The following is a 230686-nucleotide window of genomic DNA, read 5'->3' on the forward strand; positions in this document are numbered from 1 at the left end:
CCGCGTGCGAGGACCTGCAGCGCGTGCTGGAGGTCAACGTGGTGGGCCCCTTCCGCCTCACCAAGGCGGTGGCGGGCAGCATGGTGGTGCGGGGGCAGGGGCTGGTGCTGAACCTCACCTCGGACGCGGCGGTGTCCGCCTACCCGCGCTGGGGCGCGTACAGCGTGTCGAAGGTGGCGCTGGAGCACCTGGGCCGCATCTGGGCCGCGGAGCTGGAAGGCACCGGCGTGGGCTTCCTCAACGTGGACCCGGGGGAGATGGACACGCGGATGTACCGCGACGCGGTGCCGGACGCGGACTATTCGAAGCTCTCCCGGCCGGAGTCGGTGGCGGCGCGCCTCGTCACGCTGGTGGAAGAGCGGGCGGAGTCGCTGCCCTCGGGCACCCGCCTGGAGGCGGCGAAGCTGGAGGCCGCATGAAGCCCGCGCGCTGGCCCAACGAGCGTCCCGAGACGGGGCGTCTGCTGCACGTGGAGCCCCGCGCGGGCCGCTTCTCCGACGCCCACGTGGCGGACCTGCCGTCGCTGCTGCGCGCGGGGGATTTGCTCGTGCTGAACGACGCCGCCACGCTGCCCGCCTCCCTGTCCGGACGCACCGAGTCGGGAGAGCGCATCGAGCTGCGGCTGATGTCGCGCGAGCCGGACGGCACCTGGACGGCGGTGCTCTTCGGGACGGGGGACTGGCGCAAGCGCACCGAGGACCGGCCGCCCCCGCCGGTGCTGCCGGTGGGCACGCGCTTCGTCGTGGGCGGGCTGCACACGCGGGTGGTGGAGGTGCTGCCGCCCTCGCCGAGGCTCTTGCGGGTGGCCTTCGAGGAAGAGGGCGCGGCGCTGTGGGCGGCGCTGTACCGGGGCGGACGTCCGGTGCAGTACGCGTATACCGGGGGGCCGCTGGCGCTGTGGCACGTGCAGACGGTGTATGGCGCGCGTCCGTGGGCCGTGGAGGCCCCGTCCGCGGGCCTGCCCCTCACCGGGAGCCTGCTGCTGGCGCTGCGCCGGCGCGGCGTGCACCTGGCGACCCTGACGCACGCCGCCGGCCTGTCCTCCACGGGAGATGACGTGCTGGACGCGGCGCTGCCCCGGCCCGAGCGCTCGGACATTCCCGCTGCCACGGTGGAGGCGGTGGCGCGCACCCGGGCCCAGGGAGGACGCGTGGTGGCGGTGGGCACCACCGTGGTGCGGGCCCTGGAGGGCCGCGCGGCGCAGCACGGCGGGACGCTGGTGGCGGGCGAAGGCACGACGGACCTGCTGCTGGGCCCCGGCTACGTCCCGCGCGTGGTGCACGGCCTGCTCACCGGCGTGCACGAGCCAGGGAGCAGCCACCACGCGCTGCTCCAGTCCTTCGCGCCGCTGCCGCTCTTGAAGGAGGCGGCCGCCCACGCGGAGGCGAGCGGCTACCTGGGGCACGAGTTCGGCGACTCGTGCCTCCTGCTGGATGCGTGAGGCACCGAGGCTCGGGGAGCCGTCACTGAATCTGCGACGGCTCCAGCTCCACCTTCACCCAGCCCGGCTTGCGCAGGTCGAAGTTGCGGTACGCGTCGATGGCGCTCCCCATGGGCTCCACGTGGGACAGGATGGACGTGGGGTCCACGACGCCGGTGCGCACCAGTTCCAGCAGCTTGGGGACGTACTTGCGGTGGTTGCAGTTGCCCATCCTCAGCGTGAGGTTCTTGTTCATCGCCATGCCGATGGGGAACGTGCGCGCCTGCTGCGGGTAGACGCCGATGATGGACAGCGTGCCCGCCTTCGCCAGCGCGTCCACCGCCCACAGCAGCGCCTGCGCGGGGGCATCTCCCGGCACCCAGTTGTCGCCATCCGGTTTCGTCCTGGGGGCGACCTCCTTCACCTCGCGTTTGAACTCGGCCTTCTCCACCCTGGCGACCTTCTCCGCAGGGCCGTGGTGGGCATGCATGGCGTCCACGCCCACCGCGTCGATGGCGCGGTCCACGCCGATGCCTTTGGTGAGGCGCTTGAGCGTCTCGACGGGGTCCTCCTGGTCGAAGTTGATGACCTCGGCGCCCTGCGTGCGGGCCAGGTCCAGCCGGTCCTCGTGACAGTCGATGGCGAAGACGCGACCGGCGCCCAAGAGCTTCGCGCTGGCGATGGCGAACAGGCCCACCGGCCCGCAGCCGAACACCGCCACGGTGTCGCCGTTCTTGATTCCCGCCAGCTCCGCGCCGAAGTAGCCGGTGGGGAAGATGTCGGAGACGAGGATGGCCTGCTCGTCGGTGACGCCCTCGGGCACCCTCACCATGCCCACGTGCGCGAAGGGCACCCGGACCTTCTCCGCCTGCATGCCGTGGAAGGGCCCCGTCGTCGCCGGGCCGCCGAAGAAGGCGGTGCCCGCGGCGGGCCCGTTGGGATTCGCCTCGTTGCACTGGGAATGGTAGCCGGAGCGGCAGTAGACGCAGTTGCCGCAGGCGATGGTGGAGCAGATGACGACGCGGTCGCCGACGTTGAAGTTGCGCACGTCGTCACCGAGCGACTCGACATAGCCCACGCCCTCGTGGCCGAGGATGGTGCCCGGCTTCATGCCGGGCATGGTGCCGCGAATCATGTGGAGGTCCGTGCCGCAGATGGCGCTCGCGCTCAGGCGGACGACGGCGTCCGTCGGCTTCTCGATGTTCGGCTCCTCCACCTCGTCGAGCCGGATGTCCCCAATCCCATGGAAAACGACAGCCTTCATCGCGCGCGCTCCTGCCCCTCGTGGGGCCCTGGTCCCAAGGCGGACGGGCCCGGCGTGAGGGCGGACCCGTGCGCCTTGGAGGCTGGGCATCGCCCGGGGTGGGGGCAAAGCGAGCGCCGCCTCCTCTTCCGGACAGCGGCCGGACGGGCGAGCGCTACCGCGAGCCGGTGTGGTGGACGTGGAACGACAGCCGCTTGCCGAAGACGCGGCGGAAGTTCACCACCTCGTGCTCCACGTTCCACAGCTCCAGGTCCACGGGCTGACGCGTGTGCAGGTGCAGCGCGACGCCGTCCTTGCCGTTGGTCACCTTGAAGTCCTTGATGGGCTGGTGGTGGCTCAAGTCCAGCGAGTTGGCCACGCGCAGCAGGGTGGCCAGCTTGCGCACGGTGCGGGCCTCGGTCGGGTTGAGGCCCACCATGCCGGAGTGCGCCAGCTCCGGCGGGCTGCGCCGGTGGTAGCGGGCGATGCGGGCCACCAGCTCTCGCTCGCGGTCCGCGAGGCCGGGGATGTCCGCGTTCCGGATGAGGTAGTACGTGTGCTTGTGGTGGCGCTCGTAGCTGACGGCGTGGCCGACGTCGTGCAACAGCGCGGCGACCTCCAGGTAGGGGCGCACGGACAGCGGGAGCTGGTGGAGGGCGGCGAGCCCGTCGAACAGGGAGAGGGAGAGGCGGGAGACCTGGCGCGCGTGCTTCTCGTCGAAGAAGAAGCGCTGGCCCATGACGATGGCGGCGTCGGCGAGGCTGTGGTCCTCGCGCTCCTCGTCCTGGCGGTAGAGCAGGTCCACGAGGATGCCGTCGCGCAGGCCGCGGTTGACGACGCTGACGGACTCCACGCCCAGGTGCCGGACGACGGCCTCGAGGATGACGGCGCCGGAGACGATGATGTCCGCGCGCTTGGGGTCGAAGCGCTTGCGCCGGCGCTCGGGGGGCATGTCCGCGAGCGTGTCTACGGCCTGGGTGAGCTGACGCACGGTGGCGTTGCCGCTGCTCTCGCTGGCGGCGAAGGCCACCACGGCGTTGATGGTGCCGGACGAGCCGAGCGCCACGCGGGGCAGGTTGGGCAGCTGCTCGGGGAGCGTCTTGCGCAGGGCCTCGTAGACGAAGCTGCGCATGAGGCGCAGTTGCTTGGCCGTCACGGTGCCGGAGGCCTCGAAGACCTCGGTGAGGCGCACGGAGCCGAGCGAGAGGCTCCAGAGGTTGTCGGGCTTCTCGCCCACGGCGGTGGCGACCTCGGTGCTGCCGCCGCCAATGTCGATGAGCAGGGAGCGGGTGCCGGGGGGCTTGCGGTGGAGGACGCCGAGGCAGATGAGGCGGGCCTCCTCCTTGCCGCTGACGACTTCGAGGGTGAGGCCGGCTTCCTCGCGGACGCGGCGGACGATGTCGCTGCTGTTGCGGGCTTCGCGCAGGGCGCTGGTGGCGACGGCGCGCACCTGGGCCTTGTGGCGGCGGCAGAGGGCGGCGTAGCGGCGCAGGGTGGACAGGAGCCGCTCGGCCGTTTCTTCCGGCATGGCGCCGGTGGCGAAGACGCCCTCACCGGGGCGGATGGGGTCTCGCTCCTGGTGGAGCGTCTCGAGCGAGCCGTCGGCGTCCGGGCGCGCCAGCTCCAGGCGCACGGCATTGGTGCCCACGTCGATGGCGGCGAGCACGGGCTGGAGGGTGGGAGTGGGCATGGCGTTGCGCCGAGTGTAGGGCGCGACGGCACGTGGGCGCAGCGGGAACCGCGCGGAGCGTCGTGTAACGGCCGTGTGGCGAGCAGGGCGTCAGTCGAGGAAGCGGCGCTCCCAGCGGCGGGCTCTGTCCGGGTCCATGCGCAGGATGCTTCGGGCATCACCAAAAAGGGTCCACGGCTCCAGGACGCGGGCCAGCTCGCGGTAGGCGGGCAGGTCCTTGCCCTGCTCGGTGTCGCCGGCTTCGGGCCAGGGGCCCAGGGTGACGACGGCCCGGTCGCCCACCATCTCCTGCACGGTGGTTCCAGGCGTCTTGAGCCGGGAGCGCAGGCCGGCGGCGCCACCCAGTTCACCGAGCACGGGCTGGCCCAGGAAGGTGAGCCAGGAGGGGCCGCGGACCTGGGTGCCAATTTTCATGGAGGTCCAGCTCGGATGGAGCACGTCCATGCCGGGGTAGCGGAAGCAGTACCGGAAGACCTCGCGGTTGACACCCACCAGACCCAGGTCGCAGTTGAAGGCGAGTCCCGCGTTGCCTGAATCGAAGGGCAGGGGGGCGGCAACTCCCAGTATCAGCTCGCGGACCCATTGCGGCCCGCGCTCCTCCAGGAGCTCCGTGGGCAACCAATAGGAAACGTAGCAGGCCTCCGTGGGATCGGAGCGAAGCGACGGATCGCCGAGTTCTCGCCCTCGATAGTCGAAGCGATAGCGCTCCTCCCCGCCGGCTGCATCGACCAGATGAATGTTCACGTAGATCGGCTTCAAGAGGTCCTGGCGGATGTGCCTCCATCCACCTTCATCGAGCGGCTGCCACTCTCCGTTCGAGTCTGCGTACGCATCAAGTGCCGAGGGGCCGAGAGCCTGAAGGTAATATTCGAGCGAGCGCATGACACCTGGAGCGATTTCGGAGTGCAGGCGCTTCATGAAGAAGCAAAGGCTCAGACCCTCACGAACAAGCATGTATCCGCTCTGCGCTCGAAGCCGGATCCTCGGAAAGTGGTCGCTCATCGGATGGTCCCAAGTCTGGGTTGAATGCGCACCGGTGGGTCAGTCAGCCCCAATGCCTTCATGTACGCCGCCTCCTGGTTGCGACCGAAATGAGGCGGCCCTGAAGGATAATCAGTCCACAGAACGATGTTTGTGATGTCCGCGCAAGGAAACTTGAAGTCGTAGGCAGCCAGTGCCCGGCGAGGGTCGTCCGTGTGGATGACGACGTCGGGCTTGAGCGAGCCCTTCAGTTCGCTCAGGGGACCGTCCGTCAGCAGTGATTTCTCCTTTTCGCGGCTCGTCAGGCTCCACTTCCCGGTAGTGGGGTCGTAGAGGTAGCGCGGCTCCAGGCTGAAGCCCCCGGGGCGGAGCCTCGCGAGCTTCGGCTGTGCGCATGCTAGCGCCACCTTGTGCATCTCGGTGCCAAGCTTCATGGCAAGGGTCACAGGTCGGCCCTTCGCGTCCCGTTCCACCTCGGACTTGCATTGCTCGGCAGTGGGAATACTCCCGCTGAACAACTCGAGCAGCACCTTCGACCGCGCCAGGTCCGCGCATTCCGTGAGTGCCTGCTCGAGAGCATCCCGCTGCTCTTCGAACAACCGCAGCACCTCGGCAGTCACGGCAGCGGCAGCGGCCGTGGCCACCACCTTCGCCGCCCGCGCCCCCGGAATGACGGCCTCTTCCCCCGCCGCGGCGGTACACAGCCCCGGGCTCTGCCGGCACCCCGCCGAAGCCGAATCCAGACGGTAACCCTCCGCCCGTCCCCTCCGCTCCGGCGTCCCCGCGCACCCGACGAGCACGCCACAGACCACCACCAGCCACAGTCGCATGTCCCCTCCCAAGGAGCGGGGACTCTACGAACCGGACCCGTTCCTCCAGAATCAGGGGAACCCGCAACCGCGCACTGCTACCTGCGCCGCCGCCGGCCAATGAAGCTCGCGAACCGCTCGGCGAACCGCGCCACCGCCAGCCCCACCACATCCAGCAACCACTGTTGCAACGGCGACCGTCCGCACTGCTCCAGGAGCACGCGCCGAGACACCGCCATGTGCTTCTCCAGCCACAGCGACGCCTGCGCCGACACGCGCGGCTCCTCCACCTCCACCAGCGTCTCCAGATTCACGAGCGACAACGGGTCCAGATTGAAGCTGCCCACCAGCAGCTTCTCCCCATCCACCACCGCCGCCTTCGCGTGCAGGGTGGACGCCGTCCACTCGTAGATGCCCACGCCCGCGCGCAGGAAGTCACGGTACAGCCGCATCGTCGCCGCCCGGGCGAAGACGACGTCGCTGCGCCCGGCCAGCAGCAGGGACACCTTCACCCCCCGCCGCGCCGCCTGCTTCAGCGCCCGCACGAAGCGCATGTCCGGAAGGAAGTACGCGTGTGCCAGCACCACCTCGCGCTTCGCCCCATCAATCGCGGACAGGTACCGCTTGCGCAGCCGGTGCCCGCCGCCGAAGCCCGACAGGAACAGGCTCACCGGCCCCGACACCAGCGCGGACGCGCCCGCGTGCAGCTTCGCGCCCAGCTGCCGGCAGATGTCCCCGCGCAGCTCCAGCGCCAGGTCCGCCCAGCCGGGCTCGTCACCGTGCGCCGCATATGCATCCCCGATGTTGATGCCACCCAGGAACGCCACCGCGTCATCCACCAGGAGAATCTTCCGGTGGTTGCGCCACGAGCGGCCGGTGAACAGCGAGGTGAGCGGGTTGTACACGCGCACCTTCGCGCCCGCGGCCTTCAGCGTCTCGGTGAGGTGGCTGCTGGCCTTGATGCTGCCCCAGCCGTCCACCACCACCTTCACCGTCACGCCCCGCCGCGCCGCCGCCACCAGCGCGTCGAGGAAGCGCGCACCCACACCTTCGCGCTCGAAGGTGTACACCTCCAGGTGCACCCGCTGCTTCGCGGAGGCGATGGCCTCCAGCATCCGCGGGTATGCCTCCGTCCCGCCATCCAGCAGGGTGATGCGCTCCGTGTCCTCCTCCCGGAGCGACGGCAGGGGAGGGACAGGCAGCGGGGACAGGGCGGCTTCGGTGCGCATGGCCGCTCCCACCCTACCGCTCCCGGAGCGGAAGCGGGACAGCCTCCGGGTGACACCGGGGCCGTCCCACATGCCCTCAGCTCAGTCGTCGTGCTTGCGAGCGCCCTTGCCCTTGCCCTTGTGACGGCACTGGTCGCCGTCCCAGTACTGGCTCGGGTGGCACTCCTTGCTGTTGGACTTGGACTTCTTCGACTTGGACGGAGAGGACTGCGCCTCCTTGAGGCCGCGGTGGTAGATGCAACCCTGAAGGGCGAAGAGGGCGAGGACGGGGACGAGGAAGCGAACGTTCTTCATGGGGGGCACGCAGGGTAGCGGACTCCACCGTGGAGTCATCCCCCCTCGGACCCGCCCGCCTGGTGGGTGGCCACACGGCCCATCGACGCTGCGCGCATGCTCCGCTACCCTCCGCGCCGTGCCCCCCGCAGAAAAAGCCACACGTCATCGGAAGATTGGCGCCTACCGCGTGCTCGGAGAGCTGGGCCGCGGCGGCATGGCCGTCGTGTATCGCGGCCTGCACGAGATGCTGCAGCGCGAGGTCGCCATCAAGGAGTTGCTCCCGGCGGGACAGCGCGACAAGGAGACGCTGTCGCGCTTCCGCCGCGAGTCGCTCGCGCTGGCCGCCTTCCGCCACCAGAACATCGTCACGCTCTACGATTTGGTGGAGAAGAACGACGGCCTCTTCATGATTCTGGAGCTGGTGGACGGGCCCACCCTCCACACGCTCATCCGCGAGGGGCCGCTGCCGCCCGACGTCACCGGCGTCATCGCCGCGCGCATCGCCAGCGCGCTGGACCACGCGCACTTCCGCCACATCATCCACCGCGACCTCAAGCCGGCCAACGTCATGCTCACCAAGTCCGGTGAGGTGAAGCTGATGGACTTCGGCATCGCCAAGGACGTGGGCCTGGAGGCGCTCACCCAGCAGGGCATGGCCGTGGGCACGCCCTCGTACATGTCACCGGAGCAGGTGACGGGCGCGCCGCTCGACGGGCGCACCGACATCTTCTCGCTCGGCGTGCTCCTCTACGAGGCCCTCTCCGGCGCCCGGCCCTTCCACGGCAAGACGGCCGGCGAGGTCTTCGCGAAGATTCGCGACGGCAAGTACACGCCGCTCTCCAAGGTGGCGCCCAACGTGCCCGCGCCGCTGGCCCGCATCATCCAGCGCGCCATGGAGGTGAAGCCGGAGGACCGCTTCCCGGACGCCGCGGCCATGCGGCGCGAGCTGGACGTGTTCCTCGCGCAGGAGGTGCAGATTTCCCACGCGGCGCTGCTCGTGGCCTTCCTCCGTCACCGCAACAAGCTCACGGAGACGGAGGCCCAGCAGCTCCTGCGCCCGCAGGAGCTGGACGCCGCGGTGGAGGTGTTCGACATGCCTCGCGCCGGCTCGGGGGGAAACCTCAAGTGGGTGCTGGCCGCCGCCGCCGCGGTGGTCACCGCCGCGGGCGCGGGGCTCTACCTCAGCCAGTCGCAGTGGGCACCGCTGATAGAGCAGCTCTTTCGCTGACCAGAGGCAGGAGGCATCCCATGGGACGCATCATCACCTTCGTGTTGGGCATGAGCATCGTCGCCGGGGCGGCCTGGTACGTCCTGAACCGGCCCGCGCGGACGGACCCCGAGGCGGCCGCCGCGCGGGGGCTGGAGCCCGCGCGCAGGGCCGCTGACCGGATTGAAGGGGACATGCAGAAGCGGGCCGACGACCTGCTCCAGCAGCGGCAGGAGCAGGAGTAGTCCGCGGCCCGCGGGCGGCGGCTTCAGCCCTTCTTCTTCTCGTGCGTGACGGTGACGATGGTGCCGATGCCGCCGCGCACGAAGAAGTCACCCACCACGGTGAGCTTGCGCGGCTGGATGGCCTTGATGATGTCGTCCGCGATGGTGTTGGTGACCTTCTCGTGGAAGGCCCCCTCGTTACGGTACGCCCACATGTAGAGCTTGAGGCTCTTGAGCTCCACGCAGAGCTGGTCGGGCACGTACGTAATCTTGAAGCGGGCGAAGTCCGGCTGGCCCGTCAGGGGGCACAGGCAGGTGAACTCCGGACAGTCGAAGGCAATCTCGTAGTCGCGATCGGCTGCGGGGTTGGGGAAGGTCTGGATGTCCTTGGTCGGCTGCGAGGGCATGACGATGTCGTCTACCACACCGACGCTGAGTGTCATCCGTCGCGTGGATGTCGGCTTGCCGGCTGCCCTCGGGGGCATCTGTCGGCCCCCCAACGTGCCCGGCGTCCACCAGCGGGGAATCCGGGGGGTGGGTCGGTTGCCGGCCCGGGGAGGGGCTCATAATCCCCAGTGGGTCTCTCCCCCCGCCCTGAGCACATGCCGCTTCCTTCCGACGTCGAAGATGCTTTTTCGTGCCTTTCGCTCGCATTGATTCGCGTCGGGCCGGACCTGCGCGTCCAGTGGTGTGAGGAGGGCTTTGCCCACAAGACGGGCGTGGAGCTGCGCGCGGGAGGCGACCTGCTGGACGCGCTCGAGCGCGGCCGCAGCCTGGACGCGGTGGAGCGCGCCATCCGCGAGGGCCGGGCCCATACCGGCCACGTCATCACCCGCGCGCTCCGGCAGGTCCGCGTGCAGGTGCGGCCCGCCAAGGCGGGCGAGAAGCCGGGCGCCTGGCTGGTCGTCGAGCCCTCCGGCGTGGACGACGAGGGGGCCTTCTCCCAGGCGGTGCAGGAGATTGCCCGCGCGGTGGGGGAGACCTTCGAGGTGGACAGCGTCTGCGCGGCCGCGGTGGTGGCGCTGGTGCGCTGCGCGCAGGTGCGGCGCGCGGAGGTCTTCCTCTGCGAGGAGGGCAAGGAGCTGCGCCGGGCCGCCGTGTCGGACCTGGCGGGCGCGGACTCGCCGGAGGACACCTTCGACGTGGAAGAGGACCCGTTCCGGCAGGCGCTGGCCTCGCGCCAGCCGCAGCTCGGAATCCAACGCGGCTACGGGGATGCCATGGGCTCCATCTTCGCCGCGGTGCCGCTGTGCGCGCCGCGCCGCACGGTGGGCCTGCTGCTGCTCTACAAGGAGCAGGGGACGTCCTTCTCCGTGCGCGAGCTGGAGCTGTGGAGCGCGGCGGCCAACCAGCTCGCGGTGGCGGTGGAGAACGCGCGCCTGCTGCGCGAGGCGAAGGCGGCGCTCCAGGTGCGCGAGGAGTTCATGTCCATCGCCAGCCACGAGCTGAAGACGCCGCTCACCCCGCTGAAGCTGGGCCTGTACACCATGGAGCGGCGCATCTCCCTGGGGCAGCCGGTGGAGCTGGCCACGGTGCTCAAGTCCAAGCGCCAGGTGGACCGGCTGGCGGGGCTGGTGGACGACTTGCTGGACGCGTCGCGGCTGGATGCCGGGAAGCTGGCGCTCCACCTGGCGGCGCTGGAGGTGGGGCAGTTGGTGGCGGAGGTGGTGGACCACTTCCGCGCCGCCTTCGAGCGGCCCTTCACCGTCGAGGTGCCGCGCGAGCGCGTCTGGGTGCAGGGAGACCGGGACAGGCTGGAGCAGGTGCTCGTCAACCTGCTGGAGAACGCGCACAAGTACAGCCCCGCGGGCGAGCCGATCTCCGTCACCGTGGAGCGGGTGCACGGCGAGGCGCGCATCCACGTGCAGGACCACGGCATCGGAATCCCGGGCGCGGACCAGTCGCAGGTGTTCCAGCGCTTCTACCGGGCGCGCAACGTGTCGCACCGCAACTTCGGCGGGCTGGGGCTGGGCCTCTTCATCAGCCACTCGATTGCGAAGCTGCACCGGGGCTCGCTCTCGCTGTCCAGCTCGGAGGGCCACGGCAGCACCTTCACGGTGAGCCTGCCGCGCATGTCGTCGCACGAGGTGAAGCGGCTGCCGCGCCGGGTGCTGCTCCTGGACGAGGACCATGCGCAGGAGTCGGTGGCGGAGCGCGTGCTGCTCGCGGAGGGCTTCGAGGTGCTCACCGCGCGCGACGGGGCGGAGGCGCTGCGCCGGGCCACGCACCTGCCGGTGGACCTCATCGTCCTGTCCACCAGCGCCACGCATGGGCAGGCGGGCGTCTTCCTGGAGACCTTCGCCACGCTGCCCCGCGCGCGGCCCGTGCCCATCCTCCTGGCCGGCGACGAGCGGCCCTGGTGGGCGCAGGAGGGCACCTCGCTGTGCACCCGCCCGTACGTCCCCGACGAGCTGGTGGCGCGGGTGCGCAACGTGCTGATGGTGGAGCGGCGCCGGCCCGCGGAGCTGGCCGCGCCCGAGGCGCCGCTCGCGGGGCTCAGCCCCCGGGTGTGAGGACGCGGAAGTCCGCCGGGACGACGTCGGCCTTCTCCAGCACCTCGCGCGCCTTCGGGTGGAGGAACGTCTCCAGCTCCACCTCGCGCTGGGCGGCGTAGCCGCTCTTCAGCGTCTCGGGCCGATAGCCCGGGTGGCACATCAGCTCGATGACGCCGTCCGCGGGCAGCGAGGCCAGGTGCTGCTCGAAGCGCTCCAGCGTCCAGTACGCGTCCGTGCCCGCGTCACCGATGAAGTGCGCGTTGGTGGCCACGCCGTGGGACTCCAGCGCGCGCCGCATGCCCGGGTCGATGGAGCGCACCGGCAGCCCGGCCGCGCGGGCGGCGCGGGCCAGACCCTCCAGCACGTGCGGGTGGCGGTGCAGGTGCTTGTGCACGTCCACATGGGTGGCGGGCCGGCCGAGCAGCCCCGCGAGCCGGGCGAGCTGCGCGAAGCACTCCGCCTCCACCACGCCCGGCGGGAGGCTGGCGGCGCGGGACTCCACGAAGCCGCCGTCCTCGCCGAGCAGCGCACGGGGGAAGCCGCTCCACACGGGCGTGCCCCGGGCGAGGTTGAGGTGCAGGCCGATGGACAGCCCCCGGGCCTCGCGTGCGGCGGCCTCGGAGAAGGGCGTGTTCACCATGAAGGTGGCCGAGGAGACGACGCCCTCGCGCATGGCGCGGAGGATGCCTCGGGTGACGGCCGGGTCGTAGCCCAGGTCGTCGGCGTTGATGATGAGGGCGCGGGCGCTCATGGACGGGCTCTTTCCTTGAAGAATCGCCACGCCTCACGCGTGGCGTCCAGGTTCAGCGTGCCGTTGTTGAAGTGGGGGTATCCCGGCCACGCGTGCCTGCCTCCCTGCACGGTGCACAGCGAGGCGGTGGCGCTCTGGGGCGTGCAGCCGGTGTAGGCGACGCAGGTGCTGTCCGCCTTCTGGTACGTCTGCACCGGGGTGTCGCTACAGCCGTTGCGCTTCGCCCAGCGCCGCACGGTCTCCTCGGCGCCCGGGTAGGGGGCTCCGTAGCGGCCGAGGTTGGCGCCGCCCGTGTAGAGGATGAGGTCGTCGGCGGTGCCGTGGAAGTGCAGCACCGGCACCGGGCGCGACGGCGTGCAGTGGCTGAGGCCTTCCGGGCCGGACACGGGGGCGACCGCGGCGAAGCGGCTGGCGCGCTCGCAGGCCAGCCGGTGCGTGAAGTAGCCGCCGTTGGAGAAGCCCATGGCGAAGGTGCGGTGCGTGTCCACGCACACGCGGGTGTCCAGGTCCGCCAGCAGTGCGTCCACGAAGCCCACGTCGTCCACGACGCCCCGGGCGGGGAAGCAGCACCCACCTGCATTCCAGCTCCGGGGCGAGTCCTGGGCGCCGGTACCGCTGATTTCCGCGGGGCTGAGCGCGCGCGGGTACACGGCGACGAAGCCCTCCGTGTCCGCCAGCGTGGACAGACCCGTCAGGGCCTCCATCTTGAGCTCGTTGGAGCCGAAGCCGTGGAAGGCGAGCACGGTGGGCATGGGCCGGGTGGCGTCGTAGCCGGGCGGGACGTGGACGCGGTACGTGCGCGTGCGGCCCTCGTGCGTCACCGTCCAGTCGTGGGTGCCGGGCCCCACGGTGAGGCCGGTGCAGGCGCTGCGCTCCGGGACGGGCGGCTCGGCGGAGGTGCTCACTTCGGAAGTGCCGTCCCTGCGGACCTCGTTGGGTGTGGAGCACGCGGCGGCCCCGGCAAGCAGGGCGAGGGTGGCGAAGGACAGGTGGCGGTGGTGCACGGCTGGCAATCTCAACACATTCCTGGAGGCCCGCCGATGGGCCAGGGGCCGTGCGTCGGGGCGACCCTCACCTCCAGGTGACGCTCGTCCCACGGAGACGGACTCCGAGTCCGTCTCGATTCAGCCCATCCGCTGTGTCAACATTGCCCCCCCGTCACGCAGGATTCGGCTCGCGCCGACGCAACTCATTGCGTCAGGTCGCTGTCACAGTGCGACATTCCCAGACGCCAATCGCGGTGTCGCGCCCATCCTGTAGTGATTGTAAGTGCATGAATCTACTGGGGGTTTTATTCCTGGCGGCAGTCCCTTACCCCCCGTCTGCATAGTGGAAACCCCCTACGTCTGATTCAGGCCCGACTCCATCCACGCCGCTCTTCACGAGAAAGCCATTGCACGAAACGCGGATTTTACTTTACGGTGAGTGAAAAACGGAATATTCATGATTACCTAAAAAACCTGTAGTCGCCGTAGTCGCCGCAGTCTCCAGGAGAAAACCATGAAGAGACTTTCCTATCTGGCTGCTCTCGCGTGTGTCGTGCTCTCCACGACGGCGTCGGCGCAGCTCGCCACGCGCTGCTTCACCGATGACCAGCTCACCACCACGACGCTGTCACAGGGCCGCAACAACTGGTCCTACAAGTGCGGCTATATCTCTGCCGCCAAGCGGGACTTCCTGAACTCCGAGGGCGAGTACCAGGTGTACTCGGGCGGGTGCTATTCCTTCGCCGTGACGGGGGCCACCGCCACCTGTACCTTCTTCATCCCGGCCGACGTGAATGCGCCCTGCGTCGCCAACCTCGTCAAGCTGGGGACGTGCGTGACGGGCTGCTATACGGCGCGTGAGAAGGTGGCCTTCGACGGCAAGTACTGGCCCATCGAGGATGCCTACGCCGCCGGCGTGAAGAGCGTCACCGCCCTCACCCGGGACGCGCTGCTCGAGTCGCCCAGCACCGGTGAGCAGGCCATCCGCACCTTCGTCGCTGGCGACACCGTGGAAGACGTCTTCGCCATCCAGACCGCCGACGGCCGCCGCGTCGAGGTGACCTCCGAGCACCCCATGGTCATCGCCTCCGGTGAGATGGTGAAGGCCAAGACGCTCAAGAAGGGCGACCTGCTGCTCGGCACCCGGGGCGAGAAGGTGGAGATCAGCGACATCTCCGTCTTCCGCTACGAGGGGAAGACCTGGAACGTCCAGCCGGTCAGCCACGAGAAGATTGAGAACGTCCTCGACGTGAAGGGCCTGCTGACGGGCTCCGTCCGCTTCCAGAACGAGTGGGCCGACGACCACTACCGCCTGTCGCTGCGCGATGAGGCGTCCGTCGACGGCATCTGATTCCGTCGAATCGGTGGTGCGCTCCCGCGAGGGCCTTCATGGCCCCTCGCGGGAGCGGTTGATGCAAAGCCGGGAAATGGCATCGCGCGCGGAGGCCTGCCGGGCTCTGGAGGCCCGCCGCCCTGCCTCGCTGTTCTCGTCACGTCACGAGAAGGAATCTATGCGAAGCAATGAAGGCTGCATTGGAAGAGGGTCGGCGCACGGCACCCTGGGGACGCTGTTGGTGGTGATGGGGACCGTGGGAATGGGCGCGGCCGGCTGTGGCCCGGGGGAGCCGGGCGCCACGGAGGCGGATGGCCTGCGTGCGAGCGCGCACCCCTTCGTGGCCGCCGAGTCGCTCAGCGGCCCCACGGGTGACTTCTCGGCCTCCATCACCCGGTATGAATACGAGTTCAATACCCAGACGGGTGCCGCGTTCTCCCAGCTCTACCTGAACGTGGACTTCCCGGGCGGCAACTGCTTCCTGGTGAATGCCCCCCTGGGCCTCACGAACGTCGAGTGGAACGACCTGCCGCCCCTGAGCGTGGAGACGCTCCCCGGCGCCGTGCGCGTCTGCGGCCAGTGGGGCCAGATGGCGGGCCAGGTGAAGCTCGAGGCGAAGTTCACCGTTCCCCTCCAGACCTACGACTTCACGCAGGTCGGCTTCTCCCGGCGGCAGGACCGCGGAAACAACACCTTCTCCTATCTGCTGAACTGGGTGGGGTCGTGTGACTTGTTCGGCCCCTGCGACGACCGCACGGAGCTGCTCACCAGCTACGTCCTCACCGTCAAGCATGCCCAGGGCGAGGTCGTCGTCTGTCCGGGCACCCGCACGACTCCCAACAACACCACCACGAAGTGTGAGCTGACCGGCCTGACGAAGGCGCCCACGTACTCGTCCTTCGCCGTGGCCTCCAACCGCGGATGGTCCAAGCGCACGTTCGCGGAGGTGGCCGGCAAGTTCAAGCTGGTCTTCTTCGAGATTACCGGCGGGCGCCTGGCCTCGTCCCTCGACGCCACCAGCGTCACGGCGTACATGAACTGGATTATCGGGCAGCTCGGGCCCCTTCCCTATGGGACGGACCTGCGCGTCGCGGGCGGGCCCACGGACTGGCTGGGCGCGGAGCACCCCGCCAACCTCATCCTCCGCGAGGACCTGCCGGACCTGCGGCGGGACTACGCCAACATGACCATGCACACGCTGATGCACGAGGTCGTGCACCAGTGGGCGGGCAACCGCACGACGCTGTCGGCTCCCTCCGACTTCATCTGGAAGGAGGCCATCGCCGAGTACCTCACCTACATCTTCGAGCTCCAGAGCCGCCCCGCGGGCGAGGCAGAGCAGACGCGGGCCTACTGGGACCGCCTGGCCCGCACCGCCGCCTACTACCCGCAGCCCGCCGACGACCCGCCCCCCGTCTTCCTGTCGCAGGCGGCGGATGTCTATGGCACCGGGCCCATGATTCTCTTCCTCCAGCTGGAGCCCCTGCTGGGCCAGCAGACGGTCATCAATGGCATCAAGCACTTCCTGAACCAGCCGGGACACCGCGGCGTCGCGGACCTGCGCGACTCGCTCGAGTTCGTCTCGAACAAGGACCTGGGTCCCTACTTCGCGGCCTGGGTCCATGGCAGCGGGGACCCGGACTGGCCCTTCTTCGAGGTCACCCCCCAGGAGGCGAACGGCGAGGTCACCCTCACCGCGAAGCAGCTCTCGTACTCGGGGACCTACTACCCCGTGTCCGTGGACGTCCTGCTGGAGGGCGCCACGCAGAAGCAGAAGGTCACCTTGAACTATGGGCTGGCGCCGACGTCGGACACCGTCACCGTGACGGTGCCCTTCTCCGAGCCGCTCCTCCAGGTGACGGTGGACCCCGAGAACCGGGTGGTCAACCGCAGGTTCTTCGGTCTCACGAATGGACTCGTGGAAGAGCCCAGCCCTCCGCGCTGGCTGTTCTGACCCTTGAGAAGGAGTGAACCCAATGAGTGGACATCCTCCCGTGGATGAAGACCTGAAGAAGCCCTCCAGGGCACGCCTGGTGGGGCCGGGGCTCGCGCTGTTCCTCCTCGCCGGCACGGGCCTCTATGCCCTGGTCACCCGGATGGGCCCCGTGGCTCCGCCGCCTCCCGGCTCCGGGCAGGCGCCGGGCGCCGCGGTGCTGACACCGGGGGCGCGTGGCGCCTCCACCCCCGCGGCGCGCCCCGGCGCCCAGCCGGCGACGGCGACCGGCCAGGCCGCCCAGGCTCCGGCGCCCGCCGGGCCCGCGGCCCAGGACCCGGCCCAGGCCGCGCAGGAGCAGCGCGAGGCGGCGCGGCAGACGGCGCGGCAGTTCCGGGCCGGACGCTTCAACGCCTTCTTCCGCAAGGAAGTCTTCCTCGAAGAGCTGGCCAAGGAGGGGACCGGGCCGAAAATCGCGGCGCTGAAGGACGAGCTGGCGGACCTGTCCGCCCTCCAGCAGCTCCCCGCCGGCACCCAGTTCATGGAGACCAAACCCGAGCCGGTGCTGGAGCGCATGGCGATGATTGACCTGCTCTTCGAGCTGGCCCCCACGGACCCGGCCGCGCGTGACGCGATGACGTCGCTCGCGCTCTCCCCCATCGACCGGGAGCTGTCCGACTCGGTGAAGAAGGGCCTCGTCGGAGAGAAGTACGACCTCCTGTTCCGGCTCGCCCAGGTCGACCGGCGGCTCGCCGTCGACACGTACACGAAGCTGGAGAGCCAGAAGCTCAAGAACCTGCTGCTGGAGGCGCTCGTCGCCGGATTGGCCGAATCGGGAGCAAGCCCCGACGAGGTCCGGCAGATCGTCGCCCACCTCTAGCAGCCCCGCCGTGGACACCCGGTGGCCCCTGTCTGCCCGAGGCAGAGGGGGCCCCGTGTGTTCGGACGTACCAGCGCATCCGGTGCCGCACCCCGTGTCGCCTCACCGACCTCCGCTCAGCCGGGGGCGCGGAACGGCGGCGTATGCGCTGGAGCCGTGAAGCAACACCCACAGCAGACAAGGAGTGCACCGTGACTCGAGCTTGGAAGCAGGGATTGATTGGGGCGTGCTGTGCCGTGATGGGCGTCGCCTGCGGCGACGTACCCGAGAGCACCGCGACCTCGCAGGACGGCGTGCAGATGGGCGACGTGCAGTCGGCCCTCGCCGCGCTGGGCAAGGTGGAGGTGGTGAGCACCGGCAAGGGGGGCATCCCCACGTTCATCCGTGGCAGCCTGGGGACCACGGACACGTCGCTCGTGGCGCTCCGCGCGGGTGACGCGCTGGCGCCCGCGCTGCGCGGCATCGCCCCGGTGTTCGGCCTGCGCGCCGAGGACCTCCAGGTGCGCTCCACCCGCACGGACGACGTGGGCTTCACCCACGTCCGGTATGACCAGGTCCGCAAGGGCCTTCCGGTGGTGGGCGGCGAGCTCATCCTCCACGTCAACACCCGGGGCGAGGTGTACGCGGCCAACGGCACGGCGCGCGGCGCCCAGGAGCCCGTGACGCTGAGCCGCCTGTCGCCCCAGGCGGCGGTGGACGCGGCGCTCGCCGGCACCGACACGCTCAAGGCCCAGGGCGAGTCCCGCGTGGTCTACTTCCTGAGCGCCGAGGGTGTCCTGTCCTCCGCGTACGAGCTGACGCTGGTGGGCACCCGCGAGGGCGGCCCCGTGCGTGACGTGGTCTACGTGGACGCCGCGTCGGGCAAGGTCCTCGACGTGCGGCCGCAGGTCCACTCCGCCCTCAACCGCAACCTCCACTCGGCCAACAACCAGTGGACGACGCCCGGCACCCTGCGCCGCTCCGAGGGCGGCGCGGCCACCGGCGACGCCCACATCGACCGCAACTACGACCACGTCGGCACCACGTACGCCTGCTACGAGACCATCTTCGGCCGTGACTCGTTCGACGACCGCGGCGCGCGCATCACCAGCACCGTCCACTACGGCTCCGCCTACGTCAACGCGTACTGGGACGGCGTGCAGATTGTCTTCGGCGACGGCGACGGCGTGAACTCGGGCCAGCTCGGCCTGGACCTGGACGTCACGTCCCACGAAATCACCCACGCGGTGACGCAGTACGAGTCGGGCCTCGTCTACCGCAACGAGTCCGGCGCGCTCAACGAGAGCCTGTCGGACATCGCCGCCGCCATCTGCGAGAGCTGGTCTCGCGGCGGCTCGCTGGACGCGGACGTGTGGAAGATTGGCGAGGACATCTGGACGCCGGGCATCGCCAACGACGCCCTGCGCTACATGGGCAACCCCACGCAGGACGGCTCGTCCAAGGACTACTACCCCGAGCGCTACACGGGCACCGCGGACAACGGCGGCGTGCACTGGAACTCGGGCATCCAGAACCTGGTGTTCAAGCTGCTCGTCACCGGCGGCACGCACCCGCGTGGGAAGACGGCCATCAACGTGGGCGGCGTCGGCATGAACAAGGCCGCGCAGACCTTCTACTTCGCCGCGACCAACTACTACACGTCGACGACCACCATGTCCCAGGCCAAGGCCTACACCATCCAGGCCGCGCAGGACCGGTACGACGCTGGAGTCGTGAGCTCGGTGACCAACGCCTGGAGCGCCGCGGGCGTGCCGTAGGCGGTTCAAGTGCAGTCCACCGAAGCACAACCGAACGGAGAACCCATGAAGAACATCCTCATCGCAGCCGCTGTCTTCGCAACCTGCTTCTCGAGCACGGCCCTGGCGCAGCTGTCCACCCGCTGCTTCCAGGACGACCAGCTCGTCACGTCGGAGCTCGCCAAGGGCCGCAACGCCTGGGCGCGCCGCTGCGGCCTCATCACCGCCACGCGTGAGGCGTACCTGAACGGCGAGAACGAGTACCAGGTCTTCACCAACGGCTGCTACTCGTACCCGGCCGTCCCGGCCGGCTCCACCTGCACGTTCCACGTGCCGGCCACCGAGGCGTCGGCCTGTATCCCCAACCTGGTCAAGCTGGGCACCTGCGTCGCCGGCTGCACCACGCCGAGCATGAAGGTGCAGTTCGCCGGCCGCATGGTCCCGGTGCCGGAGGCCTACTCGCAGGGCCTGCACACCGTGACGGCCCTGACGAAGGACTCCGAGGCGGGCCTGCTGTCGTTCGGCGAGCAGCCCATCCGCAGCTTCGTCGCGGGTGACACCCAGGAGGACATCTTCACCCTGGAGACCCAGGAGGGTCGCCGCCTGGAAGTGACGGCCGAGCACCCCATGGTCCTCGAGGACGGGACGATGGTGAAGGCCCGCACCCTGAAGGTCGGTGACACGCTGCACGGCGCCGACGGCGTCAAGCTGCACCTGAACCGCGTGACGGTCTTCAACTTCAAGGGCCAGGTGTGGAACGTGCGTCCGGAGAGCAAGGAGAAGATTGAGAACGTGATGAACGCCGAGGGCTTCCTCACCGGCTCCGTGCGCTTCCAGAACGAGTGGGCGGCGGACGACTACCGCCTGAACGTGCGTGACGACATCGACGTGAGCGGGCTGTAATCCCCCGCTGACCGAAGCGGCCGTCCAGGTGGGGCTCCGGCATGTTTCGCCGGGGCCCCACCCTTTTCATGCCGGGCCCTTCGTTGCCTCAGCGCTCCGCGCTCAGCGCTCCGCGCTCAGCGCTCGGAGCGCGGCGCCTCCGGCACCAGCGGGCACTGCTCGTACAGACAGTAGGGGCCGCCGCAGTCCACCCCGCAGTTGAAGCGCGTCTCCGGAGTGCTGCAGTAGCCGTCACCGCAGTAGCCGCAGTCCGCGTTGCACGAGTACACCGTCTCAGTCCCGTTGCAGGCGCCGTCTCCACAGGCGGAGCCGCAGTCGCCGGGGCACGTCGCGGTGGACTCTCCCGCGCCGCAGACGCCGTTGCCGCAGGGGTTGGGGCAGCCGCAGTCGACCGGGCAGGTGTATATCGTCTCGCCGTTGCACCACCCGTCGCCGCAGTAGCAGTCCGAGGCGCAGTTGGTCTCGTTCTCGCCGGACTCGCACGTCCCGTTCCCACACCAGGGCGCCGGGCCACAGTCGATGGAACAGTTCCACACCGTCTCGTTGGCGCCGCAGTACCCGTCACCGCACATCTGGCACTGGGAGTAGGGACACAGGGGCAGCATGGATTCCGGCTGCTGCCGTGCGTACGGAATGGCGTCGCAGTAGCACAGGGCCTGTGACTGGGAGGACTCGACGGTGGCGTCCTCGGGCACCGGGTCCACGGGGCCGCAGGCCATCAGCACGGCCCACGCCAGCGCCGCCAACAGCAGCGGAGGGCGGAAGGCGCCCGGGGTTGCTGACGTGGCGCTCATGTGGCGCGCTCGTGGCCGTGCGACGGCGCCTGGGCGGGGGCCTTCGGATGCCAGACGTGCCGCCAGGGCTCCTCCTCCGCCGCCGGGCCCGCTGCCAGCATGATGTACCGCTGCACGGGGGATGCGACACTGGCCACGCAGCTTCCCAGCAGAACCAGGCCGGTGATGCAGGGCGCGCTGGGCGAGATGGGCACGAAGAACTGGCAGTTGGTGGTCGAGCAGGGGTTCTGGAAGCAGCCGTTGGCGAAGACCTGGTACTCGGCATCCGCGTTGAGGATGGCCTCCTTCGTCGCGGAGATGTAGTTGCACTTGCGCGCCCAGGCATTGCGCCCCTGGACCTGCTGCGGGGTGAGGTTGTCGTCCCCCGAGCAACGGCCGGCGAGCTGCGCCCGGGCGGTGCCGGACAGCGCCACACAGAAGAAGAGACAGGCGAGGAGCCACGGGTGTTTCATGCCAAACCTCCAAATAATTCAGGTTTAGCATATTTTTCTACTATTTCACGGATAGTGTCAATCAGGACATGGGGTGTGAGCTGTCTTCTAGGGCTTCACGGGCGCGGTGGCGGCCAGGAGGACCTCGACGGTGTCCTGGGTGGTCCAGGCCAGGTCGGCGAAGCCGTCCGCGTTCACGTCGGCGGCCAGGAGCGACGTGGGCGGAGGCCCGGAGGCGACGCGCACGGGGTCTCCGAAGGTGCCGCCTTCCGCGCCGAGCAGGAGGAAGACACCGCCCGAGAGGCGGGTGAGTGCGAGGTCGGGCCTGCCGTCGCGGTTGAAGTCCGCGGCCACCACCTCGCCCGGCTCCTCCACGGGGATGCTCGAGGAGGCGGTGAAGCCCCCCTCCCCGTTGCCCAGGTGCACGGAGAGATGGCCGGGCACGCCCAGGGCATGGGAGATGACCAGGTCCAGCCGGGCGTCGCCATTCACGTCCAGGGCCGCGAAGCGGAAGGGCTCGTTGTCCTCGCCGCGCTGGAGTTGATACGGCGGGAGGGGCGCCAGCGCTCCACTCCTCTGCCCCAGGAGCACGTCGACGGTGTAGCTGTTGGTGTTGAGCACCAGGACGTCGGGCAGGCCATCCGCGTTCACATCCGCGAGCGTCAAATCCCTGGGCAGGCCCGTGACGGAGTAGGGCGTCGCGGCCTCGAGCGTGCCATCCCCCCGTCCGGCGAGCAGGGTGATGTTGAAGAAGCCGGCCGAGCCGGCGTTCTTCGTCATGACGTCCAGGTCCCCGTCCCCATCGAGGTCGGCGACCCGCACCTGCTGGGAGTGGTTGCCCAGCGAGTACGAGACGGGCTCCTGGAACGCCCCGCGCCCGCTGCCCAGCCGGACGGCCAGCGTATTGGAGAAGTGGCCCACGACGAGCAGGTCCGGCTGTCCGTCCCGGTTCATGTCCTGGACGGCCACGTCCATGGGCGTCTTTCCCGCCGTCAGCGCGCGGGGGGGCGAGAAGGCACCGCCCTGGCTTCCTTCCAGGATGCAGACCTGCTCCTCGCGCGAGGCGATGAGCACGAGGTCCACGACGCCGTCTCCGCTCACGTCGGCGGCGCGCAGCCCCCGCGCCTGGCTTCCGCCCGCGGCGAGGGACAGGCTCGACGCCTGGAAGCCCAGCCAATGCGGCTCCGGGGGCGGAGGCTCGGGCGGTGTCGCGGCGCAGGCAAGCCCCGTACAGCCCACGAGGACACGGAGGGTTCGAAGCATGGCGTCAGGTCCGGGGGACGGCGAAGAGGCCCCCATCCTGCCATCACTCTCCGTATGATGCCTGTCGTTCTTGGGCATCGAAGTCGTGTTACTCTTTGTTTACAGGCTATTCAGCGACAAGTGTGGTTTTGCCACCCCTTCCCGACAGCGGCATGGCCGCTTTCCGTGGAGACTCCGTGCGCCGCAAGTCATTCCGTGTCGTCGCGCTGGCGTTCGCGCTGGTGCTGCTGGGCGTGGGAGCCGTCTGGTGGACGCACTCCGGGGAGGGTGCCGCGCCCGAGTCTCCCCCGCGGACGGACGCGTCCCGGCCGGCAGCTCCTTCCGTCCCCGTCCCGGGCCCGGCGCCTCGCGAGGCGCCGGACGGGACGCGGGCGTGGGTGGCGGGGATGCTCTACCGCTACGCGGCGAGCGCGGACCTGCGTGTCTCCTTCGGGAAGTCGGGCGCGGCCACGCCCGCGGGGATGCACTTCTCCATCCGGGGCGAGTGGGACGTGGGCATCGTCTCCGCCGACGCGGACGCCATCAAGGCGCGCATCCACCTGCGGCCGAGCACCTTCGAGGTGGAGGTCGAGGGGCAGGGCGCGCTGGCGCCCGAGGTCCGGCAGACGATGACGGCGGCCCTGGCGCTGCCGTTCTTCGTGACGCTCGACAGGGCGGGCGGGGTGACGCTGACGCACTTCGAGCAGGGCGTGGATGAGCTGGCGCGGGGGCTCTTGCGCTCCATGGTGGCGTCCTCGCAGTTCGTGGTGAGCGGCGTCCCGACGGCCACGTGGCAGTCCGAGGAGCACGACACCTCCGGCCGCTACGTGGCGGACTACCAGCGCGTGGCGGCCCGTCGCTTCGAGAAGCGGAAGAAGGCCTATGTCGCCGTGGCGACGCCGCAGGGGCTCCAGCCGCCAGGCGCGGGCCTGCGCATGAGCGTGGGCGGCAGCGCGGTCTTCGAGCTGGGCGAGGACCTGTGGACGGAGACGCTCCAGGTGCGGGAGCAGCTGACGGTGGACTCGGGCGAGGGCCTGCCCACGGTGACCAACGCGCTGGAGCTGGGCCTGCGCCTGCTCGAGCGCCGGATGGAGCCCACGCTGCGCGACGCATACGCCGCGCGCGAGGCCTTCCTGGGCACCGCCCACCTGGCCAGCTTCCAGGGCCAGGCACCGGACCCCCTGGCCCACCACAAGCAGGTGCTGGGCGGCCGGAGCCTCGACGACATCTTGAAGGACCTGCGCTCGCTGCCCGACGACGAGAAGGCCCGGGACGACGCGCGCACGCGAGTCCTGGAGCAGCTGAGCGCCCTCTTCACGCTCCACCCGGCCGAGGCGCTCAAGGTCCCCGACCTGCTCCGCTCGGGGCTGTCCCCCCTGGCCGCCAGCCCCCTGCTGGGGGCGCTCTCCGCGGCCAGCACGCCGGAGGCCATCCAGGCCCTGGTGACGGCGTCCGGGGACACCGCGCTGGAGATGGACGTCCGCATGGACTCCGTCTCCGCGCTGGGCTCCGCGGGCGAGCCCCAGCGCGAGGGTGTGGACGCGCTGCGGAACATGGCGCGCGACGCGGACCCCAAGCTGCGCGGCACGGCGAGCCTGGCGTTCGGCAACGCGGCGTACCAGATGGGTGACACCGACACCCAGGGCGCCGAGGCCCTGGTGCAGGAGCTGAAGAACGACTACCGCGCCACGCGCTCCCCCGAGCAGCAGGCCCTGCTGCTGCGCTCGCTGGGCAACACCCGGGCCCCGAGCGCGCTGGACGTCATCACCGACGCGCTGCGCTCCGACTCCCCCCAGGTCCGGGAGTCGGCGCTGGTGGCCCTGCGCGCAATCCCCGGCCCGGAGGCGGACCGCCTCCTCTCGGAGCGGCTGCTGACAGACCCTGTCTCGGAGGTGCGCAGGAGCGCCGTCTTCTCCTGCGGGTTCCGCCCCCTCGGCCCCCTGCTCCCGGCGCTGGGACAGGCGCTGCGCAAGGACGTCTCGGACGGCGTCCGCTCCGACATCGTCCAGCTCCTGGGCCAGTTCCGCGGCAGCGTGCCGGAGGCCATGTCCCTGCTCCTGTGGGCCAGTCAGAACGAGCGCCACCCCGAGATTCGCCGGATGGCCAAGGTCTTCGTCGACACGCCCACCGGCGCCATCCCCTCGCAGCCGGACTCGGACCCCGTTCGCTGACGGCCGCACCGCGCGAAGATTCACCGGGAGTGAAGAATTCAGGTATTACGGTTAAGTTCGGTTCGGCATGTTTTGCCGGATTGAGATAGTGTTTATGTCTTCACTCTGAGTAAAATCGTCTGGCTTTACCCACAGGAGAGGCCAGGCATGTACAAGTCAGTGTTGCGCGCCGTCGCGCTGGTGGCGCTTGCGGTTCCCGGACTGGTTGCCGCACAAACCTATATCGACCCGAATCCCTACGTGGTGCAGCCGGGGAAGTACCCGTTCGCGGTCTATCCCTCCAACTACCTGATGAACGACCACGTGGCCTGGGAGTCGCAGGTGGCCCCGTTCAACCCCAACGGGAGCTACACCGTCGGGCAGCAGTACGCGGTCATGCAGGACGAGACGAATCGCACGGGTGGCCAGCTCCAGTACGACCCGACGGACTTCACCCACAACATCAACATCGAGCAGGCCACCATCCCCGAGGCGTTCCAGCACATGGTGCCGCCGCCCACGGAAATCATGCCGTGGACCAACCCGCTCGGGACGTTCAACAAGACGTACGTCCGCACGGAGAAGTTCGGCAACAGCATCTTTGGTGCGGGCTATTCCCTCAACGCCGTAGTCACCGCGGAGACCGCGACGCAGACCGCCGAGAAGAAGGTCCAGGCCGTCGCCGAGGGCAAGGTCTTCGGTACCGCCTTCTCGACCGAGAAGGAGCTCGTGCGCGGTCGCGCCAACGTCACCGGGCAGCAGGGGGGCGCCAACAGCGGCACCGCGGCGCTGTATCTGCTGGGCCAGGAAGTCTGGTCGAGCAGCCTCTATGCCACGTACTCGCCGCCGCCCATCAACTGGAGCCGCACCTTCTTCAACGTCTCCAAGACCTTCATGATTGGCCCGGTGCCCGTCACCGTGAAGGCCTCGCTCGCGGGCGGCGTGAAGCTGACCGTCCTCGGACAGATTGGCCCCACGGTGGCCAAGCTGTCGGCGACGCCGGGCGGCTGGTCCAACGTCACCGCGTCGGCCTCGGTGGATGTCATCATCCTGGCCATCGGCGTGGAGGGCAGCCTGGCCCTCATCAACGCCACCCTGCCGACCTCGGGTGAGCTGTTCTGGCCGGTGTGCACGCTGGACTGGACGCTCAAGTCGAACCTCGACCTGAACACGCTGTCCGGCACGCTGAAGGCGTTCGCGAAGGTCCGCATCCTCTTCTTCAAGAAGACGTGGTGGATCACCATCGCGAGCTGGCCCGGCATCACCCGCAACTGGTCGCTGCTCAACCTCACCGACTCGCAGCCGCTCGGCATCTGTAGCTGATGCCGGGGCCCGTCGCCGCGCGCGGAGCACTGCGCGCGGCGGCGCGGTTTCACTTCCCCGTCGAACACTCCGTCGCGAGGACGCTCGCGCGGTCCGGGAAGCGCTCCGCCAGTGCGCGCTTCACCTCGTCCACCGCGGCCGCGTTGCCGGTGTGGGCGTGGAGCTGGCAGCGGGCGGTGAGGGCACGCGGGTCCTCCGGGGCGAGCTTGTCCGCCTCCTGGTAGGCGCGCTCGGCGCCCGACGTATCTCCCTGACGGAAGAGGACGGCGCCCAGGTAGTAGTGCGCCAGGGACAGCCGCGCGTCCTTGCGAATGGCGCGCTTGAGGAGGCTGGCGGCCTCGTCCACGCGCTGCTGGCGGAAGCGCACGAAGCCCAGCTCCGCGAGGCACCGCGCGTCGTCGTCATTCTCCCGCGTCCACGCGGCCAGCACGGTGGCGGCCTCGTCCAGCCGTCCACTCTGGGAGAGGAGGCGCCCGTAGCGCGGCGTCACCTCGGCGGAGCGCGGCTTCAGCGCGTAGGCCTTCGCCAGCGCGGCCAGGGCGCCCGGTACGTCACCCTGGCGCTCGCGCAGCTCCGCCAGCGCGAGCAGGGGCCGGAGGTCCTTCGGCGCCAGCGCGGAGGCATTGTCGATGGCCCGCTCGGCCCGCTTGCCCAGGAGCAGCTCCGTGGCGGCGCGCGCTTCGAGCAGGTGCGCCTCCACGTCTTTCGGGAAGCGGGCGGTGTAGGCATCCGCCAGCTCCAGCGCCTTCGCGGGGGCTCCCGCTGCAATCAGCACGGCGCCGGCCCGGGCCAGCTCCGCGGACGTCGCGCGCGCGTCCGCGCCCAGTCCCTCCAGCGCGGACACCTTCGCCTCGGCGGTGGGCGCGGCCTCGGCCTTCGCCAGCCGCTCGGCCGGAGCCAGCGTCGGGCGCATGCGGTACCACGCCGCTCCGCCGCCGAGCGCGCCCAGCACCAGCACCGCCGCGAGGATGGCGCCCCACCGTGAGGGCTTCCGTCCGGTGGAGGCTCCCTTCGTCACATGGGAATCGGGCGCCGCGCGCGCCGCGCCAGTCGGCGGCGCGTTGGAGGTCGCGGCGGCCTGTGGGCCCGGCGTGCCCTGCTGCTGCTGCCGCGCCGGTTCACCCGCCCGGCCCTGTACTCCAGGCACTCCGGAGACACCCGCCCCATCCGCGGGCGCTCCCTGCTCGGGGGCGGTTGGAAGCGCCGCGCCTTCCGTCCAGGCCCGCGGGCGGATGTGGCCCGGAGGCGTGCCGCCATGTGACGGGTCGGCGAGCCGGGCACGGCGCAGGGCCTGCCGCTTCGAGTCGCTGTCGGGCGGGAAGAGGGTGTCCACGTACGCGGCGAGCTGCTCGTGCGTGGCCACCTCCGCCGCGCCGCCGATGGCCTCCATCGCGTCGATGAAGGACTCGAGGCTGTCGAAGCGCGCGGCCGGGTCCCTCGCCAGCGCGGTGAGGCACACCAACTCCAGCGCCGCCGGCACGGACGGGTCGAAGGCGGTGGGCGGCTTCGGGCGCCCTTCCGCGATGCGTCCCAGCACCTCCTCCGCCGTCAGGCCCGTGAAGGGGCGCCGGCCGCAGAGCTGCTCGTAGAGCATGACGCCCGCGGCGAACAGGTCCGCGCGGTGGTCCACCTGCTTGCCGGCGATCATCTCCGGCGACATGTAGAAGAACTTCCCCTTCAGCACGCCGGGCTCCGTGCCACTGCCGAGCGCGTCCGCCTTGGCGATGCCGAAGTCGATGACCTTCACCGCGCCATTGACGCCCACGTGGATGTTGTCCGGCGTGAAGTCGCGGTGGACGATGCGCAGCGGCCGGCCCCCCTCGTCCACGACGCGGTGTGCGGCGTCCAGCCCGCGGCACGCATCCACCAGCACGCGCAACGTGATTCCCAGCGGCACGCGCTGGCCGTGCTCCGCGGCCTCCTGGCGCAGCTCCGCGAACGAGCGCCCCTCCAGCAACTCCATGGCGATGAAGGGCTCGGTGCCCTCCATCCCCAGCTCCAGGATGGTGACGACGTTGGGGTGGTGCACCTGCGCGGTGATGCGCGCCTCGTTGAGGAACATCTGCACGACGCGCCGGTCCGAGGCCAGGTGCGGCATCAGCCGCTTCACCGCGACCGCCGGCCCGCGCGTCCCGTCCTCGTCGATGCGCCGCCCGAGGTACACCTCCGCCATGCCGCCTGTCGCGATGCGCGCGGACAGTCGGTAGCGGCCCATCCAGTAGGGGTTCTGCTCCGGCTCCAAGGTGGCGTCAGTCTATGTGTAGGAACCCACCCGCGTCCTGCTCCTGTCACGCGCTGTGGTCGCTCGCCCGGCCTTCACGACCTTCCCGCACGGCACTTCTCGTGGAAACTTGCGCCGCCCCCGACGGAAGCCCACCCTGGGAGGTTGTGTGCCGTCGGGCACGCCCGGCGAATCACCTGGGGGGTGGGCGGCCCCATGCTCGTCGAGCTGGCGACCGCCATGTGGCCGTTCTCGCCATCCGGGGTCCACCTGCTTCCTCCAGCTGCCGAAGCATCACGTGTCCCGGGGGGGCATCGACCCGGAGACACACCACCGGCCGAGCCTCCTCCTACTGGCTGCGCACAGTGTTGGCGCCATTACGTGAGGTGTGGGTGCTCTACCTGCTGGCTCGCGCAATCGGACGGGAGTGCTAACGTCGGGAACCGATTCATGGCCCACGGGAGGAGGGCCCCTGACACGCACACGCTGCGTCCGGAGGGATGTTGGGCACCGTCCTCAAGGGTGGTTACGTCGTCGAGCTGGAACCCGCGCACGTGGAGCGCGTGGACTTGAGAATCGAAGGAGAGCGCATCGTCGCTCGCGGACCGGACCTCACGCCCGCTCCTGATGACGAAGTCGTCGCCCTCTCCGGCAAGCTCGTCTTCCCGGGGCTCGTCAGCGCGCACCACCGCCTGCACGCGGTGCTCGGCCGCGGCATGCCGCACCCCACGGTGGAGACGTACCAGGACCTCCTCGAGAAGGTGCTCTGGCCCTACGAGAGCGCGCTCGACCTGGACGCGGTGCAGGTGGCCGGTACCGCGGGCGGGCTGGAGGCCCTCCAGTGCGGCACCACCACCGTCTGTGACTTGCACTCCTCGCCCAGGGCCGTGTCGGGCTCGCTGGTGCGGCTGGCGCGCGGGCTCCACGAGGTGGGCGTGCGTGGCGTGTTGTCCTACGCGGTGTCGGACCGCCTGGGCGCGGTGGTCCGCGAGGAGGGCCTGGAGGAGACGGTCTCCTTCGCGAAGAAGGCCAAGGGCCGCTTCCGCGGGCAGGTGGGCGCGGGGCCCTGCTTCACGCTGGGGCCGGACGGCCTGCAAGGGCTCGCCGAGGCGCTGAAGACGCTGGGCAACGCCGGGCTGCACCTGCCGCTCGCCGAGGACCCTCTGGACGAGCGCCTCTCCACGGAGCGCTACGGCGCCTCGCCCGTGGCGCGGCTGCTGGAGGCGGGCCTCCTGTCACCCAAGAGCCAATTGGCGCACGTGGGCCACCTGGAGTGGGCGGACCTGGCGCAGGTGATTGCCACCGGCGCGTGGATTGTCCACACGCCCCGCTCCAACCAGGGGTTGGAAGTGGGCTACGCGCCCGCGCTGAAGTTCGGTCACCGCGCCACGCTCGGCGTGGACGCCGTGTCCGCGGACCTCTTCGCGGAGGCGCAGGCGGCGTACCTGCGCTCGCGCGAGGCGGGGCAGCCCATCGACGTGCTGCGCTACCTCGCCAACGGCCACCGGCTGGTGTCACAGCTCTTCGAGACGCCCGTGGGCCCCATGCGCGAGGGCGCGCTGGCGGACCTGCTCATCCTCGACTACCTGCCGGCCACGCCGCTCACCGCGGAGAACCTGGCGTGGCACGTGGTGTTCGGCCTGGGCAGCCGCCACGTGGAGGCCGTCATGGTGGACGGCGTCTGGCGCATGTGGGCGCGCCGGCCGCTGTCGGTGAATCCCACGGTGGTGGCGGAGCAGGCCCGCGAGGCCGCCGCGGCGGTGTGGGCACGCCTGGCCGAAGCGAAGTAGACTCTCCGCATGCTCATTCCAGTGCTCGTCGCGGGCCTCTTCAGTGGGGCCATTCCGCAGGCGGGTGACACGGCGCCGGACTTCACCGTGAAGGACACGGCCGGCAACGTGTACACCCTGTCGGAGATGGTGAAGCAGGGGCCCGTCATCGTGGCCTTCTTCCCCAAAGCCTTCACAGGTGGTTGAACCCGCGAGCTCTCGGCGTACCGGGACAGGTACTCGGACATCGAGAAGCTCCACGGCCAGGTCCTGGCCGTCAGCATGGATGACGCGGAGACGCTCGCGCGCTTCAAGGCCGAGCTGAAAGCACCGTTCCCCTTCATTCCCGACCCGAAAGGAGAAGTCGTGGCGGCGTATGACGTGAAGATGCCGCTGCTCTCCGTGCCCAAGCGGTTCACGTTCGTCATCGGCGAGGGACGGAAGATTCTGAAGGTGGAGACCGGCAGCGACGCCATCGACCCGAATGGAGCGATTGTGTCGTGCCCCCTGCGCAAGCCTTCGGCGGCGCCGGACGCCGGGACGAAGTAGGGCCTCAGGCCTGGCGAGTGGTGGAGGCCCGCCACTCGCGCAGCACCCAGAGCTGCGCGGCCACCATCGCCGCGGTGACGAGGAACATCACCCACGTCATCGCGGACGCGTACCCGATGCGCAGGTACTCGAAGCCGTTCTCGTAGATGTAGAGCGGCAGGAAGGTGGTCGCGTAGCGCGGCCCGCCCTGGGTGATGACGAGCGCCGGGACGAAGGTCGTCTGCAGGCTCACCACCACGTCGCGCGCGGCGAGCAGCACCAGCGTGGGCGCCATCAGCGGCAGCGTCACCCTGCGGAAGACGGTGAGCGCGCTGCCGCCCTCCAGCTCGCACAACTCATACAGCTCCTCCGGCAGCTCGCGCCGCGCGGCCAGCAGCACCACGAACACCTCTCCGAGCTGGAAGACGGTGAGCGCCACCAGCGCCCCGCGCGCGCCCCAGGGCGTGAGCAGCCACCCGCCGCCCGTCACGCCGGCCGCCTTCAGCGCCAGCGCCAGCGGGCCGTACAGCGGGTTGAGCAGCCACAGCCACAGCAGCGCATAGGCGATGTCCGGCACCACCGTGGGAAGGAACACCGCCGCCCGTGCCAGCCGGCCGCCCCGGTGCAGCAGCAGCGCCAGTCCCAGTGCCACCGCGAGGCGCAGGGGCACCGCCAGTCCGGCGAAGAGCAGCGAGTTGCCCAGCGCCGTCCAGAAGAGCGGGTCGTTCCACATGCGCGCGAAGTGCGCCACGCCCACGAAGCGCGGGGCGCTCAGCGCGTCGTACTCGGTGAAGGCGAAGCCCAGCGAGAGCAGCGCGGGCACGCCCACCAGCAGCGCCGCCGCCGCGAGGAACGGCGCCGCCAGCCAGAGCATCGCTTCCCTCCCGCGAGGGGGACGTCCCTTCATGGGGCTCCGGCGTCCGGCCTCGGCGCCGAGTCGAGGATGCCCTGCACGGCCTCATTCACCTCCTGGCCGAGCGTGTTCACCTCGTCGCGCTGGCGCAGCAGCCGCTTCATGGAGCCACCGGCCTCCTGCCCGGGCCGCACGGTGGTGGAGTCCGCCTGCGTCAGCTTCGTGCCCCCGGGCGGCACCGTGTAGAACCACTCCTCGACGATGACGTCCGCGCGCGTCTCCACCTCGTTCCACACCGGCACGTTGGGCAGCCGGCGGATGATGGGGATGGAGTCCAGGAAGACGCGGGCCGAGGCGGGACGCTGGTTCGGGTCCAGGAACGCGGGCCCTTCCGCCACGGCCCGCAGCGACGGCACGGTGCGTCCGCTGCTCGCCAGCAGCTCCGCGCCCGTCGGGCCCAGGGCGAACTCCACGAAGCGGAAGGCGGCGTCCTTCACCTTCGACGCGCGCGACATGCAGAAGCCGTCCGAGTGCAGCACGGTGGCCTTCTGCTTGTGCCGGGGCAGCGGCGCCACGTCCCAGTCCAACGCTGGCACCTCGCGCAGCGTGGGCACCAGCCGGCGGCTGTTGAGGTGCATGCCCAGCCGCCCTGCCGCGAAGCGCGCCTCGGCGTTCTCCGACTTCGCCTCCTCCAGCGTGGGCGTCACCTTGAAGACGCGCTGCAGGCGCAGGACGTAGCGCAGCGCCTCCTGCGCGGGCGGGGTGAGCAGCTCCAGCTGTCGCGGGTCATTCACGTCATTCACCAGCTCGCCGCCCGCCTGCCAGATGAACGGCGCCAGGCGGGACAGGTTCGGGTCGAAGGCCAGCCCGTGGAGGTCGGTGCGCCCGTCACCGTCCTCGTCGCGGGTGAGGGCCTGCGCGGCCTTGCGGAAGTCGTCCCAGTTCCAATCCGGCGTCGGTGGTGGCACGCCCAGCTTCTTGAAGAGGCCGCGGTTCCAGTAGACGACGAGGCTGGAGACGTTCTGCGGGATGCACTCCAGCGTGCCCTCTTGGCGGAAGGCCTCCATCGCCTGCGGGTAGAAGTCCTGCTCCTTGAGGACGGTGCTCTTCTGCATGCGGGGGCCCAGCGGCTCCAGCACGTCCTTGGCGGCGAACTGGCCGAAGCGCCGGTAGTTGAGGAGGAAGAGGTCGGGCGGGGTGCCACCGGAGAAGGCGGTGGTGAGCTTCGCCATGTGGTCCTTCTGCTTGCCGATGGGGACCAGGCGCACCTTCACGTCCGGGTTCTTCGCCTCGAAGGCGGTGATGAGCTGGCGGTAGCCCGCGACTTCGGCCGGGTCCCCGAAGAGCTGGAGCGTCACCTCGGTGGTTGGCGCGGCGGGGGCGCTCGCGTCCACGGCCTCCGGGGCCTTCGTCGTCGGTTCCTCGCGCTTGCAGCCGCTCAGCCACGTCAAGCCCGCCAGCGCGAGCGCCGCGGTCCACCTCATCGTCCGAGCCATCCGCTTCCCCTCTCCTCGCCAAGGAACATGCGCTGCGCGCCCAGGAAGGCGAGGACGGCGGGCAGCGTGACGACCACGGCACCGGCGAGCAGCACGGGCCACTGCGTGGAGCCGAGCAGCTCCAGCGCGTGCAGGGCGAGGGGCGCGGTGAGCGCGTCCTCCCCACTGAGGTACAGCAGCGGGTCGATGAAGTTGCGCCATGACAGCGCGAAGGCCAGCAGCGCCACCGAGGCGGTGGTGGGCCGCACCAGCGGCAGGGCGATGGAGCGCCACAGTCGCACGGGGCCAGCGCCTTCGAGTCGCGCGGCCTCGAACAGCTCCGGGGGCAGGCGCCGGAAGGCCACCGCGTAGAGGAGCACGAAGAGGGGACTGCCGCCCATCAGCGCCGGGGCCACCAGCGGCACGGGCGTCCCGGTGAGGCCGAGCACCTTGAAGACGGCGAAGCGTGCCAGCCACACGGCGGTGCCGGGCACCATCTCCAGCAGCAGCACCGTGCCGGCCAGCGTCCGCCAGCGCCACCCGTTGGACTGCGCCAGGGCCAGTCCCGCCCAGGAGGCGGTGATGACGCTCAGCGGCACCATGAAGGCCGCAATCAGCACGGAGTTGAGGAGCGCGCGGCCGAAAGGCACCAGGGTGAAGGTGGCGGCGTACGCGGCCAGCCCGGCGCCCTGCGGTATCAACTCCACTCCACGCGGAGGCGGCAGGCCCGGAGGGCGCAGTGAGCCGGTGAACATCACCACCAGCGGCGCGAGGAACACCACGACCAGCACCCCGATGAGGAGCGCTCGGGACGACGAGCGGAGGAGTCGGGCGGGAGGCGGCATCGCGGGGCGCCCATTCGTGCGTACGGGTGCCGCGCCGTCAAGCCGGAGATGCGGGACGTACCGATGGAACGGTAGGGTCTGGACGGGAAGGCAACACGCTGACGAGGAACCCCGGATGCCGAGCAAACCGAAGGCGAAGACGCCCGCCAGTCGAAAGCCTCGCGAAGGAGAAGCGGAGGGCTCGGGGGGTTCCCAGACGGACCCCGCGGTCATCACGTTCCTGCGTGATTTGGAGCATCCGCTGAAGAAGGAACTCGAGGCCGTGCGGCGGCTCATCCTCGCCGTCAGCCCCGAGATTCGCGAGGGCCTCAAGTGGAACGCGCCGAGCTTCTACACGACGGAGCACTTCGCGACCTTCAACCTGCGCACCCCGGACCGCATCCGCCTCATCCTCCACACGGGCGCGAAGACGAAGGACACCGCGAAGACGGGCGTGAAGGTCGACGACCCGGCCGGCCTGCTGGAGTGGCTCGCGAAGGACCGCTGCCTCGTGACGTTCAATGACGCGAAGGACATCCAGGCCCGGGGCGCCGCGCTGCAAGGCGTCCTGCGCGAGTGGATGAAGTGGCTCTGACGTCCGCGCCTGTGCCCCCGGCGCTGTAGTGGATGGACGGAAGGCGCGAGTCTCTCAGCCGCGGCGTTCCCGCTCTTCGTGGCGCGACGGCGGGCGCGTGGCGTCCGCGCGCGGCACCGGTGCACGGGGCGCCATCACCTTCCGGAACCAGGCGAAGGTCTCCACCAGTCCCTCTTCCAGCGACACCCGCGGCTCCCAGCCCAGCAGCGTCCGCGCGCGGCTGATGTCGGGCTTGCGCTGCCGGGGGTCGTCCCGGGGCAGGGGCTTGAATGCGATGCGCCCGTCGCCGCCATGCACGTTCCTCACGGCCTCGGCGACCCGCAGGATGGACAGCTCGCGCGGGTTGCCCAGGTTCACCGGCTCGGTGACGTCCGAGAGTGCCAGGCGCACCAGTCCGTCGATGAGGTCCTTCACGTAGCAGAACGAGCGCGTCTGCGTGCCGTCACCGAAGACGGTGAAGTCCTCGCCGCGCAGCGCCTGGGCCACGAAGGCGGGCACCAGGCGGCCGTCCTCCAGCCGCATCTTCGGGCCGTACGTGTTGAAGATGCGTGCGATGCGCGTCCGCAGGCCGTGCATGCGCGCATACGCCGTGACGAGCGCCTCGCCGTAGCGCTTGGCCTCGTCGTACGCGGAGCGCGGGCCCACGGGATTCACGTTGCCCCAGTAGTCCTCCCGCTGCGGGTGGACGAGCGGGTCGCCGTAGATTTCGGAGGTGGAGGCCTGGAGGAACACGGCTCCCTTCTCGCGGGCCAGCCGCAGGCCGTTCTCCGTGCCGACGGAGCCCACCCGCAGCGTTTCAATGGGGAGCTGCGCGAAGTCGCTGGGCGAGGCGGGCGACGCGAGGTTGAAGACGCAGTCCACCGGGCCGTCCAGGTGCAGGGGCTCGGTGACGTCGTGCACCACCACGCGCAGGTTTCCCAGTGGGGCCACGTCCACGAGGTTGCGCTCGTTGCCGGTGACGAGGTTGTCGAGGCTGATGACCTCGCTGGCCCCGTCGCGCAGGAGCCGCTCACAGAGATGGGAGCCGAGGAACCCCGAGCCCCCGAGGACGACCGCTCGCCTGCCCTTGAAGTCATTCATGCGCGCCAAGGTTCCGCGCGGGCGCGAGCGTGGGTAGTCGTTCCGCGGGGCAGGGTGGCGGGGACGGTCGCCTCCTGGACGCATGCCGCACGGCCGCATCCGTTGCCCGGCACTCTCCGCGTTCAGCACCACACGGGGGGGTGGTGGTGAACGCGCGGGAGCGCGACTACCGGCCCTGAGCGCGGGCAGGCGCGCGTCGGCTGTCGAAGACCTGGGCCGGCGAGCCGTCCACCCGCGTGTCCTCGAAGGCGCCGCCGGTGTACTCGGCGATGACGCTGCGCCAGAAGGCGGTGGCGGAGCGGTTGCCGGGGAGCTGGGAGACCTCCCACACACCGCGGAAGCGGTCGAAGACGGCGCGGGCGGCGAGCCGGCCGAGTCCCCGCCGCCGCTCGCCCCGGAGGATGAAGAACTCGCTCATCCGGAAGTCGCGCCCTGGCGTCATGTACGGAAAGGGCGTCTCGCCCACGAAGGCAAAGCCCACCGTGCGCTCCTCGTGGCGCAGCAGCAGCGGGTGGACGTCGGGCGAGCGGCTCAGCCACGTGGGCAGGAAGTCCGGTTGCCAGAGGCCCTGTTCGTCCAGCCGGTACTCCACGCCGAACTCGCTCAGGTCATGCAGGTAGAGCGGGTACAGGTTGCGAAGCAGCGGGTGCTCGGCGGGGCCCGCGCGGAGAATGTCCATGGAGCACCTCCCGGGCCCGCAGCATGACCGGGCGGCTTCTTCCCGGCCAGAACGCTCTGTTGTGAATGTTGGGGAGGGGCACACCCGGGCCCGACGCGGACCGCCACTCCAGCCGCTCCCGGCCCTGGAACCCTTGGTCCTCAAACACATCTTCCGCGCGCGCCCTGGCGGAGTAACACCCCTCGCGCGGACGGGTGTTGCAGGTGCCAGTCGGCCTCCGTGCTGGAGGCCGTCGCGAGGAGCACCGCATGCACCCCTTCGTCCGCCGCGCCCCCTGGCTCGCCGTGCTGGCCGCCGTCGCCCAGGTGTCCTGCTCCGACTTCACGGAGTGCGCGCCGGTAGACGCGGCCTCGGCGGCCCTGCCCGAGCGGCTGTCGGGCACCGGCCTGTTCGCGGACGGCTCGATGACGGTGCCCGGCGCGGACGTGAGGGCCTTCACACCCCAGTTCCCGCTCTGGAGTGACGGTGCGACGAAGCGCCGGTGGATTCGCCTTCCCGCCGGGACGCGAATCGACACGCGCGACATGGACCACTGGCAGTTCCCCGAGGGGACGCGGCTGTGGAAGGAGTTCACCCGGGACGGCGTGCGCGTGGAGACGCGGCTCCTGGAGAAGGCCGGGCCGCGCCCCGAGGACTGGCGCGCGGTGGCCTACGTGTGGCTGCCGGACGGGAGCGACGCGGTGGCCACTCCCGCGGGACAGCGCGATGCGTTGGGCACGCCGCACGACGTGCCCTCCGCGTCCGACTGCTTCGGCTGCCACGGCGGCACGCCGAGCCGGGTGCTGGGGTTCTCCGCCATCCAGTTGTCGTACGACGCGCCCGCGGACTCGCTGGACCTGGAGGACCTCGTCGCGAGCGGCACGCTGACGGAGCCTCCCGAGGGCCGCTTCACGGTGCCCGGCAACGACGTGGAGCGCGCGTCGCTGGGCTATCTGCACGCCAACTGCGGCCACTGCCACAACCAGCAGCGTCCCGAGAGTGACGGCCCGCGCTGCTACGAGCCCAGGAACTCGCTGGACTTCCGCCTCCGCGTGGACCGGCTGGGCGCTCTCGAGGAGACGCCGGCCTGGCGCTCCGGGAAGGACGACGACTTCGAGCCGGGACGGCCGGACGACAGCAAGATGATTCAGCGCATCTCGAAGCGTGAGGCCGGGTGGAGCATGCCGCTGCTCGGCACCGAGAAGGTGGACGCGGACGGGGTGGCACTGCTGCGTCGCTGGATTTCGGAGATGAAGCGCTAACAGGCGGCTTCGCCTTCCGCATGGGGCCTGCGGCACGCCGGCATGTGCTGGCTCGTTCCCGGGTCGGGGGCGCGTGTCGGGTCCCATGCGGGCCCCGGTACGACGCGGGTGTCGCCTGGTGGTCGCCGCGCGTGCACGCGAGCCTTCCTCCCAGGGCGCCACGTGGCTCCGACCGGATGCGCGGGCAGGACGGTGACGCGGCATGGCACTCCCCGCCCGATTTGCCGCGACCTACGTTGCCCACGCGAGCCCGGGGGGCTCGGTCACCCGTCCGGTCTGCGACCCGGGTACGAGGCATCTGGGGGGCGGCCTCCGAAGGTTCTGACGGTGTCGGCGGGGGGCGGGCCATGAAGCGCAGGCAGATTCTCATCACGGGCGGAGCCGGCGTCATCGGCTCATACCGGGCGGACCCGCCCATCGAGCGGGGACACCGCGTTCGCGTGCTCGCCTGCCTCCTGTCCCACGTCGAGGACGAGGCACGGGGGCTCACCGGATGACACGGAACAGGATTCGGAGCGGCGCGGGGCTTCGCACCTCGCGAGTGGGGCTGGTGCGGGACTTCACGCCGGGAGACCACGCCTCGGTGGAGACGGCGCTGGCGGACCTCGAGGTGCTGGGCGTGCGCGAGCTGCGCACGCGGGTGTCCTGGGCCCAGGCTGTCACTCCGGAAGGCGCCGTCTGGTACCGCTGGCTGATGCGGCGGCTGTCCCAGGACGTGTGCGTGCTGCCCTGTCTGGTGGGCACTCCCGCGGGGCTGGTGGGCGGAGGCCGGGAGAGCGCGCCGCCCCGGGAGCCGCGGGCCTTCGGTGACTTCGTGGAGCGGTTCCTCTCCGAGCACGGGCGCTTCGTGGAGTGGGTGGAGCTGTGGGACGAGCCGCACAGCCTGGCCTCCTATGACTGGAGGCTGGACCCGGCGTGGGAGACCTTCACGGCCATGGTGGCCGAGGGCGCGAAGCGCGCGCACGCGGCCGGCAAGCGCGTGGTGCTGGGCGGCATGAGCCCCGTGGACCCGCCGTGGCTGGACGGGCTGCTGGAGCGGCTGGGCCCGGACGCGCTCGACGCCGTGGGCGTGCACGGCTGGCCGGACACGCATGACTCGCCGTGGACGGGCTGGCGCGCGTGGCTGGAGCCGGTGGAGGACGTGCTCGCGCGGCGCGGCTCGCGCGCGGAGGTGTGGATTACAGCCGCGGGCTACTCCACGTGGCGCCACGGCGAGCGGCGGCAGGTGGCGGAGTTTCTCGACGCGGCCGCGGCGCCGGTGCCGCGCATGTACTGGGAGGGCCTGTGCGACGCGGGCTCGGTGGAGGACGTGCCCGAGGAGTGTACCGACGAGCGGGATGGGTACCTGGGCCTGAAGCGCGCCGACGGGAGCCCGAAGCTCCTCTACCGTCTGTGGGCGGAGTGCGGCCTCGCGGGACTGGCGGAGGGCTTCCGGCGGCTCGGCCAGTCGCGCGGCGTACACCCGGAGCGGCAGGTGGTCATCTTCGGCGGTGCGGGCTTCATCGGCTGCAACGTCGCCGACGCGTACCTGGAGGAGGGCCGCCGCGTCCTCGTCTACGACAACCTCAGCCGGCCGGGCGTGGAGAGGAACCTGCGCTGGCTGAAGGAGCGTCACGGAGCGCGGCTGGACGTGGAGGTGGCCGACCTCCGCGACGCCGCCTCGGTGCGCGGCGCCGTGCGCCACGCGGGCGAGGTCTTCCACCTCGGTGCGCAGGTGGCCGTCACCACCAGCCTGGACGCACCCACGCACGACTTCGAGGTCAACGCGCGCGGCACCCTCAACGTGCTGGAGGCGCTGCGTGCCATGGACACGCCGGCGCCGCTGCTCTTCACGTCCACGAACAAGGTGTATGGCAGCCTGCCCGGTCTGCGCTTCGTGGCCGGAGCGCGGCGCTACGAGCCGGTGGACCCGGACATTCGCGCCCAGGGCATCAGCGAGCGCCGCACGCTGGACTTCGAGAGTCCCTACGGCTGCTCCAAGGGCACGGCGGACCAGTACGTGCTGGACTGGGCACGCAGCTACGGCCTGCGCGCCACGGTGTTCCGCATGGGCTGCGTCTACGGCCCGCGCCAGTTCGGCACCGAGGACCAGGGGTGGGTGGCCCACTTCCTCCTCCGCGCGCTGAAGGGCCAGCCGCTGACCTTCTACGGCGACGGCATGCAGGTGCGCGACCTCCTCTTCATCGAGGACCTGGTGCGCGCCTTCCAGCTCGCCCTGGCGAAGCTGGACACCGTCTCCGGCCAGGCCTTCAACATTGGCGGCGGTCCCACGCGGACGGTGAGCCTGCTGGAGTTGCTGGAGCTTCTCGAGGAGCTGGTGGGTCACCGGCCCGACGTGCGTCACGAGGACTGGCGCGGTGGAGACCAGCGCTACTACGTGTCCGACACGCGGAAGTTCCAGGCCGCCACCGGCTGGGTGCCGCGGGTGAGCGTGCGCGAGGGCCTCACCCGATTGCGGGGCTGGCTGGAAGAGCTGCTCGCGGGCCGCCCCTTCCGGCCGGTGACGGTGGCCGGCGGTGCTCGGCCTCTTTTTCCTGAGAGCCCCTCGCCATGAGAGTCGTCCTCTTCTGTCACTCCCTGCTGTCCGACTGGAACCACGGCAACGCGCACTTCCTTCGCGGCCTCGTCACCGAGCTGGCCGAGCGCGGCCACGAGGTGCGCGTCTGGGAGCCGAAGGATGCGTGGAGCCTCCAGCACCTCCTGGCCGAGCCCCGGGGGCAGGAGGCGCTCGATGCGGTCCGCGTCATCTACCCGCGCGTGCGGCCGCACCGGTACGACGCGGGCACGCTGGACCTGGACCTCGCGCTGGACGGCGCGGACGTGGTGCTGGTCCACGAGTGGAGCCCTCCGGAGCTGGTGCAGCGCGTGGGCGAGCAGCGCGCCCGGGGCGGCCGCTTCCGGCTGCTCTTCCACGACACGGACCACCACAGCGTCACCTCACCCGAGAAGCTGGCCGGGTATGACCTGTCGCACTACGACGGGGTGCTGGCCTTCGGCGACGTCATCCGCCGGCTCTACCTGGCCCGTGGCTGGGCCCGCCGTGCCTGGACGTGGCACGAGGCCGCCGACACGCGCGTCTTCCGGCCGCTGCCCTCGGTGCCGCGGGAAGAGGACCTCGTCTGGGTGGGCAACTGGGGCGACGACGAGCGCACCGCGGAGCTGCATGCATTCCTGCTCGGCCCGGTGAAGTCGCTCGGACTGAAGGCCCGCGTCCACGGCGTGCGCTACCCCGACGCGGCGAAGCGCGCGCTGGCCGACGCGGGCATCCAGTACGGCGGCTGGCTGCCCAACCATGAAGCCCCGTGGGCCTTCGCCCGTGCGCGCCTGACGGTGCACGTGCCGCGCGGGCCGTATGCCTCCGTGCTGCCGGGCATCCCCACCATCCGCGTCTTCGAGGCGCTCGCGTGCGGCATCCCCCTGGTGAGCGCTCCGTGGGAGGACGCCGAGGGCCTCTTCACCCCGGGCCGGGACTTCCTCGTCGCGCGCGACGGGGCGGAGATGGAGCGCCACCTGCGCATGCTGCTGGCGGACGAGGGCGCGCGCCACGAGCTGGCCTCCCATGGCCGGCGCACCGTGCTGGCGCGCCACACCTGCGCGCACCGCGTGGACGAGCTGTTGGGCATCTGCCGCGAGCTGGGCGTCGACACCGGCGCGGCGCCACCGCGGGCAGTGGGAGGAGTGGCGTGATGGAGCCCCAGCGCATGCGCATCGTCATCCTCGGCCTGTCGATGACGTCGTCCCGGGGCAACGGGCACGCCGCCACCTACCGCGGCCTCGTGCGAGAGCTGGTGCGCCGGGGGCACGACGTCCTCTTCCTGGAGCGGGACGTGCCCTGGTACGCGGCCCACAGGGATTTGCCCCGGCCGCCCTGGGGCCGCACGGAGCTGTACGCCGACGTGGCGGACCTGAGAGACCGCTTCGCCGCGGACGTGCGCGACGCGGACCTCGTGGTGGTGGGTTCTTACGTCCCGCACGGCGTGGCGGTGGGGCGCTGGGTGCAGGCCACCACCCGGGGCATCCCGGCCTTCTATGACCTCGACACGCCGGTGACGCTCGCGAAGCTGGCGCGCGGGGACTTCGACTACCTCTCGCCGGACCTCATCCCCGGCTACCGGCTGTACCTGTCCTTCACCGGCGGCCCCATGCTGCGGCGACTTGAGCGCGAGCTGGGCTCGCCCGCGGCGCGCCCGCTCTACCGCGGCGTGGACCCGGAGCTGTACCTGCCGTGCCCGCGCGCGCCCGACTGGGACCTGGGTTACCTGGGCACCTACAGCGCGGGCCGGCAGCCCACGCTGCGCGGCTGCTGCTGGACGCCGCGCTCCAGTGGAAGGCGGGGCGCTTCGTCGTCGCCGGCCCGCAGTACCCGGCGGTGGTGCGGTGGCCCTCCAACGTGGAGCGGGTCGCGCACCTGCCGCCGCCCGCGCACGCGGACTTCTACCGCGCCCAGCGCTTCTCGCTGTACGTCACGCGCGCGGACAGGGTGCTGGCGGGGTACTCGCCTGGCGTGCGCCTCTTCGAGGCCGCCGCCTGCGGGGTGCCCATCATCAGCGACGTGTGGAACGGGCTGGAGAGCGTCTTCGTGCCCGGGGAGGAAATCCTCCTGGCGCGCACGGCGAAGGACGTGCTCGGCCACCTCCGGGAATTGTCGGAGGCGGACCGGCTCGCGTTGGGAGCGAAGGCCCGGGCGCGGGTGCTGGCCGAGCACACGGAGGCCCACCGGGCCCTGGCCGTGGAGGAGTACGCACGGGAGGCCAGCCGTGCCTCCGCCACGGGGACACCCGTGGACGGGTTCATCGTGCAGCGCTGAGCTGCTTGGGAAGGACGGGGGAAGCCATGAAGATTGCAGTGGTGGGTACGGGGTACGTGGGGCTCGTGGCGGGGACGTGCTTCGCCGAGTCGGGCAACGAGGTCACCTGCGTGGACGTGGACGTGCGCAAGGTCCAGGCCCTCCAGGAGGGACGCGTCCCCATCTACGAGCCGGGGCTCGAGGAACTGCTGCACCGCAACGCCGCCGCGAACCGGCTCCACTTCACCACCGACCTGGCCAGGGCGGTGGCGCCCGCGCAGGTGGTCTTCATCGCCGTGGGCACGCCGGAAGGGGAGAGCGGTGACGCCGACCTCCAGTACGTGCTCGCCGCCGCCGAGAGCATCGGCCGGGAGATGAAGCAGTACACGGTGGTGGTGGACAAGAGCACCGTGCCGGTGGGCACCGCGGACAAGGTGCGGGAGACCATCCGCGCGGTGACGGACGTGGAGTTCGACGTCGTCTCCAACCCCGAGTTCCTCAAGGAGGGCGCCGCGCTGGAGGACTTCCTCAAGCCGGACCGCGTCGTCATCGGCACCACGTCCGAGCGGGCGCGCAAGCTGATGGGCCAGCTCTACGGGCCCTTCGTCCGCACGGAGAACCCCATCCTCTACATGGACACGCGCTCGGCGGAGCTGACGAAGTACGCCGCCAACGCGATGCTGGCCACGCGCATCTCCTTCATGAACGACGTCGCCGCGCTCTGCGAGAAGGTGGGCGCGGACGTGGAATACGTGCGCAAGGGCCTGGGCTCGGACCGGCGCATCGGCTACCCGTTCCTCCACCCGGGCTGCGGCTACGGCGGCTCCTGCTTCCCCAAGGACGTGAAGGCGCTGGTGGCTACCGCGCGCGAGTTCGGCCTGGAGCTGGACTTGCTGCGCGCCGTGGAGCGCACCAACGCGCGGCAGAAGCGCTCGCTGCTGGCCAAGGCGCTGCGGCACTACGGCGACTTGGCGGACCGGACCTTCGGGGTGTGGGGCCTGGCCTTCAAGCCGAAGACGGACGACATGCGCGAGGCCCCCGCCGTGGAGCTCATCGAGGGCCTGCTGGGCAAGGGCGCCCGGGTGCAGGTGCATGACCCGGTGGCGGCGAAGGTGGCGGAGCGCTACTTCGGCAACCGGGTGCTGTACGCACCGTCGAGCTACGCGGCGGCGGAAGGCGCGGAGGGCCTCTTCCTCGTCACCGAGTGGAACGAGTTCCGCAGGCCCGATTTGCGCAAGCTCAAGAGCCTGATGAAGGGGCACGTCATCTTCGACGGCCGCAACATCTTCGACCCGGTGCAGGTGAGGGAGGAGGGCTTCGCGTACTACGGCATCGGCCGCGCGTAGCCCTCCACCCGCTCAGGCGGGCTTCGCCACCATCTCCCGGGGCGGGAACACCGCCTGCGCGGCGCCGGAGACCAGCGGAGAGGCATCCGCCTGGAGCCGGGCCAGCCGCGCCAGCCGCTCCGGCGTCCACCCCCGCTTGGGCGCCGCGTCGTGCACCAGGCACCACACGGCCACCCGGCGCGCCTCCTCGCTCGGGCTCGCGGTGAGCCGCGCCTCCACGGCCTCCAGCTCGCCCGCGGGGAGCGCGCCCACCACGCCGCGGCACGCCTCCAGCGCGTCCGCGTGCAGGTGGCCCGCCTCGCCCATGTGCGCCACCCGCGCGGCCCACTCCACCGGGGCCAGGGCCGCGCCCGCGCACCGCACGCGCAGCGCCGCCAGTCGCGCGTCCTTCGAGAGGACCTGCTCCGCCGCCAGCGCCGCCTGCATGTAGCTGGCGCGGGACTTCACCGGCAGGGCCAGCAACTGGCCCAGGGCCACGCTCAGCGCGCGCCGGTCCGGTGCCACCGCGTCCAGCATGCCCTCCAGGCGCTCCAAATCCCGCTCGTCGGAGCGGTGGAGGATGGCGCGCATGGCGGCGGACACCTCGTCGTCATACGGCGAGCCCAGCCGCGCGCCGCAGGCGGACAGGAAGGTGCGCTCGGCGTCCTTCACGGCGAGGTACGCCGCGCGGTTGAGCAGGTCGATGCGGGCCTCCGCCTCGGGCCGGCGCAGCACGCGCCCGAGCAGCGCGGACAGCTTCCGGTCCGACTCCACGGTGAGCCGGTCCGCGGGGATGTCGCCCAGGCGCGAGGCCATCACCCAGTCGGTGCCGTCCACCGCGCGGGCGAAGACGTCCCACGTCGGCTCGCGGTCCAGGTGGTCCCACAGGGCGCGCAGCATGGCGATGCGCACGTCGCGGTGCAGCGCCAGGCCGTCCAGCTCCAGCAGCCGCTCGTAGGCGGCGTCCGCGCGCAGCTCGCCCAGCAGGCGCACCACCTCCTTGGCCACGGTGACCTTGGTCAGGGGCACGGAGGCCAGCAGCGACAGCACGCGCGAGGGCGGCATGCCCTTGAAGGCCCGGCGCAGGCCGTAGATGGCGATGCGGGCGCGTGCGTCCTCCAGGCACCGCAGCAGCGTGGGCACGCCCTGGCCCTGGTCGCACCGCGCCATGACGCGCAGGGCCTTCTCCTGCACGGCCGGCCGCGTGTCGTCGGCCAGCGCGCACAGTCCGTCCATGGGCGCCCAGTCGAGGGCCGCCAGCTGCGCGGTGGCCCACAGCAGCGTGGGCGTGTCGCGCTCGCGGTCCTCGAACATCCGCCCCACGGCGCGCGAGTAGGTGGCGCTCTGCTCCGCCGTCCACCGGAAGAAGCCGTCGCCGAAGGACAGCAGCCAGCCCGTCTTCCCCGTCGCGAAGCGGCCGTGGATGACGGGGGCGCCCAGGTAGGGGGTGAGCAGGTCCTGCCGGCGGCGGTGCAGGTAGTGGTGCACCACGGTGAAGCAGATGACGCTGGCGTCGGCCTTCAGCAGCGCGGGCAGCAGCCGGTCGAAGGCGCGCCAGTCCTTCTTCCAGAGCACGGTGAGCGCGGAGGGCGCCTCCGTGCCCAGCCGCAGCGCCACGCGCTCCAGGCCGGAGGCGAGCTCGGGGTGCAGGGGCTCGCCGTCCTCCTGAGACGAGGCCAGGGTGATGATTTCCGACAGCCAGCCGTGGTCGTACCAGCGCCGCACGGTGGCGCCCAGCGTCGCCTCGAAGCGCGCGCGGCCATGCTCGGACAGCCACTGGCTGATGCCCAGCGCCATCCATCTCCAGGGCGTCTCGTCGCGGAGGCCCACGAGCAGGTCCTCCAGGCCCGGCACCAGGCCCACGCGCTCGCCCAGGCTCTGCACCAACTGGAGCAGCGGGCCCCCGCGCTCGCGCTGCGCCCAGCCCTTCGCGATGTCGAGGAGCTGGGGCGCGGCGGTGCGCACCTCGTCGTCGCTGAGCTGCTCACCCAGCCGGGGGTTGTGGAGGACGCCGCGCTCCTTGATGAGCGTGGCCAGCCACGTCGCGCCCCAGGCGGCGTCCCGCGCGAAGACGCGCAGCAGCAGGGCCTCCGCGAGCTGCGCCGTCCCGTGGGACAGGTCCGCCGCGTCGAGCGCGTCGCGCAGCATGCGGCCCACGGCCTCGGTGTGCTCGCGGCGCCACACGTCGCGGGGCCATCTCACGAGCGCGCCCAGCATCGCCGCGCGCACCGGGTCCTGCTCGTTCTTCCGTGCCAGCACCAGGGGGAGGGCGCGGTCCACCAGGGCGGTTTCGTCGGGACGCAGGCCGGGGATGGCCAGCAGCGTCGTCAGGGCCTCGCCGCGCGTGTTGCCCTCGGGGTGGCCCAGGTAGGACTGGAGGACGGACTGTGCCTCGTCCCAGGGCAGCAGGCGCGCGTACTCCATGCGCTGCCGCGGGCGGGTGCCCAGGGCCACCACCTCGTGCAGGTGCCGGCGCGCCTCGCGCTCGCGCAGGTCGATGGGAAGGATGCTCAGCACGCCCAGGGAGATGACACCGTCCTTGTCGCGCGAGGCGACGCTCCAGCGCGAGTACACGCGCTCGCGCACCCGCGTGTCGGAGATGGCGCGCAGCAGCTCCGTGCCCCAGCTGGGCTCCACGTCCACCTTGGCGCACCACGCGTCGACGACGGCGCGGCGCGCGGGCTCGGAGAGCAGGGGCAGCAGCGTCTTCGCGTCCCCCAGCGAGCCCGGGGCCCGGTGGACGAGCCACGCCAGGGACTCCGGGCTCAGGCGGGGGGCCGCGCGGGCGAACAGCTTCCAGAAGGCGGTGGCGTGCGCGTGGCGCTGGAGCAGCGTCAGCGCGGCCTCGGGCCGGTGCATCGCCAGCCAGTTCCAGGCCGCGGTCTCCGGGTCGATTCGCCGGGAGAGCAGCAGCTCGAACAGCTCCAGCGCGGCGTCGGGCGCCTGGTCGGCGATGCGGGGCAGGTAGAAGCGCAGCTGCCAGCGCGTCACCGGGTCGGGCTCACCGGGCACGGCCCGCAGGCGCGCGGCGAGCACCTCCGCGAGGATGTCGGGGGCGAAGCGCGCCAGCCGGTTCCAGAAGCGGAGGCTCGGCTTCTCCAGCGCGCGGGCGAGGTGTCGGCGGATGGCGCCGGGCGTCCCCAGGGGCACCGCGTCCGCGAAGTCGGGCACGCCCGCGCGGGCGGCGAGCCAGTCGAGGTACACGTCGATGACGCCCTGGCGCTCCTGCCGCACGAGGCCTTTCAGGATGGAGCCCTCGCGGCGCATGGCGTAGGCCATCTTCAGGGCCTCCAGCGCCTGGGCGTCGTCACAGGCCAGGGGCACCAGCCGGAAGGCGAGGGCGCGGATGCGGCCGGACGCGTCGGAGGTGGCGTGGAGCACGTGGGCGCCGTCGCGCCGGGTGAACTGGGCGGCGAGGGCCAGCCGGCGCTCGTAAGCGTCTCCCCGGGCCAGCCCCTCCAGCGCGGTGCTCGCGTCCGGGTCCGTCGGCGCGCGGCGGCCCAGCTCCACCATGCGGCGGATGCGGGCGTCGTGGTGGGTGGCGGACAGCTCGGCGCGCAGCTCGGGGAGGCGGGTCTCGGGCATGGCGCGAAGGATGCCCGGGCTTGTCCGTTCCTGACAAACCGCCCCCCGTCAGGGGAGGGGCTCCAAACCCTGACTCAGTGCGACGCCTCGGTGGGGCTGACGGGGGCGTCCCCGTGCGAGTGGGCCTGGGTGTGCTGGGCGGAGAGGAACCGCCGCACGGCGCCGCGGGTGAGCAGCCCGCAGGTGGGGCTGCCCGGCGGGGTGGTGACGGGCAGTGCGTCCACGTCCTCCTGGTCCATGATGCGCAGTGCGTGGGCCAGGTCCTGGTCGGGCGTCAGCAGGGGCAGCTTGCGCGCCAGGTCGCTGGCCACCAGCAGGGGATACATGGACTCGTCGCGCCACACCTCGCGCAGGTGCTCCACCTGCACGGTGCCGTAGACCTGCCCGGCGTTGTCCAGCACCGGCAGCGCGCCCGCCTCGGAGGTGAGCAGCAAATCGGTCAGTGGGCGCAGCGGCGTGCCCGCGGGCACGGGGGACAGGTGGGCCATCACCGTGCGCACGGGCGTGCCCTCCAGCAGGTCCGTGTCGCTCTGCACCTTCGGCGCCTTGCGCTCGATGAGGTAGTGGCAGAGGGCGGAGGCGATGGTGCACGTCACCATCAGCGGGAGGATGATGTCGTGGTTCCCGCTCAGCTCGTACAGCATCATCATGCCGGTGAGCGGGCCGCGGTTGAGCGCCGCCACCGCGCCGCCCATGCCGACGAGGGCGTACGCGCCGCTGGGCCCGGTGCTGGCGGGGAAGAAGTAGTGCACCAGCGTGCCGAAGGCGCCGCCCGCCATGGCGCCGATGACGGCGGCGGGGAAGAAGGTGCCGCCCGAGCCGCCCGAGCCGATGGTGAGCGCGGTGGCCACCAGCTTCAGCACGCACGCGGTGACGAGGAAGAGGAAGGGCAGCCGGCCGACGGCGGCCAGGTTGATGTAGTCGTGCCCGCTGCCCCACACCGTGGGGCTGACGAAGGCCAGCAGGCCCACGCACAGCCCGCCCAGGCCCGCGCGGAAGTGCAGCGGCTTGCGGGACAGCCAGGGCGACAGCCGGCCCCCGCCGCGTCCGTGGAAGAAGTGCTCCACCCCGTGCAGGAGCCGCACGAAGGTGAAGGCCAGCAGCCCGCAGCCGATGCCCAGCCCCGCGTACGCCAGCACCTCGCCGCCGCTGACCAGCTCATACGGGACGCGGCGGAGCATGGGCGCCTCGCCCAGCACGCCCTGGCTCACCAGGGTGCCCGCCACGCTGGCGAGGATGATGGGCGAGAAGACGCGCAGCTCGAACTCGCGCAGGATGATTTCCATCGCGAACACCGCGCCGGCGATGGGGGCATTGAAGGACGCGGAGATGCCCGCGCCCGCGCCACAGGCCAGGAGGATGGACAGCTCCCTGCGGCTGAAGCCCAGCACGCGGCCCACGGTGGAGGCGAACGCCGCGCCGCCGTAGACGATGGGGCCCTCGCGTCCGGCGGAGCCGCCGCTGCCAATCGTTATCGCGGAGGCCACCAGCTTCAGCAGCCCGCGGTCCGCCGGCACCACGTTGGCGCCGCTCTTCACCGCGCGCACCACCTCCGGCACGCCGTGGCCGTGCGTCTCCGGCCTGTCGCGCAGCAGCCGGCCCACCGTGATGCCGCCCAGCGTGGGGGCCAGCAGCATGAGCCACCAGGGCAGGTCCGCCAGCGTCTCGGGGAGGTTGTGCGAGTGGCCGAACACGCTGTTGAGCGCCGCCAGCGCCACCAGCGGGTAGTAGAGCGACAACGCGCCCAGCGTCAGCAGCGACAGCAGCTTGAGCCGGCGCTTCACCTCGTCGCGAGGGCCGCCGGGCTGGATGAAGTGGCCCACCACCAGCGCGCCCAGTGCCAGCGGCGCGCCGATGATGGCGTACTCGAAGTGCCAGTGCGCCGTGGAGAACGCCTCCACCAGCGTCTTGAGCTGGCCCCGGCGCAGCGTGTGCGTCAGCTCGGCGGCGCCGAAGGTGATGCCGGTCATCAGGCCGATGAGGTTGGCGAAGATGCCCGCCGCCAGCCCGCTGTAGAGCCCCACCACCGCGCCCGCCACCGGCAGCACCGAGGGTCCCGGAAGCCGCAGCCGGTTCGAGGCCTGGAGGAGGTCGTGAATCAGGCGGCTCAGCGCCGCGCGAAGCCGGCTCATGAGCGCGCGGCGTTGCGCCGCGTCGGGGATGGGTACAGCGCCTTTCATTGGTGCTCCCACTAAGCAGGTGTCCCCGGACGCTTCAAGTGCCGTGAGTGGGTTGTCGGGCTGCTGGCACTCCGTACCGGCCGTGGGTCGCGCGCCCGTCAGGGGAGCAGTCGGCCATGCTACGTACGCGGGGCCGGAGGCTGGACGAGGACAGCGGCGTGGCGGGACTTCCGGCACCGCCGCGCGAGGGGCTTCGCATGCTCAAGCCAGGAGACGTGGCACCGGACTTCACCGTCCGGGACCACACCGGCCGGACGCACCGGCTGGCGGACTACCACGGGAAGAACGTGGTGCTGTGGTTCTACCCGAAGGCGGACACCCCGGGTTGAACGGCCCAGGGTTGCGGGTTCCGCGACCAGAAGACGCAGTACGAAGAGAAGAACGCGGTGATTCTGGGAGTCAGCTTCGACACGTTGGAGGAGAACAAGGCGTTCGCCGAGAAGTTCGGGTTCAACTTCCCGCTGCTGAGTGACACGGACCGGAAGCTGGGGCTCGCCTATGGCGCCTGCGACGACGCGAAGTCGCCGAACGCGCGCCGGGTGGGCGTCATCATCGGCCCGGACGGGAAGGTGAAGGCGTGGTACCCGAAGGTGGATGCCCGCGCCTTCCCGCAGGAGGCGCTGAAGCAGTTGTGAGGCCGTACACGCCGCACCCGTGACACCGGGGCGCGTCCGGCTTCAACCCCGGGCGCGCCCTCCTTCCCGTGAATCGCCTGCGACGGCCGCCCGTGGTGGCAGGGCGCTGCGCGCGGGCTCACGACTTCGGCGCAAGCGCCACCGCCGCCGCGCCGCGCACCGGCCCGCGTGCCTCCTGGAGTACCGCCACCGCGCGCAGGGACTCGCGCTTCCAGCCAGTGGCGAGCGGCACGCGCACCTCGGACACGAAGCCACCGGCCGGGTCCGCCTTCGGCGCGGGCAGCGTCACCTGGGCGCGCACCACCGCCGCGTGCTCCAGCGTGCGGCCGGCATTCTCACCCCGCGTCACCCGGCTGGACAGGCCGTCCTCGGTGAGCGCGGCCCACAACTCGGTGCCCGCCGGGGGCGCCGCGTCGAGCCGCACGGTGAGCACCGCCGCGTCCCCGTCCACGCGCGCGCCGACGCGCAGGGGCACCTTGGCCTGCTTCGCCACGGAGGCGGCCTGTTCGCGCGCCTTCGCCTCGTCGCCCACGAAGCTGCGCTCCCCATCCACCACCATCTGCGGCGTGTAGACGCGGTTGTCGTCCCCGTTGAGCGCGTAGCGCCGCTGGCGCGCGCTGAAGGCGGGCGAGGCGTAGGGGTCCTTCCACCCGAGGTCGTCCCAGTAGTCCACGTGGAAGCCCAGGGGGATGAGCTCCACGCCTTCCACGGGCTGGGCCCGGGCGAGCCGCGACAGGGCGGCGTCGGCGGACGGGCAGCTCGAGCAGCCCTCGGAGGTGTACAGCTCCACCACGACGGGCGTGCGGGAGACGGGCGCCGCGGTGAGCAGCACCAGCGGCAGGGCGAGGAGCGCGGAGGTCATGTCCTGGTTACGCCCCCGAGAGGACCCGGGTTACACCGCGCGCCCGCCTGCCCGGCCACGGAGCCGGCGCGACACCTCGACGCCAGGGCCACACGGCCCGCTCAGGGAGCGTAGCTGCGCGTGGGCAGGCGCGAGCGCACGAGCACCGCCACGCCCGCCAGCACCAGCCACGGCAGGACGTGCGCGGACATCAGGTGGCGCACCGTCCCGTCCGGGCAGTGCAGGTGGAGGACGAGGAGGCTCACCCCGGCGGCGGACAGACCCGCGGCCAGCGCGCGCACGGGCTGGAAGGCGGAGCGGCACAGCAGCACGAGCGCGACGGCCAGCGGCAGCACGGACAGCGCCACCTCCGAGCCCATGCACCCCAGCATGCCCCGCATGGGCGGCCGTATCTGGAGCCCCGAGCCGCCCATCACCTGCACCGCCGCCACGCCCACCGCCGCCAGGGCCACCAGCGCCCACGGCACCCGCCGCCGCGAGGGCGCCAGCGCCAGGAAGGCGCCTCCACCCACCAGCACCAGCGTGAGCAGCGCCACCGCGGCCACCACCATCGGCGGGGCCTGGTTGCCCACGACGCCATCCCGGCTGAGCCAGGCCAGTCCCCCGCCCAATACGACTGCGTAGACGGCGAGCAGCACCAGCAGCTCGCGCCACCAGGGCGTGGGCTTCGGGTGCGCGGCCAATTCCTTCAGCGCGAGCTGGTGCGCGGCCTCCAGCTTTGGAGCCGGGGCCGTGGCGGGCGGGGCCGCCGGCATTCCGCCCAGCGCGTCGAAGCCACCCAGCAGGGCACGGCAGTCCTCACACGTGGCCACGTGCGACGTCAGCTCCGCGGGCAGCGGTCCTCCCAGCGAGTCCATCACCCGCGAGCACTCCGGCTTCATTCCGTGGTCTCCTGATGCAGGGCGGCGAGCAGCTCGCGCAGGCGCTCATAGCCGCGGTGGGCGCGGACCTTCACCGCGCTCTCGGTGAGGCCCATCGCATCGGCGACCTCCGCGAAGCTCATCCCCTCGAAGCGGTGCAGGAGGATGGGGACGCGCTGCCCCTCTGGCAGCTGGGCCAGGGCGCGCTGCACGGCCTGCTCGAGCCCGCTGTCCCGGGGGCCCGGGGTGTCGGCGGGGATGCTCGCGGGCAGCTCGCCCTCGGGTGTCAGCTCCTCCGGACGCCGGCCCCGGCGCTGGGAGTCGCGCGCCGCGTTGGTGGCGATGGCGTAGAGCCAGGGCTTGAAGCGCGAGCCGGGCTGGAAGCGGCCCCGGGCGCGCACCAGCGACAGGAAGGTGAGCTGGACCAGGTCCTCGGCCGTGGACGCGCTGCCCGTCAGCCGCGTGAGGTAGCCCTGCACGGGCCGGGCGTAGCGCTGGAAGAGCGCGTCGAACGCCGTGGAATCACCCTCCCGGAACCGCGCCATCAGCACCTCGTCGGACCTGTCGGCGACGGAGTCGCGCGCCGGGTCCTCTCCGGTACGCGCGGGCGTGGCATCGGGTTTCAGCGAGGAGGGCGGCAGGGGCACGCGCGAGGGACTCTACCCCGGGAATGCGTCACCCGGGGGATTCCGGCCGGGCCCGGTCAGCGGCGCTTGAGCAGGGACTGCGGGGCCGGCGCGGAGGTGGGCAGGTGGTCCGCGGCGGCGGCAATCGCCTCACGCACCCTGTCGCCAGCGACCTTGGCCGCGTCTCCCGCCGCCCTGGCCGCGTCCCCGGCCGCCGCCCGCGCCGCGACGAGCTGGGCCCGGGCGCCGGTGGCCCCCCAGAAGCGGGCGGGGGTGGCCAGCTCCGCGCGCTCCGCGTCCGTGTACTTCCGGAAGGCGTACTTCGTGGCCTCCGAGGGCGTGCGCAGCCCCTCCACCACGCCCACCCAGGAGAGCGCCTTCAGCGAGTAGTAGCTGAAGTCCACCTCCCACCAGAACCAGCCCTGGTTGGCGGTGTTCTGGTGGTAGTGGTGGTTGTTGTGCCAGCCCTCGCCCAGGGTGATGAGCGCCAGCAGCCAGTTGTTCCGGCTGGTGTCCGTCGTCTTGTAGCGGCGCTTGCCGAAGATGTGGCTGAGCGAGTTGATGGTGAAGGTGCCGTGCCACAGCACGGTGGTGCTGACGAAGAAGCCCCACACCAGCATGGAGAAGCCGCCGATGAAGTAGAGCGCCACCGCCAGCAGCACCGGCGGCACCAGGTGGAAGCGGTTGAGCCACACCAGCTCCGGGTAGCGCGCGAAGTCCTTGATGGCCTCCATGCGCGTCTCCCCGTACTTGTCGCAGAGAATCCAGTTCATGTGGCTCCACCAGAAGCCACGCTGGATGGGCGAGTGGATGTCCTCGGGCTGGTCGGAGAAGCGGTGGTGGTGCCGGTGGTTCGCCGCCCACCACAGCACGCCCTTCTGCGTGGAGGTGCTGCCCACCAGCGCCAGGATGAACTGGAAGACGCGCCCCGTCTTGAAGGCCCGGTGCGAGAAGTACCGGTGGTACCCCGCGGTGATGCCCCACATGCGGACGATGTACAGCCCCACACACACCGCCACGTCCACCGGCTTCGCGCCCACCCAGATGACGGCGAGGCACATCAGGTGCACGGCGAAGAAGGGGATGGAGGACAGCCAGTTGAGACGCTCGTTGTCCGCGGACAGGGCAGGGGAGGGTGTCTGCAAGGGAGCCTCGTGAGAGCGGGTCCGGGACGGAGCTCAACCAACCTGCTCGGTCCCACCCTGCATCAACACCCCCTCCTGTCATGGCACTGTCAGGAAACGGCGGTTTGGCGCAGCTCCATCAACCAGGCCTCGAAAGCCGGGTGCCCATGCAGGGGTGCCAGGTCCGCGTCCGAGGCGGCGTAGGCCCCGTCGTTGAACCCCAGCTCGGTGGCGCGGCGCAGCATCCGCATGGCCTCCGGCGCATTGCGCGCGCGGGCATGGGCGCACGCCGCGTCATAGGCGATGGTGGCGCTGGGGGTATGACGGAGCGCGGCCTCGCCCACGGCGGCGGCCTCGGAGAAGGCGCCCCGGATGAAGAGCACGCGCTCCGCGCAGGTGTAGGCCGCTGCGGGGTCCAGCCCCGGGAGCCGCAGCGCTTCCTGTTCGCGGCCCAGGCGGATGAGCGTGCCGGCATACTCGTGCAGCACCGTGCGGTCCGACGACGTCTGCCACGCCTGCTTCCACCACTCCACCGCGCGCGCGTCGTCGCCCACCAGTGAGAAGGCCGCCGCCACCGCGTGCGGCTCCACCGCGACGCCGCCCTGCACCTGGGAGAAGTGGTCCAGCGCGGGCCGGCCGTGGCCCTCCTTCAGTGCCACCCACCCCAGCAGGTGGTGCGCGTGGCTGGCGAGCTGCGGCGTGAGCCCCTCTTCCGTCTCCAGCACCTGGGCGCTCAGCCGCCGCGCGTCGTCCAACTGGCCCGCCTTGAGCGCGGCCTGCGCCTCGCGCAGCTTCTCCGCCAGCGGCCCCCGCAGCTTCGCCGTGTCCGCGCCCTTGTCGGTGCTGCGCAGCACCTCCGTCACGAGGCGGAAGGCCTGCACGCCGTACATGGCGAAGATGATGGTGAAGATCATCAACCCCGTCTTCAGCCCGAACACCACCGCGGCCACGCACACCAGCAGGGCCAGCCCCTGTGCCAGCAGCAGGCCGCGCCGGGGGCCCAACACCCGGGTCGCCAGCGTGGCGGTGATGTGTCCACCGTCGAGCGGCAGCACCGGCATCATGTTGAGCACTGCCCAGAAGAGGTTGGCGAGCGCGGAGGTGCCCAGGAAGAAGTCGAGCGCGGGCGTGCGGCCCTTGAGCAGCGCGTAGCCCGCCCAGCACCCCAACCCCAGCATCAGCCCGAAGAAGGGCCCGGCCGCGGTGATGAGCAGGTTGCGCTTCCAGGGCAGGGGGCCGGGCTGGTCATTGGGCAGCGTGTGGCCCCCCATCCAGGCGAGCGCGATGCTCGGCCGGTAGCCGAACAGCCGGCTGGCCAGGGCGTGGCCCAATTCGTGGACGAGCACGGACACGAAGACGATGAGCATCCAGGACAGGATGTAGACGACCATCGCGCTGGCGTGGCCGAGCGCGGGCGCCCCCGCCACCTGACGGAAGGGCCAGCCCGCCTGGGCCCCATCTATAGATGTCCAGGCAATCATCGCCGACACCAGCAGATGGCTCGGCTGGACTTCGACGGGAATGCCTCCGAGACGAAAGCGGAACATGGGGACGGACCTTAACCGTTGAGTCCCAGCCGTGCAGGCTGTTGCGCACCGCCTGCAAGCTCCTGGATGTTCCGCTAGGTTCCCCGCCCTTCATGCCGCAGCTCGGTCCCTACTCCCTGCCGAACCCCTACATCCTGGCCCCCATGGCCGGGGTGAGCGAGATGCCCTTCCGGGTCATCGCCTTCCGCCTGGGCGCCGCCCTCTGTCCCACGGAGCTCGTCAGCTCCCAGGGGCTGATGCGGGCCAACCAGCGGACCCTGAAGTACCTGCGCTACGACGCCGAGGTGGAGCGGCCGTACTCGCTCCAGATCTACGGCGGCGAGCCGGAGGCCATGGCCCGCGCCGCGGTGGTGGGCCGGGAGTCCGGCGCGCAAATCATCGACATCAACATGGGCTGCCCGGTGAAGAAGGTGACGAAGAACGGCGCCGGCAGCGCCCTCTTGTGCGACGTGCCCCGTGCCGCGGACATCGTCCGCGAGATTCGCGCGGCCACCGGGCTGCCCGTCACCTGCAAGATTCGCTCGGGCTGGGACGCGAAGAACCGCAACTACCTCCAGATGGCGGGTGCGCTGCAGGAGGCCGGCTGCGCGGCGCTGGCCATCCACCCGCGCACCCGCGAGCAGGGCTACTCGGGCCAGGCGGACTGGAGCGTCATCACCGACGTGAAGCGCCACTTCCCGGAGCTGCCCCTCATCGGCAACGGGGACGTGAAGACGCCGGAGGACGCGCGGCGCATGCTGGAGACGACGGGCTGTGACTTCGTGATGATTGGCCGCGCGGCGCTGGGCAACCCGTGGATATTCCGCGAGCTGCTGGGCGGCCCGCCCGCCACGCCCGCGGAGCGCTGTGCCCTGGTGCTGGAGCACCTGCGCGCGCACCTGGACTTCATGGGTGACCCGCTGGGCGCCGTGCGCTCCTTCCGCAAGCAACTGGCGTGGTACGCCCACGGCCTGCACGGCGCCGCCGCCTTCCGTGCGGAGGTGAACACGCTGGACATGCCCTCGGCCGTGGAGGCCTGCGTGCGCCGCTTCTTCGCCGCCGCCGACGCGGACCTCGAGGGCCCCGGCGAGGAGCAGGACGTGGACTACCGCGCGGCGCTGGGCTGACGCGTCCCTCGAACCGTCCGGATTCCAGGCACTTGCCAACCTGGATTCAGTCGGTGGCCCGGGTGGCTGTCCCCATCCGGACAGCGGCTACAGGCCCGGCGGAGACGCCGGGGGCACGAGCCGGTGGCTGGTGGCCACGCTCCGGAAGTAGTCGCAGGCGGGGGTGGGGCGGCGCTCCAGCGTGTCGAAGTCCACGTGGTAGAGGCCGAAGCGCGGGCCCCAGCCCTCCAGCCACTCGAAGTTGTCGAGCAGGCTCCAATAGAGGTAGCCGCGCACGTCCACGCCGAGCCGCCGCGCGGCGAGCACCTGGGCCAGGTGGGAATGGATGTAGTGGGGCCGGCGCGCGCCGCCGCGGTCATCGATGCCGTTCTCGGTAATCCACACCGGCCGCCCGTAGCGCTTCACCTCGCGCAGGGACTGGAGGAAGCCCTCGGGCCAGTCCTCCCAGCCGATGTCGGTGAGGCCGCGGCCGAGCGTGTCGCGGTACTTGAACTCGATGAAGGGCGGGCGCGGCACGAAGCGCAGGTGCGCGCGCGTGTAGTAGTTGACGCCGATGAACTCCACCGAGTCGCGCGCCGCGGGGATGTCCACGCGCGTGGAGGCCACGCCCGGCATGGTGACGCGCAGCTTCCCGGTGGCCAGCGCCTCGTGGAAGGCATGGTTGTAGGCCTGCGCCCCCAGCCGTACCAGGGCCCTGTCCAGCGGGTGCCACCACCGGTCCGGCGCGAAGGCGAGCGTGTTCTGGGAGATGCCCAGCTCCACGCGGCCCAGGCGCGACAGCAGCTCCTCGCGCGCGGCCGCGTGGGCGCGCACCAGGTGCTCCATCGCCCGCATGGTGCGCTCGCCGTCGGCGATGCCCGGCGGAATGGCGCCCTGCAGGTAGCCGCCCAGCAGCAGCACCATGGGCTCATTGAAGGAGATGACGAGCGCGTCCAGCCCCTCCAGCAGCGCCGCGCACTGGCGCGCGTACTGGCGGAAGGCGTCCACGCTGGCCGGCTGGTGCCAGGGCGTCTCGCGGTGGAACCACGTCGGGTGGGTGAAGTGGTGGAGCGTCACCACCGGCCTCAAGCCCCGCGCCTTCATCTTGAGGAGCCGCTCCCGGTACGCCTCCAGCGCTACACCGTCGTAGCGCCCGCGCTCCGGCTCGATTCGCGCCCACTCGAGGGAGATGCGGAACGCGGTGGCGCCCACCGCGCGCGCCAGGGCGTAGTCCTCCTCGTACCGGTGCCAGTGGTCCACCGCGCGGCCGCAGCGCGCGTCGGGCTCCTTCAGCTTCCCGGCCCGCTCCCACTCGGCCCAGTCGTTCTCGATGCCGCCCTCCACCTGGTACGACGAGGTGGCGACGCCGAAGGTGAAGTCCGCGGGGAAGGTCAGCGCATCGGTGCTCATGGTGGGGGCGCAACGTAGACCCCACCTCCCAACGCGAGAAGCGCCGCGTGCCGGGTCGCTCACGTGCCGCGAAGCCCGGCCCGGCGACGGCGCGGAAGTGGCTCCGACGCGTCCGGAGCCTGAAATTCGGCCTCGCGCGCGACGCGCGCATGCGCCTCGGAGTGTCCGCGAGGCACCGTTTCGGGCCTTCAAACCCGCCCGATGCCGAAAAATCGGCCTTGAAGCGCGTTGCAATACATCACCATGCGTTGACACACGCGCATGGCGCCCGTACTCTTCACTTCAAGCACTCACTCCCATCAAGAAGAGTGCAGGGTCCTGGTTGACGGGGCCAAATTCACTGAACCTGGAGGTTCTGATGGCTGCCAAGAAGAAGACTGCCAAGAAGGCCACGGCGAAGAAGACCACCACCCGCAAGACCGCGGGCAAGACCGCCACCAAGAAGGCGGCGGCCAAGAAGGGTGGCGCTCGCAAGGCCGCTCGCAAGGCTCCTGCCCGCAAGCGCGCGAGCAAGACGACTGCGGCCCCGGCGACCCCGGAGTCCTGAGCAGTACGCAGTCATGAGCGGACGTGAGTTGACGTCCGGTGAACGGCTCGGCGAAACCCGCCGGGCCGTTTTCATTTTCGGCCCTGGAGGCCCTCGTGTCGCTGCGTCCCGTGGAGCTGGAGCAGGTGGTGGCGGAGGTGGGAGCTCGCCTCACCGGAGCGGTGGCGCAGAAGTCCTGGTGCCCGCTCCCCCGCCTGGCCTACGTGGAGCTGCGAGTGCCCGGCCGCTCGGTGGTGCTGTGTCTGTGCGCGGAGGGCGACCTGGCCCGCGTGTCGGTGGCCGAGGAGCGCTTCCCCACCCCGGGTGAGCCCGCCCCCTTCCAGCGGTGGCTGCGCCACGAGCTGACCGGTTTCAAGCTGCAGGGCGCCCGCTGGCGCGAGGCCGAGCGCGTGGTGGAGCTGGACTTCGAGCGCGAGGACGTGCGCCGCCGCCTCGTCATGGAGCTGGGCGCTCCGGGCGGCCTGCTGCTGCTGAGCGACAACGGCCGCGTGCTGATGCACTCCGGAGAAGGCTTCGCGCAGCGCCGCAACCTCTACCCGGGCGCGGCGTGGACGCCCCCGGAGCCGCTGCCACCCGACGCGCTGGCGAAGGGCCGGAGCGCGCCCTCGCGCCTCGTCCCCGTGGAGGGCGATGACCTCCCGTACGCCCGGGCCGCGGAGCGCCTGCTGGGCGCGCGGGACAAGACGAGCCGCGCCGAGAGCATCCGCCGCCGGCTGGCGCAGCCGTACCGTGCGCGCCTCAAGCGCTCCTCCCGCACGCTGGAGAAGGTCCGCGCCGAGGCCTCGCGTGGGCCGGACGCGGAGAAGCACCGCGGCCTGGGCGAGCTGCTGGCGCAGAACCTCTACCGCCTCAAGCGCGGCGCCACCGAGGTGACGCTCACCGCGTACACGGAAGAAGGTGCGCAGGACGTGAAGGTGACGCTGGACCCGAAGCGCACGCCGAAGGAGGAGGCGGACTGGCACTTCCACCAGTACCGGCGGCTCCTGCGCGGCGTGGAGCAGGCGCGCCACCGCGAGGCGGAGCTGGCCCGCGAGGTGGGGCTGGCGGAGGGCGCGCTCGCCCAGATTGAAAAGATGGACGAGGCCGCGCTGCTCGCGCAGGCCGAGGTGCTGCATCTCTCCACGGGTGGCGAGGGCCCGCAGGAGGGGCGCCCCTTCAAGGAGTACCTGGGCCATGACGGGGCGCGCATCTGGGTGGGGCGGGGCTCGGAGGACAACGACACGCTCACCTTCAAGGTGGCGAGGCCGTGGCACCTGTGGCTGCACGCGCGCGGCGTGCCGGGCAGCCACGTGGTGGTGCCGCTCGAGAAGGCGCAGGAGGTGGCGCAGGAAGTCCTGCTGGACGCGGCGCACCTGGCGCTGCACCACTCGTCCGCGAAGGGCGAGCCGCGCGGCGAGGTGAGCTACGTGCCGGTGAAGTTCGTGCGCAAGGTGAAGGGCGCGGCGCACGGGCAGGTCACCTTCACGCGCGAGAAGACCTTCGTCGTGCGCATGGAGCCGGAGCGGCTGGAGCGGCTGCTCAAGTCGCGCCACGCGGAGGCGCCTTCGTCCACCTCCACGTCCTGAAGTCACCCCGGGAGTGCCCTGGCAGGCGGGCTTGCCACGCGCGCGGGCCGCACGGCGGGATGTGCGTCCTGCGGAATCCCGGGACGTTGACTTCCGGCGCGGTTGACGGGCTGACGGAGGGGAGGCAGGCGGCAGCCACCGGCCTTGAGTCCCCAGGGTTGGCGGGTACGATGGGCGGCCGAGTGACCCCCGAGCACCTCCGCCAGCAGATGTCCTTCTTCCCGCGCGGCATGTCCGCGGCCAACCGTGCCGCGACGGCCGCCGAGCCGCAGCCTCGGGACGCCACGCCCGCCCCCGTGCCGCCGCAGCCTCGGCCCCCTCCGCCGCGCAACCGCGTGGCCGAGGAGGCCCCGCGGATGCTCAACCTCACGCCCACGCGTGAGGAGCTGTGGTCTCGCGCCGAGGCGCTCGCCTGGCGGCTGAGCGCGGAGCTGGGGATGCCCGTGCGGCTGTCGGTGACGGACAACCGCTCCACCATGGTGTCCTTCCGCCGGGGCGCCAACGTGCTGCAACTGCGGCTGCACCACATGTTCCTGGACGCGCCCGAGCCGGTGGTGCGCGCGGTGGCGGACTACGCCGGCCGGGGCCACCGCGGCGCGGGTGGCGTGCTCGACGAGTACATCCGCGGCCAGCAGCCGCGCATCCGCCAGATGCGCCGCGAAACCGACGCCGACCTCAACCCGCTCGGCCGCTGTTTCGACCTGAAGGCGCTTTACGACGGCGTCAACGACGCCCATTTTCAAGGCCTCATCCAGGCCCGCATCGGCTGGGGCCGCATGCCGCCGCGCCGGCGCCGCAAGTCCATCCGCCTGGGCGTCTATGACCACCAGACGCGCGAGATTCGCATCCATCCCGCGCTGGACAGGCCGGAGGTGCCGGCCTTCTTCGTGGAGTTCATCGTCTTCCACGAGATGCTCCACCAACTCTTCCCGAGCAACGCGAGGGGCGGCCGCCGCGTCCATCACCCGCGCGCCTTCCGGGAGCGCGAGCGGACCTACCCCCACTACGCCGCCGCGCTGCGTTGGGAGCGGGAGAACCTCGGCGTGCTGTTGCGCGGGTGACAGCGCGCATCCGGCGGTGCGCGATTGACGCGACCATCGCTCCGTTGCTCGCTGGCTCATTTACCGTTTTACCGAGCGAAACCACCCGTGGAGCGTGCTTGACGCGTCCATGAGGTCCACCCATTCTCGCGAGCCCTATGCGAAGAGCGAAGATTGTCTGCACCCTCGGTCCCGCCAGTCAGAGCCAGGAGATGCTCGAAGCGCTCCTGGAGAACGGCATGGACGTGGCCCGCCTCAACTTCTCCCACGGCAGCCATGAGAATCATGCGGAGAACATCGCCAAGCTGCGGGCCGCCTCGCTGAAGGTGCGCAAGGCGGTGGGCATCCTGGGTGACTTGCAGGGCCCCAAGATTCGCACCGGCCGCTTCGTCAAGGGCAGCACGGAATTGAAGGAGGGGGGCACCTTCCACATCACCACCGACGAGACGGTGCCGGGCACGGACGACATCGTGTCCACCACGTACCCCTTCCTCGCGGCGGACGTGAATCCGGGGGACCGCATCCTGCTGGATGACGGCCTGCTGGAGCTGAAGGTGCTGGAGACGGACAAGCAGAAGCTCATCAAGACGCAGGTCATCCACGGCGGCGCGCTGAAGAACAACAAGGGCATCAACCTGCCCGGCGTGGCGGTGCGCGCGGAGGCGCTGACGCCCAAGGACCGCGAGGACCTGGTCTTCGGCCTCAAGGCCGGCGTGGACTTCATCGCGCTGTCCTTCGTGCGCCAGCCGTCGGACCTGGACGCCGCGCGCCAGGCCATGGCCGAGGTGGGCCGCACGGTGCCCATCATCTCCAAGCTGGAGAAGCCGGAGGCGATTGCCCGGCTGGACGCCATCCTCGACAAGACGGACGGCGTCATGGTGGCGCGTGGCGACCTCGGTGTGGAGATTCCCCCCGAGGAGGTGCCGGCCGTCCAGAAGGACATCATCCGGCGCTCCAACCTGCGCGGCCTGCCCGTCATCGTGGCCACGCAGATGCTGAACTCGATGATTGACAACCCCCGCCCCACGCGCGCCGAGGCGAGCGACGTGGCCAACGCCGTGTTCGACGGCGCGGACGCGGTGATGCTCTCGGGCGAGACGGCGAGCGGCAAGTTCCCGATTGAGTCCGTGCAGATGATGGAGCGCATCATCCTCGCGGCGGAGTCGTCCGCGCGGGTGCAGCCCCAGCAGCGCTACATCGAGGCGCCGCTCGGGTTGCCCCAGCACTTCCCGGACGTGATTGCGCGCGTGGCGTGCGAGGCGGCCAAGACGAGCGGCGCGACGCTGATTGCGGCCTTCACCCTGTCGGGCGTGACGGCGCGGCTGCTGGCGCACTACCGGCCGCCGGTGCCCATTGTCGCCTTCAGCCCCAACCAGGAAGTGCGCCGCCGGCTGGCGCTGCTGTGGGGCGTGGTGCCGCGCGTGCTGGAGCCCATCCAGGAGACGGAGGCCATGGTGCGGCGCGTGGAGGAGGAGCTCCTGGCGCGCGGCCTGGGCCGCAAGGGCGACCGCATCGTCATCGTCTTCGGAGCGCCCGTGGGCCAGCCGGGGAAGATCAACAGCCTCCGCCTGCACACCATCGGCTGAGCAGAAGTCCCGAGCGCGAAGCAGGGAGCAGGGGCCGGCGGGAAGTCACCGCGGGCCCCTTCTTCATTCTGGCTGCGTCAGCCCTGCTTCTTTTCGTGAATCGCGCGGCGGGGAATCTCCGCCTCGACGAAGACGGTGAACAGCTCCTTGTCGAGCTGGCCGGAGTCCGCCTCGCGCTTGAGGATGTCGAGCGCGAGCGTGTGGGGCACGGCCTTCTTGTAGGGCCTGTCGCTGGCGGTGAGCGCGTCGTAGATGTCGGAGATGGACATCATCCGGGACTGGAGGGGGATGGCCTTCTCGGCGCGCGGGTAGCCGGTGCCGTCCATCTTCTCGTGGTGCGCGTAGGCGATTTCCGGCACGCGGCGCAGCGTGCGCGTCCACGGAATCTGGGTGAGGAAGCGGTAGGTGTGCTCGACGTGGCTCTCGATTTCGCGGCGCTCCTCGGGAGAGAGGGTGCCGCGGGTGATGGAGAGCGACTGGATTTCGCGGGGCAGCAGCAGGGGCTGGGCCTGCCCGTTGGCGTCATCGAAGCGCAACTGGCCCAGCTCGTGGAGGCGCTCGAAGCCGCCCTGCGCGAGCACGGTGGGGCGGTTGCAGGTGAGGATGAACTCGAACACCTCGTCGAGCTTCTTCAGCTCGGTGGTGAGCAGCTCCTGCTCCTCGCCCTCGATTTCCGCGATGAACTTGTCGCCGCGGACCTTCACCGCCTCCAGCCGGCGCCGGTAGCTCTGGAGCTGCAAATCCTTGCGGGCGAGCTGGAAGCGGGCGCGCAGACCCTCCAGCTCGTGCGGGTAGAGCTTCTCCGCCTTGACGAGCACCGGCTCGCGCACGCCCACCTTGCCGAAGTCGTGCAGGAGCGACGCGTAGCGCAGCTCCTGCAGCTCCACGGGGGAGAAGCGCACGTGGGCGTGGGGGCCGGTGGACAGGTGCTCGAGCGCCTGGGCCAGCGACACCGTGAGGTCAGCCACGCGGCCGGAGTGGCCGGCGGTGGTCGGGTCTCTGGCTTCGATGGCGACGACGGAGGCGGAGACGAAGCCCTCGAAGAGGCGGTTGATTTCCTCGTGGAGGAGGGCGTTTTCAATCGCGCCGGCGGCCTGGGCACCGAGCGCGAGGAGCAACTCCTCGTCCTCGGCGTTGAAGCTGCCGCCGTCGAGCTTGTTGAGGGCCTGGATGACGCCCGTCACCTCGCCGTTGGCGTCGCGCATGGGGACGCAGAGGATGGTCTTCGTCTGGTAGCCGCTGGAGACGTCGAACGAGCGGTTGAAGCGCGGGTCCGAGTACGCGTCCGGGATGTTGATGACGGCGCCCGTCTGGGCGACCTGGCCGGAGATGCCGCTGCCCACCGGGAGGCGGATTTCACTCTTGGAGCCCTGGGCCACCTTGCTCCACAGCTCGTTGCGCTCGCGGTCCAGGATGAAGAGCGAGCAGCGGTCCGCCTCCACCACCTTGGTGGCCTCGAAGAGGATGAGCGGCAGGAGCAGGTCGAGGTCGCGCTCGGCGCTCATCGCCTTGGCGACATCCAGGATGGATGTGAGCTTCGCCAGGCGGCGGCTCAGGTCAGGGGTCTGTGGCTGGGCGGGCTGGGAAAGCACCGGGGCGGCTCCGGGTGAAGCGGCCAGCGGCCGCGAGGGCATCAGGGTTGTAGCACGGGCGACCGTACGACTGCCCGGGGGGCCCCACCTGCTCGGTCACCTGCTCCCTGGTGGACGCTGGCGGCCACGTTCCCCACACCCGGTGCGCGCGAAGCGGGTATGAAGCGCCGCATGAGCCGCCGCCCTGTCCGCATCGCTCCCTCTGTGTTGTCCGCTGACTTTGGCCGCCTCGCCGAGCAGGTCCGCGAGGTGGAAGCCGCCGGAGCCGACCTCATTCACGTGGATGTCATGGATGGCAGGTTCGTCCCGAACATCACGCTTGGCCCGGTCGTGGTGGAGGCCATCAAGCGTGCGGCGACGAAGCCGTTGGACGTGCACATGATGATTGTGGAGCCGGAGCGCTACGTGGAGGCCTTCGCGAAGGCGGGGGCGGACGTGCTGACGGTGCACGTGGAAGTGAGTCCGCACCTGCACCGGACGCTGCAGCACATTCGCGCCGCGGGGGCGAAGCCGTCGGTGGTGCTCAACCCGAGCACGCCGCTGTCGGCGATTGAAGAGGTGCTGGGCGACGTGGAGATGGTGCTCTTGATGAGTGTGAATCCGGGCTTCGGCGGGCAGGGCTTCATCGAGTCCACGGTGGACAAGGTGCGCCGGCTGCGGGCGATGTTCGACGCGCGCGGGCTGGACACGGACATCGAGGTGGACGGCGGCATCAACGCCGACACGGCGAAGCGGGTGGTGGCCGCGGGCGCCACGGTGCTGGTGGCGGGCAGCTACGTCTTCGGCGCGAAGGACTACGCGCAGGCCATCCGCTCGTTGCGGCCCTGAGGCGGCGGCGCGGAAGGCGCGCGCCGTCCGGGAGGCGTCAGGCGCGGGTGCGGGCCACGGTGGTGGCGAGGCGGGCGACGCGGGTCATGAAGGTGGGGTCGAAGGGCTTCACCTCGTAGTCGTCTGCGCCGAGCTCGAAGCAGACGTGGCGGGTGAACTGGTCCTCGACGCCGCTGAGGATGATGACCTTGCACTCGCGGGTGGCGGGGTCCTGCTTGAGCCTGGCGAGCAGGTCGCGTCCGTCGTGGTGCTGGTTGATGTCCAGGATGATGACGGCGGGCCGGTGCTGCCGGGCCAGCTCCAGGACGCGCTCCGAGGTGGTGTCCGAGATACACGTCAGCCCGGACCGCTTCGCCTCACGGGCGAGGGCTGAAACGATGAGGGCATCGTCATCGGAGATGAGAACGACGGGGGGCATCATGGAGTCGTGCTGCTGCAATGCAGTGTAACCTTTTCAGCGGGGCAGGAGGGGGCTGCAGTCCGGAAGTACCGGAATGTCAGGGAGTTGGGAAGGGGGAGATGGGGTCATGGCGGACTGCGGGGCAGGGTGGGCCGGAGTGCAGGGAGGCGGGAAGGGGGAGGAAGAAAAGGTGATCCGAGGCCGTTGACTCAGCCGGGCGGCTCGGGTACTACCGGCCGCACTTCGCCGGTCCCGAGAGGCAACCACCGGCGGACGGACATATCGGGGAGTGGCTCAGCCTGGTAGAGCACTTGGTTCGGGACCAAGGGGTCGCAGGTTCAAATCCTGTCTCCCCGACCATTCAAAGGGCGCGGAATCCTTGGAGAAATCCTCGGTTCCGCGCCCTTCGTTTTTCCGGGGCCAGGAGGCCAGCCGCAAGCGGAGGGGACTGGCCTCTGACGGCCGTTCGGGCCCAGGCCTTCGTTGTCCGTGCATGGGGCGGGGCTTGGACTTCTGCTCCATGGCGACCAAGGAAGACCTCCTCTCGGATATGCTGCGGCTCCCTCCCGAGGATCGCGCTGAGGTTGCCCACGAGCTCAGCAGCCCTCCACCAGCCCGGCACGGCCGAGCGCCCGGCGCCGCGGTTTGTGCTGGGTGACGTCAGGCGGGTGCTGCGTACCGTCCTTCCGAGGGAACAGCAGCTCCAAGGGGAGATGGCCATGGCTTCGCGCAGGAGGGGCACCAGCCCGACCGCGACGGGCAGCAGGTCCTCCCTGTTGCTCTTCGTCGTCTCGCCCGCGTGGGAGCGGCCAACCCAGAGGGTGCCCGCCGCGAGATCTGTGACAGTCCGGGGTAATGGATCGCTGCCGGTCACCCAAGCTGTTCGTAGCGGGGTCGGCCAGGCGGATCGCGCGCAGGGAGGCAGCCGGAGGGCCGCGCACCCCCTTCGCGGGCCACGGCCCTCCTGCGTCCGAGGGGGCAGAATGACGGAGGTTCTCCCGGCGCCGCCCTTCTACTACGCGGAGTCCTACCATCAGCAGTACCTGCAGAAGAACCTGGGCGGCAACTGCGGCGTCGGCGGCACCGGCGTGAACCGCCCCATCAGCGTGAGCGTCAGCGCCTGAGACGGACCCGGAGCCCGGCGTCATCAGGACATGGAGCCCCTCCGGCCACGAACCGCCCCCGCACGTCGTTTGCCTTCACCGCAGCCATCCCTCTCACGGGGTATGGCCGCGATGAAGCTCTGCGCGCAACCTCCTCCATCCGAGACACGGAGGAGCGTACTCATGAGGCTGGATCGCGTCGCCATCCGGAACTACAAGTCCATCAAGTCGCTTGAGCTGCGGATTCCCCAGAAGGAAGCACCGCGCCACGGCTCCGCGGACTTCCTCTCCATCGTCGGGGAGAACAACGCAGGGAAGTCCTCCATCATGGAGGCCATCCGGCTCGCATGCACCGCCATCATGAAGGCCATGCCGGAGCAGTTTCCAGGCAACGATTTCACCAGCGGGCCCATTGAAGTCGAGCTGGAGTTCGATCAGCTCACGGACAGGGACAGGGCGCTGGCCGCCCTCACCGAAAGCACCTTCTTCGAAGGCGGCCAGCAGCGCTACCGGCTGAAACGCATCTGGAAGGCTCCCGGAGTCGCTTCGGAGAACTGGGCATACACCCCGGGTCGTCCCCCGGAGTGCCAGCTCACGGGCTGGCCATCCACCAGGCAGACCCTCACCCTCAAGTCGCTCCGGACGACGTTGGGAGCGGATGAACTGTGGGCGCCGCTCCTCGCGCGATTCACGAATGACGCCGCATCGACCAAGGTCACCCTGGACCAGTTCATTGAAATCGCTCGTGAGCTCAAGTCCCCCTTGCTCGTCACCCGGCAGCAAGACGACTGGACTCCCTATGCAAGTGGGAGCACGACCGCTCTCGAAGCGGCTCTCCCCAACGTCGTCTATGTCCCAGCGCTTCGCGAAACGACCGAAGAGACGGACGTGGGAGCGAAGGCATCATCGATCCGCAAGATCGTGAACTCGCTGTTCGAGCAGCACCTGTCGAACCACGACCGCGTCGTTCAGTTCAAGAGGGCCGCGGCGGAACTCCAGGACCTCTTCGCCACGGAGGGCAAGCACCGGATCGTCGCCAGCATGGAGGAGAAGCTCACGGAGAAATTCAAGGAGCTCATCAACATCAGTGCCGAGCTCACGTTCAGCGCACCCGATGTGACCTCGGACCTCGCGAGCAGCACCCAGTTCCGGGTGCTGGATGCGGGGCTGTCCACGCGGCCGGACCACCAGGGACATGGCGCGCAGCGGTCCATCGTCCTGGCCTTGCTCCAACTCTACGTGGAGCAGAACAGGCAGAGCGCGTCGCGCGAGCATCAGCACATGCTCTTCCTGATTGAAGAGCCGGAGATATACCTGCACCCCGGGATGTGCCGGAGGATGCGCGACACGCTCCTGAAGATCGCGCGCAGCGGCATCGGTCAGGTCATCTGCACGACGCATTCGCCTGTCTTCCTGGACCTCGCGGATCGCCACGACGGCATCGTCATCCTTCGCAAGAAGGAGGGGCATCCCGTCGCCACGCAGCGCACCCAGGATGTGTTCGCGCAGTCCGAGGAGGACCACCAGCAGCGCGCGAGACTCCGGATGTTGCTCAACTTCGACCCGGCCGTGAACGAAGCGTTCTTCTCCGAGAAGGTCTGTCTGGTCGAGGGGGACTGCGAAATCGCGGCGGTCGAAGCTACAGCGAGGAAGCTCCACGCGCTCGGGGAGCTGGACCTGACCCGGTACCTCCTGGCGAGGCGTGCAACCACATTCATCAACTGCCGGGGGAAATGGACCATCCCGGCGTTCCAGAAGGTCCTCAATGCCTTCGGTATCGGGTATCGCGTCATCCACGACCGGGACCTGGGCGCAAACGCGGACCGGGCGAACGCGCAGATCGACGAACTCCTGACGGAGAACAGTCGCAGCCTCGTCCACGAACCCAACTTCGAGCAGTACATCTTCGAAGAGACCTGGACGACCGACAAGCCGTGGACCGTCACCCGGAAGATTGACGAGTCCACATCGCTCAACGACCGGCTCCTGAACCTCTTCGCCTTCGCGCTGGGACAGCCTCTCGCTCGGTTGAAGCCGGAGCCTGTGGTTGCCGCCGGCACGCAGGTCCCGCAGCAACGGCCTCAGGGGCCTGCTCGCCGCAACCTCCGGAACAGGCTCAAGGAGTACACGGTCCCCCACGAGGCGATTCAATCCGCACGCAAGTTGAATCAGATCTTTCGTATCGCCGCCGGTCTGAACGCCGCTCCGAGCCCGGAGCCGCACCTCCCATTCCAGACCATCGACGGAACGAAGATCGATGCGTTCGCCATCGTCACGGGTTCATCCATGGCGGACACGCTGCAGGACCAGGACATCGTGGCGCTCAGGTTCCTGAAGGGGGTCAACCTCGAGCCGGTCGACAACTCGGAGCCTCCGTCCAATTCCTCGTTGCCGCACATCATCGAGAACGATGGCATCTATGTACTGGCGACCAATGACTACATCGACCAGGGAAGCTACACCATGAAGCGCGTGCGGATCGCCACGCAGCCCGACGGAACCTGGAACTGCGAAATCCGCGCGGACAATCCAGAGACACTCTGGGGGCACCGGGGCCGTTTCAACATCCTGAGGACGGATCGGATCCACTTCGCGGCGCAGGTCATCGGGTTGGTCCGAAGGGAGGCACAGGAGCCCGCGGCGCCAGGGCGCGCGGAGTTGACCATCATCCCAACGGCCCACGACCAGGCGTTGAAGGCCGAGGACGCATGAGCTACCAGAGGTGCTCATAGGCCCCGGCGTCCATCCGATGTTGAGGCGCCTGGGGTTGCCTACCGTCCCCGGCCGCTGTCTCCGGCACGTCAGCCAGGGCGACAACTTCCCTGACACAGGGGGCAGGGGGCGCGCGGCCCTCGAAGCCTTCACCGCGCTCGGCACGTCAGCCGAGGCGACTTCTTCCCTGACACAGGGGGCCACCACCAGTACGAGCGCCGCGCTGCGTAGAGTCTCGGTCCTTCCAACAACCCCTCGTTGACCCGCGCGTGCTGTACCAGCCTACCTGCGTTCGCAGGAAGGGCAGGGAGTGTCCACACGCAGGCAGAGAGGTGTTGAGGCGTCTGAACCGGGCGTAATTCCGACCTCTGTCAAACGGAAGGGAGGACCCAGCGGCTCGTCATGCGAATCGCTCACGTCATGACGCGTGTTTTGACGCACTCATGACGCAGCGACTGAATTTTGGGTAGGCACAGCGGCGCCTTGAGCTCCAGCACCATGAGGGTGATGACGCCATCGCTGAACGCTTCCAGCCTGTTCTTGTTCATGCTTCCACCTTCGCACCCTGCGAGCCGCCCGGCGGACGGCAGTGGCCCGATGCGAAAATCCTGGCACGAGACAACGATGTCGCGTGAGTCAGGTGGAGCGCTGCTCGACCGGAGCGGTCTCGCCCACCTCGAGGCGTGTTCGCAGCCAGTGTGCCAGCACCTCGGCCTGCTCCTGGCGGTCGAAAATGGCGATGGTTTCCTGGCGCACGCCACCGTCGGCGGTGAAGAGTTCGAGCGTGAGCTGGTGGTAGGTGTAGGGACGCCCCCGGTGTGTGCAAATATAGGGGGCGACGCGGAGCGACCGCACGTTGCGCCACCGCATGTCGAGCCGGTGCCTGCGTGTGGAGATGGGGGGCAGGGAGAGGGTTCGCGCCTCGGCGTGGAGGCGCAGGTCATGGTACCCGGCCTTCTGCCGTGCGTGGGACCACCGCCCGGCGAACACCCCGCAGGCGATGATGGCACCCCAGGCCCCCACACCCACGGGTAGCGGTGCGTTGAATCCCCCAGTGAGTCCGCCGAGCATGGCGGCGAACGCCAGGGCGGAGCCCCCCAGGGCCAGGAACACCGACGCTGCCGTCCCCATTCCACCGAGCTCTACGCACTCGCTGCCGTCCTCCCGGGGGAAGATGGACAAGAGCGGCGGCTCCGGCTTGAAGGCTCGCCCCAGCATGCCGAACAGCCAGAGCACCGTCAGGTTGAAGGGCAACAGGGCCATGAGCAGGAACAGCTTCGCGCTCCCCACCTGGTTGGCCATGCTGGAGATGGCGAAGAAGTCCATGGCCACCGTGGCGGTCGTCCACAGCGACGCGATCACGAGCAAGACGATGAACCAGGCCACGCGAGCGAGCATGGTCCCAGTCTACCGGGACTCCTTGGAGGAACTCCCCCGGGTTCGCTCAGGCCAATTCAGGGAGATGACGAAGGCTGGCTGCTGAGGCAGCCCCTGCTCATCTCGCAGTCGTCGAGGGGCCCATACCCGATGCAACACGCTTCACAGAAGGACGAATGGGAGGGGTGTTGAGGGTGATGGCTGATGCAGAGGGGTCGAGGAGGGCCGCTGACGTGTGCCGCCGAGCTGTGCGCCAGGCTGAGGAAGGGGCGGTGCATCCTGCTTTGGGCACACAGAGGGCAGTCCCAGGTGCTCCAGAATGGCGCTCACCCCACAGGGAGCTGTCAGGTACGCCAGCACCCGACGCCTGCCGCCACACCTCACGCAGGCCCACACGTCCAGCGCGAACGTCCTGCGTAGCAGCCCCGCCTGGTCCAATCGTTGGAAGCTGTAAGGCTTACGCCGCCCGGAGTGGCGTAAGCCTGTCAGGCGCAGCAGTCAGGCGCCAGGACAGCGGTCATCACCCCGGCTCAGCACAGCACGCTTTCACACAGGGCGGTTCGCGCTCACGGCTTCTTGGGTGTCGTGAGCGAAGGTGCCGTCGGAGCGGGGTCCACCAGCGTGTCCCACTCGATGTCTGCGTTGATATCCTCCAGCCGCCCGGTGGTCTGCTGCCGTCGATCCTCCTTCCCGAGGTCGCCGGGGTGGACGATGCCGTAGGGCAACTTGATGGCCTGCGCCGCGTCGCGCGCCTTGAGCGCCTTGTCGCGGCTGACGCGCAGCTCCCCCCTCTTGCGCTGCACTCCGCGCGCCGCGGCGGCCCTGTCCAGATAGTGCTCCCGCCGCATCTTCAGCTCATCGCGTTCCGGACCGTCCTTCAGCCTCGAGATTTCGCGCTGCAGCTCGGCCGCGGTGGCCTCGAGCTCGCGAGCGAGCGTCGGGTCATTCAGCCGGGGGTCGCTCTCCACCGACTCGATCTCCACGTCGACAGCGCGTAGATTCCGGGTCGCTGTCGCCACCTCTGCCTCTTTGTTTTCCTGGGCCTTCTTGTGCTTGGGGTCCAGCTTCGCGTTGTAGGCGCGCGTGTTCGCGTCGAGCAGCCTGGCGTTGGCGCTCAGGGTGCGCAGCCGCTGATAGAGGCGGACCAGCGCCTCCAGGTCGTCGCCCCGGTTCACGGCGCGGAGCACGGCGCGCTGTCCCGGGTCCAGGTGGTTCCCCAGTGAGACCAGGAAGGACTCGTTCCGGGTCTGGAGCCACGTCGTGAGCTTCTTCCGGTTCACCGGTCCCTTGAGCTTCTTGCGCTGGATGAAGTCCGCGTTGTCCTTCGCCAGCTTCGTCGCGGCCGCGCCCGTGCGTCCCGGCAGCATCTCGGCCGCGGTGGTCGCGGGTCCGGTGTCGGGTGTCACCCGCGAGACAAACGTGACGGGCGTGACGAAGGGGGCCAGGTTGTTCGCGGGGTTGGGCACGAAGCGGTCGCCCAGGTTCGCCTTGTGCCGCACGCCGCCGACATCGGGCCGCGGCTGGCTCCAGACGATGGCCACGCGGTAGCGAGCTCCGGGGGGCGTCTTGACCAGGTCCTTCCCCGTCTCCCAGTGGGAGAAGATGACGCTGTGCCCACCCCCTTCCGAGGAGTTGCCGTTGTAGAGGTACAGCCAGTCTCCCGTCTGGAACTCGCTGAACTTCTCGAAGGGAAGATGCGGTTGCCGGTAGTAGCGCGCTCCCTTGCCGGGGTTCTCCGCCTCCGCTTTCGCCGCCGCCTCCGCCTGCGGCGTTCCCTCGTGCAGCGGTCCCAGGCCGCCGGGAGTTGGCGAACCCTCCTTGCCTGCCCCTTCCTGCCCGTGGCCGCAGGATGGGGGCATCTCGACCACGCCCGGAGACTCCTCGGTGGGAAGGTCCGGCCTCGAGACCCGCTTCGGGTTCGCGACGTCAATCGACCTGCCCGTGTTGAACACCGCGGCGCCCAGCGGGTCGAAAGACCCCATCACCCCTCCGGCGAAACCGGACCCGGGCGGGGTGGCGCCGGCGTAGTGGTGGACGATCTGCACCCAGTGGAAGCAGAACTGTGCATGCACCCGCTGGTCGAACGAGCCGGGCCGGTAGATGCCGTTCGCGAGGATGTGGGCCGAGAGGAGGAGGCGCTGCTGCGCGGTGGTCGCCCCTCTGTCGGAGCCGTTGAACAAGCGGTCGGGGATGCGCCGGGTGAGGATGAAGTCCTGAAGCTTCTGGCGCTGGGTGTCCGTGAACAGCGCCTCGAGCCTTGCGGCCGTCAGCGGGGCCGGCGGCACGCCGAACACGTTCAACACGTCCGCGAACTCGGTGTTGAAGGAAGAGGCGAACGCCTCCCACACCGTGGTCCTGGGCAACGTCGGGCCGGCGAGCGCCTCCAGGCGGGCGAGCTCGGCACGCAGATGCTGAATTGTCGCGTTGTCGGCCCCGGGGGGCTGCCGCGCCAGCCAGCGGCGAATCCTGGCAATCTCAGCTCGGACGGCCAGCGGGTTCGAGCCGTTGATGCTGTTCTTCAGTGACTGCGGCTCGTCCGTGTCGTCCCCCAGGAGTGTCGCGTCCAATGGCTGTCGGCGGAGTGTGTTCGCACCACCCTGGAGGGTGTGCGCCAGCTCGTGCGCCAGCAACCGGTCTCCGGTGGCCGTCCCCGGCCCGTAGCGCCCGGGGGCGAAGACCACGTCGCTCCCGACGGAGTAGGCGTGCGCGCCCACCGCCAGGGCGCTCTGTGCGGCCCGCGCGTCGTCGTGCACGCGCACGGAGGAGAAGTCGGCGCCCCCGAAGCGGCCTTCCATCGCGTCGCGCGCGGCGGGCTCCAGCGGGCGCCCGGGCCGAGCGAGCACCTCGTGGACGACCGGAGGCGCGAGCGCGAGCGGCGCTCCCGCTTCCGCATTCCCCCGGCGCAGCCCCGAGCCGACAGGCGCCGGTTGCGGCGTCCGCATGACCTTGTCGGCCACCGCGTCTGCCTCGCGCTCGAATGGGTCCCCCGGGGAGCTGATGGCCAGCTCGCGCTGAAGCCGTGGCGGTGTGATGGGGATGCGGGCGAAGTCGAACGGGGAACCGGGAGCGACCGGCGGCGACAGCGCGCCTCCCACGCCCGCCTCCGAAGTGGCGCGCCCGACGGCTGGGTGCAGCGATTCCCGCTTCGGGGCAGGAGCATGCGCCGAAGAAGAACGTGGCCTCTGGTCGAACGCGAACATGGAGGAGCCCCCTTCGTGGACGATGACGATAGAGCCGTCGAGAGGCGGACGCAAAGCGTAGGAGAGCCGGAGGCCTGGGCGTCATCCGGCCCGGCCGACAGGATGACGATGTCGCGGCGCCTGGTAGTCTTCGCGGGAGTGGACCGTAGCCTCGTTGACAGAATACTTGAGAGGCATTCCGTGCGCTGGCGTCTGTCTCCAGAATGCCGGAAGCATCCATCCAGGGGGCGCGAGAATGAGGCGTGTCGAAAGGCGTGAACAGAAGGCCGCGGCCGTCATCCTCGCCGCGGGTGAGGCCCCGCGTGAAGTCCCTCACGCCTCGCCCATAGAGGGGTTCAGTGAGCCCCTGGCTTCGTCTCCAAAATGTCTCCAAGACTGGAGGGGACTCCGGGTGACAGGTGGGACTGCCGAGGATTCACCCGTGGACTCGAAGTGCCCGGATCTACCAAGGCCCGCGAGCCGCTTCCCGGAGTGATGCCCACCGGGTCATCCCCGAGGTCCGGCTGTCGAAAGTCGGCCCCTTGGTTCGTCGTGAGCTGGCAGGTGGGTCCGGCGTGGACCGGACCGCTTTCAGCAACTCCTGGCCAGGAAAGGTGACATGAAGCTGTTTCTGACTTCCGCGGGTATCAAGAACCCGAGCATCCGCAACGCGCTCATCGACCTGCTCGGCAGGCCGATCGCCGAGTGCAACGCGCTCTGCATCCCGACAGCCGGTCATGGCCACCCGATGATGACGCCGGCGCACTCGTGGCGCTTCGTCAGCGGCCAGGAGCCGCAATGCCCGATGGCCGAGCTCGGGTGGAAGTCGGTGGGCCTGCTGGAGCTCACGGCGCTGCCGACGATCCCGCGCGAGCGGTGGACGTCGTGGGTGCGCGCGGCGGACGTGCTGCTGGTCAACGGCGGCGACGCGCTCTACCTGGCGCACTGGATGCGGCAGTCCGAGCTGGCCGAGCTGCTGCCGTCGCTTGAGCAGCTCGTCTGGGTGGGGCTCAGCGCCGGCAGCATGGTGATGGCGCCGCGGGTCGGCGACTTCTTCGTCGAGTCCAAGCCGCCGATCACGGGCGACGACCGCGCCCTGGGCCTGGTGGACTTCTCAATCTTTCCCCACCTGGCGCACCCGGACCTGCCGCACAACACGCTGGCGAACGCGCAACGCTGGGCCGCGGACATCGCCGGGCCGGCGTATGCCATCGACGACGACACCGCGATCCAGGTGGTCGACGGCGCCGTCGAGGTCGTGTCTGAGGGCACCTGGAAGTTCTTCGCGCCCTGAGGGCGCGCGGGGTAACGATGACGGGCGGCGACGGGCGAGAGTTTCCCCGCCCTTCGTTTTTCCGTCATTCACCCTCTGCCCATGGAAGGGGCGCCGGGACGCGGCCTGTCCCCCTCGAGCGGGCCTTCTCTCGCTACCAGACCTCGCAGGTGTTCGGCCGCACCATGCGGCTGCCCGCCCTGCACTGGAAGGCGTCCGCGAACGCCGGCAGGTTGCTCAGCGTGCCATTCGCGCGGAAGCGCCCCGGGGCATGCGGGTCCGTCAGCAGGTTCCGGCGCTGCACGTCCGGCCGCCACACCTCGCACCACAGTTGAGCGTAGGCCAGGAAGAGCTCCTGGCGCGGCGTGTAGTCCTTCAGCCCTGGCGCCACCGTGCCCTCGGCGGCCTCGCGCGCCAGGAGCGCCTCGTACGCCACCCGCAGGCCCCCGAGGTCCGCGATGTTCTCCCCGAGCGTCAGCTTCCCGTTCACGTACGTCCCCGGCAGTGCCTCATAGGAGGCGTACTGGTCCACCAGGCACTGGGCCCGCTCCTCGAAGCGCTCCGCCACCGGCGCCGCCCACCAGTCGCGCAGCGAGCCCTCGCCGTCGTAATGCCGCCCCTGGTCATCGAAGCCGTGCGTCAGCTCGTGCCCCATCACCGCCCCGATGGCGCCGAAGTTCGACGCCAGCGAGGCGCTGACGGCGAAGAAGGGCCGCTGGAGGATGCCCGCCGGGAACACCATCTGATTGCGCGTGGGCGCGTAGTACGCATTCACCTCGATGGGTGACATGGCCCACAACCCGTCGTCCGCCGGCGCATCCAGGCTGGCCGCGTTGTCCCGGTACGCCTTCCGCGTCAGCGTGAGCTGGTTGCCCAGGTATGACGTGGGCCCGATGCCCAGTCCCTCGTAGCTCACCCACCGGTCCGGGGAGCCGACGTCGTCGCGCATCTGCGTCAGCTTCGCGAACGCCTCCGCCCGTGTCGCGTCATCCAGCCAGGACGCCGTCTCCACCCGCTGGCGGAACGCGGCGCGCACCCCCTCCAGCACCCGGCGCGCCTCGGCGCGGCTGTCCTCCTTGAAGTGGCGCGCCACGTAGGGCCGCGCGAGCGCATGCCCCATGTCCGACACCGCGCGGTTGTAGCAGGTCCACCACCGCGGAGCCGCCTCCTGCTGGCCGGCGAAGAACCGGGCGTGGAAGTCGAACTCCTCCGTCAAGACCTCCTGGTCCAGTGCGCTGGCCGCGACCTCCAGGAGCCGCCAGCGCAGGTAGCTCTTCACGTCCTCCAGCGGCTGCTGCGCCAGGAGTGAACCCAGCGCGTCGAAGTACGAGGGGACCTGCACGTTCAGCTCCTCGAAGCTGCCCACCCCCGCCTCCCGCCAGAAGGCGTCCCAGTCGAACTGCGGCACGCGCGCCACCAGGTCCACGCGCCGGGTGCGGTGGTAGGTGGCCAGCGGGTCCCGCTGCGACTCGCGGTCCTGCGAGGCCCGGGCCAGCGCCGTCTCCAGGCGCAGCACCGCGTCCGCGTCGAGCCGAAGGCCCGGCGCCAGCATCGCGGCGAGCCGCGACACGTGCTGCCGGTAGCGGACCCGCACGGGCTCGTATTGTGCGTCGAGGAAGTAGTGCCGGTCCGGCAGCGACAGCCCGCCCTGGTCCAGCGTGGCAAGGTGGCGGCGCGCATCCACCGGGTCCACCCCGACGTAGAAGGAGAAGAGGGGTTCCGCGCCCACCTCCCACAGCTTCGCCAACGCCCGAGGCAGCTCCTGGACGCTGGTGACCGCGTCCACGGCGCCCAGCAGGCCCTGCAGCTCCGCGCGCGATGACCGGAGCCCCGGCGCATTCATGCAGCTGCGGTAGTAGTCCGCTACCAGCGCGCCCTCCGGGTCATCCGCCTGGCGCTTCCCCGCGAGGTTGTCATCGATGATGCCTTGCAGGATGGGGAACTGGTCCTGGTAGGGCTTGAAGAAGCGCGCGTCGTATGACGCATTGTCCGGGAGCGCGTGGCGCTTCACCCATCCTCCACAGGCGAAGGCATGGAAGTCCTCGCAGGGGTTGACGGACGTGTCCATGGCCGAGAGGTCCACGTGGGTTTCCCGCAGCGGCTCCTCGACCGGGTCCTCCGTGTCACCACAGCCCATGCCCATCACGAGTACCGCGAGGGTGCCTCCCCACCAGGCTCTTTGCATTCCGGCGTTCCTATCACAGTCCGCCGGAACGCCTGGATCGTCCTCCGGGGCCATGTCTGGGAATGAAGCCCGCTTGCGCTGGGACGCACGTGCCCATCCTCGCTTGAGCGAGGTGGGCTACAAATCATGAGGGACGGGGGCCGGAGGAACGGGAGGGACGCAGGGGCCGCGATGCACGGCGGACGAAGCCGGAGCCTCCCTCACTCGGGGGCGAGGGAGGCCCGGTGCGTCAGTGACGGTGTCAGGCTTCTGGCGGAATGCAGTACTGGGGGAAGAGATTGCACGGGTAGCAGGTGCCGCTCCTGCAGACCTCGTTGACACCACATTTGCCGGCCGCGTCACAGCGCCTGAGCTCCTGCTCCTGCGACCCTGGCGCGGCCTCCTGCGCGGGCTCCTCGATGGTTCCACCGCATCCGGCCAGTACCAGCACCGCCATCAGTCCCATGCCCCGAATCCACAGCGCATTCATGAATGACTCCTGGGTTTGAGGAGCCTCCATGATTGCACTTTTTTTGTGTCTCGCCGCTCGTAAACAAAGAAACCAGATGTAGGGCCTCGCCCGGTATGCCTGCCCAGAGTCCTGTTGCTGCGTCGTAGGTGCGCCGAGGCTGTATCAATCGAGCGTCATCACAGTGAGCGACGGGCCGTCGGGCCATCTTCCATGCTTGAGGTGTCGGAAGCCGTCGGTCCCCTGTCTGCACCACGCCCAACGTTTGCGTGCGACAGCGACAGCACCCTCTGGGCGTGCAGGTCCTCCTCGAACAAGTTCGACAGGAACGCCCGCACCTGCTCTTCGTTGATGGCCACCTTGCGTACCAGCATGGCCTCTCCTCCTGCTGCACATCACCACCCCACCTCGCACGGAGCCGGCGGGCAGACGACTGGCGATCAGCTCGCTGAAATGAGGGGATTGCCCAGTCATCGCCCCGGAGGCGGGTAGGCCTGTGGCGCAGGAGACGAATACCGCCGGCCGGGGAGTCGCGTTCCACTCTCGGGGCAGAGTGGACATCGCCCCACCGGGCAGTCGCTGCGTCCTCCCAGCGACACGCCCGCGAACCAATTGTTACGTGACTTGACGCGACACCCCGTTCGCGCGCTCCAATTCCTGTCATGACGACACGGAAACTCTGCCTTTCGCTGGCTGTGATTGCAGGGGGAGTCGGATGCGCGAGCACACCGCCCGCGAAGCCGCTGGCGCAGCGGCTTCCGCTCGCGCCAGGGTCGGAGGCCCGCATGGAGGAGGCCCGCCCCGCGACGCCTCCCGCCGATGGGCCGGGGCTGCGCTTCGACGTCCTGCCGCTCCAGGCGGAGGTCATCGTGAACGGCCAGCCGGCCGGCACGGTGGAGCACCTGCGCTTCGCGGGAGGCGTGCTCGCGCTGCCCCCGGGCATCCACCAGGCCAGCATCCGCTACCCGGGCCCTGTGACCTGGCGCGCGGAGGTGTCGGTGGGTGACCGCCCGGAGTCCATCCAGGTGACGCTGACACCGAAGCCCTGAAGTGCGTGTTCGTGCCGGCCGACCAGCTAGGGCCCCTGGGCGCGGAGTTCCCGCTCCAGCTCACCTGCCAGCGAGGAAGCCCCGTCGTCTCCGGAAGGGTGCAGGTCGTCGAGCACGGCACGACGGGCCGCGTGCGCGGCTCCTTCGTGAAGTACGTCGAGCTGGACCCCGGCGGCCTGGCGCTCCCGCTGAACCCCGTCGCCCCAGGCCCCCGCGCACGCACGCACGCCCCTTGGGGCCCATCCTCCGGGTGCTCGCGGAGCTGGCCGTGCGTTCTGGGAGCCGCTGGCGCCCGCTGCCACCTTCCGCTCAGGGGACTGGGTGCGCACCGGGCATCTGGCGACCGCGCGCCAGCGGCGACAAATGATTGGCGAATGAAATAGCTGGAGCGGCGGGCTCAGCGCTCTCTGGGGGAGCGCTTCGTCGTCAGTCCCTCGGGCCCGCGCGAGGCCGCGAGGGTGTCCGACGGGCTCTCTTCGAAGAGCTTCTTGTACTCGACGCTGAACCGTCCGCCGGACACGAAGCCGAGTGAGGCCACGACGCCAGCGACAGTCGTCCCCGGCGCGCCCGCGAGCAGCGTTTGTCGCGCAATCTCGAAGCGACGGCGGCGGAGGAACGCACCCGGCGGCATTCCTCGCGCCGCGATGAACGCAGCGCGAAGTGAGCGCTCCGGCACCCCGGCGGCAGCCACGATATCGGCCAGGGAGATGGCCTCACCTGCGTGCGCCTCGATGAACTCCTCCGCGCGACGCACGGAAGCGGGCGCCACGCGGCGCGGGGGAGCTTCGAGGAGGCTCGATGCGCTGTGGCGCGTGCCCGTGAGGAGCGCTGTCAGGAGCGCGTCCCGCAGCGAGGCCACGAGGAACGACGACACGGAAGGCTGCTCCAGGGCTTCCGCGAACAGCTTCAGGAGCGGACCGGCCCCGGCGGCCGAGGTGAGGTCCAACGCGACGTCGAAGACGAGCGGCCCGCGGGGCTCACTGCTCGTGAGTGCCGTGAGATGGGACTCGAGTGTGGCGCGTTCGATTGCCACGGAGCGCCCCTGGAAGGCCGGAAGGCACTCCTGCATGACGGGGCGCTCCGGCGAGAAGACCGCGCCGCGCCGCTCGGGCTCCAACTCGTAGGGCTCGTTCGCGTGGAGCCCGTGGGCCTTGCCGCGCAACGCGCCCGCGATGATGTAGCGCCCGAGGACCTGGGGAACCGTGCACCGGCCGCCGGTGGGCCAGGTCCCGTGGATGAGACGAATCGCCCCGCAGGTGATGACTTTCAGCTCGCATGAGAAGGCAAGCCCTCGTGAAGGCTCCACCTTCGACTCCGAGTAGAGGCCACTGAATACGGCGCGCGCCTCCTCGAGATCCGCCATGTGGTGGACGCGGCGCTCGGGAACCAGCCACACGTCCGTCGTGCGCATGCGCCCCGAAGACGAAGCCGCCCGTTGGTTCGGCGGCTCCGAAGCAGGTGGTCTCAGCATACTCGTCCAGGAAGGACCGCCCCCAGTCCACCATTCATCGCCGCAGGCCAGGACTCACCCACCCGCTGGCCTTGCGGAAACCACTGCGAATTTCTGAGCGATTGGAACAGGCTCGATAAGATGTATTTCTTCAAGCCCGAGTGAGAGGGTTCACACTACAGCTCAGGCCTGACAACTCCCAGTGAAATACGACTAAGTGGAAATACTGTGTAGGTATGAGTCTCAGGCTCACGGATGGACTGGAAGCGTTTGAGTGCTGGCAGCCCGGGGTGGCTCTGCTCCTCCAGCCCCGGCTCCGTCCCCGCTTGAGGGAACCACCACCTTCCGGCGCGCGGGCGCGCGGGGGCTTCAGTACAGCCAGCGCAGCCGGGACGAGAAGGAGTTGCGGCCGCACGTCAGCAGGTGGGTGCCGCCGCCCGAGCAGCAATACTGCTCCGCACCCTCGACGGAGCAGAACGTGCCCGCGAGGGTGTCGCACGTCGGGTAGCCGGAGCACGTGGAGGGGCAGGGCTTGACCCTCTCATGTGGTTCATGCGTGTCAGCGGCCTGCCGGAGGGTGTCACTTTGGCTCGAGTTGGGCGCCCGTGCTCGGCTCGCTCTACCAGCTCTCCGCCGCGGCGGATGGAACGGCGTGGGGCATCGGGGTGACGACCGCCCGCGAAGTCGCCCCTCCCACCCCCGAGGGCAATCCCGCCGTGGGCCTGTGCCACCGCGTCCGCATCGTCCCGGGGTCCGGGGCCGGAGGACGGCGGGGCCCTCGGGCTCCAGGGAAGGAGGGGGGCGTGCATGAGGCCCGACTGCTCTTGCAGCGGAGTTGCGTGGCTTACCTTCAACAAACATCGCGAAGGGAGAGCTGCCATGGCCCAGGCGACGAAGGCAATCGAGTCCGAGCTCCAGGCCCACCTGCTGTCCGCGCTCGTCAATCCGGAGCAGACGCGTCTGGATGCGTGGAACCGGCTGCGTGAGGGAATCACCCGGGTGGCCTCGGGAATGTCCAGGGGTGAGGACACGCACGAGCTGGAGCAGCGGCTCCAGGCGCTCTTCACGTGGCTGCACCCCATGGAGCGCTTGTTCGTCTTCCCGGGTGAGGCACGGCTGGCGGCCCTCGTCGAGGCGGCGCGACGGCGGGACGTGGGCCTGCTGGAGCCGAAGGTGCGGCGGCTGGTCGGCCTGTTGAGCCAGCATGGAGATCGCGCCAGCCAGCTCGACGGCCATGAGCCGGCGATGCCCGGGCAGGACATGCCCCACTACTTCACCGTGCTGGTGGCCGATGACATCTCCCACGAGATGTTCTCCCGGCTCCGGCGCGGCATGCAGCAGGCCCAGGCCGGCGAGCGGCAATTCGTCTATGAGCCGCTGCACGTGACCTCGCTCGAGGACGCGTTGGTGGCGGCCCTCTTCAACAACGAGGTGCAGGCCTGCCTCATCCGGAAGGACCTGCCCGTGCGCTCGCGCCAGCCGGTGGAGGCCCTGCGCGTCGCGCTGGAGCCGGTGCTGGCCGCGGCGGAGAAGGGCCAGGAGGAATGCGGCGTGGTGCTGGCGCACTGGCTGCGGGACATGCGCCCGCAGCTCGACCTCTACCTCGTGACGGACGAGTCACTGGCCGCGCGCGAGCTGCACACCTCGCGCAACTTCAACCGCGTCTTCTACCTCTACGAGTCCCCCCACGAGCTGCACGTCACGTTGGTGGACGGCGTGCGTGAGCGCTACCGCACGCCCTTCTTCGACGCGCTCCGGCACTACGCGTCCCGGCCCATCGGCAACTTCCATGCGCTGCCCATCGCTCGCGGGCACTCCGTCTTCAACTCCCGGTGGCTGCGAGACATGGGGGAGTTCTACGGCACCAACCTCTTCATGGCCGAGTCGTCCTCCACCGCGGGGGGACTCGATTCGCTCCTGGAGCCCACGGGCACCATCCGCCAGGCGCAGGAGAAGGCCGCGCGCACCTTCGGGGCGGAGCACACGTTCTTCGTCACCAACGGGACGTCGACGGCGAACAAGATTGTCCACCAGACGCTGCTGGAGCCCGGGGACGTGGTGCTCATCGACCGCAACTGCCACAAGTCCCACCACTACGGGCTCGTGCTGGCGGGGGCGCAGCCGGTGTACCTGGACGCCTACCCGTGCCAGCCCTTCGCCATCTACGGCGGAGTCCCCCTGCGCACGCTCAAGCAGAAGCTGCTGGAGCTCAGGGATGCGGGGCGCCTGGAGCGGGTGAAACTGGTGGTGCTCACCAACTGCACCTTCGACGGGCTCGTCTACCACCCGCTGCGCGTCATGGAGGAGCTGCTCGCCATCAAGCCGGACCTGGCCTTCCTCTGGGACGAGGCCTGGTTCGCCTTCGCGGGCTTCGCGCCGCTGCCGCGTCAGCGCACGGCCATGGCCAGCGCGAAGCGCCTCTCGGAGCGCCTGCGCGGCAGCGCCTACCGCGAGGAGTACCGGGCCTGGAAGGCGAAGCAGGGGAGCGCGCCCCTGACGCTGGAGGCCGCGCTGGAGCAACCGCTGCTGCCGGACCCGGACAAGGTCCGCATCCGCGTCTACGCCACCCAGTCCACCCACAAGTCCCTGTCCGCCTTCCGGCAGGGCTCCATGATTCACATCCGCGATGATGACTTCGAGCGCCGCGCGGAGGAGCCCTTCCGCGAGGCGTACTTCACGCACATCACCACGTCGCCCAACCACCAGCTCGTCGCCTCGCTGGACCTGGCACGCCGGCAGATGGACCTGGAGGGGTTCGCCATGGTGAAGGAGGCGTACCAGCTCGCGCTGCGGATGCGGGAGCGGATGCGGGAGAACCCGCTGCTGCACCGCTACTTCCGCATGCTGGACGTGGATGACCTCGTGCCCCGCGAGTACCGCGCCTCGGGGTTGGAGCGCTACGTGGGCGATGGAGGGGCCACCGTGGCGTCGCTCACCCGGGCGTGGGCGGACGACGAGTTCGTGTTGGACCCCACGCGGCTGACGCTCTACACGGCCCTCACGGGCAACAATGGCTTCCAGTTCCGCGGCCGCGTGTTGATGGGCCAGCTCGGCATCCAGGTGAACCACACGTCCATCAACACCGTGTTGATGAACGCGACCATCGGCGTGACATGGGGCTCGCTGTCGTACCTGCTGGACGGGCTGAAGCACGAGGCGCGCGCCCTGGAGTCGTGGCTGGCGCATGCGTCCGGGGCGGAGCGCCGTCTCTTCGAATCCCGCGTGCACGCCATCACCGACGCGCTGCCGCCCCTGCCCGACTTCAGCGGCTTCCACGAGGCCTTCCAGCCTTCGGGAGGCGTGGGGGAGGGTGACCTGCGCGCGGCCTTCTATCGCGCCTACCGCGAGGAGGACTGCGAATACGTCCCCCTGCCGGAGGCGGCGGCCACGCTGGAGTCGGGACGCACGCTGGTCTCCACCCGCTTCGTGGTGCCGTACCCTCCGGGCTTCCCCATCCTGGTGCCGGGCCAGCGCGTGAGCGCGGGCATCATCGAGTTCATGCGCAAGCTGGACGTGAAGGAGGTGCACGGCTACCGGCCGGAACTGGGGCTGCGCGTCTTCACCGAGAAGGCCCTGGAGCGCGGCACCGCGGAGGAAGGTGCGCGTGCCGAGGCCTACCCGCGTGGCCTGCCCCCGCAGCCGGAGCCGCGCTTTCACTGAGCACGGAGCGGGAGAGGAAGGAGCCGGTGCCGGGCCTTCACCGGGCCCGGAGCGGAAAGGGAAGGATGGCCATGGTGCTCGACTCACGACGTCCTGACGCGCGACCCGGGAAGGCGGCCCCTCCTGCCCGCGGATGGGCGCGGGCGGTGCTCCTGTCAGGGCTCCTTGCCCCCGCGTTCGTCCTCGCGGCGGAGGAGGTGGCGGGCAAGCCACGGCATGGCTTCCTGGGGCGCATCTTCGCGCTGCTCGGGAGTGATGACTTCACCGCGCTGTTCCTGGTGGTGGCGCTGGGCTACCTGTTGGGCCGCGTTCGCATCCGGCGCATCAGCCTGGGCACCACCGCGGCCACGTTGGTGGTGGGCCTGGCGCTGAGCCTCGTCTCGGTGTCGGTGTTCGGCGTGCGGCTGAAGGTGGACCCCTTCGTGCAGACGCTCTTCTTCAACTTCTTCATGTACGCCGTGGGCCTGCGCGTGGGGCCGCAGTTCTTCGCGGGGCTGGAGCGTGACGGGAAGCGCTTCGTCCTCACGACGCTGGTGGTGTGCGTGGTGGCGCCCGCGCTGGCCATCCTGTGCGGCCTGCTGTTCCGGCTGCCGGGAGGCGCGGTGGCGGGCACGCTGGCGGGAGGAATGACGGCCTCGGCCGCGCTGGGGGCGGCCCAGTCCGCGGTGACGTCCGGCGCGGTGCCCGGTAGCGAGAGCGCGGCGGTGGGTGGCAACCTCGCGGCCGCGTTCGCAATCACCTACATCCTCAGCATGATTGGCTTCGTCCTGCTGGTGAAGTACCTGCCGCGGATGTTCCACCGGAACCTGGAGAAGTCGGCCGAGGACATGGAGAAGGAGCTCGGTGGCGACTCGAACATGGCCCCGCCCGGGACGGACAAGGCGTTCGAGGTGGGCTACATCCCCCTGGTGGTGCGCGCCTACCGCATCGACAACCCGAAGCTGGACGGCGTGACGGTGGCCCAGGTGCGAGAGGTGGCCCCGCGGGTGTCCGTCGAACGCGTGCGGCGTGGGGGCCGGCTGCTCACGCCCGGCGAGGACTTCACCCTGCGGCGCGGGGACGACCTGGCGGTGGCGGGCGATGTTGGCGAGTTCATCCGCCGCCACGGCAACGTGGGGCCGGAGGTGGACGACGCGGCGCTGCGCGACGTTCCGCTGCAGACGGTGGAGTGCGTCGTCACGAACAAGGAACTGGCGGGGCAGTCGCTCCGCGCACTGGCGCCGCGCTTCGGCGGAGGACTGTACCTGGATGCCCTGTTCCGCATGGGCGAGCAGCTCCCCATGCGGGCCAACACGGTGTTGAAGGTCCATGACGTGCTGCGTGTGACGGGGCCGCAGCGGCGGCTGGACGCGCTGGCGGCGCACCTGGGGGTGATGGTGCGGCCCAGTCTGGCCACGGACATCGTCACGCTCGCGGTGGGGCTCGTGCTCGGCGCGCTCGCGGGCATGGTGGCCGTGCCGGTGAAGGGCATCCACGTGGGGTTGGGCACGGCCGCGGCGCTGCTGCTGGCGGGTGTCGTCATCGGCACGCTGCGTGCCCGCAACCCGTCCCTGGGCGGTCCCGTGCCAGAGGCCGCGCGCTCCCTGCTGGAGGACCTCGGCCTGGCCATCTTCATCGCCGCGCTTTCGCTCAACTCCGGACCGGCCGTGGCGGGTGCCATCCAGGGAGGGACGCTGGTGCCGCTCATCCTCTCCGGGCTGGTCGTCGGGTTGCTGCCGCCCGTCATCGGCTACGCGGTGGGCCTGTACGTCTTCAAGCTGAACCCCGCCGTGCTGCTGGGCGCGGTGTGTGGCGCGCGCTGCAACACGGCGGGGCTGAAGGTGGCCCAGGACGAAGCCCACAGCGCGGTGCCCGCCATCGGCTTCGCGGTGCCCACGGCCCTGGGCACCGTGCTCATCACCATCGCGGCCTACCTCCTGGTCGTCGTGCGGTGAGCCGCGTGTTGAGCGCGTCGAGCGCCGAACGCACCTACCAGTACTCGCTCATCCAGTGGCTCGAAGCCCGATTCGGCGAGCCCATCTCGGACTCTGGCACCCTGGATACATCTGCATCCGTATTTCAAATTCACTGAAATGGCGTAGAATCAAGACTTGGCAGTTGACGAACCTCTACGAGTGGCTGCTCGCCCAGCAGCGCCCATGGAGGACGACGCGAGCACCCACCGGCCGTGAGCGCGGCCGGACTTCCACACGAGGCGGTCATGGTCTGGAGCGCGAGCGCGGTATGGAGGACAGCGGGAGTCTGTCTGGCGATGGGGCTGGGCGCCCCTTCGCTGGCCCAGGAGGACCTCGCGGAGCGACGCGGGAACGAGCCCGTCGTCTGGGGCCCGTGCCCGGAGTCCTATGAGGGCGCGGAGTGCGCGACGGTGGCGATGCCGCTGGACCACCAGCACCCCCGCGGAGAGACGCTCCCCCTCTTCGTCGCTCGCAAGCTGTCCGGCGTTCCCAACGCGCCCCAGCTGTGGATTCTCGACGGAGGCCCGGGCGGCTCCGGGGAGGGGCTGTACCTCGGACAGGCGGAGCGGCTCGCGGCGGTCCTGCCTGGAGTGGACCTCTACTTCCCCGCCCACCGCGGCACCGGGAACTCGGCCGGGCTCACCTGCGCGGGCGAGGAGCTGGAGAGTCCGAATGGCAGCGAGCTGTCGCCGGAGGAGTGGCCGGACTGCCTCGCCGAGGTGCGGGCGCGCTGGGGCCACAAGCTCGCCCACTTCAACGTGAGCCAGGCGGCAATGGACCTCGGCACGCTCATCGAGCGCGTCCGGGGGCGCAACCAGCGCGTCTTCCTCTACGGCCTGTCCTACGGAACCTACCAGGCGTGGCGCTACCTGGAGCTCTTTCCCCGTCAGGCGGACGGCGTCATCCAGGACTCGGTGGTGTCTCCGGGAGAGCTTTTCGTGTCACGGACGGACCTCGAGTTCGACCCCGCCGCCCGGGGCTATGCGGCGCTGTGCGCCCAGGACGCGGGCTGCCGTGCACGGCTGGGAGCGGACCCGTGGGCGCGCATCCAGGCCATCTCGGACAGGGTGGCACAGGGCCATTGCGCAGAGTCGGGCTTCACGCGCCCGCTGCTGCGCAAGTCGCTCGCGGGGATGTTCATGACCTGGCGCCTGCGTGTCCTGTCGCTGGCCATCCCCTACCGGCTGGAGCGCTGCGCGCCCGCCGACGTCCAGGCGCTGCGCTACTTCCTCAGCCTCTACCTCGAGCCCTTCGAGCTCTATGGCTTCTCCCAGGTGCTGGAGGCCAACATCGACTTCTCCGAGCTCTGGGAGTCTCCCGCCCCGAGCCCCGCCACCCTGCGCCAGCGCGCCGGGTCCGCCACCTTCAGCCTGGACTGGGGCGTGGACCGGGCCGACATCTCGGTGCAGTGGCCGAAGTACTCCAGCCACTCCGCGACGCGGTGGCCCCGGGTGAAGGTGCCACTGCTGATGATGAACGGCACCCTGGACCCGATGACGAGCCACGCGTCGGCGCTCGTCGCGGCGCGGCGCTACCGGGCGCCGAACCAGACCTTCGTCAGCTTCCCCCACGTGGGGCACAGCGTCGGCTTCAACTCGCCTACCACGCTGCCAGGCGCCCCCAACTGCGGGCACCTGGTCACGGCGAGCTTCATCCAGAACCCTCATGCGCCGCCGGACACCTCCTGCCTCGCGGCGATGTCGCCGGTGCCCTTCGATGACCGCGGCGCGGCGCGCATCTACTTCGGTGCCGCCTTCACCAGCGTCTGGGACAACCCCGCTGCGCCCTGAGGACAACGGACCCGGCGTTGCTCAGGCGGGCCCGGCGACGCAGTAGATGTCGAAGCTGATGGTCGACCCCGCCCGTGCACCGCTCGGCCAGCCGATGATCCAGGACCATTCGTTGTAGCCCACGGGCGTGATGTCCAGACGGGGCCCATCCCCGAGCACGACCATTCCAATCTTGGCGGCGAGGTTGGGGAGGAACCCACCGCTCGTGGCGACCGGGTAGGCCGCCGGGCACGCGTAGTGGAAGAACTGGTCGACCTGGCCGGTGGGAATGGTGAGCGTGTACCTTCCCTGCCAGCCTTTGCCGCCAGGGACTGCGTGGCTCACGCCAGGCAGGGTCACCCCCAGGGCCACGGCCCCGGTGAGCACGAACGTGAGAAGAGAACGGCTCCCGCGGCTCGCGGCCACTTCACGGGTGCTGAATGGCGACAGGCTCATGACGACCCCCAGTGCTTGATTGTTTTGCTGCTTTGGCTGGCTAGTCAGCTATTGAGCAAGGTGCGCTTCCTTGCATTGTCTGTCAAGCGGATGGGATTGATTTTGGATTGGAGGGAAACGCGTACGTGATTGTGCTTACGGATGTCTCACTAGCGCGTTTCCCTGAGGTAGCGCAGTCCTGCTCACTGCATCATTTGATGTAGGGCCGGATGGTGAAGACCTGGCTGGGAGAGTCCGTGCAGTTTCCCGCCAGGTCGCACGCCCTCACGAACCAGGTGTGCTCGGCGTAGTCCAGGAACTCCTCCAGGTAGAGCACCTCGCGCGAATCGGGGACCGCGTGCTCCTGGTCATCGATGACCACCGTGTATTGGACGTAGTGCTGGTCGTCGTACGAGGGCACCCACTCGAAGATGTAGAGAGGATTTTCCCACACGACTTCCTCGGGAGACGGCGCCATGAGAAAGGGCGCGGTCGGCGCCTGGAGGTCGACGGAGAAGGACGCCCAGACGCTGCTCGTGCACTGCGCGCTGGCATCGCAGGCGGTGACCCGCCAGGTGTGGGCGCCCTCGGCGAGGTTCGCCGTGGGCGTGTATCGCGTCACCGCTCCCCCGAGCGTCACCGGCGTGCCCCCGCTCCATTCGAGGACATACGACGTGATGCCCACGTCGTCCGTGGCGGGGGCCCAGGAGAACTCGGGTCGAGGGGTGGCGACATAGGTGCTTCCCGTGGGGGCCAGGGGCACCGGGGCGGTGGGCTGCGTTCCAACGACCTCGAACGAGCGGACCGGCGTCGACCCGCAGTGGTCGAAGCGGTCACACGCGGTGACAATCACGAAGTGGACGCCCGGTGACAGGCTGGTGGTCAGGACATGGGAGGTGACGCTCCCTCCAAGGGTGATGGCGGCTCCGCCATCGATGCGCAATTGCTGGTACGTGACGCCCGTGGCGTCCTGCGCGGCCTGCCAGGAGAACATCGGCCGGGTCGCGGTGAGCGCGCCTTCCGCGGGAGCCTGAATCGAGAACGCGAGGGGCGGCAAGGTGTCCACACTGAACGTGCGGACGCCGCTGGTCGAGCAGTTGCCCGCGGTGTCGCAGGCCCGGACCGTCCAGGAGTGGAAGCCGTCCGTCAGGCCCGTCGACGGTGTGTAGGACGTCGAGTAGGTGGTCGCGCTTTGAGCGCCGGAGTCGATGCTCCATCGATACGAGACGGAGCTCGCGTCCGTGGACGCGGACCAGGTGAACGTCGGGCGCTCCGTGGCGATGAGGGAGTCCTGAGCCGGGCTCGTGAGCGTGGGGTACGAGGGGGCCACGGAGTCCACGTAGAAGCTGCGTGTGGAGGAGCTGGTGCAGTTCTGGTGCGTGTCACACGCCACCACCCGCCAGGAGTGACGGCCCTCGCTCAGGGCGGTGGGCCAGTTGTACCCCGCGGCGGCGCCGATGGGGCCGGTGCTGATGCCGTCCATGATGACCTGGTAGCTGGAGATGCCGCTGGCGTCGGTGGCATGCGCCCAGCGCAGCGCGGGACGCGGGTCGGTCATGTACTGCGCGTCCGCTGGCAGGGTGAGCACGGGCGCGGTGGGCGGCACCCGGTCGAGCACGAAGAAGTTCTCATAAATGGAGTTGCGCCAGTTGCCGTAGGCATCCACCGCGCGCACGTACCAGCGGTGGGTGCCGTCGCTCACGTTCGTGAGGCCCAGCGCGGTGCCGCCCGTTCGGGCGTAGAAGGCGCCGTCCAGGAACACGTCATAGTTCACATAGAAGTCCGGAGCCGCCTGCCACGTGAGGTAGGGCGTCTGGTTGAGGCGCGCGGAGTTCGCGGGGCTGACGACATCGAAGACGGGGGGCGGCGTCTGCTCGCCGAGGGTGAGCGCGCAGTCGGCGGCGAGCTTCGCATTGATGACGCCGGGGTAGCGCATCAGTCCGTTGAGCTGCGGAGCAATCGTATACCCGAAGCACGATTGATAGACGTACGGCGTGGCCTGCGGCCTCAGGCTCTTGATGAGGCTTGCAACGCCACTGACGATGGGCGTGGCCGCGGAGGTCCCGTTGAAGGGGGCGAACCGATTGCCAGGAAAGAGGGAGACCAGGTCGCTGCCGTTGCCGGCAAAGGCATCACTGCCAAACGCCGCGGAGTCCACGGAAACCGCGCCGAAGTTGGAGGCATGGACGGTGCCATTGGCCTCCGTGAAGAAGTGCGAGCGGTTGAAGTTGTCATCCGCCGCGGCCACCGTCCACAGGTTGTAGAGAGTCATTCCCGCGGGAGAGACCTGGCAGGAGGCATTTCCGCAGTCGAGGTTGAGATTCTCATTCCCCGCCGCCGCGATGAACTGGATGTCGCGCTCTCCCGCGCGGCGGATGGCCGCGTAGAGTGGATCGTTGTCATTGTTCTGGAAGACGCTCTGGCTGCCTCCGGAATAGTTGATGATGTGCGCGCCGTTGCGGGTGGCGTAGTCGATGGCGTTGATGACCTGGTAGTAGCCGAAGCTCCGCTCGGGGTCCGAGGCCAGGGAGACATTCAAGGCGAGGACCCGCGCGGCCCAGTTCACTCCCGACATTCCGTAGCCATTGCCGGCACGTGCGCCGATGAGCCCCGCGACCGCCGTGCCATGCGTGCGCGCGGCCTCGGGCGGCAGGCAGCGCGTGTCGGACCAGGCGTTCGCCAGGGTGCAGGCGCCGACGAAGTCCGGCATGTCCGCGTGACCCAGGTCGACTTGCGTATCCACCACCGCGACCGTGGAGAAATAGAACTGGCCCCGGCCGTGCGCGGCGAGCGTCACGTCCCAGGCTTCGTCGGCGTCGATGTCGAAGTCATAGGGGCTGCCGGTGATGCTGGTGCGCTGCCCGACGTTGTAGAGGTACCACTGGTTCTGGGTCCAGGACGCGCCCGTCGACAGCAGCGGGTCGTTCCAGATGACCCCGGCTTCGTGGGGCTCGTCCGGGACATAGACGATGTCCGCGTTGACGCCCTGGAGCAGTCCCCGGACCGAGGCCGGGGAGAGCGTCTGGGGCAACTCGAAGAAGTGCCAGCCGTAGAAGAGCTCATGCCATGCGAGAGCACCCAGGGTGCTCCGCACGCGCTCCCGCTGGCCGGCGAGGTCGTCTTCCGGAAGCCGGACGAGGGCCATGCGCGACGGACGCTCACGCAGGGACACGCGCAGGTCCTTCTGCCGCTTCACGGGTTCCTGCACCTCACCCTGGAACGGTGCGACCTTCGGATACGCCACCTCCAGGCCCGGCCCCGAGGACGGCGCGGCCGAGGGCAGCACGGGTCCCAACTCATGGGCGGGGACGGGCGGCAGGGCTCGAATCCAGTCCGTGCTGGTGGCGCCTGGAGCTTCCAACAACTGGTCCGCTCTCAGGGACTGCGCCTGGGCGGGAGCGGCGAACAGCGTGACGAACGCCCCGGTCCACAGGGCCGGGACGAGTCTTCTTCGGACAGCGTGCATGAGTTCCCCTCGAGAAGTCGGCGGAGGTGGGGCTCCGCCATTGCTTTACGGAATCACCCGGAAAGCAGGTATCACAAGGGTACGTATGGCCGCATGTGCGAGCCTGGCGAGAAGCTGCGCGTCTGCCGTCGGCCGCGTCGCGCCGTGATTTCGAACGCGGCCCGGGCTCCTGCCTCGCGCAGGGGGCCACCGTGGCTGGTGAGCCCTGGCGAGGCGGAGGTCTGGCGCCATCTCAGTGGATTCGCAGCGCGAACTTGCCCACGTGGTGCTTGAGCACTTCCTGCTGCGCCCGGGCGGCCTCCTCCATCGCGTAGAGGTGGCTGACTTCCAGGTGGAAGGGCTCCGCTTCGATGAGCTCGTTGAGCCGTCCTAAGATCTTCTGGCTGGGGGTGCCATCGTAGGCGATGACCTCGATGCCCTTGGGGCCCTTCGGGACCGGCTCCACGCCATTCGGGTAGGCGATGCGGCCGCCCTGGCGGACGTGCTTCAGTGCAGCCTGGCAGGCGTCACCGCCCGCCAGCACCAGCGCCGCATCGAGCCCATCCGGCGCGAAGTCGCGGCAGGCCTTCTCCACGTCTCCGTGGTGGCCCTCGACGACCGTGTCCGCGCCAAGGCGACGCGCCAGCTCCACCCCGTCCTTGCCCGAGGCGACCGCCAGCACCTTCGCCCCCATCCGCCTGGCGAGCTGCAGCGCGATGTGCCCCACGCCGCCGCTGGCGCCGTAGATGAGCAGGCGCTGCCCCGACTCGAGCTTGAGGTGGTCCTCGAGCCCGCGAAGCGCGGTGATGCCGTCCGCCGCGAGCGCCGCCGCCTGCTCCACCTTCATTCCCTTGGGAATCCGCGCTGCGTGCTTCGCCTTCACTGCGGTGAACTCCGCGTAGAAGCCGCCCTTGGGACTTCCGAGCACGAAGGCGTAGACACGCTCCCCCACCTTGTAATCCTTCACGTCCTTGCCGACTGCGACCACCTCTCCCGCGCCGTCGGAGCCGGGGACGTAGGGAAACCGCGGGCCCCCTTCAATCATGTCGGCCATCACCCCTTCTCGCTCCCAGGCATCCCAGACGCCCACCCCGGCCGCGCCGACGCGGATGAGGAGCTCATCGTCACCACACTGGGGAACAGGCAGCGTCTTGATGCCGATGACCTCCGGACCACCGAAGTGGTCGAGCGCCGCGGCTTTCATCGTTTCGGGAATGGATGTGGCCATGCTGAGACTCCTCCTCGGGTGAACCGGGTCGTCCCGAGAGGATGAGCACTCCCCGCGGTCACCGTCAGGGTTCGCTCTTCCAGCGTCTCAGCGGGCAAGGGAGGGGAGGGTGCCTCTCGCAGGGGAGGGGAGGAGTGCGGGCAGGCTGGCTGCCGAGCGCCCGCCTGGGCTGCGACTCCTGAGACCTGTCGGACGAGCCAGTTCTCGTTTTCATGTCTACATACAAACGGATGAGCGAGCGCTTCAATAGATTCGCGCATGCCGTTGCCGAGCATGTGGGCACCCCGCGCGCCTTCGTGGCCGCCCTCGTGGTCGTACTTGGCTGGGCACTGACGGGGCCGCTGTTTCACTTCAGTGATGCCTGGCAACTGGTCATCAACACCTCCACCACCATCATCACCTTCTTGATGGTGTTCATCATCCAGGCGACCCAGAACCGGGATGCGAAGGCGCTTCACCTGAAGGTGGATGAGCTGATTCGTGTGCAGGCCCATGCCCGAGCTGTCTTTGAGGACCTCGAAGACGCGAGCGATGAAGAGCTCGCGGAGCTCGCAAGCCAGTTCAGCCGTGTGCGCCTGGGGGCCAAGAAGCGCCGTCACGTCGCAGCGAGCAAGGACGAGCTGAAGGGGACTCCTTCGCCGAGGGAGACGACTCACACTGACGAGTCGTGAGGGGCGCAGGTGGCGGAGTCCTCCTCGATTCAACCGTCGTACGGGTGCATCGAAGTGGCCTCATGCTCCGCGCGTAAGTGGCCCTTCCCGCCTGACCGTGCCGCGCGCAATCTGGCCCCACTCCATTTTCCGTGGACGGCCCGAGCAACGCCACCCTTCGCAGCACGGAGCACGCCGATGCTACAAGACCCTCATCGCCGCCGGATCCTGCAGCTGTCGCTGCTCGCCGCCGCTTCCGGCCTGATGCCGTTCGACACCGCAAGCGCCGCCGGTCAGAATGTCGGCGACGGCAAGGCCGAGGGCACGAGCGGCCCCGGTGACTTCGACTTCTTCCTGGGCACCTGGACGGTCAGGCATCGACGCCTGAAGCAGCGACTTGCCAACAACAACGAGTGGCAGGAGTTCGACGGCACCTGCCGCGTCTGGCCGTTGCTCGGCGGCGTCGCCAACATCAACGAGCGTGTGGTGAACCGGCCGGACGGCGTCTATCGCGGGCTGGGGCTGCGCGCCTTCGATGCGAGGACGAAGACCTGGGCCGACTGGAACCTGGACGCGCGCCATCCGCACAAGCTCGACGTGCCCATCATCGGCACCTTCGCGAACGGCGTGGGTACCTTCCTGTCCGACGATACGTTCGAGGGCAGGCCCATCAAGGTGCGCGGCATCTTCTCGAAAATCACTCCTACGTCCGCGCAATGGGAGCAGGCGTTTTCGCCTGACGGCGGCAGGACCTGGGAGACGAACTGGGTGATGCGCTACACGCGTACGGCGTGAGCCGTGACGCCCGCCTGACCCTGCTCTCAGTGCTGGATGGCCGGTGACGGGGTTGTATCCGGAGGAGACCTCCCAGGTGGTCGTCTGCGTCCGGCCCGAGACGCGAGAGCGCCTCACCCGCGGCGGCGAACAGGGCCTGTCGCGAGCAATCCAAGACATCTGATTCCCGCATTCAGACAATGCAGGAACACCATGGGGGCATTGACCCGCTCTGAAGCAGCGGTCTCAACTGTGACAGTCACACACAGGGGAGTCCGTGAAACACAATATTGTCACACGTCTTGTCCAGGCCGTCGTCCTGACGTTCGCTCTTGCTCATTGTGGAGACGCGACTCCGCTGGAGTCCGCGCCCGCCACCCAGAGCACCACCTCCGCCCGCGCACTCGAAGCGCCGTCCACCACCCGGAGCTTCGTCCCCGGGCAGGTCATCGTGAAGTTCCGCGCCGGCGGCAAGGCCGGCAAGCCCGCCGGCCCGCTGTCCGTCGGCGGCTTCACCGCGCAGCCCATCCGTCCCATCCGGGAGGGCGTCGAGCTGTGGTCCCTCCAGCCGGCGTCCGTGCTCGAGACGAGCTCCATCGCGGAGGAGGAAGCGCTCACGCGGGCCGCCATCGACGAGCTCCGCAAGCGGCCGGACGTGGAATACGCCCACGAGAACCTCCTCATGGAGCTCTTCGCCACGCCGAACGACGAGCACTACTGGCGGCAGTGGCACTACCCGGCCATCAACATGCCGAGGACCTGGGACTTCGTCACCGGCAACGTGAAGATTGCCGTGCTCGACTCGGGCAAGCTCCCCCATCCGGACCTCGATGGCCGGTGGCTCCCGGGCTACGACTTCGGCGACGGTGACTCCGACCCCACCGACACGGGCACCTGGCACCACGGCACGCACGTGGCTGGCATCCTCGCCGCCCGGACGGGCAATGGCATCGGTGGCGCGGGCATCTGCTGGGGCTGCTCGCTCATCCCCGTGAAGGTCTTCAGCTCCGCGGGCGAGCTCGACCTGCTCAGGGTGGACGAAGCCATCCACTTCGCCATCCAGCAGGGCGCGCGCGTCATCAACATGAGCTTCGGGTCGAAGTACACCAATTCGCCTTGCAGCGGCTACCAGCTCCTCCAGAGCGCCGTCGATGCCGCCCTGGCGGCGAACATCGTCGTGGTGGCGGCCGCGGGCAATGAGAGCTGGCCCACCGCCCAGGTGACGCCCGCCTCCTGCACGGGCGTCATCGCCGTCGGCGCCAGCGACCAGAACGGGCAGAAGGCTCTGTACAGCAACACGGGCAGCCGCGTGGACATCACCGCGCCTGGAGGAGGAGGCTTCGACAACAGCATGTACGGCATCGGCCTGGGCTGCCCGGTGAACTCGGGCTGGGGATACGCAGACACGCTGGGCGCCGTGTCTTCATGGGCCATGGAAAAGCCCGCGTCGCAGTTGCTGCCCGGCGACTATTGCTACCGCTACCTCAGCGGCACGTCCATGGCGGCGCCGCACGTCGCGGGGGTCGCCGCGCTCATCCTCTCGCAGCGGCCGGCGTGGACGGCGGCCCAGGTCACCCAGCGCATCCTTCAGTCCGCGCGCCCCATCACCAGCTGCCCGAACGACTGTGGCGTGGGACTCATCGACGCGTCCCGGGCCATCGTCACCCCACTGGGAGCCAACGGCTTCAACTGCCTCTCGGGCTCGGGAACCTTCTGGTGCGAGGGCTCCGTGGACGGAGGCGTGGCCCCCTTCACCCATACGTGGACCGCGGTGAGCAATACGACGGTCACCATGCAGAACGGCCCCAACGTGTGGGGAACGTGCACCCCCAACGGCGTCGTGCGGCACACCGTCCGCGACAGCGAGAACACGACGGCCTTCGGCGACATGACCCTCCCCTGTCCTCCGCCTTTCAGGGATGCCGCCTTCGTCCAGCAGTCCGCGGTGCCCGCTTCCGTGCTGGTGGGCACGCCCTTCACCGTCTCCGTGACGATGCGGAACACGGGAAGCCAGGCCTGGACGTCGGCCACCGGCTTCAAGCTGCTCTCCCAGAACCACCAGGGCAACACCACCTGGGGCGTGTCGCGGGTCGAGCTGGCCAGCGGCGAGAGCATCCAGCCCGGCCAGGAGAAGACCTTCACCTTCAACGTCACCGCGCCAGCCACTCCGGGCACCTACGACTTCCAGTGGCGGATGTTCCAGGAAGGCGTGGAGTCCTTCGGCCAGCCCAGCCAGAACGTGAGTGTTTCCGTCCAGCTTCCGCCCCGCGCCGCCGCGTTCGTCCGGCAGTCGGTGCCTGGCCCCATGGGGGCAGGCTGGGGCTACAGCGTCTCCGTGACGATGCGGAACACCGGGAGCGCGACCTGGACCGCGGCCAGCGGCTTCAAGCTCGGTTCCCTGAATCCACCGGACAACACGACCTGGGGGCTCAACCGGGTGGAGCTCGCTCCGAACGAGGCCATCGCCACGGGTCAGGAGAAGACCTTCACCTTCGCCATCACGGCCCCCACCACGGCGGGCCCCTACAACTTCAGCTGGGGCATGCTCCAGGACGGCGCGGGCTTCTTCGGGACGCCCAGCCCGAACGTGAGCGTCTCCGTCGTGCTTCCCCCCAGGGAAGCCGTCTTCGTCCGGCAGACCGTGCCCGCCTCCGTGAGGGCGGGTGAGGCCTTCACCGTCTCCGTGACGATGAGGAACACGGGAAGCATGTCCTGGAGCCGGAGCGCCGGCTTCAAGCTGAGCTCCCAGAATCCGACGGACAACACGACCTGGGGGCTCAACCGGGTGGAGCTCGACCCGAACGAGGTCATCGCCACGGGGCAGGAGAAGACCTTCGTCTTCACCGCCACGGCCCCTGGCACCGAGGGCTCCTGGCCCTTCCAGTGGCGGATGCTCCAGGAGGGCCTGACGCCGTTCGGCCAGCTCACCCCGAACGTCATCATCACCGTCCTCCCGCCCACGGTGAATGCCAGCTTCGTCATGCAGGACGTCCCCGCCAGGGTGACGGCCGGAAGGAGCTTCCAGGTCTCCGTGACGATGAAGAACATTGGCGAGAAGTCCTGGAGCCGGAGCTCCGGCTACAGGCTGGCCGGGCAGGTCACGGACTGGGGCGACATCTCGGCGGACCTCGACGGCCGCGACCTGATTCACCCGGGAAGCGAGAAGACCTTCTACATCACCGTCTTCGCGCCGAGCGCCCCCGGCACGTATCCCGTGCAGTGGCGGATGTGGGTGCCGGGCCCGGGAGGGTTTGGACAGCTCACGCCCAGGACGAACATCGTGGTCGACCCGGCCTGCCCTCCGTGCCCACCGGGTCAGCAGTGCCCTGACGTGCTGTGCGAGGAGCCCATGTAGCTCTCCGCACCCGGGACCCAGGGGTACCGTGGCCGTGGGCCACGGTACTCTTGCGGCCGGGTTCGTGCGGATGGGTCCGGAAGCGCTACTTGATGTTGCCGATGACGTCCATGGCGCCGGAATCCTTCAGGATCTTGGTGATGTAGGCCACCGTCTCCTGCTGCTTCTGGAGCATCAGCTGGGCCTCGGCGCGGTCACGGTCCGGGCCGGACAGGCCACTGAGGGCCTTCTCCTCCAGCGTGCTCAGGCGCTGACTGGCACCCATCCCGGCCAGGACGGCGCGATCCGCCGCGCTGTTGATGCTCATGAGGGTTCTCCTGCGGGTGGGCGATGACGTCCTTTCGGATTATCGCAGATCCGCCCCAGAAGTTTCCTCTGCTCAGCGCTCCTGCTGCGCCCAGGCATCGACCCTGGGGCAGGGGACGGGGCGCCCAGGAGCTCTCGGCCACCGCTCTGGTTGACACGCGGGGACGCTTCTGCTCGCGCAACTCATTCCATACCTTGCCGTCACTCTTCACCGCGAGCTTCAGCAAAATGACTGTCATTCCCATGGACGCTGGTCTCTCGCGTCCTGCGAGGCTTTCAATTCCTCTCCCTGGATTTCACTCGGCGTCCTGAGCCCTGGGGCCTTCCCGACTCGCATTTTCCTCGTCAGATGGCTGGAATATGACGCGTCAGGCGATGGGTTTTTTCGCCTGGGGTAGCATGACTCACATACGGCTGATTGTTCTTCTCGTTGCATCCTCTGTCCTGGCCGCGTGCCAGGAAATGACTCCCACGCAAGGCGATGCAGCTCCCGAGTCCACTCGGGAGGGCTGGATCCAGGTGGGGCGCTCGTTCGACTTCGAGCGTCCACTGTCGCCGAGCCGCGCGGTCCCCACGGCGGCGAAGGCCGCATCGTTCGAAGCGGACGGCGCCCTGGCGCGCGTCCAGGCGCACTTCCCCGAGTTCTTCGAGGCCGAAGCCGGGCTCACGACGGCGGCGCCCGTCAACGCGGACGCGGCGCTGCACGTGACGCCCCCCGCCACGGACGCGGACGCGCTGGAGCTCACCACCCGGGGCTACGTCTTCCAGGTGCGGGGGGGCGGCAAGGGGACCGCGAAGCGCGCCAGCGCGGAGGGCGCCTGGTACGGGCCGGGCCATCTGTGGGCGCCCGTGGGCGGCCGCGCCGGGTCGCGCGAGGGGCGCTGGGTGGCCCACCGCGTGGAGGAGTACTTCGTCCTCCCCGAGGGCGAGCGGCGGCACCTCACGCGCTACGAGGTCACCGTGCCGGACGGCATCGTGTCGGTCCGCGACGCGGGGGACTCCCTCGAGTTCCTCGACACCGAGGAGCGCCCGGTGCTGCGGATGCACCCTGTCGTGGCGCGCGACGGCCAGGGGCACACTCGCCAGGGGCCCGCGCTGCTGCGCGGCGTGGTGGCCGTGGCGGGCGGCGGCGGGCAGCTCGCGCGGTATGCGCTCACGGGCCGCACCCTCTCCGTACGGATGGAGCTGGACCTGGACGGCCTGACGGGGCCGGTGGTGGTCGACCCGGGCTGGTCGTCCACCGGCTCCATGTCGGTCACCCGGTCCCAAGGCACGGTGACGCTGCTTCCCAACGGCCGCGTCCTCGCCGCGGGTGGCTACGCCGCGAGCGGCGCCCTGGCCTCCGCGGAGGTCTATGACCCGGCCTCGGGGACCTGGGCCTCGGCGGGGGCGATGCACATCGCGCGCTCCAACCACACGGCGACGCTGCTGCCCTCGGGGAAGGTGCTCCTGGCCGGGAACAGCGCCGGCTCCGGCGCGTACGACGCGGAGGACCTCTACGACTCCGCCACGGGGGCCTGGTCCGTCACCGCCGCCATGGGAAGCCGCCGGGGACTCCACACCGCGACGCTGCTGCCCTCGGGCAAGGTGCTGGCCGTTGGAGGCAATGCCTCTGGGGCCGAGCCCACCGCGGAGCTGTACGACCCCACCACGGGCACCTGGAGTCCTACGGGCAGCTCGCCGACGTGGCATAGCCATCATGTGGCGGTGCTGCTGGCGGATGGCAGGGTCCTGGTGGCGGGCGGCTATAACCTCTTTGTCAACGTGACCACCGCGGCCGAGCTGTACGACCCGGCCACGGGCACCTGGGCCACCACGGGGAGCACCCGCTCGCCCCGCTGGGCTGCCTCGGCAACGCTGCTGCCCAACGGCAGGGTCTTGCTGGCGGGTGGCTCCGGCCCTCGGGGGACTGATGGCATCAGCCTCGCGTACTCCAGCGCGGAGCTGTACGACCCGGCCACGGGGACCTGGACCGCGACGGGGTCGATGACGTCGCCCCGAGGCCAGTCGGCCACCCTGCTGCTCTCCAATGGCAGGGTGTTGATGGCCTCCGGCTATGGCACCAACAACCTTCCGACCGACACCTCGGAGCTGTACGACTTCAACACCGGCACGTGGACCGCCTCCAGCCGGCTGCTCAGGACCCGGCAGACCACCCTGGGGACGCTGTTGTCGGACGGCCGGGCGCTGGTCTTCGGCAACTCTCCCAGCGGGAGTGAGGCGGTGGAGGTGTACGAGCCTTCCACCGCCGTCCGGGACTCCGCGGGAGCGCTGGGCACCGCCCGCACCGGCGCCACGGCGACGCTGCTGCCCGGCGGCGAAGTGCTGAGCATGGGCGGGCGCACCGCCACGGGGACGCACGCCTTCGCGGAGCACTTCATCCCATCCAACGGCAACGTGGTCAGCACGAGCCCGGTGTCCACGCTGCGGAGCGGACACACGGCGACGCTGCTGCTGGAGGGCCGGGTGCTGATGGCCGGAGGCGCTCTCTCCAATGGGACGGTGCTGGCCACGGCGGAGCGCTTCGGGTCCGCCGTCACCTTTGCCCCCACGGGGACGATGAACGTGGCGCGCACGCGGCACGCGGCGACGCGCCTGCCCGACGGGCGGGTGCTGGTGTCGGGCGGCGTGGACGGCACGGGCGGCTCGCTCTTCTCGTCGGAGCTGTATGACCCGGCGAGCGGGACCTGGCGTGCCACGGGCAACCTGCGCACGGCCCGGGACGGCCACCTGTCGGTGCTGCTGCCCGACGGCAAGGTGCTCGTCGTCGGGGGCAACAGCGGCACGTCCGTCCTCGCCTCGGCGGAGCTGTACGACCCGGCCACGGAGCAGTGGACCTTCACGGGGAGCCTCGTGACGGCACGCGTGGGCCATGCGGGGACGCTGCTGCCTGACGGCCGGGTGCTGGTGCTCGCCGGGCGCAACGGGGCCGGGACATTCCTCGCCTCGGCGGAGCGGTACGACCCGGCGACGGGCACCTGGAGCGCGGCGGGAAGCCTGCCCGTCGCGAGGGACCAGACCACCGCGACGCTGCTGCTGTCGGGCAACGTGCTGGTGAGCGGAGGCCGCCAGGATGCGGGTGGCACCGCGCGCACGTCACTGGACGTGTACGCCCCCGCGACGAACACCTGGACGACGAGCTCCGCGGTGCTGGCGACGGCCCGGTACGGCCACACGGCCACGCTGCTGCCCTCGGGCAAGGTGCTCATCCTCGGGGGGACGGGCAGCGGCGGCACGCCCACGTCCGCGGCCGAGTACTTCAACCCGGATGGCGCCCTCGACGCCTGGCGCCCCTCGGTGAGCCTGCCTGGCTTCATCGACAGGGGGGCGGCCTTCACCCTCAGCGGCGTCCGCTTCCGAGGCATCTCCGAGGGGAGCACCGGCCGCTGGTCCTCCGCGCCGGTCAACTTCCCGGTGGCGTGGCTGATGCCCGTGGGAGGAGGGGCCATCACCCGGCTCGCGAACACCTGGTTCTCGGGCACCTCGCTGAGCACCGTCGCGCCCACGCTGCCCGAGGGGCACTACCTCCTGTCCGTCTCCGTGGGCGGAGTCACGGGTGGTCGCGTGGTGCGGCTCGGCAAGGGCACGGTGCTGGCCCAGGGCGCATCGGTGACGACGGCCGAGGACTCGCCGGTGCCGATGCTGCTGTCGGCCACCAGCACCGAGGGGCGGCCCGTCGTCTACTCCATCGCGACACCCCCCGTGCGCGGCACGCTCTCCGGCACCGCGCCCCAGCTGACGTACACCCCGGCGGCCAACTTCTTCGGCACCGACTCGTTCGTCTACGAGGCCTCGGACGGGCTGACCTCCGCCCTGGCCACCGTCTCCCTCACCGTGACGCCGGTGGGTGACGCACCCATGGCCGGTGCCGTGTTCGTGTCGACGACGGCGGGGACGCCGGTGGCGGTGACGCTGTCGGCCACGGACCCGGACGGGGATGCAATCACCTACAGCGTGAAGTTCGCTCCGGCCCACGGCACGCTCTCCGGCACCGCGCCCAGGCTGACCTATACCCCGCAGGCGGGCTACGTCGGGCAGGACGCGTTCACGTACACGGCGAGCGACGGCGTGCTCCAGTCTGGCGCGGCCACGGTGACGCTGACCATCAACAGCGGCCCCATCAACGCCACCGCCGTCTACGACAGCACGCTCAAGGTACCCCGGTGCCCGGCCGCGGCGACCTCGTGTGATTCGCTCACGCTCCTCGACGGCCGCGCGCTGCTCGGCCCCGAGCCCAACCAGCCCAACACCCTGGGCGGCTCCTGCGCGGACGGTACCTCCGGTCGTTATCACTATGACGAGTCGTTGGACCGGTTGAAGGTGTCTTCGCTGGATGGCCAGCCCTTCACTGTAGGGAAGGCCGTGAAGATTGAAGCCACGGTATGGGTCTACAGCGCTGGCGGGGGGGACCAGCTCGACCTGTACTCCAGCGCCAGCGTCACCAGTCCCTCCTGGGTCTTCATCGGCACCCTGACGCCCGTCGCGACGGGGGCCCAGGTGCTCTCGACGACCTACACGCTGCCCTCGCAGACGGGCTCCCAGGCCATCCGGGGCCGCTTCCGCTACAGCGGCAGCGCCTCCTCGGCGTGCGTGGCTGGCAACTTCAGCGACCACGACGACCTGGTCTTCACCGTCAGCGCCGCTCCGGACGTCACGCCGCCCACCGCGTCCCTGACGGCGCCCCTGCCGGGCGCGGTGCTCCGCGACTTCGCCTCCATCACCGCCACGGCCACCGACAACGTCGGAGTGACGAAGGTGGAGCTCTACGATGGTGCGGAGTTGCTGGGCACCGACGACTCCGCGCCGTATGCCTTCAGCTGGAACACGCGCACCACGACGAACGGGCCGCACACGCTGTCCATCCGCGCCTACGACGCGGCGGGGAGCATCAGCACCGCGGAAGTCACCGTCACCCTCGACAACGACCTGACCGCGCCGCAGGTGTCGCTCCAGGCGCCCGCGGCGGGCAGCCTCGTGCGGGGCCTCGTCTCGCTCGCGGCCAGCGCCTCCGACAACGTGGGCGTGACGCGCGTGGACTTCTACGACGGGAGCACGCTGCTGGGCAGTGACACCACCGCGCCGTATGCGTGGGACTGGGACACGCGGGCGGCTCCTGGCGGCGTGCACACGCTGCGGGCCGAGGCGTACGACGCCGCCTTCAACCACGGCGTTTCGACCGAGGTCTCCGTGACGGTGGACAACGCGCCTCCCACCGCCACCCTCAGTGCTCCGGCGGACGGCGCCACGGTGAGGAACACCGTCACGCTCACCGCCACCGCCGTGGACGACGTGAAGGTGGCTCGCGTGGAGTTCTTCGCGGACGGCATCCTGCTGGGCAGCGACTCCACGGAGCCGTTCTCGTGGACGTGGAACTCGGGCGCGGTGGCCAACGGCACGCATGTCCTCGGCGCCAGGGCCCATGACTCGGCGGGCAACGAGGGCACGCTGGTGGCCGTCTCCGTCGTCACCGACAACGACGAGACGCCGCCCCAGGTGACGATTGCCGCGCCGCTCGCGGGCGCAACCGCGCGCGGCAACGTCGCCATCACCGCCTCCGCCTCGGACAACGTCGGCGTGACGAAGCTCGAGTTCTACTGCGGTACGCGGAAGGTGGGGACGGCCACCCACGTCACTTCGTCCACCCAGTGGTGGCCCACGGGCGTGGAGACGAATGGAACCCATACGCTGCGGGTGCTCGCCTATGACGCCCGCAACAACGTGGGCGAGGCGTCCGTCGTGGTGACCGTGGACAACGAGGCCGTGCCCCCGACCCTCGCTTTCGCGTCGCCGGCGGAGGGCGCCACGGTGAGCGGGACGGTCCGCCTCAGCGTCCGCGCCTCGGACAACACCGCGGTCGCCTCCGTGTTCTACGAGGTCGACGGCCAGGGCATCGGGAGCGCCAGCGTGCCGCCCTTCCTCCTGGGCTGGTCGTCGATGCTCGTGCCCGACGGGCACCACACCGTGACGGCCAGGGCCTTCGACACGTCGGGGAACTCGAGCGAGCCGGTGACGCTCACCCTCGTCGTCGACAATGACCCCAACGTGCCCCAGGAGCCCGAGGGCGACGTGCTGACCTGGTAGGGCTCGGCAACGCGATGGGCTGGTACGACGGCATGGGGCTCCGCAACGCGGCGAGTTATCCGCGACCCCACGCTTCCTGAGCAACACCGGGCGCGGCGCTGAATCCTGGCCGCGGCGGGGTGCCTCCCCTATGCTCGCTGAGTAGGGGGGGCATCGATGATGGGTGAAGACCATGGGTTCGCGTTCGCGCCGGGCCCGTTGCTCCCCTCCTGTGCGCGCCTGACGTCGAGACCCCACGCCCTCCCCATCCAGAGGAGTTCCCCATGCATCGTGTCCTGAGCCTGCTGCTCGTCCTGGCCTCGCTCTGTCTTGCCCTCCCCGCGCACGCGCGCGACTGGTTCGTCCGAGCTGGCTCCACCGGGGGGGACGGCTCACGCGAGAAGCCCTTCGCCGACCCCTGGATGGCGCTCGAGCGCGTCGAGGCGAACGACAAGGTGCACGTCGCCGCCGGGAAGTATTTCGGCAAGCTCGAGAAGGGGAACTGGGAGCTCCAGTTCCCTGGCGTCGAATTGCTCGGCGGCTACGACGCCGGCTTCCGGGAGCGCAACCCCTGGAAGAACCTGACCGAGCTCACCTGGCGGAAGGGCTCCGCGAACCGGCCGGACATCTCGCTCGCGCGCGTCAGCACCAGCACGCAGCGCGACACCGCCGGCGCCACCATCGACGGCTTCTTCATCGACATGCAGGAGTATTACGAATACGCGAGCGAGGGCGGGAACTTCGACCCGGGGGCGCTGATGCGCAACGGCGCGGTCGACCTCGCGAAGGGCGGAGTCCTCCGCAACTGCCTCATCGTCAACTCCATCAACGCGGTGCGGACGTCGCCGGGCGCGGTGGTCGAGAACAACGTCATCGTGAACTCCATCTACGCGGCCGTGATTTCCAAGGGCGGCGGTGACCACGACCTGCCCGTCACGATTCGCAACAACACGATGGCCTTCATCTGGGCGACGAAGGCCATCACCGAGGGCGGAACGGAGGGCTCCGGCATCGACGTGACGAACAAGGCCCTCGTCGAGAACAACCTCATCGTCCACTCCGACAACCACGGCGTCCAGGCGACGGTGCCCGCGAAGGTGACGCTCCAGGGCAACGCCTTCTGGCGCAACCTCTATTCGAATGTCTCCTTCTACTTCGAGGGCAAGAAGTCCTCGCTCGACGACTCGGACATCGAAGAGGCCGAGGATGCCGGCTTCGCGAAGGCGGGCGGCAACGTCGCGGTCGACCCGAAGCTCCCGTTCGACTCGGCGTGGTACGAGAAGTTCACCCGCCGCTCCCTGCTCGGGAAGAAGTTCGACGCGAAGGCATGGGAGGAGACGCGGACGGGCGCGGGCCTCCCAGCGACGGGCGAACGGATTGAACTCTTCGCGCCGGCCTACCCGCCGCAGGCCGTCTCCGCGCTCGTCACACCGAAGAACCCCTCGCTGAAGCAGGGCGCGCGCGTGAGGGCGCTGCCGGTGAGCTTCTCGGCGGTCACCGCGGCGACGCCGTCGAAGGCCTACACCAAGGTGACCCTCAGCGCCCTCGCCGCGAACCCGAAGGGCTACGACGGCAAGGACATCGAGATGGTCGTCGGCTTCCAGGGCGTTTCCAACCCGGACAACGGGCCCCCGGGGACCTCGCGCGACACGCACAAGGCCGTCCACCTCGTCGATGCGAAGAATGAGACCCGCTCCGTTGGCTTCTTCAAGAAGGGCACCTCGGTGGAGCGCGGCATCGACGCCATTCCCAACTACGGCTCGGGCCCGCCGCGCGACCTCTTCGTCGTGCGCGGCACCGCGCACGGCAAGGAGAATGGCTACCCGAAGCACGCCATCACCATCGACGCGCTCGAGCCGTTCGAGCAGGCAGAGGTCGCGTCCGAGCGTCCGAAGGGGCGCGACTGGTTCGTGCGCGCGGGCGAGAGCGGGGGCGACGGCTCGCGCGAGAAGCCGTTCAGAGACCCGTTCCAGGCCATCGAGCGGGCGGGGAAGGGCGACCGCATCCTCGTGGCCGAGGGCGAGTACGGCGGCAAGCTGAAGAGCGGGAAGTGGATTGTGGACGGGAAGCAGTACCTCGCGCTGCTCGGCGGCTGGGACCGCGACTTCAGCAAGCGCGACCCCTGGAACACGCCGAGCCTCCTCGCCTGGCCGTCGGACTCCAAGACGTCGCCGCAGGGCTACCTCTTCGAGGGGAACGGCGACCACACCGGGCTCATCATCGACGGCTTCGTCTTCGACCGGCGCACGCTGAACCGCTACGACGCGGACGGCTTCATCGACCTGAACACCTCACCGGACAACGAGCACCTCTGGATATCGTCCCCGGAGACGGTGGTCCGCAACTGCACGTTCATCAACGGCGCGGGCGCGGCGGTCCGGATGAGCAACCTGGTCACCTTCGAGAACAACATCGTGGCCAACATGTTCAGCGAGGCCATCCGTGTCACCGGCGGCTTCGGCACTCGGCCGGCCCAGGTGCGCAACAACACCATCCTCTTCGTCTGGAACCGGAACCGTCCGCATGACGGCTCCAGCTCCACGGGCAGCGGCGTCTCCCTGAGCGGAAACGCCCCCGCGGTGCTGGAGGGCAATGTGTTCCAGTACGTGGACAACTTCGCGGTCAGGTCGACCTCCAACCTGAGCGAGGTCGTACTCACGAACAACGCGTTCTTCCGCAACTGGGCGACGTTCCGCTCCACGCTGGGCACGCCGCCGCCGACGGTGGACGAGAAGTCGATGCACCTGCTGGCCGACCTGCCCTTCAAGAAGGCCGAGGGGAACGTCGTCATGGACGGAGGGTTCGACGTCGAGCCCGCCGTCTACGCGAGCTGGTTCGCGCGCACCTCGCAGGAGACGAGCCGCTTCACCGCCGAGGAGTGGAGCCAGATTGCGCCGAAGGCGGGCGGCGAGCCGGCGAAGCCGGGCATGGGCAGGGCGCTCGATTGGAAGGCGGCCGCGAAGCTGTTCCCGAAGAACGCCCAGGTGAAGGGCGCGCGTCCGCGGAAACTGGAGAAGGGGGAATGAAGATGAAGAACAGACTGACCTTGGGGCTGCTCGCGCTCCTCTTCGCCGCGCCCGCGAGCGCGGACGAGATTGACGACCGGGTGCGCGCGATTGACGACAACCTCTCTCGCATCAAGGACAAGCTCGACGGCATCGTCTCGGACTCGAGCTCCAGCGACATCGACTCCGCGCTCGACTACCTGAACACCGTCAAGAGCGAGGTGGACCGGCTCAAGTCGCTGGACCCGCAGAGCGACCCGGGCAAGGCGATGGCCTACTACTACCCGGACTACATCTCGAAGTTCCGGGAGTCGGCGCAGTACCTGAAGCGGATGAAGGACGCCCAGGTGAAGGCCGACGAGTCGCGCCTGCACGAGCGCTGCTACGAGGCCGACCGGAACCTGAAGTCCTTCATGCAGAACTTCATCGAGAAGAAGGACCCCAACGGCGTCTCGAAGATTTCGGACGAGGCCGAGAAGGTCGGACGCCAGTACTCCGACGAGTACAAGCGCCTGCAGGAGGTCCACAGCGACATGGACCGCGCACGCGGGTACGCGAGGTACTTCTCGGAGTCCCATGGCCGCTGGTCGGACGTGAAGGGCGAGCTCCACGACGGGGTGAGCGACATCTGGGACCGCTGGACGCGGCGGATGGAGGAGACGAAGTCGAAGTGTCAGGAGCTCGCGAAGGGCCGCGACTCCGACGCCGTGAAGGACGCGCTCGCGAAGCTCGGCGACAACAACCGGGTGCGCAAGGAGCTGACGGAGAAGCTCAACCAGCTCCTGGACCAGACGGGCTCCTACCTCTCGGGCGCCGGCGCACGCACGGGCACCTCGGAGATTGACTATGCGCTCGGCTACAGCAACGACATTGCGTCGCAGCTCGAGCAGCTCCGGAACGCGCGCGGCGAGGATGACGTCGCGAAGCGGATGACCGACGTCTGGCCGGACAAGAACAAGGAGTTCCGCCGCTCGCTCGAGCTCGTGAAGCAGGTGAAGCCGCAGCAGTTCTCGTTCGACGCGCTCTCCACGACGTGCAAGGCGAACGAAGACCAGCTCATGGGCACGGCGAAGAACTACCTCGGCAACCTCGACGAGGCCGACACGGGCGTCAAGGTCCTCACCGAGCAGGCCGAGAAGCTCGCCACCGAGACGCGCCAGCAGCTCGACGCCGCAGAGAAGCGGCTCGGCGAGCAGGACCGGCTCCTCGAGGAGGCGAAGCGCTTCTCGTTCGACGAGGGCCGCTGGCGGACGGTCCGCGACCGCCTCCACGAGACGGCCACCGCCATGCAGCGGCACATGAAGGGCAAGCTCGACGAGGGGAAGGCCGCGTGCGGCAAGCTCACCCAGGGCGTCAACCACCCCGACGTCGCGAGCGCGCTCAAGACGATGAAGGACCGCGACCTGCTCGTGAAGGCGACCCTCGAGCGCGTCGCCCAGGACTACGAGGCGTGGAAGAAGGAGCGCCGGGGGCTGAAGCCCGGCGGAAGGTTCCGTCAGGAGAGCGCCGACAAGCTCCTCCAGGCGTTCTGCGACCAGGACGAGTTCCAGATTGCCGACCGCGTGCAGCGCGTCGCCGACGAGGTGGCGAGCGTGATGGGGAACCTCCAGCGTCAGTACATCGACCGCATCAATCAGTTGCTCGCCGAGCTGAAGAAGGTCGAGTCGACGAAGAACCCGACGCTCAAGGCCGAGCTGAACCGCCAGTCGCGCAACATGACCGCAGCCAGGAAGCGTCTCGAGGAGGCGGGGAACCTCGGCATCCTTCGTGGCAGGAACAACCCGAAGATCAACATGTACCTGGAGAACGGGAACAAGAAGCACCTCGCGCTCCAGACCGGCTGCACGGCGATGGAGTACGAGATTCCGGGAGGCCGCATCGACTGCGTGAATGTCTCGGACGGCTCCTGCGAGGTCATCGAAATCAAGCCGAACAGCCCCACCGGGCGCTCCGCGGGCGAGGAGCAGATCTCCAAGCGGAAGACCGTCCTCGAGGAGCTGCACCGGAACAACCAGCTCAAGGCGCTGCTGCAACGCTGCGTGAAGGACGGCAGCCTGAACATCCGGTACCAGGTGAAGTACTACGAGTACTGCCCGGTGGGCATCGACAACATCGACGTCCTCACCGAGGACGCGGACGAGTAGTCCGCGGCCGCTCCATCCTGTCGGACCGTCCGGGGCCTGTCAGCCGAGGCCCCGGGCGGGCTTGTGGAGAAGGTGGTTCAGGCCGTGTTCGGGAAGTGCGGGTTCTGGATGATGCCGAACAGGTTGCCGAAGGGGTCCTTCACGATGGCCACGCGGATGCCACTGCCCACGTCCCGGACGGGGCTGAAGGGCGCCGCGCCCAGCTCCAGAAGGCGGTCCCAGGTCCGGGCCGCATCCTCCACACCCCAGTAGGTCGTCACGCCCGCCGCGCCCGCGGGAACTTCCGAGGTGTCGGGGTCCAGCCCCAGCTCGAAGCCGCCGACGTTGAAGCCGACGTAGTAGGGCTCGTCGAAGTACGGACGCGTCTCCAGCACGGCGCTGTACCAGTCCCTGGCCTTCTGGAGGTCCGTGACGGGGTAGATGGCGGTGCGCAGGCCAAGAAGGGGCTTGGGGCTCATTGCGTGCAACCTCCGGGACAGTCCGCGCGGGCGGTGCCGGCACTGTGCCACAGGCTTCCCGTCACGGTGCGGAACGGATTCACGTGAGTGTGCTCTCAATGGCGCTACGTCGTCGCGACCAGCAACTCCTCCGAGTTGTTGGGCGGGCGAAGACCGTCGGCTCGACCCGCGAAGTAGCGCTCGGCGAGAGCCGCCGCCGACACGTGCTTCACGTCTCGGAAGCCGGCTTCGCGAGCCAGCGCGAGCATCTCCTCCGGCGTGAAGAAGCTGATGAACGGCGTGCCGTTCGCTCGCGCGCCCCGCGCCGCTGCCTCGATTCCGGGTCGCACGTCCGGGTCCGCGAGCTCGAGCGGCAGCATGAACGACATGACGAGTGAGGAGCCCGGTGCGAGTGCCGCGATCTGGCGCAGCGTGGCGGCAATGGCGTCCTTCGTGAGGTACATGCTGACGCCCGTGGAGGCAACGAGCGTCGGCTGCTTCGCGTCGAAGCCCGCCGCTTCCAGCCGCTCCAACCACGCATCACCGTGCTCGAAGTCGACCGGCACGAGCCGAAGGAACGACGGGACACCGAAACCCAGGTCGACGAGACGCTGGTGCTTCCACTTCTGGGGAACCGGCTGGTCGACCTCGAACACACGGAGGCGGGAGGCGAGCTCCGGCCGACGCTGAGCGAAGGTGTCGAGGCCCGCTCCGAGGATGACGTACTGCACGACCCCGCGAGCGGCTTGCTCCTCGAGGAGATCTTCAACGAAGCGCGCGCGCGCCAGGATGGAGGCGCGGAAGGGCCGCGTGAAAGGGCTCATGTCCGGTCGCTTCTGCCAATCGGCGTCCGGCGCCACGAGGGCGAGGCCGATCGTGTCTTCGAACACGTGCGGCGCGGGGTCGGTCAGCACGTGGAGCGCGCGCCACAGCGCGACGCGGACAGCGGTGTTCTCGGGGACGAGGGGCGACGCGTCAGCCATGATGATGCTCCTTCGAGAGCGGCCCCATGTTACGGCGGGAACGGCTTGCCCGTCAGCTCTTGCCGTAGCGTCGAATCGCCTCGTCGAAGTCAATGCGGCGCGCACGGAGCAGGCCGTCTTTCAGACGCTCCGCGCCGTCGATGTCGACATGGTCCATCTTCCAGTCGAAGCCGCGGTCTGGCACGAGGCCGACGACGATGAGGTCGAACGTGTACGCAGGCCCCCGCGTCGCCACCAGCCAGTGCACGTTGTCCCGCTGGTCCGAGATGCTGGAGAGGTCCCCCGGCTTCGAGACCCGGTCGATGCCAGGCCGGAGCACCAGGTGTTCGGACTGGTCCTCCACCCGCTCGAAGTGCCGCAAGTGGAACTCGCCCGCGAGCACCAGGTGCATCGAAGCCATGTTCTGGTGTCCGTGCGGCACGATGGCCCGTCCCTGCTGCATCCCGAAAATCTTCGTACCGAACCGCCGAGGCATTCCCTCTACCGGTGGGAAGGGCGCGCTCACCGCGTCCGCTCGATCATCCGGCAGCGAGATTCCCGGCCTCAGCGTGTCGAAGTCGATGGCCCGAAGCAGGTCGGGGAGCGGGACACGCGCGAAGAGCTCCTCCACCTGTCGCTGCCACTCCCGTGGCTCCAACTTCCGGCCCCGGACGTCCGCACACAGCTGGTACGTCCGGGCGGCCCAGGTCTGGACCTCCTTCCGCACCGGCCCGGCCAGGGCCTCCTGCGCCAGGAGGGTACGCACCAGGGCATGGCTGCCCAGCGCCCAGAGCAGGACCTCACGACGTGTGGAACCGTGGAACATGGCTCTCCTCGCAGGCGTGGCGTACCGGGGGCACAAGTGTGCCGGGCGGCGCACCTGTCGCAAGTCCCGCGCCAGCCTCTGGATGAAGTTCCGCGGCGCCTGGAGCCCCTCACGTGTCGCTCTCTGGCGACACTCCGAGGGCTGTCAGCCGCAAGAGTGAGGCGGCGGGGCCACGGCTCTCTCCTTCTCCAGAATGTCTTCAGGCCTGGTCTTCCTCATGACGCCCCCGCCGCGTGCCGCCGGCCTATTCGCAGCCCCTGGCGTCGCGGTCGGGCACCCAGTTGCAGTCGAAGGTGTGCACCTCACCGGCGGCGCGGCCGCGCCCGGGGCCCGAGCCGAGCATCGTGTTCCAGAAGCGCGAGAGCACCGCGTTGAGGGAGTTGGCCTCGCCGCTCGGGGGCGTGGTGCTGTAGAGCAGCGCCGCGTGCACGTTCGGCTCAATCGAGCCGTTGGCGCGCTGCACGACGGGGTCGCTCGGCGCATAGAGCCACTTCATGCGCGACGACGTGTTCCTGCCGGTGATGCTCATCGCCCGGTTCATGGTCTCTACCCACCTGTCGCGGACGGCGAGCTCGGCCGGGGTGTTGGTCGCCGACAGGTACGGCAGGCCGGAGTTGGACATGTAGAGCTGGTCCTGCCGGTTCTGCCAGACGAGGGTGGGCAGGTCGAAGCCTCCCTCGGACTCCGGCGCGGTGATGATGTCGTAGAGCACGGGGCCGCTGATGCACTCGTGCGGCGGGTGCACGGGGTCTCCGGGAGTCCGCGCCGCCACGCAGGACGGCGTGAGCGAGGACCGCCACGTTGTCGTCAGCTGGCCGAAGGCTTCCAGACCCGAGCCGATGCCCAGCACGGGGTAGTCGGGCTCGTCCCAGTCGAGCGGGATGTAGCCGGCGCCGGGGAAGACGAGCAGCCGCCCCTGCTTCGCCGCCTTGGGGAGGCGCCGCACGACACGGTGGGTGTTGTTGAAGGCGCCGAAGCCGCCCGCCGAGCCTCCACGCCAGAGCACGCGCAGCGGCTTGCTGTCGTCGAGGCCGTAGCGTTCCACCAGCACCGCGAGCATCGCCTCCACGTTGAGAGCGCCCATGTACCGCCAGTCCCGCTTCGTGCCCTTGTAGGTGATGTCGGGCGCGTCGAGGGCGGTGCCCGTCCACAGGTCGCTCGAGCAGTAGTGTCCGAGCACGTCGATGGCGCCGCTGAAGTCGTCGGGCTTCGCGGGGGCGCTCTCGCGCAGGGCGCGGTCGGCGGGCAGATTCACCGACGAGACGAGGTCGATGTCCCGGTTGCCGCAGCCTCCGTAGGGGCTGGTGCTGTCGAACGCGCAGAAGCCGCCGCCCTCCAGACGGAGGACCCACTGCGTGAGGGGGCTGCCGTCGGGCGGCGCGGGGGGAAAGGTGACCTCGAAGACGAACTCGTCGCCCAGGTTGCAGCGCGCTTCCGTCCAGCGGGTGTCGCGGAGCGCGGGGCGCACGGTCTCCGTCAGCCGCCGGGTGGGATTGCCGGCGCGAGTGCATGAGGAGACGTCGTAGCCATTGCCCGAGGCCCGGCAGGTGGCGGAGCCGCCGGCCCACACGGCCGCGAGGCCGGCGCAAGCGACGGAGGTGCCCGGGGTGCACACCGCCGCCTTCGCTTCGGGGAGGGCGACTCCGGCGTTCGATGTGCCCGTGGCGCCGCGTGGCGTGGGCGTGTCGGCCGTGGCGTCGGTGGAGTTCTTCAGGGGCGGTTCTCCCGCGCCGCAGGCGATGCAGGCGAGGAGGGCAGGGAGCAGGAACGGGAAGGAGCGCATGCCCCGTCAACCCTCGCCTCGCCGTGAAGTTGCGGTGCGTTCGGCCCGATGGGCTGCTCAACCGATGCGCTTTCGCGGACGGCCGTGCAGCCCTGACTCAGTCCGCAGGGCTCGATGTGGAAGGGCGAGCGGGTGGGAAGGCGGCCAGGTAGCACGCATCCTTGTACACGTAGCCGATCTCGTCACAGTCCTTCGGGGGCAGAGCCACCTTCACCCAGCAGCCGCCATTGATGACAACCAGTCCCTTGCGAGGGCAGCGGCCATTGGCATCTGGCCGCATTTGTCGCGGGAAGGGCTTGGGTGGAAGGTCCAGGGCGATGGTCGACCACACGGACGGCGCCGCTTTGGGGGGCAATGGTGCTGTCAGGGCGGAGTCCCCAACGGCCACGGTGCCGGCGTCCTTCGTATCCAGTTGTGCTGAGACGGGCGCTTCCGCAGGCGCGTCCCCGGGTCGCGCGCTCAGCATCCATGCGATTCCCAGCAGCAGTGGCGCGCCCACCCCGGCCGCGATGCTCCAGTGTCTCGTATGCCCACCCCGCCCCCGGACCGGAACGCGCCGCGAGGATGCACTCACGTCCACGGGCAGGGCTTGCTCCAGGTCGAAGAGGGGCACATCCGCCTCCGGCCCTGCCTCGCGCGCGGCTTTGTCCAGCGCCCCGGCCAGCTCGCGTGCGCTGCCACGCACCTCCGGATGCACGGACATCATTCGAGAAATGAGGGCACTGAGCTGCACGCAGCAGCGGCTGTTGAGGACTTGCGGAGCGCGGGGGCCCGGACCCTCCAGGCTCCAGACGCGAGCCCCCTCGGCATCCAGCCCCAGCGAGGGAGGGTACTCGCCGGTGACCAGCCGCCAGGCGGTGACGCCCAGTGCGAAGACGTCATCCGCCGGCCCGGGCGCGTAGGGCACGGTGGGGGCGGGGGAGGGGTGCATCACGGTGCGCCACGCCTCAGGCGAGCGGTAGGCCGGCGTTCCGGGAGGGAAGGGGGGCCAGGTCAACGTGGTGGCGCCCGCGTAGTGGCCGGAGCCGAAGTCGGTGAGGAAGACCTGGCCATCGGCCTTCCTCACGAGGATGTTGTCGCCCTTCACGTCTCTGTGCACGCCGCCCACTGCCAGCGTGGCCTCCAGCGCGCGTGCGAGGCTGGCGAGGCGCGAGAGCACCTGGCGGGAGGAGGGCCGGTGCTCCCTCGCCCAGTCATAGAGAGACGTGCCTTCCACCCACTCCATGGCGAGGTATGGGTAGGCAGTGCCCGCCGGGTCCCGCCATTCCCCGTGCCCCACGAGGCGAGGGACGTTCGGATGGCGGATGCGGGAGAGCAGCTCCACCTCTCGCGCGAAGCGTCCATCCCGAGGCTGCAGGGCCATCTTGAGGGCCACGGGCCCCCTGGCGCCCTTCGTCCCGATGGCACGATAGACGGCGCCGTAGGCACCGCGTCCACGTTGTTCCAGCATGCGCCACGGCCCCACGGGTGTTCCCAGGGGAAGCCGTGCCGGATTCAGATAGCCAGGCGCCATGAGTGTCTCGCGAGGAGGGACGCGGTCAATCCGCTCGCCGCAAGCGTACCCCGGCATTGGTATGTGTCAGGGAGACTCTCTCGGGTACACGAAGTAGCAACGTGGCAAGGTTCGGTGAGGGCGCCAAATAAAGCGCACTGATGGATGTGCCATGGGGGGCGCGAGAGATGGAAGGAGCGTGCTTAGCTGACCTCATGGCCACGTCCCGCCATCCCGAGCCTCCCGTCTTGAGCCGGCCCGAGCTGCTGCCCCTGAAGCAGCTGGACTGGAGCGTCTTCGAAGCCTTCTGCTGCGAGCTGCTCAACCTCTGCCAGCCAGCGTTCACCTTCTCGAACTATGGGAAGCGTGGTGACGCGCAGCAAGGCATCGACCTGCTCGGGGCGGGTGAGGACGGCACCTGCTGGGTCGCCCAGTGCAAGCAGGTCGATGACTTCACGGCAAAGCATGCCAAGAAGGCCTTGGAGGCCATGACCTTCAAGGCGGACCGGTACCTGCTCCTCATTAGCGATGAGGCCCGGGCCAACGTCCGGAAGGTATTCCTCGCGGCGCCCTCCTGGGAACTCTGGGACGTGAGGGACATCTCCCGCCGGGTCCGCGACCTTCCCCCTCACAAGAGCAAGCGGCTCGTCGAGCAGTATTTCGGCCCCAGATGGTGCGAGGACTTCCTACGGCTGCCGGGCCCGACAGTCCTGCTTACCCCGGAGGAGTACTTCGCCCGGCAGCTCGACTCGGAGCGGCTGTTCCACCATGCATGGAAGCGGGTGGGCCGGGAGAACCTCCTGGACAGGCTTGACAGCCTCCTGGGCCCGACTCATGACGCCGGGCTGCTGTGGGGTCGGGGCGGCATCGGCAAGACGAAGTTGCTCTACGAGTGGAGCCTGCGGGCCGCTGAGCGCCATGCCGAGGTGCCGCTGTTCTTCATCGACCCACAGCGCCCGCTGGAGAGTGAAGCCCTCCGGGAGCTGCTCCCCAGTTCCTGTGTGCTCGTGCTGGATGACGCCCACCCGGGAGGGCCGCTCGACTCGCTGCTGGCCATGCTCCGGAAACACCCTGGCGCTCGGGTCCTTCTCAGTTGCCGGCCCGAGTCGCGCCACGCGCTGCGCTCGTGGCTGTCCAGGGCCGACTTCGATGGATGGAAGACGCTGGAGCTGGAGGTGCCTCCGCTCTCCAGCGCCGAGTGTCTCGCACTCGCCCGGCAGGGCGTTGGGGAGCAGCGGAGTCATCTGGCCGAGAAGCTTGCCGCCATCAGCGTGGACAGCCCCCTGGCCACGGTCCTGGGCGCAAGGCTGGTGTCGAAGCACGAAGCCGACCCTCGGCTGCTGTCGAATCACGAGGAGTTCAAGCACCGTTTCGTCGAGTGCTTCAAGGAGATCATCCACGGCACGGTGAGCCCGGGAGTCGACCCCGGCCTGTGCTCACGGCTCCTCCAGCTGCTGTCGGCGCTCGCGTCTTTCGACATTGAGGATGTCTTCGTTCCCGTGAAGGCCCGCGACTTCCTGGGGACCGATGAGGCCTCACTCCACCAGGCCCTTGCCGCCCTGACCGAGGCGGGTGCGCTGCTGCGCACCGGGACACGTCTGCGAATCACCCCCGACCTGCTGGCCGAGCACATCCTAGAACAGGCCTGTGTCCACAAAGGTGCATCGACGGGTTATGCCGAGGAGGTCTTCGAGCGGTTCCAGGGAATCTCGGCGGGGCCGCTCATGCGCAACCTTTCGGCGCTGGGCTGGCGGCTGCGGCAGGGTGGGAAGGAGCCTCCCGGCTTCCTGGACAGCATCTGGGCGAAGTTACGGACCGTCCTGCGGACGGGCACCAACTGTGACCAGTTGTTCGTCCTGCGCATCGTCATTTCTGCGGCCGACCTCGACCCGCAGCGGGCTCTTGACTGCGTGGAGACGGTGCTTCACCGGCTTCATGCCGACGGGGCGGAACCCTTGCGGAAGGAGGTCTCCGAGGTGCTGAGGCTGGCCTTCAGCACGCTTTGGGGCATCCAGGAGTCCTCCGAGTCCCTGGCGCAGCACTGCCTCGACCGCCTCTGGGAAGAGGGCCAGGACGACCCGAGGCCCTTGGATGGGAACGCACAGCTCGACCATGGCTTGGGCATGCTCTGCTGTATGGCCCGGTTCCAGCCCGAGACACCGGTGGTCCGGTACATGCGCATTCTGGAGGCCATTGAGCGCTGGTTGGAGGCGCCAGATGCCCTGGACCACGTCCACTCGCCCCTGCCCATCCTCGGGGCGCTGCTCGGCAAGAGCGCCAACATCTACAGCAAGAGCGAAGAGGGCTTCGAGTTCCGTTCCTTCATCGTGGACGCGGAGCAGATGCGCCCCATCCGCAGGCGAACGCTGGACTTGATTCAGCGCTGTGCCCGCTCTGGCCGGTGCCAGATCGTCCGAGACGCTTCTTGGTACCTGGGACGGGCGCTGCGCAATCCGAAGCCATTCGCCGAGACGGAGCTGGTGGCGCTAGACCCCTGGGTTCCCGAGCAGCTCGAAATCCTCCAGCGGATGGAGCAGCTCGCGACGGAGCTCCCGGAACCCTTCTTCCGCTACCTCCTCATCCAGGCGCTGTATCCAGCCACGTATGAAAGAATGGACCCGCAGGTCTTCGAGCGGGCACTCGCGTTCATCTCCTCTGTCCCGGCCGACTTCGAGCTCCGGCTGGTTCACGCACTGTGCCTCGACTTGCTGGGCGATCCGCTCATCGGGAGGTGCCCCCCGGAGGAGCTCTCCGCTCGCTGGCCTGCTCGAGTGGACATCCTGCCCGCCGTGGCACGGGAGCTTCGGGACAGATTCCCGGACCCCTCGACCGGAGCGAGGTTCCTTCATGAGCGCAGCGAATTCTTGAACCAGCTCAGCCAGCGCGAGAGCGACGCCAACGCGCTATTGGACGCACTCGCGGAACAGGTGCCCTCCTATGCCCGGGAGTTCTGCGAGAACGCCATCGAGCAGCGGAGCCCCTACCTGTACCTTGCGCTCCCGGGCGCGCTCCATGTCCTCTGGAAGCAGGAGCCCATCTGGTTCCGGGCGCTCGCGCGGAGGCTGATGACCTCGGGACAGCGAAGCCAGCGTGAGCTGGTGGCTCGGGCCTATGCGTCCGCTGGCATGGCGCACCAGCATAGGGCCGGCGAGGTGCTGCGCCTCGATGACGAGGAACTCGGCCTGCTGGCGCTACTGCTGGAGGACAAGGACCCGGAGGTTCGTAACTACTCGGTCTTCTGGCTTGAGGTGCTTGAGCCCTCGCGGGACGCATGGCTCCACGACGTCCTGGCTCGATTCGATATCAATGGAAACCCCTCGCTTCCAGGCAACCTGTGCGTGGGCCTCAAGGCCCTGCACGCACGAGGAGGGCTCTCCGGGGAGCGGCTCGCGCCATTCCTGCGCAAACTCTTTCCCCTGCGGCTGTGCTCCGAGTTCGTCATCAAGAAGTTCCTGGTCACGGCCGCCCATCACGCTCCGCAGCAGGTCCTGGAGTTCATCCTCTCGCGCATCGAGCGGGTGGGGCCGGATGCGCCGGAGGGCTTCGAGCCGTTCTCCCTGGAGCGCGAGCCCGGGCTCTTTCCCCTGCTGGGAGGAGGGCCGCATGGCGCGAGCTTCCTGCGCGAGGTGCTCGCCCGGCTCGCCCGGGCTCCGGACGCCCAGCGCAGGTGGTTGGCGATGCTGTTCAATGCGATGTCCGCCGACTGTACCTCATCGGTGGGGCTCGCCCTGCTTGAAGAGCAGGCCCGCACGAGTGATGAGGACTCGCTGGAAGCTGTCGGCTGGGTGCTGAGTCACGCCTCCGCTGACTGGGTCCTGGACCAGTCCGAGCTCATGCGCCGAATCCTGGAGCGGGCCCATGCACTGGGGGCGGCCTGCCAGCAGCACGTGGAGCAGTGGCTGCTGGCGAGGGCGGTGAGCGGCAAGAAAGCAGGAGAGGTTCAGTCCACCGTGCCTCATGACGAGAAGCGCCTGGAGCGCGCACACGAGTGTAGGCGCCGGCTGCGCCTGCGCTCACCTGCGCACCCCTTCTATGCCCAGCTTATCGAGCAACTCGAAGTCGTGCGCAGGCACTTCCTCCGCAAGCCCTGACCTCCGCGGGGGAACTGGGGGCTTGTGGGCAACTGCTGGCTGGCGCTCACTCCCGCGAGCAGCGGTGGCTCCTGCGCCGGGGCCCGCTCCGCAGGCCGATTGAGTTGCTCCAGATGCTCCAGAATGGCGCGCACCCCACCGAAAGCCGTTAAGTCAAGTACGCCAGCACCCGCCGCCTGCCTCCACACCTCACGCAGTCGAACACGTCCAGCGCGAATGCCTTTCACAGCAACCCAGATCAATTCAGCTGAGGCTTGCGCCCCTTTTTCGGCCCCCCACCTCCTCGTTCAAGGATGGGCTCTCATCCTCCATCCCCGGATCCGCCCCTCTTGAGGTGAGGGCGCCCGTCCGGGTAATGGGAACCGCCCAACTCACCTCCCGGCTGGCCGCCCCCAGGGCTGGTGGATGGCTCCTGTCTCAAGGGGTGGGCGCCGCGGCGTCCTGCGGCGCCCGGACATGGACGGGCGGTATCGACGGCTCAGCTTCGGAACCGCTCCTGGATGTAGGCCTGCATTCTCGCCCCCGACAGGTCTTGGGAGGAGGGACCCGCGCGAGCGTAGAAGCGCTCCACGTTGCCGTCCTTGACGAAGATGGGAGACCGTCCCGGCAGGCAGTCCACGGCAAGCACTCGGCCCCCCTGGTAGTCATCGAACCGGGGATGGATGTACATCATGTGGCTGGTCCCCATACGGTCTTTGATGAGCTCCACCAAGCGCAGGCTCATCTTGTCCTCGCTCTCGAACTTGTCGGGTCCGAGCCCCACTAGCGTGCCGTCATCAGCCACACCGATGAGCAAAGTGCCCCCGCCCGTGTTGATGAAGGCCGCCAGGGTCTTCAGCACGCTGAGCACCATCTTCGGGTCTTCCTGTCCCGTGTGCAGGTTCACGCGCAGGGTGGACTTGAACTCGACGCTGGAGGACTCCCCGCCCTTGATGAACTCCTCGGTGCTCAGCACCGGTCCCGGCTTGGCGTCGTCCTTCCCCGCCAGCAGGGAGTAGGCGTCGCGAATCACCTTCGCCATCAGTTCCCGGCGCTGCTGGAGGAACTCTCGGTATTCCATGCGCTCCCACCCATCTGGCAGCGCATGCCAGTAGTGCATCCGCTCCATCTCCTTGGAGGAGAAAGGCTTGCACAGGACCTGCACGTATTCCGCAGGAGCCTTCCTCGCAAGCTGCGAATGTTCTCCCCAATCCACTACTGTAAAATTGGCGATCTGGGACGTCTCCCGGGAGTCGCCGATGCCCTGGCTCTCCAGGAGGCGCTTAGAGAAGAGGGGTTGGCGCTCCAGGGACGTGGTGCCGGACTGGGTCACCACTGCGTCCATCCACTCGCTGACCTTCTGTCTTGAGAAGAGCACCTCTGCGGCATGGAGGTTCAAGGAGGCGAAGTAGGCGAACATCGACGGACTACGCGCCGCCGAGGTGGCCAGGTCCGTCGGCAAGGTGATGGTCCAGTAGTCACTCGTCAGGGTGGCATTGCAGGTGGCTGCCAGCATGGCGACAAACGCGTCCGCGTCCTTCACTTGGCGCAGTCGGGCCAAGTCGAACTCCATTGCTGACTCTGGGGAGCCGGAGTACCGCCCCGTCAGCGCGCTCATGAAGAACCACTGCGCAATCGAGCGCCGCAGCCGCTCCTCTTCGACGCCGTATTCCGTCTTCCCGAGCAGGTAAAGGGTGTACGCGAAGAGCAGGGCATTCTCGGAGCTGATCATCCCCTTGTTGAGGAAGCCTGCCTGCTGGATGGCGCGCAGGAAGCCATGCCAGTGCTCCAGGTTCAGGACCCGGGCTTGGGCCTGCCGCAGCACCTGGAACTGGGTGTCACGGCGCTCCGAGCTGAGCTCTCCCGTCTCCAGGTCCTTGCCGCGCAGGATGGAGTACACGTGCTTCAACCGGGCTCGCCGGAAGCCGAGCCCCACGCTGGCGCGCAGAAGTTGGTCGGGGTCCGGCTGGATGTACGGGTTGAATGGCGAGGGCTTGCCCGCAGTCTGTGTGCGGGCCTCGCGGCAGAACGTCTCAAGTTGGCCACGTCCCTCATCCCAGAAGACGGACATCAACGTCAGGATGAAGTCCGCTTGGTTGAGCTTCTTGCCCTCGCTGTTGATGCGGACGAACACCTCGGAAACCTGCTCCTCGTCGAGGCTTGAGGACAGCTCCAGCGTGGTGAAAGGAAAGCTCAGCAGGTTCTGCAGCTTGGAGAAGGTGCTGCCGATATGCCTCCGCTCCTGCGCCGTCACCTCCCGTACCGTCGCGAGATCCTTCAGGTAAGTCTCGACCAGTTCGAAGATGTCGGTCGACTTGTCCCAGAGGATCGAGATGTTGGGGATGAAGGCCTTGTCCTGGCGGATGGCCGCATCCGCCACCTCGAACTTCTCCACCAGCGGGTTGAAGGCAATCTCGATCTTCTCCGGCTTGTAGTTCTCCCGCACCACGGGGACGCCCTTTACCACGGCGTAGAGCGAGGTCAGTCGCTGCTGCCCATCCACGATGAGCAACCGGGGAATCTTCTGCTTCTCGTCAGTGCCAATGGCTTTGCTTCCCGCAGCCTCGTTCTCCCAGAACAATAGGTGGCCTACGGGATAGCCCCGGTACATGGAGTCAAACAGGTTGCGAACCTTGGCGTTCTTCCAAACGAAGGGGCGCTGGATGTCTGGCAGCCCGATTCTACCCAGTGCAATCGAATCCATGAGACTGCCCAGGGTGTTGTCAACTTTGGTGAAGACGGTCCTGCTCACTTTACCCCCTCTGCGACCCACCTGCTATGGGTCCTAGTGTCCCTCAGTTTCGCCAAGCTGCCCAGAGAAGTATAGGAAGGATGGCAGGCCTATTGAGGGGGCTGGTGCAGATGGGCCTAGGAGGGCCGCCGCTGGTACTCCCACCCCAGCAATTCAGGGGTTGAAGCGCATCGGCCGGCACCACTCAGGCGACAACTACCTTGATGCTCACCGCTCAACTCCGCGCAGCAGCATTTGTTGAGGACACGCGGAGCGCAGGGCTCCGAATCCTCCAGGTTGGAGAGGCGAGTCCCCTCGTCAGCCAGCCATGGCTCGGGAGGGTATTCCCTGGTGACCAGCCGGTAGGCGGTGACGCCCAGTGCGAAGACGTCATCGGCCGGCCCGGGCGCGTAGGGCGCGGCGGGGGCACAGGGGCGGGGCGCATCACGGTGCGCCATGCCCCCGGCGAGCGGTAGGCCGGCGTTCCGGGAGGGAAGGGGGGCCAGGTCAACGTGGTGGCGCCCGCGTAGTGGCCGGAGCCGAAGTCGGTGAGGAAGACCTGGCCATCGGCCTTCCTCACGAGGATGTTGTCGCCCTTCACGTCTCTGTGCACGCCGCCCACTGCCAGCGTGGCCTCCAGCGCACGTGCGAGGCTGGCGAGGCGCGAGAGCACCTGGCGGGAGGAGGGCCGGTGCTCCCTCGCCCAGTCATAGAGAGACGTGCCTTCCACCCACTCCATGGCGAGGTATGGGTAGGCAGTGCCCGCCGGGTCCCGCCATTCCCCGTGCCCCACGAGGCGAGGGACGTTCGGATGGCGGATGCGGGAGAGCAGCTCCACCTCTCGCGCGAAGCGTCCATCCCGGGGATGCAGGGCCAGCTTGAGGGCCACCACGGGACTCCTGGCGCGCTCCGTCCCGATGGCACGATAGACGGCGCCGTAGGCACCGCGTCCACGCTGTTCCAGCACGCGCCACGGCCCCACGCATGTTCCCAGTGGAAGCCGTGCCGGATTCAGATAGCCAGTCGCCATGAAGCAGCGCCTCAACGTCGAGACCCGAGGCAGGCCGTGACCGCCGCGGCCAGGTTCGACGCTCGCGGTTCGCCGATCCGGAATGACCAGAGGTTCGTGACGTAGCCGAAGCCGACACCGGCATCGGGGTCGGCGAAGGCGACCGATCCGCCGGAGCCGGGGTGGCCGAACGACCCGGGCCCGACAAAGGGCATCGGCGGGCAGGCTCGCCAGAACCCGAGCGACATGTAGAAGGAGCGGTTGGCCGGAACGTCCAGTCCTGGCGGCAGCCCGTTCATCTTCGTCTTGTCGGTGTGGACGACGGTCATCTTCTCGACCGTCGCCGGATTCAGCAGCCGCACGCCGTCGACCTCGCTCACCGTGGCCGCATACATCCGCGCCAGCGAGCGAGCGTCCGAGAACATGTTCCCGAAGGGGAACTCAGCAGCGCGGAAGGCACGCGTGTTCATGTAGCCGCTGGTGTGATCGAAGGCGCCGCCGAGCTGGCCGGCGCGGGCCTGCACGGAGTCCGGGCCCCACACGGCGTTCATCCAGGCGATGACCGTGTCCCTATCGAGGCCGGTGGTCTCGATCATCCCGGCGGTCATCTCCTCCAACGTGAACGGAGCGGCGTACCCGATCCGCGCCACCCGTCCCTCTTGCGCCTCGGGCAGCCCGATCCATGCGCTCAGCCCGAGCGGGGCAGCGACCTCGTCGGCGAAGAAGGTGCCGAGCGACCTACCGGTGATTCGCCGCACGACCTCCCCGACCAGGAACCCGAAGGTCATGCTGTGGTAGACGTGCTCGGTGCCCGGCTGCCACTCCGGCTTCTGCGCCTCGAGTGACCGGATGACCGGATGCCAGGCGCAGGCGTCCTCGAAGGTCAGCGGACCGTCGACGATCGGCAGACCGGCCTGGTGTGAGAGCAGCCAGCGCACCGGGATATGCTCCTTGCCGGCAGCGCCGAACTCCGGCCAGTACTTGACCACCGGGGCGTCCAGATCGAGCTCGCCGCGCTGTGCCAGCAGATGGGCGCAGATCGCGGTAGCACCTTTGGTCGTGGATGCGACCAACGCGATGGTGTCCTCGTTCCACGGACGGTTCGCCTCGCGATCGGCGAGGCCGCCCCGCAGGTCGACGACGGGACGGCCGTCCACGTAGACGCAGCACGCCGCGCCGACCTCGCCGGGGGTCCCTTCGAAGTTCGCCCGGAAGACATCGGCCACCTTCCCCCAGCCATCCTCGACGTGTCCCTGCACTCCGGTTCCGTTGGTCGAATCCAACATGCCGCACTTCCTTTTCTAGAGGGTCTGCAACGCATCGCTTGCGCAGCGCCGCAACGCTTGGAACCGTGCTTCGCGGGCTGACGTCCCAGGTCCGCTGCTGCTCGTGTTTCGAGCGCGCGGTGAATCGTTCAGACGCCCGTCGCTTCTTCTTGTTCGGCGCGCTCGATGGCGGTGGTCAGCCGTTCCCGCTCCCGGATGATCCACTGACCCTTCGGGTAGTTCCGGACGAACGTCTCGATGAACTCCACGGGGTCTTCCCCGACGATCTGGCGGATCGGGGTCCGGTTCGCCGCGCTCTGTTCGAACAGGTCGACGAGGTCCGCGTAGATCGCAGTCCCGTCGCCCCCCGTTCCGAAGTACATCAGGTACCGCTCCAGCGCTTCGACCGCCGTGCGATAGCTCGCGGGAAGTTGTTTCGTGCGCGCCTTGTACTGCCGCCACTGCCCCTTCTCGCCGATCACCTTCGAGATGAACTTTGAGATGAACATTTCAGCTGCCTCCTTCACGGAGCTGTTGGAGCCGTTCAACGAGGAAGCTCCAAGTCATCCAGAACTCTTCGAGGTATTCCCGCCCCTGAGTGTTGAGCGAGTACACCTTGCGCGGCGGCCCCTTCTCGGACGGGACCTTCTCCACGCCGACCAGGCCGCGCTGCTCGATCCTGACGAGCAGTGCATAGATGGTGCCCTCGGCGATGTCGGAGAAGCCCATCTCTCGCAACCGCGCAGTGATCTCGTAGCCGTACGCCGACTGCACGGACAGGATCGCCAGGACGATGCCCTCCAGCGTGCCCTTGAGCATCTCCGTCATCTGCTTGCCCACGGCCACCTCTCAAGCTACTCAGTGTTACTTAGTACCAGTACCTAGTAACACCGAGTAGTGGAGATGGCAAGTCCGCGTGAGGCTGCGCGCCCGTGCGCCGCACCGGATTGCCGAGACACGAGGTGGGTTGTAATCAGGCCGCCTGCTTCGACTGCATCCGCTCTCGCCGGGGCTGGCTCGGCGAGACTCAGGAACTCGCGACCTCTTTCGGCGCGGCTGACGCAGACGGCGCCCGAGCGCTGACCCTCCAGCAGGCGGCGGTGAAGCGGACTTCAGCTCCGTGCACATAGGGCTCGAAGGCGGCACGGACCGTTTCGATGACCTGCGTGCGAGTCCGTTCGTCCGCTGCCTGAAGCAGCAGGCCGACGGGACCGAGCCGGGTCAGATAACGGACCAGCTCCTTCTCGGGCAGGGTGCAGGCGACATCAATCGGTTGGATATCGACCTCGGCCCAGCCGCTCTCCTCCAGGATGGAGGAGACCCGGCCCGGGTCCGCGAAGGCGAACTGCCCCGGTGCCCCCGGACGGCGGGCCGGGAGGTTCGGCAGGAGCGGTGCCGCGGCGCGCTCGGCTGTGGTCATGAACGGATTTTCCGCGGGGCTCCGCCAGGCGATGAACCGGAGCTCGGCGCCGTGCCTTGCGGCACGTCGCAGGTTCGCAAAAGCCCGGACGGGGTCGTCGAAGAACATGACGCCGAAGCGCGAGATGAGCAGGTCGAAGCTTGCAGGCTCGAACGCGTGGACCTGCGCGTTGGCGCGGATGAAGCTTGCCGGCGTGCCTTCCCGTTCGGCGCGGGCCCGGGCGGCGGCGAGCATCGGCTCCGAAATGTCGATGCCGACGCAGCGGCCCTTCGCCCCGAGCCGCCGCGAGACGGCGAGGGTGGTGCTGCCCGTGCCGCAGCCGACGTCGAGCACCCGCCCTCCGGATTCGGCGGAAACCGCTTCGACGAGCAGGTCTTCGAACGGCTGGAACAGCGGGTCGAGCAACTCCTGTTCCTCGACCCAGGCGCGTCCGGCGAGGCCGTTCCAAAGCCGTGTCTGCTCGTCATCGGGCGGGTTCGTGACATCCATGCGCGTCTCCTTCTGCTGACTTGCCTTCGAGAAGTGGAGACAGCACTGTGCCAGTTCAAGTCGACTTGAGGTCAAGCGGATGGAAGACCTGGACATCACCGAGGTGGCGAAGCGGTCCGGCGTTCCTGCCTCGACGCTGCGGTTCTATGAGGAGAAGGGGCTGATTGCCTCCATCGGCAGGCGGGGCCTGCGCCGTCTGTTCGAGCCGGGCGTGCTGGAACGGCTGGCGTTGATTGCGCTGGCGCGCGCCGCCGGCTTCTCGCTCGAGGAGATTGCGCTCATGTTCGCCCCGGACGGGCGGCCGCGCATCGACCGGAAGATGCTCGCGGCCAAGGCGGATGAGCTCGACAAGACGCTCCGCGAGCTCACCGCCATGCGCGACGGCCTCCGGCACGCGGCTGCCTGTTCCGCGCCGAGCCACATGGAATGCCCCACCTTCCGCCGCCTCCTGCGGGACGCGGCGTCTGGAGCGATGGGCGCGCGAAGCAAGAAGGCTCCGCGCCCGCCGCGGATCCGGAATGGGCGATGATTCAGTCGGAGAGGGCGGCCGGCCTACGAGAAGTACCCGCTCTCCCGCATGTCGGTCAGCAGCCCGGCTTCCCGCGGGCTCCATCCCAACCCCGCCTGGGTGATGGCGCTGGACGTCAGGATGTCGAGCTGGACGAAGCGCGCCATCCAGTCGAAGTGCGCGGAGGCTTCGTCCGCGCTGATGCCGCGCACGGGGAGGCCGAGCCCCTGGCCGATGGTCTCCGCGATGGCGCGCATGGGGATGCCCTCCTCGGCCACGCCATGGAACGTCGAGCCGGGCGCCGCCTTCTCCAGGGCCAGCCGGAACAGGCGCGCCGCGTCGAGCCGGTGAACCGCCGGCCAGTGGTTGGCACCGTCGCCAACGAAGGCGGCGATGCCCGTCCGCCGGGCGATGTCGATGAGCGCGGGCACGAAGCCGTGGTCGCCCTGGCCGTGGACGGAGGGTGGAAGCCGCACGACACTGGCCCGCACGCCGCGGCCGGCGGTCTTCAGCACCGCCACCTCGGACGCGGCGCGGGGGCCGGCCGGGTCTCGGGGCGCATCCTTCTCCGTGCTGGTGCGGCCGGGCGGGTGCCCCGCGGTGCCGGACGTCACGACGATGGGCTTGTTGGAGCCCTCCAGTGCGCCCGCCATGGCCTCCACTGCTTTCCGGTCAATCTCCGCGTTGGCCAGGTACTGGGAGAAGTCGTGGATGAAGGCGGTGTGGATGACGCCGTCGCACGCCCGGGCGGCGGCGGTGAGGCTGTCGAGGTCGGACAGCTCGCCACGGTGCACTTCGACCCCCGCGCGCGCCAGCAGCTCGGCGGCCTTGTCGCTGCGCGCCAGCCCGAGCACCTGATGCCCGGCGGTGTGGAGCTCGCGAACAATCGCCGAGCCGATGAAGCCTGTTGCTCCCGTTACAAATACCCGCATGAAGACCTCCTCATCGTCTTGCGAGCGGGTTATCCCCCTGCTTTCCGGAGCGGAAAAGTCGGGAGCGTATACGGGTATGACAGCTAACAGCCTGCCGAAGCCGGCTGTGTCCCTGGGCAGCTTCCTGCGCGAGCGCCGGTCGCGCCTGCAGCCGGAGCCGGGCAGCGAGCGCCGTCGCCGAACGCCGGGGCTGAGGCGGGAGGAGGTCGCGACGCGGGCAGGCGTCAGCGTCACCTGGTACACGTGGCTCGAACAGGGACGCGGCGGCCCGCCGTCCGAAGAGGTGCTGGAGCGGCTCGCTCGCGCCTTGGAGCTCGACCCTGCCAGCCGCGAGCTCCTCTTCCTCATCGCCCAGCAGCGGCCGCCGCCGCTCGTCCCGGCTCCGTTGCCCGCCGTCCCTGCGGCCTTGCAGCGCGTGCTCGACGGCCTGCCGACCAGCCCCGCCATCGTGAAGACGCCGACGTGGGACATCGTCGCCTGGAACAAGGCGGCAACCGCGGTGCTGACCGACTATGCCGCCCTGCCAGTCCAGGAGCGCAACGTGCTGCGAAGGCTGTTCGGGAATCCGGCCTCGCGGGCGTCGCTGCCCGACTGGGAGGACAATGCGCGCTTCGCCGTCGCGGTCTTCCGCATCGACGTCGCGCGCGCGGGCGGGAGTGCTGAAGCCGATGCGCTGACGGCCGAGCTCCAGGCAACCAGCGCCGACTTCCGCCGACTCTGGGCCGACACCGACGTGCAGAGCCACGGAGTCGGCGTGAAGCGTATCAGGCATCCCCGGGCCGGATTGCTCCACCTCGAGTACTCGGCCTTCGCTGTCGATGGGGCGGAAGGGCTGACCATGATTGTCTTCACACCCGCATCGGCGGCTGACGTGCGAAGCGTGGAAGCAGTGCTTGCGCACGACACCCACGGTGGACGCTCGAGCACCTGACCGCGCCAGGCCGCTCCACCCGGGCTGCGTGGAGCGGCGACTGAGTACGCCCGGTGGCTGCCTATTCGAACGTGGCCTTCACGTCGTAGCTCCCGCTGGTCCAGTAGGTCGCGAGGTACCAGGTTCCTGCCGTCGGGTTGGTCCAACTGCACCCCTGCGAGATGCCCGTCACCGTCGAAGCGCAGGTGTACTGCGAGCTCGAGGCGGGCTTGAGACCCTTGACGTACAGGGAGAGCTGCCCCGGGTCGCTCGACGTCCCGGTGGGCCCCCGGGTGGTGATGGTCAGCTTCGTGGCGCCAGCAGGCACCTTGATCTTGAACTGGCCGTTGCCGGTCAGCTCCGTCACGGCCACGCCATTCATCAAGGCCGCGAAGGTCGTGTCATCGTTCCAGCCATCGATGCCATCGCTGATGGTGACCATGTTTCCCCAGGACGCGGTCGCCGGCGTCTTGGACTTGACCGAAATGCGTCGCTGCCCCGGGGAGCTGGAGAGGAAGTTGTCCCTGCACTGCGTGAAGCGACCCGACGTGTTGCACGTGAAGACGTTGTTGTAGGTCATGTCCGCGAAGCGCACGTCGGTGGGTGGATTCGCCCCCGACTGGACATCGACCCGCACGAAGTCGGCGGACGAGGGGATGCTGACGGAGAAGAGCAGGGCTTCGTTGGGGCCGATGTAGAGGTTCGGAACCGGGGTGCCAATCGTCATCGGAATGACTTCGTTGGTGAGGCTGTACCGGGCCGTCAGCACCACGTCCTTGAAGTCCGTCTTTCCGTCCACGCGAATGAGCCACGTTCCCGGCGCCGGGTTCTCGAAGACACAGACCTCCAGGCTGGTGAGGTCCTGGCTCCGGCAGTCCGCCGCCGTCAGCGTCGGGCGCACGCCCCGGCTGACCGCGAGGTCCGCGTTGCCGCGGCCGCCTGACATGCCCACCACCAGCCGGTTCTTCCCCTCCGGCACCTCCACCTTGAAGTACTGGACGGAGCCCGGGTTGCCAGCGAGCGCCACCACGTTCTCCCCGCTGGCCAGCGCCCTCACGCCTTCACCAGGGGTGCTCGCGAAGGTCGTGAGCAGGCGAGCCTGACTGAAGGTCTCGGTGCCGCGAACGGCCACGTACCAGGTGCCCGGCTGCGGCTGGGCGAACTCGCAGTTCTCCTCGTTGTTGGGCCGGGTGGATGCGCAGTCGTACGTCGTGCCCGGGGCCTCGCCGTACTTCACGTACAGGTCCGCGTTCCCATATCCGCCGCTGAGCATCACCCGGAAGTCGCTGAGTCCGGCCGGAACCTCGACCTTCCACACGCGCTCCTGGCCCGGTGCGCCCGAGAACGGCTGTTCCTCGTATCCCGGAGCCATGAGCGGGATGCCGGAGGAGGTCGTCGCCCGGACGGTTCCATCGAGCGCGGACTCGCTGGCCACCAGGACGTACCACGCCCCCTCCTGCGGATTGTCGATGACGCAGGTCTGCCCCGGAGGGACGTTGTTGTACGTCCAGGAAGCCGCCTGGCACGTGTACTGGAACGTCGCGGGGACGTCTCCGTACCGGACATACAGGCGCGTCTGGGTGCCGCGCTGGAAGGCGTGGTCCACGCGCAGCTGCGACTGTCCCGCCGGGACGTCGATGCGCCAGTACCGGAACTCACGCTGCGCACCGGCCGTGAAGGTCTCGGGAGCGCCGTCCGTCAGCGAGGCGACCGGACCGCCCCCGTACCACCCGGCCAGTGTCCCGTAGACGATGCCGGTCGTGTAATACACCGTGACGTAATAGCGCCCGGCCTGGGGCCGGAAGAGCCTGCACGGAGACCGGCAGCCGTCGCTGAAATCGGTCGACCAGGAGCCCTGCTTCACGATGACCCAGTTGTTGTAGTCGGTCGTCAGCGTGATGTTGGCTTCCGTCTGACCCTCGGGAATATCGAAGGTGTAGTAGGGCGCGTTGCTGCCGTAGAGCACCGGTTGTCCTGGCACCAGCGTCAGCACGCTGGGATACCCCGCGGAGAAGCTCAGGCCCGAGAACGTCGTGAAGCCGCGAACCAGGATGTACCAGGTGCCCGCGGCCGGATTCGGGAACTTGCAGCCCGTTCCGCAGGCCGTGCCCTGACCTCGCGTCGGCGGGGTGCCATGCTGGACGAACATCTCGGCAAGGCCCGTTCCCTGGGTCGTCCGGACGTTCAGGACCGGCATGCCCTCGGGAACAGTGAGGGAGTAGTAGCGGTCCTCGGCCGGGCTGCCGGACAGCCCGGTCACCTGCTGGGAGTTCTGCAGGGGCGTCGCCGTTCCGGTGCCCGTGGTGGCGACCACGCGAGCCGTCAGGCTCAGGTTCGAGAAGGCATTGTCCGCCCGGAGCACCAGGTACCACGTCCCCGCTTGCGGATTGTCGAACGTGCACGAAGCGGGGCCGCTCGAAACACTGGCGAGACAGTCCACCGCGCTGCTACTGCCGCTGGGGAAGGGGTCCCCGCGCTGGACGTAGAGAGAGCGAATCACGGACGGGACCTCCACCGTGAGCCGGGCCTGCCCCGTGGGAACAGTGAGGGTGTAGTAGGCCAGGTCATCCCGCGCCAGGCTGATGCCCGTCACCGTCTGTCCATTCGTGAGTGCCACGGTGGGCTTCACGCTCCCGGTCACCCAGGGGAGGATCTGGTTCCCCGACGTGTTGTTCGACATCAGGATGTAGTACCGGCCCGCCCCGGGCTTGAAGATGTCGCAGGTGCCGCTGCAATCGTAGAGGGTGTCGGTGGGGCGGGAACCCAACCTCGCCTTCACCGTGCTGCTACCCGAGGAATCGATTTCGAGCCGGCCCTTTCCCGCCGGGACGTCGACGAAGAACATCGTCGGCTTGTTGGAGTAGTGGAAGTAGTTGGTGTTCGCAAAGAGCGGCATGGGCTGGTTGAAATAGACGACCAGCTTCGCGTTGGCGTACTCCGCCGTCCCTTCGAGCTTCACGCTCCAGGTGTCGGCGAGCGGTGCCTGCACGTTGCACTTCTCCTCGTTGCCGGAGGACCGTGGGTTGCAGTCGTAGACGGTGTTGGTGGGAACCTCGCCGCGCTTGACGGACATGTTCGCGTTGCCGGTTCCTCCCGTCAGCGCGAAGGACACTTCCTGGAGACCGGCGGGAAGGTTGACGTAGAAGTACGTCACCGAGCCCGCGGCCCCGGACACAGTGACGGGAACGCCATCCTGGAGCGCTGTTCCCGGTAGCGTGACGGCGCCTGCCGCCTGGGTTTCGAGCGCCGGTGGTTCGCCTGTCCCATTCGCGGGACTGCAACCCACGGCCATCATCCACAACAGCCCAACGACAAGGGCACTGCGCCTGCGTGTATGCATGTCTTCTTTCCTGAGAGCTTCCAGCCCGGTGGGGATTGCAGGCATTTTCACGGGGCGTCTGACATGCCGGCCGTCAAGGAAGGCTGGATTGAATACGAAGAGATGCATATGCAACGCGGATACAGATTCCGCGTCGCCCGCGTCGCGTGCAGCGTCAGCAGCGTCAGGAGCGCGGCAGGGCGTGGAAGCCACGGCCTGTCAGCGTCCAGCCCTGCCCCACGCTGGCCTGGGTCGAGTAGAAGAACCGCACTCCGTCTCCGTTCGTCTGGAACCGGTAGTACTCGTACACGGTGACGGTGGCGCCATGGGTCGGGTCCGTCACCGCCTGCGGGTACGCGTGGAAGGCGACCCCGGTCAGCGTCCAGCCCTGCCCCACGCTGGGGTTGGACGAAAGCATGAACCGCACCCCGTCGCCGTTCGTCTGAATGGCGTAGTACTGGTAGAGGGGCACCGTCCCTGGCTGCGCGGACTGGTAGGCGTGGAAGGCGGGCCCGTCGTAGAGCCAGCCGTCATTGACGAAGGGGCTCGTCGAGAAGTGGTGCCGGACCCCGTCTCCATTCAATTGGGCGAAGTGGTACTGGTACACGGGCCGCGCCGCGCGCTGGGCTGCTGTCTTCACGACGCTCAGGCGGCCCACCACGTTCTCGGTGATGCGGCAGACGGCATTGGGCGGCGCGCCGGCCTCCACGAAGGCTCGGAGCCCCTGGGCCCAGTCCGTGGTGCCGACGTTGAACACCGTCCCGTTGTTCTGGAAGAGGCCCAGGAAGCCCCAGCCGGGAATGAGGCCCGACCCCACCCAGGTACGTGCGTCCGCCGTGGCGAGGATGTCGAAGCTGTGCGCCGTGCCGTCCAGTCCGGTGACGCGCACGGGCACATCGTTGACCGCCTCGAACAAGGCCGCATCCATCTCGTAGCCGGTGACGTCAGCGCCGAAGGTGTTGCCGTTGCCGAGCCCCGTACCCTCGAACACCCAGGACAGGGAGTTGCGCACGACGAAGTCGACGGCGGCAGGCGTCGGAGCGCCGGCAGGCGGAGTCCGGGTCGCTCCGCCCGGAGCGCGATAGCTCAGCCCCGTGAGCCTGTTCTCGGGGCGGTTGGGGCCCGCGGGCTCGAACCAGTTCAGCGTCGCGCGCGAGGGGTTGGTGCTCAGCGCGGGGTCGGCGCCGTCTTTGTAGCAGAGCAGTTGCCGGGGCGCGGTGCGCGAGTCGAAGCGAATCTGCCACCAGCAGGTGTTGCCGCTGAAGAACGCCGCGTTTCCGCCGTTGTTCACGAACGCCTCGACGGTGTCCCGCATCTCCCAGGACCAGTACTCGTCATGGCCCACGCTCAGGAAGAGCTGGTAGGCATCCAGCAGGGCCGGGTCCCGGTGCAGGTCGACGCTCGTGCAGTACTCGGCGGAGATGCCCCGCTTCTCCAGCCAGCGGACGAACCAGACCTCGTAGGCGTCGAAGAACCGCGCGAAGGGCTCGATGGGCCGCTCCAGGGACACGGCGGGGGAGCGGACCTGTCCCGAGGAGTTGAAGTCATAGAGGCTCTTGCCGCCCAGCCGCTCGGGCCAGTTGTTGTAGGCCTGGGACGTCGTCGTCGCGACCTGGAAGAGAATCCTCGACGTGGCGCCAGGGACGGCGGGCCTCACGATGAAGAGGAGGTCCGTCCAGGCCGTGCCCACCGTGAAGCGCGCGGTGTAGACGCCGCTCGGCCAGTGGGACGGCACCGTGAGGCCGTAGCGCACGGGCCAGCCACACCCCACGGAGAAGGCGTTGGTGGGAATGGCCTCGCTCGCGACCTGGCCCTGGCCCGAGTGGAGGATGGCGGGCACGTCGGGCCCCACGCGGAAGATGGCCACGGCGAAGGTAGCCGCGCCGCCTGTGTGGTTGAGGTGGAACCCGAGCGTGCCGCCCTGGAGGACGGACGTGCTGGAGGGATAGCCCTCCAGCAGCGGCGCCGCCTGGGCCTGCGCGTCGGACGAAGTCCCCGCGAGGAGTGTGCCTGTCGTGAGGACGCCTGCCTTCAACACTTCCCGCCTGTTCATGGAGATTCCCCGCCGCCCGGAGGGATACCCCCACCGCGAAACCCTGGCGGTGGAGGCTCGCTATCGCTGTCGGTCGTGCCAGCAGTCCGTCGGTCCGGGGTGTCCTATCAAACGGCCATACCGAGGTCAGCCAGGTCGTGCCCTGGCCGGCCGTCTGGGCGCGCACCTCCCGGTGGCACCATTGAAACCTGCTTCCGCCGCACCCCAGCTTGCCGAGGGCCAGACGATGCCCCCCGAAAAGAGCTGGGACGACATGAAATCTCGAAAAACAGTGGTGCTCCTCAGTGCGCTGGGCGCGCTGGGGTTCGGCTTCGGTTGCGCGGGTGCCAAGGAAGCGGGCAAGGACGTCGGTGCCGCCGTGCCTGGCGTCTACCAGCACCGGGATGGCCTCGTCACGAAGGTGGAGGGCAACAACGTCGCCGTGGCCGACGCCAACAATCCCAAAGAACCTGTCGCCTGGTTCAACGTCGGCGCCAATACCAAGATTGAGCGCGAGGGTCAGCGGATGGATCTGAGCCAGCTCTCCGAGGGAACCGCGGTGCGGGTCTCCTTCGAGCCGGCCACTGGCGCCGAGAAGACCTCCAAGATTGAAGTCCTTACCGGCGACAAGGCTCAGGAACTGGAGCAGAAGCTTCAAGGCCAGCACCAGACCACGCCCCCGCCTCCTCCGAGTCCGTAGCCCGGGCACCCGCGGTGGGTGGAGGGCGAGGTCCCGGTCGGTGCCTGCTGGCGCCAGCCTCCCTGGCGCCAGGTGGGAGGCGCGTGCTCGCTCTCCCCGGCACGGCACCGGCGCTCTAGCGGCTGTCTCCTCGTTCGCGTGGCGAGTGCTGACGGTGAGGTCGCTCCCTCCCCACCCGGACAGAGGGCAGGCGGTCTCCCAGCTCGAAGCCGGTGTGGCCCACCGCTCAGGCTTCGCGTCGCGCAGCGCGCTCGCGGGCGCCTACGCGGCGCTCGCCGACCTCGACACCGCCTTGCCGTTGCTGGCCTTCGCCGAGCACGCCGCGGAGTTCTACCTCGGCCCCGGCGCCGACGCGGAGCGAGCGTGGGTGCTGGCACAGCAGAATCTCGCTGGCCGCCAGACAGACCGCGCCTTGACGCTCGCCCTCGAGGCCGCACGGGCGACGGGCCGTCAGCGCGAGGTGTGCGCTCTCGCTGCCAGAGTCCGGGCCGGGCCGGTTGCCGAGGAGGGCTGCCCGGGACACCCGTAGGCCCGCCTCGACGCGCTGGAGTGTCCAGTACCAGGAGCCTCGGGAGCCTCGGGAAGCGCGGGGAGGGCTGCCTGATAGAGTGCCGAGGCAACGCACACCCGACCCGGGAGAGGTGTCGATGCTGCTCCAGTTCCTTTTGGAGTTGCCGCTGCTCCTGCTGGGTGGGGTCCTGTTCCCGGCAATGCTGCTGACAGTCGAGGCCGGCTTCCGGCTCGGCCGCCGGGTGGCGCGCGCGAGCGCTGAGCGAGAGAGCATCGAGCTGGGGAGTGTGGAGTCAGCGGTGCTCGCCCTGCTGGGGCTCCTGATAGCCTTCACCTTCAGCATGGCGGTGGCGCGCTACGACGAGCGCAGGAGCCTGGTGGTGGAGGAGGCGAACGCACTGGGGACGGCCTGGCTGCGCTGCGACCTGTTGCCCGAGCCCCGGCGCACCGTGGCCCGCGAGCAACTCCGCGCGTACATCGAGGCGCGCGTTCAACAGCTCGACGAGGAGAAGGCTCTCACCACCACTCCGCAGATGAAGCAGTGGCTCGACGCGCTCTGGAGACAGGTGGCGGATGCGTCCATGCAGGAGTCCCGCGCGGAGACCACCGCCCTCGCGGTGCAGGCGGTCAACGCGGTCATCGATTTGGGGGCCGCACGCAGCGCCGCGGACGTCAACCACATCCCCATCCCCGTGTTCAAGCTGCTCGTCATCTTCACGCTGGTTGCGCTGCTGATGATGGGCTACGCGCGGGGGCTTCGGGGCATCCGGGTCTTCAGCTTGATGGCGATGCTGTGCGTCCTGCTGTCCCTCGTCCTGCTGCTCATCGTCGACCTCGACCGCCCGCACCGGGGCACCATCCGCATCCGTGGCATGCCCCTGCGCGAGCTGCTCACCGACATCCAGCAAGCGGGGAGCTGAGCTGCCGCCTGAAGCGGCACGGCAGCTCCGCGGACCGGGTCAGGTCCGCGCGTCTACCAGCACTTCCCCAGTCCGCAGGGGCAGTCGGCGGGGCAGTTCATGTTGCCCTCCCCGGTGCTGCAGACGCCGTCGCCGCAGTACGGCTGACCGCCGCAGTCGGCGGGGCAGGTGCCGCCCGTCTCACCCCCGTTGCAGACACCGTCGCCGCAGACATGCAGGACGCCGCAGTCGTTGGGGCAGGTGGCGCTGGACTCATTGGTATTGCAGACGCCATCGCCGCAGAAGGGCTGTCCGCAGTCGTTCGGACAGGTGGCGCTCGACTCGACTCCGGGACAGCAGTAGTTGTCGCCGCAGAAGCCACAGCGCAGCGCCTGGTCCGCCTGCTCCAGCGGCGTGTCCTCCGCCACGGGCTCCTCGCCCGTCATCACTCCGCCACACGCGCCCACCCACAGGCCCACCACCAGGGTCATCAGGAATCGCATCATCGTGTCGTGCTCCTTCGAGAAGGATGTCACCCACAGCGTGTCACGATTTCACTTCCGGGCATAGATGGGTATCGGAGGCATGGGGGGCTGTTGAGGGGGCTGGTCCATGGGAGGGATTGAGCCGGAAGGGCCGGAGGTCGTCTTCAGTCGGGATACAACAGCAATGGGTGTGCGCGCGGGTGACTGCTTCCCGCCGCTGCACGCGCCGCGGTGCGCTATGACCCGGAGCGGAATCGAACTTCACCGAAGGTATTTGTCCGCCCCCGTTTATTCGCGTGTTCGGGGATTTTCCCCGAGCACATGAACTCCTCAAAGGGGGATTGGAAATGAAGCGAATCCTGAAGACGTGGACTCCCGTCGTGTCGCTGGCGGCGCTCGTCGCGGCGCCCGCCGCGCTGGCCGGGTACAAGACGGAGTCGGCGTACTGCTACAAGAACACGGACAACTCCGGTGGTTGCTATGGAAGCCTGCTCGGCTTCCGCAACCACTCCGGCAGCAACACGTACGCGTACTTCACGCAGTACTACTCCGGCAGCAAGTACTTCAACGCGGCGTATACGTCTGGCACGACGACGACGTACTTCTCGTGCACGCCGAACGCGGCCACGGCCGTGCAGTGGCCCAAGGCCATGAATCACCAGGGGTACTTCACCGTCTACTGGGACGCGTCGGGCGCCTGTTATTCGCTGTACCTGAACAACGGCAGCCAGTACTCCAACTTCTGAGCCGCCATGTCTGTCAATGCCCTGCGTGGATGGCTCCCGGGCCTGGTCGTGGCCCTGGGATGCGGAGTGGGTAGCTGGCTCGCGGTGAGCCAGGGACAGCAGGCCCAGGAGCTGCGGATGCAGCAACTGGCCGACGAGGTCGCGTCACTGCGCCGAGCCGTCCGGGCGCTGCCGGCGCCGGCTCCCGTCATGCCTGCGGGAGGCAGCGCGGCGGGAATTCCACCGTCCCTGGAGGCGGGCGCGGCACGGCCCACGTCCGAGGACCTGGATGCCATCGCCGCGCGGATGGCCACCCTCCTGAAGCAGTCCGGGGCGCTCGCCGCGGGTCCGCACCCCGCGGAGCCTCCAGCGCCACCTCCGCCCCTGACTCCAGAGCAGCACGCGGCCGCGACACGGGCCGACGTGCTGGTGGAGCGGATGGTGTCCAGCGGGCGCATGACAGCCGAGGACGTCCGCGAAATCCGCCGCGAGCTCTCCCAGCTCGGCGGCCGGGCCGAAGCGGATGCGCTTCGCCGGAAGATTGTCGTCGCCATCAACCAGAACCGGCTCACCCCCTCGGACGATGCCGAAGGGCTGCCTTAGGGCCCGCCCGACATCCCCGAGCAGGAAGGTGTCTGCCTGACGGAAGCACCCCGGGAGGACGCGTCATGCGCTCCTGGAAGCAACCCACCTGAAACCCCATACGGGGCGCAGCCATGCGCTGGCCCCATCAAGGAGAAGACGATGAAGTCCCTGCACCTGAAGTCGCTGACCCCGGTGGTGGCGCTTGCCACCCTCGGCCTTGCCTCCGTCGCGAGCGCGGGCCTCGAGTCGCAGAGTGCCACCTGCTACCAGAACACCGATGGCTCGGGTTACTGCTACGGCAACATGATTGGCTTCCGTGAGGATGCGACGACGACCTCGTACGCGTCCTTCCGTGAGGATGAGGACGGCACGCGCAGCTTCTACGCCCGGTACACCGTGGCGGGCTCTACCGCCGCCAGCACGTACACCTGCATCCCGGACGCCACGGTGTCCTCCATCTGGAACCTGGCCCTGAGCAGCCGCGGCTACTTCTACGTGACGTGGAACACCGCCGGCACGTGCACCTACCTCCGCATGTCGAACGGTTCGAACTACTCGAACTTCTAGAGTAGGGCGGGGAATTGAAGCCCGGGGCGGGGGAGAGGATGACCTCGCTCCGGGCTTCATCCACGGCTCGGTACAAGCGCTGAAGTATTGTCAGACAGAGCGTGCCGCTCACCGGACGCAGCAGTTGGCACGGCGCGGGCGCAGTCGTCGAGTGGAGCGCGCCGCGAATCCAGCGCGCTGGGGAAGCCGGTGGGTCGCGGATTTAATTCGGTTTAATTCCGCCTTTTCCAGTGACTTCACGATAATCCGGATACGCGTTGCAAATGCAACCGGCGCACCAGCTTCAGGACCCGCTTCGCATCGGTGCGTGTCTCGCGCATCGGGCGAGCGGACAAGCAGGGCCTGACGCCTGGAGCTGTTGCGGGGCTCATCGAGAAAAGGTGACAGACATGTTCAAGAAGCTCGTAGTGACGTGCCTTGTGTTGGCTGGCCCCGTGCTCTTCGCGGCTTGTGCGCCCGACTCGGAGCAGGTGTTGGACGAGGTGACGGCCGGGGAGGGCTCGGAGCAGATCGGGACGGACGAGGCCGAGCTCGCAACCTGTGGCTCGGGGCTGATCTGTTCGACCAGTCCCGTATCGGGCGCGACGTACTGTCAGAGCGGCTCGCAGCAGGTGTACTGCTGCGGGGGCGGGCAGACGATCTGCAGCGGTTCGTGCGTCGCGAAGTGCGAGTGGCGGGACATGAAGTCCAGCAGTGGGGGCGCCTGCACTCGCTGGAAGGAGGAGTTCTGCCGCAACTCCTCGTGCGGCTTCGCGTCGACGGGAAACAAGTGCTGCTACACGACCACGCCGGGCGCGTGCTGAAGCTGATGCCAGGCGCGGCTCGGGTGTAGAGGGAATGGGGCCCTTCCATGAGGGGGGCCGATGCAGCCGGTGCAGCAGGGAGCGAGAAGGGCTGCTGACGAGGGGCAGCCGGGCCAGGTGAGGGCCCGTGCTGCCCTTGGGACCACGAGGGCAGGGGCGGGGGCTTGGGCTTCCTGGCGGCTGCTGCTAAGCCTCCTGGCTGATAGCTCCAACCCGCCGGTGCGGGCACTCCGCACTCCGCGTACGTACGGCGCCGGCCGGAGGACTCTTGTCGCCCCCCCTCGTCCACCAGCTCGTCGAGCGACGAGCGACCGAACTTCCCTCACATGTCGCGGTAGGCCACGCGGGCGACTCCCTCACCTATGCCGCGCTGAACGCGCAGGCGAACCGGCTGGCGCATGCGCTGCTCGCGCTGGGCGCCGGGCCGGATTCCATCGTCGGTGTCTGCCTCCCGCGAAGCGCGGAGCTCGTGGTGGCCGTCCTGGGTGTGCTCAAGGCGGGAGCGGCCTGGCTTCCGCTGGAGCCGTCCACCCCGCCCGAGCGCCTGCGCTACATGGTGGCTTCCGCGGGGGTGAAGGCTGTCATCGGCACGGGGCCGGCGGTGGCGCGGCTTGCGTTGGAAGGCACCCAGGTCCTCTCTCCCTCGGGACCGGAGCTCGCGTCATTCTCAGCCGTGAATCCGGGCATCCGCGTCCTGCCGGACCATCTCGCCTACGTCATCCACACCTCGGGCTCCACGGGGCTGCCCAAGGGGGTGATGATCAGCCACCGCGCCCTGTCCGCCTTCACGGCGTACCACTGCGGCACGTTCGCGCTGTCGCCGGCGGATTGCGTCGGGGTGATTGCCTCGCTGGGCTTCGACGCGTCGGTCATGTCCATCCTGCCCTCGCTGGCCGCGGGCGTGCGCCTGGAGCTCCCGGTGGACGAGGAGACCCGCCTGTCGCCCCGGAAGCTGCAGGAGTGGCTGCTGGCCCGGGGCATCACCTTCGTCTTTCTGCCCACCCCTCTCGCCGAGCGTGTGCTCCCGCTTCCCTGGCCAGAGGCCTGTGCCCTGCGCCTGTTGCTGACCGGGGGAGACCGGCTGCACCTGCGCCCCAGGCCCGGGCTGCCCTTCCAGCTCGTGAATGGCTATGGCCCCGCCGAGTGCACCATCTACTGCACCTCGGACGTCGTCCCGCCCGGCGGGGAGTCGCGCGAGGAGGGCCTGCCGTCCATCGGCCGTCCCATCGATGGAGCGGAGCTCTACCTCCTGGATTCGGAGCTGCGGCCGGTGGGGGCGGGTGAGACGGGGGAGCTCTTCATCGGAGGTCCGGGCCTGGCTCGCGGGTACGTGGGCGCGCCGGACCTCACCGCCGAGCGCTTCATCCCCAACCCCTTCTCCCGCACCGGCGGTGAGCGCCTGTATCGCTCGGGGGACCTCGGCCGCGCGTTGCCGGATGGCTCGCTCGAGTTCCTCAGCCGCTCGGACCGACAGGTGAAGGTCCGCGGCATCCGCGTCGAGCCCGCGGAGATTACCGCCGCCCTGCTGACCCATCCGCACGTGGGGGCCGCGCACGTCATGGCGCGGAGCACGGAGGCTCTGGAGGAGGGCCGGGACGTCTCCTTCGTGGCGTGGTTCGCGCCGAGGGATGCGCGCGCCGTCCCCGGAACGGAGCAGCTCCGCGAGCACCTCCGGGCCTGGCTTCCCGAGGCCATGATGCCGCGGACGTTCGTCGTGGTGGACGCGCTTCCGCTCGGCCCCAACGGCAAGGTGGACCTCCAGGCGCTCCCCGCTCCGGCAGTCCACGCGCCCCGGAGCCGTGCGTACGTCGCGCCCCGCACGGAGCTGGAGCGCGGGCTCGCGCGGGTGTGGCAGGAGGTGCTGCGCCTGGAGCAGGTCGGCATCCAGGACGACTTCTTCGAGCTGGGAGGCCACTCCCTGCTCGCCACGCAAATCACCACCCGCATCGAGGACGCGCTGCGCATCTCCCTGTCACTGCGGGAGCTCTTCGCCCACCCGTGCATCGCCCGGCTCGCTGAGGTGCTGGAATCTCGGTGTACCGCTCCCGCGAAGGACGTGCTGCCCGCCGTGGTCCGCGCGGCCGACCCCCAGCGGGCGCCGCTCTCCGTGCAGCAGGAGCAGGTCTGGTTCCTCCAGAAGCTGTCCCCCGGCAGCATCTCCTACCAGGCGCAGACGACCCTCCGCGTGCTGGGCGGGCTGAACCTGGCGGTGCTCGAGCGCGCCCTGACGGAGATTGCCCGGCGCCACGAGCTGCTGCGGACGACGTACGAGGAGGTCGACGGCCGGCCGTGGCAGCGCGTCCTGCCGGTGACGCCGGTGAGGGTTCCCCTGCTCGACCTGAGCGGGCTGCCCGGGGACGAGCGGGAGCGTCGGCGGGAGGAGGCCATCCGCGAGGAGCTGCGGCGGCCCCTCTCGCTCTTCGAGCCGCCGCTGGTCCGCTGGAGCGCCATCCGCCTGGCTCCGGATGAGCATGAGCTCGTCCTCGTCGAGCACCACGTCGTCCACGATGGTGCGTCCTTCTCCGTGCTGATGCGGGAGCTGGACGCGCTCTACAACGCCTGGCTGCGCGGAGAGGAATCGCCGCTGCCGGAGCTGCCGGTGCAGTACCGCGACTTCGCCGCCTGGCAGCGCTCGGTGCTCGACTCCCCGGCCATGAAGGCCCAGCTCGCCTTCTGGCGCGAGCGGCTGGCCGGCGCGCCCGAGGTGCTGCCGCTGCGCACCGACCACCCGCGGCCGCGCGTGCAGAGCTTCAACGGCGACCTCCTCCGGCTGGAGCTTCCTCCCGCCCTCCCTGGCGCCTTGCGCACCTTCTGCCAGCAGGAGGGCGTCACCCTCTTCAACGCCCTCTTCGCCGCCTTCGCCACGCTGCTGCACCGTTACACCGGGGAGCAGGACCTGTGCATCGGCTCGGCCTTCGCCGCCAGGGCAGGCATCCGGAACGTCGAGAACCTCATCGGCATGTTCGTCAATGCCGTCGTCCTGCGATGTGACGTCTCAGGCGCGCCGTCGTTCCGGGACCTGGTCCGCCAGGTGCGCGAGCTCACCGCGGCGGCGGCGGAACACCAGACGTATCCCTTCCTCAAGCTGGTCGAGGCCCTGGGCGTGAAGCGCGACCCCAGTCGCAACCCGCTCGTCCAGGCCATGTTCAGCTTTCACGATTCGGCCGTGCCCAGTCCCCAGCTCGGCGGTGCCGCATCCACCATCTTTGAGCGTGGCAATGGCTCCTCGAAGGTGGACCTGGACGTCGTCGCCATTCCCCATGCGGGGCGGTACCTGGGTGACCCGGCGCGCGGGGATGCCCGCATCTCGCTCATCTGGGAGTACAACCGGGACCTCTTCGACCGCGCGACGATGGAGCGGATGTCCGCCCACTTCCTGCGGCTGCTCGAGGCCGCGGTGGCCAGCCCCGGCACTCCGGTGTCGCGCCTGCCGATGCTCTCCGGTGCGGAGCGCCATGCCCTCCTGGTGGAGCGAAGCGGCCCTCCCTCCGAACCCCCGGTGCATCACCAGGTCCTGGCGCAGGCCCTGCGGACGCCCGGTGCGGTGGCCGTGCGCGACGAGGCGGGGACGCTCACCTATTCGGAGCTCGTCCGGCGCGCGACGCTGCTGGCCGAGCACCTCCGCCCGCGGGGCGCGGACGTGGACGCGGTCGTCGGCATCTGCGTGCCGCGCGGCGCCGACCTGGTGACGGCCGAGCTGGGCGTCATGCTGGCCGGCGCCGCCTGGCTGCCCCTGGACCCGGAGCACCCCGCGGAGCGGCTCGCGCTCATCCTCGCCGATGCCGGCGTTCGCCAGGTCGTTACCAGCAGGGCACTCCGGGCGCGGCTCCCCGCCACGCTGGAGCGGGTGTGCGTCGAGGACTTCCGCGCCCCCGGCACGCCGCGCGGCGACCTCCCCACCGACGTGCGGCCCGGGCAGTTGGCCTACGTCATGTACACCTCCGGCTCCACGGGCCGGCCCAAGGGGGTGATGGTGGAGCACGGCTCGCTGGCCCACCTCGTCGGGTGGCACCGGCGCGCCTTCGGCCTGGACGCGAACAGCCGCACCACGCTCCTCTACTCTCCTGCCTTCGACCCGTCCGCCGCGGAGGTCTGGCCGGCGCTGACGGCCGGCGCCACGCTGCACGTCCCCGGACAGGACGTGCGCCTGTCCCCGGAGCGGCTCCAGGCTTGGCTCCTCTCCGAACGCATCACCTTCACGGACCTGCCCACGGCGCTCGCCGAGCGTCTGCTGGCCCTGCCATGGCCCGCTTCGTGCGAGCTGCGCACGGTGCTCGCGGGCGGAGACCGGCTCCACGCGCGTCCGGCCCCCGGGCTGCCCTGGCGGCTGTTCAACCAGTACGGCCCCACCGAGACCACCGTGACGGCCACCTCCTGCGAGGTCCCTTCCGCTGGCTCGGACGCGGCACTGCCCGCCATCGGTCAGCCCATCGACGGGGCCACGGCGTACGTCCTGGATGCCGAGCTGCAGCCGGTGCCCCCGGGCGTCGCGGGAGAGCTGTACGTCGGCGGCGCCGGGGTGGCGCGGGGCTATCTGAACCGCCCGGACCTCACCGCCGCGTGTTTCATCCCCGACCCGTACTCCTCGCGCCCTGGCGCGCGTCTGTACCGCACCGGAGACCGCGTCTGCTCCCGGCCGGACGGTGCGCTCGAGTTCCTGGGCCGCATGGACGCGCAGGTGAAGGTTCGCGGCTTCCGGGTGGAGCCGGCGGAGGTCTCCGCGCTGCTGCGCACGTGTCCGGGGCTCGCCGAGGCCCACGTCCGCGCATGGAGCGCCCCGGGCGGAGAGCCACGGCTGGTCGGCTATCTCGTCCCCCGGGCCGGCCAGGCCGTGCCTTCCCCGGCGCGGCTGCGCGAGCACCTCGCCCGCGAGCTGCCGGCCTACATGATTCCCTCCGCCTACGTGGAGCTGGGGGCGCTGCCGCTCACCCAGAGCGGCAAGGTGGATGAGCGGGCCCTGCCCGAGCCCGCCCCCGTGACGCAGGCGCCCCAGGCCCCGCTCGCGAGCGAGCTGGAGCGCCAGCTCGCCGGCCTCTGGTGCGAGACGCTGCGCCTGGAGCGGGTGGGCGCGGAGGACAACTTCTTCGACCTCGGCGGACACTCCCTGCTGCTGGCGCAGGTGCAACACCTCCTGAAGAGCCGCCTGGGACACGACGTGCCCATGGTGAAGCTGTTCGAGTTCCCCACCGTCCGGGCGCTCGCCGGGCATCTCCAGGGTCAGGACGATGGTGGGGAGGCGGCCGCCGCGCTGGAGCACCGCGAGCAGCAGCAGCGGAGTGGGCGCGGGCGCCTGCTGGGCCGCAGGGAGCGGCTGGCGTCGGACAGCTCGCGGGAGGAAGCGGAATGAGTGCCTCCCTGGAGCAGGAGGAGGACCTCTCCGCGCACGTCGCGGTGGTGGGCCTGGCGTGCCGGTTTCCCGGCGCCGCCAACGCGGAGGAGTTCTGGTCCAATCTGGCCGACGGCGTCGAGTCCATCACCTTCTTCGGCCCGGACGGGCGCCCCCGCGAGCAGCCGCCCGGGGAGAGCGCCGTGGGCGAGGAGGTGCCCGCCTTCGGCCTCGTGGCGGACGCCGACGGGTTCGACGCGGCGGCTTTCGGCTGCTCGCCCCTGGAAGCCCTCATGCTGGACCCGCAGCACCGGGTGTTCCTGGAGTGCGCGCGGGAGGCGCTGGAGGACGCGGGGTATGACCCTGCTCGCTACCGCGGCGCCATCGGGCTCTACGCTGGAGGGAGCGAGACGTCCTATCTGTCCGCGCTCCGGGCCCGGAGGGAGCTGCTGGCGGGCGCCAGCGACTGGCAGCTGCGGCTGGCCACGGGCGTGGACTTCCTCACCAGCCGGGTGGCCTACAAGCTCGGGCTGCGCGGCCCCGCCGTCACCGTGCAGACGGCCTGCTCCACGTCCCTGGTCGCCATCCACCTGGCCGCCCAGGCGCTGCTCGCGGGGGACTGCGACATCGCCCTGGCTGGAGGCGCGTCGGTGCACGTGCCGCCGCGGTTCGGCCACTACAGCGAGGGCGGGCCGCTGTCCCCGGACGGCCGCTGCCGTGCGTTCGACGCGCGCGCGCAGGGCACCGTGGGCAGCAATGGCGCCGGGCTCGTGGTGCTCAAGCGGCTCGCGGACGCCCTGGCGGATGGGGACACCGTTCGCGCCGTCCTCCGGGGCTCGGCCATCAACAACGACGCCGCAGGGAAGATTGGCTTCACCGCGCCGAGTGTGGAGGGACAGGCCCGCGTCATCGAGACCGCGCAGCGCGCCGCCGGGGTGGCGCCCGGGAGCATCACCTCCATCGAAGCCCACGGTACCGGCACGCGGCTGGGAGACCCCATCGAGCTCGCCGCGCTGACGAAGGCCTTCGGCACCCGCCAGCGGCACTTCTGCTGGCTGGGCTCGGTGAAGACGAACATTGGCCACACGGACGCGGCGGCGGGCGTGGCTGGCTTCATCAAGACGGTCCTCGCGTTGGAGCATCGGAAGCTGCCCCCCAGCCTGAACTTCGAGCAGCCCAACCCGGAGATAGATTTCGAGCACGGCCCCTTCCGTGTGAATACGCAGCTGCGGGACTGGGACACCGGCGGCCTTCCACGGCGGGCTGGCGTCAGCTCGCTGGGCATCGGAGGTACCAATGCCCACGCCGTGCTGGAGGAGGCGCCCGCGCCGCTGGCCTCCGAGCGCTCGCGCACCCCGCAACTGCTGGTGCTGTCGGCCCACGGCCCCGCCGCGTTGGCCCGGGCCGTGGACCGGCTCGGCAATCACCTGCGCCAGCACCCGGAAGTCTCCCTCGGCGACGTGGCCTGGACGCTCCAGGTGGGCCGCCCCGCGCACGCGCACCGGTGGTTCGCGGTGGGCCAGGACACCCCCGAGGTCCTCCTCGCGCTGGCGGAGCAGCAGGGCTCTCCGGGCGACGCGCGGCTGGAGCCAGGGGAGCGTCCGGTGGTGTTCATGTTCTCCGGCCACGGTGGCCAGCACGTGGGCATGGGCCGGGAGCTGTACGCCACGCAGCCGGCCTTCCGCGAGGCCGTGGACGAGTGCCGCGCGCACCTGACACCCCTCCTGGGGTTCGACCTCCGAACGGTGCTCCATCCCGAGACCGCGGACGCGGCCGCGCTCGAGCGGGCCTCCGCGCGGATGGGGGAGTTCGTCACCGGTCAGCTCTCCGTCTTCGTCATCGAGTACGCGGTGGCGCGGCTGTGGAAGCGCTGGGGCGTGAAGCCCGCCGCGGTGGTGGGACACAGCCTGGGGGCCTATGCCGCCGCCACGGTGGCCGGCGTGTTCTCCCTCGCGGATGCCCTGCACCTGGTCCTGGAGCGCTCGCGCATCCTCGCCAGCCTGCCCGCGGGCGCCATGCTGGCCGTGCCGCTGCCCGAGTCCGAGCTGGCACCCCTGCTCCAGGCCGGGCTCTCCCTGGCGGCGGTGAACGGGCCCGCGCAGTGCACGGTGTCCGGCCCGGTGGCGGACATCGAGGCCCTCCAGTCACGGCTGGCGGCGCGCGGCGTGGAGTCGCGCCTCTTGCGCATCCCGGGCGCCGGGCACTCGCACCTCGTCGAGCCGTCACTGGCCGCGTTCACCGCCTGCGTCCAGCGCGTCGAGCGGCGTCCCCCCCAGCTTCCATGGGTCTCCGACCTCACCGGCGCCGCCGTCTCCGAGGAGCAGGCCGTGGACCCGGCGTACTGGGCCGCGCACCTGCGCCACACCGTCCGCTTCGGTGATGCGCTGGGCACGCTGCTCGCGGGCCCGGCCAGCATCCTCCTGGAGGTGGGCCCCGGACGGACCCTGGCGACGCTGGCGCGCCAGCACCCCGGCGCGGGCACGCACCTCACGGTGGCCACGCTCCCTCACCCCGCGGACGACACGTCTGACGGGGTCAGCGCGCTCACCGCGGCCGGGCGCCTGTGGGCCGCGGGAGTTCCGCTCGCCTGGCAGGGACTGCACGCGGGCGCGCGGCGCCGGCGGGTGCCCCTGCCGACGTACCCCTTCGAGCGCCAGCGCTACCTCGTCGAGGCGCCGGACACGTCCGCTCTCGTGGTGGCGCAGGCAGGCGAGGGGAGTGTGCCCGGCGCGCCCCGGAGCGACGTGGCCTCCGTGTCCCCATCCGACGGGCCAGCGCTTCCCGAGGACCCGACGGTGCGCCACATCGCCACCGCCTTCGCGGAAGTCCTGGGGCTGCCTCGCGTCGGCCTCCACGACAACTTCTTCGAGAAGGGGGGCGACTCGCTGATGGCGGCGCAGCTCATCGCGCGGCTGCGCCCGCATGTCTCCACGCCCCTGCGGGTGAAGGCCATCTTCCGCGCCCCCACCGTGGCCCGGCTGGCCCGCTTCATCGAGGAGTCCTCGTCCGCCGCCAGCCCGACCTCACCTCCGTCCTCGAAATGACCATGACGTTGCCTTCTCCCTGGCTTGCCTGCCGCATGAAGCGTCCGGAAGCCTCCGTGCGCCTCTTCTGCTTCCCTCACAGCGGCGGCTCCGTGGGCGAGTACGTGCGCTGGGCCGACCTGCTCCCGGACGTCGAGGTGTGGGGTGTGCAGCTCCCCGGCCATGGCGCGCGCGCGGAGGAGGCGCCCTTCACCCGGATGCGCGAGCTGGTGGACACGCTGGTGGGCGCGGTGGACTTCGGGACGTCCTTCGCGTTCTTCGGGCACAGCCTGGGAGCGCTCGTGGCCTTCGAGACGGCCCGGCGCTTGCGCGGCCTGGGCCGTACGCCGCCGGGCTGGTTGTTCCTCTCCGCGGCGCCCGCCCCGCAGCTCCCCGCGCGAGGTATCCCCGCGAGCCACCTGGACGAGGACGGGCTGCTCACCGCGCTCGAGCCCACCTACGGCGAGCTGGCCCTGGAGCTCCGGGAAGACGCCGAGCTGCGCGAGCTCATCCTGCCGGGCCTGCGCGCGGACCTGTCGCTCGTGGAGTCCTACCCGCACGAAGCCGGCGCGCCCCTGGACTGCGCGATGGCCGTCCTGGGCGGCACCCGGGACGACCTGACTCGCGAGGAGCTGGAGCCATGGCGCGTCCACACCACCGGGCCCTTCGAGCTCCACCTGCTGCCCGGTGGCCACTTCTACCTACGGGAGCAGAAGGACACGCTCCTGCGTCTTCTGGGCGAGCGCCTGCGACAGGGCCGCCCCCACACCGTTTCCAGTGAGGACCTGAAGCCATGAACGAGCCCCTGCATCCCGCCACCCGCAGCCGTGAGGGCTTCCTGGGCCAGCTCTTCGCGGGGAAGCTCCGCTGGGACCTCGTCCGCGCGTTTCCCGAGCAGGACCCGGAGGAGCGGCGGCAGGGGGACGTCGTCATCGCCGAGGTCGAGCGGTTCCTGAAGGCGCACGTGGACCCGGACGAGGTGGAGCGGACGGGCCGGATTTCGCCGGAGCTGCGCGAGGCCCTGCGCTCGCACGGCTACTACAAGCTGCAGGTGGCGCGGGAGCTGGGAGGCCGGGGGCTCTCCATGCTGAACACCTTCCGCGTCATCGAAGCGGTGATGAGTGGGTGTCTCCCGGTGGGCTACACGCTGGCCATCCACAGCGGCCTGGGCGCGGGCGCCATCATCGAGGCAGTCCAGGCCGGTCCGCTCCGGGACTATGTCCGCGCCCGGATCGCCGAGGGGGCCATCTCCGGCTGGGCCGACACCGAGCCCATCGGTGCCTCCGTGCGGCGCGCGTCCACCACCGCCACGCCCACGGAAGATGGGACGGCCTATGTCCTGAACGGGGAGAAGGTCTACATCGGGAACGGCTCCATCGCGGACCTCCTGAACGTCACCGCCACGCTCTGCGAAGGCGGCAGGGAGCAGATCAGCCTCTTCGTGGTGGAGACGGCGAGCCCCGGCTTCCGCGTCCGGGCCGAGCACGGGCTGATGGGCCTGCGCGGGCTGCCCATCTCCGCGCTGAGCTTCGACAACGTGCGGGTGCCGAAGGAGCGGGTGCTGGCGATGTCCCAGGAGCACTGGCGCAACACGCCGCTCCTGGAGCCGCTCAGCGCCCTGGGCCGCATGTACATCATCGTGGCGGCGTCCCTGGCGCTTTCCAAGAAGTGCCTCCAGTGGTCTCGCGAGTTCCTCCACCGGCGCCTCGCGCAGGGGCGCCGGCTCGGAGACTTCGATGAAATCCAGCGGCTGGTCTCCACCACCGCGGCCGAGGTCTTCGCCATGGAGAGCGTGGCCCGGTGGAGCCTCACGGGCGTGACGGCGGACAACCTGCCCGTGCGCTGGTTCGAGCAGGTGGCGGCGAAGAACATCGCCTCCCTGGCATGCGCGCGAATCACGGACCGGACCGTGTCGCTCCTCGCCGCCGAGGGCTACGAGACGGCGGAGAGCAAGGCGGCCCGGGGCGCGGTGCCGGTTCCGCTGGAGCGCGCGCTGCGCGACGCCCGGGCCTTCCGCGTGGCGGGCGGCGTGGACTTCCTCGTGGACCACAAGGCCGCGCGAGAGGGGCTCTTCTCCCTCTACTACCCGTCGGCCGCGCATGCCGCGGAGCTCGAGGCGCCCCCCGCGCCGCTTCCGGTGGAGGAGCACCTGTCGGCCCGCAACCGCGAGCACCTCCAGCTCACGGCCCGGGAGGTGCACCGGCTCGCCCGGAAGTGCCTGGAACTGTCGCGCCGCTACCCGGACGCGGCCGTGCTCCACGCGCGCGAGCGGACGCTCATCCTGCTGAACCAGCTCTGCAACGAGCTGTTCACCATGTCCGTCACGCTGGCCCACGCCTCGGCCCTGGCCTCGCGAGGCCAGCCGCACGCCGGTGAGCTGGCGGATGTCTACTGCACCGCCGCGCGCTACCGCCTGGACGACCTCTGGCGGCAGGCCGACGCGGAGGCGGAGCCGGACTTCGCGGGAGTGAGCGCCCGCTGGCTGTCCGGGGGCGAGCTCGACTTCCTGTTGTGCGACGTGCTCACCCGGCCCTGAGGCCGGGGCTCAGCGCGCGGGGGCAGGGGAGGGCGGCGCCGTGTCGTGGCGGTGGATGACGCCTTCCTTCATCACGAAGAAGACCTTCTGGGTGGCGCGGATGTCCTGGAGGGGGTTGCCGGGCACGGCGACGACGTCCGCCAGCTTCCCGGGCTCCAGCGTCCCCAGCTTGTCCGACACGCCGAGCAGCTCCGCCGCGTTCACCGTGGCGGCGCGCAGCGCCTCGGCGGGGGGCAGGCCGGCCTGCACCAGCAGCGCGAACTCCTCCGCGTTGCGCCCGTGGACGAACACGCCCGCGTCCGTGCCGAAGGCGATGCGCACCCCCATGGCAATCGCCTTGCGCAGCACCTGCTCCCGCCGCACGTCGACTGCCTTGAGCTTCAGGACGTTGTCCGGCGGCAGGTTGCCCTTGTCCGCCAGCTCCTTCACCCCGTGGAAGGCGAAGGCGGTGGGCACATACCAGGTGCCCTTGCGCTTCATCAGCTCCAGGGCCTCGTCGTCCATCAGGGTGCCGTGCTCGAGGGAGTCCACGCCCGCGCGGATGGCGCGCTTCGCCCCTTCCGCGCCGTGGGCGTGCGCGGCCACCTTGCGCCGGTGCGCGTGGGCCTCGTCCACCACCGCGTCCAGCTCCGCCTGGGTGAACTGCGGCGCGTCGACTTCCGCGTTGAAGCTCATCACTCCCCCCGTGGCGCACACCTTGATGAGGTCGGCGCCGTACTTGAGGGTTTCGCGCACGCGGGCGCGCAGCGCGTCCGGACCATCCGCCACGCCGGGGCTGGCATCATGGGCCAGCAGCCCCTTGCGCCACGAGTTGCCGTAGTCACAGTGCCCGCCCGTGGAGCTCAGGCTGGACGACGCCGCGAGGATGCGCGGCCCCACCACGATGCCTCGCGCGATGGCGTTGCGCAGGCCCACGTCGATGAAGTCCTCCGCGCCCAGGTTTCGCACCGTGGTGAAGCCCGCCATCAGCGTGACGCGCGCCCAGGGCAGCGTGTCCAGCGTCTGCTCGGGAATCGTGCGCTGGAAGCTGTCGATGACGTCCTTGCGCCAGTCGGGCCCGGGCTCCACGGTCAGGTGGGTGTGCGCGTCCATGAAGCCCGGCAGCAGGGTGGCGTCGCCCAGTTCCACCACCTTCGCGCCCTCCGGGATGGGGGCCTTCGGTCCCACGCCCACCACCTTTCCCTCCGCCACCACCACCACGCCCGGGGTGAAGACCTTCCCCGTCTTCGCGTCGAAGAGGCGCGCGGCCTTGAGGACCTGGACTTCGGTGGGCTCGGCGGCAAGGGAGGACAGGGACAGCAGGAGGGAGCCAAGAAGGAGTGCGCGTCGCAAGGTGCCCCATTGCCGCCCGCTCCCTCCTCCGAGTCAAGCCACCCGCGCGGGGATACCGCGGGGCTGCATGGATGAAGCCAGGGCCTCGCGAGCCGAGACGGCGATACAGGCTTGCGCGGCCCAGTAGAGCAACATGATGGCGTAGCTTGCGCCGGGCAGTGGGCGCACGAAGAGCTTCACGGCGAGCAGCCCATCACTGGCGGCGAACATCAGTGCGCCCGCGAGCGCAATCCACTGCGTTCGCCGCGCCAGCACCGGGCTCCCCACCATGGCCGCCGAGCGCCAGCCCATCACGCAGATGACGGCGACATAGAACGTCACGGGCAGCGCCAGGTTCCCGAGGCCCGGCCACAGGAACGTGCTGGCACCCACGCCCAGCAGCGCGAAGGGCAGCGCCCGCGCCAGATGGGGGCTTCGCGACACGGTGAGGTACGCGGCGGCATAGCTCACATGCGCCAGCAGGAAGGCACCCAGGCCCGGCAGGAACCAAGCCGGCCCCAGCTCCAGCAGCAGGTCTCCGAGCAGCGAGAGCACGAGCCCGGAGAAGATCCACCGGGGATGGCGCTCCCGGGGCGGCCACAGCCACAGGAGCAGGCAGAGCATGGGCAGCGCCTTGGTCACCATCCGGACGTCACGGCGCTCCAGGTCCAGCGCGAGGAGGAAGCCCACCGCACCCACGACACCCACCGCCGCGAGGACTTTCGTCGCCAAGGTCTGCTCACCGCTCATGGGCGGCACCTTACTCGGGCCGTGGAGGGCAGGGGCTCGTGCTTCCCACGTTTCGGAGGCGTGGCTTCCGCGCGCATGGCATCATCGAAGGTCGGCAACCCAGACAGAAGAGGTCCGGTGAGCGTCGCAACCATCGAAGAAGGCCCGTTGCTGGGGCCGAGCTTCTTCCTCAGCCGTACGGCGCTCCGCTCGCTTGCGGTGGCCCATCGTGACGCCTACGCCGCCGCGCGGCCCCATCCCCACGTCGTCATCGACGGCTTCCTGGGAGAGCGGCTGGCGTCCGGCCTGGCCGGAGTCTTCCCGGGCGCATCCGATGCCGACTGGAAGCGCCGCGACCATCAGGAGCAGGCGGCACGTCTGGGGCAGCTCCAGCGCAAGGCCTTCGAAGGTGTGCACGGGGCGCTCCGGCACCTGCTCTCGGAGCTCTCGGGCATGTCGTTCATCGACTTCCTGGAGACACTCACCGGAGTGCAGGGGCTCATCGCGGATCCACACTTCCGGGGCGCCGGGCTGCACCTCACGCTGCGTGGGGGCCATCTGGCGCTGCACGCGGACTTCAACCGGGACCGCTTCCGCGCGCTCTCGCGGCGGCTCACCGTCCTCTACTACCTGAACCCCGGCTGGGAATCCGCCTGGGGCGGCGACCTGGAGTTGTGGAGTGCCGACCTCTCCCGGTGTGAGACCCGAATCGCCCCGCTCCTCGACCGGCTGGTCGTGATGGCGCATGGCGATGACCACTGGCATGGCCACCCGGCCCCGCTGGAGTGTCCCGAGGGACGGGGGCGAGCCGCTGTCGCGGCCTACTTCTATACGGCGCAAGAGTCCCCGGATGCGCCGGAGGCTCACAGCGCCATCTGGGCGCCAGTGCGGTAGCCGTACAGCTCGGACCGGCGCTTCCCGTCGCTGGAGGAGGGTGATGGCGACACCGGTCCTGGTGCGCCACGTGCCGCCCATCTAGATTCACACCTGTACCTTGGATACAGGAGCCACCATGAAGCTGGTATCGAGCAGCGCCATCGTCACGGGAGCGGGGCAGGGCATCGGGTTGGGAATCGCCGCGCGGCTCATGCGGGACGGGGCCAACGTGCTCCTCTTCGGGCGGACCGGGGAGAAGGTGGAGGCGGCCGCCGTGGAACTCAACCGGGTGGCGGAGGGGCGCACGCGGGCCGTGCCCTTCGCGGGAGACGTGGTCCGCGCGGAGGACGTGAAGCGGGCCATCGAGGTTGCGACGCGTGAGTTCGGCCTCCCGGGCATCCTGGTGAACAACGCCGGCTCGGCCACCCTCCGTCCGATGCTCGAGCTGCCGGAGGAGGAGTTCGACCAGATTCTGGCCATCAACCTCAAGGGGCCCTTCCTGTTCACCCAGGCCCTGGCGAAGGCGCTGGTCGCCGCGAAGCAGCCGGGCTCCATCGTCAACATCTCCTCGTTGAACCAGACGGCCGTGACGGACGGGCTCGCCCACTACTGCGCCTCCAAGGCGGGGCTCGCGAACTTCTCGAAGGTCGCGGCCTCGGAGCTGGGGCGGTACAACATCCGGGTGAATGTCGTGGCACCGGGAGCCATCCGCACGCCCCTGGCGGAGGGCGCCGGGCTCATGAAGGGGGCCATGGGGCGGGAGTTCCTCGCGCACACGCCGCTCGGGAAGACGTGCGGCGAGCCGGAGGACGTGGCGAAGGTGGTGTCGTTCCTCTGCAGCGACCTGGCGTCATGGATGACCGGGGACACCCTCGCGGTCGACGGTGGCAATCACATTCGCGGACTGCACAGCTATGCGGACACGCTAGGCCTCACCCGCCCCGTGGAGTGACGGCCGGCACCCTGCTTGAAGCATCTGTTACTGGGTTGCGATTCCGGCGCGGGCCGCGCGCAGCAGGCCGGCCCGCCCGGACGCTGCGTCAGGGGCAGCTCAGCGAGTACACCCACTCCGTGGTGGACTGGGCCGTGACGGGGTTGCAGTTGGGCTCGACGCGCACCTTCAACTGCCCCGACGTCCCTGAGTAGGCGAACGTCACGGTCCTGAGGGTGGAGGGGTCGCCCGTGGCCGCGCAGCCGGTATCCGCCACCAGGGTCGTGCCCGAGTAGACCTTGATGCGGTCGTGCACGGAGTAGGTGTGGTAGCTGAGCTTCACCGTCCCCGCCGCCTTGCCCATCTGGAACGTGCGCTCATCCACCTGCGCGCCGCCCGCGGTGGCCATGGAGTTGCACGAGCCCACCAGCGTGACCGTCTGATACGGCGTCCGCACGACGTTGGAGCTCTGGTCCATGCAGTTGCCGAAGAAGAGGTAGGTCCCCGGCGCGAGCGTGGCGGTGTGGCTCAGCGTGCGCTGGACGCCGGGCCCGACGTCGGTCGTGTCGCCGCGCAGCAGCCCGCCCGTCGTGTGGTGGATGGCGAGGTTGGACAGCCCGGAGACAGCGTCGCGCCCGGTGAGCGTCAGGTAGACGTTGCCGTTGTTCGCCGGGTCCACCGTCACCGTCTGCGTGCACACCTCTGGAGCCGTGTGGTCCACCGCGAGCGAGTAGGAGTTCTCCCGGGTGTTGCCGAAGCGGTCGGACGTCTCGAACCGCACCGGATACCAGCCCTCCGCGCGGTTGGAGACATCCACCACCACGTTGTTGAGCGTGAAGCTGGAGACGGGTGAGCTGCTCCAGGACTCATCCACCACCGCCACGCCGTCCACGAACACCTTCGCCGACCGGATGCCCGAGGTGTCGGTGGCGCTGTACTTCCAGTCCTGCTGGGGCGCGATGGGCGACCAGGTCGTCGGCTTGTTCGAGGTGAGGGTGACGGTCGGCCCGGAGGCATCCAGCGCGAAGTAGACCTTCTTCTCCACGCTGTTCCCGCGGGTGTCCTTCGCGGTGACCTTCACGTAGTGCGAGGAGCTCGTCCCGTACTGGCTCGGGTCGAGGGTAAAGACGCAGTGGCCGGTGCAGGGCTGCAGCGTCGTCCGTCCATCGATGAGGCCGGAGGAGATGCCCACCATTCCCTCGACGAGGCCGTTCTCGTCGGACACGTCGACGGTGACGACGGCATACGTGCTGCTCTTCTGCCCGGTGGTGATGACCACCGAGGGAGGCGTGCGGTCCGCGGGCGGGCCGACATTCACGGCTGCCCAGGCATCCTCCACCGCCTTGTACTCGGGGGTGTGCGGCACGCGCCCGTACAGCGTCATCGTCGCCTCGAGCATCATCTCGCGCGTCGTGGCGTAGTTGGTGATGCGCGAGAAGTAGACGCCGCTGAGCGTGTTGTACCAGAGCCAGTTCGCCGTGGTGATGCCGAGGCCGGTGAGCCCCTGGGGGAGGAAGGCGCTCTCCCGCTGCGGCTGCAGCAGGCCGGCGACCGGAGCCTGGCCCGCGGGGAGCACGCCGACGCTGAGGAAGTAGAACATCCGCCTCAGCGGTCCCGACGCATCGTGGGAGGCCGCGCTGTCGATGCCCGGCACCCAGGCGGGGTACAGGAACGGGTCGATGAACGAGCGGCCGTAGCGGGGGTCTCCCCAGTTCCCAAAAGTCCAGTCGCCCCGCACGGTGATGGGCTTGCGGCCCCCACCGCTGCTGCAGGTCAGCGGGGTGCACGAAGTCCCCAGGAGGGCAATGGCATCCGGCAGGTAGAAGCCCGCGACCAGACCGAAGATGTCCGCCGTCCCCTCATCCAGGCCTCCCAGCTCGCCGGTGGGGCCCGTCACCACGCCGGTGTCCAGCTCGAAGGTCATGTGGCCGACCTCGTGGGCCACCGACTCGATGTCGGTCAGCGGGACGCTCGAGAGCCCACCCTTGATGGAAATGTAACCGAGCACGACGACGCCATTGCCCATTGGGTGGGCATTGGCTTCCGGGTAGTGCACGTAGGCGTGGATGGGCCCGCCCTGGCCATCCCAGCCATTGCGGCCGTACACGTCGGCGAACATCCGATGGGTGCCGTAGACGGAGATGAATGCATCCGCCGCCGCGGTCTGCCCATTCACCGTATTGGGGCCCTGGGAGGCGTAGAGCTGGTTGTCACCCCAGCCGTTGACCGAGCTCTTGTAGTCGAACGCCGGCGAGCCATCCTTCTGGGCAGCGGCGGAGATGACGTCGCCCCGCTCGCTCTCGAGAGAGTAGACGCCCCGGCTCGACTGGTACGTGCCCATCGTCACGGTGCCGGCGAACGCACTGCGCAGCGACCCCTTCGCCATGACGGAGGGCGGGAAGGCCCGCTCCACCACGGCGCCGTCACGCTCGCGCACGAACAGCTCGCGGGGCGCGTCCGCGGAGAGCACGGACGACACCTTCACGCGGGTGCCCCGCTCGAACCCCACCACCACCGTCTCGTAGTTCGCGGCATTCCCTCCGGAAGCGCCCGGACGCAGGCGGCGCTCGTAGACGGGCTCCAGGACGACGTCGCCAGTGTCCCCCACCGTGAGCCCCTTCTTCGCGACGTGGGCCCGGGCCCGCTTCAGGCCCTCGGTGGCCTTCATCCGCGCGGGCGCGACGCCCTCGAAGGTGTCGGGCTCGCCGAGCACCTGGAGGGTGTCGTCCACGAAGACGATGACGCCCAGCTCACGCCCCGTCACGGGCGTGCCCTGGAAGACCTGCTGAATCCAGACGTGGGTGTCGCCCATGGAGCTGGTGCGGACACGGCGGACGCGGAAGGACAGGCCTGGCGTCCGCGAGGCGAAGCGGCGCTCCACCTCCGCGAGCGCGCGTGCCGAGCGCAGGTCTTCCCGCGCGCGAATAGCCGCGAGGTCCTCCGGGCTGGCATCCGGACGCATGGGCGTGGACGAGGGCGCGGCGGCGTCCCCCGGTTCTGACGGCGTGGGCCCGGGTGTGTCGGCGGAGTCTCCGCACGCCACGAGGCCCAGTACGATGAGTACGGACGCATAACGCGACTTCATCGATGTATCCCCCTCTGTTTGGCTTCGGGTACGGGCTGTATCAGCGAGCGCACCCGTGTGACAAATCAGCGCGGGGCGAGCCGGAATCCTCCCTCGAAGTTGCGCCGGGTCGCGGCATCGGGCAGGGAAGGGGCCATGCACAGCCCCATTGTCGCTCCCGTCGTCGCGCTCGTGTCCTGGTCCATGGTCATGTGGGCATGGATGTATGCCACGCGCCTTCCGGCCATGTTCAAGGCCCGCATGAAACCCGACCCGTACGCGCCGCGCGGCGAGCAGATGAGCACACTGCCGGCCGAGGTGCGCTGGAAGGCCGACAACTACAACCACCTGATGGAGCAGCCGACCATCTTCTACGCCATCACCCTGGCGCTGGCGCTGCTGGGCGAAGGAACCGGCCTCAACCTGATGCTGGCCTGGGCCTACGTGGGCCTGCGCGTGGTGCACAGCCTGGTGCAGGCACTCATCAACAAGATTGAGCTGCGCTTCGCGCTCTTCGTGCTGTCGTCACTGGCGCTGCTGGGGCTGACGTTCAAGGCGGTCATCGCCGTGCTTTGACCTGGTCCGTTGCCTGCATGGGACACCTGCTACATGCCTCCCGCCTGATCCTCCTCCGCTTCCTCCTCCCCCTGCGGCGCTTCCTTCTTCTTCTTGATGGCCGACTCATCTTCTTCGGGGAGCCCAGGGGGCGGCTCTTCGTCCTCGAGTCCGTCCCGCTGGCTCCGGGTTCGCTTGGGCCTGTCCTTCACGGCGACGTCTGGGTCCACGGACGACGACGGTCGGAACGTGGCGAAGGCCCTCGACGACCTGTCCTTGTGTTTCTTGAGGGCGGACTCATCTTCGCCAGGAAGCCGCGCCTCCTCTTCCTCTCCCGCGAAGACGACCTTGTCCCGGTCGCTCCGCGTGCGCTTGAGCCGGTTCGGCGCGGGAAGGTCCCCGGACGCGGACAGGGACTGCGACTCCTGCACGCCCTGCATCCCGTTGCCGTCCTCGCGGTCCTCGTCCTCCATCAGCGCCGAGGCCGGGATGACGTGGATCTCCTCGCAGCGCTTGCACAGGGCCTCCAGCCGCTTGCGCAGGTAGTCCAGTGTCCTGGGCGCATTCACGTCGAGCCTGCCCAGCTCAGTGCCCAGGACGATCTGGTGCTCCTCGTCCCGGGGGAGCACGAGCCTCCGGAACTGGCCGCTCTCCACCCGCCGGCTGAGCTCCTCCAGGTCTTCGTCGAGCATGGCCTTGTTCTTCTCGTAGTCGACGTCCGACAGGAGCCCCGTCTCGGGTGACGAGGCCCCGGAGAAGAGCAGCGTCCTCAGGGACACGACGTTGGAGGCCCCCACGACACTCGTGCTGGAGTCGTCACCCAGGGCCGGAGCCTTGAGCATCGCGTCCGAGACTTCCTGCATGTAGAGGTCGGACGCCTGCTGCTGCACCACCGACGGCACGAGCACGGCCGCCTGCGGGACGACCATCACCGTCCCCAGGCGCGCGTTCGCCCAGTCGATGAGCTCCTGGATTTTCTTCTGCAGGTGGGCCCACGTCTGGGGCGCTCCCGCCGGCAGGTCGGCGACCCCCGTCCCGATGTCGACGGTGTTGGTCGTGTGGTCCCACGGCACGACGAGCGTCATGTAGGCGCCGCTCTTGAGCAACTGGAGCGCCTCGTCGCAGTCCTCGTCGATGGCCTGCTGGTTCCTGGCCAGGTCCTTGTCCAGCATGCCCACCCCCGAGAACCAGCACGTGCGAATCCCGAGCGCATTCGGGTTCAGGCGGATGACGGCCTGGGTGGAGTGCTGCTCGCTCTTCTGCTGTCTGCTCTTCTTCTTCTCGACGTCGTTCTCACCGAAGAGGAAGAGGGCGTGGAGATGATGGGCCGGCGTGTCCTTCTTGAAGTAGGTCGTGCTTGGCCACAGATGCACCGGACCCTTCAGCGGGGACGACGAGGCCCCCTGCGTGGGGCTGGAGGACGCCTTGGCCTCGCTCTTCTGGGCAGGCTGCGGCACACCTTCCTCGGCGCGACGGCGGGGCGCGCAGAGGGGAATGAGCACGGGCGGTAGCGCCTCCTCCTCGGGGAGCGCCGCGCCCATGGGCCCCACGGCTTCGTAGTGCGTGTTCCCCAGGTTCGCGATCAGCAGCGTCCGCGCCGCTTCATGCCCCTCCGTGCGCGGCACGAAGTCCACGAGGTCCGTCCAGTACGAGGCGTTGCTCGTCCGGGCATGGAGGTCGAAGCGCACCCCGAACAGATGGGAGGCCGCCGCGAGCGCCACGTGGTCTCCCCAGACGCCATCCCGGCTCATCGCCCGGAGGTACTGGCGCCATTCGTCCGTCCCGACGACGCGCCGGTACGCGAGCTGGTTCGGCCAGGCCTCGCGATGCCAGTCGAGCATCAACTCCATGTGCTGGCGGAAGGCCGCCACCGGGAGGGGGCCCACCAGCCCCCCGTCGTCCTGCACGGTCCCCGCGAGCAGGTCGTCCAGGTGGTTGACCACCGCCTGGCGCACGTCGGCATGGTGGCGCTCGGTGCCGAAGAGGAGCTGGGAGAGCGTGCGGAAGAGGCAGTTCCCGCCCCCCGCGTTGGGTACCCGCGCCTGACCGATGAACGTCAGGTAGGTGTCCAGCGAGACGCCGTTCGCGGCGCCCCTGCCGCCGCCATCCGACTCGAGGACGGGCCGCTTGCCCCAGAAGTCCGCCGTGTCGAACCCTTCCGCCCGCAGCACGTCGAGCGTCTCGCGCACCTGCATGGCGTCCGCCACCAGCGCGCCCGCACGCGGGTGGTCCGCCTCGGGGACCCTGGCCGCGGCCTCCAGGATGTCGTCGAGCGCTCTCGTGGCCTCCTCGGCGGACCCCATGGACTTCTGGAAGGCGAGGCACAGCGCCTCCAGCGCCTCCAGCTCGGGGGAGCCCGTGGGCAGGAGCAGCGGCTCCTCCTCGATGACCAGCGCGTCCTGGCCGTTGTAGACGAGCTGGAGATCCGAGACGAGCGGCATGTGGTCGCTCAGCTTCTTCGCGGCCACCATCAGCGCTTCCCAGCGCGCGTCGTCCGAGCCCATGAGCTTCACGTCCGAGCCGCGAAGCTTGTCGAAGATGCGCTCTTCCTCCGGCAGCTCCCCGTCCTCCGTCTGGATGAGCCGCCAGAAGGGCTGCAGGTGCGTGGGCAGCAGCTTGCCGTGGATGAAGAAGAGTCCTTCCTCCTTCGCGTCGGCGAGGGCCATGGGGAACGGGATGACGAAGACCGATGACTGCTTCAGCGTCCAGCCATCCGCGCGCGGCGAGTACACGAGAATCTTGTCGTAGCCGCTCGCCCCGTAGCGCTGCTGCGGCGGGGTGACGAACGACTCGATGTAGCCCAGCAGCTCCTCGCCGGACGTGAGCGGTGCCTGCAGTTCGTGGCCCTTCGCGGTCTTGATTGGCGCGAATACCGCGGGGTTGATGTGCTCGTTGAGCAGCGTGCGCAGCAACTGGTGCGAGCCACCGCCAAAGTCGTGCTTGCTGTTGACGGCCCAGTCATCAAACACGCTCTTGGCGATGGTCGAGCGCTGGTCGGCCTGGGTGTAGAGGTGACTGGCATCCGCGCCCGGTCCCAGCAGCGTCGCGAAGAACTGGTGGAACGAGAGCCGCGGGATGCAGGTGTCGATGTACGGCGTCTCGTCCGGCGCGCGCTCCTTCTTGGGCCTCGCGGTGTCGATGTTCAGGTCCGACAGGATGACCCCGAGCGACTTCTCCCGACGCTCGTCCTTGCAGTACTGGAGGAAGGTCGGGAAGTCCCTGCCCCGGGCTTCCTTGTTGCGGTCACCAGGAGCCGGCGGGTGCCAGGCGACGACGCCCACCGCCGGCGCGTCCTTCACCTTGGCCAGTCGCACCGGAATCCGGAGGGGCTCGCGCTTGGAGAAGAGGCTCTTGACGGGGCTCGCCGTCTCCGCGTCCTCTTCCTCCCCGCCTTCGTCCATCTCCAACACCCCCGCCGCTTCGGCGTCCTCCTGCCCGGCCCCGACCTCCATCTTCAAGGGCGCTGACTCCGAGTCCCGCCGCGCCACGTAGGCGCTGAGATAGGAGATCGCCGTGGCATCCACCTCCACCTTGGACTTGCGCCACAAGACGCCGTACGCCTCATCCTGCGTATAGAGCCCCTTGATGGGCTGGTCGGGGACCGTTTCGGGCCACGACGCATAGGACTCCTCGCCGCGAGCCTCGCACTGGGCGTTGAGCTCATCGCGGATGCGCAGGAACTCGCGCAGGCCGGCATGTGTCTCCGGCGCGTCCTCCGTGTCGTTCTTCCGCTCCAGGTAGTCGGCGTACTTCGCCTCGTAGACGCGCTGCAGGTGCTCGTCGTTGGCGCGGTGCAGAATGTTCTCGAGGCCAATCTGTCGGACCGAGGGAGGCTTCTCGGGGGCCAGCCCTCCGACGATGGCCAGGAAGTACTGGAACAGCATTCCGCAGTGCAGACGCAGCTGCGAGACCGCGAGCTCCGCGAGGTCGTTGCGCTTCACCCGCTCCTCGGCGCCCGGCTCCCCCTTCTTCTTCTCGTTCGCCTCGTAGCGGGAGTGATAGGGCTGGAGCCAGTCGTAGTACCCCTCCTCCACGAGCAGGCGCACACAGAGCAGGCGGTAGACCTTGAGCTTGTGCTCCGGCCGCTTGTTCACGTCGATGTCGAGCGCGACGAGCCGCGGGTCCTTGTCTTCGTCCGTGTCTTCCGCCGCCTTCCGCCTCGGGCGGCCGAAGCGCTCGACGAGCTCGGGCTCGCACGCGCCCCAGCCCTTCTCGATGTTCTCGTCGAGTCTGGCCAACGTGTCGTCGCCAAGGCTCCGGGTCAGGTCACTCCACCCTGGATCGGGCGACGAGCTGGCGTCGAAGCCCGGCCAGATGGTTCGCCGCACCCTGGCGGAGAAGAACCTCGCCAGGTCGTTGAGGAGCGCCGCCTCCAGCTCCGTGACGCGCGCCACCTCGTTCGGCGCGGCGTACTTGACGTTGTAGCCCCCGGGCTCGACGAAGTGCCTGGCCAACCGCACCAGCTCCGCCAGCTTCTTGCCGCTGCCCGAGCGGCCGGCGTTCTGCTGCATGGGCACCGGGCGCTTGGGCTCTACCAGGCGCGCGCCGCCCTTCTTCTTCAGCTCCAGGATGGTGGCGACATCGGGTTTCGCCACGCGGATGACATGGGCCAGGGCGGAGATGGTCCACTGCTTGCGCACCGGCAGCGTCCCGCTGGGGCCGCCGCCCAGGTCCGCGATGTTCCACAGGAGCACCCGGAGCGGGAAGCTCGGGGGGAGCACGGGCTTGTCGGAGACGGTGGTCTCCTCGCCGGGCGGGACCCACCGCTCCTCGACGAGGTCATCCTCCATCGGCTCGGGTGGCGCCTCCAGGGGCGGCATGATGGCGTCGGCCGACGCGGCCCGTAGGGTCTCCCCGCTCAGCTCGTCGAAGGAGAGGCGATGCGAGCCCTGCGAATCCAGCTCCTCCAGGACGGCGTCGTACGCGTCACCCTCGAAGAGCTCGCTGCCCGGCTCGTCGTCCATCCCTCCCTCGTCGGGCTCGACCTCGTCGTCCATCCCGACTCGCACATCCTCTTCGGACACGGGCGAGGCGATGGGGGGCGGGACGAGGTCGGAGCCACACCCGGAACACCGAGGAGCGCCCGCCGACGTGCCGAGCACCACGTGGGTACCGCAGTTGGGACACACCATGGCGAAAGGCCTCCGGGGTTACGAGCGGTGAAGCAGACCCAGGGCAGCGCAGGTCGCTTCGTCCGCATGCCCGCTCGGAGGCAGCCCGAGCGCGTACTGGAACCACTCGACGGCCAGACGTGTCTTCGGGCCGAGCTGGCCCCGCTCGCCTCCGCAGGAGAACCCCAGGTTCTCCAGGCGCTCCTGAAGCCCCTCTGGAGCGCTCGTCGCCCGCAGCGCGGCGAAGCGCAGCACCAGACGCCGCTCGTCGGCGCGGCCGGGCGCCACCGTCACCTCGCCTCGCTCCGCGTGCTCCGGCAACAGTTGCACGACGCGTCCTCGTGCATCCGTCACCCCCTCGCGCGCGGGGAGCTCTTCTCCGTCGTCCATCCACAGCTTCAACAGGTAGGGCTGGTGCGCGCGGGGCTGGTGGACGCCGTCGCGCAGCACGAGCACCAGGGACAGGGGGATTCCAATCCGGTGCACCACCTGCCGATAGCCCGTCTCCACCGTGGCCCACTCCGTGGAGTAGGGCTGCACGGCGATGCGGGTGCCCGGAGCCGGGGCCACCTCGGACGCGAGCCGCTGCCCGCTCCGGGCATCGAGCAGACGCGAGGGCCTCACCCCCAGCCTCGCGGCGAGGACCGTGAGCGACTCCGTTCCATCACACGTCCACGAGAGCGCCTCCGACTGGGAGACGGAGTCCCAGCGGGCGCTGGACTTCGCCTCGAGTGGGGGCAGGGCGAGCCGGCCCAGCACCCGCCACAGCGCGGGCTCCACGTTGAGCAGGCGCAGGTGGTAGCGCCCCTGTTCCAGTCCCTCGAAGAGGGCGACCCCGTGCTCGTCCGTGCGCAGGCGCAACGCCGCGTCGCCCGTCGGCCGGGCCAGCTCCACGGCAATCCCCGGCAGCGGCGTCTCGCGGTCGTCGACGACGACGACCTCCACCCGCCCACTGGCCTTCTGGAGCGGACATGGGGCAACAGCCGGGTCCTGGCGTCGTGGGGTGGGGGGCATGGGGGCCGTGCCTCGGACTCAGGTGTCCTTCCCAGGCGGAGCATGGCGGAGGCGGAATGCCTCCTCCTTCCGCTGGTTTCTCAGGACGACGTCCTCGCGGCGGCGGCGCTCGCGCACCACCCGGTGCAGGCGAGCCGTCGGCTCGGAGACGGCGGTGTCATCCAGCCACGCGCGCATCCAGGCGTGCGGACGCTGCTCCTCGAAGTCCGCGCCCAGCGCCTCCGCGAGGTCGACGTACAGCCGCACGTCGTCGAGCTCGAGGACTCCGCGGACCGCCACCCGGCGCACCACGGGCCGCAGACGCTCGCGCGTCCAGGCGGGCTCCACGCGAGGCGCGACGGGCTCCAGCGGCGGTGGCTCCATGAGGAGCGCCTCGACCAGTTGCTCGACCCGCGCCTCGATCGTGGCGAGCCGCAAGGATGCCAGCTGCGACTCTCGAATCCGTAACAATCCTGAACGCATCCCGACCCGTCCCTGGGGCCGTGCCCCTCTGGCATCAGCCTACTGGCACGACGCCGGGTAGGACGGGGTGATGACGGTCTGCCCCGTCTGCGTGATGGTCAGGATGGTGCCCGCCGTGGCTCCGGTCACCGCCTTCGCCGTGGCGGTGAAGCCAGCGGTTCCGTTCAGCGTGACCTTGTAGATGAACCGGCAGCCAGCCACCCAGGACGCGTCCGGCACCGTCGCCCGGGTGCCATTCGAGCACCCCTCCGGGATGAAACCCACCAGCGGCAGGTTGGTGGAGTACTGGTCCATCTCCGCGTAGTACGACTGCTCCACCACGTAGATGTAGTTCATGTTGGACCGGGCCTCCCGCAGCTCGGCCTCGCAGGTGAAGGACTGCGGCGACTGGCACTCCGCGGAGTCCACGTAGCGGCGCACGCCGTTGCGCTCCAGCCAGAAGAGGATGCCGGAGACGGGGTGCGTGCCAATCTGGAGCGTGATGCCCGCGGACGCCGTCCCCGCCACCCCCTGCGCCACCGCGGTGAACCCCGGCGACGGATGCGGCGCGATGCCCGTGACCTTGTAGGAGAAGTTGCACCCGGACACCCAGCCCGCTCCCGGCACGGGGGCGCGGCTGCCGTTCGGACACGCCGCGGGCGCGAAGCCGGCGCTGGCGAGGTTCAGGGTGAAGGCATCGGACTGCGCGAAATACGCATGCTCCGCACCGAACAGCGACCGCATCCCCCGGATGGCCTCGCACTCCACCGTGCCACAGTCCACCGGCGTCCCCACGTCCGCCCAGGCGGTCGCGGACACCCCCGCCATTCCCACGCACAGCACGGACAGCCACTGCTTCAGGTTCTGCTTCATGAGGTGTGAGCTCCCTTTTGGAAGAAGTCGCGCGCTGGATGCAGGACGTGGTGGCGCTGACAGCGCCGCGGGAGGCGAAGGACCTGGAGCTCCTGGGGAAGGAGCGGGGCGCCTCGGCCCCGCCCCGTCCTCCGGTGTGCTTCAGGGGCAGGTGCAGCCGCCACCACACGCGTGCTCACGGTAGCAGGCGACGCTGCCACATGCGGCGGCGCACAGGTCCGACGTGTTGTAGTACCGGCGCGTGGTATCGCAGTACCACTTGAGCGGGCAGATGGCCTGCTGCGTGACGTCCCCCTCGGGGAGCTGCGCATCCACGGAGATGGACTCGGACGCGGGAGCCTGCTCGGGCTCGGACATGTCGCCGCCGCAGCCCGCCATGGAGAGGGTGAGGCCCGCGAAGACAGCCAGCAATGAAGAAGTCAGTCGCATCGGAAGAGCTCCTGGGTTCCACGAGGTTGGATTGCAGGTGCCATGTTATTGGCATTCACAGCTTACGCGGATTTGCGCATCTCCTGCGCATCTTCTCGGCGCGGCCCTCCGCGTCCCCGCTGCTCCCGCCCGCCACCCTCAACAGCGTCCCTGTCCGTCTCAGGCTCGACGTGCCCCATGGGCGCGATGGGGACGGCCCGGCTCAGGGCTCCGCGCCCACATGCGCCGTGAGCCACGCGCCTACGTCCCCGATGACCTGCGCCTTCTCTGGCTCGTGCACCAGGTCATGGAAGAGGCCGTCGTACAGCTTGAGCGTCTTGTCCGTGGCGCGGGCGCGCTTCACCAGGTCACGGCTGCCGTCGGGGTCCGTCAGCGTATCCCCCGTGCCGTGCAGGACGAGGAGGGGTACCGTCACATCCTCCATCCGCTCCGAAATCGTGCCGAGCGCGGAGATGAACTGGGACGCGGTGCGCGCCGGGCCGGGCTCCTGGAAGATGAGTGGGTCCGTCTCGTTCTCCCGCACCACGGCCGCGTCCCGCGAGAACTGCGTCGGGTCCACCTTCAGCACGTCCAGGTTGGGAAACACGCCGCCGAGCACCTTCGTGGCGGCGATGCGCGCCTTCGACACGCTCTTGCCCGCCTTCAGCGCGGGCGCGCTCAGCACGAGGCCCTGGACGGCGGGCTTCTTCTCCATCGTGAAGAGCGTGGAGATGGCACCGCCCATGCTGTGGCCGAAGAGGAACACCGGCCGGCCCGGCTCGCGCTGGCGCACCTGGGCCACGAAGCGCTCCAGGTCCGTCACGTAGTCCTCGAAGGAGTCCACGGCGAAGCGCACGCCCTCCGAGTGCCCATGCCCGCGCAGGTCGTACGCGTACACCGCGAAGCCCTGGCCCACGAGGTGCTCCGCCAGCTCCGCGTAGCGGCTGCCGTGGTCCTTGATGCCGTGCGTGACGATGAGGACGGCGCGGGGCTCCCCGCCCGTGGGCCGCCAGGACTGGGCGAAGAGGTGTAGGCCGCCAGTGCCCTCGAAGGTGGACTCCTCGTGGGCGACGTCCCGGCCGGCGAGGGAGGAGAAGGCGGTGGTGCTCGCGGCCGGAGTCCGCACGGCCTGGCTCGGCCCCTGGCACGCGACCAGGGTGAACAGGCACAGGAGGAGGAAGGACCGCGGCTTCGGGAAGGTGCGTGGAAGGTTCATGCCCACCGTGTGCCGGAAGTCCCGCGGGGGAACATCGGCCAGATGGCCTATGTCTTCAGCAGGTCGTTCTCCATGGCGAACAACGCCGCGGCGGCCCGCGTGGACACGCAGAGCTTGTCGTAGATGTGCACGGTGTGGTGCTGCACGGTGCGCGCGGAGATGGAGAGCTGCTGCGCCACCTCCTTGTTCGAGCATCCCCGCGCCACCAGCCGCAGCACCTCCACCTCGCGGTCGCTCAGCCCGGCGGGCCACGCGCCGCGCTTCCTGCGGGCCCGGTGTCCCGCCGCTTCGAGCACCGCGCGCGAGGCCTCCGCGTCCAGCCGCCGCGCGGAGACCTCTGCCTCCAGCTCGCGCGCGGCGTCGTCCGGCGTGTGCGCCGGGCGGTGGGGCCGGGCCTCCGTCAGCGCGTGGTAGCAGTCCGCCGCCGCGAGGATTCGCGCGGGCAGCGTGAGGAGCGCGGCCGGTGCGTTGCGGTGATAGCCCGAGCCATCCAGTCGCTCATGGTGCGCTCCCGCCAGCGCGCCCAGGGGCGCCAGCAGGGGAGAGCGGGCCAGCACGCGCTCCGTGTAGTACGGGTGGAGGCGGACGCGCTCCCACTCGGCCGCGTTCAGCGGGCCCGGCTTGTCCCAGAGGTTGGTGGGGACGCTCACCCGGCCCAGGTCGTGGAGCAGGCCCGCGCGGCGCAGTGACGTGCACGTGGCCTCGTCCAGCCCCGCGGCGCGGCCGGACGCCTCCGCCAGTGCCGCCACTCCCGAGGAGTGCCCCAGCGTGTATGGGGACTTCAGGTCCACGAAGTCAGCGAAGGCTCGCGCCACGTCCTCCAGCCTCGCGGCGTCTTCCGCCGGGCGCTTCCCGGGCTCGGCCGCGAGCACGGCGTCCCAGACCGATGGCGCTTCCAGGCGGCCCAGCAGCTCCGGGGCATGCTTCTCGAAGGCCCGCGCCACGCGAGGGTCGAAGTGGCTGCCGCCGCGCCGCCGCACCATGTCGCGGGCCGCCTCCGCGCCGCCGAGCCGGTGGTGCACCTCCGCCGCACAGGCCACGTGCAGGACGCGGGCGACGAAGGACAGCGACTCGCCTTCGCTGTCGCCCGGGGCTCCCTTGCCGTCCCAGCGCTCGTAGAGTTGACCGAGCGCCTCCGTCACTCCGGCGCCCATGCCCAGACGCGCGGCGAGACGCACGGCGACCTCGCAGGTGCTGCGCGCCATCGTGTCGTACGTGCGCCTCGCGGTGACCAGGGCTCCAGCCACCACGCGGGCCCGCTTCAGGGGTCCCGTGCCCCTGCCCAGCCGCAGGAGGGTGGGGGCGAGCAGCTCCGTCTTCCGGCCGAAGTCCACGGGCGCATAGAGCTGCTTCGAGGCGATGTCATCGCCCATCGCCGCGGCTTCCTCGGGCGCGAAGGCCGTGCAGCCCACGTAGCGCAGCATTGCGGCGTCATACGCGTCCGCCACTTCCTGCTCGGAGCCACCCGCCCCTCGCGCCAGCTCCACCGCGAGCAGGCAGGTGCGCAGCGCCGTCTCCAGCGGATTGCCATTGGCCAGGTCCGTGGCCAGCGAGAGGGCACCCAATACCTCGGCGAGGCGGAGCGTCTGGGCAGGGGAGGGCACGTGCCGAGTATCGCCTCGAATCCTCCCTCCCGGGGACGGGGATACGCAGCGACAGTGCGGTATCTCCGCGACAGGGGCTGCAAGGCCCGTCCACCGGCACGGCAGGCACCCCGCGCAGGTGCAGTGGCTCGCGCAGCTCGGACCGACCGCGCATGCCGGAGCGTCCAAAGGATAGGATGGCCGAGCTGCCTCCCCGCTTTCGCCCTGGAGCTCCCGATGCCTCCTCCCGTGAAGGATCGCTTCTGCTCGTTCTGCGGTACCGCCTACGCCGAGCCGCTTGCCTATCCGCGCACCTGTCCCAATGCCGCATGCAAGGTGACGGTATGGGCCAACCCCATTCCCGTCTCCGTGGTGCTCGTACCGGTGCGCTCGGAGCAGGGCACGGGGCTGCTGGTGGTGCGGCGGGGCATCGAGCCTCGCAAGGGCATGCTGGCCCTGGTGGGCGGCTTCCTGGAGGAGCACGAGACGTGGCAGGTGGGTGGCGCGCGCGAGGTGTCCGAGGAGGTCGGCGTGACGGTGGACGCGACGAAGCTCACGCCCCTGTGGTTCACCAGCACCGAGCCCCGGCCCAACAGGGTGCTGCTGTTCTCGGTGGCGCCCACCCTCGAGCGCGCCTCGCTCGCGGCCTTCACGCCGAGCACCGAGTCGCAGGAGCGTGGCGTCATCCATGGGCCACAGGGACTGGAGGACGTCTTCGCCTTTCCCCTGCACATCCAGGCGGCCCGGAAGTGGTTCGAGTCCCAGGGCCTCACCGGTCCCCACCGCTTCACTCCGGCCTAGTCACCCGACGAGAAGACGCTGGTCCCCGGCGTGCTGCGCGTGGAGCGGCTGTCGTATCGGGGCAAGCACTACCAGGTGCCGATCTTCGACCCATCGGAGCCAGTCGTGCTGCGCCCGGAGCCCTCTCGGTGTCTTGCATCGGAGCGCGTCCTCGCTGAGCATCGCCCCGTGTCTCCACGCCCCTCGAAGTCGTCCCGCTGCTCGCGCTCCTCCCGGGTGGGACGGCATTGAGCGCGGGCACCGGTTCTCCACCGCCTCGCGTCCTGGCAGACGTCGTCGCACGCACGCGCCTCCATGACGGGGCGCTCGTGCTCGGCGCCGCGTTGTTCACCGGGTTGCTCGCGCAGGTCGCCGTCGCGGTGCCGGGCTCGCCGGTGCCCATCACGGGCCAGACGCTCGCGGTCGTCCTCACGGCCGCCGCGCTCGGACCCGCGCGAGGCATGGCCGGGCAGCTCGCCTACGTCCTGCTCGGGGCCTTGGGACTGCCGTTCCACGCCAAGGGGGCCAGCGGCTGGGCGCAGGTGCTCGGGCCGACTGGCGGCTACCTGGTGGGCTTCATCCCCGCGGCCTTCCTCATCGGGCTCGCGGCGCGGCGGGGCTTCGACAGGCTGGCGTGGAAGGCGGTACCGCTCTTTTTCGTTGGCCAGCTCGTCATCCTGGCCATCGGCGTGTCCTGGCTCTGCGTGGCGGCCCCACTCGACCTCTCAACTGCCCTCCACAAGGGCTTCCTGCCCTTCCTCCCCGGTGGGTTGCTCAAGGCAGCCATCGCCGGCCTGGGGATGCCCCTCGCCTGGAGGCTCGTACGGCTTCGCGAGCCATGAAGGTGCGGGGCTTCAGTCCGCCCCGCCCTCGCTTTCAAACCGACGCTGTCAGCTACAGATGTCGTTCCAGAGCCCCCAGCAGTGGTTGAGCTGCTGCTGCCAGGTGCAGTTGGTCGCCGAGCAGTCTGGAATCCGGATCCCGCCGGAGCTGTAGACGGTGCACGTGCGCAGGGTGACCCAGCAACCCGCGGCGGCTTCCACCTGCGCTCCCTCCTCCTCTGGAGCGGCGGAGACCTGCGCTTCTTCGGTTTCAGGCAGTGGAAGCTCTTCTCCACCACAGGCCACGAGAGGTGCCGCGAACAGCAGGACGCATGCCAGTAGACGCTTCATGTGGGTTCCTCCACTTCGGATGCACTCCCTCCGAAGAGGCCGGTGCGCGCAAGGCGTCCCAGAATTCGTCGGGTCCCCTCACCCTGCCGCGCGTCCTCGGGTCCTCGCGCGGGCAGGGCCCTTCTTTTCCTCAACATCCGCGGCACCCGGTGACGCACCCCCCGCGGAGGAGGTCGAGAGCATCAGCTCGCGCAGTGCCGAGGGAGGAACGTCGTTGTACCTGCGAAACGTCCTGGAGAAGTGCGCCTGGTCAGAGAAGCCGGTACAGAACGCGACGTCCGTCAGCGTCAGGCCCGCATCGCCCAGCAGTGCATGCGCGGCGTCGACACGCGCCCGCTGCAGGGTCTCGGAAAACGTCGTTCCTTCCTGTTGCAGGGCGCGTTGAAGGCCGCGGCGGGACAGGGAAAGTCGCTGCGCGCTCTCCTCGAGCGTCCAGGAGTGCAGCAGGTCGCCACCCATGAGCTGCTGAAGCCGGCCACGAACCTCGTGGAGCGCACCCTCCCCAGGCGCATCGCACGCCGGAAGAGGCCCCTGCCTCGTGGGCTTCCAATGGAAGGTCGCCACGTCGGTCGCATCGGGCAGCCTCCTCGCCGCGGACTTCGAGGCCCCGCCGTGGATGACAACGGGTGCACCGGACGCACGCTCGAGTGTCACGGTCAACCCGGTGAAGCCCGCGGTCTCCAGGAGCGCGACGAGGACGCCCCAGATGAACAGGTCGTTGACGGTGAGAATCTCCCCTCCGTCGATGGCCACGTGCCGCACGGTCATCCGAGCACGTGCCAGGTCATGCTCGAGGAGCTGGGTGCGGTGGCGCGAGTGAAGGAAGCGCTCGAGGGTTCTCCACCGCTCCATCGCGTGCCGGGGCGTCGGCCCCGCGACGAGGGCCCTGAGCACGGGGTGCGACGACAGGGTCCGCAGCTCGCGCCCCAGCTCCAGCACCGCCCGCCAGCCATGTGCGTCCATGACGTCCTGGAGGACGGCGACCTTGTCGCGTCCCTCGGTGGAAATCCCCGGGTAGTCGCGAGCGACGGTGGTCTTCAGCACGGCATTCAGTGCCGGGCTTGTCATCACACCCTGGTCCACCATGGTCAGCAGGTCCTCTTCAGGGGGAAGCCTCCGCGAGCGTGTTGGATTCCGGCTCGCACCGTCCCCCGTTGCGCCAGTCGCTGAGCGCGGCGAGGAAGTGCACGTTGAAGTCCGCGCCGGAGAATGGATTCTGACTCGTCACCAGGTTGCAGTCGCGCACGGCGCGGGAGCGGCCCGGAAACGCCGTCTCGTGCCGGTAGCCGGCCTCGTCGAGCTGAGCTCCGATGCCTCGGACCTGTGCGCGTGCGTCCATCACGAAGGTCTCGATGTACCACTCCTCGAAGCCCGACACCGAGGTGACGTGCCGGCCCGCGAAGGGCCTCTGCTCCTTCGGCAACCGGGTGAGGAGCGCGGGCGCATGACAGACGAGTCCCACGGGGCGGGCCGAGGCGCCGAAGTCGAGGAGCAGTGCATGCAGGTCCGTGTCGTGGAGCAGGTCCACCATGACGCCCTGGCCGCCCGGCACGAGGAGGGCCTGAAACGCGTCCGAGCGTGTGCGGACCTCGGACAGGGGAAGCGGTGCACGCAGCTGGGGAAGCTGCGTGAGCAGCGCCTGCGCTTCGGCGAGCGCTTCGGGATGCTCCTTCCAGTAGGACGGCTTCACGCCCTCCGGGTCGAACGCGGGAGCCCGTCCCTCCGGCGTCGCGAGCACCACCTCGTAGCCCGCGTCGACGAGCGCCCGATAGGGCTCGTAGAACTCGTTCAAGAAGACGCCTGTCTGGCGGGTGCTGCCGTCCGCGAGCTTCTGCTCGGACGCGGCGGAGAGGACCATGAGGACCGCCCCGGGAGCGCGGACCTCCGCCGGGGCGGAAGGAAAGATGACCCGGTGGGTCGGCGTCGCTGCGCAGCCCCACGCGGCAGTGAGGCCCGCGAGCGCAAGCGGAGCGAGAAACCACGTCAAGGTCTTCCCTGCGTGAAACGTCTGGGTCTGAGTCGAACTGGGCGCACCCATGCGGGTCCTCCTGGTGACAGCGTCATCACCAGCGTAGGAATCCGAGGGTGGGCGGGCTTGAACAAACGCGCCAATCCGTGCGGGGTGCCGGTTGTCTACAGGCCTTGATTGAGCGTCGGCGCGAGCGGCAGATGCTGACTCCAGCCGCGCGCCATGCCCGCCGCCAGGGCCGAGAAGTCGCTGGCCTTGCTCGCTTCGTTCCGGCGCAGGCAGGCCTGCGTGTCGCGGCTGAACAGGCTCGCCGCGATGGCGCGTCCGGCCATGGTGACGGCACGGGTCTTTTCGAGGCGCAGCTCGGTGAAGGCTTCGAACGCGTGCCGCGGGTCTCCGGGATGGTCGGCCAGGCAGTTCGCCAGGTGCCAGCCATCTTCGAGTGCCTGGCAGGCACCCTGTCCCGAGGTCGGCAGCGACGCATGTGAGGCATCGCCGATGGCAATCACATTGTCCCGGTGCCAGCGCGGCATCGGGTCGTGATCGTGCACGTGAATCTTGTTGATGCGCCGCGCCGGCGTCGCGTCAATGACGCGCCGGACGGCTTCCGGCCAGGATGCAAACAGCGCCGCCAATTCCGCCTTGTATCGCTCCGGCGCGTTGGCCTGGATCGCTGTACTGGCCGCGCCACCCGCCCAATACCCCTTGTGCGCGCTGACCGGAACGATGCCGAAGCGTTCGCCCACGCCCCAGTAGTCGGTGACGGCGATGTCGTCGAACATCGGGTCGTCCGATTCAACCACGCCGATCCAGTTGACGAAGCCTTGATACACGGGCGCATTGTCGCCGTTGACGTAGAGGCGCGCACGCGAGGCCATGCGCCCGTCGGCGCCGATGATGATGTCGGCGTCAATCACATCCCCTTGCGCTAGCAGCACGCTCGCCATGCCTGCTTCCGAGGTGGCAAGGCGCTCGACCGCGGCGCCGTATTCCACCTCGACGCCAAGCGACGACAGGCGGCGCAGCAAGATGTCCTGGAAATCAGTGCGCAGCACCGACAGGCTCGGATAACCCATCCGGCTGTCAATCAGTGTGATGTCGAGCGAGCCCAGGTCCTCGCCGGTGTTCGAGCGTCGGCGCATGGCGACCGGGCGTCCGCTGACCGCCTCCATCTCCGCCAGGACGCCAAGCCGGTCGAGCACGAAGGCGGCATTCGGCCACACGACGATGCCGGCGCCGATGTGGGTCTTCTCGCGATGTCTCTCCAGCACCCGCACCGAAAACCCCTGCTGCCTGAGTGCGATGGCGCTGGCAACGCCGGCAACGCCTCCGCCGATGATGACGATATTCATGCATGCCTCCCATCCTGCTGATGCTCATGCTGCTACTCGGCGAGCTTCAACAGCGCATTGAACAGCGGATCCTCGATGCGGTGCGCCTGCTGCGAGTGTGCCACGGCCCGCATTCCCGACCACGCACCGAGCAACTGATACGGCACGACCCAGGTCGTGCCGCCCGCATGTTCGAGCGCTACCGCGCCGACCAGTCCCCGTCCATGCATCATGTTGGTGCGCACCACCCGGAGCGTGCCGGCGGACAGGTCGCCCAGGAGCTCGCCGCTCGCATCGCGCAGCGAGGCCCCGTGCTCGAAGCACTCGATGTGCTGCAACGGGAGCTTGAGGAAGGTGGACCCGGGCGCATCGACCTGGACGATCAACGACAACAGGGCAATGAGGCCGACGATGAAGCCTGAGACGACCATCGAAATCACGAAGGTCGTGACGCTGAAGGTCGGCCAGAACAGCCACGCTGCGAACACTCCCGAGATGACGATGGAGGTCGGAAGGGTGATGGCTACCAGCGCCAGCGAGAAGCGGGAGGTGTGGGTCTTCCACAGCGTGCCTCCAGCCACCACGCGAGCACCTCCACGGCCAGAAGATTTCGGGATGCGGGCATGCGTTGAATCCATGTCGCTACCATGGCCGACTCCTGAGTCGAGGCGAAGCCCCGGGTGCTCCGCGGGCCTTCCCGCCGGAAGGCGTTTGCAGGCAGGGGAGCAGCGGCACTACGGTCGCCGGTCGGTGGGAGGGCTACCGGCATGCGAATCGTGGTCATGGGTGCATCGCAGGGAACGGGCGCGCTGGCGGTGAAGACGGCGCTGGAGCGCGGGCATTCCGTCACGGCCTTCGCCCGGAGCCCGGAGAAGCTGGTGCTCGAACACCCGAAGCTCACCCGGCTGAAGGGTGACTTCCACCAGCGGTCCTCCGTGGACGAGGCGGTTCGTGGCCAGGACGCGGTCATCATCACCGTCTCGTCCACTTCGCTGAAGGGCTTCAAGGAGAACCCGAACTATTTCTCCCAGGGCACCGGCTACGCCATCGAGGCGATGAAGGCGCAGGGCGTCCGGAAGCTCTCGGTCCTGAGCGCGCTGGGCACGGGGGAGAGTCGGCGGCTCCTCAACGTCATCGCCGAAAAGCTGCTCGTCTCCTTCCTGCTGAAGCTGCCTTTCGAGGACCACGAGCGCCAGGAGAAGCTCGTGCGCGAAAGCGGGCTCGACTGGGTCATCGCGCGGCCGGGCCGGCTCACCGACGGGCCTGCCCGGAAGCGGTACGTGAAGAAGACAGCCCTCGAAAAGGTTCCGTTTGCCATCTCCCGGGCCGACGTTGCCGACTTCCTCGTCGAAGCGGTGGAGGTCGACACGTGGGTGCGGCAGGCGGTCCAGCTCGGCGGCTGAGGCAACCGGGCCCGGGCCGCTCCCACCAGTGGGGCGGAAGCGGTCCGAACTGAAGTCACGGCGCGCTGGGGGGCCTGACGTCCACCTCCATCCAACGCAGCCGCTACAACGCGGGCACCGTCCAGCCCCGTGGGTAGATGAGGTAGGCCGTGCCTCCAGAGCGCGACAGCCACAGCGGCTCCAATTCCGAGCGAAGGTAGGTGCGCCGCACGGCGGTGTCGCTGGCGCCCGCCGGGTCATTCACCACGGCGTTGCCGGCCGCGTCGAAGCCCGCGAGCACGATGAGGTGACCCGCGGTGGAGGGGATGGGCGCGCCCGTCAGCTCGCCCTTGCCCCACGCGACGCTGAGGATGGCCGGCACTCCGGCGGAGAGCCACGGCTCCAATTGGGCGAAGCTCGTGAAGCGCGCCACATGGGCCTGGAAGCCCTGGTGGGCCGCGTACGCCGTGTTGAAGGGCCAGTTGCCATGCCCGCCGTAGAACCAATCATGGACACCGCTGACGGCCGCCCGCACGGCCGGCTCGCAGCCGCTGGTGTCTCCCGTCCAGTACTTCAACACCATGGCCGTGGAGGTGGGGCTGCACCAGACCTCACCGCCGTCCGGGTAGACCATCTGCGAGCACTGCGGCACCGCGAGCACCTGGTTCCACCGGGCGGGGTTGCCGGGCGGGACGGTGGGCCGGGCCTCCGGTGAGGTGGAGGTGGTGAGCGCGCTGGCGTGCAGGGTGGGCGTGGCCAGGCCATCCACGCTGAACAGGCGCGTCTTCACCTGCCAGGCGCTCGCGGCCGACTTCTTGGCGGTGACGAGCAGCGTGTCGATGGAGACTCGCGCCACGCTGTCTGCCTGGGAGTCCACCGAGTGGCGCCGCACCGGGGCGGCGTCCGAGGCCCACACGCCCAGGCTGAACCACTTCGTCCAGGTGCCGCTCACCTGCACGCGGATGAAGGTCTCCACCCAGGTGCCCGTGGGAGTCGTGGCCTCCCACGAGGCGATGGCCTCGCGGAAGGCGAACGCGCTGCTGATGATGGGGCTGGTGGCCTCGCCCTGAACGAACGCGCCGCCGTTGTAATACGTGCCCCCGTAGTAGCCGCCCGGCCCGTAGGGGTCCGTGCCGGACCAGGCCTGGCCCGGGAACAACTGAAGGGTGCCATCCGCCGCCCGGCTCACTCCGCTGAGCTGCCAGGCGAGGAAGTCGCCCCGGCTCGCCGCCCAGCGGATGGAGGCGCTCTGGCCCGCCGTGGCCATCGTGGGGACGAGCGCGAGTGTCGTGACGAGCAGCGCGAGTACGGTGGACCTGGACTTCCTCAATGATGCCTCCGGGGTATTCAGGTCCAACAGTTATTGCGTGTATCTCTCCCGGAAACAGCTCCTGCTTCCCCGGGGCCGGCCGGAGGGCCAGGTTCGGCGACGCTTCGCATCCACCGCACTATTCCTCCCAATTCCTTCGCATATTTCCGTAACTCAGGAATTGTGCGCTGCATTGGGAAAAAGTGTCCCTGTCCCCTTTTGGCCTACATCCGAAGGGGCACTAGTGTCTCCAGTAGGTGACAGTTCGTCACTTGGGGGCGACGTTCGCGACCTGGCGTTCCGGCGATGGTGCTGGGGCACCTCCCAGGTCTCAAGGTGGCTCCCACCTCGACGTCGAACAGGGAGTTCCCCCACGTGAGAAGGTTGGTTGCCACGCTGTCTGGCCTGTCGCTGGTGTTGTCCGGTACCAGCGCTGTTGCCCGGACGCTGCCGAACTACGATGCATTGCAGGACGTGAAGCCCGCGGCTGGAGTTGCTGGCTTCAAGTCCGTGAACCCCATCAAGGGTGCGCGCGTCGCGCATCGTGATGAGCGCATGGGCACGCCCACGTTCATCTGGGCGAACAAGGGCGCGGAGCAGGCGAAGCTGAGCGCCTCGTTCGCGAACATGGCTCCTGAGCAGGCCGCCCTGGCGCAAATCGCGAACCACGCGCCCCTCTATGGATTGAGCTCCTTCGAGTCCGCGGGTGCCAGGGTCGTCTCCGTCAGCCAGAACCGCCAGGGCGTCAAGGTCGTGACGCTGGCGCAGGAGACGGGCGGCATCGAGGTCTTCCGCCAGGGACTCAACCTCCTTCTCAATCGCGACAACGAGCTGGTGGCCATCTCCGGCTCGCTGTCGAAGCACGTGTCCAAGGACATCCCGGAGGCGCGCATGCGCTTCCAGCTGCCGGCCACCCAGGCCATCGCGGTGGCGTACCAGGACCTGACCGGCAACGCGCTGGACTCGAGCCTGCTGGCGAAGACGAGCGGCAAGCAGGAGACGGGCAGGTACTCGCACTACACGCTGGCCACCTACGCCCGCCCGCTGGAGCAGGGCCTGGTCATCCCGGCTCGCGTCAAGCAGGTGCTGTTCCCGCTGCCCACCGCGCTGGTGCCGGCGTACTACGTGGAAATCAACGCCGGGTCCGCGGACAGCCAGGACTCGGACTACTACGCCTACGTCGTGTCCGCGGCTGATGGCAGCCTGCTGATGCGCAACAACCTGACGGCGCACGCGGAGTTCAGCTACCGCGTCTTCGCGGACAGCACCCCGCCGTACATCCCGCATGACGGCCCCGCGGGCACCAACGCCACCCCGCACCCCACGGGCAACCCGGATGGCTTCCGCGCGGCGTACGTTCCTCCCGCGCTGGTCACCCTCGAGAGCGCCCCCTTCAGCCAGAACGACCCCTGGCTCCCGGATGGCGCCACGGTGACCACCGGTAACAACGTGGACGCGTACGCGGACCTCACTGCCCCGGACTTCTACAACTCGGGCGACCTGCGTCCCACCGTCACCGCGCCGGGCGTGTTCGACCGGACCCTGCTGTTCGACATCCAGCCGAACGCCAACGCGGAGCAGATTGCCGCGGCCACCACGAGCCTGTTCTTCATGAACAACTGGCTCCACGACTGGTTCTACGACTCGGGCTTCGACGAGGCCTCGGGCAACGCGCAGAACAACAACTTCGGACGCGGCGGCCTGGGCAACGACGCCATCCAGGCGCAGGCGCAGGACTACAGCGGCACCAACAACGCCAACATGTCCACGCCGGCGGACGGTGCGTCGCCGCGCATGCAGATGTACCTCTTCACCGGCGCGCGCAACGCACGCGTGACGGCGAACGCGCCCGCCTCGGTGGCGGGGAACTACCTGGCCGGCGTCGCCGCGAGCTTCGGTCCGCAGACGTTCGACGTCACCGGTGACGTGATTGTCGCCCTGGACGACTCCAATGCCTCCGGCGCCCTGACCACGGACGGCTGCACCGCGCTGACCAATGCGGCGGCCGTGGCCGGGAAGATTGCCCTCATCGACCGCGGCACCTGCACGTTCAACATCAAGATTGAGAACGCGCAGACGGCGGGCGCCATCGGCGTCATCATCGCCGACAACGCGGCGGGCTACGTCACCGACATCGGTGGCACGTCCGTCACCCCCATCACCATCCCCTCGCTGCGCCTCACCCTGGCGGACGCCAACAAGCTGCGCGCCACCATCCCGGGGCTCAACACGCGGCTGTTCCGCGGGCCGACCGTCGGCCTCGACGGCACGGTGGACAACGCCATCGTGGCGCACGAGTGGGGCCACTACATCAGCAACCGCCTCATCGCGAACGCGGCCGGTCTGGTCAACAACCAGGGCCGCGCGATGGGCGAGGGCTGGGGTGACTTCACCGCCCTGATGATGATGGTGCGCGCCGAGGACATCAACGTCCCGGCCAACGCGAACTGGAGTGGCGTCTACGCCATGGCCGAGTACGCGACGCGCGGCACCTCCCCCGACGCCGCCTTCTTCGGCATCCGCCGTGGCGCCTACTCGGTGGACCCGACGAAGAACGCGCTGCGCTTCCGCCACATCATGGACGGCGTGGCCCTGCCGACCACCACCCCGTTCGCTCCGGGTGGCCTCAACTCGCAGGTGCACAACTCCGGCGAGATCTGGGCCTCCACGCTGTGGGAGTGCTACGTGGCGCTCCTCCGGGCGCATCCGTTCCAGGAAGCGCAGGACCGGATGAAGAGCTACGTCGTCAACGGGTACAAGCTGACGCCTCCGTCGCCGACCTACCTGGAGGCGCGTGACGCCGTCCTCGCGGCGGCCCGGGCCAACGACCCCGCCGACTTCCAGCGCCTCTGGGCGGCCTTCGCCCGGCGCGGCATGGGCGTGGGCGCGGTGGCCCCGGACCGCAACTCCACCAACCACGCGGGTGTGGTGGAGAGCTACCAGACCGGCGTGGACGTGGAGCTCGTCGATGCCTACTTCGCGGACTCCGCCACCCCGGGTGACGCGGACGGCATCCTGGACAACGGTGAGACTGGCTCCATCGTCATCTCCGTCCAGAACAAGGGCTCCACCGATGCGGTGGCGACCAGCGCCACCGTCGTCTCCACCACCCCGGGAGTGACGGTGGGCGGCCGTGGCTCCGTCAGCTTCCCGGCCATCCCGGCGGGCGGTGTGGCGTCGGTCTCCGTGCCGGTGACGCTCAGCGGCGCGAGCTTCGCGCAGCGGGTCGACTTCGCCATTGCCATCCGTGATGACAGCCAGCTGAATCCGGGCGACGAGTCGACGGCGCTGGCCTTCAAGGTCAACTACGACGAGGTGCCACAGGTCACCGCCACGGAGACCGTCGAGGCGTCGGGCAACAACCTGCCCTGGACGACCGAGTACGACCCGTCCCTGGCGGGTGACTTCTTCACCCTCGTGGAGTTCACCGACCTCAACCGGGCCTTCTTCGGCCCGAACGTGGGCGCGGGCAGCGACATCCGCCTCATCAGCCCTCCGCTCCAGGTGAGCAGCACCCAGCCGTTCTCGCTGACCTTCCGTCACGCCTACGCCTTCGAGGCCGACACCGGCGGCAACTACGACGGCGCCGTCATCGAACTCACCGAGGACGGGGGCCAGACGTGGGTCGACATCGGCGACTCGCTCTACAACGGCGCGCTCATCCAGTACACCGGCAACCTGAATCCGCTGGCCGGTCGCCGCGCCTTCGTGGGCACCACCGCGGGCTTCCCCACGCTCAACACCACCACGCTGAACCTGGGGAGCACCTACGCGGGGAAGACCGTGCAGATCCGCTTCCGCATCGGCAACGACAACTCCGCCGTCGTCTCTGGCTGGGTGTTGGACGACATGGCCTTCAGCGGAATCACCAACACCCCGTTCACGAAGATTTGCGACGACAGCGGCATCTGCGGCAACACCGCTCCGGTGGCCAACGCCGGCCCGGACGTGACTGTCGATGAGCGTGCGTCGGTGACGCTGACCGGTAGCGCCTACGACCTGGACGGCAACGCGCTCACGTACTCGTGGACGCGCGTGTCTGGCCCGGTGGTGACCCTCACCAACGCCAACACCCTCACGCCGTCCTTCACGGCGCCCGAGGTGACGGCCAATACCAGCCTGGTGCTCCGCTTGACGGTCAGCGACGGGACGACCACCGCCACCGACACGGTCACCGTGACCATCCGGCAGGTCAACCGTGCCCCTACCGTGAACGCGGGCCTCGACGCCTTCGCGGACGAGCGCGGCACCGCCACGCTGACCGGCTCCGCGAGCGACCCGGACGGCAACACGCTCACCTACCTCTGGACGCAGGTGTCCGGTACGTCGGTAGCGCTGCGCAACTACGACCAGGCCACCGCCACCTTCACCGCTCCGGAGGTCGCGTTCGATGAGACGCTGACCTTCCGGCTGACGGTGAGCGACGGCCAGGCCAGCGCCAGCGACTCGGTGGACGTGGTGGTTCGTCAGGTGAACCGCGCGCCGGTCGTGACGGCCTCGTCCGTGACGGTGAACGAGCGCAGCACCGCGACGCTCGATGCCACTGGCTCGGATGTGGACGGTGACGCGCTGACGTACGCCTGGACGCAGCTGACCGGCACGCCGGTGGTGCTCTCGGGTGCCAACACCTCGCGCGCCACCTTCTCCACCGGCGAGGTTACCGCTGACTCGGTGCTCACCTTCCGCGTGACGGTGAGCGACGGGACGGCCACGGCCACCCAGAACGTGACGGTGACGGTGCTTCAGGTCAACCGCGCGCCCACGGCGAACGCGGGTCTGGACGCTTCGGTGAACGAGCGTGCAACCGCGACGCTGAGCGGCTCCGCGAACGACGCGGATGGCGACAGCCTCACCTACCAGTGGGTGCAGGTGTCGGGTACGCCGGTGGCGCTGTCCGGGGCCACCACGGCCACGGCCACCTTCACCGCGCCGGAGACGGTCTCCGGCGCGACGCTCACCTTCCGCCTGACGGTGAGCGACGGCCAGGCCAGCGCCAGCGACACGGTGAACGTGGCGGTGAACTCGGTCAACCGCGCTCCTGCCGTGACGGCCTCGTCCGTGACGGTGAACGAGCGCAGCACCGCGACGCTCGATGCCACTGGCTCCGATGCGGACGGTGACGCGCTGACGTATGCCTGGACGCAGCTGACCGGCACGCCGGTGGTGCTCTCGGGTGCCAACACCTCGCGCGCCACCTTCTCCACCGGCGAGGTTACCGCTGACTCGGTGCTCACCTTCCGCGTGACGGTGAGCGACGGGACGGCGACGGCCACCCAGAACGTGACGGTGACGGTGCTTCAGGTCAACCGCGCGCCCACGGCGAACGCGGGTCTGGACGCTTCGGTGAACGAGCGTGCAACCGCGACGCTGAGCGGCTCCGCGAACGACGCGGACGGCGACAGCCTCACCTACCAGTGGGTGCAGGTGTCGGGTACGCCGGTGGCGCTGTCGGGCGCCACCACGGCCACGGCCACCTTCACCGCGCCGGAGACGGTCTCCGGCGCGACGCTCACCTTCCGGCTGACGGTGAGCGACGGCCAGGCCAGCGCCAGCGACTCGGTGAACGTGGCGGTGAACTCGGTCAACCGCGCTCCGGCAGTCACGGCCTCGTCCGTGACGGTGGACGGGGGCAGTACCGCGACGCTCGATGCCACTGGCTCGGATCCGGACGGTGATGCACTGACCTACGCCTGGACGCAGCTGACCGGCACGCCGGTGGTGCTCTCGGGTGCCAACACCTCGCGCGTCACCTTCTCCACCAGTGCGGTGGCCGCTGGCTCCGTGCTCACCTTCCGCGTGACGGTGAGCGACGGGACGGCCACGGCCTCCCAGGACGTGACGGTGAACGTGCGCCAGGCCTCCAACCGCGCGCCCACGGCGAATGCGGGTCTGGACCTCTCGGTGAACGAGCGCAGCACCGCGACGCTGAGCGGCTCCGCGAACGACGCGGATGGCGACAGCCTCACCTACCAGTGGGTGCAGGTGTCGGGTACGCCGGTGGCGCTGTCCGGGGCCACCACGGCCACGGCCACCTTCACCGCGCCGGAGACGGTCTCTGGCTCGACGCTCACCTTCCGCCTGACGGTGAGCGATGGCCAGTCCAGCGCCAGCGACACCGTGAACGTGGTGGTGAACGCGGTCAACCGCGGGCCCTCCGTGACGGCCTCCTCCGTGACGGTGGACGAGCGCAGCACCGCGACGCTCGATGCCACTGGCTCGGATGCGGACGGTGACACGCTGACGTATGCCTGGACGCAGCTGACCGGCACGCCGGTGGTGCTCTCGGGGGCCAACACCTCGCGCGCCACCTTCTCCACCGGCGAGGTTGCCGCTGACTCCGTACTCACCTTCCGCGTGACGGTGAGCGACGGGACGGCGACGGCCACCCAGGACGTGACGGTGAACGTGCGCAACGTCAACCGCGCGCCCACGGCGAACGCGGGTCTGGACGCTTCGGTGAACGAGCGTGCAACCGCGACGCTGAGCGGCTCCGCGAACGACGCGGACGGCGATGACGTTACCTATAGCTGGGTGCAGGTGTCTGGCACCTCGGTGGCGCTGTCTGGCGCCACCTCGGCCACGGCCACCTTCACCGCGCCGGAGACGGTCTCCGGTGAGACGCTCACCTTCCGCCTGACGGTGAGCGACGGCAAGGTCAGCGCCAGCGACACGGTGAATGTGGCGGTGAACGCGGTCAACCGCGCTCCGGCCGTGGCGGCCTCGTCCGTGACGGTGAACGAGCGCAGCACCGCGACGCTCGAGGCCTCTGCCTCGGATGCGGACGGTGACACGCTGACGTACGCCTGGACGCAGTTGACCGGCGATACGGTGGTGCTCGCGGGTGCCAACACCTCGCGCGCCACCTTCTCCACCGGCGAGGTTGCCGCTGACTCGGTGCTCACCTTCCGCGTGACGGTGAGCGACGGGACGGCGACGGCCACCCAGGACGTGGCGGTGACGGTGCTTCAGGTCAACCGCGCGCCCACGGCGAACGCGGGTCTGGACGCCTCCGTGAATGAGCGTGCAACCGCGACGCTGAGCGGCTCCGCGAACGACACGGATGGCGACAGCCTCACCTACCAGTGGGTGCAGGTGTCGGGTACGCCGGTGGCGCTGTCCGGGGCCACCACGGCCACGGCCACCTTCACCGCGCCGGAGACGGTCTCCGGTGAGACGCTCTCCTTCATGCTGACGGTGAGCGACGGCAAGGTGACCGCCCGTGACACGGTGGACGTGTCGGTCAGCGCGCAGAACCGCGCGCCGGTCGTTGCGACCCTCCCGGTGACGGTGGACGAGCGGAGCACCGCCTCCCTCGTGGCCACCGGCTCCGACCCGGACGGTGACAGCCTGACCTACGCCTGGACGCAGCTGACCGGCGATACGGTGGTGCTCTCGGGCGCCAACACCTCGACGGCCACCTTCGCCACGGGCGAGGTGACCGCCGACACCGAGCTCACCTTCAGCGTGACGGTGAGCGACGGGACGGCCACGGCCACGAAGAACGTGGCCGTGACGGTGCGTCAGGTCAACCGGGCGCCCGTGGCCGACGCGGGTGCGGACCTCTCCGCCAAGGCGAAGTCCGTCGTCTCGCTCAGCGGCAGCGCGAGCGCCGACGCGGACGGCGGCACCCTGACGTACCAGTGGACGCAGGTGGGTGGTCCGCAGGTGACGCTGACGGGGGCCGACACGGCCGCGCCGTCCTTCACCGCTCCGAACGTGAAGGAGAACACGGAGCTGACCTTCCACCTGGTGGTGAGCGATGGCTCGCTCACCAGTGCTCCGTCCGCCGTGACGGTCACCCTCACGCGGTCCGACAACACCGTTCCGGTGGCGAAGGCCCGCATCATCCTCAGCGGCGACCAGACGTCGATCACCCTCGACGCCTCGGCCTCCAGCGACCCGGATGAAGAGGCGCTCACCTACAAGTGGGAGCAGACCGGGGGGCCGTCCGTCACCATGGGCGACGCCAACCAGGCCGTCGTCAGCGTGGACGTGCCGGAACTCGATGACGACAGCGCCACGTTCAGCTTCCGGCTGACCGTGACGGATGCTCGCGGTGGCACGCACACCGCCACCGTGGAGACCACGGCCACGCCGGACCGCGGTGGTGGCTGCTCCTCGACGGGCGCGGGTGCCCCGGCCGGCATGCTCGGCCTGGCACTCCTCAGCCTGCTGCGCCGTCGTCGCAAGCTGGTTTGAGCCGTGACGGGCCTCCTCCCACGCGGGAGGAGGCAGGCGCCGCCCGCCCCGGACGGCTGAACGGTCCGGGGCAGGCGGTTCGAACCTGAGTGGTGGATTCTCCGGCGGCCGGCTCCCTGATTCGAGGGGGCCGGCCGCTTGTCTTTACAGGCTGAAAGCCCGCTCGTGCCCCCCTCCTCTGGACCCACTTCCGGAACGAGCCGAGCCTCCGGCCGTCACTGGTGCCTCGGCTCTCTCGCCGGCCCCAGCGCCGGGCACGGGATGAGTTCCCGCAGTGAGCGCGGACACGGTGAGGCGGAGTTCCGAGTCCGAGATGACCTGGCAGGTGCTCGTCGTCGTGGTGTCAAAGACCCGTGGGCAGGGCGATAGCAGGGTCAACCCGCTCACGGACGCGAGCGGCCCGAGTTCCCCAGTCTCGCGGGGCTCACGAGAAGCCCGTGGGAGGCTGACGGTAGCGTGTACCCTCAGGTGGGAGCCTCTCCGCCACGCACGTCACCTGTCGGCGGGCAGGGTGATTCCGAAGTGCGTCGCGAGCGCCTTGTTCCAGGCGGCCGCGTCCGCGAGCGGCTCCTCGTGGCGCACGCCGTTGCGGGTGGTGAGGAGCCCGTCATCCTTGAGGGTGATGCGCCCGTCCGGAGTGACGCGAGTGCACACGCGGCGCTGCGTGAAGTGCGACTGGGGCGACGTCTGGGTGTAGTGGCTCATCTCCGCGAAGTCCCCGAGCTTGCGCGGCGTGAGGGAGACGGCGTACTCCGCCTCCCAGCCGCCCGTGGGAGACTCGCTCCAGACGACGAGCTCCCCTCCGGCCTCCGTGAGCCGGAAGCCGCGCCCGGCCTGCACCTGGACGCCCCGCTCGTCGAGGCGCAGCGGCTCCAGGAAGCAGTCCCCGAAGCCGACGTCGGCCAGCCAGCGGCCCGAGGCGTCCTCCACCAGGATGGCCACATGGGCGAAGTCGGGCCCGTAGGTGCTCGCGTCCGGCTGTGTGGCCACGCGCGCGGACAGCAGCGTCACGCCGTAGCCGAGCGTCCGCAGCAGGCGCGCGAAGAGGCCGTTGAGCTCGTAGCAGATGCCGCCCCGCCGCTGGACGACGACCTTGTCGAAGAAGGCCTCCTCGTCCAACTGAAAGAGCCGCTTCAGGTGGATGTCCAGGTTCTCGAAGGGGACGGTCTGGAGGTGGGCGTGGTGGAGCGCCGCGAGCGGCATGCCCGCGGTCGCCCCGAAGCGCTCCAGGTAACTCTTGGCGTCGAACATGGCGCCTGTTCTATCGCGGTCGGGCCGGCGGAGCGATACGCCCTCCAACGGGAGCGCACCGCTCCACTCCATGAAACGGGGCCACACTGGCAGGTGGCCGCGCTCGGAGACGGGGACCGGGGCCTGGCCGAGAGCTGGCTCAGGGACCCGTGACGGAGACGCTGTCGAGCTGTGGCCCGCACGACACGCCCGTCGACAGGCTCTCGAACTTCACCTCGGTGCTGGCGCTGGTGGCGTTGAACACGAAGTTGTTGGACACCCACCCCGCGGTGTTTATCCGGAAGTTGTACGAGATGCTGCCCGCGGAGACCTTGATGTACGTGCCCACGCAACCGGCCTGCGCCCAGCGCACCGTGTACCCGGTTCCCGGCACCGTGGTGAGCGTCTGGGAGACGCCGCCCGCGTCATACGCATTGAGGTCGATGGACGCCAGGCCGCTGTTGGAGGACCTGTAGCTCTTGGCCATCACGTCGATGCCCGAGCCCAGGACGGTCCACCCGGTGAGCTGGGTGCTGCCCGCGAAGACCGACACCCAGTTGCTGAAGCCGAGCGGCGAGGACTCGAAGCTGCCATTGGTGACGAGCTCGGTGAGTGGCTGCGTCGCCGTGCCGGTCGCCGGCTCCCGCGCGGTGTCCGCGTCCAGCTCCGGGCCGCACCCCGCCAGCGCGAGGCCCAGGCCCAGTCCCACGAGCGACTTCCCACAAGAAATGCCTTTCATGTTCTCTCCCTTTGGATTGTTGCTGCGTTTCACTTCAAAGACTTCACATGTCTTGCAAATACATCCACCTGCCGGCGTCGCGGCCGTCGCGGACTACGGACCCACGGGCGGCCCGAGCACCTGGATGTCACCCGCGGCGGAGGGCAGTTCGTCATCGCCCTGGTTGAGGGTGTTGGAGTAACCGAGCTGGCCGTGGTCGTTGCGGCCCCAGCACCGCGCCTTGCCGGTGCTCAGCAGCGCGCAGGTATGCGAGCCACCCGCCGTCACGTAGTACGCCGAGGCCCCACCCAGGTTCACGAGCTCGAAGTTCGGCGTGGGGAGCGTGCTGGGCTTGCCGTAGCCGAGCTGGCCATACCCGCCATACCCCCAGCACTTCACGGCGCCGAAGCTCATCAGCGCGCAGGTGTGGTCCGCGCCGGCGGCGACCTGGAGTGCCGTGCCATACAGCTCCACGGTGCCGACCGACGCGGGCGTCTCGGTGTCGCCCACGTTGGTGAAGTAGGGGTAGTAGGGCAGCGAGTAGTAGCCCGGATAGCCAAGCTGACCGTTCTGGTTGTAGCCCCAGCAGACCACCCGGCCGGTGCTCAGCAGGGCACAGGTGTGGGCCTTGCCCGCGCTGAGCTGGAGGACCGGCCCGCCCACGTCCACGTCTCCCGCGGTGGCGGGCGTCTCGTTGTCGCCAATCGCCGCGAAGTTCCCGTAGCCGAGCTGGCCGAGCTCGGCCTGGCCCCAGCAGCGCACCTTGCCCGTGGTGAGCAGCGCGCAGGTGTGGGACGCCCCCGCGGTGATGTCCTGCACGAGGCCCCCCACGTCCACGTCCCCCGCGCTCCAGACCCACTCGTTGTTACCCACGTCCTGGGTGTGGCCTTGGCCGAGCTGTCCGTACGTGTTGGCGCCCCAGCAGCGCACCTTGCCCGTGTTGAGGACCGCGCAGGTGTGCTCCGCGCCAGCGGCGAGCTTCACCGCGCGGCCACCCAGGCCCACGTAGCCCTCGCTTGCAACGGGCTCGCCGTCGCCGATGTTGGCGGTGTGGCCGTAGCCGAGCTGGCCGTGGGTGTTGCCGCCCCAGCAGCGCACGAAGCCGCCCTCGAGCAGGGCACAGGTGTGGTTGCTGCCCGTCACCACCTGGAGCGCGTTGCCGACGACGGCGACGTTGCCGGCGGTGTAGGGGTGCTCGTTGTCACCGATGTCCAGCGTGTGCTCGTAACCGAGCTGGCCCGAGGAGTTGAGGCCCCAGCACCGGACGTTGGCGTTGTCGAAGAGCACGCACGTGTGGCTCTCTCCGGCGCGAATGGAGATGAGGCCGTTGAGGTTGCCCACGTCATAGGGGTTGTCCGGGAACTGGCCGGGCGTCAGCACGTACTTCAGCGTCGTCTGCCCGCCGTCCGCGTCCGTCACCTGGAGCACCAGCTCGCCCTGCAGCGCCGGCGAGTAGCCGGTCATCGTGGTGGGGTTGGTCTGGCCGGTGAAGGCGGGCGCGGGGTCGAACGTGCCGTTGGGGTTGAAGCTCCACGCATAGGCCAGCGTGGAGGCCGCGCCGTCATCCGCGACGGTCGCCTCCCAGAGGACGTCCCCGGTACCCACCCGCCGCGTGGCCTTGAGGGACTGGATGACCGGGTTGAAGAGCACGTGCACGTGCGTGTCGATGGCGTCGGCCGAGGGGTCCACCGGCAGCACCTTCGTCTTGAAGGTCGTCTTGATGGAGTGGCCGGCCGGGTTGGTGACGAGCACCTCATGGGTGAACTCGGTCTCCGTCGTCACCGGGGGCGGCACGTACTGGCTGACGAAGGTGCCAGTGGTGCCCAGCAGCTGGAGGGTGCCCTGCACCGGGTAGAAGGAGCCGCCGCCGGCCTCGGCGGTGATGACGTAGCGGAGCTGTTCCCCCGTGCTGGCCTCCACCAGGAAGTCGATGTTGCCGCGCTTGCCCGGGGGGAACTCGGTGGGGATGGTGATTTTCTTGATGCGCGGCAGGGAGATGGTCTCCCCGTTGCTCACCGGCGCCAGCACGATGACCACGTCCTCGTTGTCGCCCGCGAGCGTCTTGTCCGTGCTGCCGGTGAAGAACAGCTCCTCCTTGCCGCCCGTGGCGCGCGCCTGGAAGGTGAGGCCCTTGTTCCGAGGCAGGAAGGGCACGGTGCCCGACCACGTTCCTCCCGCCAGCGTGAGGTCCACCCCCTTGAAGAGCGGGGCGCTCGTCGCCGTCTCCAGCACGTCGATGCGGATGCGCGTCACGCTCGTGAAGGAGAAGTTGGCGAACGACGACACGAGGCCGGCCCCGCCGGTGTCACCCCCCGACGCCGACTCGTCGACGGCGATGGAGAACACCGCGGTGCTCGTCTCTTCGGCTGGGGCGGACTCGGAAGGCTTGCAGCCCTCGAGGCCCGCCAGCGCGCTCATCAGGAGGAGGGTCAGCAGTGCCCCGAGGCGGCTCCCTCGGAATGGAAGGCTCTTTCGATGCATACACGTCTCCTGTCGCGGCGCATCACGGGAGCGATGCGCCGGTCGGCGGCTGCGGTGGTGGATGGGTGCTCTTCGCGGTGGGCCCGCCGGCCCCCTCGCGATGGCCTTGGAGCAAACGACATTCCAGGCGCCACGCTTCCGGCCGTGTCTGTAAAAACACGCGGTTGCGGACTTGAGAGGGAATGGAGTCAGCTCTTTCTGACTGCGTGACGTTCCTCGTCACTCCGCGATGCTCTCCACAGGGGCCCCGCACGACGCGTAGATTCCCGGTCCGATGTTTCAATCCAAGCCTTCGCGCCCACCGGCCTGGTGCGTGTTGCTCCTGCTGGTGCTGGCCGCCGGGTGCGACAGCGCGAGCGGCGAGCGCCCTGCCACGGCTGCGACAGCCGGCACCGTTCGCTTCTACCGGGAGCTCACCCTCGACGAGGTGGGAGGGAACGTGCCGGCCATGCACGTGGACCCGGGAGGAGGGCTCTGGGTGGCGGTGTCGGGAGATGCGACGACCGCCGGACGCTCGCGCCTCTACCACCGCCCGCCGGGTGGCTCCTGGCGCACGGCCTACGAGGGCCCCTTCGCCACCGAGCTGTCGCTGTCCTCATGGCGCGCGGGGGAGGTGTACTTCGGCTTCAACCACACCCTGAATGGCTTCGAGCCCAACCTGCTGCGGGTGACGGCCGGGGGCAGTGAGTCTTTGCCCACCCCACGTGAGCGCCTGGATGACAGCGAATACCTCCAGGTGGGCAGCTATGCCCTGCTGCCGGACGGCGACGGCTGGGCTTGTGGACAGCGCGCCCGCCTGTGGCGCTTCAGGAATGGGGCGTGGGTGCCCCAGCCGTCCTTCGCCGAGTGGACACCGGAGGCCGGGGCCAACACCTACTTTTGCGGCCAGGTGCGCTTCGACACCCGGGGCCAGGGGTGGGTGGTGGAGTACGGCGGGGGCAGGCTCTGGCGAGGGACGGGCGGGCGCTGGGAGCTCCTCCCGCCGCTGGACGGCAACCAGGCCCTCTACTTCCACGCCAGCGGACTGGCCTCCCGCGAGGGCCGCCTCTACCGCTTCGAGGAGGACCGCTGGCAGCCCATCCAGGGGCCGTTCGTCCTGGGCGACATCGTGTTGGACGAGGACGGCCGGTGGGGTGCGAGCAGGGGCACCGTCTTCCGCATCGAGCGGGAGCGGTGGGTTCCGGTGGCCAGCGGACAGCGCTTCGAGTCCCGCGCGATAGCCGAGTCCGATGGCTCCGTCTGGGTGCTGGCCCACGATGGCGTCTACCGCTCCACGGTCCGGCAGGTGCCCACCTTCGCGGAGACGCCTCCCGGCACGCTGCCCAGGGGCCTGCTGCACCTCGAGGCCGCGGACTTCGACGGGGATGGGGACGAGGACCTGCTCGCGCTCACCCCCGAGGGCGGCGAGGGCACGGGCCTCGCCTCGATGGTGGCCTTCCGCAACGGAGGCGACGGCCGCTTCGTCCCGCTCGACAGCGAGCTGCCCCGGGCGGTTCAACTGTGGAACGGCCGCTTCGCCCTGGGGGACATCGATGGTGACGGGGACCTGGACCTGGTGGCGGCCACCCGGGCGGGCACGGTGGAGGTGTGGCGCTTCTCCGCCGGGCGCTTCGAGCGCACGCGGGTGCTTCCCCTGAACACCCTCAGCGTGGCGCTCGTGGACATGGAGGGGGATGGAGACCTGGACCTGCACGTGGCCCAGGAGCGGTACTCCTTCTACGTCAACGATGGGGCGGGCCAGTTCACCCTCGGGCCCGAGGCGCCCACGCCGCCCGGGACGGACCACGTGCTGTGGGATGACGCCGACGGGGATGGGGATGCGGATGGCTTCGCCCTGCGCTGGAGGGACCCTCCGCTGCTGATGCGCCAGGACGCGCCGGGACGCTTCCAGGTGCTCCCCCTGCCGCTCGTCGCGGAGGGAGGCGCGTGGACGGACCTGGACCGGGACGGAAGGCCGGAGGCCTCCGCCCAGCGCCTGCACAACCCCGAGCGGGCCTTCCCCTTCGTCACCTGCGCGCCCACGGCCAGCGGTGGCTGCGAGCCCTGGCCGCACCCCGCGGCCCCCGCGGGGCTGGTGGTGGACCTCGACGTGGACGGCCACCCCGACGTCATCCAGGCGGAGCTGCGCGTGGGCGCCCGGATGACGCAGGGCGGAGAGGTGTATCTCGGAGGCGAGCAGGGCTTCGAGCGCATCACCGACATCACGGGCCCGCTGTCCCAGCCCGCGGTGTTCGACGCCAATGGGGACGGGGCACCCGATGTGTACACCCCGGAGCGAGGCCTGCTGCTGGCCACCGCGAACGCGGGCCGCGCCGTGCGGGTGGACGTGAGCGCCAGCCGCAGCGACAGTCGAGCCGAGGGCGCCTGGGTGCTGCTCCGCGCGGAGCCGGACGGCCCACCGGTGGCCACGGCCCGCGCGCGCGGCGGAAGGGCGCTGGTCGGACTTCCGGACCCCTCGGCGCGCTACACCCTGGAGGTGCGCTTCCCCACGGGAGAGCAGCGCACCTTCACGGGAGTGGAGGCGGGCAGCACGGTGCGGGTGCGAGACGTGGAGGGGCCCGCGCGTGCGGGACGTCTCGCCGTGCTGTGGGTGTCCAACTCGGTGCGCCTCGTCAACGTGACTCGCGAGGGCCTCGCCCTGCTGCTCGGACTTGTCGCGCTGGGGTGGCTGGGCAGGAGGCTGCTGCCCGGCCAGCAGCGGGTGATGCTGCCCGCCTTCGCCCTGGGTTTCCTCCTGCTGCTCGGGCCGCTGGTGCGCTGGGGGGCTCCGGGCGTCCTGCTGCTCGGGCCCGGTGCGGTGTTGCCGGCCCTGGGCACGGGACTGCTCCGCGCCTGGAACCAGCGGCGCCGCGCGCGCCGGTATGCCGGGCCCTACGTCCTGCTGGAGCGGCTGGGTGCGGGCGCCGCGGCCACCGTCTGGCGAGCCCGGGGGCCTCACGGTGTCGCGGCCCTCAAGCTGTTCGACGCCGAGGCCATGAGCTACCCCGAGGTGAGAGACCGCTTCTTCCGCGAGGCGCGCGCCGGCATGCAGATGGCCCATCCGAATCTGGTGCACATCCTGGAGGCCGGCACCCTTGAGGACGGCCGGGGCTTTCTCGCCATGCGGCTCGTGGACGGCCCGTCCCTGCGCGCGCACCTCGCGGCGCGTGGCGTGCTCGCGGCGAACGAGGTGCGCACCCTCGCGCACGACGTGGCCTCCGCGCTCGCCGCCCTGCACGGCGCGGGCGTCGTGCACCGCGACGTGAAACCCGAGAACATCCTCCTGGGTTCCCAGGGGGCGGTGCTCACGGACCTCGGCCTGGTGCGCAGCATCGTCTTCAAGACCGTCACGCGCCATGGGGCCGCGGTGGGGACGCTCGCGTACATGAGTCCCGAGCAGTGCGTGGGCCGGCCGGTGGACGGGCGCAGTGACTTGTGGAGCCTCGGCGTGGTGCTCTACGAGCTGCTGTCCGGCCACCGGCCCTTCCTCGGTACCCACGAGCTGGAGCTCGTCTACCGCATCCACAACACCTCCCCCGCGCCCCTGCCTCCCAGCGTGCCGGAGGACCTGCGCGCCCTCATCGACCGCTGCCTGTCGCGAGACGTGGAGGAGCGCTTCCAGCGCGCCGAGGAGCTGCTCGGGGCGCTGAACCGGAAGGAGGCGGCATGAGTGCGCCACCCCTCGTCGAGCAGGTGCGTGAAGCGCTGCGTGCCTTCGTGGAGCTGGAGTCCCTCAGCAGCGCGGAGGCGGTGGACCGCGAGCGCCTGCGGGCCTGGGCCCTCAAGCACTTCGGGGCCCTGGTGCGCATCGAGCAGGAGGCCTCGCGGCTGGCCGCGGCCCCACCGCCCCGGCCTCAGTTACCGGCGGAGGAACCCGGCGGCCCGGTGCTGCGCTCGCTGGAGCGGGTGTCGGCCGCGCCGCTGGGCACTTCGCTGGAGGTGGCGCTGGGCGCGCTGATGGAGCTCACCGGGGCGAGGCGGGGCTTCGTGGGCCTGCGCGGGAAGGGCGGAGCGCTGCGCTTCGCGGCCCACCAGGGCTTCACGGAGCTGCACCCCAGCGGTCCCGAGGGGCAGCTGTCCCGCACCATCCTCGCCGCCGCCCTCGAGACGGGCAGCCCCCTGCTGCTCGAGGACGCACGGGCCGATGCCCGCTTCTCCGAGGCGCCCAGTGTGATGGCGCTCGCCCTGCGCGCGGTGCTGGTGGTGCCGCTGGCGGGCCGCGCGGCTCCCTTCGGCGTGCTGTACCTGGACCACCCGAGCACCGCGGGGGCCTTCGGCCCGGACGCCCGTGAGCGCGCCGAGGCCTTCGCGCGGGCCCTGGGCCCCCTGCTGGAGCGCGACGTGGCGCTCGCCCGTGCGCGCGAGAAACGCCAGGAGCGGGGAGCGCGGCTGCGCACGGGCCGCAAGCTCGAGGCGCTGGTGGGGGAGAGCGACGCGATGCTGGAATTGCTGGAGCTGCTGGTGAAGGTGGCTCCGTCCCACTCGCCCGTGCTCGTCCTGGGCGAGACGGGGACGGGCAAGGAGCTGGTGGCGCGGGCGCTGCACGAGCACTCGCGCCGGGCCTCCGGTCCCTTCGTGGCCATCAACTGCGGAGCCATCTCTCCGGCGCTGGTGGAGAGCGAGCTGTTCGGTCACGAGCGGGGAGCCTTCACCGGCGCCGAGCGGGCGCGCCCCGGCAGCTTCGAGGCGGCGGACGGAGGCACCTTCTTCCTCGACGAGGTGGGTGAGCTGCCATTGCCCGTCCAGGTGAAGCTCTTGCGCCTGCTGGAGGGCGGCACCTTCATGCGGGTGGGCTCCGCCGAGTCACACCGCGCGGACGTGCGCCTCGTGGCCGCGACGCACAAGGACCTCCACGCCGAGGTGCGCGCCGGGCGCTTCCGTGAGGACCTGCTCTTCCGCCTGGATGTCTTGCGAATGGAGGTGCCACCGCTGCGCGAGCGCGAGGAGGACATCGGCCTCATCGCAGAGGCGCTCATCCCCCGGCTCGTCGCCGAGCAGGGCCTGCCGGCGCGAAGGCTGCACCCGGCCGCGCTGGCCGCGCTGGAGGCCTGGTCCTGGCCGGGCAACGTGCGCGAGCTGCGCAACGTGCTCGAGCGCGCGGTGGTGCTGAGCGACGCGGAGCGCATCGGACTGGACGCGCTCCCGCCGGAGATTGCCGGAGCCCTGCGGCCGACCACCGCGCCCCGGGGCATCAAGGAGGCGGTCCGCGTCTATCGCCAGCGGCTCGTCCAACAGGCGCTCGACACCAGCGGCAGTCACGCCGAGGCGGCCCGCCGGTTGGGCGTCAACCCCAAGTACCTCTACAAGCTCATCAAGGACATCGAGTCCGAGGCCGCTGACGCGGAGGGCTGAAGCCCTTCTCACGCCGTCAGTGGAGCAGCCCGGGCAAGACGCCGGGGCGTGCTCCCCGGTGCCTCGTTTTCAGCTGAGCGGCTCCGTCACCGGGTCAACTAGATACAGTTGGCGTAGCACTCGTTGAAGCACGTGGGGTTGGTGGTGCCGCACTGCAGCCGACAGTACCTGTTGCAGATGCAGGCGTCGGTGTCACACGCCTGGGCGCTCACGTTTGAATCGGCCGTCGGCTGCTCGCTCAAGGGCGCCTGTGACTCTTCGGACACGGGTCCGCCGCAGCCAACCATCAGCCCGAGGACCGCCACGGCCGCCAGCCAGGTTCCAGCTCGCTTCATGCTCCCCATCCCTTTTGAGTTGCGCGGAAGTGCGCGGCGAGGATTCTAGCTGGCACCGGGCCATCCAAGGATAGACATACATCTGGCGAAATCGGCTCCGTCCAGTGGGGCTGATTTTTGAGCGCCCTGACGGCATGGGCCGCGGAGGGGTCCGCATGACTCATCATCTTGTGACGCCGTGTCGGTCCAACTGGTAGAGCACTCATGCATGCGAATCGCGGTATCCGGTACTCATCGCACGGGGAAGTCCACCCTCATTGGCGAGTTGTCCGACCTGCTCCCCACCTATGTGACGGTGGATGAGCCGTACCACCAGCTGGAAGAAGAGGGCTACGCGTTCGCGGAGACCCCATCGGTCGAGGACTTCGAAGAGCAGCTCGCACGCTCCATCGCCAACCTGGACGAGGGCTCTCGCGACGTGCTGTTCGACCGATGTCCGGTGGACTTCATCGGATACCTGTTGGCCCACGAGGACCGTGACGCGTTCGACCTTGACGCGTGGCTCCCGCGCGTACGCACAGCCCTCCGGAAGCTCGATCTGATCGTCCTGGTCGGGATTGAGCGGCCGGACCGGATTGCGCGCTCCGCCTCGGACGACGATGAGCTGCGCCTGGCTGTCGACGAGAAGCTGAAGGAGCTCCTCCTCGATGATTCCTACGCCTTCGAAGTGGAGGTGCTCGAGGTCGAAGGCGCGACGAGAGCGCGTGCGAAGCAGGTGCTCGAGCACCTTTCTGACGCATCGCGATAACGCAAAGCTCACGTTTCGAGTGAGCGTCGTCAGTGCGGGGAAGACACGTCCGGCTGCGAGTCGGAGGCGGGCAGGGCGGGAAGTGGCCGCGTCGATTCGCGCTGCCCTTGGGTGAGGAGGTGCAGCTTCAACTGGCGCCGGACCCGGCGCTCCCGCTTGAGGAAGAGCTTGTAGAGGTACTCGGAGCCCACGGCGAGCCGCTCCGTCAGGGGAAGTTCCCGCACTTCGTGCAGCAGGTTCGCGGACAGCTCGGCACGCCGCCGGAGGATGGCGTTGCCACAGGCGGCGGCCGCCGCACGCCAGGGGCCCTCCGGCCGGTCCACCAGGGCGCGCACGTGCGCCATCAGCGGGCCCGCGGCGGCTTCGTCTCCGGCGCGCAACACCATCACCGGCGTGCGGTGGGGCTCTGTCGTCTGGGCACAGAGCTGGACCAGCGCAGTGTCGAGCGAGTCATCGACGAGCAGCATGGCGCCTCCGGTGGCCGGACGCGCTTCGGGTGTGTCCACCACCCAGCCGCCGGTGTTGTACACGCGCACGAGTGAACCGAGGTCTGGCACCGCCACCTCCTGCGCCAGCGGGTGGTGGGTGTGTCCGTAGATGAAGATCTGCTCGGTGGGAAAGGGATGATTGCGGGCGCTCAGCTCCCGAGCCACGTCCGTCGCGAGCGGCCCTTTCAGGTAGTTGATGACGCCCTCGTCCACCTGTTCCCGGGAATCGAGCGACTGGCGCACGTCGTTCTCCTCGATGAGGTCCAGGGCCCGCAGGAGAAAGGGCAACAGCAGGCGCTGGCGCAGGCGGCGGCCAAACTTCCGGCCCTTCAGCGAGACCAGCGCTCCGGCCAGGCGACTGGCGAGCAGGACCTTTCCCGGGTCCGTCTTGAGCATGTCGTAGCTACGTCGCACCCCCGCGCCAATCTGGCCCTCGCGGCCGAGGCTGGACCAGAGGAAGTCGATCCACGCGGCGTTGTCCGTCTCCAGTTGGGCAATCGTCGGCGCCTCCCCCGTCTCGCCGTAGATGGCCCGGGCCAGGGGCGTCATCAGCAGATAGACGTCATCGGCGAAGTGGCCGTGGTGGGCGAGCAGCATCCGTTGTTGCCGGATGAGCCCCAGGTTCGGGTAGCCCAATACCACCCGCAAGTCGGGGTGGGAGGAATGGCGGTGGCGCAGCATGCGCGTGAGCAGCGCGTTCTCGGTGGGCTGCTGCTCGGGGCGTGTGCCGGGAGCGGGGTGGAGCTCCGCGAAGATGAGGGTCGTCGGGGCAGAGGCTTCGAGCGGGTCATCCGGCGAGATGCTCACCATCCGCTCGGCGACGAGCTCGTCACGCGTCGCCGTCCATAGCTCGTGGTCGTGGTTGCCGGGGATGAAGACGATGGTGGGGGAGAAGAGCGCCTCACCGCCGGTTGGAAAGAGCCGGTCGATGAACTGGTCGAACCCGTCGAGCGCGACGTGGGTGGGCGCGAGTGCGAGCTCGAAGATGTCGCCGACCAGGACGAGTTGGGGCTTGATGCCAGGAGGGTTGGCCCGCGCGACATCCCGCAAGCACGCCACCAGGCCGTCCAGCGCGTCGTTGGCCATGAGCGGCCGCGTCGCGCCATTGTGGGTCGGGTCGCTCAGCAGACTGTTGCGCTCCCCGAAGTGCAGGTCCGACAGGAAGACGTAGTGGATGGCGGCCATGTGTTCCCCCGAGGGGGACGAAATAGCCATCCGCTCGTGCTCCGAACAACCCGACCGGACGGGCGATGGCGCATCCGCCCCGCTCCGACGCCAGCCTCGGGAGTGTCCTCCCGTGGAACCTGGAGGCGCCCGCCGATGGCCCGGTTGCTCATCGGGAAACGTCGGGCGTGTGGCCCAGGAGGCGCCTTTGGAAGAACGCCAGGACCTCGTCTCTCGCGGTGGCGGTGGGCTCGCCCTCCCGGTCGACGAGGTGGACGGTCAGGACGCTGTGAGGCGTTGGGATGAATCGGAAGAAGTCGTCGGGGCGCTGGGACTTCGGCCCCGCGGCGCTGTCAGGTAGCACGCGCGCATGGAAGCGCTCGCCGAGCGCTCGCTGGTAGGCGGCGAAGCGTTCCGCCCGGCAGAAGGCATCACCTTCGAAGCGATAGGCGAGGACGGTCAGGTCTTCGTCGACCAGTCGCTGCCGCACGCGCTCGAGCTCCTCGGCGGTGATGTCCACCCCCGAGGGCTCGTCCAGCGGCAGCGACGGCTGCGACAGCACCGGAGCCAGCACCGCCTTCTCCAGCATCATCGACAGCGCGAAGTTGCCGGTGAAGCACATGCCAATCGCCCCCACGCCCGGGCCGCCGCATTCCGTGTGCGCGTGCGCGGCGAGCGCCCGCAGCCACGTCGCGATGGGACTCGACCCGTTCGCGGCGAACGCCCGGAACTCCCTGCTGATGCACGCGCGCTCGAAGATGGCCTTCCCCTCCTTCGCGGTGGGCACGGCGCCGTCGCGGCCGAAGAGGCTCGGCATCCATGCGGTGAAACCGGCGGCCCGCACCTGGCGGGCGAAGCGCGCAACGCGCGGGCTGATGCCCGGCATCTCCGCCATCACGATGACCGCGGGACCGGTTCCGGCCGTGTAGACCTTCCGTGTCTCGCCCAGCAGCGTGACGTCGCGGTGCTGAAAATCCTCGAGTGGGTCGTCTTCTTCGAGATTGCGCATGCTCGTGTCTGCTCGGGCCGTCGGGTCCGCCCGGCTTCCTCCTGTCCACACGAGACCATCGGCCCGCCAGCGGTCGCCAGTGTCGGAAAAGACATTTTTCGGGCAGATTCGGACACCGTGTCCTTTACCCTCATCGTCCTGGAAGACGCCTTCGCGACGGGCGTCACCGCGACGCTCGACATGCTCCGGGCAGCGCGCGCGCTGGGGGCGGAGTCGCTGCGTTTCGAGGTCTGTTCGGTCGACGGCGGCCAGGTCCGGCTCTCCGGCGGACTGGGCCTCGAGACGTCGCGCCTGCGCGTGCTGGCCCGCGAGGACCGGACGACCTGGGTCATCCCGGGCCTCGGTACGACGCACGCCGCCGCCGTGCGCGCGCGTCTCGCGCGACCGGATGCCCTGAAGCTCTCGAAGGCGATTGCCCGTCATGTCTCGCGCGGAGGGCGCGTCGCCGCCTCGTGCACGGCCGTCTTCCTGCTGCAGCAGGCGGGCGTCCTGGCCCGCCGCCGGGCCACCACCACCTGGTGGCTCGCGGGCCTGCTCGCGGAGATGGAGCGGGGATGCGTCGTCGACGCGGATGCGATGGTCTGCGCGGACGGGCCCGTCGTCACGGCCGGGGCGGCCTTCGCGCAGACCGACCTCATGCTGCACCTCCTCCGGGAGCGTTGCGGCGCGCGGCTGGTGGACCTCCTCGCGCGCACTTTGTTGCTCGATGGCAGGCAGGCGCAGGCGAAGTTCGTCGCGCCGGAGTTGCTCGCGAACGGAGACGCGTTGATTGCGCGCATCACGTCGGAGCTCGAGGCGCGTTTTCCGAATCCCCCGAGTGTCTCCGAGCTCGCCTCGAAGCTCGGCATGACGGAGCGGACCTTGTCGCGCCACGTGCAGCGCGTGACGGGCCGGAGCACGCTTGCGCTCGTCCACAGCGTCAAGGTGCGGCGTGCACAGGCGCTGCTCCAGTCGACCCACCTGAGCGTCGACGACGTCGCCGCGGAGGTGGGCTACCAGGACTCGGGCACCCTCCGGCGTCTGTTGAAGAAGCTCGGCGGTGGCTCTCCACGCATGCTTCGCTCGGCTCGGTAAGGCACGCCGGCTCCGTCGCCTGCCGGGTCGCATGTCACAGGCCCCGGCGCTCTCCGTCTTGATGCTGGAGCACTGCATGAGCAGTGCCCGCGCCAGGAGGGCTGGATGGATACTCGAATGTCAAAGTTGCTTGCCGTGGTTGCCGTCGTCTCGGCGTTTGTCTTGGCCCCGGCGACGGCGTGGGCCGCCTGTGGCTGCCAGGGAATGACGTTACGGGTCGGCGGCGGCGCTTCTCCCATGACCTCCGGGTACTACTGCGCCCAGCCGGGCCGCGTTCCCGACTGGCCCGGCTGCGCCCAGGCAGTGAGCCCTCCTTCCGGGACGTGCCCCTCGGGGCAGGTGGCCTTCCGATGCCAGCTCGGTGGCACCGCGCCGGCCCAGTCTCCTGCGCAACCCGAGCTCGGCTGGAACTTCGAAGTCGTTGCCACCTTGAAGCCGAGTAGCACGCCAGCCCAATGCAAGACGGGACAGGTCGTCACCACCAACAAGTTCGTGGATGGCAATCTCCTCACCAACGGAGACACCGCGGACGAGCCAGTGGGCCCGCTGACCTTTGGCACCGTGCCGCCAACGGTCATCGCGGTGGTCAGCTCACAGCTCAGCTACGTCCCCAATGTGAATACCCATAGCACCAGCACGCAGACCTGGACTCCGGTGTTCGGGGCCGACGGGTATGAGGAGGAGAGCCGGGACCTCAAGTATCGGGTCGGCTCCATTACCTGGATTGACGGCCCGGCCAAGCTCTTCGGCAACAGAAGCTCCCGTGTAAGTGGTCAATGGGAGTTCATCTCCTTCGTCAAGGCGAGTGGCGATGGCTCTGGCGAGTGCATGTGCCGGTTCGTCATCGACCGCACCTGGGATGGCACCACCGCTGGAGGTCGCGGCGTCGTCCTCGGGCCGAGCGTGAACTGCGCGCTGGAAACCTAGGTCCCCGGGCGTCAGCCGAGGAGGGCCCGCACCGCTGCTTCACGGTGCGGAGTGGGCCTGGGCCGGCACGCAGGGGGCGAGGGAGCGCTGGCATTGCAGGAGGCCGGGACAGGCGAGGTCCGCGCCGCAGGAGAGCTCGCACATGCGGATGGGATGGACGCCAGGGATGTCACCCACGAGGCTGCCGCAGTGGCCTCTGCCCCGGGTGGAGAGACAGTCCTCGTCGAGGACGCATGAGCGGGTGCAAATGCCGAAGCGCTCGTCGTGGTTGGCGGTGACGCAGAAGGGGGCCGAGGCGGGACACTGGATGTCCTCGGAGCACGTCATGCCGAGGGCGGGAGTGTCGCCGGGAAGGATGCCGATGGGGGGCTCGGTATCGGTGGCTTGTGATGGATAGACGTCGTCGGGGGTGGAGAGAAGCGCGAGCTCGAAGAGGCCGCGGGTCTCCGCCATCTTCCCGGTGACGGCGTCGTGCAGTTGCAGGAGGCGTCCGAGGGCTCCCCCCAGCGGCGTCGGGGAGAGGGCGTCAGCGCAGTCGCGGCGCGTGTCGCCGAGGAGCTCGTAGCGCTGGCCGTCCAGGGTGGCGGTCCAGGTGACCATGGCATCGGAGATGCCGCTCTCCACCGTGAGGCGCTGGGGCCCGCTGCTGGCTTCGCCGGTGGGGCGGTACGGGCGCGGGCGAGGCAGGGTCGCGCGCATGTCGAGCCGCACGCCGTCGTCGTAGGCGAGGATGACGCCTTCGGCGGTGAGCGTGAAGTCGGCGGTCAGCACCGCCTCCGCGTCGCGGGTGGCGGTGACGGTGACGCGGTCGTCGGCGCGCTCGACGCTCACGTCGGTGACCTCGACGCCGTCGCTGCCGGGGGCGCGGCAGCCCAGGAGCAGGGCTGCCGCGCAGAGAAGGGCACGCATTCCGAACCTAGCCTCGTGCACGGGGGCGCCCACGGAGCGCGAGCACGACGCCGCAGAGCAGGAGGAGGGCGAAGCCGGCGTCGCCGGAGGGGCCCTCTCCCGGGGCGGCGCCGCAGCCCCCCGAAGGCGAATCCGTCGGCGCCCTGCCGCGGAAGGGCGGGTCGACGCGCTGCCGGGAGCCGCCGTTGCACGCGTTGCTGACGGGGCGCGGGCGCGTATCGCCGCCGCCCGTCCAGCAGGCGCTGGTGAGCGAGTAGTCGAACTCCCAGCGCCAGATGACCGCGACCGTGTCGTAGACACCGCACATCCCCGAGCCCAGGACGGTGTCGAGGCCGGTGGCGGTGCTGATTTCGCTGCCCACGTACAGGCCGACGCCCGCGGTGGCGACGCAGGCCGCTGCTGGCAGGCAGGCCGCGCCCGCGGAGGTGAGCGCAGCGCCGCCCGAGCCGCCGAGCGCCATGCCTCCGCCCCCGAGGACGAAGCCGCTGCCGGCAAGGGTGCCGCCGCCGCCGATGCCGAGGTTGGCGAAGCCCTCCCAGTTGCCTTCTCCGAGCTGGTCACAGCCACGGTTGAGATTGACCATCGAGCGGTCGATGCACTCGAGCCCGGTGCCGGCCATGCCGAGGCCGTTCAGGGCGCCATCCGGGCTGGGACGGAAGGACGGGAACTGGAAGCCGGGGCGGGGGCGGGGGCCGCCAGGGCCAGGGCCTCCGCCGAGCGTCACGAGCGGACCGTCGCCGTCGAGGTTGGTGCGGCACGTGCCGATGCAGCCGTTGTTCCCGGGTGAGCCGGGTGGCCGGTTCCACGGCGCCGGCCAGTTGGGGCCGTAGGTCCTCGGTGGGTCAGGATCCTTCAGCGTCCCCGGCTTCAGGCAGCCCAGCGCGTTCGCACAGGGCTGGGGGGTTCCACCGGGCATGCAGCGCGAATAGGCGCGGTCTCTCGGCACCTCCACCTCATCCCAGTACGGTCCGCTGCCGGGCATGCTGCTATCGAAGAGGCACAGGCGCCTGCGGAAGACCTGTCCCGTCTCCGCGGCCATCAGTCCATTCGGGCCTATGCAGGGCATTCCCGTACGGTTCGCCTCGGCCTGGATGAGCCCGCTGTTGCCGGCGTGGCATACGGCGTAGAAGCGCACGGAGCCCGGCCGTCCGTCGAGAAGCGGCAGGCCCGGGCCACCCCCCATGAGCGTTCCGTTCCGGAAGCCGTGGTTGCAGTAGATGACGACGTTCCCGTTGCGGCCGCCGTTGATGATGCGGACGCCCGGGTCGTAGCAGTTGTCGTAGTCCTTCAAGTCGCAGACACCGTGAGTGCCCACAGTCGGCTGGGCGAGTGCCACCGGGCCGACACACAGGCCGAGCAGCAGCAATGCAATCTTGGCGAGTCCTGGTCTCATGGCAGGTTCCTCTGGGGAGTTGGTGCGGACCCGCTAGCGATTCGGGTTCACGCAATACCCTTGAGGGCTGCACACGGTGCCGCCCGCGCACGTGCAGTCCATGAGTCCGCCGCAGGTGTCGGAGACCTGAGCGCCGCAGCGGTTGCCGCAGCTTGGCGCGCAACTGCTTGGCGGCGGCGGCATGAACGAGGACATGAGCGCCGGCTGGAGCTGCACGCGGCTGCCATTGATGAAGCGTGTCGAGACGGCGCCCGTCTCGCTGTAGGTCTGGCTCTCGCTGCGAGCGACCGGCCCCGCGGCGTTGACCGAGCTCGTCACGCGGCCCGCGAAGTCGAGCGTCTGCTCGAGGCTGCCGCCGTTGGGCAGGAGGGTCTTCTTGAGCCGGCCGAGTCCGTCATACTGATACTGCGTCGTCTCGCCCATCGGGTTGGTCACCGAGAGCGTACGCCCGAACCCGTCCACGACGCGTGTGGTGGTCAGCGAGCCCCGGGCGATGGACGTCCAGTTGCCGTAGGCGTCGTAGGTGTACGTGGTGACGCGGCCATCGGGGCCGGTCTCGGTGAGCGGCTTGCCGAGTGGGTTGTAGGTCGCCTGGTAGCGCGTGATGCCGGCGAAGTCCACGAGGCTCAGGAGATTGCCCCTGGAGTCGCGGTTGTACCGGGTGGTCTCGCCGTTGGGGCTGGTGGCGGTGAGCAGTTGGTCGAGCGCGTCATACGTGTAGCTGCTGGTGAGGTTGTCGGGCGTCGTCGAGCTGAGCACGTTGTGCCGGCTGTCGAAGACCGCGGTCGAGGGGCGATTCATCTCGTCGCGGAACGAGACGACGTCGTCATTGTCATTGTAGGTCACCGAGCGCAGGTGGCCGGCGCGGTCCAGCAACTGGATGGGTCGCTTGCGCGCATCGCGCGCGTACTGCGTCTTCAAGCCGTCGGCGTGGACTTCCTCCGCGACAGCGCCGTTCCAGAACACGAGCGAGCTCTTCTGTCCCAGCGAGTCGGTCATGGTCACCCGGTTGTCCGTCGAGTCGAGACGCGTCATCGAGCCGTCAGCGAAGGTGACTGTCTCGAGGCTGCCGTCGCTCAGGTAGGTGAACTGGGTCCGCGAGGCCTCACTCCAGCCGGAGCGCCACATGATGCGATGGCTGTTGTCCCAGTTGTAGCCGAGCGAGAGCGTCGGCACGGCGCCGTCGAGCGCGGGGCCGGCCACGCTCATGAGCTCGCCATTCTGGTAGACCGGCGAGAACGCGTGGCCTTCGGCGTCGGTGTATCGCGTGTACATGCCGCCGGAGACCTGGAAGACCGCGGCGCGGCCGGCGAAGTCGGCCATGCTGATGAGACGATTGTTGGTGTCGTACCCGAAGGTGGCGACGGTGCCGATGCGGTCCGCCTGTGTCACCTCGACGTACCCGAGAGCGCGGGGGTTGGCGAACGTGCGCCTGGCGCCGCCGCCCTCGTCGAGGATGAAGTTGCCGCCCGAGCGCGTGAGAAGGCCACGGTCCAGGGGCTCCGCGCGGTAGACGCCGGGGGCAGACCGGGTGAAGACGCGGGGCGTGCCGTCTCCTTCTTCGAGGGTGACGGTGCCGTCGGGCGCCTCGCTGAGCGTGGCGGCCATGGCGAGACGGAAGCCGTAGCCAGCGCCACGCTGCACCGTCGTGTCGGCGCTGTTGTGCACGAGCACGATGCCGCTGGCGAGCGAGACGCGGTGCTGCACGTTGCCGCCGGGGCTGACCGACCAGGCGCCGGACGCATCCCACATGCCGGTGTCCTCCCACGCCTTCGGGCGCCCGGGGCGGAACGCAATCGGGTGACGCGGCGCGATGACGCAGCCGCTCATCATCGGGTCTCGAGCGTAGCCGGCGTTGCAGACGTAGTCGCAGGTGCCACTGCTACACGTCGCCGTCGCGTGCTCGGGCGCATAACATGTCATGCAGTACTGCCCGCACGCGTTGGGGTCCGTGTCGGCGACGCAGCCCTGGTAGCAGGCATGCGCTCCGGGGCCGCAGTCAGCGGTACATCCCGAGCCCCCGTCGGCGACGACGTAGCCGGGGGCGCAGGTGAACCCGCATTGCCCGCTCACACAGGTGGCGGTGGCGTTCGGCGGCGTAGGGCAGTACTGGCACGTGGGGGGTGGCATGCAGCCACCGTCGCCCATGCATTGGGCGGCGGCGCCGAGAGGTACGAGGAAGGTAGCGATGACAAATGAGAGTGAGAGCCCGAGCGCGAGCTGACGCATGACAAGCCTCCTCCTTTTGTGGGCCCGGATGACGCCGTGAGCCCAGCGGCTGGGGTGTGGGGAACTGCGATTGATTTTCCTGCTTTATCGCGATGGCGGGATTGGTTTCTCCTCTTACGAGTGAGACACCCCAAACGGATCTCCTCCGCACCTGCTTTGGGGAACTGCCCGGAAGCAGCCCCGCCGGTGCACGGTTGGCATGTTGCGTCACCGACCGGATACCCTGTTCACCACCATGAATGATTCCAGGGGTTCTCGGCAGGACAGTGGGTTCATCGTAGGCATGCTCTCCGGTGGCGTGGTCGGCTTCCTCGTCAGCGCGCTCGTGATTGGCGTGGGTGGCTACGCATGGGTGAAGAAGAAGGAGCGCGACGTCCGGAGGGGCTGGAACCTGGTTCCCGCGGTCGTCGCGGCCGTGGACATGTCCGAGGGCACCGTCGTCGGGTTCGAACAAATCTCGCAGCGCCCGGTACCTGAGCAGTTCATCACCAGTTCGGTGGTCAAACCAGACAGCGCCAACTACATCGTGAACCAGCGCATCCTCGTGCCCGTGCAGGCGGGCGACCTGATGCTGTGGTCCCAGTTCGAAACGACGAAGCGGGAGCTCTACCTCGTGGCGGCGCGGGACATCGAGGTTGGCGCGAAGCTGAAGGAGGAGGACATGGAGCCCAAGGGGATGGACCCGGAGCTCCTGACGCCGTCCTACGTGAAGAATGCCGAGCGCCCGCAGCTCACGGGCCGGCCCGTCATTGCCGCCTTCCGCAAGGGCGACCCCATTCTCTGGACCCACTTCCGGAACGAGCCGCCGCCCGTCAGTGGCGCCTCGGCTCCCTAGCGCCCCGCTCGGTGGCTGACGCAGGGTGTGTGGGCTCGTCAGGGGCCCTCGTCGCCCCCAGTTTGAGCGACCGCGATGATGCCGAAGGCGGCCCACGGCAGGCCCCGTCCAGACGGGCTGGAGTAGCTGGCCGGCAATCGTCCTTTTTCCTGCATCATTTTCCTCCTCACCGGCTCATTCGGTCTGAGGGGAGCTACTCGGCTCCACGAAAGAAGAACTGGGACGGGCCAGCCCCCTCATGCTGCACGCACTGAAAGGGCACTTGGGATGATGACAAAGTCAGGTTCGTGGCTGGTGATTTGCACCCTCGTCGTGTCGTCACTGGTGGCCGCGCCAGTGGAGGCGGAGGCTGAGCCGGAGAGCTGCTTCGAGGACTGGAGCGCCTGCATGGGGTGGGCAAACTCAGAACCCGTGGACTGGATTCAGGATTCCAAGAGGGACTATTGCAATGGCGCTTACGGCGCCTGCGCCGGGTATACCGGCTGTGGCGACACCTTCTGTGACACGTATCACAACTGGGAGAATCATCAGTACTGCCCGAGCGACTGCCCATAGTCTGGTGTGGGGCAGTCAGGGTTGCTCAGCCGATGCGCAGCTCCGGATGCAGGGACTCTTCCAGGCGGGCGCGCTGCAGCTTCCCATTCGTGTTCCGGGGGAGTTGCTCCACCCGGTAGTAGTCGGTGGGGACCTTGTGCGTGGACAGGCGCTCTCGCAGCGCCTGCCGCAGGTCGCGCTTGGGAGGGCAGGGCACTCCGGACCGGAGCTGGAGGAAGGCCGTGAGTGTGGTGCCGTAGAGCGGGTCCTCCCGTCCCCACACCGCGGCGTCCTCCACACCGGGCAGCTCGCGCAGGGCCGCTTCAATCTCGAACGGGCTCAATCGCTCACCGCCGACCTTGAGCAGGTCGTCATTGCGGCCCAGCAGCGTCACCAGCCCGTCCGGCCTCAGCTCCGCCAGGTCTCCGGTGCGCAGCCAGCCGTCCTCCACCTTCTCGCGCGTCGCTTCGGGAGCGCCGAGGTAGCCCAGCATCAACTGGTCCCCGCGCACGCAGAGCTCTCCCTCGGCGGTGAGCTTCACGGCGAGCTTGCCCACGGGGTAGCCGGTGGCGTTGCTCAAGAACGCGGGGTGGTCACTGCGCAGGCACAGCACCCGGGGTGACAGCTCCGTCTGGCCATAGTTGGTGTAGACGCGGCTGGAGGGAAAGGCCCGCAGCAACCGCTGGCGGAGCGGTGGGCTCAGCGCCGCGCTGAAGTGCACGGGATGATGTTGAATGGTGATTCAGGTCTCAAGAATGCCCCGGGGGGCCCGGGCCGGTCCACGGCAGCGCGCGGTGGGTCACCGCGGCCCGGCGCGGCCATGGCACGTGGAAGGTTTCGCACCACGCAGGTGCCGCGGGCGCGGGCGACGGCGCGATGGCTGCGCCAGCGTCGGCGAAGGGCTGGAACGAGGCGCCGGGAAGGGCGACCCGCCAGGGGCTACGCTGGCTCGAAGCGGGACTTCAGGTGGTGCGAACTCCGGCTTGGGTGTCGGGCGGAACCCAGGCACCGACGTCCGCGGGCGCCTCTTCATCCGCGAGGGTCCATTGCTCCGGCGCGCCCCGCTCCTTCAAGATGGGCGGCCTCTCATGTCGCATGGGGTGGGGATGCAAAGCAGGATGTTTGTCTTCCGTGGGCTGGTGTCGCTGCTCCTTCTTTCGTTCTCGGCGTGCATCGAAACGCCTGACCCTTCGGACAACCTCCCAGGGGAGAACGACGCGGGAGGGCTCCCCGATGAGCCGGGAGTGACCCGGAGGCTCGGGCTGGAGCTCGCGACGGCCGCGCAGCTCGAGAAGATGCAGATGGCAGTCACGCCATTCGCGGGCGAGGAGCTGCCGGCCCGTGTAGACCTCTCGGGCAAGCTCCCTCCTCCGGGTGACCAGGGAAACCAGTCCTCCTGTGTCGGATGGGCGGTCGCCTATGCGCTGAAGAGCTACCAGGAAAAGGTGGAGGAGGGCTGGGGCCTGACGGGCTCGGGGGGCGGGGTCGACGCCCAGCATGTCTTCAGCCCGGCCTTCATCTACAACCAGATCAACCACGGCCAGGACCGGGGCTCGCTGTTCTCGGAGGCCCTCGATTTGATGGCGCAGCAGGGGGCGGCCACGTTGGCGGACATGCCCTATGACGCTCGGGACTTTCAGTCCGCTCCTGGCGGGGCGGCGCGGGCCAATGCGAAGCGCTTCAAGATTGAGACCTGGCGTCGCATCGGCGTGTCCGACCTGAGGGGAATCAAGGGGCAGCTCCACGCCGGCTTCCCCGTGCTCATCGGGGCGAAGGTGGACCAGGGCTTCACGCAGATGCGCCAGGGCTCCGTCTGGAGCAGCTCATCGGGGGGCGTCCTGGGCGGGCATGCCATGGCGCTCGTCGGGTACGACGACGCGCGGCGCGCCTTCAAGTTGATCAACTCATGGGGAAGTGGGTGGGGAGACCAGGGCTACGGGTGGGTGGCCTATGAGCACTTTCCCAGTGTGGTGGTCGAGGCCTACGTCGCCAAGGACGCCGACAATGGCAATGGCCCGAGCCCCTCTCCGGATGGCGGAACGGCGCCGGATGCGGGAACCGGCCCGGACCCGGTGCCCCCCACTTCCACGGTCCAGGTGGCCCAGGTCCAGCACAACGTTTCGTGCCCCTACCCGGGCCTGCCGTACTGCATGCGCCTGTCGGGGACCGTGGCAGTCGGCGCTGGCGCGGGCTCGCAGGGCCAGGTCGTGGTGCACGTCTTCTGGGACGCGGGCGGTGGCTCGAAGGGACAGCTGGTCGCCGGAACCATGCCGTTCGTGGATGTGATGGGCCAGGCCGCCACCGGGACGAGCCGGCTCGCCATTCCTGGCTCGGGACTCCAGATGGCGTGGTCCGCCGACCTTCCCTATGCCTCGTTGCAGATTCCGCGCGGGGGGTATGACCCCTTCGGCGTCTACCACCCCTACACGAGCTTCCTGGTCGCCGAGCCCGCGGTCTTCGTGGATGGGTTCGCGGTGGCTGTCGGTGGCAGCCTCCCGTTCTACGTCGGACTGTGAGTCCGTGACGCCGCGGCCAGCGCGCTAGCGCGACTGGCCGTCGTGCTTCTGGCGCTGGATGCGGCGGCTCAGCCGGTTCTGCTCACGCCGAATCCGGGCGCGCTCGCCGGCGTCCAGGTGGCCGTCGTCGCTGCGCGCCTCGCGGATGTCGCGCCGGATGGCGCGGTGCTGCCGCTCCATCCGCACCGCCTCACGGCCGGTGAGCTCCCCACTCTTCACGCCCTGGACGATGCGCTCCTGCTGGTTCACCTGCCGCCGGTCGGCCTTCGCCGCGCTCGCGGGCAGCGCCGTCATCAGCCCCAGCACCATCGTCCCCACCGCCAGGATGTTCCGCTTCATGTTCGTCTCCAGGTCCAGGCCGGCCGGGCCGGCGAAGGTGTCTGGAGAAATGAACCCGGGAGCCCGGCGGAAGTTGCGGGCGGGGTTGTCGCACCTCCGCGCCTGTTCGCGCTTGGCCGTGTCTCAGGGCGCGGGCGTCACCGCGGCGAAGCGCGAGCGGCCCGCGCTCAGCAGGTACACGGCCACCGCCATGCCCACGCCGCACAGGGCCGCCACGTAGTGCGCGGCGGCCAGGGGGTGGTTCTTCATCATCAGGGTGACGACCAGCGGCGTCAGGCCCCCGAAGATGGCGTAGGCCACGTTGTAGGAGAACGACAGCCCGGAGAAGCGCACCTCGGCGGGGAAGGCGCGCACCATCACCGTGGGCACCACGCCCACCACGCCGACGCAGAAGCCGACCAGCGCATACAGGGGCACGAGCCGCTCCGGCGCCGCGCCCACGCCGAGATAGAACAGGTACGTCGCCCCGAGCAGCAGCCCGCAGCCCAGCACCAGCGCCCGGCCCACGCCCACGCGGTCCGCGAGCAACCCGTAGGCGATGCAGCCCACCGTGAGGGCCAGCGTGGCGACGCTCGCGGCCTCCAGCGCCTGGGCCGGGGCAATGCCGTAGAGCTTCTGCACCAGCGTGGGCGTCATCAGGATGACCACCACGATGCCGGCGGTGAGCACCCAGGTGAGCAGCATCGACACCACCACCGCGACGCCGTGGCCGCGCAGCACGGCCTTGAGCGGTAGCTCCTGCACCAGGGCGCGGCGCTGGCGCATCTCCTCGAAGACGGGCGTCTCCGCGAGCCAGCGGCGCAGGAAGACGGCCAGGAAGCCGAACACGCCGCCCACGAGGAAGGGCAGGCGCCACCCGTAGGCATGCACCTCTTCCGGGGTGAAGACGGTGTTCACCAGCGTCGCCACCAGCGAGCCGAGCAGGATTCCCAGCGTGAGCCCCGACGTCAGCGTGCCGCACGCGAAGCCCACGCGGTTGTGCGGGACGTGCTCGGAGACGAACACCCACGCGCCCGGCACCTCGCCGCCCACCGCAGCGCCCTGGCAGATGCGCAGGAGGAGCAGGGCCAGCGGCGCCGCGTAGCCCGCCGTCGCGTACGTCGGCAGCGCGCCGATGAGCAGCGTGGGCACCGACATCATGAACACGCTGAGGGTGAACATGCGCTTGCGACCGGTGCGGTCGCCGAAGTGCGCCATGATGATGCCGCCCAGCGGACGCGCCAGGTAGCCCGCCGCGAACAGGCCGAACGCCTGGAGCTGCCGCAGCCACTCCGCCGTGTCGGGCGGGAAGAAGAGCTGGCCAATCACCGTCGTGAAGAACACGAAGATGATGAAGTCGTAGAACTCCAGCGCGCCACCAAGCGCCGCCAGCCCGAGCGTCCGGGCGTCCTGGCCGGTGAGCGGGCGCTGCGCGGAGTGCTGCCCGGGTTCGAGGGATGCGGTCGGCATGCGTGCCCGGGAGCATAGGCCGAACCGGGCGTCGCTGGCGCTGGGACGTGGCCCGGGCCGCGGTGGGGCCTGGCCGGGGAGGGCTGATTATACAAGGAAGGATGGTTGGTCGCGTCCTGCATACACTTTGTGTCAGAGTGTCCCTGCTTCACCAATCACAGACGGACAAAGGAGACACCGATGTTCTCGAAGCTCACGCGTCAGTTGTCCACGCTGCTTCTGGTCGGCGCTGCCTCGCTGGCTCTGGGTGGCTGCTCCGCCGCTCCCGCCGGGAGCGATGACACGGACCGTTCCGTGGCGGTGGCGTCCCAGTCGCTGGAGATGACGGAGGCCGGGAGCGAGCAGTCCCTGGCGGCCTGTAGTCCCTCGTGCCACGGCCCGTGCTGGACCTGCATCCGCAGTGTGTGTGAGAACACCTGTCAGTAGCATCGCCTGGAACAGTGGCCGCCGTGGCCCGCGAGCGCCACGGCGGAAGTACTGCTTCAGTGCCCGAGCGCCGCGCGGATGAGCGGCTGGAGCTCGACGGAGAGGTCCACCGAGAAGCCGACGACGCCCTCGTTGCTCCGGTCCAGCTGCATGCCGAGGACGGCGTAGTACCCCGCCTCCCGGTCCATCCAGGGCGTCCAGCCGAACGCGCCCGGCGAGCTGATGATGTCGCAGCCATCCGCGGGCGTGTCGCAGTGCAGCCAGGCCGTCAGGCCATAGCGGTAGGCCCGCCCCAGGTCCTTCACGGGGGAGTTGCCAATCGTCACGTCGGGGAAGGGCTCGCGCGTCTGCGCGTCGAACAGCTCCGGCGTGCCGCGCTCCAGGCCGGCGTAGCTGCCGCGGTGGAAGACGAGCCCCAGCAGCGGGGCGTACTCGTTCATCGACGTGCGCAGCCCACCAGCGATGAGCGGGTTGCTGGTGCCTTCCGCCTTCCGGGGGGCGGTGAAGTACGTCACCTCCGGGGGCAGGCCGAGGGGCGCCGCCAGCGTCTCCCGGAAAAGGTCGTTCCAGCGCTTGCCCGTCTTCACCTCGGCCATGCGCGCCGCCACCTGCAGGTGCGTGCTGCCGTAGTCGAAGCGCGTGCCGGGCGGGGCGACCTGCGGCGTGGTGGCGATGATGGCGACACAGTCCGCCAGGGTGTAGTCGGCCCGCAGCGTGCAGAGGTGCTCGTTCTGCATCCCGGAGGTGAAGGACAGCAGGTGACGCAGGGTGATGTTCGCCTTGTCACCCGTCCAGCCGAGCACCTCGCCCGTCGTGGAGTCGAGCGTGAGGTGACCCTGGCGGATGACCTCGAAGAGGACGGTGCCGGCCACCATCTTGGAGGAGGACGCCACCGCCACCCTCCGGTCGGGCGCGAAGTCGCCCACCATGTGCTCGTACACCTTGCGGTCCTGTGCGTCGTACACGGCCAGGCCCAGCCCCGGGACGGAGGGGCCCGCGTCGGCCACCCGCGCGTCCATGAGTGCCCCCACGGCATCCCAGGCCGGGCCCGCGTCGGGGACGGTGCTGCCTCCGTCCGCCCCCGCGTCCGAGCCTCCCGCGTCCGGAGCCGTGCCCGCATCGGAATCCGACGAGCCTCCACCGCAGGCCCACAGCAACACACCCAGGGACAGCCCCAGCACGCGCACCACGTTCGTCATCCCGTTCTCCTCGGGTGTCCTCCAACACCCCTCAGGGGAAATGGTTGCGGGGCCGCGTGCCGAAAGCTCACTGAAAGGGCAGGGAGAGGTAGTGCGCGCCCAATTCCGTCACGACACCGGGCGCTCCCAGCAGGCTGGCGAAGCACGGGTCGTTCGTCCACCGGCCGGTGAACCAGGCATAGCGGAACACGTCTTCACGGCTCTCGCAGACGGAGACCATCTCCGCCATCTGGGCCTTCTGCTTCGCGACGGAGTCAATCTGTGCGCCGTCCCGCTGGGCGTGGCAGTTGGCGAACTCCGTCACCCAGAACGGCTTGCCGTACTTCTTCAGCCGGTCCAACTGGCCCGCGAGCCCGTAGTCGTACCAGTGAAACGCGAGGTAATCGATGCGCGGCTCGCGGTTCCCATTCGCCGCGCGGTAGGCCGCATAGAACGCGTCGAGCCAGACGACCGGGTCCGAGTACCCCTGCACCGTGCCCCAGTTCATCGCCGGACCCACGAGCTTGACGCCCGTGTTGGCGGCGACGCTCTCATAGCGGGGCCACAGCGCCGCCGCGTCCTTCGGTGACAGGTTGGCCTGGTCCGCGAGGTTGGGCTCGTTGAGGAGCAGCAGGTAGTGGACGTGGGGATTGGCCTTGAGCCAGGTCTCGACGCCCGCGGCATCGAAGTTCCCGTTCCAGAGCATGGGGATGAAGTCCATGCCGTAGCGCGCGCGGTAGTCCGTGGGCACGTCGCGGTGGGGCCGGGAGCTCCAGTTGTACCACCAGCTCACGCCCGGAGAGACGGCGGCGAGGTCCGCGGGCGTCGCCAGGTCGAAGGCAATCCCGCGCTTGGCGCTCTTGGCCGAGGGCTCGGTGCCCGCGTCCCTGGAGACGCCGGCATCGGACGGCCCCGCGTCCTCGTCGCCCTTCGGTGCCGAGGCGGCCGGGTCACACCCCAGCAGCAGGAGGGCCACGACGCAGGCCGGTGCGAGGATGCTTCTCATGTGGCTTCACCTCGGGCCGGGAGGCGGCCCTGCTGTGGACTCGAGGCTGCGGGGGACAGCTTAATCAGGACGGCGAAGGGCGTGCGCCCGAGGTCAGCGGGCGAGGTGGATGGGGCGCGGCGGCTCCCTCGGCTGCGCGCGCATGTCGACGAGGATGTCGTAGGCGCGCGGCTCGGGGAGGACGGGGCCGGCGGCGAAGCGGTAGAGGTGGCTGACGTCGCGCTCCTCGGGGAAACGCTCCTCCACGAGCGCGCGGAACATCTCCTTCGCCACCCACTCGGTGTCCACCGACACGGAGCCGAACTCGTCCAGGTAGCGCAGGGGCGCGGACGAGTCGCTCTGCCGGGCGGTGAGGACGAAGACGCGGGCCTGCCGGGTGGGCACCACCTGGCGCGCGCCCTGTTCCAGCAGCGCCAGTTCACGGCCCTGCGGAAGCGCGAACAACTCCAGCGAGTGCCGGTGGGCGAGCAGGGCGCTCACCGCCACGAACCCGCCCAGCAGCGCCGTCGCGACGCGCGGGCCGTGCGTGGTGGGCCAGCGGCTCCCCAGGTTCATGAGCGACGCGACGAAGTAGACGCTCCACACGCCGGTGAGGGCGTAGAGGGTGCGGTACGTGGGCCAGCGCTCGCTGGCGAGGAAGCTGACGGAGTACGCGGCGGCGGACAGCACCCCCAGCCCCACCAGCCACGTCCCCACGCCGATGCGGCCCGCGCGGCGGCCCTCGACGAAGAGGCCCAGCGTCAGCACGGTGAGCGTCAGGCCCACCATGGGCCAGTAGCCCGCCGTTGGCACGGAGCCCGTCGTGTTGAGGGCGCTCAGGGCCAGCGCGTTGGGAAGCACCTGGGTGAGGAACCAGCCCGCCTTGTCGAGGAAGTGCTGCTCGAAGGCGATGCGCGGCGAGGGCGCGAAGAGACCCAGCGCGAAGGACAGCTTGGTGACGATGAAGGCGACGCCCAGGCCGCAGCCCATGACGAGGAGATGCCGCGCCAGCCAGCGCGCCGGGACGCGCAGGTCCGTGTCCCGTCGCAGCACCAGCGCCGCGGCGAGCAGCACGGCGTAGAACAGGCCACTCACCTGATAGATGAGCGTCGCGGTGCCCATGGCCACGACACCGCCCAGGCACCCCGCCCACCGCCGCCATGTGGCCTCGGGCGGTGCTTCGAAGCCTCGCCGTGCGAGGGCGAATGCACCCACCGTCAGCAGGAGCGCCACCGTCTGGGGCCAGCAGATGCCCCAGCTCGCGATGACCTGCGCGGACGGCATCAGGGTGAGGAACGCGGCGAGCAGCGTCGAGGGGGCCGCGCGCCAGCCCTCCCTGCGCAGGAGCAGGAAGAGGGCGGCGCCCAGCAGTCCCAGCCCCGTGACGGACAGGGCCCGCAGCAGGGCGAGGCCGTCGATGTTGCCCGCCTCGCGCACGGACGCTTCCAGCAGCCAGCCGTACAGCGGGCGACCCATGGCGGCGCAGACGCGGAGAATCTTCCCCGGCTCCTCGCGCGCCTCGCGGAGGATGGCGTAGTCGTCCCGCAGGCCGTAGCGCTGGAAGACGGCGCTCCCATAGATGAACCAGGGCAGCAGGAAGAGCAGGGCGGTCAGGCCCGGCACTCCGAGGGCGCGTGTCGTGGAGCGGGTCAGCAGGGGGAGAACCTCTGGCGGCCAACGTACCAGAGTCCCATGACGCGGGGCGGCATACGTGCGGGCCGGGCAGTCCGGTGGTGCTCATGGCGCCGTGCGCTCGTGTGCGCCCGGCGCCGTCGTGAGGCCCTGCCGGCCGCCTGCCCGTCCACGCGGTAGAGTCGGGCCATGCCGCGTGTGAAGCCGCTTCACGGGCCATCGTCACCGCGCGTGCCGTTGCGCGGGCGCCCGCCGGTCGCCTGTCCGGTGGACCCGGCATGGCCCGCTCCGGTCCGTCCCCGGGACGTGGCGACCCCATGACGCAGAAGAGCTACTTCGACGAATCCACGCTTGCGGGGCGCGGCCGGCGAGGCCCCGAGCCAGGGGTCCGCGTCGTGCCGGCGCTGACCATCGTCTCCCACCCCGTGCCGCGCCGGGCCGGTGAGCGGCTCCTCCTGGACGCGCTGGCCTCGGGCGGAGAGGTGCTCCTGTCGCGCAACGCGCCGGACTTCCTTCCTCCGGGAAAGGCGCTCGGCCTGCCGCTCGCGGCGCCCTTCCTGAGCCGCAAGCCGCTCCGACTGACGCCGGGCCGGGACGGAGGCGTCCGGCTGCACGTGGAGCCGGACGGGACACCGGTGTCCGTGGGCCGGCCCGTGGAAGGCGTCCTGGAGCTGGGGCCCGAGGCGCTGGCCGCGGGCGTCCCCCTCGAGCTCGCCGACCGCATCGTGCTGCTGCTCCACCTGGAAGAGGTGGAAGTGGAGGCGGCTCCGGAGTCGCTCGGCATGGTGGGCGGAAGCGCGGCCCTGCGGCGCGTGCGCCGGCACATCGCCCAGGTGGCCGACCTGGACGTGCCGGTGCTCATCCGTGGCGAGACGGGCACCGGCAAGGAGCTGGTGGCGCAGGCCATCCACCAGCAGAGCCAGCGGCGCGCGGGGCACTTCGTCAGTGTGAATCTGGGCGCCATCCCCCGTGAGCTGGCCGCCGCCGAGCTCTTCGGCGCGCAGCGCGGCGCGTACACGGGCGCCACCCGGGACCGCGAGGGCTACTTCCGCGCCGCCCACGGGGGCACCCTCTTCCTGGACGAGGTCGGCGAGGCGCCGCCCGAGGTGCAGGTCATGCTGCTGCGCGTGCTGGAGACGGGCGAGGTCTTCCCCGTGGGCGCCAGCGCTCCCGTCGCCACGGACGTGCGTCTGATTGCCGCGACGGACGCCCACCTGGAGGCGCAGATAGACGAGGGACGCTTCAAGGCCCCGCTGCTGCACCGCCTGGCCGGCTACGAGGTCTGCCTGCCACCGCTGCGCGAGCGCCGCGAGGACCTTGGCGCGCTCTTCCTCCACTTCGCGCGTGAGGAGCTGCGGGCGCTCGGCGGGGCGCACCGCCTGGATGCCGAGGACGCGCGCGCCGAGCCGTGGCTGCCGGTGCCGCTGGCGGTGCGACTGCTGCGCTTCGGCTGGCCCGGCAACGTGCGCCAGCTCCGTAACGTGACGCGGCAGCTCGTCATCGGCAGCCGTGGCCTGCCCTACCTGCGGGCCGAGCCCCGCCTGCTGCGGGAGCTGGACTCCGGCGCCACGCCACCCCCCGCCCTCACCGTGCTCGAGGACTCCGCGCCCGTCACGCCACCGCCCGAGAAGGCTCCCTCCCGGCGCAAGCCAGCGGACATCTCCGAGCCGGAGCTGCTCGCCGCGCTGCGGGAGAACGCGTGGGACTTCCAGGCCGCGGCGGACCAGCTCGGCATCCCCCGGCCCTCCGTCTACGACCTGGTGGACCGCAGCCCGAACATCCGCACCGCCGGAGACCTCAGCCCGGAGGAAATCCTTCGATGCCATCGCGAGTGCCAGGGCGACCTGGATGCCATGGCACGGCGGCTCGAGGTCTCCAGGCGGGCCCTGAGCCGCAGGCTCAAGGAGCTGGGCCTCGCGCAGAAAAACTCTCGGGGGGTGTAGCCTTCGCTCGCGTCAACGAGAGGGAGGAGCGCCCATGGCGACGAAGAAGAAGGTTGCGCGCAAGGTGACGGCGAAGAAGTCCCCCACGAAGAAGGCGGCGACGAAGAAGAGAGCGGCGAAGAAGGCTCCTGCGAAGAAGGCAGTGGCGAAGAAGTCCCCTGCGAAGAAGGCGGCGCGCAGGGCCCCCGCGCAGAAGACCCAGGCGAAGAAGGCAGCGGCGAAGAAGACAGCGCGCAGGGCCCCCGCGAAGAGGTCAGCGCGCAAGGCTCCCGCGAAGAAAGCCGCGCGGGGGGGCGCTTCTCCCTCCCTCGCTCCCACCGAGCAGGTCCCGAAGCACCTCTGGCTGCACGACGACCGGTTCGATCCTCTGAAGCTCACCGTCAAGCAGGGCCAGGAGGTCCACGTGATATCGGCGCGGAAGGACGACGAAGTGCCGGTCCACGTCCCCGAGTGCTTTGGTCCGGCCGGCACTCGCCCCATCAGGCCGCAGGACACGCTCATCCTGCGGGTCCTTCCCGATGCGAAGGAGGGCCCGTACCAGATCAAGGCTCCTCCGAAGAGCGACGACCCCCACACCGACCTCAAGGGGGATATCGAGGTCATCTCGAAGGACTGAGCGCCCGCAGCCGCGCGCGCAGCTCCACGGCTTCCGCCCACCCGGGCCGGGTGGCCAGCGCGGCCTCCACCAGCGAGAGGCCGCGCTCCACATCCGCCTTCGCGTCCTGACCCGTCCCGGCCCGCCACTCCGCGTGGGTCCGCCAGAAGCTGCCGAAGGCGAGCCGGGCCTCTCCGTCGTCCGGCGCCAGCTCCAGCGCCTTCGTGAAGGCGCCCTCCGCCGCCGCGAGCTCCGCGTCCGGGGCCTGCCTCCGCCGCATGAGCCAGCCGGCGCGCACCGTGTGGACCTCTCCCAGCGAGCGCCAGGCTTCAGTCTCGCGGGGGTTGAGCTCCAGCGCGCGTCGCAGTGCCTCCTCGGCGCGGGACAGCTCCGGCCTCGGGTCCTTTCCGTGCTCCAACTCGTACGCCGCCAGCGTGTGGAGGACGCGGCCCAGGTTGGCCCTCGGCACCGCGTGCCGGGGGAGCCGCTCGATGGCCCGCTGGTAGGCCTCCACCGCTGCCCGCGCGCTCGGGCCCGGGTCCCCGCCCAGCTCGCGCTGGTAGCGGGCGCGCCACGCGTGGACCTCGCCCAGGTTGTTGTCTCCCAGCCCGCCCTTCGGCGCCAGCGCGAGCCCCCGCGCGTAGGCGGCCTCCGCTTCGTCGAGCAGCGGGAAGGGCGAGCCGCCGTGCTCGCGAGCCTCGCGGGCCCGGGCGATGTGGATGGCTCCCACGCCGAAGTGGAGCGGCGCGAGCGAGGGGTTGATGGCAATCCCCTGCTGGTACATCGCGAGCGCGCGCTCCAGGTCCGGCCGTGTTTCCCCGCCGCGCGCCCGCTTCCTCCGAGCCAGCTCTTCGAAGACCTGGCCCTCTTGGAAGTACGGCACGAGCTGCCCGGGGTTGAGCGCCCGCGCCCGGCCGAGCGCCTCCGCGGCCCGCGCCAGGTCCGCCTCCCCGTCGCCACGTGAGTGGGAGGCCCGCCGCAGGTACGCGGCGCCCAGGTTTATCCACGCATCCGGCAGGTGCTCGTCGAGCTGGAGCGCCGCGCGGTAGGAGGCGATGGAGCGGTCCCGGTACGGCAGCGGGTCTCCGCCCGTCTGGTCCTCGTGGTCCGCGCGGAGCTTGAAGACGAGGCCGAGGTTGGCGTGGAAGTGGTAGTCCCGCTCCTCGGGGCCGATGCTCTCGAACGCCTCCGCCGCCTGCTGGAGCGCCTCGCGCGGGTCCTCGCCGTGTCCCAGCAGGTCGCGCGCGCGCTGCCACAGGCTCAGCCCCAGCTCCAGCCGGGCCTCCGGCCGTCCGGGCGCGAGCGCCAGCGCCGCGCGTGCCGAGGACAGTGCCTCGTCCAGCGGCGACCGGGCGTCCTCTCCGCGGCCGGTGCGCTGCTCGGCGAGACGGCGGTGGAGGCTCGCCTTCAGCACGTGCGCCGCGTAGTCGTCCGGCGCCACCGTGAGCGCGTGCGAGAGCGCCTCGGTGGCGCGAGCGAAGGGGGGCGCCACGTCGCCCTTTCCGTACAGTTCCATGACGAGGGCGGCGTACTCGAGCTGGGCCCGCGCCAGGTACACGGCGGGCACGCTCTCGCCGATGGCGGCGGCGGCGGCATGGGCGCGGCGGCCCGCCTCGAAGTCGGCGCGAGCCTCCTCCGTCCGCCCCTCGTTCCAGCGCCGGGTGGCGCGGGCCAGCAGGATGTCGCCCTGGAGCAGGGGCACCTCGAAGGACCAGGACTCGCCGCCGTCTCCTGCGTTCAGCCGCGCCAGGGCCTCGTCCAGGCGGTCCTCGTAGAAGTCGATGAGCGCCGGCACGTACGCGGGGGAGGGTGTCTCCGCGCCATCGGCCAGGCGCAGGTACGCGAGCGCCGGGTCGCGGTAGCGGCGCCGCAGGTCCGTGAGGAGGGCCTCGCGCGCGCCCACCTCGCGCAGCCGCTCCGCCTCCAGCCGCCGCGCCTGGTACTGGTGCCCCAACACCAGCGCCAGCGCGTACGCCAGCCGGGGCTCGCGGAAGCCGTGCTCCCAGGCCGTCTCCAGGTGCTCTCGCGCGGCCGCCTCGTCACCCAGGGCCAGGTGGCCCCGGCCCAGCGCGAAGTGGCCGGGCCCCAGCGCGGGAGCCCCGGCCGTGGCCAGCTCCGTCTCCAGCTCCCGCATCCGCGCGCGCAGCTTCTTCCGGTCCGCGCGCGTGTCGTGCAGCGGCGCCAGCCCGGAGTAGCGCGCCAGGGCCTCGATGTTCTCCACCCGCTCGGTGAAGCGGCGCGCCAGTCGCTCTCGCTCCGCCACCTCCCGGCGCGCCAGCACGGCCTGGCCCACCGCCACGCCCACCACCGCCAGCGCGGCCACGGCCAGCGCCGCCAGCCGCCGGTGGCGGTGCAGCCGCTTGCGCAGGCGGTACCACGCGCCCGCCGCGCGCGCCCGCACCGGCTCGCCGGAGAGGAAGCGCTCCAGGTCCTCCGCCAGCGCGCGCGCCGAGTCGTAGCGGGCCGAGCGGTCCTTCTCCAGGCACTTGAGGGTGATGGCCTCCAGGTCCGCCGGCAGGTCCGCGTCCAGCGCTCGCGGCGGGCGCGGCTCCACGGTGGCGACGTTGGCGAGCACCTCCAGGCCATTGTCCCCCGGGATGGGCGGCTCGCCCGTCATCAGGTGGTACAGCGTGGCCCCCAGGCCGTAGACGTCCGCCCGCCGGTCCAGGCGTGCCGTCTCGCCTCGGGCCTGCTCGGGCGCCATGTAGTGCGGCGTGCCCAGCACCGTGCCGCTGGCGGTGTGGCCGTCCTTCCAGTCCCGCGCCAGCCCGAAGTCCAGCACGTACGTCCGGAGGGCGCCGTCCTCCGCGCGCTCCACCAGGATGTTGGAGGGCTTCAAGTCACGGTGGATGAGGCCGGCGTGGTGGGCGGCATGCACGCCCTCGGCGGCGTCGCGCAGCACCAGTGCCTTCTGCTCCGCCGTGAGCACGCGGACCAGCGCCCCCAGCGGCTGCCCGTCCACGTACTGCATGGCGATGTACACCCGCCCCTGCACCTCGCCCACCTCGTACACCTGGCACACGCCTTGGTGCCGCACCCTCGCCTGCGCGCGGGCCTCGGCGACGAAGCGGCGGGCCAGCTCCACGTCGTCACCCCGGACGAACTTGAGGGCCACGTGGCGGCGCAGCCGCAAGTCATAGGCGAGGAACACCCGCCCCATGCCACCCTGGCCCAGCAGGCGCACGGGCTGGTAGCGGTCCCAGTCGGGCACGGGGAAGTCCAGGGCCCCCGCGTCCATGGGCGCGGGTGTCACTCCGCCCTCCGTGGGAGGCCCCTCGGCGGCGGGGGCGGAGTCCCGCTCGGAGCCCTCCGGGCCGGTGCCTCCGCGCAGCCGGCCCCGCAGCGACAGCAGCGTCTCGTCGGAGAGCTTCCCCCGGGCCACGAGCAGCTCCAGGGGTGACTGGCCCAGGCGGCGGGCCTCGGCGCCCAGGGCGTCCGCCTCCTCGCGCCCCAGCACGCCCTCCGCCAGGGCCAGGCCCAGCTCCGCTTCGTGCGCTTCCCTCATGCCCGTATCTCCACGACCTCCATGAGAGCATGCTCCCCGCGTCTTCCGAGACGGGCCGCCCCTACTCTGGTGGGAAGCGGGGCCCGCCGCCGGAGCCGTCCCAGGCGAGGCCGCCCTCCCAGGTATCGCTCCCGGTGCCGGCGAAGAGGACGGCGGGAGGCTCGATGACCCAGGTGTCCGAGGCACCCCTGCGTGTGCTGAGCCATCCGCCATGCTCCGCCAGCCGGTGCCCGATGAACTCGGGGAAGCGGCTGCCGAAGGTGACGGTGTCGCCGTAGCGCAGGGGCCCGTTGCCGGGGCCCGCGCGCCGCACCTCCCACTGCTGCTGGAGGTAGTCCCGCGAGTCGTCGGTCTCCGAGTAGTAGCAGTCCTTCCTGTCCCGCCACGCGCCCAGGCAGTTGTTGCGCTCCAGCGCGTCCTCGGTGGAGAGGACCTGGACGGTGGCGCCGTCGCGCACCTCGCCATGGCCCAGGCGCAGCTCCAGCGTCACCGGCTGCCCCGCGCCGAGACTCGGATAGGCGTAGCCGAGGGACGTCTTCGCCGCCGTGACGTACGCGCCGCTCGAGTGGCGCAGGCGGAAGGGCTGGCCGTAGCGCAGCGGCGTCCCCGGACGGACGTCGGGCACCGGCGCGAAGGGCGGGTCCACGCGGGGCGTGGTGCGCGTGAGGGCGAACCCGAAGGTCGGCGCCTGGAGCACGCGCTCGCCCAGGTTCCATTGCGCCCGGGGGATGCCCATCCACTCCAGCACCGTGGCCGTCACCGAGGTGTGGTCGAAGGGCACGTCGCCGGGGGCGCGGAACACGGTGCCCTCCTCCACCCACGGCGACACGAGGATGGCGGGTACGCGCACGCCGTAGCGGTCGAACCCGAAGCCATGCTGGAGCGGGTGGGGCGCGGGGCCCCGGCCCCAAGGAGGCATGGCACCCCAGGGCGGCGGCACGTGGTCATACGTCCCGCCGTGCTCGTCGAAGGTGATGATGAGCAGCGTGCGCTCCCACGCCGCGCGGTGGGCGCTCAGCGCGCTCACCACCTGCCGCAGGAACAGCTCCGAGCGCGTGACATTCACCGGCGGGTGGTAGTCGTTGCCGTTGACGATGTGGCCCATGACCTCGCCGGCCCAGGACGGCTCCAGGTAGGTGAAGGCGGGCAGGCTGCCGGTGCGCGCATGCTCGAAGAAGCGGGCCATGGGCTGGAAGTGCGAGTCGATGCGCTCGATGCGCTCCAGCCGGGGGAAGATGCGCCGCGTGTAGGGGACGCTGCTGAGCAGCGGCGGGAAGTTGTCGTGGCAATACACGGCCCAGTCCCGTCGGCCGGCCCGCTCCATGACGTGCCACAGCGTGTCTGTGTCGAAGGCGTCGTCCGCCAGGGGCGCGTGGATGGCCTTGGGCTCGCGGGCGTGGAAGCCGTTGTCCACCAGCCCCAGCGACGTCCCCGCCAGCGAGAAGGCCCGGTTGGCGTTCGTCTGCGTGGGCACCGAGGAGAACCACGCGTCTGACACCGCGTAGCGGCGCGCCAGCCCGTTGAGCACCGGCAGGTCCGCGGGCGTGTAGCAGCGCAGCACCTGGTCGATGCGCTCCAGCGTGCGCGCGTCCCACTTCAGGTTGAAGCGCGTGGAGAAGTCCTGGAGGAAGCCCTTCATGTCCGGCACCGCGCCGGGAGCCGGGTTCTCCTTTGCGCCATATAGCTGCACGTTGACGTGCTCGTAGTCCTCGTGCGTGTTGGCGCCGGGGTTGTTCATGGCCCGCACGCCGGGGGAGGGCACCGTGGTGCGCACGGGGTGCCCCGCGCCGTCCTTCAGCGTGTTGGCCAGGGCCTCACGGTCCAGGAAGTCCAGGCCATGGAAGGCGGGCTCCCCGGGGCGCAGCGCCGGCAGGTGGTGGAGGGGCAATTCATCGCGCCGGTACAGATGACCCAGCACGCTGTCGAAGCCCCGGTTCTCGAACATCACATGGACGATGTGTTGGATGTGGTCGCGCATGCCTCGAAGGCAGTGCAGCCCCCATGCCGTGCGCGCCTCCTCTGGAAGCGGACCGCGCGCGCTTCGTCGAAGACGCGCGTCGACGCGTCGACGTGCCCCCGTCGACGATACGGGCGCGGGCGTCGACGAAGCGCGCGTTCGCGCCCTCTATGGAGGAAGTCGCGTCCGCGAGCGCTGGCACTCCGCGTGCTCAAGGCCCGGGGGACTCCCTGGCTCGCGCGGGCATGACGTTCGCTCGGGGCAGGGCCCCACCCCGGAGTGCGTCATGAAAGTCGATTTGATGGACCCCTTCACCGGCGCGGCGAGCGGGCTGTCCGACCTCACCGAGAAGGCGCTGGAACAGAGCCCCGAGTTCGCACGGCACGTCCAGATGATGCGCGGCGACCTGCTGATGGCCGCCGAGGCCGAGCCCCCGACGGACCTGATGGGCTACCACCTGGTGACGGCCGTCACCCAGGACACCGTCAACTTCCAGTTCAAGAAGCTGTTCCAGAGCGGCGTCATCCACCGCACGCTGGAAATCGAGGACCCGGAGACGGGCATCCGGCTCTCCGCCAACCTCGACGCGCCGCTGGTGCGCTTCGGCGGTGAAAGCTCGCCGTACACCGTCCTCTTCATGCTGCGGCTGAAGAGCGGCGCGCTGACGTACTTCGAGGGCTTCGGCCCCAAGGCCCAGAAGAAGGAGCTCCGGTTCAAGGGCTGGCAGTACGCCTTCCGCGTCAACATGAACATGCTGCAGCACCAGCGCAGCGCGCCGGGCGCCGTGCCCGAGGAGGTGCGCCGGAAGCTGGAGGCGTTCTCCGATGACCTGTTCTCCATCCGCCGGCTGTTCATGGACTTCCAGAGCGCGAACCTCGCGGACTACGCGCCGGAGCTGAGCCAGCTGCCCACCGACGGCGGCGGCGGCGTCAGCCGGGGCGTGCTGCTCCAGTTCACCCGAGCCCTGGAGCTGTACTTCAAGTCCTTCAAGAACACGGAGAACCCCTACATCCTCGGCTACAGCATCGAGCGGAAGAATGCCGCCGAGGGTCCTCCGGCGCTGTTCGCGCCCAGCGGGACGACGTTCTCCTGCTTCCAGGACGCGGCGCAGCCGGGCCTGAGCAGCCTCAACTTCCTGCTGATGACGCGCGGCCAGCCCTTCCCGGTGGACCCTCGCGCGGGCGTCTTCCCGCGCAACTGGGTGACCTCTGGCGAGTACGACGGCCGCATGGTGGTGGCCGCGCGGCAGTTCCGGAAGGAGTACGTGGAAGCGGAGCTGCTGCCGCGCGTGCGGGAGGCCCTCCTGCGAGTGAGTGAGTACGGCCTGTCGGACTGGAGCGAGGTGAGCCCCGACGTCATCAGCGAGATGCTGGGCGAGGCGACGGGCAGCCTGAGCGGCCCGGCGTGGAGGGCCAGCGCACGGGTGAACAACCTGAATGACGACCCGGACTCCGCCAACCATGGCTACGGGGTGAGCCTCACGCCGCAGGCGCCCGCGGGCTCGCGCATCTTCCAGAGGCGGTACCGCTCCACGACGTGCAGCCTCTGGCAGGCCAACGGGCGCGACCTGGTGTTCCACGGCTACGGCGCCATCGAGGACCGGCAGGAGTTCTACCACTACCCGCTGGGCATCGAGACCTTCATCTGCCACACCCGCACGGGCATCTTCTTCGGCTTCACCGTCCGGCTGCTCGCGGGCACGGATGGGAAGCTCACCCTCCAGGTGGACTTCTCCGACTCGAAGCCCGTCAAGGAGCACGACCTGGGCCTGCTGGCGAAGATTGCCAACTTCCTGGTGAGCCCCATCGCCGGGGACTTGAACAAGCAGCTCGACCAGATGACCCAGCACGGCGTGGACCTCCAGACGGCGCTGGTGAGCGGCATGCAGGGGGCGCTTCGCGCCACGCTCGGCGAGGTGGAGACGCGCGTGGTGCTGCCGGCCGGCGACGTCTTCTTCTACAAGAACATCACCCGGGACAGCGCGGACAACGTGCTGCTCGACATCAGCTACAAGACGGAGCACCTGCAGGGGACGAAGCACCCGCAACCGGTGCTCGAGGCGGTGGCGGGCGCGCCGGCCCGGCTGTGCTCCACCGTCTCCACGGAGCTGATGAAGAACTACGCCAGCGCCTCGGTGGTGAGCGCCGGAGAGCGCTTCGAGGTGGCGCAGGACTCGCGGGGCGAGCCGCTGCTGTTCTCCCTGAGCGAGGACCGGCGCCTGTTCGTCACCCGGCGCGACGCGGCGGGCTCCACCGGCTGGCGGCGGGAGGACCTGTCCGCCGCGCTGGGTGAGGGACTGGAGGCCACTGCCTTCGAGGTCTCGCAGGACCGCGATGGCACGCTCACGCTCGCGCTCGCCGTGTGCCCGGCGGGCAGGCCGGAGGACGCGCGGCTGTACGTGTCGCCACGGCTGTCCAACGACGAGGCGGTGACGGACTGGAGCCAGGTGGGGACCCTCTGGGTCCACCGTCCCCTGGGCGAGGGGCCGGTGCGCATCACCCGCATCCTGCTGGGCACGGGGGACGACGGTGACGGCGCGCCGCTTGCCCTGGTGGCGGTGATGACGCGCTGGAAGGAGGCGAAGCACTACCAGTTCAACGCGGACGCGGAGGACGCGAGCTGGACCTGGCGGCCCTACGAGCTGCCGGAGAATGCCACCGAGTTGCAGGACCTGGCCATCGGCCGGATGCAGGGGGACCGCGGCGTCTACGCGCTCTACGCCAACGGGCGCAACCAGACGCTGGAGTTCACCAGCATGCCGGACCCCGAGTACGGCAAGCGGGCCCGGTACGTCTTCAAGCTCCCCTCCCGCGCCCGCTGCATTGGCGTGGTGCCCGGCCCGGACGGCGCGCTGTCGGATGACCTCTACGTGGGCGGCGAGGGCGTCTTCCTCTACGCCGGCTCGCGGGAGGCGGTGTCCGCCGTCGCCGCCGCCGGGGACGTGGGCACCGTGGAGCGGCTGCTCGTGCGGCGCGATGCGGACACCGTGGCGGTGTGGACGGTGGATGCCGCCGGGGGCCTGGGCTACACGAGCGCCCCCCGCGCCGGCCGCGAGCTCGCGTGGTCTCCGCCCCTCCAGCTCGGCCAGGGCGCCCGGCAGGTGGCGGCGCTGCGCAACCAGGCGCGCCTCACCAACGCGCTCTTCGTGGTGACGTCCGCGGGCACGCTCGAGTACCGCCACCAGGACCCGCGCACGCGGCGCTGGGAGTCGAGCGAGGTGCCGCTGCCGGACAGCGGCCGGCTGCTGGAGTTCCCCTGCTACACCAGCCAGGTCACCCTCACGGATGACAAGGGCGAGCCGGCGGCGCTGGCGAAGGTGCGCCTGCGCGCGTCGGAGTGGACGCAAGTCACCGTCAACGGCGGCACCCACGTGCTGGACGCGGACCGCGACGTGGAGGTGGAGACGGACGTGCAGGGCCGGCTCACCCTCATCAACCAGGTGAGCGGCCTCGCCTCGCCCACCTTCTTCGTCCACGCCGACGGGCTGGAGGACGAGCTGCGCGTCGAGCCGGCCGCCCGCGTGCTGGAGACGCTGGGCCGCATCCACACCGGGGACGACCTGCTGCGCTTCAAGTCGCGCGACGGCAAGCCCCTGGGCGGTGGCGCCACGCCGAAGCAGCGGGACACCGCCGCCCGGGCCGTGAAGGAGCTGGTGGGCCTGGCGGGCACGCTGAAGGACGGAGGCCCGCGGGGGCCGGGAGGCGGCGGGATGCTGCGCGCGAGCCGGGCCCCGATGGGGGCGTCCCGGGCCAGCGCCTCCGCGACGCGGCCGCACACCTGGGGCGTGGTGCTGGAGGGTGGACGGGAGGGCTTCTTCCGTGGAGAGCAGGCGCTCGCCACCCACGGTCCGCGCGCGTCGCCGGGCGGGCCGCGCATGTCCACCGCGCTCGCGATGGACACGGAGCCGGGGCTCGTCGCGGCGCCGGCCTGGTTCCCGGACGCGGGCAGTTTGCTGGCGGCCCTCCAGAGCGGCGCCCGGAAGGTGTCGGACTTCCTGGTGCGGGTGGTCAACGACACGGTGGAGTTCGTGGTGACGCTCGGGGAGAAGGTCCTCCAGGTGGTGCTCCACGCGGCCGAGCAGGTCTACGCGCTGGTGCACTGGGTGCTGAAGGAGACGCTCGGCGTGGACCTGGACGACCTGGTCGACTACTTCGGCTTCCTGTTCTCCTGGCAGGACATCGTCGTCACCCACGACGTGCTGGTGAACCTCATCAACCAGACCATCGCCAGGGGCACGCAGGCGCTGGGCGGCGTGGCGGGAGCCCTCGACGGCTTCTTCGAGGACCTGAAGAAGCGCGTCCGGGCCTTCGCGCCGATTACCCAGGCCGGTGACGCCGTGAGCCGGCCCGGACTCCAGGCGGCCCGCGACGCGCGGGACTCGTTGCCCCGAGAGGAGGAGGCCCGGGTGGACGCGTTCAGCCGGAGCCCGGTGGGCAACTTCGCCGGCTACCACCTCCAGCAGGCGCTCAAGTCGGGCTCCACCGGTGGAGTGCCCAAGCTGCCGGAGAGCGACCCGCTGCGCGCCACGCTGAACGACCTGGTGGAAATCTGGGAGACGATTCGCGTCAACGTGGAGCAGCTCGGCACCACGCTGTCGGACGGGCTGCTGAAGGGGAAGCTGTCCTTCAACGACCTCATCGTCCAGCTCGGCTCGGACGTGGTGGTGGGCCTGCTGGACGTGTTCAAGACCATCCTGGTGAAGCTGCTCGGCTTCGGCCAGCGACTGGTGACGGCGGCGCAGGACCTCATCAACAAGAAGCTTGAGCTGCCCGTCATCTCCGCCCTGTATCGCGAGTACGTGGGCAATGACATGTCCGTGCTGGACGCGGTGGCGCTGCTCATCTCCGTGCCGCTCACCACCGTCTACAAGCTGCTCAAGGGCGAGGCGCCGTTCCCCTTCGTCGACGTGGGCCCGGTGCTGAGCGCGGCCGGCGTCCCCGGGGCCCTGATGGCCGCGGAGGCGGTGGACCCGTCCGAGCTGTCCCAGCACCCGCGCTACGCGGGGGCCAGCAAGAAGCCGCGCACCTTCGCGTTCGACACGATGGTGGGCGCGGGCATCTGGACTGCGCTGAGCGGCGCCGGGCTGGTGGTGGGCGCGGCGGGGTACGGCCTCCTCAAGGTGCTGTCCCTCTTCCAGGTGACGAGCGACGCCATCGTCAAGCCGCTGTACAGCGCCATCGAGAAGCTGAAGACCTTCCTGACTGCCCTGGCGCCGGTGGTGGCGCCGTTCATGGTGGTGTTCAGGCTGGTGATGTTCATTGGGAAGGCCATCTGGCTCACCGCTCAAGCGGTGAAGTCCTTCCAGCCCATCGCCGGCACCATCCGTTATGCGCGCTGGGCGGTGGGCGGCCTGGCGGTGGTGGCCGAGTTCATCAGCGCGGTGGACCTGGCGGAGAAGGCCGGCCCCATCGTCCGGATGATTGGCGCCACCCTGGACCTGCTGCTCGCCGTGCCGTACGCCATCGTCCGCATCGTCGACCACGCGGGCGGCGAGGACAAATGGCTCATCGGCCTGGACGTGGTGGAGGGCGTGTGCAGCTTCGTGGACTGGGTCTCCACCATCTGCAGCGGCAGCGCCAAGCTGATTGACGAGGGCACCGTCAAGACGGGTCTCGGGGTCGCCTCCGCGGCCCTCGCCGTGTTCACCACGGGCATGCTGGGAGTGACTTCCGCCACGCCCTTCTTCCTGGACCAGGTCATCGAGCCGATCTGACGGGCCGCGGTTCATGACGCCGTGAGGAGCGCGGGTCCCCGGAAGGCCAGGGGGCTCGCGCTTCGTTCGTGGAGAACGTCGCCTCCACGCCCCGCTCGGAGGGCCACACCACCTCACAGCGGACCTCCGGCAGCTCCCCGGCACGCCGCCCCAGCTCGATGAAGCTCGTCCGTCGGGCTTGGAACCAGGCAGCCGACCTACCCGCGAGGTTGAAGTAACCCGAGTCGACGAAAAGCTGCCATATCTCCTCCACACGGGAGCCGTCGGCCTGCGTCGCCGGGTGGAGCCCCCGCGCGCCCGGCACGTCCCGGAGGCGCTTCGGTGACACCGCGGGCGCGGAAGACCCAGGCTGGTGGGTTGTCTCGGGCAACGGGCGGACCCGTGCCTGTGCGTCTTGCGCCCTCGAACTGCCTCCGGATGTGCGGATGCGCGCGCGGAGCCGCCCGGAGAGAGGGGCGCGCCGCGCACGAAATTCCATACGGAGATAGGCGCGCGGTCTGGTCGTCGGAGAAACGCCTCCCCCACTCGTAACCATTGCCACCTGTCTGCGATGATGCCCGCGGGCTTGGGGACCGTTGCGGCACAGACGGGAGCCTTTCGCATTGGGGAGCGGAGACGATGCTGCGGGTGCGCCGAGAACAGATGCGCGTGTTGGCTGACGCCGTGACGCGTGCGCGAGTGGCGGTGCTCATCGAGCAGCTCGTTCCCCAGTTGCTCGTGGAAGTCCCCGCGGCACCGGCCGAGTGGCCGACGACGCCCGGGACGGCGGAGACGCTGGAGGCGGACACCCTCACCCGGTGCATCGAAGCAGGCTCACGCCACGGCCTCACGATGGAGGCCGGGGCGCGTCTCTATGTGGCCCTCGCGCTCGCGCACGGCTGGGACTTCGAGGCGCGGCCCGACACGGCCTGGCTGCGCCAGTTGCTGGAAGACGAAGACGTGTTCGACCCGCTCGAGCGGGTGCGACGTGCCCACGCGGAGTGGGTCCGGCGTCGCGCGCTGGCCGGAGAGAACCAGCGCCGCGAAGCGGAGTTCCTCGCGCGGTACGGAATGACGGAGTGACGAGATGCCAGCGGATACGTCGGACGGCGCGGTGGCACCCTGCCCCCTGGAGCGCGGGGGGCTGGAAGTGCTCGTGGTGGGGGACGACGGGAAGGCGCTCGAAGGGGTGAGCCTCGAGCTGGCGGAGAAGGACGGGAAGCGGGTCCTGCGCTCGCGGACGGACGAGAAGGGACACTGCGTCTTCAAGGGGCTGTTGCTGAAGCCCTTCGACCTGCGCCTGCCGAAGGTCGACGGCGGCATCTGGCACGTGGTGGGCGAGCAGGTGCTGGAGAAGAAGAAGGAGGACGCGCCGCCAGCGCCGTTCGGCGCCCCGCCCGAGGACAAGGACGTCGACGGGGTGGTGTACAAGGCGAAGGGTGGCGAGAACGCCAGCGTCCTGGCCTACCGCTATGGGGTGGCTCCCACCGCGCTGCGCCGGGAGGATGGCCGGCCGCTGGACCTCGAACGTCCTCTTCGCCAGGGGGAGACCGTGCGCGTGCCGGCGCTCAGCCGGCGCCGGGCGGAGGTGCAGACCGGACGGAGGTACATCGTCCACCGGGCCCACATCCCCTTCTCATTCGTGCTGCGCCTGCGGGACGAGTACCACGGCCCGCGCCTGCGCGTGCCGTACCTGCTGAAGCTGAAGCTCTCCGACGGTCAGGAATTGCCGCACCGCGAGGGGCACTCGGACGACGAGGGACGGGTGGTGGAGTCCATTCCACCCGAGGCGGCCGAGGGCGAGCTCGTGCTGGCGAGCGGTGACCAGACCGAGCGGGTGCTCCTGAAGCTGAGCCTGCCCGAGCCCATCGACGAGACGGACGGCCTGCGGGAGCGACTCGACAACCTCGGCTTCAACTGCGGCGGAGAGAGCGGTGCGCTGGGGGAGAAGACCCGCGCCGCGCTGCGCTGGTTCCAGTACGCGCTCGGGCTCGAGACGACGGGCGAGGCCGACGACACCACCCGAAACGCCCTGCGCGCACTGCACGGCTCCTGAGGACCTGCCATGAGCTGCCCACACGTCGAGGACGGCGTCGTCGCCCAGGTCTGCGGCGAATGCGAAGAGCTGTTCTGTGCGCTGTGCTTCGCCACCCACTCCCACCCGAAGGTGGCTCCGGTCTCCGCCTTCAACCAGCTCACCGCCGCGGAGCGAGGCGACGACGAGTTCGACCCCTCGGAGTGGGATGACGATGACCCCCCCGTTTCCGCCTTCGGGGAGCTCACCGCGGCCCAGCGGGGTGACGACGAAGTCGAATGGACGGAGGCGGAGCGCGCGGATCTCCAGGCCTACTATGAGCAGCTCGAGAGGGAGGCGGCGGAGTCAGTCCCGGTCAGCGACTGGTTCATGGCCGAGGCCACCCGTCAGGCCGAGCAGCGCGTGGAGACCGTGGTGCCGCCACCCCTCCCCCTCTTCGAGCTCTCCCTGCCGCAAGGGCGGCCCGTCCAGACGGTGGCCTTGAACTCGGTGACGACGCTGGCGAAGCCCGCGCCGTCGCCTCGGGAATACCCCTTCCGGTGCCTGCTGTGGAACGTCGCCAACCTCGGCGGCAAGTTCGGCTATCCGAAGGAGCGCGACGACTCGGTGATTGAGGCGACCGCGCGCATCATCCACCAGGCGGACGCAGACGTGGTCTCCATCCTGGAGCTGCTCGGAAGCGGCAGCGGAGAGAAGGAGCCGAAGCCGCCGTCGAAGCCGGGCCCACGGGGCGCACGAGGGGCGAGCAACCCGCTGCTCGAAAAGCTGCTCAGGGCGTTCAAGCTCGGCAACGAAGGGCCGGCGGTGGAGGAGCTGAAGACGCTCCTCGGACGGTATTTCTCCGAGCAGGTCCAGGGTGCCATCTGGCCGGGAGCCGCGCCCGATGTCACCGCGCTCGTCGGGCAGGCGAAGGCCTTCCAGGACCGTGACTCGGGGGCGACGCTCGACGGGTTGCTCGACAGGGCGTGGAGGTCCGTCTGCCAGCCCCTCCTCGCCGGGCTCGCCCCGAGGCGGGTGGACGCGGATGGGGGCGCTCCAGACCCGGCTGAGGTGGACAGGCTCGCGGCCGCGATTGGCGAATCGACGAAGAAGCGGCGGCAGGAGAAGCGCAAGGGGGGCAATCAGGACCACGTCATGCTGACCGAGCAAGCGGAGGTGCTCGGCAATGGAATCCTGCTGCTCTCCGCGGAGGGCTACACGCACTGGCTCGAGAGCTACGCGTCGAACTACGCGAAGGACGATGGGTTGGGCGGGGTCTCCAAGGAGGCGGGCAAGAGCCGCGACAAAGCCTGCAAGAAGATCCTGGAGATGCTGGGCACCGGGTGCGCGAGCCTCTGGGTCCTGTTCCTGCGGGGCCTCGTCGGTACCGAGGTCACCGGCGAGATGCGCGCCAGCTGGAGCAGGGCCGAGGGGCCCAGGGCCAGCTACGAGAACACGTTGTGGTCTGCCTGCTGGACTGTGCTGCTGCACGCCAACGTGAAGGCGATGACCGCCGACTACGAGCGGCGGCTCGCGCGCTGGAAGAAGCGCCACGGCAAGGGGGACGGCAAGGCGACGAAGCACGACGGCGTGCGGGAGTTCCTGCGCATCCGCGACGCGCTCAACGTGCTCGCGTCGGACGCGTATGACTCCTGGCCGGCGAAGCTGCCGGAGGACGCGGACAAGAGCCTCTACACGCAGGGCGAGACGTACGGTCTCCTGTGGAAGAAGGCGACGGTGGCGCCGGACCTCGACAACGTCGGGTTCGTCACCGCCTTCGCCGGCGAGTTCGAGTTCTCGAAACGCCAGCCGCTGCGCTTCCCCCTCCGGCTCAAGAAGGCCGCGTCGGGTTCGCCCATCGTCCTCGTTCCGTGGCACGCGCCAGCGCCGAGCGCGTCGAATGCGACCGCCCGCTCCAAGGACTTCCCCGCCTTCGTCCGCTATTGCGAGGCCGAGCGGAAGGCGAAGCGGCTGGGGGTGCTCCTCTCCGACCTCAACGTCAACAC

At 69.8% G+C, this 230686-nt stretch carries 163 protein-coding genes and 1 tRNA gene (2 of these 164 running past the window's edge); 76 read left to right on the forward strand and 88 right to left on the reverse strand.

Translation table 11 applies throughout. The features are described from left to right. On the forward strand, window positions 1-419 hold the 3' portion of the coding sequence (locus OV427_RS29760; protein ID WP_267859577.1) for an SDR family NAD(P)-dependent oxidoreductase. It extends 310 nt beyond the left edge of the window; only the last 419 of its 729 coding nucleotides appear in the window; its start codon lies off the left edge, out of view; it ends in the stop codon at window positions 417-419. Continuing rightward, window positions 416-1441, forward strand: coding sequence for an S-adenosylmethionine:tRNA ribosyltransferase-isomerase (locus OV427_RS29765; RefSeq protein ID WP_267859578.1), 1026 nt, complete (start codon window positions 416-418; stop codon window positions 1439-1441). The genes OV427_RS29760 and OV427_RS29765 overlap by 4 nt, the downstream gene beginning before the upstream one ends. A 22-nt stretch (window positions 1442-1463) precedes the next feature. Here the strand turns inward: OV427_RS29765 and OV427_RS29770 are convergent, their stop codons facing one another. The 6 genes from OV427_RS29770 to OV427_RS29795 form a co-directional block, all read right to left on the reverse strand. After that, a complete protein-coding gene (locus OV427_RS29770) occupies window positions 1464-2684 on the reverse strand; it encodes a zinc-dependent alcohol dehydrogenase (protein WP_267859579.1) in 1221 nt (406 codons plus the stop codon). A gap of 154 nt (window positions 2685-2838) precedes the next feature. Then, window positions 2839-4353: a Ppx/GppA phosphatase family protein gene (locus tag OV427_RS29775; protein ID WP_267859580.1), complete on the reverse strand. Its 1515-nt coding sequence runs from the start codon at window positions 4351-4353 to the stop codon at window positions 2839-2841. 90 nt (window positions 4354-4443) lie between these two features. Then, on the reverse strand, window positions 4444-5271 hold the full coding sequence (locus tag OV427_RS29780; RefSeq protein ID WP_267859581.1) for a DUF3396 domain-containing protein: 828 nt from the start codon (window positions 5269-5271) through the stop codon (window positions 4444-4446). 80 nt (window positions 5272-5351) lie between these two features. After that, window positions 5352-6164, reverse strand: a complete 813-nt coding sequence (locus tag OV427_RS29785) for a hypothetical protein (RefSeq protein WP_267859582.1) — start codon at window positions 6162-6164, stop codon at window positions 5352-5354. A gap of 77 nt (window positions 6165-6241) precedes the next feature. Continuing rightward, complete coding sequence (locus tag OV427_RS29790; RefSeq protein ID WP_267859583.1) at window positions 6242-7372, reverse strand: phospholipase D-like domain-containing protein; 1131 nt, start codon at window positions 7370-7372, stop codon at window positions 6242-6244. A gap of 81 nt (window positions 7373-7453) precedes the next feature. Next, window positions 7454-7666, reverse strand: a complete 213-nt coding sequence (locus OV427_RS29795) for a hypothetical protein (RefSeq protein WP_267859584.1) — start codon at window positions 7664-7666, stop codon at window positions 7454-7456. A gap of 196 nt (window positions 7667-7862) precedes the next feature. Here OV427_RS29795 and OV427_RS29800 point away from each other — a divergent pair, with 196 nt between their 5' ends. Together OV427_RS29800 and OV427_RS29805 are read left to right on the forward strand one after the other, a co-directional pair. Further along, window positions 7863-8876, forward strand: a complete 1014-nt coding sequence (locus OV427_RS29800; RefSeq protein ID WP_420718372.1) for a serine/threonine-protein kinase — start codon at window positions 7863-7865, stop codon at window positions 8874-8876. Window positions 8877-8896: 20 nt separating this feature from the next. Next, complete coding sequence (locus OV427_RS29805) at window positions 8897-9100, forward strand: hypothetical protein (protein WP_267859586.1); 204 nt, start codon at window positions 8897-8899, stop codon at window positions 9098-9100. 23 nt (window positions 9101-9123) lie between these two features. On the opposite strand, the gene queF is transcribed toward OV427_RS29805, so the two are convergent. Then, the gene (gene queF, locus OV427_RS29810) at window positions 9124-9486 is read right to left on the reverse strand and encodes a preQ(1) synthase (RefSeq protein ID WP_163999736.1); all 363 of its coding nucleotides are present in this window, start codon (window positions 9484-9486) and stop codon (window positions 9124-9126) included. A 195-nt stretch (window positions 9487-9681) separates the two neighbouring features. Here queF and OV427_RS29815 point away from each other — a divergent pair, with 195 nt between their 5' ends. Further along, complete coding sequence (locus OV427_RS29815) at window positions 9682-11592, forward strand: ATP-binding protein (RefSeq protein WP_267859587.1); 1911 nt, start codon at window positions 9682-9684, stop codon at window positions 11590-11592. Here OV427_RS29815 and OV427_RS29820 read toward each other — a convergent pair. Together OV427_RS29820 and OV427_RS29825 are read right to left on the reverse strand one after the other, a co-directional pair. Further along, window positions 11576-12325: a carbohydrate deacetylase gene (locus tag OV427_RS29820; RefSeq protein WP_267859588.1), complete on the reverse strand. Its 750-nt coding sequence runs from the start codon at window positions 12323-12325 to the stop codon at window positions 11576-11578. The two genes, OV427_RS29815 and OV427_RS29820, sit on opposite strands and share 17 nt — an antisense overlap. Further along, window positions 12322-13329 (reverse strand): alpha/beta hydrolase family esterase, encoded by a 1008-nt coding sequence (locus OV427_RS29825; protein WP_267859589.1) that lies wholly within the window; start codon window positions 13327-13329, stop codon window positions 12322-12324. Before OV427_RS29825 ends, OV427_RS29820 begins: the two co-directional genes overlap by 4 nt. Before the next feature lie 496 nt (window positions 13330-13825). On the opposite strand from OV427_RS29825, the gene OV427_RS29830 reads away from it, so the two are divergent. The 5 genes from OV427_RS29830 to OV427_RS29850 all read left to right on the forward strand — a co-directional run bounded on the left by OV427_RS29830 (window position 13826) and on the right by OV427_RS29850 (window position 20096). Then, window positions 13826-14662: a Hint domain-containing protein gene (locus OV427_RS29830; RefSeq protein WP_267859590.1), complete on the forward strand. Its 837-nt coding sequence runs from the start codon at window positions 13826-13828 to the stop codon at window positions 14660-14662. A 160-nt stretch (window positions 14663-14822) separates the two neighbouring features. Then, complete coding sequence (locus OV427_RS29835) at window positions 14823-16598, forward strand: M1 family aminopeptidase (protein ID WP_267859591.1); 1776 nt, start codon at window positions 14823-14825, stop codon at window positions 16596-16598. Window positions 16599-16620: 22 nt separating this feature from the next. Beyond that, complete coding sequence (locus OV427_RS29840; protein ID WP_267859592.1) at window positions 16621-17457, forward strand: hypothetical protein; 837 nt, start codon at window positions 16621-16623, stop codon at window positions 17455-17457. Window positions 17458-17648: 191 nt separating this feature from the next. Next, entirely contained in the window at window positions 17649-19214 is a 1566-nt protein-coding gene (locus OV427_RS29845) for a M4 family metallopeptidase (RefSeq protein ID WP_267859593.1), read from the forward strand. 45 nt (window positions 19215-19259) lie between these two features. Then, complete coding sequence (locus OV427_RS29850) at window positions 19260-20096, forward strand: Hint domain-containing protein (RefSeq protein ID WP_267859594.1); 837 nt, start codon at window positions 19260-19262, stop codon at window positions 20094-20096. Between the two features lie 116 nt (window positions 20097-20212). Here OV427_RS29850 and OV427_RS29855 read toward each other — a convergent pair whose 3' ends face one another. The 3 genes from OV427_RS29855 to OV427_RS29865 all read right to left on the reverse strand — a co-directional run bounded on the left by OV427_RS29855 (window position 20213) and on the right by OV427_RS29865 (window position 22584). Next, window positions 20213-20890 (reverse strand): hypothetical protein, encoded by a 678-nt coding sequence (locus OV427_RS29855; protein WP_267859595.1) that lies wholly within the window; start codon window positions 20888-20890, stop codon window positions 20213-20215. Beyond that, on the reverse strand, window positions 20887-21342 hold the full coding sequence (locus OV427_RS29860; protein ID WP_267859596.1) for a hypothetical protein: 456 nt from the start codon (window positions 21340-21342) through the stop codon (window positions 20887-20889). The genes OV427_RS29855 and OV427_RS29860 overlap by 4 nt, the downstream gene beginning before the upstream one ends. An 87-nt stretch (window positions 21343-21429) precedes the next feature. Beyond that, window positions 21430-22584, reverse strand: coding sequence for an FG-GAP repeat domain-containing protein (locus OV427_RS29865; RefSeq protein WP_267859597.1), 1155 nt, complete (start codon window positions 22582-22584; stop codon window positions 21430-21432). Window positions 22585-22760: 176 nt separating this feature from the next. On the opposite strand from OV427_RS29865, the gene OV427_RS29870 reads away from it, so the two are divergent. Then, on the forward strand, window positions 22761-24734 hold the full coding sequence (locus tag OV427_RS29870) for a HEAT repeat domain-containing protein (protein ID WP_267859598.1): 1974 nt from the start codon (window positions 22761-22763) through the stop codon (window positions 24732-24734). Between the two features lie 147 nt (window positions 24735-24881). After that, window positions 24882-26036, forward strand: a complete 1155-nt coding sequence (locus tag OV427_RS29875) for a hypothetical protein (RefSeq protein ID WP_267859599.1) — start codon at window positions 24882-24884, stop codon at window positions 26034-26036. 49 nt (window positions 26037-26085) lie between these two features. Here the strand turns inward: OV427_RS29875 and OV427_RS29880 are convergent, their stop codons facing one another. Then, window positions 26086-28251, reverse strand: a complete 2166-nt coding sequence (locus OV427_RS29880; RefSeq protein WP_267863501.1) for a protein kinase domain-containing protein — start codon at window positions 28249-28251, stop codon at window positions 26086-26088. Window positions 28252-28760: 509 nt separating this feature from the next. Here OV427_RS29880 and OV427_RS29885 point away from each other — a divergent pair. Continuing rightward, complete coding sequence (locus OV427_RS29885; RefSeq protein WP_267863502.1) at window positions 28761-30047, forward strand: amidohydrolase family protein; 1287 nt, start codon at window positions 28761-28763, stop codon at window positions 30045-30047. A gap of 9 nt (window positions 30048-30056) precedes the next feature. After that, window positions 30057-30575 carry a peroxiredoxin family protein gene (locus OV427_RS29890; protein ID WP_267859600.1) on the forward strand — a complete coding sequence of 173 codons (519 nt, stop codon included), beginning with the start codon at window positions 30057-30059 and terminating at the stop codon, window positions 30573-30575. A 4-nt stretch (window positions 30576-30579) separates the two neighbouring features. On the opposite strand, the gene OV427_RS29895 is transcribed toward OV427_RS29890, so the two are convergent. From OV427_RS29895 to OV427_RS29905, 3 genes are read right to left on the reverse strand one after another with little or no spacing between them, the layout of a single operon-like run. After that, the gene (locus OV427_RS29895; protein WP_267859601.1) at window positions 30580-31428 is read right to left on the reverse strand and encodes a carbohydrate ABC transporter permease; all 849 of its coding nucleotides are present in this window, start codon (window positions 31426-31428) and stop codon (window positions 30580-30582) included. A 29-nt stretch (window positions 31429-31457) separates the two neighbouring features. After that, window positions 31458-32903 carry an ABC transporter substrate-binding protein gene (locus tag OV427_RS29900; RefSeq protein ID WP_267859602.1) on the reverse strand — a complete coding sequence of 482 codons (1446 nt, stop codon included), beginning with the start codon at window positions 32901-32903 and terminating at the stop codon, window positions 31458-31460. Beyond that, a complete protein-coding gene (locus tag OV427_RS29905) occupies window positions 32888-33727 on the reverse strand; it encodes a carbohydrate ABC transporter permease (RefSeq protein WP_267859603.1) in 840 nt (279 codons plus the stop codon). The genes OV427_RS29900 and OV427_RS29905 overlap by 16 nt, the downstream gene beginning before the upstream one ends. 115 nt (window positions 33728-33842) lie before the next feature. On the opposite strand from OV427_RS29905, the gene OV427_RS29910 reads away from it, so the two are divergent. Further along, window positions 33843-34301 (forward strand): DUF1801 domain-containing protein, encoded by a 459-nt coding sequence (locus OV427_RS29910; protein ID WP_267859604.1) that lies wholly within the window; start codon window positions 33843-33845, stop codon window positions 34299-34301. Window positions 34302-34355: 54 nt separating this feature from the next. On the opposite strand, the gene OV427_RS29915 is transcribed toward OV427_RS29910, so the two are convergent. Then, complete coding sequence (locus OV427_RS29915; protein ID WP_267859605.1) at window positions 34356-35381, reverse strand: UDP-glucuronic acid decarboxylase family protein; 1026 nt, start codon at window positions 35379-35381, stop codon at window positions 34356-34358. A 166-nt stretch (window positions 35382-35547) separates the two neighbouring features. Then, window positions 35548-36060 carry a GNAT family N-acetyltransferase gene (locus OV427_RS29920; protein WP_267859606.1) on the reverse strand — a complete coding sequence of 171 codons (513 nt, stop codon included), beginning with the start codon at window positions 36058-36060 and terminating at the stop codon, window positions 35548-35550. 248 nt (window positions 36061-36308) lie between these two features. On the opposite strand from OV427_RS29920, the gene OV427_RS29925 reads away from it, so the two are divergent. The 6 genes from OV427_RS29925 to OV427_RS29950 all read left to right on the forward strand — a co-directional run bounded on the left by OV427_RS29925 (window position 36309) and on the right by OV427_RS29950 (window position 43433). Further along, window positions 36309-37301, forward strand: a complete 993-nt coding sequence (locus tag OV427_RS29925; RefSeq protein WP_267859607.1) for a hypothetical protein — start codon at window positions 36309-36311, stop codon at window positions 37299-37301. Window positions 37302-37648: 347 nt separating this feature from the next. Continuing rightward, window positions 37649-37798 (forward strand): hypothetical protein, encoded by a 150-nt coding sequence (locus OV427_RS29930; RefSeq protein ID WP_267859608.1) that lies wholly within the window; start codon window positions 37649-37651, stop codon window positions 37796-37798. Continuing rightward, window positions 37795-39855, forward strand: coding sequence for an NAD-dependent epimerase/dehydratase family protein (locus OV427_RS50625; RefSeq protein ID WP_324290005.1), 2061 nt, complete (start codon window positions 37795-37797; stop codon window positions 39853-39855). Before OV427_RS29930 ends, OV427_RS50625 begins: the two co-directional genes overlap by 4 nt. Next, window positions 39852-40988 (forward strand): CgeB family protein, encoded by a 1137-nt coding sequence (locus tag OV427_RS29940; RefSeq protein ID WP_267859609.1) that lies wholly within the window; start codon window positions 39852-39854, stop codon window positions 40986-40988. The genes OV427_RS50625 and OV427_RS29940 overlap by 4 nt, the downstream gene beginning before the upstream one ends. A 538-nt stretch (window positions 40989-41526) precedes the next feature. Next, entirely contained in the window at window positions 41527-42108 is a 582-nt protein-coding gene (locus OV427_RS29945; RefSeq protein WP_267859610.1) for a glycosyltransferase family protein, read from the forward strand. A gap of 26 nt (window positions 42109-42134) precedes the next feature. Next, a complete protein-coding gene (locus OV427_RS29950; protein ID WP_267859611.1) occupies window positions 42135-43433 on the forward strand; it encodes a UDP-glucose dehydrogenase family protein in 1299 nt (432 codons plus the stop codon). Window positions 43434-43445: 12 nt separating this feature from the next. Here the strand turns inward: OV427_RS29950 and OV427_RS29955 are convergent, their stop codons facing one another. Both OV427_RS29955 and OV427_RS29960 read right to left on the reverse strand, forming a co-directional pair. Then, the gene (locus OV427_RS29955) at window positions 43446-46997 is read right to left on the reverse strand and encodes a hypothetical protein (RefSeq protein WP_267859612.1); all 3552 of its coding nucleotides are present in this window, start codon (window positions 46995-46997) and stop codon (window positions 43446-43448) included. A 74-nt stretch (window positions 46998-47071) separates the two neighbouring features. Further along, window positions 47072-49129, reverse strand: a complete 2058-nt coding sequence (locus OV427_RS29960; RefSeq protein WP_267863504.1) for a chloride channel protein — start codon at window positions 49127-49129, stop codon at window positions 47072-47074. A 245-nt stretch (window positions 49130-49374) separates the two neighbouring features. Between OV427_RS29960 and OV427_RS29965 the strand changes: the two genes are divergently transcribed. Further along, a complete protein-coding gene (locus OV427_RS29965) occupies window positions 49375-49812 on the forward strand; it encodes a peroxiredoxin (RefSeq protein ID WP_267863505.1) in 438 nt (145 codons plus the stop codon). Window positions 49813-49930: 118 nt separating this feature from the next. On the opposite strand, the gene OV427_RS29970 is transcribed toward OV427_RS29965, so the two are convergent. The 5 genes from OV427_RS29970 to OV427_RS29990 form a co-directional block, all read right to left on the reverse strand. After that, window positions 49931-50674 carry a DUF1223 domain-containing protein gene (locus tag OV427_RS29970; RefSeq protein WP_267859613.1) on the reverse strand — a complete coding sequence of 248 codons (744 nt, stop codon included), beginning with the start codon at window positions 50672-50674 and terminating at the stop codon, window positions 49931-49933. Window positions 50675-50775: 101 nt separating this feature from the next. Beyond that, window positions 50776-51555 (reverse strand): DUF1109 domain-containing protein, encoded by a 780-nt coding sequence (locus tag OV427_RS29975; RefSeq protein ID WP_267859614.1) that lies wholly within the window; start codon window positions 51553-51555, stop codon window positions 50776-50778. Next, window positions 51552-52181: an RNA polymerase sigma factor gene (locus OV427_RS29980; protein WP_267859615.1), complete on the reverse strand. Its 630-nt coding sequence runs from the start codon at window positions 52179-52181 to the stop codon at window positions 51552-51554. Before OV427_RS29980 ends, OV427_RS29975 begins: the two co-directional genes overlap by 4 nt. Before the next feature lie 56 nt (window positions 52182-52237). After that, entirely contained in the window at window positions 52238-53305 is a 1068-nt protein-coding gene (locus OV427_RS29985) for an acyl-CoA desaturase (protein ID WP_267859616.1), read from the reverse strand. An 89-nt stretch (window positions 53306-53394) separates the two neighbouring features. Continuing rightward, window positions 53395-54831, reverse strand: a complete 1437-nt coding sequence (locus OV427_RS29990; RefSeq protein ID WP_267859617.1) for a TPR end-of-group domain-containing protein — start codon at window positions 54829-54831, stop codon at window positions 53395-53397. Window positions 54832-54923: 92 nt separating this feature from the next. On the opposite strand from OV427_RS29990, the gene dusB reads away from it, so the two are divergent. After that, entirely contained in the window at window positions 54924-55937 is a 1014-nt protein-coding gene (gene dusB, locus OV427_RS29995; protein ID WP_267859618.1) for a tRNA dihydrouridine synthase DusB, read from the forward strand. Window positions 55938-56024: 87 nt separating this feature from the next. On the opposite strand, the gene OV427_RS30000 is transcribed toward dusB, so the two are convergent. Beyond that, a complete protein-coding gene (locus tag OV427_RS30000) occupies window positions 56025-57326 on the reverse strand; it encodes a glycoside hydrolase family 1 protein (RefSeq protein WP_267859619.1) in 1302 nt (433 codons plus the stop codon). A 358-nt stretch (window positions 57327-57684) separates the two neighbouring features. Between OV427_RS30000 and OV427_RS30005 the strand changes: the two genes are divergently transcribed. The 4 genes from OV427_RS30005 (at window position 57685) to pyk (ending at window position 62064) form a co-directional block, all read left to right on the forward strand. Next, window positions 57685-57873, forward strand: a complete 189-nt coding sequence (locus OV427_RS30005; protein WP_267859620.1) for a hypothetical protein — start codon at window positions 57685-57687, stop codon at window positions 57871-57873. A 95-nt stretch (window positions 57874-57968) separates the two neighbouring features. Continuing rightward, window positions 57969-59438 (forward strand): NFACT RNA binding domain-containing protein, encoded by a 1470-nt coding sequence (locus OV427_RS30010; protein WP_267859621.1) that lies wholly within the window; start codon window positions 57969-57971, stop codon window positions 59436-59438. Window positions 59439-59608: 170 nt separating this feature from the next. Beyond that, window positions 59609-60499 (forward strand): hypothetical protein, encoded by an 891-nt coding sequence (locus tag OV427_RS30015; RefSeq protein ID WP_267859622.1) that lies wholly within the window; start codon window positions 59609-59611, stop codon window positions 60497-60499. Between the two features lie 137 nt (window positions 60500-60636). Beyond that, a complete protein-coding gene (pyk, locus tag OV427_RS30020) occupies window positions 60637-62064 on the forward strand; it encodes a pyruvate kinase (RefSeq protein ID WP_267859623.1) in 1428 nt (475 codons plus the stop codon). A 77-nt stretch (window positions 62065-62141) separates the two neighbouring features. Here pyk and OV427_RS30025 read toward each other — a convergent pair whose 3' ends face one another. Further along, window positions 62142-63656, reverse strand: coding sequence for an HD family phosphohydrolase (locus tag OV427_RS30025; protein WP_267859624.1), 1515 nt, complete (start codon window positions 63654-63656; stop codon window positions 62142-62144). A gap of 171 nt (window positions 63657-63827) precedes the next feature. Here OV427_RS30025 and rpe point away from each other — a divergent pair, with 171 nt between their 5' ends. Next, complete coding sequence (gene rpe, locus OV427_RS30030) at window positions 63828-64484, forward strand: ribulose-phosphate 3-epimerase (protein ID WP_267859625.1); 657 nt, start codon at window positions 63828-63830, stop codon at window positions 64482-64484. A gap of 37 nt (window positions 64485-64521) precedes the next feature. Here the strand turns inward: rpe and OV427_RS30035 are convergent, their stop codons facing one another. Beyond that, window positions 64522-64905 (reverse strand): response regulator, encoded by a 384-nt coding sequence (locus OV427_RS30035; protein WP_267859626.1) that lies wholly within the window; start codon window positions 64903-64905, stop codon window positions 64522-64524. Between the two features lie 262 nt (window positions 64906-65167). Here OV427_RS30035 and OV427_RS30040 point away from each other — a divergent pair. The 3 genes from OV427_RS30040 to OV427_RS30050 all read left to right on the forward strand — a co-directional run bounded on the left by OV427_RS30040 (window position 65168) and on the right by OV427_RS30050 (window position 68699). Next, a tRNA-Pro gene (locus OV427_RS30040) sits at window positions 65168-65244 on the forward strand. Window positions 65245-65867: 623 nt separating this feature from the next. Then, on the forward strand, window positions 65868-66008 hold the full coding sequence (locus OV427_RS30045; protein ID WP_267859627.1) for a peptide-methionine (S)-S-oxide reductase: 141 nt from the start codon (window positions 65868-65870) through the stop codon (window positions 66006-66008). A gap of 162 nt (window positions 66009-66170) precedes the next feature. Continuing rightward, complete coding sequence (locus tag OV427_RS30050; protein WP_267863506.1) at window positions 66171-68699, forward strand: AAA family ATPase; 2529 nt, start codon at window positions 66171-66173, stop codon at window positions 68697-68699. 413 nt (window positions 68700-69112) lie between these two features. On the opposite strand, the gene OV427_RS30055 is transcribed toward OV427_RS30050, so the two are convergent. The 3 genes from OV427_RS30055 to OV427_RS30065 form a co-directional block, all read right to left on the reverse strand. After that, the gene (locus tag OV427_RS30055) at window positions 69113-69247 is read right to left on the reverse strand and encodes a hypothetical protein (RefSeq protein WP_267859628.1); all 135 of its coding nucleotides are present in this window, start codon (window positions 69245-69247) and stop codon (window positions 69113-69115) included. Between the two features lie 88 nt (window positions 69248-69335). Continuing rightward, complete coding sequence (locus OV427_RS30060; RefSeq protein ID WP_267859629.1) at window positions 69336-70097, reverse strand: hypothetical protein; 762 nt, start codon at window positions 70095-70097, stop codon at window positions 69336-69338. A gap of 545 nt (window positions 70098-70642) precedes the next feature. Next, window positions 70643-73171: an eCIS core domain-containing protein gene (locus OV427_RS30065; protein WP_267859630.1), complete on the reverse strand. Its 2529-nt coding sequence runs from the start codon at window positions 73169-73171 to the stop codon at window positions 70643-70645. Window positions 73172-73874: 703 nt separating this feature from the next. On the opposite strand from OV427_RS30065, the gene OV427_RS30070 reads away from it, so the two are divergent. Further along, window positions 73875-74549: a Type 1 glutamine amidotransferase-like domain-containing protein gene (locus tag OV427_RS30070; protein WP_267859631.1), complete on the forward strand. Its 675-nt coding sequence runs from the start codon at window positions 73875-73877 to the stop codon at window positions 74547-74549. Window positions 74550-74682: 133 nt separating this feature from the next. Here the strand turns inward: OV427_RS30070 and OV427_RS30075 are convergent, their stop codons facing one another. The 3 genes from OV427_RS30075 to OV427_RS30085 form a co-directional block, all read right to left on the reverse strand. Then, window positions 74683-76713, reverse strand: a complete 2031-nt coding sequence (locus OV427_RS30075) for a M13 family metallopeptidase (RefSeq protein WP_267859632.1) — start codon at window positions 76711-76713, stop codon at window positions 74683-74685. Window positions 76714-76954: 241 nt separating this feature from the next. Then, window positions 76955-77182, reverse strand: a complete 228-nt coding sequence (locus OV427_RS30080) for a hypothetical protein (RefSeq protein WP_267859633.1) — start codon at window positions 77180-77182, stop codon at window positions 76955-76957. Window positions 77183-77340: 158 nt separating this feature from the next. Next, complete coding sequence (locus tag OV427_RS30085) at window positions 77341-77535, reverse strand: hypothetical protein (protein ID WP_267859634.1); 195 nt, start codon at window positions 77533-77535, stop codon at window positions 77341-77343. A 411-nt stretch (window positions 77536-77946) separates the two neighbouring features. Here OV427_RS30085 and OV427_RS30090 point away from each other — a divergent pair, with 411 nt between their 5' ends. Further along, window positions 77947-78210 carry a hypothetical protein gene (locus OV427_RS30090; RefSeq protein WP_267859635.1) on the forward strand — a complete coding sequence of 88 codons (264 nt, stop codon included), beginning with the start codon at window positions 77947-77949 and terminating at the stop codon, window positions 78208-78210. A gap of 397 nt (window positions 78211-78607) precedes the next feature. On the opposite strand, the gene OV427_RS30095 is transcribed toward OV427_RS30090, so the two are convergent. Further along, the gene (locus OV427_RS30095) at window positions 78608-79621 is read right to left on the reverse strand and encodes an AraC family transcriptional regulator (protein ID WP_267859636.1); all 1014 of its coding nucleotides are present in this window, start codon (window positions 79619-79621) and stop codon (window positions 78608-78610) included. 918 nt (window positions 79622-80539) lie between these two features. Between OV427_RS30095 and OV427_RS30100 the strand changes: the two genes are divergently transcribed. From OV427_RS30100 to OV427_RS30110, 3 genes are all read left to right on the forward strand, one after another. Next, window positions 80540-83320: an aminotransferase class I/II-fold pyridoxal phosphate-dependent enzyme gene (locus tag OV427_RS30100; protein ID WP_267859637.1), complete on the forward strand. Its 2781-nt coding sequence runs from the start codon at window positions 80540-80542 to the stop codon at window positions 83318-83320. A gap of 146 nt (window positions 83321-83466) precedes the next feature. Continuing rightward, window positions 83467-85254, forward strand: a complete 1788-nt coding sequence (locus OV427_RS30105) for an aspartate:alanine exchanger family transporter (RefSeq protein WP_267859638.1) — start codon at window positions 83467-83469, stop codon at window positions 85252-85254. 266 nt (window positions 85255-85520) lie between these two features. Next, window positions 85521-87065 carry an alpha/beta fold hydrolase gene (locus OV427_RS30110; protein WP_267859639.1) on the forward strand — a complete coding sequence of 515 codons (1545 nt, stop codon included), beginning with the start codon at window positions 85521-85523 and terminating at the stop codon, window positions 87063-87065. A gap of 21 nt (window positions 87066-87086) precedes the next feature. On the opposite strand, the gene OV427_RS30115 is transcribed toward OV427_RS30110, so the two are convergent. The 3 genes from OV427_RS30115 to OV427_RS30125 all read right to left on the reverse strand — a co-directional run bounded on the left by OV427_RS30115 (window position 87087) and on the right by OV427_RS30125 (window position 92152). Beyond that, the gene (locus tag OV427_RS30115; protein ID WP_267859640.1) at window positions 87087-87500 is read right to left on the reverse strand and encodes a hypothetical protein; all 414 of its coding nucleotides are present in this window, start codon (window positions 87498-87500) and stop codon (window positions 87087-87089) included. 190 nt (window positions 87501-87690) lie between these two features. Further along, on the reverse strand, window positions 87691-90945 hold the full coding sequence (locus OV427_RS30120) for a S8 family serine peptidase (protein WP_267859641.1): 3255 nt from the start codon (window positions 90943-90945) through the stop codon (window positions 87691-87693). A 232-nt stretch (window positions 90946-91177) separates the two neighbouring features. Next, the gene (locus OV427_RS30125; protein ID WP_267859642.1) at window positions 91178-92152 is read right to left on the reverse strand and encodes an NADP-dependent oxidoreductase; all 975 of its coding nucleotides are present in this window, start codon (window positions 92150-92152) and stop codon (window positions 91178-91180) included. Window positions 92153-92382: 230 nt separating this feature from the next. On the opposite strand from OV427_RS30125, the gene OV427_RS30130 reads away from it, so the two are divergent. From OV427_RS30130 to OV427_RS30140, 3 genes are all read left to right on the forward strand, one after another. Further along, the gene (locus OV427_RS30130) at window positions 92383-92823 is read left to right on the forward strand and encodes a low affinity iron permease family protein (RefSeq protein WP_267859643.1); all 441 of its coding nucleotides are present in this window, start codon (window positions 92383-92385) and stop codon (window positions 92821-92823) included. Window positions 92824-93000: 177 nt separating this feature from the next. After that, window positions 93001-93597, forward strand: a complete 597-nt coding sequence (locus tag OV427_RS30135) for a hypothetical protein (protein WP_267859644.1) — start codon at window positions 93001-93003, stop codon at window positions 93595-93597. Window positions 93598-93853: 256 nt separating this feature from the next. Next, window positions 93854-96931, forward strand: coding sequence for a S8 family serine peptidase (locus OV427_RS30140; RefSeq protein ID WP_267859645.1), 3078 nt, complete (start codon window positions 93854-93856; stop codon window positions 96929-96931). Between the two features lie 85 nt (window positions 96932-97016). Here the strand turns inward: OV427_RS30140 and OV427_RS30145 are convergent, their stop codons facing one another. Then, a complete protein-coding gene (locus OV427_RS30145) occupies window positions 97017-97238 on the reverse strand; it encodes a hypothetical protein (RefSeq protein WP_267859646.1) in 222 nt (73 codons plus the stop codon). A 461-nt stretch (window positions 97239-97699) separates the two neighbouring features. Here OV427_RS30145 and OV427_RS30150 point away from each other — a divergent pair, with 461 nt between their 5' ends. The 3 genes from OV427_RS30150 to OV427_RS30160 all read left to right on the forward strand — a co-directional run bounded on the left by OV427_RS30150 (window position 97700) and on the right by OV427_RS30160 (window position 108446). After that, window positions 97700-103318, forward strand: coding sequence for an Ig-like domain-containing protein (locus OV427_RS30150; protein ID WP_267859647.1), 5619 nt, complete (start codon window positions 97700-97702; stop codon window positions 103316-103318). Window positions 103319-103581: 263 nt separating this feature from the next. Beyond that, window positions 103582-106323 (forward strand): right-handed parallel beta-helix repeat-containing protein, encoded by a 2742-nt coding sequence (locus OV427_RS30155; protein ID WP_267859648.1) that lies wholly within the window; start codon window positions 103582-103584, stop codon window positions 106321-106323. 2 nt (window positions 106324-106325) lie between these two features. Continuing rightward, the gene (locus OV427_RS30160) at window positions 106326-108446 is read left to right on the forward strand and encodes a hypothetical protein (RefSeq protein ID WP_267859649.1); all 2121 of its coding nucleotides are present in this window, start codon (window positions 106326-106328) and stop codon (window positions 108444-108446) included. A 77-nt stretch (window positions 108447-108523) separates the two neighbouring features. Here OV427_RS30160 and OV427_RS30165 read toward each other — a convergent pair whose 3' ends face one another. The 5 genes from OV427_RS30165 to OV427_RS30185 all read right to left on the reverse strand — a co-directional run bounded on the left by OV427_RS30165 (window position 108524) and on the right by OV427_RS30185 (window position 113904). Beyond that, a complete protein-coding gene (locus tag OV427_RS30165) occupies window positions 108524-108904 on the reverse strand; it encodes a VOC family protein (RefSeq protein ID WP_267859650.1) in 381 nt (126 codons plus the stop codon). 104 nt (window positions 108905-109008) lie between these two features. Further along, the gene (locus OV427_RS30170; RefSeq protein ID WP_267859651.1) at window positions 109009-109866 is read right to left on the reverse strand and encodes a class I SAM-dependent methyltransferase; all 858 of its coding nucleotides are present in this window, start codon (window positions 109864-109866) and stop codon (window positions 109009-109011) included. Between the two features lie 52 nt (window positions 109867-109918). After that, entirely contained in the window at window positions 109919-110671 is a 753-nt protein-coding gene (locus OV427_RS30175) for a hypothetical protein (RefSeq protein ID WP_267859652.1), read from the reverse strand. Between the two features lie 244 nt (window positions 110672-110915). Then, entirely contained in the window at window positions 110916-112454 is a 1539-nt protein-coding gene (locus OV427_RS30180; RefSeq protein ID WP_267859653.1) for a pectin acetylesterase-family hydrolase, read from the reverse strand. Between the two features lie 97 nt (window positions 112455-112551). Next, window positions 112552-113904 carry a serine/threonine-protein kinase gene (locus tag OV427_RS30185; protein WP_324290006.1) on the reverse strand — a complete coding sequence of 451 codons (1353 nt, stop codon included), beginning with the start codon at window positions 113902-113904 and terminating at the stop codon, window positions 112552-112554. Window positions 113905-114161: 257 nt separating this feature from the next. Here OV427_RS30185 and OV427_RS30190 point away from each other — a divergent pair, with 257 nt between their 5' ends. Further along, the gene (locus OV427_RS30190) at window positions 114162-118037 is read left to right on the forward strand and encodes a hypothetical protein (protein WP_267859654.1); all 3876 of its coding nucleotides are present in this window, start codon (window positions 114162-114164) and stop codon (window positions 118035-118037) included. A gap of 478 nt (window positions 118038-118515) precedes the next feature. On the opposite strand, the gene OV427_RS30195 is transcribed toward OV427_RS30190, so the two are convergent. From OV427_RS30195 to OV427_RS30220, 6 genes are all read right to left on the reverse strand, one after another. Continuing rightward, entirely contained in the window at window positions 118516-120768 is a 2253-nt protein-coding gene (locus OV427_RS30195) for a GmrSD restriction endonuclease domain-containing protein (protein WP_267859655.1), read from the reverse strand. A 214-nt stretch (window positions 120769-120982) separates the two neighbouring features. Continuing rightward, a complete protein-coding gene (locus tag OV427_RS30200; RefSeq protein WP_420718290.1) occupies window positions 120983-121714 on the reverse strand; it encodes a serine/threonine-protein kinase in 732 nt (243 codons plus the stop codon). Window positions 121715-121788: 74 nt separating this feature from the next. After that, complete coding sequence (locus tag OV427_RS30205) at window positions 121789-123042, reverse strand: serine hydrolase domain-containing protein (RefSeq protein ID WP_267859656.1); 1254 nt, start codon at window positions 123040-123042, stop codon at window positions 121789-121791. A gap of 128 nt (window positions 123043-123170) precedes the next feature. Further along, window positions 123171-123530, reverse strand: coding sequence for a DUF1048 domain-containing protein (locus OV427_RS30210; protein ID WP_267859657.1), 360 nt, complete (start codon window positions 123528-123530; stop codon window positions 123171-123173). A gap of 1 nt (window position 123531) precedes the next feature. Then, window positions 123532-123861: a PadR family transcriptional regulator gene (locus OV427_RS30215; protein WP_267859658.1), complete on the reverse strand. Its 330-nt coding sequence runs from the start codon at window positions 123859-123861 to the stop codon at window positions 123532-123534. A gap of 187 nt (window positions 123862-124048) precedes the next feature. Then, on the reverse strand, window positions 124049-124930 hold the full coding sequence (locus tag OV427_RS30220; RefSeq protein WP_267859659.1) for a class I SAM-dependent methyltransferase: 882 nt from the start codon (window positions 124928-124930) through the stop codon (window positions 124049-124051). A gap of 79 nt (window positions 124931-125009) precedes the next feature. On the opposite strand from OV427_RS30220, the gene OV427_RS30225 reads away from it, so the two are divergent. Continuing rightward, window positions 125010-125459, forward strand: coding sequence for a helix-turn-helix domain-containing protein (locus OV427_RS30225; RefSeq protein ID WP_267859660.1), 450 nt, complete (start codon window positions 125010-125012; stop codon window positions 125457-125459). A 23-nt stretch (window positions 125460-125482) separates the two neighbouring features. Here OV427_RS30225 and OV427_RS30230 read toward each other — a convergent pair whose 3' ends face one another. Continuing rightward, a complete protein-coding gene (locus OV427_RS30230) occupies window positions 125483-126370 on the reverse strand; it encodes an SDR family oxidoreductase (RefSeq protein ID WP_267859661.1) in 888 nt (295 codons plus the stop codon). On the opposite strand from OV427_RS30230, the gene OV427_RS30235 reads away from it, so the two are divergent. Next, a complete protein-coding gene (locus OV427_RS30235; protein WP_267859662.1) occupies window positions 126369-127301 on the forward strand; it encodes a helix-turn-helix transcriptional regulator in 933 nt (310 codons plus the stop codon). The genes OV427_RS30230 and OV427_RS30235 overlap by 2 nt on opposite strands. A 61-nt stretch (window positions 127302-127362) precedes the next feature. On the opposite strand, the gene OV427_RS30240 is transcribed toward OV427_RS30235, so the two are convergent. Together OV427_RS30240 and OV427_RS30245 are read right to left on the reverse strand one after the other, a co-directional pair. Next, on the reverse strand, window positions 127363-130455 hold the full coding sequence (locus OV427_RS30240; protein ID WP_267859663.1) for a PPC domain-containing protein: 3093 nt from the start codon (window positions 130453-130455) through the stop codon (window positions 127363-127365). A 328-nt stretch (window positions 130456-130783) separates the two neighbouring features. After that, window positions 130784-132652: a N,N-dimethylformamidase beta subunit family domain-containing protein gene (locus OV427_RS30245; protein WP_267859664.1), complete on the reverse strand. Its 1869-nt coding sequence runs from the start codon at window positions 132650-132652 to the stop codon at window positions 130784-130786. Between the two features lie 253 nt (window positions 132653-132905). On the opposite strand from OV427_RS30245, the gene OV427_RS30250 reads away from it, so the two are divergent. From OV427_RS30250 to OV427_RS30260, 3 genes are all read left to right on the forward strand, one after another. Next, the gene (locus OV427_RS30250) at window positions 132906-133331 is read left to right on the forward strand and encodes a hypothetical protein (protein ID WP_267859665.1); all 426 of its coding nucleotides are present in this window, start codon (window positions 132906-132908) and stop codon (window positions 133329-133331) included. 214 nt (window positions 133332-133545) lie between these two features. After that, window positions 133546-133860 carry a hypothetical protein gene (locus OV427_RS30255; protein ID WP_267859666.1) on the forward strand — a complete coding sequence of 105 codons (315 nt, stop codon included), beginning with the start codon at window positions 133546-133548 and terminating at the stop codon, window positions 133858-133860. Between the two features lie 118 nt (window positions 133861-133978). After that, window positions 133979-134761, forward strand: coding sequence for a hypothetical protein (locus OV427_RS30260; RefSeq protein WP_267859667.1), 783 nt, complete (start codon window positions 133979-133981; stop codon window positions 134759-134761). Between the two features lie 53 nt (window positions 134762-134814). On the opposite strand, the gene OV427_RS30265 is transcribed toward OV427_RS30260, so the two are convergent. Beyond that, on the reverse strand, window positions 134815-135246 hold the full coding sequence (locus tag OV427_RS30265) for a tenascin-X (RefSeq protein WP_267859668.1): 432 nt from the start codon (window positions 135244-135246) through the stop codon (window positions 134815-134817). Between the two features lie 326 nt (window positions 135247-135572). Between OV427_RS30265 and OV427_RS30270 the strand changes: the two genes are divergently transcribed. The 3 genes from OV427_RS30270 to OV427_RS30280 all read left to right on the forward strand — a co-directional run bounded on the left by OV427_RS30270 (window position 135573) and on the right by OV427_RS30280 (window position 137102). Continuing rightward, a complete protein-coding gene (locus tag OV427_RS30270; protein ID WP_267859669.1) occupies window positions 135573-135971 on the forward strand; it encodes a hypothetical protein in 399 nt (132 codons plus the stop codon). A 6-nt stretch (window positions 135972-135977) separates the two neighbouring features. Continuing rightward, window positions 135978-136553 carry a hypothetical protein gene (locus OV427_RS30275; RefSeq protein WP_267859670.1) on the forward strand — a complete coding sequence of 192 codons (576 nt, stop codon included), beginning with the start codon at window positions 135978-135980 and terminating at the stop codon, window positions 136551-136553. Between the two features lie 141 nt (window positions 136554-136694). After that, a complete protein-coding gene (locus tag OV427_RS30280) occupies window positions 136695-137102 on the forward strand; it encodes a hypothetical protein (RefSeq protein WP_267859671.1) in 408 nt (135 codons plus the stop codon). Window positions 137103-137694: 592 nt separating this feature from the next. On the opposite strand, the gene OV427_RS30285 is transcribed toward OV427_RS30280, so the two are convergent. After that, window positions 137695-137871 (reverse strand): hypothetical protein, encoded by a 177-nt coding sequence (locus tag OV427_RS30285; protein ID WP_267859672.1) that lies wholly within the window; start codon window positions 137869-137871, stop codon window positions 137695-137697. Window positions 137872-138173: 302 nt separating this feature from the next. Here OV427_RS30285 and OV427_RS30290 point away from each other — a divergent pair, with 302 nt between their 5' ends. From OV427_RS30290 to OV427_RS30305, 4 genes are read left to right on the forward strand one after another with little or no spacing between them, the layout of a single operon-like run. Beyond that, on the forward strand, window positions 138174-143252 hold the full coding sequence (locus OV427_RS30290) for a non-ribosomal peptide synthetase (RefSeq protein WP_267859673.1): 5079 nt from the start codon (window positions 138174-138176) through the stop codon (window positions 143250-143252). Beyond that, window positions 143249-146275, forward strand: a complete 3027-nt coding sequence (locus OV427_RS30295) for a type I polyketide synthase (protein WP_267859674.1) — start codon at window positions 143249-143251, stop codon at window positions 146273-146275. The genes OV427_RS30290 and OV427_RS30295 overlap by 4 nt, the downstream gene beginning before the upstream one ends. Window positions 146276-146310: 35 nt before the next feature. Further along, window positions 146311-147051: a thioesterase II family protein gene (locus tag OV427_RS30300; protein ID WP_267859675.1), complete on the forward strand. Its 741-nt coding sequence runs from the start codon at window positions 146311-146313 to the stop codon at window positions 147049-147051. Next, on the forward strand, window positions 147048-148790 hold the full coding sequence (locus tag OV427_RS30305; protein WP_267859676.1) for an acyl-CoA dehydrogenase family protein: 1743 nt from the start codon (window positions 147048-147050) through the stop codon (window positions 148788-148790). The genes OV427_RS30300 and OV427_RS30305 overlap by 4 nt, the downstream gene beginning before the upstream one ends. Window positions 148791-148799: 9 nt before the next feature. Here the strand turns inward: OV427_RS30305 and OV427_RS30310 are convergent, their stop codons facing one another. Next, entirely contained in the window at window positions 148800-150122 is a 1323-nt protein-coding gene (locus OV427_RS30310; RefSeq protein ID WP_267859677.1) for a metal-dependent hydrolase family protein, read from the reverse strand. A gap of 33 nt (window positions 150123-150155) precedes the next feature. Next, complete coding sequence (locus OV427_RS30315; protein WP_267859678.1) at window positions 150156-150833, reverse strand: lysoplasmalogenase; 678 nt, start codon at window positions 150831-150833, stop codon at window positions 150156-150158. Between the two features lie 135 nt (window positions 150834-150968). Between OV427_RS30315 and OV427_RS30320 the strand changes: the two genes are divergently transcribed. Both OV427_RS30320 and OV427_RS30325 read left to right on the forward strand, forming a co-directional pair. Next, window positions 150969-151724: a 2OG-Fe(II) oxygenase gene (locus OV427_RS30320; protein ID WP_267859679.1), complete on the forward strand. Its 756-nt coding sequence runs from the start codon at window positions 150969-150971 to the stop codon at window positions 151722-151724. Window positions 151725-151842: 118 nt separating this feature from the next. Continuing rightward, the gene (locus OV427_RS30325; RefSeq protein WP_267859680.1) at window positions 151843-152658 is read left to right on the forward strand and encodes an SDR family NAD(P)-dependent oxidoreductase; all 816 of its coding nucleotides are present in this window, start codon (window positions 151843-151845) and stop codon (window positions 152656-152658) included. 88 nt (window positions 152659-152746) lie between these two features. On the opposite strand, the gene OV427_RS30330 is transcribed toward OV427_RS30325, so the two are convergent. After that, on the reverse strand, window positions 152747-155722 hold the full coding sequence (locus OV427_RS30330) for a M4 family metallopeptidase (RefSeq protein WP_267859681.1): 2976 nt from the start codon (window positions 155720-155722) through the stop codon (window positions 152747-152749). A 135-nt stretch (window positions 155723-155857) separates the two neighbouring features. Here OV427_RS30330 and OV427_RS30335 point away from each other — a divergent pair, with 135 nt between their 5' ends. Continuing rightward, window positions 155858-156277: an MAPEG family protein gene (locus tag OV427_RS30335; RefSeq protein WP_267859682.1), complete on the forward strand. Its 420-nt coding sequence runs from the start codon at window positions 155858-155860 to the stop codon at window positions 156275-156277. 29 nt (window positions 156278-156306) lie between these two features. Here OV427_RS30335 and OV427_RS30340 read toward each other — a convergent pair whose 3' ends face one another. From OV427_RS30340 to OV427_RS30370, 7 genes are all read right to left on the reverse strand, one after another. Then, entirely contained in the window at window positions 156307-161253 is a 4947-nt protein-coding gene (locus OV427_RS30340; RefSeq protein WP_267859683.1) for an OTU domain-containing protein, read from the reverse strand. A gap of 153 nt (window positions 161254-161406) precedes the next feature. Further along, window positions 161407-162312, reverse strand: a complete 906-nt coding sequence (locus OV427_RS30345) for a peptidoglycan-binding protein (RefSeq protein ID WP_267859684.1) — start codon at window positions 162310-162312, stop codon at window positions 161407-161409. A gap of 87 nt (window positions 162313-162399) precedes the next feature. Continuing rightward, entirely contained in the window at window positions 162400-162798 is a 399-nt protein-coding gene (locus OV427_RS30350; RefSeq protein ID WP_267859685.1) for a hypothetical protein, read from the reverse strand. Window positions 162799-162882: 84 nt separating this feature from the next. Continuing rightward, window positions 162883-163695, reverse strand: a complete 813-nt coding sequence (locus OV427_RS30355; protein ID WP_267859686.1) for a hypothetical protein — start codon at window positions 163693-163695, stop codon at window positions 162883-162885. Between the two features lie 141 nt (window positions 163696-163836). Next, the gene (locus OV427_RS30360) at window positions 163837-164124 is read right to left on the reverse strand and encodes a hypothetical protein (RefSeq protein ID WP_267859687.1); all 288 of its coding nucleotides are present in this window, start codon (window positions 164122-164124) and stop codon (window positions 163837-163839) included. A 202-nt stretch (window positions 164125-164326) separates the two neighbouring features. Beyond that, window positions 164327-165319 carry an alpha/beta hydrolase gene (locus tag OV427_RS30365; RefSeq protein WP_267859688.1) on the reverse strand — a complete coding sequence of 331 codons (993 nt, stop codon included), beginning with the start codon at window positions 165317-165319 and terminating at the stop codon, window positions 164327-164329. 47 nt (window positions 165320-165366) lie between these two features. Next, the gene (locus OV427_RS30370) at window positions 165367-166923 is read right to left on the reverse strand and encodes an HD domain-containing phosphohydrolase (protein WP_267859689.1); all 1557 of its coding nucleotides are present in this window, start codon (window positions 166921-166923) and stop codon (window positions 165367-165369) included. Window positions 166924-167139: 216 nt separating this feature from the next. Here OV427_RS30370 and OV427_RS30375 point away from each other — a divergent pair, with 216 nt between their 5' ends. Together OV427_RS30375 and OV427_RS30380 are read left to right on the forward strand one after the other, a co-directional pair. Next, window positions 167140-167703, forward strand: coding sequence for an NUDIX domain-containing protein (locus OV427_RS30375; protein ID WP_267859690.1), 564 nt, complete (start codon window positions 167140-167142; stop codon window positions 167701-167703). A 227-nt stretch (window positions 167704-167930) separates the two neighbouring features. Continuing rightward, the gene (locus OV427_RS30380) at window positions 167931-168524 is read left to right on the forward strand and encodes a biotin transporter BioY (RefSeq protein WP_267859691.1); all 594 of its coding nucleotides are present in this window, start codon (window positions 167931-167933) and stop codon (window positions 168522-168524) included. Window positions 168525-168572: 48 nt separating this feature from the next. Here OV427_RS30380 and OV427_RS30385 read toward each other — a convergent pair whose 3' ends face one another. The 5 genes from OV427_RS30385 to OV427_RS30405 form a co-directional block, all read right to left on the reverse strand. Further along, entirely contained in the window at window positions 168573-168854 is a 282-nt protein-coding gene (locus tag OV427_RS30385; protein ID WP_267859692.1) for a hypothetical protein, read from the reverse strand. 78 nt (window positions 168855-168932) lie between these two features. Further along, a complete protein-coding gene (locus OV427_RS30390) occupies window positions 168933-169940 on the reverse strand; it encodes a helix-turn-helix transcriptional regulator (RefSeq protein WP_267859693.1) in 1008 nt (335 codons plus the stop codon). A 16-nt stretch (window positions 169941-169956) separates the two neighbouring features. Next, window positions 169957-170712 (reverse strand): type 1 glutamine amidotransferase domain-containing protein, encoded by a 756-nt coding sequence (locus OV427_RS30395; RefSeq protein WP_267859694.1) that lies wholly within the window; start codon window positions 170710-170712, stop codon window positions 169957-169959. Window positions 170713-170987: 275 nt separating this feature from the next. Next, window positions 170988-172175 (reverse strand): FAD-dependent oxidoreductase, encoded by a 1188-nt coding sequence (locus tag OV427_RS30400; protein ID WP_267859695.1) that lies wholly within the window; start codon window positions 172173-172175, stop codon window positions 170988-170990. A 32-nt stretch (window positions 172176-172207) separates the two neighbouring features. Then, window positions 172208-172738, reverse strand: a complete 531-nt coding sequence (locus OV427_RS30405) for a hypothetical protein (RefSeq protein WP_267859696.1) — start codon at window positions 172736-172738, stop codon at window positions 172208-172210. Between the two features lie 183 nt (window positions 172739-172921). Between OV427_RS30405 and OV427_RS30410 the strand changes: the two genes are divergently transcribed. After that, a complete protein-coding gene (locus OV427_RS30410; RefSeq protein WP_267859697.1) occupies window positions 172922-173557 on the forward strand; it encodes an NAD(P)-dependent oxidoreductase in 636 nt (211 codons plus the stop codon). Window positions 173558-173660: 103 nt separating this feature from the next. Here the strand turns inward: OV427_RS30410 and OV427_RS30415 are convergent, their stop codons facing one another. Further along, complete coding sequence (locus OV427_RS30415; protein ID WP_267859698.1) at window positions 173661-174866, reverse strand: C39 family peptidase; 1206 nt, start codon at window positions 174864-174866, stop codon at window positions 173661-173663. Between the two features lie 354 nt (window positions 174867-175220). Here OV427_RS30415 and OV427_RS30420 point away from each other — a divergent pair, with 354 nt between their 5' ends. Further along, window positions 175221-183044, forward strand: a complete 7824-nt coding sequence (locus OV427_RS30420; protein WP_324290007.1) for a myxosortase-dependent M36 family metallopeptidase — start codon at window positions 175221-175223, stop codon at window positions 183042-183044. 492 nt (window positions 183045-183536) lie between these two features. Here the strand turns inward: OV427_RS30420 and OV427_RS30430 are convergent, their stop codons facing one another. The 3 genes from OV427_RS30430 to OV427_RS30440 all read right to left on the reverse strand — a co-directional run bounded on the left by OV427_RS30430 (window position 183537) and on the right by OV427_RS30440 (window position 187473). Continuing rightward, window positions 183537-184295 carry an arylamine N-acetyltransferase family protein gene (locus OV427_RS30430; protein ID WP_267859699.1) on the reverse strand — a complete coding sequence of 253 codons (759 nt, stop codon included), beginning with the start codon at window positions 184293-184295 and terminating at the stop codon, window positions 183537-183539. A gap of 139 nt (window positions 184296-184434) precedes the next feature. Continuing rightward, on the reverse strand, window positions 184435-185013 hold the full coding sequence (locus OV427_RS30435) for a DUF642 domain-containing protein (RefSeq protein ID WP_267859700.1): 579 nt from the start codon (window positions 185011-185013) through the stop codon (window positions 184435-184437). Between the two features lie 93 nt (window positions 185014-185106). Continuing rightward, window positions 185107-187473 (reverse strand): RCC1 domain-containing protein, encoded by a 2367-nt coding sequence (locus OV427_RS30440; RefSeq protein WP_267859701.1) that lies wholly within the window; start codon window positions 187471-187473, stop codon window positions 185107-185109. Window positions 187474-187747: 274 nt separating this feature from the next. Between OV427_RS30440 and OV427_RS30445 the strand changes: the two genes are divergently transcribed. After that, window positions 187748-191122 carry a serine/threonine-protein kinase gene (locus OV427_RS30445; protein ID WP_267859702.1) on the forward strand — a complete coding sequence of 1125 codons (3375 nt, stop codon included), beginning with the start codon at window positions 187748-187750 and terminating at the stop codon, window positions 191120-191122. Continuing rightward, a complete protein-coding gene (locus tag OV427_RS30450; protein WP_267859703.1) occupies window positions 191119-192804 on the forward strand; it encodes a sigma-54-dependent Fis family transcriptional regulator in 1686 nt (561 codons plus the stop codon). Before OV427_RS30445 ends, OV427_RS30450 begins: the two co-directional genes overlap by 4 nt. Window positions 192805-192902: 98 nt before the next feature. Here the strand turns inward: OV427_RS30450 and OV427_RS30455 are convergent, their stop codons facing one another. Next, window positions 192903-193139 (reverse strand): hypothetical protein, encoded by a 237-nt coding sequence (locus tag OV427_RS30455; protein ID WP_267859704.1) that lies wholly within the window; start codon window positions 193137-193139, stop codon window positions 192903-192905. A gap of 208 nt (window positions 193140-193347) precedes the next feature. Between OV427_RS30455 and OV427_RS30460 the strand changes: the two genes are divergently transcribed. Beyond that, entirely contained in the window at window positions 193348-193887 is a 540-nt protein-coding gene (locus OV427_RS30460) for an AAA family ATPase (protein ID WP_267859705.1), read from the forward strand. A 29-nt stretch (window positions 193888-193916) separates the two neighbouring features. On the opposite strand, the gene OV427_RS30465 is transcribed toward OV427_RS30460, so the two are convergent. Both OV427_RS30465 and OV427_RS30470 read right to left on the reverse strand, forming a co-directional pair. After that, on the reverse strand, window positions 193917-195560 hold the full coding sequence (locus OV427_RS30465) for a metallophosphoesterase (protein WP_267859706.1): 1644 nt from the start codon (window positions 195558-195560) through the stop codon (window positions 193917-193919). A 148-nt stretch (window positions 195561-195708) separates the two neighbouring features. Continuing rightward, window positions 195709-196548 (reverse strand): dienelactone hydrolase family protein, encoded by an 840-nt coding sequence (locus OV427_RS30470; RefSeq protein WP_267859707.1) that lies wholly within the window; start codon window positions 196546-196548, stop codon window positions 195709-195711. A gap of 117 nt (window positions 196549-196665) precedes the next feature. Here OV427_RS30470 and OV427_RS30475 point away from each other — a divergent pair, with 117 nt between their 5' ends. Continuing rightward, entirely contained in the window at window positions 196666-197622 is a 957-nt protein-coding gene (locus OV427_RS30475) for a GlxA family transcriptional regulator (RefSeq protein ID WP_267859708.1), read from the forward strand. Window positions 197623-197739: 117 nt separating this feature from the next. Next, complete coding sequence (locus tag OV427_RS30480) at window positions 197740-198549, forward strand: hypothetical protein (protein ID WP_267859709.1); 810 nt, start codon at window positions 197740-197742, stop codon at window positions 198547-198549. A 39-nt stretch (window positions 198550-198588) separates the two neighbouring features. On the opposite strand, the gene OV427_RS30485 is transcribed toward OV427_RS30480, so the two are convergent. Genes OV427_RS30485 through OV427_RS30495 form a run of 3 tightly spaced genes read right to left on the reverse strand, consistent with a single transcriptional unit; the run spans window position 198589 to window position 202774 of the window. Beyond that, window positions 198589-199458: a hypothetical protein gene (locus OV427_RS30485; RefSeq protein ID WP_267859710.1), complete on the reverse strand. Its 870-nt coding sequence runs from the start codon at window positions 199456-199458 to the stop codon at window positions 198589-198591. A gap of 7 nt (window positions 199459-199465) precedes the next feature. Next, window positions 199466-200851 (reverse strand): hypothetical protein, encoded by a 1386-nt coding sequence (locus OV427_RS30490; RefSeq protein ID WP_267859711.1) that lies wholly within the window; start codon window positions 200849-200851, stop codon window positions 199466-199468. Between the two features lie 33 nt (window positions 200852-200884). Then, on the reverse strand, window positions 200885-202774 hold the full coding sequence (locus OV427_RS30495; protein ID WP_267859712.1) for a hypothetical protein: 1890 nt from the start codon (window positions 202772-202774) through the stop codon (window positions 200885-200887). Between the two features lie 589 nt (window positions 202775-203363). On the opposite strand from OV427_RS30495, the gene OV427_RS30500 reads away from it, so the two are divergent. Continuing rightward, window positions 203364-203915, forward strand: a complete 552-nt coding sequence (locus tag OV427_RS30500; RefSeq protein ID WP_267859713.1) for an SAF domain-containing protein — start codon at window positions 203364-203366, stop codon at window positions 203913-203915. A gap of 580 nt (window positions 203916-204495) precedes the next feature. Here OV427_RS30500 and OV427_RS30505 read toward each other — a convergent pair. Further along, window positions 204496-205170, reverse strand: a complete 675-nt coding sequence (locus OV427_RS30505) for a class I adenylate-forming enzyme family protein (RefSeq protein ID WP_267859714.1) — start codon at window positions 205168-205170, stop codon at window positions 204496-204498. 397 nt (window positions 205171-205567) lie between these two features. Between OV427_RS30505 and OV427_RS30510 the strand changes: the two genes are divergently transcribed. Next, the gene (locus OV427_RS30510; RefSeq protein WP_267859715.1) at window positions 205568-206965 is read left to right on the forward strand and encodes a C1 family peptidase; all 1398 of its coding nucleotides are present in this window, start codon (window positions 205568-205570) and stop codon (window positions 206963-206965) included. A 24-nt stretch (window positions 206966-206989) separates the two neighbouring features. On the opposite strand, the gene OV427_RS30515 is transcribed toward OV427_RS30510, so the two are convergent. Together OV427_RS30515 and OV427_RS30520 are read right to left on the reverse strand one after the other, a co-directional pair. Beyond that, window positions 206990-207304, reverse strand: coding sequence for a hypothetical protein (locus OV427_RS30515; protein WP_267859716.1), 315 nt, complete (start codon window positions 207302-207304; stop codon window positions 206990-206992). Window positions 207305-207427: 123 nt separating this feature from the next. After that, window positions 207428-208753: an MFS transporter gene (locus OV427_RS30520; RefSeq protein ID WP_267859717.1), complete on the reverse strand. Its 1326-nt coding sequence runs from the start codon at window positions 208751-208753 to the stop codon at window positions 207428-207430. 180 nt (window positions 208754-208933) lie between these two features. On the opposite strand from OV427_RS30520, the gene OV427_RS30525 reads away from it, so the two are divergent. Further along, window positions 208934-209179, forward strand: a complete 246-nt coding sequence (locus OV427_RS30525; protein ID WP_267859718.1) for a hypothetical protein — start codon at window positions 208934-208936, stop codon at window positions 209177-209179. 56 nt (window positions 209180-209235) lie between these two features. Here OV427_RS30525 and OV427_RS30530 read toward each other — a convergent pair whose 3' ends face one another. The 3 genes from OV427_RS30530 to OV427_RS30540 form a co-directional block, all read right to left on the reverse strand. Next, window positions 209236-210378, reverse strand: a complete 1143-nt coding sequence (locus tag OV427_RS30530) for a serine hydrolase domain-containing protein (RefSeq protein ID WP_267859719.1) — start codon at window positions 210376-210378, stop codon at window positions 209236-209238. A gap of 67 nt (window positions 210379-210445) precedes the next feature. Next, window positions 210446-211363, reverse strand: coding sequence for a glycosyl hydrolase (locus OV427_RS30535; protein ID WP_267859720.1), 918 nt, complete (start codon window positions 211361-211363; stop codon window positions 210446-210448). Window positions 211364-211456: 93 nt separating this feature from the next. Continuing rightward, the gene (locus OV427_RS30540; RefSeq protein WP_267859721.1) at window positions 211457-212965 is read right to left on the reverse strand and encodes a hypothetical protein; all 1509 of its coding nucleotides are present in this window, start codon (window positions 212963-212965) and stop codon (window positions 211457-211459) included. 326 nt (window positions 212966-213291) lie between these two features. Between OV427_RS30540 and OV427_RS30545 the strand changes: the two genes are divergently transcribed. Together OV427_RS30545 and OV427_RS30550 are read left to right on the forward strand one after the other, a co-directional pair. Then, window positions 213292-214917: a sigma 54-interacting transcriptional regulator gene (locus OV427_RS30545; RefSeq protein WP_267859722.1), complete on the forward strand. Its 1626-nt coding sequence runs from the start codon at window positions 213292-213294 to the stop codon at window positions 214915-214917. Between the two features lie 34 nt (window positions 214918-214951). Next, entirely contained in the window at window positions 214952-215533 is a 582-nt protein-coding gene (locus tag OV427_RS30550; RefSeq protein ID WP_267859723.1) for a hypothetical protein, read from the forward strand. Here OV427_RS30550 and OV427_RS30555 read toward each other — a convergent pair. Both OV427_RS30555 and OV427_RS30560 read right to left on the reverse strand, forming a co-directional pair. Next, entirely contained in the window at window positions 215517-219017 is a 3501-nt protein-coding gene (locus OV427_RS30555) for a serine/threonine-protein kinase (protein WP_267859724.1), read from the reverse strand. The genes OV427_RS30550 and OV427_RS30555 overlap by 17 nt on opposite strands. Before the next feature lie 61 nt (window positions 219018-219078). After that, window positions 219079-220995, reverse strand: coding sequence for an alkaline phosphatase family protein (locus tag OV427_RS30560; protein ID WP_267859725.1), 1917 nt, complete (start codon window positions 220993-220995; stop codon window positions 219079-219081). Between the two features lie 265 nt (window positions 220996-221260). On the opposite strand from OV427_RS30560, the gene OV427_RS30565 reads away from it, so the two are divergent. From OV427_RS30565 to OV427_RS30580, 4 genes are all read left to right on the forward strand, one after another. Further along, window positions 221261-226687 carry a hypothetical protein gene (locus OV427_RS30565; protein WP_267859726.1) on the forward strand — a complete coding sequence of 1809 codons (5427 nt, stop codon included), beginning with the start codon at window positions 221261-221263 and terminating at the stop codon, window positions 226685-226687. Window positions 226688-227329: 642 nt separating this feature from the next. Next, the gene (locus tag OV427_RS30570) at window positions 227330-227749 is read left to right on the forward strand and encodes a hypothetical protein (RefSeq protein WP_267859727.1); all 420 of its coding nucleotides are present in this window, start codon (window positions 227330-227332) and stop codon (window positions 227747-227749) included. 4 nt (window positions 227750-227753) lie between these two features. Beyond that, window positions 227754-228722, forward strand: a complete 969-nt coding sequence (locus OV427_RS30575) for a peptidoglycan-binding protein (protein ID WP_267859728.1) — start codon at window positions 227754-227756, stop codon at window positions 228720-228722. Window positions 228723-228731: 9 nt separating this feature from the next. After that, window positions 228732-230686: the beginning of an OTU domain-containing protein gene (locus OV427_RS30580; RefSeq protein ID WP_267859729.1), read on the forward strand. The gene runs 2887 nt beyond the window's last position; the window shows 1955 of its 4842 coding nt (coding positions 1-1955); its start codon is at window positions 228732-228734; its stop codon lies off the right edge, out of view.

The organism is Pyxidicoccus sp. MSG2 (assembly GCF_026626705.1).
In the GTDB taxonomy this organism is placed as follows: Bacteria; Myxococcota; Myxococcia; order Myxococcales; family Myxococcaceae; genus Myxococcus.

Excerpts from the sequence above, each read along its gene's own strand:
- OV427_RS30045 (WP_267859627.1), top strand. The coding sequence starts at position 65,868 with ATGACGGAGGTTCTCCCGGCGCCGCCCTTCTACTACGCGGAGTCCTAC.
- OV427_RS30120 (WP_267859641.1), bottom strand. The coding sequence starts at position 90,945 with ATGCACGCTGTCCGAAGAAGACTCGTCCCGGCCCTGTGGACCGGGGCG.
- OV427_RS29835 (WP_267859591.1), top strand. The coding sequence starts at position 14,823 with ATGCGAAGCAATGAAGGCTGCATTGGAAGAGGGTCGGCGCACGGCACC.
- OV427_RS30235 (WP_267859662.1), top strand. The coding sequence starts at position 126,369 with ATGAAGACCTCCTCATCGTCTTGCGAGCGGGTTATCCCCCTGCTTTCC.
- OV427_RS30400 (WP_267859695.1), bottom strand. The coding sequence starts at position 172,175 with ATGAATATCGTCATCATCGGCGGAGGCGTTGCCGGCGTTGCCAGCGCC.
- OV427_RS30210 (WP_267859657.1), bottom strand. The coding sequence starts at position 123,530 with ATGTTCATCTCAAAGTTCATCTCGAAGGTGATCGGCGAGAAGGGGCAG.
- OV427_RS29900 (WP_267859602.1), bottom strand. The coding sequence starts at position 32,903 with ATGGCTCGGACGATGAGGTGGACCGCGGCGCTCGCGCTGGCGGGCTTG.
- queF (WP_163999736.1), bottom strand. The coding sequence starts at position 9,486 with ATGCCCTCGCAGCCGACCAAGGACATCCAGACCTTCCCCAACCCCGCA.
- OV427_RS29950 (WP_267859611.1), top strand. The coding sequence starts at position 42,135 with ATGAAGATTGCAGTGGTGGGTACGGGGTACGTGGGGCTCGTGGCGGGG.
- OV427_RS30545 (WP_267859722.1), top strand. The coding sequence starts at position 213,292 with ATGACGCAGAAGAGCTACTTCGACGAATCCACGCTTGCGGGGCGCGGC.
- OV427_RS29895 (WP_267859601.1), bottom strand. The coding sequence starts at position 31,428 with ATGCTCTGGCTGGCGGCGCCGTTCCTCGCGGCGGCGGCGCTGCTGGTG.
- OV427_RS30130 (WP_267859643.1), top strand. The coding sequence starts at position 92,383 with ATGAGCGAGCGCTTCAATAGATTCGCGCATGCCGTTGCCGAGCATGTG.
- OV427_RS30430 (WP_267859699.1), bottom strand. The coding sequence starts at position 184,295 with ATGTTCGACGCCAAGAGTTACCTGGAGCGCTTCGGGGCGACCGCGGGC.
- OV427_RS30175 (WP_267859652.1), bottom strand. The coding sequence starts at position 110,671 with ATGTTCCACGGTTCCACACGTCGTGAGGTCCTGCTCTGGGCGCTGGGC.
- OV427_RS30455 (WP_267859704.1), bottom strand. The coding sequence starts at position 193,139 with ATGAAGCGAGCTGGAACCTGGCTGGCGGCCGTGGCGGTCCTCGGGCTG.
- OV427_RS30060 (WP_267859629.1), bottom strand. The coding sequence starts at position 70,097 with ATGCTCGCTCGCGTGGCCTGGTTCATCGTCTTGCTCGTGATCGCGTCG.
- OV427_RS29905 (WP_267859603.1), bottom strand. The coding sequence starts at position 33,727 with ATGCCGCCTCCCGCCCGACTCCTCCGCTCGTCGTCCCGAGCGCTCCTC.
- OV427_RS29865 (WP_267859597.1), bottom strand. The coding sequence starts at position 22,584 with ATGCTTCGAACCCTCCGTGTCCTCGTGGGCTGTACGGGGCTTGCCTGC.
- pyk (WP_267859623.1), top strand. The coding sequence starts at position 60,637 with ATGCGAAGAGCGAAGATTGTCTGCACCCTCGGTCCCGCCAGTCAGAGC.
- OV427_RS30535 (WP_267859720.1), bottom strand. The coding sequence starts at position 211,363 with ATGAGAAGCATCCTCGCACCGGCCTGCGTCGTGGCCCTCCTGCTGCTG.
- OV427_RS29765 (WP_267859578.1), top strand. The coding sequence starts at position 416 with ATGAAGCCCGCGCGCTGGCCCAACGAGCGTCCCGAGACGGGGCGTCTG.
- OV427_RS30230 (WP_267859661.1), bottom strand. The coding sequence starts at position 126,370 with ATGCGGGTATTTGTAACGGGAGCAACAGGCTTCATCGGCTCGGCGATT.
- OV427_RS30270 (WP_267859669.1), top strand. The coding sequence starts at position 135,573 with ATGAAGCGAATCCTGAAGACGTGGACTCCCGTCGTGTCGCTGGCGGCG.
- OV427_RS29800 (WP_420718372.1), top strand. The coding sequence starts at position 7,863 with ATGGCCGTCGTGTATCGCGGCCTGCACGAGATGCTGCAGCGCGAGGTC.
- OV427_RS30495 (WP_267859712.1), bottom strand. The coding sequence starts at position 202,774 with ATGACATGTTATGCGCCCGAGCACGCGACGGCGACGTGTAGCAGTGGC.
- OV427_RS30145 (WP_267859646.1), bottom strand. The coding sequence starts at position 97,238 with ATGAGCATCAACAGCGCGGCGGATCGCGCCGTCCTGGCCGGGATGGGT.
- OV427_RS30015 (WP_267859622.1), top strand. The coding sequence starts at position 59,609 with ATGGGCGGCCGAGTGACCCCCGAGCACCTCCGCCAGCAGATGTCCTTC.
- OV427_RS30465 (WP_267859706.1), bottom strand. The coding sequence starts at position 195,560 with ATGGCCGCCATCCACTACGTCTTCCTGTCGGACCTGCACTTCGGGGAG.
- OV427_RS30110 (WP_267859639.1), top strand. The coding sequence starts at position 85,521 with ATGGTCTGGAGCGCGAGCGCGGTATGGAGGACAGCGGGAGTCTGTCTG.
- OV427_RS29925 (WP_267859607.1), top strand. The coding sequence starts at position 36,309 with ATGCACCCCTTCGTCCGCCGCGCCCCCTGGCTCGCCGTGCTGGCCGCC.
- OV427_RS30470 (WP_267859707.1), bottom strand. The coding sequence starts at position 196,548 with ATGCGCAATCTCGAAGAAGACGACCCACTCGAGGATTTTCAGCACCGC.
- OV427_RS30570 (WP_267859727.1), top strand. The coding sequence starts at position 227,330 with ATGCGCGTGTTGGCTGACGCCGTGACGCGTGCGCGAGTGGCGGTGCTC.
- OV427_RS30090 (WP_267859635.1), top strand. The coding sequence starts at position 77,947 with ATGGAGGAGGCCCGCCCCGCGACGCCTCCCGCCGATGGGCCGGGGCTG.
- OV427_RS30560 (WP_267859725.1), bottom strand. The coding sequence starts at position 220,995 with ATGCGCGACCACATCCAACACATCGTCCATGTGATGTTCGAGAACCGG.
- OV427_RS30220 (WP_267859659.1), bottom strand. The coding sequence starts at position 124,930 with ATGGATGTCACGAACCCGCCCGATGACGAGCAGACACGGCTTTGGAAC.
- OV427_RS30170 (WP_267859651.1), bottom strand. The coding sequence starts at position 109,866 with ATGGCTGACGCGTCGCCCCTCGTCCCCGAGAACACCGCTGTCCGCGTC.
- rpe (WP_267859625.1), top strand. The coding sequence starts at position 63,828 with ATGAGCCGCCGCCCTGTCCGCATCGCTCCCTCTGTGTTGTCCGCTGAC.
- OV427_RS30260 (WP_267859667.1), top strand. The coding sequence starts at position 133,979 with ATGCTGCTCCAGTTCCTTTTGGAGTTGCCGCTGCTCCTGCTGGGTGGG.
- OV427_RS30395 (WP_267859694.1), bottom strand. The coding sequence starts at position 170,712 with ATGGTCCTCTCCGCCGCGTCCGAGCAGAAGCTCGCGGACGGCAGCACC.
- OV427_RS30265 (WP_267859668.1), bottom strand. The coding sequence starts at position 135,246 with ATGATGCGATTCCTGATGACCCTGGTGGTGGGCCTGTGGGTGGGCGCG.
- OV427_RS29820 (WP_267859588.1), bottom strand. The coding sequence starts at position 12,325 with ATGAGCGCCCGCGCCCTCATCATCAACGCCGACGACCTGGGCTACGAC.
- OV427_RS29780 (WP_267859581.1), bottom strand. The coding sequence starts at position 5,271 with ATGAAGCGCCTGCACTCCGAAATCGCTCCAGGTGTCATGCGCTCGCTC.
- OV427_RS30245 (WP_267859664.1), bottom strand. The coding sequence starts at position 132,652 with ATGAACAGGCGGGAAGTGTTGAAGGCAGGCGTCCTCACGACAGGCACA.
- OV427_RS29770 (WP_267859579.1), bottom strand. The coding sequence starts at position 2,684 with ATGAAGGCTGTCGTTTTCCATGGGATTGGGGACATCCGGCTCGACGAG.
- OV427_RS30500 (WP_267859713.1), top strand. The coding sequence starts at position 203,364 with ATGCTCTCCGGTGGCGTGGTCGGCTTCCTCGTCAGCGCGCTCGTGATT.
- OV427_RS29880 (WP_267863501.1), bottom strand. The coding sequence starts at position 28,251 with ATGGGCCGCTACCGACTGTCCGCGCGCATCGCGACAGGCGGCATGGCG.
- OV427_RS30340 (WP_267859683.1), bottom strand. The coding sequence starts at position 161,253 with ATGGACGACGAGGTCGAGCCCGACGAGGGAGGGATGGACGACGAGCCG.
- OV427_RS29990 (WP_267859617.1), bottom strand. The coding sequence starts at position 54,831 with ATGTTCCGCTTTCGTCTCGGAGGCATTCCCGTCGAAGTCCAGCCGAGC.
- OV427_RS30410 (WP_267859697.1), top strand. The coding sequence starts at position 172,922 with ATGCGAATCGTGGTCATGGGTGCATCGCAGGGAACGGGCGCGCTGGCG.
- OV427_RS29840 (WP_267859592.1), top strand. The coding sequence starts at position 16,621 with ATGAGTGGACATCCTCCCGTGGATGAAGACCTGAAGAAGCCCTCCAGG.
- OV427_RS29860 (WP_267859596.1), bottom strand. The coding sequence starts at position 21,342 with ATGAAACACCCGTGGCTCCTCGCCTGTCTCTTCTTCTGTGTGGCGCTG.
- OV427_RS30095 (WP_267859636.1), bottom strand. The coding sequence starts at position 79,621 with ATGCGCACGACGGACGTGTGGCTGGTTCCCGAGCGCCGCGTCCACCAC.
- OV427_RS30205 (WP_267859656.1), bottom strand. The coding sequence starts at position 123,042 with ATGTTGGATTCGACCAACGGAACCGGAGTGCAGGGACACGTCGAGGAT.
- OV427_RS29910 (WP_267859604.1), top strand. The coding sequence starts at position 33,843 with ATGCCGAGCAAACCGAAGGCGAAGACGCCCGCCAGTCGAAAGCCTCGC.
- OV427_RS30365 (WP_267859688.1), bottom strand. The coding sequence starts at position 165,319 with ATGAACCTTCCACGCACCTTCCCGAAGCCGCGGTCCTTCCTCCTCCTG.
- OV427_RS30185 (WP_324290006.1), bottom strand. The coding sequence starts at position 113,904 with ATGCTGGAACAACGTGGACGCGGTGCCTACGGCGCCGTCTATCGTGCC.
- OV427_RS29805 (WP_267859586.1), top strand. The coding sequence starts at position 8,897 with ATGGGACGCATCATCACCTTCGTGTTGGGCATGAGCATCGTCGCCGGG.
- OV427_RS30460 (WP_267859705.1), top strand. The coding sequence starts at position 193,348 with ATGCGAATCGCGGTATCCGGTACTCATCGCACGGGGAAGTCCACCCTC.
- OV427_RS30005 (WP_267859620.1), top strand. The coding sequence starts at position 57,685 with ATGGCTGCCAAGAAGAAGACTGCCAAGAAGGCCACGGCGAAGAAGACC.
- OV427_RS30160 (WP_267859649.1), top strand. The coding sequence starts at position 106,326 with ATGAAGAACAGACTGACCTTGGGGCTGCTCGCGCTCCTCTTCGCCGCG.
- OV427_RS30125 (WP_267859642.1), bottom strand. The coding sequence starts at position 92,152 with ATGGCCACATCCATTCCCGAAACGATGAAAGCCGCGGCGCTCGACCAC.
- OV427_RS29775 (WP_267859580.1), bottom strand. The coding sequence starts at position 4,353 with ATGCCCACTCCCACCCTCCAGCCCGTGCTCGCCGCCATCGACGTGGGC.
- OV427_RS30135 (WP_267859644.1), top strand. The coding sequence starts at position 93,001 with ATGCTACAAGACCCTCATCGCCGCCGGATCCTGCAGCTGTCGCTGCTC.
- OV427_RS30275 (WP_267859670.1), top strand. The coding sequence starts at position 135,978 with ATGTCTGTCAATGCCCTGCGTGGATGGCTCCCGGGCCTGGTCGTGGCC.
- OV427_RS30565 (WP_267859726.1), top strand. The coding sequence starts at position 221,261 with ATGAAAGTCGATTTGATGGACCCCTTCACCGGCGCGGCGAGCGGGCTG.
- OV427_RS30335 (WP_267859682.1), top strand. The coding sequence starts at position 155,858 with ATGCACAGCCCCATTGTCGCTCCCGTCGTCGCGCTCGTGTCCTGGTCC.
- OV427_RS30075 (WP_267859632.1), bottom strand. The coding sequence starts at position 76,713 with ATGCAAAGAGCCTGGTGGGGAGGCACCCTCGCGGTACTCGTGATGGGC.
- OV427_RS30150 (WP_267859647.1), top strand. The coding sequence starts at position 97,700 with ATGACTCCCACGCAAGGCGATGCAGCTCCCGAGTCCACTCGGGAGGGC.
- OV427_RS29815 (WP_267859587.1), top strand. The coding sequence starts at position 9,682 with ATGCCGCTTCCTTCCGACGTCGAAGATGCTTTTTCGTGCCTTTCGCTC.
- OV427_RS29960 (WP_267863504.1), bottom strand. The coding sequence starts at position 49,129 with ATGAGCCGGCTTCGCGCGGCGCTGAGCCGCCTGATTCACGACCTCCTC.
- OV427_RS30440 (WP_267859701.1), bottom strand. The coding sequence starts at position 187,473 with ATGCATCGAAAGAGCCTTCCATTCCGAGGGAGCCGCCTCGGGGCACTG.
- OV427_RS29830 (WP_267859590.1), top strand. The coding sequence starts at position 13,826 with ATGAAGAGACTTTCCTATCTGGCTGCTCTCGCGTGTGTCGTGCTCTCC.
- OV427_RS29795 (WP_267859584.1), bottom strand. The coding sequence starts at position 7,666 with ATGAAGAACGTTCGCTTCCTCGTCCCCGTCCTCGCCCTCTTCGCCCTT.
- OV427_RS29915 (WP_267859605.1), bottom strand. The coding sequence starts at position 35,381 with ATGAATGACTTCAAGGGCAGGCGAGCGGTCGTCCTCGGGGGCTCGGGG.
- OV427_RS30055 (WP_267859628.1), bottom strand. The coding sequence starts at position 69,247 with ATGAACAAGAACAGGCTGGAAGCGTTCAGCGATGGCGTCATCACCCTC.
- OV427_RS30155 (WP_267859648.1), top strand. The coding sequence starts at position 103,582 with ATGCATCGTGTCCTGAGCCTGCTGCTCGTCCTGGCCTCGCTCTGTCTT.
- OV427_RS30550 (WP_267859723.1), top strand. The coding sequence starts at position 214,952 with ATGGCGACGAAGAAGAAGGTTGCGCGCAAGGTGACGGCGAAGAAGTCC.
- OV427_RS30445 (WP_267859702.1), top strand. The coding sequence starts at position 187,748 with ATGTTTCAATCCAAGCCTTCGCGCCCACCGGCCTGGTGCGTGTTGCTC.
- OV427_RS30385 (WP_267859692.1), bottom strand. The coding sequence starts at position 168,854 with ATGAAGCGTCTACTGGCATGCGTCCTGCTGTTCGCGGCACCTCTCGTG.
- OV427_RS30485 (WP_267859710.1), bottom strand. The coding sequence starts at position 199,458 with ATGCGTGCCCTTCTCTGCGCGGCAGCCCTGCTCCTGGGCTGCCGCGCC.
- OV427_RS30080 (WP_267859633.1), bottom strand. The coding sequence starts at position 77,182 with ATGAATGCGCTGTGGATTCGGGGCATGGGACTGATGGCGGTGCTGGTA.
- OV427_RS30250 (WP_267859665.1), top strand. The coding sequence starts at position 132,906 with ATGAAATCTCGAAAAACAGTGGTGCTCCTCAGTGCGCTGGGCGCGCTG.
- OV427_RS30515 (WP_267859716.1), bottom strand. The coding sequence starts at position 207,304 with ATGAAGCGGAACATCCTGGCGGTGGGGACGATGGTGCTGGGGCTGATG.
- OV427_RS29930 (WP_267859608.1), top strand. The coding sequence starts at position 37,649 with ATGAAGCGCAGGCAGATTCTCATCACGGGCGGAGCCGGCGTCATCGGC.
- OV427_RS30165 (WP_267859650.1), bottom strand. The coding sequence starts at position 108,904 with ATGAGCCCCAAGCCCCTTCTTGGCCTGCGCACCGCCATCTACCCCGTC.
- OV427_RS29875 (WP_267859599.1), top strand. The coding sequence starts at position 24,882 with ATGTACAAGTCAGTGTTGCGCGCCGTCGCGCTGGTGGCGCTTGCGGTT.
- OV427_RS30525 (WP_267859718.1), top strand. The coding sequence starts at position 208,934 with ATGTTCTCGAAGCTCACGCGTCAGTTGTCCACGCTGCTTCTGGTCGGC.
- OV427_RS29955 (WP_267859612.1), bottom strand. The coding sequence starts at position 46,997 with ATGCCCGAGACCCGCCTCCCCGAGCTGCGCGCCGAGCTGTCCGCCACC.
- OV427_RS30555 (WP_267859724.1), bottom strand. The coding sequence starts at position 219,017 with ATGAGGGAAGCGCACGAAGCGGAGCTGGGCCTGGCCCTGGCGGAGGGC.
- dusB (WP_267859618.1), top strand. The coding sequence starts at position 54,924 with ATGCCGCAGCTCGGTCCCTACTCCCTGCCGAACCCCTACATCCTGGCC.
- OV427_RS30375 (WP_267859690.1), top strand. The coding sequence starts at position 167,140 with ATGCCTCCTCCCGTGAAGGATCGCTTCTGCTCGTTCTGCGGTACCGCC.
- OV427_RS30360 (WP_267859687.1), bottom strand. The coding sequence starts at position 164,124 with ATGCGACTGACTTCTTCATTGCTGGCTGTCTTCGCGGGCCTCACCCTC.
- OV427_RS30180 (WP_267859653.1), bottom strand. The coding sequence starts at position 112,454 with ATGCGCTCCTTCCCGTTCCTGCTCCCTGCCCTCCTCGCCTGCATCGCC.
- OV427_RS29785 (WP_267859582.1), bottom strand. The coding sequence starts at position 6,164 with ATGCGACTGTGGCTGGTGGTGGTCTGTGGCGTGCTCGTCGGGTGCGCG.
- OV427_RS30280 (WP_267859671.1), top strand. The coding sequence starts at position 136,695 with ATGAAGTCCCTGCACCTGAAGTCGCTGACCCCGGTGGTGGCGCTTGCC.
- OV427_RS30435 (WP_267859700.1), bottom strand. The coding sequence starts at position 185,013 with ATGAAAGGCATTTCTTGTGGGAAGTCGCTCGTGGGACTGGGCCTGGGC.
- OV427_RS30300 (WP_267859675.1), top strand. The coding sequence starts at position 146,311 with ATGAAGCGTCCGGAAGCCTCCGTGCGCCTCTTCTGCTTCCCTCACAGC.
- OV427_RS30225 (WP_267859660.1), top strand. The coding sequence starts at position 125,010 with ATGGAAGACCTGGACATCACCGAGGTGGCGAAGCGGTCCGGCGTTCCT.
- OV427_RS30480 (WP_267859709.1), top strand. The coding sequence starts at position 197,740 with ATGTCAAAGTTGCTTGCCGTGGTTGCCGTCGTCTCGGCGTTTGTCTTG.
- OV427_RS30115 (WP_267859640.1), bottom strand. The coding sequence starts at position 87,500 with ATGAGCCTGTCGCCATTCAGCACCCGTGAAGTGGCCGCGAGCCGCGGG.
- OV427_RS30295 (WP_267859674.1), top strand. The coding sequence starts at position 143,249 with ATGAGTGCCTCCCTGGAGCAGGAGGAGGACCTCTCCGCGCACGTCGCG.
- OV427_RS30530 (WP_267859719.1), bottom strand. The coding sequence starts at position 210,378 with ATGACGAACGTGGTGCGCGTGCTGGGGCTGTCCCTGGGTGTGTTGCTG.
- OV427_RS30450 (WP_267859703.1), top strand. The coding sequence starts at position 191,119 with ATGAGTGCGCCACCCCTCGTCGAGCAGGTGCGTGAAGCGCTGCGTGCC.
- OV427_RS30490 (WP_267859711.1), bottom strand. The coding sequence starts at position 200,851 with ATGAGACCAGGACTCGCCAAGATTGCATTGCTGCTGCTCGGCCTGTGT.
- OV427_RS29920 (WP_267859606.1), bottom strand. The coding sequence starts at position 36,060 with ATGGACATTCTCCGCGCGGGCCCCGCCGAGCACCCGCTGCTTCGCAAC.
- OV427_RS30305 (WP_267859676.1), top strand. The coding sequence starts at position 147,048 with ATGAACGAGCCCCTGCATCCCGCCACCCGCAGCCGTGAGGGCTTCCTG.
- OV427_RS30035 (WP_267859626.1), bottom strand. The coding sequence starts at position 64,905 with ATGATGCCCCCCGTCGTTCTCATCTCCGATGACGATGCCCTCATCGTT.
- OV427_RS29940 (WP_267859609.1), top strand. The coding sequence starts at position 39,852 with ATGAGAGTCGTCCTCTTCTGTCACTCCCTGCTGTCCGACTGGAACCAC.
- OV427_RS30050 (WP_267863506.1), top strand. The coding sequence starts at position 66,171 with ATGAGGCTGGATCGCGTCGCCATCCGGAACTACAAGTCCATCAAGTCG.
- OV427_RS30100 (WP_267859637.1), top strand. The coding sequence starts at position 80,540 with ATGGCCCAGGCGACGAAGGCAATCGAGTCCGAGCTCCAGGCCCACCTG.
- OV427_RS30510 (WP_267859715.1), top strand. The coding sequence starts at position 205,568 with ATGTTTGTCTTCCGTGGGCTGGTGTCGCTGCTCCTTCTTTCGTTCTCG.
- OV427_RS29850 (WP_267859594.1), top strand. The coding sequence starts at position 19,260 with ATGAAGAACATCCTCATCGCAGCCGCTGTCTTCGCAACCTGCTTCTCG.
- OV427_RS29975 (WP_267859614.1), bottom strand. The coding sequence starts at position 51,555 with ATGAAGCCGGAGTGCTCGCGGGTGATGGACTCGCTGGGAGGACCGCTG.
- OV427_RS29970 (WP_267859613.1), bottom strand. The coding sequence starts at position 50,674 with ATGACCTCCGCGCTCCTCGCCCTGCCGCTGGTGCTGCTCACCGCGGCG.
- OV427_RS30190 (WP_267859654.1), top strand. The coding sequence starts at position 114,162 with ATGGCCACGTCCCGCCATCCCGAGCCTCCCGTCTTGAGCCGGCCCGAG.
- OV427_RS30355 (WP_267859686.1), bottom strand. The coding sequence starts at position 163,695 with ATGAAGCAGAACCTGAAGCAGTGGCTGTCCGTGCTGTGCGTGGGAATG.
- OV427_RS29790 (WP_267859583.1), bottom strand. The coding sequence starts at position 7,372 with ATGCGCACCGAAGCCGCCCTGTCCCCGCTGCCTGTCCCTCCCCTGCCG.
- OV427_RS30000 (WP_267859619.1), bottom strand. The coding sequence starts at position 57,326 with ATGAGCACCGATGCGCTGACCTTCCCCGCGGACTTCACCTTCGGCGTC.
- OV427_RS30070 (WP_267859631.1), top strand. The coding sequence starts at position 73,875 with ATGAAGCTGTTTCTGACTTCCGCGGGTATCAAGAACCCGAGCATCCGC.
- OV427_RS30330 (WP_267859681.1), bottom strand. The coding sequence starts at position 155,722 with ATGAAGTCGCGTTATGCGTCCGTACTCATCGTACTGGGCCTCGTGGCG.
- OV427_RS29855 (WP_267859595.1), bottom strand. The coding sequence starts at position 20,890 with ATGAGCGCCACGTCAGCAACCCCGGGCGCCTTCCGCCCTCCGCTGCTG.
- OV427_RS30390 (WP_267859693.1), bottom strand. The coding sequence starts at position 169,940 with ATGGTGGACCAGGGTGTGATGACAAGCCCGGCACTGAATGCCGTGCTG.
- OV427_RS30085 (WP_267859634.1), bottom strand. The coding sequence starts at position 77,535 with ATGCTGGTACGCAAGGTGGCCATCAACGAAGAGCAGGTGCGGGCGTTC.
- OV427_RS30575 (WP_267859728.1), top strand. The coding sequence starts at position 227,754 with ATGCCAGCGGATACGTCGGACGGCGCGGTGGCACCCTGCCCCCTGGAG.
- OV427_RS30520 (WP_267859717.1), bottom strand. The coding sequence starts at position 208,753 with ATGCCGACCGCATCCCTCGAACCCGGGCAGCACTCCGCGCAGCGCCCG.
- OV427_RS50625 (WP_324290005.1), top strand. The coding sequence starts at position 37,795 with ATGACACGGAACAGGATTCGGAGCGGCGCGGGGCTTCGCACCTCGCGA.
- OV427_RS30325 (WP_267859680.1), top strand. The coding sequence starts at position 151,843 with ATGAAGCTGGTATCGAGCAGCGCCATCGTCACGGGAGCGGGGCAGGGC.